This window comes from Devosia sp. Micro-HW1 (assembly GCF_056341075.1).
Genome location: NZ_CP094375.1, coordinates 803,712 through 1,034,397, shown reverse-complemented (window position 1 = coordinate 1,034,397; position 230,686 = coordinate 803,712). Strand labels below are relative to the sequence as shown.

The 230,686-nt window shown below is 60.7% G+C and carries 189 protein-coding genes, 5 tRNA genes and 2 pseudogenes (1 of these 196 running past the window's edge); 111 read left to right on the top strand and 85 right to left on the bottom strand.

Annotated elements, in window-relative coordinates; translation table 11 throughout:
- A protein-coding gene (locus tag MQW79_RS04665) for a phosphohexomutase domain-containing protein (protein ID WP_476587118.1) crosses the window boundary here: on the top strand, nt 1-650 show its 3' portion. Its footprint begins 754 nt before the window's first position; only the last 650 of its 1,404 coding nucleotides appear in the window; its start codon lies off the left edge, out of view; the stop codon is at nt 648-650.
- Between the two features lie 37 nt (nt 651-687).
- On the opposite strand, the gene MQW79_RS04660 is transcribed toward MQW79_RS04665, so the two are convergent.
- Nucleotides 688-2,484, bottom strand: a complete 1,797-nt coding sequence (locus MQW79_RS04660; protein WP_476587117.1) for a hypothetical protein — start codon at nt 2,482-2,484, stop codon at nt 688-690.
- A 344-nt stretch (nt 2,485-2,828) separates the two neighbouring features.
- On the opposite strand from MQW79_RS04660, the gene rfbC reads away from it, so the two are divergent.
- From rfbC to MQW79_RS04605, 11 genes are all read left to right on the top strand, one after another.
- Nucleotides 2,829-3,395 (top strand): dTDP-4-dehydrorhamnose 3,5-epimerase, encoded by a 567-nt coding sequence (gene rfbC / locus MQW79_RS04655; RefSeq protein WP_476587116.1) that lies wholly within the window; start codon nt 2,829-2,831, stop codon nt 3,393-3,395.
- Nucleotide 3,396: 1 nt separating this feature from the next.
- Nucleotides 3,397-4,461, top strand: coding sequence for a dTDP-glucose 4,6-dehydratase (gene rfbB, locus MQW79_RS04650; RefSeq protein ID WP_476587115.1), 1,065 nt, complete (start codon nt 3,397-3,399; stop codon nt 4,459-4,461).
- Nucleotides 4,461-5,375: a dTDP-4-dehydrorhamnose reductase gene (rfbD, locus tag MQW79_RS04645; RefSeq protein WP_476587113.1), complete on the top strand. Its 915-nt coding sequence runs from the start codon at nt 4,461-4,463 to the stop codon at nt 5,373-5,375. The genes rfbB and rfbD overlap by 1 nt, the downstream gene beginning before the upstream one ends.
- Complete coding sequence (rfbA, locus tag MQW79_RS04640) at nt 5,372-6,241, top strand: glucose-1-phosphate thymidylyltransferase RfbA (RefSeq protein WP_476587111.1); 870 nt, start codon at nt 5,372-5,374, stop codon at nt 6,239-6,241. Before rfbD ends, rfbA begins: the two co-directional genes overlap by 4 nt.
- Nucleotides 6,241-7,362 carry a DUF1972 domain-containing protein gene (locus MQW79_RS04635; protein ID WP_476587110.1) on the top strand — a complete coding sequence of 374 codons (1,122 nt, stop codon included), beginning with the start codon at nt 6,241-6,243 and terminating at the stop codon, nt 7,360-7,362. The genes rfbA and MQW79_RS04635 overlap by 1 nt, the downstream gene beginning before the upstream one ends.
- A gap of 37 nt (nt 7,363-7,399) precedes the next feature.
- Nucleotides 7,400-8,620 carry a glycosyltransferase gene (locus MQW79_RS04630; RefSeq protein ID WP_476587109.1) on the top strand — a complete coding sequence of 407 codons (1,221 nt, stop codon included), beginning with the start codon at nt 7,400-7,402 and terminating at the stop codon, nt 8,618-8,620.
- On the top strand, nt 8,617-9,873 hold the full coding sequence (locus MQW79_RS04625) for a hypothetical protein (RefSeq protein WP_476587107.1): 1,257 nt from the start codon (nt 8,617-8,619) through the stop codon (nt 9,871-9,873). The genes MQW79_RS04630 and MQW79_RS04625 overlap by 4 nt, the downstream gene beginning before the upstream one ends.
- A gap of 72 nt (nt 9,874-9,945) precedes the next feature.
- Entirely contained in the window at nt 9,946-11,424 is a 1,479-nt protein-coding gene (locus MQW79_RS04620) for a lipopolysaccharide biosynthesis protein (RefSeq protein ID WP_476587106.1), read from the top strand.
- A 226-nt stretch (nt 11,425-11,650) separates the two neighbouring features.
- Complete coding sequence (locus tag MQW79_RS04615; RefSeq protein ID WP_476587105.1) at nt 11,651-12,757, top strand: polysaccharide pyruvyl transferase family protein; 1,107 nt, start codon at nt 11,651-11,653, stop codon at nt 12,755-12,757.
- A gap of 11 nt (nt 12,758-12,768) precedes the next feature.
- Nucleotides 12,769-13,872, top strand: a complete 1,104-nt coding sequence (locus MQW79_RS04610; protein WP_476587103.1) for a glycosyltransferase — start codon at nt 12,769-12,771, stop codon at nt 13,870-13,872.
- Nucleotides 13,873-13,977: 105 nt separating this feature from the next.
- Nucleotides 13,978-14,916: an IS481 family transposase gene (locus tag MQW79_RS04605; RefSeq protein WP_476584485.1), complete on the top strand. Its 939-nt coding sequence runs from the start codon at nt 13,978-13,980 to the stop codon at nt 14,914-14,916.
- Here MQW79_RS04605 and MQW79_RS04600 read toward each other — a convergent pair.
- The 3 genes from MQW79_RS04600 to MQW79_RS04590 form a co-directional block, all read right to left on the bottom strand.
- Nucleotides 14,913-15,716, bottom strand: coding sequence for a hypothetical protein (locus tag MQW79_RS04600; protein ID WP_476587102.1), 804 nt, complete (start codon nt 15,714-15,716; stop codon nt 14,913-14,915). The genes MQW79_RS04605 and MQW79_RS04600 overlap by 4 nt on opposite strands.
- The gene (locus MQW79_RS04595; RefSeq protein ID WP_476587101.1) at nt 15,716-15,979 is read right to left on the bottom strand and encodes a spike base protein, RCAP_Rcc01079 family; all 264 of its coding nucleotides are present in this window, start codon (nt 15,977-15,979) and stop codon (nt 15,716-15,718) included. Before MQW79_RS04595 ends, MQW79_RS04600 begins: the two co-directional genes overlap by 1 nt.
- Nucleotides 15,980-16,069: 90 nt before the next feature.
- The gene (locus MQW79_RS04590) at nt 16,070-17,065 is read right to left on the bottom strand and encodes a hypothetical protein (protein ID WP_476587099.1); all 996 of its coding nucleotides are present in this window, start codon (nt 17,063-17,065) and stop codon (nt 16,070-16,072) included.
- Nucleotides 17,066-17,225: 160 nt separating this feature from the next.
- Here MQW79_RS04590 and MQW79_RS04585 point away from each other — a divergent pair, with 160 nt between their 5' ends.
- From MQW79_RS04585 to MQW79_RS04575, 3 genes are all read left to right on the top strand, one after another.
- Nucleotides 17,226-17,804 carry a nitroreductase family protein gene (locus tag MQW79_RS04585; RefSeq protein ID WP_476587098.1) on the top strand — a complete coding sequence of 193 codons (579 nt, stop codon included), beginning with the start codon at nt 17,226-17,228 and terminating at the stop codon, nt 17,802-17,804.
- 96 nt (nt 17,805-17,900) lie between these two features.
- Nucleotides 17,901-18,698 carry a hypothetical protein gene (locus tag MQW79_RS04580; RefSeq protein ID WP_476587097.1) on the top strand — a complete coding sequence of 266 codons (798 nt, stop codon included), beginning with the start codon at nt 17,901-17,903 and terminating at the stop codon, nt 18,696-18,698.
- Between the two features lie 119 nt (nt 18,699-18,817).
- The gene (locus MQW79_RS04575; RefSeq protein WP_476587096.1) at nt 18,818-20,023 is read left to right on the top strand and encodes a DUF2336 domain-containing protein; all 1,206 of its coding nucleotides are present in this window, start codon (nt 18,818-18,820) and stop codon (nt 20,021-20,023) included.
- A 13-nt stretch (nt 20,024-20,036) separates the two neighbouring features.
- Here MQW79_RS04575 and MQW79_RS04570 read toward each other — a convergent pair whose 3' ends face one another.
- Nucleotides 20,037-20,798 carry an NAD kinase gene (locus MQW79_RS04570; RefSeq protein ID WP_476587095.1) on the bottom strand — a complete coding sequence of 254 codons (762 nt, stop codon included), beginning with the start codon at nt 20,796-20,798 and terminating at the stop codon, nt 20,037-20,039.
- A 295-nt stretch (nt 20,799-21,093) separates the two neighbouring features.
- Here MQW79_RS04570 and MQW79_RS04565 point away from each other — a divergent pair, with 295 nt between their 5' ends.
- The 3 genes from MQW79_RS04565 (at nt 21,094) to MQW79_RS04555 (ending at nt 23,131) form a co-directional block, all read left to right on the top strand.
- The gene (locus tag MQW79_RS04565; RefSeq protein ID WP_476587094.1) at nt 21,094-21,660 is read left to right on the top strand and encodes a transglutaminase-like cysteine peptidase; all 567 of its coding nucleotides are present in this window, start codon (nt 21,094-21,096) and stop codon (nt 21,658-21,660) included.
- Nucleotides 21,661-21,808: 148 nt separating this feature from the next.
- Entirely contained in the window at nt 21,809-22,159 is a 351-nt protein-coding gene (locus MQW79_RS04560) for a hypothetical protein (RefSeq protein ID WP_476587093.1), read from the top strand.
- A 201-nt stretch (nt 22,160-22,360) separates the two neighbouring features.
- Nucleotides 22,361-23,131 (top strand): sugar transferase, encoded by a 771-nt coding sequence (locus MQW79_RS04555; protein ID WP_476587092.1) that lies wholly within the window; start codon nt 22,361-22,363, stop codon nt 23,129-23,131.
- Between the two features lie 15 nt (nt 23,132-23,146).
- On the opposite strand, the gene MQW79_RS04550 is transcribed toward MQW79_RS04555, so the two are convergent.
- The 4 genes from MQW79_RS04550 to MQW79_RS04535 all read right to left on the bottom strand — a co-directional run bounded on the left by MQW79_RS04550 (nt 23,147) and on the right by MQW79_RS04535 (nt 28,237).
- Entirely contained in the window at nt 23,147-25,273 is a 2,127-nt protein-coding gene (locus MQW79_RS04550) for a GumC family protein (protein WP_476587091.1), read from the bottom strand.
- Between the two features lie 75 nt (nt 25,274-25,348).
- Complete coding sequence (locus tag MQW79_RS04545; RefSeq protein WP_476587089.1) at nt 25,349-26,131, bottom strand: metallophosphoesterase family protein; 783 nt, start codon at nt 26,129-26,131, stop codon at nt 25,349-25,351.
- Nucleotide 26,132: 1 nt separating this feature from the next.
- Nucleotides 26,133-27,545 carry an O-antigen ligase family protein gene (locus MQW79_RS04540; protein WP_476587088.1) on the bottom strand — a complete coding sequence of 471 codons (1,413 nt, stop codon included), beginning with the start codon at nt 27,543-27,545 and terminating at the stop codon, nt 26,133-26,135.
- Nucleotides 27,542-28,237 (bottom strand): hypothetical protein, encoded by a 696-nt coding sequence (locus tag MQW79_RS04535; RefSeq protein ID WP_476587086.1) that lies wholly within the window; start codon nt 28,235-28,237, stop codon nt 27,542-27,544. The genes MQW79_RS04540 and MQW79_RS04535 overlap by 4 nt, the downstream gene beginning before the upstream one ends.
- A gap of 178 nt (nt 28,238-28,415) precedes the next feature.
- On the opposite strand from MQW79_RS04535, the gene MQW79_RS04530 reads away from it, so the two are divergent.
- The 3 genes from MQW79_RS04530 to cysN all read left to right on the top strand — a co-directional run bounded on the left by MQW79_RS04530 (nt 28,416) and on the right by cysN (nt 31,546).
- Nucleotides 28,416-28,491, top strand: a tRNA-Thr gene (locus MQW79_RS04530).
- 264 nt (nt 28,492-28,755) lie between these two features.
- On the top strand, nt 28,756-29,664 hold the full coding sequence (cysD, locus tag MQW79_RS04525) for a sulfate adenylyltransferase subunit CysD (RefSeq protein ID WP_476587084.1): 909 nt from the start codon (nt 28,756-28,758) through the stop codon (nt 29,662-29,664).
- Nucleotide 29,665: 1 nt separating this feature from the next.
- A complete protein-coding gene (gene cysN, locus MQW79_RS04520; protein ID WP_476587083.1) occupies nt 29,666-31,546 on the top strand; it encodes a sulfate adenylyltransferase subunit CysN in 1,881 nt (626 codons plus the stop codon).
- Nucleotides 31,547-31,581: 35 nt separating this feature from the next.
- On the opposite strand, the gene MQW79_RS04515 is transcribed toward cysN, so the two are convergent.
- Together MQW79_RS04515 and MQW79_RS04510 are read right to left on the bottom strand one after the other, a co-directional pair.
- Nucleotides 31,582-33,009: a mannose-1-phosphate guanylyltransferase/mannose-6-phosphate isomerase gene (locus MQW79_RS04515; protein ID WP_476587082.1), complete on the bottom strand. Its 1,428-nt coding sequence runs from the start codon at nt 33,007-33,009 to the stop codon at nt 31,582-31,584.
- A 103-nt stretch (nt 33,010-33,112) separates the two neighbouring features.
- A complete protein-coding gene (locus MQW79_RS04510) occupies nt 33,113-34,453 on the bottom strand; it encodes an ROK family protein (RefSeq protein ID WP_476587080.1) in 1,341 nt (446 codons plus the stop codon).
- 118 nt (nt 34,454-34,571) lie between these two features.
- Here MQW79_RS04510 and xylF point away from each other — a divergent pair, with 118 nt between their 5' ends.
- From xylF to MQW79_RS04470, 8 genes are all read left to right on the top strand, one after another.
- Nucleotides 34,572-35,606: a D-xylose ABC transporter substrate-binding protein gene (gene xylF / locus MQW79_RS04505; RefSeq protein ID WP_476587078.1), complete on the top strand. Its 1,035-nt coding sequence runs from the start codon at nt 34,572-34,574 to the stop codon at nt 35,604-35,606.
- Between the two features lie 109 nt (nt 35,607-35,715).
- Nucleotides 35,716-37,035, top strand: coding sequence for a sugar ABC transporter permease (locus MQW79_RS04500; RefSeq protein ID WP_476587076.1), 1,320 nt, complete (start codon nt 35,716-35,718; stop codon nt 37,033-37,035).
- Between the two features lie 10 nt (nt 37,036-37,045).
- Nucleotides 37,046-37,828 (top strand): ATP-binding cassette domain-containing protein, encoded by a 783-nt coding sequence (locus MQW79_RS04495; protein WP_476587075.1) that lies wholly within the window; start codon nt 37,046-37,048, stop codon nt 37,826-37,828.
- 143 nt (nt 37,829-37,971) lie between these two features.
- Nucleotides 37,972-38,613, top strand: a complete 642-nt coding sequence (locus MQW79_RS04490; RefSeq protein WP_476587073.1) for a DUF1345 domain-containing protein — start codon at nt 37,972-37,974, stop codon at nt 38,611-38,613.
- Nucleotides 38,614-38,672: 59 nt separating this feature from the next.
- A complete protein-coding gene (locus MQW79_RS04485; protein WP_476587072.1) occupies nt 38,673-39,800 on the top strand; it encodes an S-(hydroxymethyl)glutathione dehydrogenase/class III alcohol dehydrogenase in 1,128 nt (375 codons plus the stop codon).
- Between the two features lie 70 nt (nt 39,801-39,870).
- Nucleotides 39,871-40,422: an AAA family ATPase gene (locus MQW79_RS04480; RefSeq protein WP_476587070.1), complete on the top strand. Its 552-nt coding sequence runs from the start codon at nt 39,871-39,873 to the stop codon at nt 40,420-40,422.
- Nucleotides 40,415-40,879, top strand: a complete 465-nt coding sequence (locus MQW79_RS04475) for a YaiI/YqxD family protein (RefSeq protein ID WP_476587069.1) — start codon at nt 40,415-40,417, stop codon at nt 40,877-40,879. The genes MQW79_RS04480 and MQW79_RS04475 overlap by 8 nt, the downstream gene beginning before the upstream one ends.
- Before the next feature lie 247 nt (nt 40,880-41,126).
- Complete coding sequence (locus MQW79_RS04470) at nt 41,127-41,822, top strand: polysaccharide deacetylase family protein (RefSeq protein WP_476587067.1); 696 nt, start codon at nt 41,127-41,129, stop codon at nt 41,820-41,822.
- Nucleotide 41,823: 1 nt separating this feature from the next.
- Here the strand turns inward: MQW79_RS04470 and MQW79_RS04465 are convergent, their stop codons facing one another.
- The gene (locus MQW79_RS04465) at nt 41,824-42,819 is read right to left on the bottom strand and encodes a D-arabinono-1,4-lactone oxidase (protein WP_476587066.1); all 996 of its coding nucleotides are present in this window, start codon (nt 42,817-42,819) and stop codon (nt 41,824-41,826) included.
- The gene (locus MQW79_RS04460; RefSeq protein WP_476587064.1) at nt 42,816-43,076 is read right to left on the bottom strand and encodes an FAD-binding protein; all 261 of its coding nucleotides are present in this window, start codon (nt 43,074-43,076) and stop codon (nt 42,816-42,818) included. Before MQW79_RS04460 ends, MQW79_RS04465 begins: the two co-directional genes overlap by 4 nt.
- A 299-nt stretch (nt 43,077-43,375) precedes the next feature.
- Between MQW79_RS04460 and MQW79_RS04455 the strand changes: the two genes are divergently transcribed.
- A complete protein-coding gene (locus tag MQW79_RS04455) occupies nt 43,376-43,828 on the top strand; it encodes a PTS sugar transporter subunit IIA (RefSeq protein WP_476587063.1) in 453 nt (150 codons plus the stop codon).
- Nucleotides 43,829-43,838: 10 nt separating this feature from the next.
- On the opposite strand, the gene mnhG is transcribed toward MQW79_RS04455, so the two are convergent.
- From mnhG to MQW79_RS04400, 11 genes are all read right to left on the bottom strand, one after another.
- Complete coding sequence (gene mnhG, locus MQW79_RS04450) at nt 43,839-44,198, bottom strand: monovalent cation/H(+) antiporter subunit G (RefSeq protein WP_476587062.1); 360 nt, start codon at nt 44,196-44,198, stop codon at nt 43,839-43,841.
- The gene (locus MQW79_RS04445) at nt 44,195-44,476 is read right to left on the bottom strand and encodes a K+/H+ antiporter subunit F (RefSeq protein ID WP_476587061.1); all 282 of its coding nucleotides are present in this window, start codon (nt 44,474-44,476) and stop codon (nt 44,195-44,197) included. The genes mnhG and MQW79_RS04445 overlap by 4 nt, the downstream gene beginning before the upstream one ends.
- A complete protein-coding gene (locus MQW79_RS04440) occupies nt 44,473-44,961 on the bottom strand; it encodes a Na+/H+ antiporter subunit E (protein ID WP_476587059.1) in 489 nt (162 codons plus the stop codon). The genes MQW79_RS04445 and MQW79_RS04440 overlap by 4 nt, the downstream gene beginning before the upstream one ends.
- Nucleotides 44,958-46,592 carry a monovalent cation/H+ antiporter subunit D gene (locus tag MQW79_RS04435; protein WP_476587057.1) on the bottom strand — a complete coding sequence of 545 codons (1,635 nt, stop codon included), beginning with the start codon at nt 46,590-46,592 and terminating at the stop codon, nt 44,958-44,960. Before MQW79_RS04435 ends, MQW79_RS04440 begins: the two co-directional genes overlap by 4 nt.
- Before the next feature lie 2 nt (nt 46,593-46,594).
- On the bottom strand, nt 46,595-46,927 hold the full coding sequence (locus MQW79_RS04430; protein WP_476587056.1) for a Na+/H+ antiporter subunit C: 333 nt from the start codon (nt 46,925-46,927) through the stop codon (nt 46,595-46,597).
- Nucleotides 46,927-49,851, bottom strand: coding sequence for a monovalent cation/H+ antiporter subunit A (locus MQW79_RS04425; protein ID WP_476587055.1), 2,925 nt, complete (start codon nt 49,849-49,851; stop codon nt 46,927-46,929). The genes MQW79_RS04430 and MQW79_RS04425 overlap by 1 nt, the downstream gene beginning before the upstream one ends.
- A gap of 727 nt (nt 49,852-50,578) precedes the next feature.
- The gene (locus tag MQW79_RS04420; protein WP_476587054.1) at nt 50,579-52,420 is read right to left on the bottom strand and encodes a TniQ family protein; all 1,842 of its coding nucleotides are present in this window, start codon (nt 52,418-52,420) and stop codon (nt 50,579-50,581) included.
- Nucleotides 52,410-53,429, bottom strand: coding sequence for an AAA family ATPase (locus MQW79_RS04415; RefSeq protein WP_476587053.1), 1,020 nt, complete (start codon nt 53,427-53,429; stop codon nt 52,410-52,412). The genes MQW79_RS04420 and MQW79_RS04415 overlap by 11 nt, the downstream gene beginning before the upstream one ends.
- Entirely contained in the window at nt 53,422-55,632 is a 2,211-nt protein-coding gene (locus MQW79_RS04410) for a Mu transposase C-terminal domain-containing protein (protein ID WP_476587051.1), read from the bottom strand. The genes MQW79_RS04415 and MQW79_RS04410 overlap by 8 nt, the downstream gene beginning before the upstream one ends.
- On the bottom strand, nt 55,619-56,386 hold the full coding sequence (locus MQW79_RS04405) for a hypothetical protein (RefSeq protein WP_476587050.1): 768 nt from the start codon (nt 56,384-56,386) through the stop codon (nt 55,619-55,621). The genes MQW79_RS04410 and MQW79_RS04405 overlap by 14 nt, the downstream gene beginning before the upstream one ends.
- Nucleotides 56,387-56,639: 253 nt before the next feature.
- Nucleotides 56,640-57,371 (bottom strand): hypothetical protein, encoded by a 732-nt coding sequence (locus tag MQW79_RS04400; RefSeq protein WP_476587049.1) that lies wholly within the window; start codon nt 57,369-57,371, stop codon nt 56,640-56,642.
- Nucleotides 57,372-58,403: 1,032 nt separating this feature from the next.
- On the opposite strand from MQW79_RS04400, the gene MQW79_RS04395 reads away from it, so the two are divergent.
- Nucleotides 58,404-60,350: an AAA family ATPase gene (locus MQW79_RS04395; protein WP_476587048.1), complete on the top strand. Its 1,947-nt coding sequence runs from the start codon at nt 58,404-58,406 to the stop codon at nt 60,348-60,350.
- 999 nt (nt 60,351-61,349) lie between these two features.
- Here MQW79_RS04395 and MQW79_RS04390 read toward each other — a convergent pair.
- From MQW79_RS04390 to MQW79_RS04365, 6 genes are all read right to left on the bottom strand, one after another.
- Complete coding sequence (locus tag MQW79_RS04390) at nt 61,350-66,758, bottom strand: FtsK/SpoIIIE domain-containing protein (protein WP_476587046.1); 5,409 nt, start codon at nt 66,756-66,758, stop codon at nt 61,350-61,352.
- Entirely contained in the window at nt 66,755-68,404 is a 1,650-nt protein-coding gene (locus tag MQW79_RS04385) for a methylation-associated defense system protein MAD7 family protein (protein ID WP_476587044.1), read from the bottom strand. Before MQW79_RS04385 ends, MQW79_RS04390 begins: the two co-directional genes overlap by 4 nt.
- The gene (locus MQW79_RS04380; protein ID WP_476587042.1) at nt 68,404-70,191 is read right to left on the bottom strand and encodes a hypothetical protein; all 1,788 of its coding nucleotides are present in this window, start codon (nt 70,189-70,191) and stop codon (nt 68,404-68,406) included. The genes MQW79_RS04385 and MQW79_RS04380 overlap by 1 nt, the downstream gene beginning before the upstream one ends.
- Nucleotides 70,192-70,278: 87 nt before the next feature.
- Nucleotides 70,279-71,109 (bottom strand): phosphoadenosine phosphosulfate reductase domain-containing protein, encoded by an 831-nt coding sequence (locus tag MQW79_RS04375; RefSeq protein ID WP_476587040.1) that lies wholly within the window; start codon nt 71,107-71,109, stop codon nt 70,279-70,281.
- Entirely contained in the window at nt 71,109-74,453 is a 3,345-nt protein-coding gene (locus MQW79_RS04370) for an ATP-binding protein (RefSeq protein ID WP_476587039.1), read from the bottom strand. Before MQW79_RS04370 ends, MQW79_RS04375 begins: the two co-directional genes overlap by 1 nt.
- A complete protein-coding gene (locus tag MQW79_RS04365; protein ID WP_476587038.1) occupies nt 74,450-75,430 on the bottom strand; it encodes a DUF4007 family protein in 981 nt (326 codons plus the stop codon). Before MQW79_RS04365 ends, MQW79_RS04370 begins: the two co-directional genes overlap by 4 nt.
- 95 nt (nt 75,431-75,525) lie before the next feature.
- Between MQW79_RS04365 and MQW79_RS04360 the strand changes: the two genes are divergently transcribed.
- Nucleotides 75,526-76,659 carry a cysteine desulfurase family protein gene (locus MQW79_RS04360; RefSeq protein ID WP_476587037.1) on the top strand — a complete coding sequence of 378 codons (1,134 nt, stop codon included), beginning with the start codon at nt 75,526-75,528 and terminating at the stop codon, nt 76,657-76,659.
- A gap of 309 nt (nt 76,660-76,968) precedes the next feature.
- On the opposite strand, the gene MQW79_RS04355 is transcribed toward MQW79_RS04360, so the two are convergent.
- The 3 genes and pseudogenes from MQW79_RS04355 to MQW79_RS04345 form a co-directional block, all read right to left on the bottom strand.
- A complete protein-coding gene (locus MQW79_RS04355) occupies nt 76,969-78,549 on the bottom strand; it encodes a hypothetical protein (protein WP_476587036.1) in 1,581 nt (526 codons plus the stop codon).
- The gene (locus MQW79_RS04350) at nt 78,546-81,494 is read right to left on the bottom strand and encodes an AAA family ATPase (RefSeq protein ID WP_476587035.1); all 2,949 of its coding nucleotides are present in this window, start codon (nt 81,492-81,494) and stop codon (nt 78,546-78,548) included. The genes MQW79_RS04355 and MQW79_RS04350 overlap by 4 nt, the downstream gene beginning before the upstream one ends.
- Nucleotides 81,495-81,854: 360 nt before the next feature.
- A pseudogene (locus MQW79_RS04345) lies at nt 81,855-82,066 on the bottom strand (T4SS efffector SepA family protein); the annotation flags it as partial.
- Nucleotides 82,067-83,392: 1,326 nt separating this feature from the next.
- On the opposite strand from MQW79_RS04345, the gene MQW79_RS04340 reads away from it, so the two are divergent.
- The 12 genes and pseudogenes from MQW79_RS04340 to MQW79_RS04285 all read left to right on the top strand — a co-directional run bounded on the left by MQW79_RS04340 (nt 83,393) and on the right by MQW79_RS04285 (nt 115,187).
- Nucleotides 83,393-83,938: a hypothetical protein gene (locus MQW79_RS04340; protein WP_476587034.1), complete on the top strand. Its 546-nt coding sequence runs from the start codon at nt 83,393-83,395 to the stop codon at nt 83,936-83,938.
- Between the two features lie 3 nt (nt 83,939-83,941).
- On the top strand, nt 83,942-84,739 hold the full coding sequence (locus tag MQW79_RS04335) for a DUF2927 domain-containing protein (RefSeq protein ID WP_476587033.1): 798 nt from the start codon (nt 83,942-83,944) through the stop codon (nt 84,737-84,739).
- Nucleotides 84,732-93,533 (top strand): hypothetical protein, encoded by an 8,802-nt coding sequence (locus MQW79_RS04330; protein WP_476587032.1) that lies wholly within the window; start codon nt 84,732-84,734, stop codon nt 93,531-93,533. Before MQW79_RS04335 ends, MQW79_RS04330 begins: the two co-directional genes overlap by 8 nt.
- A gap of 67 nt (nt 93,534-93,600) precedes the next feature.
- Complete coding sequence (locus MQW79_RS04325) at nt 93,601-95,277, top strand: type I secretion system permease/ATPase (RefSeq protein ID WP_476587031.1); 1,677 nt, start codon at nt 93,601-93,603, stop codon at nt 95,275-95,277.
- Entirely contained in the window at nt 95,274-96,596 is a 1,323-nt protein-coding gene (locus MQW79_RS04320; RefSeq protein WP_476587030.1) for an HlyD family type I secretion periplasmic adaptor subunit, read from the top strand. The genes MQW79_RS04325 and MQW79_RS04320 overlap by 4 nt, the downstream gene beginning before the upstream one ends.
- Nucleotides 96,597-97,302: 706 nt before the next feature.
- Nucleotides 97,303-98,238 carry a hypothetical protein gene (locus MQW79_RS04315; RefSeq protein WP_476587029.1) on the top strand — a complete coding sequence of 312 codons (936 nt, stop codon included), beginning with the start codon at nt 97,303-97,305 and terminating at the stop codon, nt 98,236-98,238.
- 9 nt (nt 98,239-98,247) lie between these two features.
- Entirely contained in the window at nt 98,248-109,506 is an 11,259-nt protein-coding gene (locus MQW79_RS04310; protein ID WP_476587028.1) for a calcium-binding protein, read from the top strand.
- 128 nt (nt 109,507-109,634) lie between these two features.
- Nucleotides 109,635-109,974, top strand: a pseudogene (locus MQW79_RS04305) (hypothetical protein); the annotation flags it as partial.
- 388 nt (nt 109,975-110,362) lie between these two features.
- The gene (locus tag MQW79_RS04300) at nt 110,363-111,109 is read left to right on the top strand and encodes a DUF6088 family protein (RefSeq protein WP_476587027.1); all 747 of its coding nucleotides are present in this window, start codon (nt 110,363-110,365) and stop codon (nt 111,107-111,109) included.
- On the top strand, nt 111,075-112,202 hold the full coding sequence (locus MQW79_RS04295; protein WP_476587026.1) for a nucleotidyl transferase AbiEii/AbiGii toxin family protein: 1,128 nt from the start codon (nt 111,075-111,077) through the stop codon (nt 112,200-112,202). The genes MQW79_RS04300 and MQW79_RS04295 overlap by 35 nt, the downstream gene beginning before the upstream one ends.
- Nucleotides 112,203-112,921: 719 nt before the next feature.
- Nucleotides 112,922-113,251: a hypothetical protein gene (locus MQW79_RS04290; RefSeq protein WP_476587025.1), complete on the top strand. Its 330-nt coding sequence runs from the start codon at nt 112,922-112,924 to the stop codon at nt 113,249-113,251.
- A 298-nt stretch (nt 113,252-113,549) separates the two neighbouring features.
- Complete coding sequence (locus tag MQW79_RS04285) at nt 113,550-115,187, top strand: hypothetical protein (RefSeq protein ID WP_476587024.1); 1,638 nt, start codon at nt 113,550-113,552, stop codon at nt 115,185-115,187.
- 627 nt (nt 115,188-115,814) lie between these two features.
- Here MQW79_RS04285 and MQW79_RS04280 read toward each other — a convergent pair.
- From MQW79_RS04280 to MQW79_RS04270, 3 genes are all read right to left on the bottom strand, one after another.
- The gene (locus MQW79_RS04280; RefSeq protein ID WP_476587023.1) at nt 115,815-116,321 is read right to left on the bottom strand and encodes a hypothetical protein; all 507 of its coding nucleotides are present in this window, start codon (nt 116,319-116,321) and stop codon (nt 115,815-115,817) included.
- Nucleotides 116,322-116,387: 66 nt separating this feature from the next.
- On the bottom strand, nt 116,388-117,545 hold the full coding sequence (locus MQW79_RS04275; RefSeq protein ID WP_476587022.1) for a hypothetical protein: 1,158 nt from the start codon (nt 117,543-117,545) through the stop codon (nt 116,388-116,390).
- A 208-nt stretch (nt 117,546-117,753) separates the two neighbouring features.
- Nucleotides 117,754-120,051 carry an nSTAND3 domain-containing NTPase gene (locus tag MQW79_RS04270; protein WP_476587020.1) on the bottom strand — a complete coding sequence of 766 codons (2,298 nt, stop codon included), beginning with the start codon at nt 120,049-120,051 and terminating at the stop codon, nt 117,754-117,756.
- A gap of 191 nt (nt 120,052-120,242) precedes the next feature.
- On the opposite strand from MQW79_RS04270, the gene MQW79_RS04265 reads away from it, so the two are divergent.
- Nucleotides 120,243-124,292 carry an NACHT domain-containing protein gene (locus tag MQW79_RS04265; protein WP_476587019.1) on the top strand — a complete coding sequence of 1,350 codons (4,050 nt, stop codon included), beginning with the start codon at nt 120,243-120,245 and terminating at the stop codon, nt 124,290-124,292.
- Here MQW79_RS04265 and MQW79_RS04260 read toward each other — a convergent pair.
- From MQW79_RS04260 to MQW79_RS04235, 6 genes are all read right to left on the bottom strand, one after another.
- A complete protein-coding gene (locus MQW79_RS04260; protein ID WP_476587018.1) occupies nt 124,183-124,527 on the bottom strand; it encodes a WGR domain-containing protein in 345 nt (114 codons plus the stop codon). The genes MQW79_RS04265 and MQW79_RS04260 overlap by 110 nt on opposite strands.
- Before the next feature lie 271 nt (nt 124,528-124,798).
- Entirely contained in the window at nt 124,799-126,025 is a 1,227-nt protein-coding gene (locus MQW79_RS04255; protein ID WP_476587017.1) for a hypothetical protein, read from the bottom strand.
- A gap of 504 nt (nt 126,026-126,529) precedes the next feature.
- Nucleotides 126,530-126,922: a hypothetical protein gene (locus tag MQW79_RS04250; RefSeq protein WP_476587016.1), complete on the bottom strand. Its 393-nt coding sequence runs from the start codon at nt 126,920-126,922 to the stop codon at nt 126,530-126,532.
- A complete protein-coding gene (rlmB, locus tag MQW79_RS04245) occupies nt 126,919-127,677 on the bottom strand; it encodes a 23S rRNA (guanosine(2251)-2'-O)-methyltransferase RlmB (RefSeq protein WP_476587014.1) in 759 nt (252 codons plus the stop codon). Before rlmB ends, MQW79_RS04250 begins: the two co-directional genes overlap by 4 nt.
- 54 nt (nt 127,678-127,731) lie before the next feature.
- Nucleotides 127,732-128,286, bottom strand: a complete 555-nt coding sequence (locus MQW79_RS04240; RefSeq protein ID WP_476587012.1) for a hypothetical protein — start codon at nt 128,284-128,286, stop codon at nt 127,732-127,734.
- A gap of 387 nt (nt 128,287-128,673) precedes the next feature.
- Nucleotides 128,674-128,758, bottom strand: a tRNA-Tyr gene (locus tag MQW79_RS04235).
- Between the two features lie 209 nt (nt 128,759-128,967).
- Between MQW79_RS04235 and MQW79_RS04230 the strand changes: the two genes are divergently transcribed.
- Nucleotides 128,968-129,041, top strand: a tRNA-Gly gene (locus tag MQW79_RS04230).
- Between the two features lie 259 nt (nt 129,042-129,300).
- On the opposite strand, the gene MQW79_RS04225 is transcribed toward MQW79_RS04230, so the two are convergent.
- The 13 genes from MQW79_RS04225 to MQW79_RS04165 all read right to left on the bottom strand — a co-directional run bounded on the left by MQW79_RS04225 (nt 129,301) and on the right by MQW79_RS04165 (nt 143,569).
- Nucleotides 129,301-130,347 (bottom strand): ABC transporter ATP-binding protein, encoded by a 1,047-nt coding sequence (locus MQW79_RS04225; RefSeq protein WP_476587011.1) that lies wholly within the window; start codon nt 130,345-130,347, stop codon nt 129,301-129,303.
- Between the two features lie 15 nt (nt 130,348-130,362).
- Complete coding sequence (locus MQW79_RS04220) at nt 130,363-131,205, bottom strand: carbohydrate ABC transporter permease (protein ID WP_476587010.1); 843 nt, start codon at nt 131,203-131,205, stop codon at nt 130,363-130,365.
- Nucleotides 131,195-132,121, bottom strand: a complete 927-nt coding sequence (locus MQW79_RS04215) for a carbohydrate ABC transporter permease (protein ID WP_476587008.1) — start codon at nt 132,119-132,121, stop codon at nt 131,195-131,197. Before MQW79_RS04215 ends, MQW79_RS04220 begins: the two co-directional genes overlap by 11 nt.
- 77 nt (nt 132,122-132,198) lie before the next feature.
- Complete coding sequence (locus tag MQW79_RS04210; protein ID WP_476587007.1) at nt 132,199-133,458, bottom strand: ABC transporter substrate-binding protein; 1,260 nt, start codon at nt 133,456-133,458, stop codon at nt 132,199-132,201.
- A 30-nt stretch (nt 133,459-133,488) separates the two neighbouring features.
- Nucleotides 133,489-135,099, bottom strand: a complete 1,611-nt coding sequence (locus tag MQW79_RS04205; RefSeq protein ID WP_476587005.1) for an FAD-dependent oxidoreductase — start codon at nt 135,097-135,099, stop codon at nt 133,489-133,491.
- Nucleotides 135,096-136,145, bottom strand: a complete 1,050-nt coding sequence (locus MQW79_RS04200; RefSeq protein WP_476587003.1) for a LacI family DNA-binding transcriptional regulator — start codon at nt 136,143-136,145, stop codon at nt 135,096-135,098. The genes MQW79_RS04205 and MQW79_RS04200 overlap by 4 nt, the downstream gene beginning before the upstream one ends.
- Before the next feature lie 320 nt (nt 136,146-136,465).
- Nucleotides 136,466-137,464, bottom strand: a complete 999-nt coding sequence (locus MQW79_RS04195) for an ABC transporter ATP-binding protein (protein WP_476587002.1) — start codon at nt 137,462-137,464, stop codon at nt 136,466-136,468.
- 14 nt (nt 137,465-137,478) lie between these two features.
- The gene (locus tag MQW79_RS04190; RefSeq protein ID WP_476587001.1) at nt 137,479-138,252 is read right to left on the bottom strand and encodes a hydroxypyruvate isomerase family protein; all 774 of its coding nucleotides are present in this window, start codon (nt 138,250-138,252) and stop codon (nt 137,479-137,481) included.
- Between the two features lie 14 nt (nt 138,253-138,266).
- Nucleotides 138,267-139,316 carry a zinc-binding dehydrogenase gene (locus MQW79_RS04185; protein WP_476586999.1) on the bottom strand — a complete coding sequence of 350 codons (1,050 nt, stop codon included), beginning with the start codon at nt 139,314-139,316 and terminating at the stop codon, nt 138,267-138,269.
- A 7-nt stretch (nt 139,317-139,323) separates the two neighbouring features.
- A complete protein-coding gene (locus MQW79_RS04180; protein WP_476586997.1) occupies nt 139,324-140,148 on the bottom strand; it encodes a carbohydrate ABC transporter permease in 825 nt (274 codons plus the stop codon).
- Nucleotides 140,145-141,041 carry a carbohydrate ABC transporter permease gene (locus tag MQW79_RS04175; protein ID WP_476586996.1) on the bottom strand — a complete coding sequence of 299 codons (897 nt, stop codon included), beginning with the start codon at nt 141,039-141,041 and terminating at the stop codon, nt 140,145-140,147. The genes MQW79_RS04180 and MQW79_RS04175 overlap by 4 nt, the downstream gene beginning before the upstream one ends.
- Nucleotides 141,042-141,119: 78 nt before the next feature.
- On the bottom strand, nt 141,120-142,394 hold the full coding sequence (locus MQW79_RS04170) for an ABC transporter substrate-binding protein (RefSeq protein ID WP_476586994.1): 1,275 nt from the start codon (nt 142,392-142,394) through the stop codon (nt 141,120-141,122).
- A 122-nt stretch (nt 142,395-142,516) separates the two neighbouring features.
- Complete coding sequence (locus tag MQW79_RS04165; protein ID WP_476586993.1) at nt 142,517-143,569, bottom strand: LacI family DNA-binding transcriptional regulator; 1,053 nt, start codon at nt 143,567-143,569, stop codon at nt 142,517-142,519.
- A 248-nt stretch (nt 143,570-143,817) separates the two neighbouring features.
- Between MQW79_RS04165 and MQW79_RS04160 the strand changes: the two genes are divergently transcribed.
- The 4 genes from MQW79_RS04160 to MQW79_RS04145 all read left to right on the top strand — a co-directional run bounded on the left by MQW79_RS04160 (nt 143,818) and on the right by MQW79_RS04145 (nt 148,480).
- Entirely contained in the window at nt 143,818-145,296 is a 1,479-nt protein-coding gene (locus tag MQW79_RS04160) for an NAD-dependent succinate-semialdehyde dehydrogenase (RefSeq protein WP_476588182.1), read from the top strand.
- Nucleotides 145,297-145,506: 210 nt separating this feature from the next.
- A complete protein-coding gene (locus tag MQW79_RS04155) occupies nt 145,507-146,571 on the top strand; it encodes an iron chelate uptake ABC transporter family permease subunit (RefSeq protein ID WP_476586992.1) in 1,065 nt (354 codons plus the stop codon).
- Nucleotides 146,568-147,638 carry a FecCD family ABC transporter permease gene (locus MQW79_RS04150; RefSeq protein ID WP_476586991.1) on the top strand — a complete coding sequence of 357 codons (1,071 nt, stop codon included), beginning with the start codon at nt 146,568-146,570 and terminating at the stop codon, nt 147,636-147,638. Before MQW79_RS04155 ends, MQW79_RS04150 begins: the two co-directional genes overlap by 4 nt.
- An 11-nt stretch (nt 147,639-147,649) precedes the next feature.
- A complete protein-coding gene (locus MQW79_RS04145) occupies nt 147,650-148,480 on the top strand; it encodes an ABC transporter ATP-binding protein (protein ID WP_476586989.1) in 831 nt (276 codons plus the stop codon).
- A 9-nt stretch (nt 148,481-148,489) separates the two neighbouring features.
- On the opposite strand, the gene MQW79_RS04140 is transcribed toward MQW79_RS04145, so the two are convergent.
- The 5 genes from MQW79_RS04140 to ytfQ all read right to left on the bottom strand — a co-directional run bounded on the left by MQW79_RS04140 (nt 148,490) and on the right by ytfQ (nt 153,898).
- Nucleotides 148,490-149,218 carry a FadR/GntR family transcriptional regulator gene (locus MQW79_RS04140; protein WP_476586988.1) on the bottom strand — a complete coding sequence of 243 codons (729 nt, stop codon included), beginning with the start codon at nt 149,216-149,218 and terminating at the stop codon, nt 148,490-148,492.
- A 65-nt stretch (nt 149,219-149,283) separates the two neighbouring features.
- Nucleotides 149,284-150,252: a galactofuranose ABC transporter, permease protein YjfF gene (gene yjfF / locus MQW79_RS04135; RefSeq protein ID WP_476586986.1), complete on the bottom strand. Its 969-nt coding sequence runs from the start codon at nt 150,250-150,252 to the stop codon at nt 149,284-149,286.
- Nucleotides 150,249-151,247, bottom strand: coding sequence for an ABC transporter permease (locus MQW79_RS04130; protein ID WP_476586985.1), 999 nt, complete (start codon nt 151,245-151,247; stop codon nt 150,249-150,251). The genes yjfF and MQW79_RS04130 overlap by 4 nt, the downstream gene beginning before the upstream one ends.
- Nucleotides 151,244-152,761, bottom strand: coding sequence for a sugar ABC transporter ATP-binding protein (locus MQW79_RS04125; RefSeq protein WP_476586984.1), 1,518 nt, complete (start codon nt 152,759-152,761; stop codon nt 151,244-151,246). Before MQW79_RS04125 ends, MQW79_RS04130 begins: the two co-directional genes overlap by 4 nt.
- Nucleotides 152,762-152,926: 165 nt before the next feature.
- Entirely contained in the window at nt 152,927-153,898 is a 972-nt protein-coding gene (ytfQ, locus tag MQW79_RS04120) for a galactofuranose ABC transporter, galactofuranose-binding protein YtfQ (protein WP_476586982.1), read from the bottom strand.
- Between the two features lie 385 nt (nt 153,899-154,283).
- Between ytfQ and MQW79_RS04115 the strand changes: the two genes are divergently transcribed.
- Nucleotides 154,284-154,359 (top strand) — tRNA-Trp (locus MQW79_RS04115).
- Between the two features lie 433 nt (nt 154,360-154,792).
- On the opposite strand, the gene MQW79_RS04110 is transcribed toward MQW79_RS04115, so the two are convergent.
- A complete protein-coding gene (locus tag MQW79_RS04110; RefSeq protein ID WP_476586981.1) occupies nt 154,793-155,059 on the bottom strand; it encodes a hypothetical protein in 267 nt (88 codons plus the stop codon).
- Between the two features lie 256 nt (nt 155,060-155,315).
- On the opposite strand from MQW79_RS04110, the gene secE reads away from it, so the two are divergent.
- From secE to MQW79_RS04065, 9 genes are all read left to right on the top strand, one after another.
- A complete protein-coding gene (secE, locus tag MQW79_RS04105) occupies nt 155,316-155,510 on the top strand; it encodes a preprotein translocase subunit SecE (protein ID WP_476586980.1) in 195 nt (64 codons plus the stop codon).
- A gap of 39 nt (nt 155,511-155,549) precedes the next feature.
- Nucleotides 155,550-156,080 (top strand): transcription termination/antitermination protein NusG, encoded by a 531-nt coding sequence (gene nusG / locus MQW79_RS04100; RefSeq protein WP_198875302.1) that lies wholly within the window; start codon nt 155,550-155,552, stop codon nt 156,078-156,080.
- 135 nt (nt 156,081-156,215) lie between these two features.
- Nucleotides 156,216-156,644 (top strand): 50S ribosomal protein L11, encoded by a 429-nt coding sequence (gene rplK / locus MQW79_RS04095; protein WP_476586978.1) that lies wholly within the window; start codon nt 156,216-156,218, stop codon nt 156,642-156,644.
- 4 nt (nt 156,645-156,648) lie between these two features.
- Nucleotides 156,649-157,341 carry a 50S ribosomal protein L1 gene (gene rplA, locus MQW79_RS04090; protein ID WP_476586977.1) on the top strand — a complete coding sequence of 231 codons (693 nt, stop codon included), beginning with the start codon at nt 156,649-156,651 and terminating at the stop codon, nt 157,339-157,341.
- 373 nt (nt 157,342-157,714) lie between these two features.
- The gene (gene rplJ / locus MQW79_RS04085) at nt 157,715-158,233 is read left to right on the top strand and encodes a 50S ribosomal protein L10 (RefSeq protein WP_198875305.1); all 519 of its coding nucleotides are present in this window, start codon (nt 157,715-157,717) and stop codon (nt 158,231-158,233) included.
- Nucleotides 158,234-158,290: 57 nt separating this feature from the next.
- Complete coding sequence (rplL, locus tag MQW79_RS04080) at nt 158,291-158,668, top strand: 50S ribosomal protein L7/L12 (protein ID WP_476586975.1); 378 nt, start codon at nt 158,291-158,293, stop codon at nt 158,666-158,668.
- A gap of 408 nt (nt 158,669-159,076) precedes the next feature.
- Nucleotides 159,077-163,216, top strand: a complete 4,140-nt coding sequence (gene rpoB / locus MQW79_RS04075) for a DNA-directed RNA polymerase subunit beta (protein ID WP_476586974.1) — start codon at nt 159,077-159,079, stop codon at nt 163,214-163,216.
- Between the two features lie 75 nt (nt 163,217-163,291).
- On the top strand, nt 163,292-167,476 hold the full coding sequence (gene rpoC, locus MQW79_RS04070; RefSeq protein WP_476586972.1) for a DNA-directed RNA polymerase subunit beta': 4,185 nt from the start codon (nt 163,292-163,294) through the stop codon (nt 167,474-167,476).
- Nucleotides 167,477-167,587: 111 nt separating this feature from the next.
- The gene (locus MQW79_RS04065) at nt 167,588-168,031 is read left to right on the top strand and encodes a YdeI/OmpD-associated family protein (RefSeq protein WP_476586971.1); all 444 of its coding nucleotides are present in this window, start codon (nt 167,588-167,590) and stop codon (nt 168,029-168,031) included.
- Between the two features lie 6 nt (nt 168,032-168,037).
- Here the strand turns inward: MQW79_RS04065 and MQW79_RS04060 are convergent, their stop codons facing one another.
- The gene (locus MQW79_RS04060) at nt 168,038-169,135 is read right to left on the bottom strand and encodes an NAD(P)-binding domain-containing protein (RefSeq protein ID WP_476586970.1); all 1,098 of its coding nucleotides are present in this window, start codon (nt 169,133-169,135) and stop codon (nt 168,038-168,040) included.
- A 538-nt stretch (nt 169,136-169,673) separates the two neighbouring features.
- Between MQW79_RS04060 and rpsL the strand changes: the two genes are divergently transcribed.
- The 32 genes from rpsL (at nt 169,674) to MQW79_RS03900 (ending at nt 189,282) form a co-directional block, all read left to right on the top strand.
- Nucleotides 169,674-170,045 carry a 30S ribosomal protein S12 gene (rpsL, locus tag MQW79_RS04055; protein ID WP_035080811.1) on the top strand — a complete coding sequence of 124 codons (372 nt, stop codon included), beginning with the start codon at nt 169,674-169,676 and terminating at the stop codon, nt 170,043-170,045.
- A 14-nt stretch (nt 170,046-170,059) separates the two neighbouring features.
- Nucleotides 170,060-170,530 carry a 30S ribosomal protein S7 gene (gene rpsG / locus MQW79_RS04050; RefSeq protein WP_086469620.1) on the top strand — a complete coding sequence of 157 codons (471 nt, stop codon included), beginning with the start codon at nt 170,060-170,062 and terminating at the stop codon, nt 170,528-170,530.
- Between the two features lie 12 nt (nt 170,531-170,542).
- Entirely contained in the window at nt 170,543-172,633 is a 2,091-nt protein-coding gene (gene fusA, locus MQW79_RS04045) for an elongation factor G (protein ID WP_476586969.1), read from the top strand.
- Between the two features lie 66 nt (nt 172,634-172,699).
- Nucleotides 172,700-173,890, top strand: coding sequence for an elongation factor Tu (gene tuf / locus MQW79_RS04040; protein ID WP_086469618.1), 1,191 nt, complete (start codon nt 172,700-172,702; stop codon nt 173,888-173,890).
- Between the two features lie 69 nt (nt 173,891-173,959).
- On the top strand, nt 173,960-174,268 hold the full coding sequence (gene rpsJ, locus MQW79_RS04035) for a 30S ribosomal protein S10 (protein WP_035080820.1): 309 nt from the start codon (nt 173,960-173,962) through the stop codon (nt 174,266-174,268).
- 84 nt (nt 174,269-174,352) lie between these two features.
- A complete protein-coding gene (gene rplC, locus MQW79_RS04030; protein ID WP_476586967.1) occupies nt 174,353-175,048 on the top strand; it encodes a 50S ribosomal protein L3 in 696 nt (231 codons plus the stop codon).
- Nucleotides 175,049-175,666 (top strand): 50S ribosomal protein L4, encoded by a 618-nt coding sequence (gene rplD / locus MQW79_RS04025; protein ID WP_476586966.1) that lies wholly within the window; start codon nt 175,049-175,051, stop codon nt 175,664-175,666.
- On the top strand, nt 175,663-175,956 hold the full coding sequence (locus tag MQW79_RS04020) for a 50S ribosomal protein L23 (RefSeq protein ID WP_198875315.1): 294 nt from the start codon (nt 175,663-175,665) through the stop codon (nt 175,954-175,956). The genes rplD and MQW79_RS04020 overlap by 4 nt, the downstream gene beginning before the upstream one ends.
- Nucleotides 175,957-175,974: 18 nt before the next feature.
- Nucleotides 175,975-176,814 (top strand): 50S ribosomal protein L2, encoded by an 840-nt coding sequence (gene rplB, locus MQW79_RS04015; protein WP_476586965.1) that lies wholly within the window; start codon nt 175,975-175,977, stop codon nt 176,812-176,814.
- Between the two features lie 3 nt (nt 176,815-176,817).
- Entirely contained in the window at nt 176,818-177,096 is a 279-nt protein-coding gene (gene rpsS, locus MQW79_RS04010) for a 30S ribosomal protein S19 (RefSeq protein ID WP_086469614.1), read from the top strand.
- Between the two features lie 3 nt (nt 177,097-177,099).
- A complete protein-coding gene (gene rplV, locus MQW79_RS04005) occupies nt 177,100-177,480 on the top strand; it encodes a 50S ribosomal protein L22 (RefSeq protein WP_086469613.1) in 381 nt (126 codons plus the stop codon).
- Nucleotides 177,480-178,217 carry a 30S ribosomal protein S3 gene (gene rpsC, locus MQW79_RS04000; protein WP_476586963.1) on the top strand — a complete coding sequence of 246 codons (738 nt, stop codon included), beginning with the start codon at nt 177,480-177,482 and terminating at the stop codon, nt 178,215-178,217. The genes rplV and rpsC overlap by 1 nt, the downstream gene beginning before the upstream one ends.
- A 15-nt stretch (nt 178,218-178,232) precedes the next feature.
- On the top strand, nt 178,233-178,646 hold the full coding sequence (gene rplP / locus MQW79_RS03995; RefSeq protein ID WP_046104453.1) for a 50S ribosomal protein L16: 414 nt from the start codon (nt 178,233-178,235) through the stop codon (nt 178,644-178,646).
- A gap of 11 nt (nt 178,647-178,657) precedes the next feature.
- A complete protein-coding gene (gene rpmC, locus MQW79_RS03990; RefSeq protein WP_086469611.1) occupies nt 178,658-178,852 on the top strand; it encodes a 50S ribosomal protein L29 in 195 nt (64 codons plus the stop codon).
- An 11-nt stretch (nt 178,853-178,863) separates the two neighbouring features.
- Complete coding sequence (rpsQ, locus tag MQW79_RS03985) at nt 178,864-179,097, top strand: 30S ribosomal protein S17 (RefSeq protein WP_046104451.1); 234 nt, start codon at nt 178,864-178,866, stop codon at nt 179,095-179,097.
- A 64-nt stretch (nt 179,098-179,161) separates the two neighbouring features.
- Complete coding sequence (gene rplN, locus MQW79_RS03980) at nt 179,162-179,530, top strand: 50S ribosomal protein L14 (protein ID WP_086469610.1); 369 nt, start codon at nt 179,162-179,164, stop codon at nt 179,528-179,530.
- A complete protein-coding gene (gene rplX, locus MQW79_RS03975; protein WP_476586961.1) occupies nt 179,530-179,841 on the top strand; it encodes a 50S ribosomal protein L24 in 312 nt (103 codons plus the stop codon). The genes rplN and rplX overlap by 1 nt, the downstream gene beginning before the upstream one ends.
- A complete protein-coding gene (rplE, locus tag MQW79_RS03970) occupies nt 179,834-180,388 on the top strand; it encodes a 50S ribosomal protein L5 (RefSeq protein ID WP_476586960.1) in 555 nt (184 codons plus the stop codon). Before rplX ends, rplE begins: the two co-directional genes overlap by 8 nt.
- A 30-nt stretch (nt 180,389-180,418) precedes the next feature.
- Nucleotides 180,419-180,724 carry a 30S ribosomal protein S14 gene (gene rpsN, locus MQW79_RS03965; protein WP_476586959.1) on the top strand — a complete coding sequence of 102 codons (306 nt, stop codon included), beginning with the start codon at nt 180,419-180,421 and terminating at the stop codon, nt 180,722-180,724.
- A 13-nt stretch (nt 180,725-180,737) separates the two neighbouring features.
- Entirely contained in the window at nt 180,738-181,136 is a 399-nt protein-coding gene (gene rpsH / locus MQW79_RS03960; protein ID WP_035080850.1) for a 30S ribosomal protein S8, read from the top strand.
- Nucleotides 181,137-181,183: 47 nt separating this feature from the next.
- Nucleotides 181,184-181,717, top strand: a complete 534-nt coding sequence (gene rplF, locus MQW79_RS03955) for a 50S ribosomal protein L6 (RefSeq protein WP_476586958.1) — start codon at nt 181,184-181,186, stop codon at nt 181,715-181,717.
- Nucleotides 181,718-181,729: 12 nt separating this feature from the next.
- Complete coding sequence (gene rplR, locus MQW79_RS03950) at nt 181,730-182,092, top strand: 50S ribosomal protein L18 (RefSeq protein ID WP_476586956.1); 363 nt, start codon at nt 181,730-181,732, stop codon at nt 182,090-182,092.
- A gap of 20 nt (nt 182,093-182,112) precedes the next feature.
- Nucleotides 182,113-182,646, top strand: coding sequence for a 30S ribosomal protein S5 (rpsE, locus tag MQW79_RS03945; RefSeq protein ID WP_476586954.1), 534 nt, complete (start codon nt 182,113-182,115; stop codon nt 182,644-182,646).
- Between the two features lie 20 nt (nt 182,647-182,666).
- Nucleotides 182,667-182,855 (top strand): 50S ribosomal protein L30, encoded by a 189-nt coding sequence (gene rpmD, locus MQW79_RS03940; RefSeq protein ID WP_198875325.1) that lies wholly within the window; start codon nt 182,667-182,669, stop codon nt 182,853-182,855.
- Between the two features lie 15 nt (nt 182,856-182,870).
- Nucleotides 182,871-183,374, top strand: coding sequence for a 50S ribosomal protein L15 (rplO, locus tag MQW79_RS03935; RefSeq protein ID WP_476586953.1), 504 nt, complete (start codon nt 182,871-182,873; stop codon nt 183,372-183,374).
- A 131-nt stretch (nt 183,375-183,505) separates the two neighbouring features.
- Nucleotides 183,506-184,846, top strand: a complete 1,341-nt coding sequence (gene secY / locus MQW79_RS03930) for a preprotein translocase subunit SecY (protein ID WP_476586952.1) — start codon at nt 183,506-183,508, stop codon at nt 184,844-184,846.
- Nucleotides 184,843-185,412: an adenylate kinase gene (locus tag MQW79_RS03925; RefSeq protein WP_476586951.1), complete on the top strand. Its 570-nt coding sequence runs from the start codon at nt 184,843-184,845 to the stop codon at nt 185,410-185,412. Before secY ends, MQW79_RS03925 begins: the two co-directional genes overlap by 4 nt.
- A gap of 172 nt (nt 185,413-185,584) precedes the next feature.
- Nucleotides 185,585-185,953 carry a 30S ribosomal protein S13 gene (gene rpsM / locus MQW79_RS03920; protein ID WP_476586950.1) on the top strand — a complete coding sequence of 123 codons (369 nt, stop codon included), beginning with the start codon at nt 185,585-185,587 and terminating at the stop codon, nt 185,951-185,953.
- A 154-nt stretch (nt 185,954-186,107) separates the two neighbouring features.
- Nucleotides 186,108-186,500 (top strand): 30S ribosomal protein S11, encoded by a 393-nt coding sequence (rpsK, locus tag MQW79_RS03915; protein ID WP_086469598.1) that lies wholly within the window; start codon nt 186,108-186,110, stop codon nt 186,498-186,500.
- Between the two features lie 99 nt (nt 186,501-186,599).
- Nucleotides 186,600-187,619, top strand: a complete 1,020-nt coding sequence (locus MQW79_RS03910; RefSeq protein WP_198875330.1) for a DNA-directed RNA polymerase subunit alpha — start codon at nt 186,600-186,602, stop codon at nt 187,617-187,619.
- 32 nt (nt 187,620-187,651) lie between these two features.
- Nucleotides 187,652-188,071: a 50S ribosomal protein L17 gene (gene rplQ, locus MQW79_RS03905; RefSeq protein WP_476586949.1), complete on the top strand. Its 420-nt coding sequence runs from the start codon at nt 187,652-187,654 to the stop codon at nt 188,069-188,071.
- 179 nt (nt 188,072-188,250) lie between these two features.
- Nucleotides 188,251-189,282, top strand: a complete 1,032-nt coding sequence (locus MQW79_RS03900; protein ID WP_476586948.1) for an NAD-dependent epimerase/dehydratase family protein — start codon at nt 188,251-188,253, stop codon at nt 189,280-189,282.
- Here MQW79_RS03900 and MQW79_RS03895 read toward each other — a convergent pair.
- Together MQW79_RS03895 and MQW79_RS03890 are read right to left on the bottom strand one after the other, a co-directional pair.
- A complete protein-coding gene (locus tag MQW79_RS03895; RefSeq protein ID WP_476586947.1) occupies nt 189,263-189,808 on the bottom strand; it encodes a P-loop NTPase family protein in 546 nt (181 codons plus the stop codon). The two genes, MQW79_RS03900 and MQW79_RS03895, sit on opposite strands and share 20 nt — an antisense overlap.
- Nucleotides 189,809-189,979: 171 nt before the next feature.
- Nucleotides 189,980-191,056, bottom strand: a complete 1,077-nt coding sequence (locus MQW79_RS03890) for a type III PLP-dependent enzyme domain-containing protein (RefSeq protein WP_476586946.1) — start codon at nt 191,054-191,056, stop codon at nt 189,980-189,982.
- A gap of 347 nt (nt 191,057-191,403) precedes the next feature.
- On the opposite strand from MQW79_RS03890, the gene MQW79_RS03885 reads away from it, so the two are divergent.
- The 6 genes from MQW79_RS03885 (at nt 191,404) to MQW79_RS03860 (ending at nt 197,129) form a co-directional block, all read left to right on the top strand.
- Nucleotides 191,404-192,873, top strand: a complete 1,470-nt coding sequence (locus MQW79_RS03885; RefSeq protein WP_476586945.1) for a Do family serine endopeptidase — start codon at nt 191,404-191,406, stop codon at nt 192,871-192,873.
- Between the two features lie 153 nt (nt 192,874-193,026).
- The gene (locus MQW79_RS03880; protein ID WP_476586944.1) at nt 193,027-194,340 is read left to right on the top strand and encodes a replication-associated recombination protein A; all 1,314 of its coding nucleotides are present in this window, start codon (nt 193,027-193,029) and stop codon (nt 194,338-194,340) included.
- Nucleotides 194,341-194,724 (top strand): fluoride efflux transporter CrcB, encoded by a 384-nt coding sequence (gene crcB / locus MQW79_RS03875; RefSeq protein WP_476586943.1) that lies wholly within the window; start codon nt 194,341-194,343, stop codon nt 194,722-194,724. It abuts the gene before it with no gap.
- Nucleotides 194,721-195,710, top strand: coding sequence for an RluA family pseudouridine synthase (locus tag MQW79_RS03870; protein WP_476586942.1), 990 nt, complete (start codon nt 194,721-194,723; stop codon nt 195,708-195,710). The genes crcB and MQW79_RS03870 overlap by 4 nt, the downstream gene beginning before the upstream one ends.
- Before the next feature lie 8 nt (nt 195,711-195,718).
- Nucleotides 195,719-196,381, top strand: coding sequence for an HAD-IA family hydrolase (locus MQW79_RS03865; protein ID WP_476586941.1), 663 nt, complete (start codon nt 195,719-195,721; stop codon nt 196,379-196,381).
- Complete coding sequence (locus tag MQW79_RS03860; protein ID WP_476586940.1) at nt 196,374-197,129, top strand: ATP12 family chaperone protein; 756 nt, start codon at nt 196,374-196,376, stop codon at nt 197,127-197,129. The genes MQW79_RS03865 and MQW79_RS03860 overlap by 8 nt, the downstream gene beginning before the upstream one ends.
- Nucleotides 197,130-197,196: 67 nt before the next feature.
- Here the strand turns inward: MQW79_RS03860 and folK are convergent, their stop codons facing one another.
- The 8 genes from folK to MQW79_RS03820 form a co-directional block, all read right to left on the bottom strand.
- Nucleotides 197,197-197,628: a 2-amino-4-hydroxy-6-hydroxymethyldihydropteridine diphosphokinase gene (gene folK / locus MQW79_RS03855; protein WP_476586938.1), complete on the bottom strand. Its 432-nt coding sequence runs from the start codon at nt 197,626-197,628 to the stop codon at nt 197,197-197,199.
- A complete protein-coding gene (folB, locus tag MQW79_RS03850) occupies nt 197,628-198,011 on the bottom strand; it encodes a dihydroneopterin aldolase (RefSeq protein ID WP_476586937.1) in 384 nt (127 codons plus the stop codon). The genes folK and folB overlap by 1 nt, the downstream gene beginning before the upstream one ends.
- Before the next feature lie 63 nt (nt 198,012-198,074).
- Nucleotides 198,075-198,926: a dihydropteroate synthase gene (folP, locus tag MQW79_RS03845; RefSeq protein ID WP_476586936.1), complete on the bottom strand. Its 852-nt coding sequence runs from the start codon at nt 198,924-198,926 to the stop codon at nt 198,075-198,077.
- A gap of 279 nt (nt 198,927-199,205) precedes the next feature.
- The gene (gene cysW, locus MQW79_RS03840; RefSeq protein ID WP_476586935.1) at nt 199,206-200,018 is read right to left on the bottom strand and encodes a sulfate ABC transporter permease subunit CysW; all 813 of its coding nucleotides are present in this window, start codon (nt 200,016-200,018) and stop codon (nt 199,206-199,208) included.
- A 223-nt stretch (nt 200,019-200,241) separates the two neighbouring features.
- Complete coding sequence (gene cysT, locus MQW79_RS03835) at nt 200,242-201,075, bottom strand: sulfate ABC transporter permease subunit CysT (protein ID WP_476586934.1); 834 nt, start codon at nt 201,073-201,075, stop codon at nt 200,242-200,244.
- Nucleotides 201,076-201,276: 201 nt separating this feature from the next.
- On the bottom strand, nt 201,277-202,260 hold the full coding sequence (locus tag MQW79_RS03830) for a sulfate ABC transporter substrate-binding protein (RefSeq protein ID WP_476586933.1): 984 nt from the start codon (nt 202,258-202,260) through the stop codon (nt 201,277-201,279).
- Nucleotides 202,261-202,462: 202 nt separating this feature from the next.
- Nucleotides 202,463-202,714, bottom strand: a complete 252-nt coding sequence (locus MQW79_RS03825; protein ID WP_476586932.1) for a GlsB/YeaQ/YmgE family stress response membrane protein — start codon at nt 202,712-202,714, stop codon at nt 202,463-202,465.
- A 307-nt stretch (nt 202,715-203,021) separates the two neighbouring features.
- The gene (locus tag MQW79_RS03820; protein WP_476586931.1) at nt 203,022-204,791 is read right to left on the bottom strand and encodes an SLC13 family permease; all 1,770 of its coding nucleotides are present in this window, start codon (nt 204,789-204,791) and stop codon (nt 203,022-203,024) included.
- A 126-nt stretch (nt 204,792-204,917) separates the two neighbouring features.
- Between MQW79_RS03820 and MQW79_RS03815 the strand changes: the two genes are divergently transcribed.
- Nucleotides 204,918-205,832, top strand: a complete 915-nt coding sequence (locus MQW79_RS03815) for a phosphotriesterase family protein (protein WP_476586930.1) — start codon at nt 204,918-204,920, stop codon at nt 205,830-205,832.
- 1 nt (nt 205,833) lies between these two features.
- On the opposite strand, the gene MQW79_RS03810 is transcribed toward MQW79_RS03815, so the two are convergent.
- Both MQW79_RS03810 and rimO read right to left on the bottom strand, forming a co-directional pair.
- Nucleotides 205,834-206,061, bottom strand: coding sequence for a DUF6894 family protein (locus MQW79_RS03810; RefSeq protein ID WP_476586929.1), 228 nt, complete (start codon nt 206,059-206,061; stop codon nt 205,834-205,836).
- 245 nt (nt 206,062-206,306) lie between these two features.
- On the bottom strand, nt 206,307-207,632 hold the full coding sequence (rimO, locus tag MQW79_RS03805) for a 30S ribosomal protein S12 methylthiotransferase RimO (protein ID WP_476586927.1): 1,326 nt from the start codon (nt 207,630-207,632) through the stop codon (nt 206,307-206,309).
- Between the two features lie 296 nt (nt 207,633-207,928).
- Here rimO and MQW79_RS03800 point away from each other — a divergent pair, with 296 nt between their 5' ends.
- Nucleotides 207,929-208,312: a DoxX family protein gene (locus MQW79_RS03800; RefSeq protein WP_476588181.1), complete on the top strand. Its 384-nt coding sequence runs from the start codon at nt 207,929-207,931 to the stop codon at nt 208,310-208,312.
- Nucleotides 208,313-208,669: 357 nt separating this feature from the next.
- Here the strand turns inward: MQW79_RS03800 and MQW79_RS03795 are convergent, their stop codons facing one another.
- Nucleotides 208,670-209,266 carry a DUF4282 domain-containing protein gene (locus tag MQW79_RS03795; RefSeq protein ID WP_476586925.1) on the bottom strand — a complete coding sequence of 199 codons (597 nt, stop codon included), beginning with the start codon at nt 209,264-209,266 and terminating at the stop codon, nt 208,670-208,672.
- A gap of 42 nt (nt 209,267-209,308) precedes the next feature.
- On the bottom strand, nt 209,309-210,034 hold the full coding sequence (gene lipB, locus MQW79_RS03790; protein WP_476586924.1) for a lipoyl(octanoyl) transferase LipB: 726 nt from the start codon (nt 210,032-210,034) through the stop codon (nt 209,309-209,311).
- A gap of 75 nt (nt 210,035-210,109) precedes the next feature.
- Between lipB and MQW79_RS03785 the strand changes: the two genes are divergently transcribed.
- On the top strand, nt 210,110-210,343 hold the full coding sequence (locus MQW79_RS03785; RefSeq protein WP_476586922.1) for a FliM/FliN family flagellar motor switch protein: 234 nt from the start codon (nt 210,110-210,112) through the stop codon (nt 210,341-210,343).
- A gap of 164 nt (nt 210,344-210,507) precedes the next feature.
- Nucleotides 210,508-210,592: transfer RNA gene (locus MQW79_RS03780), tRNA-Leu, on the top strand.
- A gap of 376 nt (nt 210,593-210,968) precedes the next feature.
- On the opposite strand, the gene MQW79_RS03775 is transcribed toward MQW79_RS03780, so the two are convergent.
- The gene (locus MQW79_RS03775; protein ID WP_476586921.1) at nt 210,969-211,505 is read right to left on the bottom strand and encodes a GFA family protein; all 537 of its coding nucleotides are present in this window, start codon (nt 211,503-211,505) and stop codon (nt 210,969-210,971) included.
- Between the two features lie 491 nt (nt 211,506-211,996).
- On the opposite strand from MQW79_RS03775, the gene ugpB reads away from it, so the two are divergent.
- The 4 genes from ugpB (at nt 211,997) to ugpC (ending at nt 216,202) form a co-directional block, all read left to right on the top strand.
- Nucleotides 211,997-213,316, top strand: coding sequence for a sn-glycerol-3-phosphate ABC transporter substrate-binding protein UgpB (ugpB, locus tag MQW79_RS03770; RefSeq protein ID WP_476586920.1), 1,320 nt, complete (start codon nt 211,997-211,999; stop codon nt 213,314-213,316).
- 97 nt (nt 213,317-213,413) lie between these two features.
- A complete protein-coding gene (ugpA, locus tag MQW79_RS03765; RefSeq protein ID WP_476586919.1) occupies nt 213,414-214,298 on the top strand; it encodes a sn-glycerol-3-phosphate ABC transporter permease UgpA in 885 nt (294 codons plus the stop codon).
- A 12-nt stretch (nt 214,299-214,310) separates the two neighbouring features.
- On the top strand, nt 214,311-215,153 hold the full coding sequence (ugpE, locus tag MQW79_RS03760; RefSeq protein WP_476586918.1) for a sn-glycerol-3-phosphate ABC transporter permease UgpE: 843 nt from the start codon (nt 214,311-214,313) through the stop codon (nt 215,151-215,153).
- Between the two features lie 5 nt (nt 215,154-215,158).
- On the top strand, nt 215,159-216,202 hold the full coding sequence (gene ugpC, locus MQW79_RS03755) for a sn-glycerol-3-phosphate ABC transporter ATP-binding protein UgpC (RefSeq protein ID WP_476586917.1): 1,044 nt from the start codon (nt 215,159-215,161) through the stop codon (nt 216,200-216,202).
- Between the two features lie 233 nt (nt 216,203-216,435).
- On the opposite strand, the gene MQW79_RS03750 is transcribed toward ugpC, so the two are convergent.
- Nucleotides 216,436-216,786 (bottom strand): MmcQ/YjbR family DNA-binding protein, encoded by a 351-nt coding sequence (locus MQW79_RS03750; RefSeq protein ID WP_476586916.1) that lies wholly within the window; start codon nt 216,784-216,786, stop codon nt 216,436-216,438.
- 116 nt (nt 216,787-216,902) lie between these two features.
- Here MQW79_RS03750 and mgtE point away from each other — a divergent pair, with 116 nt between their 5' ends.
- The 3 genes from mgtE to MQW79_RS03735 all read left to right on the top strand — a co-directional run bounded on the left by mgtE (nt 216,903) and on the right by MQW79_RS03735 (nt 219,783).
- Entirely contained in the window at nt 216,903-218,318 is a 1,416-nt protein-coding gene (mgtE, locus tag MQW79_RS03745; protein ID WP_476586915.1) for a magnesium transporter, read from the top strand.
- Nucleotides 218,319-218,683: 365 nt separating this feature from the next.
- On the top strand, nt 218,684-219,361 hold the full coding sequence (locus MQW79_RS03740) for a glutathione S-transferase family protein (RefSeq protein ID WP_476586914.1): 678 nt from the start codon (nt 218,684-218,686) through the stop codon (nt 219,359-219,361).
- A complete protein-coding gene (locus MQW79_RS03735) occupies nt 219,358-219,783 on the top strand; it encodes a DUF1489 family protein (RefSeq protein WP_476586913.1) in 426 nt (141 codons plus the stop codon). The genes MQW79_RS03740 and MQW79_RS03735 overlap by 4 nt, the downstream gene beginning before the upstream one ends.
- A gap of 275 nt (nt 219,784-220,058) precedes the next feature.
- Here the strand turns inward: MQW79_RS03735 and uvrA are convergent, their stop codons facing one another.
- Both uvrA and MQW79_RS03725 read right to left on the bottom strand, forming a co-directional pair.
- The gene (gene uvrA, locus MQW79_RS03730; protein WP_476586912.1) at nt 220,059-222,953 is read right to left on the bottom strand and encodes an excinuclease ABC subunit UvrA; all 2,895 of its coding nucleotides are present in this window, start codon (nt 222,951-222,953) and stop codon (nt 220,059-220,061) included.
- A 192-nt stretch (nt 222,954-223,145) separates the two neighbouring features.
- Nucleotides 223,146-223,337 (bottom strand): hypothetical protein, encoded by a 192-nt coding sequence (locus MQW79_RS03725; protein WP_476586911.1) that lies wholly within the window; start codon nt 223,335-223,337, stop codon nt 223,146-223,148.
- 249 nt (nt 223,338-223,586) lie between these two features.
- Here MQW79_RS03725 and ssb point away from each other — a divergent pair, with 249 nt between their 5' ends.
- Entirely contained in the window at nt 223,587-224,102 is a 516-nt protein-coding gene (ssb, locus tag MQW79_RS03720) for a single-stranded DNA-binding protein (protein ID WP_476586910.1), read from the top strand.
- A gap of 90 nt (nt 224,103-224,192) precedes the next feature.
- Here the strand turns inward: ssb and MQW79_RS03715 are convergent, their stop codons facing one another.
- Nucleotides 224,193-225,146, bottom strand: a complete 954-nt coding sequence (locus tag MQW79_RS03715) for a GlxA family transcriptional regulator (protein WP_476588180.1) — start codon at nt 225,144-225,146, stop codon at nt 224,193-224,195.
- Nucleotides 225,147-225,230: 84 nt separating this feature from the next.
- On the opposite strand from MQW79_RS03715, the gene MQW79_RS03710 reads away from it, so the two are divergent.
- On the top strand, nt 225,231-225,917 hold the full coding sequence (locus tag MQW79_RS03710) for a DJ-1/PfpI family protein (protein WP_476586909.1): 687 nt from the start codon (nt 225,231-225,233) through the stop codon (nt 225,915-225,917).
- On the opposite strand, the gene MQW79_RS03705 is transcribed toward MQW79_RS03710, so the two are convergent.
- The 4 genes from MQW79_RS03705 to MQW79_RS03690 form a co-directional block, all read right to left on the bottom strand.
- Nucleotides 225,902-226,459: a diguanylate cyclase domain-containing protein gene (locus MQW79_RS03705; RefSeq protein ID WP_476586908.1), complete on the bottom strand. Its 558-nt coding sequence runs from the start codon at nt 226,457-226,459 to the stop codon at nt 225,902-225,904. The two genes, MQW79_RS03710 and MQW79_RS03705, sit on opposite strands and share 16 nt — an antisense overlap.
- Nucleotides 226,460-226,507: 48 nt before the next feature.
- A complete protein-coding gene (locus MQW79_RS03700; protein ID WP_476586907.1) occupies nt 226,508-227,035 on the bottom strand; it encodes a hypothetical protein in 528 nt (175 codons plus the stop codon).
- 150 nt (nt 227,036-227,185) lie between these two features.
- Nucleotides 227,186-229,606, bottom strand: a complete 2,421-nt coding sequence (locus MQW79_RS03695) for an efflux RND transporter permease subunit (protein ID WP_476586906.1) — start codon at nt 229,604-229,606, stop codon at nt 227,186-227,188.
- A 128-nt stretch (nt 229,607-229,734) separates the two neighbouring features.
- Entirely contained in the window at nt 229,735-230,613 is an 879-nt protein-coding gene (locus tag MQW79_RS03690; protein ID WP_476586905.1) for an SDR family oxidoreductase, read from the bottom strand.
- Nucleotides 230,614-230,686 lie beyond the last annotated feature (73 nt).

The following is a 230,686-nucleotide window of genomic DNA, read 5'->3' as shown; positions in this document are numbered from 1 at the left end:
AATTTGTCCGTGGGGATGTGCTTGGGCTGCTGACGGCGCGTTACTTCGACGCCGACACGCTGGTGACGCCAGTGACGTCAAACTCGGCGATCGAGGGTCTTGGCCTCTTTGACAAGGTGGTGAGGACACGGGTCGGCTCGCCCCATGTGGTGGCGGCCATGGAGGCGGCCGGTGGAGCGGCGATTGGCTTTGAGGCCAATGGGGGGACGTTTGTGGGCCGCAACGTCCGCGCGAAGGGGCGCGCGCTTGCGCCCTTGGTGACGCGTGACGCTATTCTGCCGATCCTGTGCGCGCTTGGGGCCGCCGCGGCATCTGGAGGATCGCTGTCCGAGCTGGTGGCCAGCCTGCCGCTACAGCACGCCGTGGCCGGCCGGATGCAAGATGTGCCCGTCGAGCGCAGCGCGGCCTTCCTGGGCCGGCTTCGGGATGATGAACTTTATGCCAGGGAGACCTTTGGCAGACATGGCATTTCGCGGCGTGCCGAAATCGACGGATTGCAGTTCTGGACCGGCGCGGGCGACATGGTGCATTTCCGCGCGTCGGGCAACGCGCCAGAGTTGCGTTGCTATGTGGAGGCAAGTTCACCCGACAGGGCGCGCGAATTGCTCGACTGGGGGCTGAAGGTCGCGGCACGAGAAACGGCCGCATAGAAAAGGGCCGCCCGATTGGCGGCCCTCCATTCATCGCCTATTTGGCTTCTGCACTGATATTGACCTTGCCGATCAAGGTCGTCGGGTCCTGCTCGGCCTCGATGAAATCGACCATCCCGAGGCCCGGATCTGTCTTGGCCTCAATGCCGATGGCCAGGGTCTTGGCCTTGCCGGAGACGAAGGCGTTGATCGCTTCGCCAAGTTTGGCGGCATCGGCCGCGCCCGCCATCATGCTGATGACGGTGCCCTGGGCGAGACCCGCAAAGACCGGCCGAAGGGTGGCTGGATCTGCGCCCTGATCGGCGGCCGCGACAGCCAGGATGATGTCGGACAGGCCGGCATCGGTGACCGTCAGGTCCAGGTTCTTGACGGCCACGCCCATGCCGGCGGCAATGGCGGTGTCGGGATCGAGGGCGAAGAGATCTTCGGTGGCATTGGTGATCGTGCCCGCGATGAGGACGGTGGCGAGATCGACGCCCGAGAGCGATACTTCCTCAACAGCGATGGAATTGGTCGCTTCGTCCCATGAAGCAGCAATGCGGAAGCCCGCATCGATGTCGGTGATGCCCAGGGCGCGGAGCTGGTCAAAGGTCTCGTCACCGCTGTCGACGGGAATTTCGGCCTGGATATTGCTGGCCGAGATGTCGAAGTCAGCCGGGATGCCGTTGACGTAGTTCGCCAGCGTCAGATCGAAGGCGCCGACATTGGCGACGATGCGCGTATCGGGCGCGTCCGGATCGGGAATGTCGATGGCCAGGCCGGTGAGCGAAACGCCTTCCATGCCGGGGATCAGGGCGCGGGCATTGGCTTCGAGCCAAGCCTCGTCCACCTCCTCCGGCGCCGCTTCAAGCGTGGCAATGGTCGAGGTGAGGTCCATCGGCTTGATGGTGAGGTTTTCAAGCGTGACAGAGCCGTCGTCTTCGACCTCGACATTGAAGCCGTCCATCGTGATCGCCGGGTAGACGCCAGGGGACATGCCGCCCATGGTCATGGCCTCGACAGTAAAGGTCATGGCGCGGCCGTCTTCGTCTGTGCCGTCGCAGGCAAAGCCGTCAAAGCTGACATCGGAGGTTTCGAAGGCCGTCAGGAAGTCGGCATACATCTTGAGGAAACGGCCCATGACCACCGGATCGACGGTGTCGGGATCATCTTCCATGGCTTCGGCGATGGCCATCATCTCGCCAAAGGAGGTCTTGAGGGGACGCGCCTTGAACTCGGCGCCGGTCACCCCGCCAATCGTGCAGGAGACTTCTTCGGACTCCATGGTGCCGCCCTCGGAGACTAGGTCGGTATAGATGACTTCAAGTTCGGTCTGGTCGCTGTCGACAAGGCCATAAATGCCCAGAATACCGCCGATATCGAGATTGGCGGCAGACATGGTGCCGAAGGCGAAGGACGCATCGGCTGCGTCGAGGCTGATGCCGCCAAGGCTCATGCCGGCGGCCTTGCCGTCGGTAACATCCTCAAGCACGAGATCGGTAAAGGTGATGGTGGCGTCCTCGGTACCGTCCGCGGATTGCGAGGTCACGCTGACAGTGATTTCGGGGACGGAAATGCTGGTGGCGTCGAGCCCGGCCAGGTCATCTGCGTGGTCGGCAATGTTGCCGCTGAGGATTTCAGTCAAGACGTCGTTGGAGAGACTGGAGTCGACCGCGTCAATTGTGGGGATCGAGACGGCATAATCGAAGGTCGTTTCGTCTGCCGTTGCGGTGGCAGTGGCGGCGGGCTTGGTCTTTTCCTTGGCGACCACCGCCGTTGCCGGCAAGGCTACGCTGACAAGGCAGAGGGCCGCGAACGCCGACAGACGCCGACGATCAATCTTGCTGAACATCATGGTTTTCTCCCGTTCCATTGAGGAAATCTGGGGCGGTGCCCAGGTCCATTCAAGTGGAAGAAGTATAGGGCGGCCTCAGTTTGCGCAATTGGGGCCGGTCGGGGGAATAGTCGCCCGAGGCATGACCATCCGGTACTTCGACGGTCAGTATTCCGCGCCAGAGTGAGCGGAAAACGCTGATTTTCCTCGTGTTCCAGCTGGTCGCGACCGCGAGTCCACCAGGCAATCACAGCCGTATTCCACTCTGCGTCGGAGTGTGTAGATTAGTGGGCAGCGCAGAGGGTTCGTGCTGCGACACTGGAAGCTGAAAAGTCATCCGAGGCGCCGTTCCACTGAGTGAGACGATGAACCTGAATCGAACCGAGATTCACGACGTTCTTGAGATCATTCCCAGCCGTCATGGCGATCACCGTGGCTACTTCTCGGAGACATTCAGGGACGACTGGTTCCGCACAAACGTGGGGCCGCAGACCTTCGTCCAGGAGAACCAGTCTCTCAGCCGGGCGGCCGGCGTGGTTCGGGGGCTTCATTTCCAGTCCGATCCGGCCGCGCAAGGCAAGCTGGTGCGTTGTGTGGCCGGAGCCGTCTTCGACGTCGCAGTCGATATCCGGGTTGGGTCACCCAGCTTCGGGAAGTGGGTTGGCGTCACGCTGACGGCCGAGAAGGGCAACCAGCTTTGGGTGCCGCGGGGCTTCCTGCACGGGTTCTGTACACTCGAAGCCAACTGTCTCGTGGTCTACAAGACCACGGCATTCTACGACCCCGCTTGCGACAAGGGCGTGTTGTGGAACGATCCTGCTATCGGCGTTGACTGGCCTGCAATCGCGGACCCTGGTCAGCTTTCGACCAGAGACACCGGTCAGCCGCGTCTGGCCGATCTGCCGCACCATTTCGAATATGAGGGGCACTGAGATGCGTGTCCTCGTCACCGGTGGCGCAGGTTTCATCGGCTCGGCTGTCGTGCGTTATCTCGTGCTGGATAAGGGTTATGACGTCCTGACTGTGGACAAGCTCACCTATGCCGGGAACCTGGCATCGCTCAAAACCGTCGACGGCCGCCCAAACCACAGGTTCTTCAAGGCGGATATATGCGACACGCGGGCCATGAATGAAGCCTTTGCGAGCTTTCGGCCTGACCGCGTCATGCACCTGGCAGCGGAAAGCCATGTTGACCGCTCCATAACCAGCGCAGCAGATTTTGTGGGCACCAATGTGCTGGGTACACTTGGGCTGCTCGAAGCGGCCCGCGTCCACTACGCCGGCCTTGATGGGGCGGCAAGGCGACGGTTCAGGTTTCTGCATGTGTCGACCGATGAGGTCTATGGCTCGCTGGGGGACAAGGGGCTGTTCACCGAGGCTACACCCTATGACCCCAGCTCGCCCTATTCAGCCACAAAGGCGGCGTCTGACCATCTGGCGAAGGCCTGGCATCGCACCCACGGCCTGCCGGTAGTGGTGTCCCATTGCTCGAATAATTACGGGCCGTGTCAGTTTCCTGAGAAGCTTATCCCACTGACCATTCTCAATGCGCTGGAGGGCAAGCCCCTGCCGGTCTATGGCCGGGGACAGAATGTCCGCGACTGGATTTATGTCGAGGATCACGCCCGGGCCCTCGATGCCATTGTGGAGCGGGGGCGAGCGGGGGCGAGCTACAATATCGGCGGCCGCAATGAGCGGCGCAATATAGACGTGGTTCGCCGCATCTGTGCAGGGCTTGAGCAGCGCAGGCCCAGGGCCGGCAGATACAAGGATCTGATCCACTTCGTCAGCGATCGGCCAGGCCATGATGCGCGCTACGCGATTGATGCCAGCAAGCTCGAAAGCGAACTGGGCTGGCGCGCGCTGGAAACGTTCGACACCGGAATCGAGAAAACCATCGACTGGTACCTGCAGAACGACTGGTGGTGGGACCCGCCAGGCCGGCATCATGCCGACAAGGCGCCTGGCCTGCACAGAATGGCCGAGGCGGCGGTCTGATGCGGATCGCCGTCACCGGAAGATCAGGCCAGGTGCTCACCGCGCTGGTGGAACGAGGGTCGGCGGCGGGGGTCGAGGTGGTGAGCCTGGGTAGACCGGAACTTGACCTTGGCGAAGATGGCCCTCTCGAGGCGGTCTTTGCGGCGGTGGCGCCCGATGCCGTGGTTTCGGCGGCCGCCTATACGGCGGTCGACAAGGCCGAGTCCGAGCCGGATCTGGCGATGGCGGTCAATGGCCGCGGAGCAGGGCGAGTAGCCGCCGCGGCTGCGCGACTGAACATTCCGATCGTCCACATTTCGACCGACTATGTCTTCGATGGCAGCAAGGCCTCGGCCTATGTCGAAGGCGACGCGCCCCGCCCACTCGGCGTCTATGGACAGAGCAAGCTGGCAGGTGAGCGTGCCGTTGCCGCGGCGCATGCCAACCATGCCATCCTGCGCACGGCCTGGATCTATTCGCCCTTCGGCAACAATTTTCTCAAGACCATGCTGCGCCTCGCCGCCGACCGTGCGGAACTGCGCGTGGTCGCCGACCAGGTGGGCAATCCTACTTCTGCCCTCGATATTGCCGATGCAGTGATCGCCGTGACCAGGAACCTGTTGAGCCGAGCCGGTGACGATACGCTGCGCGGTATTTTCCATATGGCTGGTACGGGCGAGACCAGCTGGGCCGACTTCGCCAGGGGCATTTTCGCCCTGTCGGCAGAGCGTGGCGGGCCGTCGGCATCCGTCCTATCCATTCCTGCCTCGGACTATCCGACCCCGGCGCGGAGGCCCGCAAATTCGCGCCTGTCGTCGATCCGGCTGGCCCAGGTTCACGGTGTGACGATGCCGAAATGGCAATCGTCCACCGAAGCTACGCTCGGGCGGCTACTGGCATCCCGATCCGCACCACCGATGGAGAGGTCATCTTGAAGGGCATCATACTTGCGGGCGGGAGTGGCACGCGGCTCTATCCGATCACCAGGGGGATCTCGAAGCAGCTGATGCCCGTCTACGACAAGCCGATGATCTACTACCCCCTCACCACGCTGATGCTGGCCGGCATTCGTGACGTTCTGATCATCACCACGCCGGAGGACAGCGAGAACTTCAAGAGACTGCTGGGGGACGGGTCGCAGTGGGGTCTCTCGCTGACTTACGCTACCCAGCCCGAGCCCAACGGCATTGCCGAGGCATTCATCATCGGAGCCGATTTTGTCTCCGGTGGGCCATGCGCCCTGATCCTGGGCGACAATATCTTCTACGGAAACGGTCTTCCCGAACTCATGCGCCACAGCGTGTCGCAACTCGGCGGGGCCTGCGTTTTCGCGTATCACGTCACTGATCCCGGGCGCTATGGCGTGGTCGAGTTCGATCACGCCCATCGAGCAATCAGCATCGCGGAAAAGCCTGATCAACCGCGCTCGAACTGGGCAGTGACCGGGCTATATTTCTATGACCGGCACGTGGTGGATATTGCTGCCGATCTGAAGCCCTCGGCGCGCGGCGAACTCGAGATCACGGATGTAAACCGGGCGTATCTCGAAAAGGGGCGGTTGAGCGTGGAGTTGATGGGGCGGGGCTATGCCTGGCTCGATACCGGAACGCCAGACAGCCTGCTCGACGCCGCGCAATTTGTAGCAACCCTGGAAAAACGCCAGGGCTTCAAGATTGCCTCACCCGAGGAAGTGGCCTTCCGCATGGGCTACATTGGTGCTGATGAACTCGACTCCCTGGCTGCCAGGCTACGTGGGAGCACTTACGGACGGTATCTCAACTCCATTCTGGTGAGCGCCTGATGATCAGCGCTTCCAAGGCAGTCAACATCCTGGGATGTCGCGGCATTCCCGCTGCGCATGGTGGATTTGAGACCTTTGCCGGCCACCTGGCGCCCTACCTGCGTGACCGCGGCTGGACCGTCAATGTCTATTGCCAGCTTGAGCCCGACTCCGAGGGCATTTCGCCTGCCGACAGCGAGGACGACTGGAACGGCATCCGCCGCATTCGTCTGGGTACAAGATCCAAGGGTTCGGCGGGCTCAATCGAGTTCGACTGGCGCTCCATCAAGGATGCCATGGAGCGCCCTGGCGTAAACCTGGTCCTCGGCTACAACACTGCAGTCTTCAGCCTGGCTCTGCGCCTGCGGGGCAGGCCTGTGATCATGAACATGGACGGGGTCGAATGGCGCCGCGCGAAGTGGTCGCCGCCGATCAAGATCTGGTTCTATCTGAATGAACTCGTCGGCGCGAATGTTGCCACGGTCCCCATTGCCGATCACCCCGAGATTGCACGGCATTTGCGACGCCATGGCTGCTTTCGATCTGAAATCATCCCATATGGCGCGCACAGGCTTCGGGCGGTCAGCGACGGGGCGATCACTGCTCTTGGCCTGGCGCCCTGGCGCTACTTCATTTCCATCGCGCGGATCGAACCCGAGAACTCCATCCTCGAGATCGTTCGCGCGTTTTCCTCGCGACCACGCGATACGACCCTGGTGGTGCTCGGGAGGTTGGATGAAGGGAACTCCTATCATCAGCGGGTCCGGGCTGCGGCGTCGGATCGCGTGCTGTTTCCTGGTGCAATCTACGACCAGTCGGTGGTGTCGGCACTCCGCTTTCATGCGCTGGCTTATCTGCATGGCCATCAGGTGGGTGGCACCAATCCTTCGCTGGTCGAGGCCCTGGGCGCCGGGAATGCGGTGATCGCGCATGACAACCAGTTCAATCGTTGGGTGGCGGGCGATGGACAGTTTTATTTCTCCGATGACGTGGCGTTGTCGGAGCTGCTGACGCGCGCCGAGGCCGGCGCCCTGCCTATGGACGAGGCCAGGCAGTCCGCAGTGCGCCGCCACGAGCAGAATTTCACCCTCGACGACATCCACCAGCAATATGAGGCCGTTCTGGCGCGGTTCGTCAGATGATGGATCGCCACGTCCGCAAACCGGGGGAGGGGGCGGCTTGCCAAATCTGCTATCTGTAAACAGCTACCACTACATTCGCGGTGGGTCAGATGCGGTCTATTTCAACCATGCACGCCTGATGGAAGGCGCTGGTTGGTCCAATACGTTCTTCTCGATGCATCATCCCAGCAACGAGCCCTGCGAGACCGAAGGATATTTTGCGGATCGCATCGATTTCGATGAGCGGCGGGGCGTTCTGTCGACCTTGGCCTCATCGGTGCGAATTGTATATTCCCGGCAGGCCCAGCGGCGTCTTGCGGAACTCCTCGATTCCCGGCCGGTGGATGTGGCGCACTACCATTGCATCTATCACCACCTTTCGCCCTCTGTGCTGGTCGAGGCCAAGCGTCGAGGCATTCCGACGGTGATGACTGCGCATGACCTGAAACTTGCCTGCCCCAACTACAGGATGATGACGCATGACGGCGTCTGCGAGCGGTGCAAGGGCGGCAAGGTCTGGAATGCTGCACGGCACAGATGCATCAAGGGAAGCGCTGCGGCCAGTGCCCTGATCACGGTGGAGTCAGCGGTGCACAAGTCCTTGCGACTTTACGCCCGTAGTATCGATCGCATCGTCGCGCCCAGCCGGTTTTATCGCGAAAAGCTCATTGAGTGGGGCTGGGACCCCGCCAGTATTGCCTACATTCCCAACTTCGTCGGTCATATCCCGGACCGGGTCCCCGACCCGGGTCAGTATCTGCTTTATTTCGGGCGTCTCGTTCCGGAAAAGGGCCTCGGCACGCTGGTGCGGGCTGTTGCCAGGTCAGGTATTCGGACCTTGCTGGCCGGTTCAGGGCCGGAGGAGGGCGCTCTAAGGGCGCTGGCAGCGGAGCTGCAGGCGCCGGTGGACTTCCTCGGCTTCAAGTCAGGAAAGGCGCTCTGGGCCCTGGTCGATGGCGCCCGTGCCGTCGTGCTCCCTTCCGAGTGGTACGAGAACGGGCCCATGAGCGCGATCGAGGCCTTCGGCCGCGGCAAACCGCTCATTGGCGCGCGTATCGGCGGCATTCCCGAGCTGATCGATGAGGGCGTAACGGGCTGGACCTTCACCCCGGGCGATGTCGACGACCTGGCCAGGAAGTTGACGTTGGTCTGGGAGCGCGCGAATGGCGAATTGGCGGCCATGGGTGAGGCCACCCGCGATATAGTGCGGCGTCGTTTCAGCGCCGAAGTCTACTTCGACGCGATGACCGAACTCTATGCGGAACTGGGGGTGCGATGAGCATCGACTCCCTTCCACGAAGCGGACGCATATCGATGGGCTCGGCGCCAGAGTCGACCTCGCCCTATGCGTGGCTGGTTCTGCTCGCGATATTCGCCAACGTTTTCCTGGCCACGTTGTACAACATCACAGCTGTCGAGTTGTTCTCAACCCTGCAGGATCTCTCTGCAGCGTCGATCGTGCTGGTGCTTTCGGGCGCTTTGCTGATGCATCATCGGACAGACTTGCGCGGCGCGATGTTCATTGCGCTATGGATTTTCGCATTAACGATCCATTCCGCACTTAACTTTGCATCGCTGGACTATGCCGACTGGCTCAAATTCGTCTCCATCTTCGTTCTGTTTCTGGCCGGAACGAATTTGAAATTTGAGTACGGAAAAGGAGAGAGGGCACTTCTTCTGGCTCTTGCGGTTCTTCCTGTCCTGGTTGAATTTCTTGGCGGGAGCCGCGTGTATCCCGGTGGCGATGCCTTTGCCATATTTCAAAACACGAATACCGCCGTCCTGTATTACATGTCGATCTTGTTCGCTGTCGCGCCGATTTTCGGGCACGGATCAATACTGGCTCACATTCTTCTCGTTCTCCTCTTTCAGAAGATCGGGATCCTTCTGGCAACGGTGGTCGGCCTCGGTATCTCCTCCTTGGTCAGAACGCGGACGCATTCTCTGGCCGCCCTGGCGCTCCTCGGTGTCGGGCTCGGCATCGGCTACCTGCTCGGTCTTCTCGATCGACCGATTGCCGTGCTGACCATGATGGCTGCGGATCTTTCGACGATCGGGCTGGACGGCATCTCACAGATGTCTTTCGCGGGCCTCTACGAACGCAGCCAGTCGTCAGACCTGTCCGGCTATTTTCGAGTCCTGCATTGGTCGAACATTCTGGGGCTCATGGGCCAAGGTGACCTATTGCATCTATTGTTTGGGGTCGGTGGTGGTGTGACGCCAAATGTGACGACCTTACACAATGTTCCGCATAATGATTATTTGAAGGTCGCCTTTGAGTATGGGCTGATCCTGTTCGTGATCTTTTCTGTTCTCGTTGCTCGCGTGTATGCGGGGATCGAGCAAAGAGAGCAGAAGGCATTGTTCCTGGTCTTGTGTATTTATTTCATCTCGGAGAACGTTGTTAACAACTATTCTTCGATGGCCATGTTTTTCTTTTTTGCAGGATTGTCACTTAGAAGGAACCGGTCGGCTGTCGTGCCGGGACTCTCCGAGGCGGGCCGCCCAAGGGCGGCGCAAGTTCATGTGTAGCGGCACGACGTTTCGACCTCAGTTCGCCAGGGCAGGGCGGCCCTTCAAGACAAGCCGGGGGAGGTCGAAACCGTGACCGACGAAAGTCTCCGAACGGCGGCAGCGCGCGGTATCGCCTGGTCGGTCGTCCAGAACTGGGGCGGGAAGATTTTGACCTTCGCTCTGTCCATCCTGCTGGCGCGCATCTTGTCGCCCAGCGAGTTCGGGATTGCTGCCGCGGCCATGGTGATGCTCTCGCTTATCCCGGTCGTTGCGGGGCTGGGATTTGGCGACGCGATAATGCAGCGCCAAAGGCTCTCGCCGGCAGAGCTGAATTTGCCGTTCTACACCGCAACGGCAATCTCCATCGCCATGGTGGCCATGGTCGTGCTCTTCTGCGGAGATATTGGCACATGGCTGGGCGTGCCGGGGTTTCCATTGTATGTGGCCACCATAGCCGGCACCGCCCTGTTGACCGCGCCAACGTTGTTTCAGGAAGCGGTGTTCAAGCGGAACATGAAGTTCCGTTCGCTTGCTACACGGACACTCGTGGCAAATCTGACCGGGGGACTGGCAGCGGTAGCCTGCGCCCTGGTTGGCCTAGGCGTCTGGAGCTTTGTGGTGCAGGCCTATGTGGTGACCACGGTCAGCCTGGTGTGGCTATGGTCGCGGCCCTCGTGGCTGCCGACCCTTGAGCTCGACATTGCCGCCTTTCGGCAAATGTCCCGGTTCGGAATCCCGGTGGCGGTCCAGAGGCTGGTCGATTTTGTCGGCACAAGGGCGGTCGATCTGATCATCGTTATGCAACTCGGGATCGTTGCTTATGGGATCTACACCGTGGCATCCCGGCTCTATCTGACTGTATTGCAGCTTCTGCAGGGTGCACTTTATGACGTGTCCCTCACGGTTCTTTCCAGGCTTTCGTCAGACCGCGAGAGACTGTCAGACGTCTATGTCAGGACTATCAAGTTGTCGTCCCGGCTCGTTGCGCCAGTGTTTGTCGGGTTGGCTGCGGTATCGCCTGAGCTTTGCAGCCTGTTGTTTGGGGCCAGTTGGGACGGTGTAGCAAATGTTGCGGCGCCATTGCTCATCCTGGGATCGGTTCAGTGCGTCCAATTCATGAACGGGGCATTTCTGTCGGCCCGAGGACGCCCTGAACTCACTCTCATCACGGGGATTGCAAAGACGGTATCAGCTCTGGTGATGCTGTTCCTGTTGGCGCGTGGAACGGTGGAGGAGATGGTGATTGTGTTTGTCGCGAGTCAGCTTATTGCGACCCCCTTGTCCTTCTTTTTTGCGGCAAAGGAGTTGAGGGTCCCATTCAGGGCTCTGTCCGTTTCGATCGTTCCCTCGTTCTGTATCTCGTATTTTTCCCTGCTCGTCGCCACCATGGTCAGAGACCATGCGTTGGGCGACGGGATCGGTGATCTTGCGGGCATAATCGTTATCGGTTTGTCGTTTTTTGCCGTTTGGACGGCCCTGCACATCGTTTTCGACTTTAGGGGATTGCGCAATGCAACCAGTGCCTTGATCGAAATTCTTTCGAGGCGCGACCGGCTGGCGGGCGAGTAGTCAGATGCTGAGAAGCCTGGTTGGTCGCCACCTGCCGCCGGGAATGCGCAGGGCGATTGTGTCCCGGCTGGAACGGTCACGGCTGTTCATGAGGGCAACCGAACTTGCCCAATGGCGGACAACCGTGGATGGCCTGACCTCATATCACCCCTCGGACTGTCCAGAGAGAGTCCTACTGATGTCTTGCGACCCGTGGACGCTGATGGGGTCCAGGGGCGATGAGGCGATGACGCGCGCCGTGATCGAGAGAGTTCGTGCGGTCAATCCCGCTGCTCAGGTGGGAATTGTCACGGCATCCGCACAGGGCAGCGCAGCGGCCATCTCGCTCGACGCCGTCCCTTTCCAGTGTTGGAAGCGGCCATTTTCGTATCGCGATATCGTGTCAACGCTGGATGATTTTCGTCCCGACGCTGTCCTGGTCATCGGTGCGGATGTTCTCGATGGGCATTACTCACCAGCATTCAGCGCGCGCATGCTGCTGTCGGCAGATATTGCAGCACGGGTCGGTGCCCGGACGGCCATTCTTGGGTTCAGCTTCAACTCGCCAAATGCGCAGAGCATGAAGCCGGTGCTCGATGCGCTTTCCGACAAGCTCTCGGTCAATATCAGGGATGAGGTTTCACTCGGTCGGTTTGTGGCCTTTACCGGGAGGGCGGCCGCGCTCACGGCCGACGTGGCCTTCCTGCTGGATCCCACAAAGGGCGCCCCCGCACTTGCGGATGTTATTGCCTGGACCGGTCAGATGCGCGCCGCCGGCAAGGTGGTAGTCGGTCTCAATGTTCACCCACTGCTCTTCAGGGGCCTGAAAAGTCGATCATCAGAAGTCGTGAGTGCCTTCAAGGAAGAGGCTGAGGGGGCCGTGCATGATAAGAACATTGCATTGCTGCTCATCTCTCACGACGTTCGTCCCGAGGTTGGCGACCAGGTTCTGCTGAAGCCCCTCGCTGCCGCGCTCGCATCGGACGCTGTTGAAGATTTTGAAATGGCGCCGGCTGGTTTGACTGCAGCGGAGGTCAAGGAGCTTGCCGGCCATCTGGACTGTATCCTTGCGGCGCGCATGCATCTGGCGATAGCGGCGTTGGGCATGGGAACGCCGGTCGCGACCATTACTTATCAGGGCAAATTCGAGGGGCTGTTCCGACAGTTCGGGCTCGACCAATCGCACATGGTTTCGCCTCGGGAGGCTCTGGAGCCCGGCCGGCTCAGGGCCGCGATTTCGGACTTGGTCCACAATCGCCGGTATCTCGGGGCCAAGGTGCGCGAAGCACTGCCAAGCGTTCTCAACAAGGCGCAGCTGAACCTGTCGGTGCTCAAGGGCATCAGTCACGGATGAGGGCGTCGGCGGTGAGGCGCGTACTTTATATTCATCCGCAAATCGATGGCAGCAGGGCCAATGGCCTGAGCCGGCGAATACTGGCCATTGCCGGCCTCATCGAGGCTTCGAATGCGGAATTTGACACCTTGGTCGTGCCGGCTTCGACAAAAAAGAACGTCGATGGGCGGCACCTGCTCCTGCCGTTCATGCGCCCCTACTTTTCCGCCGAAACCGAGCAGAAGATCATCACTGCCCTGGCGTCGGGGGACTATTCCCATGTGATAGTCAGCTCGATGATGCTGGCTCCATTTGTCGCCTCGGTAAAACGGGGCGACCCGGGGACCGCTATCGTTTTCGACATGCAGGACCGATTATCCCGGCAGGTATTTCAGGTCTTGAATTCAACGCCTGGTCTGTTCAGGCAGGTGGCGCGATATATTGCATATGTGCTTTGGGAAGGTTTTTGTTCACGCCGATCCGATTGCGTGATTCTGCTATCGACAAAAGACCGGGCGGCCCATCTACAAGGCTCGAAACTGGTCTATGTGAACAATGGACAGAGCCACGTATCACCAGGCTCGGTGCGGGCGAGCATAGGCCCTCAGTTCAGTTTGCTGTTTGTGGGTGATTTTGGGTATCAGCCCAACCTGGACGGCTTGCGCTTCCTGGTCGAGAAGGTTTCGCCACTCTTGCCCTTGGGCTTCACGATCGATGTCGTTGGTTCGGGTGTTCCACGCGGCATTGCTGACGTCGCGGGGCACAATGTTCGCATTCACGGCTATGTGCAGGACTTGCAGCCGTTTCTGGAAGCTGCCGCGGTCATTTTGGTGCCGCTGTTTCAGGGATCAGGCATCAAGAACAAGGTCGTTGACGGAATGACCGCAGGGCGCGTTGTCGTGACCACTTCAATCGGCAATGACGGGGTCGAGGCAGAGGACGGAAAACAGATCCTACTCTTTTCCAGCGCTCAGGAGCTGGTCACAAAGGTCGCGGGCATTGTCTCGAACAATGAATCTCGTTTGCGGATGGAGGCCCTGGCTCGACGGCATGCGATGGAAGTGTTCTCGGATGCGTCGGCCAAGGCCGCGTTAATCGAGGCTCTCGATCGGGCCTTAGGCAACAGGTCGCGCTGAGGGAGTTTGGGCGCCTAGTTGTCGAAGCTATGAAGGTTGTTCATTCGGAGAAGGACTGAGAAGCTGGGGTTGCGAAACCAATCCATCTGTCTCGGAGCTCCCCGAATGAACGTGCACAAGAATGCGCGCCTGACGCCCTCAGGTCGAGTGCTTTTGGTCAACCGTATGCAAGCAGGCTGGCCAGCCAAACGTGCCGCCGAGGCCGCCGGTGTGTCGTCTCGAACGGCGCATCGCTGGCTGGCGCGGTATCGTTCTGGCGACCGGCAGTTGCGTGACCGCAGCTCGGCTCCCCGTTATTGTCCGCATCGCCTGGCTCAGGAGCATGTTGCCGCGATCGCACAGCTGCGCCACCAGCGTCAAACCGGTCCAATGATCGCCCAGGCCCTGGGGCTGGCCCGCTCAACGGTGGGGCTGGTTCTGCGTCGGCTTGGACTGAACCGCCTGGACCGGCTGGACCCCAAGCCAGTGGCCGTCCGCTACGAACGCGAGCGTCCCGGCGAGTTGGTGCATATTGATATCAAGACCCTGGGACGCTTCAAACGCACGGGGCACCGCATCACGGGCGCGCGGATCGAGCACAACAGGGGGCGAGGCATTGGCTGGGAACATCTGCATGTGGCAATCGATGATGCGAGCCGGCTGGCCTATACCGAGGTGCTGCCCAGCCTGGGCAAGGAGGACGCCACCGCCTTTCTCAACCGGGCTGTGCGCTGGTTCGAGCGGCTCGGCGTGACCGTCGAGCGCATCATGACCGACAATGGCTCGGCCTATAGCTCAAAGCTCTTTGCCAACGCCATCCAGGCTGCCGGCATCCGCCATATCCGCACCCGACCCTACCGTCCCCAAACCAATGGCAAGGCCGAGCGCTTCATCCAGACTTCTCTGAGGGAGTGGGCCTATGCACAGCCATACGAGACCTCAGAACATCGCAAACAGGCCATCGGCCCTTGGACCGACGACTACAATCTGAACAGACCTCACTCCGCCATCGGCGGAAAAACTCCGTTCCAAAGACTGAACAACCTACTTGGAAACGACACCTAGTGGGCGCCCAATATGGTCAGGTAGTTGCTCGCGACCTCGTATAGAACTCCTGCCTCGCTGTCCGACAGATCGCTGCCGATGAATGCCAAGGCCAGGCGCCGCTTGCCGCCGGTGACCGAGACGGCGCCGGAGGCTGTGTTGCGGGCCAGGAGGGTGAACTCGGAATTGGCAATGGACTGCGAGGCTTTGCTGCTGTCGATGGCAAGCTGGCTGGAATTGAGGCGAAGGCGTTCAGCCGTGCTGCTGTTGCGAAGGCAGGTGAAAAGCCCCAGCGAGGTGAGGGAGGCTCCTGGCGCGGTGCTGGAAGCACTGCCGCCATTGTTGAGGCGGTAGAGGGCCTGATTACCGTTACGGGGCACGATTACGTTGTTGGCATTGCCCATTTCCTGGGATGCATCGTCCAGCTCGGTGAGCGACCAGAAGCCGAAGGCGGCGCTGTTCTGCGTGAATTTGGGCGCCACGGCAGCAGCAGGATTGAAGCCGGTCCGGAGGTAGCTGGCAAAGCCGTCACCAATGTAGCCCCGATCAGCGATGAACACTGGTGAGCCGACAAGGACCAGATTATAGCGATCGTCGACAATGTTGAGGCGCGCGGCATCCGCGTCATGCGCGGCCATCAGCCAGAAAGCATCAAGGCGCGCCCAGACGCCGCCCTGCTTCAGGGCGGCGATGAGGTTGCTGATCTGTCGTTTGCGCAACGCGTCGGGTTGCGCGCTCATGCGGGCAAAATAGGCGAGGGCCTCTGGTTCCAGAGGGGCGGCGGCGCCCGACCTCGTGAGTTCAAGGGACAGGCTCAGCATCAGAGGAGGCCGAGGATGGCGGTTGCGGTCGTGCCCGTGGCCTTCACGCGGCGCAGCCTCACTGGCAGCAGAGTGCCGCTGGCCAGGCCCGCAAATGTAAGTTCAGCGCCCGATGCGAGGACAACGGCAATGCTTCCGCCGCCGCCGATATAGACGGCACGCGTAATGCTTGGCACGTCGGCTCCGTCGCTGGGGGTGACGGCGAAGCCGTCAGTCGCCGGCGATTCAAGGCCGCCGGCAAAGTCGGAAAAACGATCTGGCATTTATGTGTCCCCAAGTGGTCGATGCGACCAAGGTAACGCCAGGCATGCAGGCGGGGACAAGTTGGCCAGGTCGGCTCTTCTGCGCGGGGATCAATAGACCGTTGTCAGGACTTCGATTTCGCGGGGACTACCGGGCTGGATCTGGATTTCGCGGTTGTAGACCTGGTCACCCAGCTTGGCGAGAACCAGGTACTCGCCTTCGGACAATACCGTGGATGGAAAGGCGCTGCGCTCGGTAAAGACCGTCGTGCCATCACTGGTCTTGACCGTCCACTCCACGTCGGCAATCGCCTCGCCGGCTTCCTCCGAGACCAGCTTGAAGGAGACTTCGGAGGCGTGATGATAGAGCGTGGCGTCGGTCAATTGCCCGGGTTCGACGCGCAAGTCGGCGCGCACGATGGCGTTGATGGCGCCGAAGCGTGAGACGATGTGATAGGTGCCGGCATTGAGCGTGACGATTTCGTTGGGCGGCAGATTGTCGGCGACCAGCTCGCGACTGTTTTCCGCACCTGCCGTATAAATGTCGAAATGGAGCTGGGCTGGCGAGATCGGGATGTCGCCGGTTACCGCGGAATTGAGCCGCAGCGCGCCCGCATCGAGCACCACCTCATGGGTGTTGGTTCCGGCGACGACATTGAGCGGTTCGCTGATCTGGGCCCGTCCATAGGCGACATGCAGAACATAATTCCCGGGCGGTAGTTCCAGGGCAGCGGAGCCGGAATCCGACTTGGCGACGAGCGCCATCTCTCCGTTTGCGTCCGGGGTCTCGTCGAAAACGCGCCAGACCACGCCTTCGGGAATGGTGGCGCCTTCCTGGGTGATCTTCGCCGTGAGCGTGACGGGCTGGGGTATGTCGGTGACGGCCGAAATCGCATCGGTGGCGGCGTTAGGTTCGGCGGTTGGCGACTGGGTAGTCGCGGCGTCGCGATCGGGGCGCGGACGAGGAAGGGGCGGAATTTCTGTGCTTTGCTGTGCAAGCACGCTGCCCATAGGCAGGACAGTGGCAAAAGCGGCCAGGACGCTGAACAGAATTGCAATTTGCCTGGCCGAACGCATGGTCTCTCCGGGTGCCGCATCGGTGCTCACGGACCGACTCTCCGGTGCAAGTAGGTCATGATTGGGGAAAAGCTGTGTCACAACCTTCGCCGTTTTAAAACCGCCCGAGGTCCCGTCACAGCATTTTTTGCCTGCACAACTGGCCCCAGCCGGTCGTGGGGGCTAAAGGGGAGTGCAAAAGGAGCGTCGCATGCCAGCCAATCCAGCCCTGCGTGACTATCTGCTGACCCGTCGTTCGGTCGGTCCGGCCTTTCTGAAGGAGCCGGGCCCGTCGGCGGACGAGCTCGATACGATCCTCACCATTGCGACGCGCGTGCCTGACCATGGCAAGCTCACGCCCTGGCGACTGGTGATCATCGATGGCGATGCTCGCCGGGCGGCCGGCGAGGCGCTGGCGGCGATAGCGGCGCGGAAAAATCCCGGGCTCGACGAGGCGGGCCTGGACATCGAGCGGGGACGCTTTCTGCCGATGCCGCTCACCGTCGGGGTCATTTCGGCGCCCAAGCCGAGCGAAAAAGCCCCCGAGATTGAACAGGTGCTGTCGGCCGGCAATGTGGCGTTCAACCTCGTGCATGCGGCTCACGCCATGGGCTTTGCAGCTACGTGGATCACCCGCTGGTTCAGCTTCGATGCCGAAGCCGCCGAGCTGCTGGGTGCCAAGCCGGGCGAACGTTTCGTGGGCTTTGTCCATATCGGCAAGCCCGCGATTGTTCCGGATGAGCGTCCGCGGCCGAGCCTCGATACGGTCGTGACGCGGTGGGGCGAATAACTGCCCTGGCCACGCAAGGTTGATGCGGCGGTGCGACGCGAGGGTGCTAGACTCGCGGCATTGATTCTCGCGTGATTCTTGGGCCGAAAGACCTGCATGGGCGTCCAGCCGATCTCCATATCGCAGAGCCTGGCAAATGCGCTCACTGCGGCCGGCAACCGCAGTGGAGTGGATTTCAGCTATCTGCTGCAGACGGCCATACGCGAAAGTAGCCTCAATCCAGGCGCGCGAGCCAGCACGTCGTCGGCTGTCGGCCTCTTCCAGTTTCTCGAGGGTACCTGGCTGCAGGTGATGAAAGAGGAGGGGCCTCGGCTCGGCTACCAGTCCTATGCGGACCAGATCTCACGGACCGGAAGCGGCGACTACGTGGTTGGCGATGCCGGCAGGCGCGCGCAAATCCTGAAGCTGCGGGAGAACCCGGAGATTGCCGCAGACCTCGCCGCGGCCTTTACGCGATCCAATGGCGAGTATCTGCGCTCGGTGTTCGGACGCATGCCCAGTGCGGGTGAGCTGTACATTGCGCATTTCCTGGGCGCGCAGGGCGCGGAGCGGATGTTCAGGGCGGGGCTGGAAAATCCCGACCAGCTTGCCGTCAGCCTGTTTCCGCAGCAGGCCTCTGCAAACCGGACGATCTTTTATGATCGCGATGGGCAGGCGCGGACCATCAGGCAGGTCTATCAGGTGCTGGTGGCCAAGCATGAAGGGAGCAACCCGGCATTCACGACACAGCAGATGGCAGGACAGGCGGAAGGGCAGGAGCCCCTGCCTGCAATTCCCTCGCGGTTCTCGGAAGAGAATATGTCCTTTACCGGATTGTTTCGGACCGAACCTGAGCGTGATGCCGACGACATCCAGCCTGGAAGTGCCTTTTTCACGCAGCTCTACAGCCAATAGGCTGGAGAGAAGCTGCCATGTGCCTGGTTCGGCCGACTTCTCTCATGCCGGATTTTATGGTGAACCGTTCCTTAAGCACTGCCCAATAAGGTGATTTCCGCCAATGTGCGGAGAGAGTCATGGTTGGGTATGGTGCGTTTTCCGAGCTTTCGCAGTCCAGTGACAGCGATGCGCGCGGGCATGCGTCCCACCTGGCGGCGCTGGCCTATCTGAACCATCGCGGGCCGGCCGATGAACATGCGGCCCTCTATGCGGCCCTGATTTCCTTTCTCGACGATCCTTCGGTCAAGGTGCGCGCAGCGCTCGCCTATGGCTTGCTCCATTCGTCCGAAGCACCCCGGCCGGTGATCCTTTCGCTGTTGCGGGACAGCCCGATCATCTCGCGCGCGGTACTGCAATATTCGCCGGTGCTAGTCGATGCCGACATGATGCCGCTGGCGCGCAGCGCTGACAGTGCAACGCTGCTGGCCATCGCGCAGCGGGCAACACTTTCGGCCAGGTTGGCCGAGGTTCTGATTGACCGCGACGACCGCAACCTGACCCTGCGCGTCCTGCGCCGGCCCGGCCAGGCTTTGAGTCCATCGCTGCTGCTGCGACTGGCCTTGAGCAACGGTGATGACGCGCAGACACGCGGCGCATTGCTGGCGCTCGACACGCTCCCTGACCAGGCCAGACTCCATCTTGTGGGGACGGCCGCCGAGGCTCTGCGCACGTGCCGGCTTGTGAAGGGTTCGCTGGTGTCTGAACGCCTCGAGCGGCTGCTGCGCGACGGCAAGGATTCCGCTCTTGCCTCGATAGGAGAGGCGGCCACTGCCGAGCAGCGCGACCGGTTTGTCGATGATCTCGTGGGGTCGAACCGGCTGAATATGCGGGTGCTGCTGCACGCTGTTGCCACTGGCCGAGTGATGTTCTTTGCCGCCTGCCTCGCCAACCTTTCGGGCAGCTCACGCGACAAGGTGCTGGCGCTGCTTGAGCATGGAAGCCGCGCGGCGATGATTGCCCTGATGGCTCGCTGCAAGATCGATGAAGCCATGGGGCGGCTCCTGGTGCGGCTGGTGCTGCATGCGCGCAATGCCGACCTGATGGATGACCTGGCGGCACGGCACTATGTGGTGACCGCGCTGACCGAGGAACTCATCGATGAATACCAGGGCGACATTCCCGTCGAACTGGAAGAGGCCTTTGCCTATCTCAACGACCAGAACGTGCGGCTGGCCCGCATGGCCGCGCGGGGCGTGATGACGGCCTTTGCCGCATCGAGCACGGCCAGCCTGCATCTGCCCGCCGTGGAAACAGCGCTGCTGCTGGAATTGCCGGCGGCCTGAGCGAGCGATCGCCCTAGAAGCGGAATTGCTCGCTGAGGACGCGCTCCTCAAGCGACGTGCCTGGGTCAAACAGCAAAGTGACGCCATGCGTGCGGTCTTCGCTGACCGTTACTTCGAGCACGTTGTGGAACTCGACATTGTCCGCAACGGCGCTGACAGGACGCTTGCTCGCCTCGCGAGTCACGAATTTTACAGTCGCCCGGTTGGACAGGATGGCACCACGCCAGCGGCGGGGGCGGAAGGGCGAGATTGGGGTGAGCGCCAGAAGCGGGGCTTCAATTGGCAGGATGGGCCCATGCGCAGACAGGTTATATGCGGTGGAGCCGGCCGGGGTCGCCAGCAGAGCGCCGTCGCAAATGAGTTCATCGAGACGGACCTCGCCGTCGACAAGGATCTGCAGCTTGGCCGCCTGATAGGTTGAACGGAACAGCGAGACTTCGTTGATCGCCAGCGCGACCTGGCTATGCCCCGCGGTGTCCAGCACGGTCATGGCCAGCGGATAAATGCGAGTGCGCTGGCTTGCCTCGAGGCGCTCAAGGAGACCCTCCTCGCTGAACGTATTCATCATGAAGCCGACGGAACCGAAATTCATGCCATAGACCGGCCTTTCGGTGCCCATGACACGATGCAGGGTCTGGAGCATCAGCCCGTCACCGCCCAGAGCGACAACATAGTCGGCGGTGGCCATGTCACTGTCCCCATAGAGGCGGCGGAGCCGCGCGGCTGCCTCTTCGGCTGCCTGGGTTTCGTTGGTCACCACGCAAATCTTGCTCATGCGGCCAAAGTCCTTGCCACTGACATGTCGGTCGTCTGCCTAACATGTGTGCGAGGGGCGAAGCCAGCGCAGCGCGACTATGAGGCGCTGAATCCTTACAATTGAAGAGAAATTGACGCGCGGACGCTTCAAATTGGCCTGCCCAGACCCTCACCCCAGTTGCCCGGGCCATGCAGGAGTTTGGTCGGAGGCGACACAAGCCGCGTCCAACCGGATAAAATTGTATCGAATATTCGAGTTCGGCTGCAATTTGTCGCGTGCATGCTGCGGCCATCATCACCAGTGGGTGGCTCAGATGAGTACGAAGTTCGCGACTGCGTTGGCTGGCCTGGCCATGGCTCTCACGATGTATTCCAGCGGCAGTGCTGTCGCCTACGGCTCCGGCGCAAGCGTCTCCTTCGGCCACGTAATCAGTGAGACAGCTGCGATCACGCCGCTGTCGATGCAGTATTTCTGCGCCCAGAACCGCAGCGAATGCGCCAGCAGTGGGCCTGACCAGATAACGATGACGTCGAACCTCATGGCCGTGCTCAAGCGGGTCAACGTTCACGTCAACAACGCCATCCGTCCGGAACGTGACACGGCCGACATCTGGGAACTCGATCCGAAAAGCGGCGACTGCGAAGACTATGTGTTGTCCAAGCGCAGTGCTCTGATCCGCCACGGCGTTGCCGCCGGCGCGCTGCGCATCGCCTATACCCACACCCGCAGTGGCGAACCGCACGCCGTGCTGGTGGTGCTAACGAGCGAGGGCAGCTACGTGCTCGACAACCTGACCGACACTATCAAGACGGTTCGCGCCTCCGGCTACATTATTCGGACCATGTCGACGGCCAATCCGAACAGCTGGACTGCCGGCTGAGTGGCCGGTTCAATGCGATCCTTGTCGTCTGACTGGAACACTGCTCTCTTCAAGTTGCTAACTCACCCGATCGTTCAAACGTCGAACGTGCCCCTGTCTTCGTGACCTGACTTGCTGTAATTCTACCTTGTCGGGATTGGGGGTGATCTTGGTGCGCAAGCTGATGATGCGTTTCGCGACTGCCAGTGTGCTCAGCCTTGTTACACTGTCGGCGACCATGGCCGCTCCCGTTCAGGGGTTCGATGACCTCTACAATGCAGCCTTCGCTGCCTGCACGCCCGCCGACGGCAGGGCGGCTGTTCCCGCCGCTTGTGAAGCTGCAATCAATGCATACGCGGCCGCGCTCATCGAAGCGGGTGTTGATCCAGCTCTTGCTCTGGGCTCGTTCACTGCGCTCCGCGCCGACGTCGCCGCAGCAGGCGGTGGTGCTGCCATTGCCGATCTGTTCGAGCAACTGTTGCCAGAGTCTGGCTCACTGACGCCCGCCAGTCCTTCCTGAAAGTTCGCGATCGCCAGATGAAACCAGGCTGATTCAGCCTGGCATTTTGTCTTGCCCGACTGCGACCTCCTGAAGTGTTTTCTCACTACTTGTGGTGAGTCGAAATACGAGTTGGAAACTGGTTAATTTTTGGTAAAGTGAGGCGCAGCCCGAGAAAATCGACTTCAATCAATCGTTTTCCGACGAACATTGAGCCTGAAGATGAGCAGTTTCTACGCAGTGGATAACGCCATCGTGCGCAATTCGGCGGTTCAAGCTCGCAGTGGTCGGGAATTTCTGAGCTGGGACGAAACGGACCCACAGAGCGGGCTTATGCTCGCCCGGGTAGATGGTCGGCCCATCTTGCCCGAGTTCACGCTCGCTCGTCGCCGGCGATTTCTGGCCAAGCGCATTTTTGACGTGATTGTTGCAAGTCTGGCTATCCTGGTTTTGATGCCAGTGTTCATCCTGGTGGCAATTGGCATCAAGCTCAGCAGTCCGGGACCCGTGCTGTTCACGCAGACGCGGGAAGGCCTGCGAGGGCAGACATTCCGCGCCCTGAAATTTCGCTCGATGCGTCTGAATGCCTGCGATCAGAGCGGGGTAGCGCAGACCGTGAAAGACGATGCGCGCGTCTCACGTTTTGGTCGCTTCCTGCGGCGTAGAAGCATCGATGAGCTTCCGCAACTCTTCAATGTCCTGCGCGGGGAGATGTCACTGGTTGGTCCGCGACCTCATGTGAGCGGGATGCGCGCGGGTGGGACGCTCTACAGAACGCTGGTGCGCTACTACGACACCCGCCTCGAAGTGCTTCCAGGCATTACCGGATGGGCACAGGCCAATGGCCTGCGTGGTCCGACAGACAACGCGACCGCAGCGCGGGCCCGGATTGATCATGACATTGCCTATATCCAGAACTTCTCACTCTGGCTGGACATCAAGATCATCCTGATGACCATTCAGCGGGAAATCCTTCAGGGATCGGGCGACTAAGCCCTGCAATCGGGCTCATGATGGATAGGCATAGTAGCTGCCATAGCGACGTTGGCGGGAAGTCCGTGACTCGTCCTGCTGATTAAGGACGGTGACGACAGGCGAATTTGGTTGTTTGGAGTCCGTCAGGCTAGCTACGGCCTTGCGCGCGTCCCCTTGCCAGGTGCTCGCCCAGCGGGTGACGAACAGAATCGCGTCGACAAAGGAGGCGATGTAGAGCCCATCGACCACAGGCCCGATCGGTGGCGTATCGAGCACGATGATGTCGAAACTCTTGCGAGCGGCGCTGATCAATCGCCCGAAAGAGGCGCCGGACAATAGCTGATCTGTGGGCAGATCACTGCGGCGTGCGCCCAGGATGATCGTGACCGGGGTCAGCGCGTCGGACGACATGATCGAGGTGAGCTTTGTCGGCTCGTCCGGGTTCACAGTCAGGAAGTCCAGCAGTCCCTTGGAGGGCTCAAGGTCCAGGTGGCGATGAATGGACGGCTTGCGAAGGTCGCAGTCGATCAGCAAGGTTCGCTGACCTGACAGAGCGTAGGAGCGAGCCAAGGCGAGGGCCAAGGTCGTCTTGCCCTCACTGGGTGCGGCGGAGGTCACCATGACGACCGTGCTTTCCTGCGCGTTCTTGCCTGATTTGCGCAGGGCTTGTCCGAGACCTGCTCGGGCGCGTCTGATGGCTTCGGCGAATACTGACAGTGGCTCGGTGACCATGAAGTTGGCCAGGCTTTCGTCTGACTTCGCTCGTTGACGGGGGACGGAAGTCAGTACCGGGGTTCGCAGGACGGCCTCCACCTGGTCCTCGCTGACGAAGCCACCCAGCAGATTTTCGTAGGCATATGCCACGCCAATGCCCAGACCCAGTGCGCCGAGTGCGGCAATGAACAGAAACAAAGCCTTGTTCGGGAAGGAGGGCGCGCCGGGAGCGAGAGCTGGAGAGACGATGCGGCTGTCAGCGAGCTGCAGGTCGGCTTCGGCCTCGAGATCCGTCGCGCGCGCCAAAAGGGTCTGGTATTGCGCCCGAGCCAGTTCCGCTCCTTGTTGCAATTCGTACAGCTGCGTCAGGACACCAGCAGAGAGCGGGCTGTTCAGGACCTCGGAGCGCAGCGTCTGGCGCAGGGTGGTTTCCTGGTCCTGGCTAAGCTGGATGGCGCTGCGCAAGACCGACACTTCGCTCGATGCCTGCTCGCGCATCCGTGCTTCAATGGCCGCGAGCTCGGTCTGGAGGTCGATGGCTACTGGCGAGGTCGCGGTGGTATCGGCCATGTTGTGGAGAAGAAGCGACCGCTGGCGCTCCAACTCAGCGAGGGCGTCCGACTGCAGGGACGACACAACAGTGTCCAGGTTGTCAGTGAGGAGCGCCGTCTGGACAGCGCTGGCCAGATTGTTCGCTTGAGTTCGTGCGGCCTTCAACTGAGCAATCTGCTCCTGCATGGCCGTCAGATCGGCGCGCCCGGTGTCTCCGGTGATCCGGGCGATATTTTCAGAGATGAAGGTATCATACGACTCTTCGGAGCTCGCGATGGCCTCGCGGGCCTGGTTGATACGCGCTTGCAGGATGTCTCGCGAGGCCATGGTGCTGTTGACCTTGGAGGCGAGCTGGTCCGAAATGTAGGATTCGGCGATGGCATTGGCTAATTCAGCGGCCTTGGTGGGGGATCTAGAGCCAACCTGCACAGAGATCAGGTAGGTCAAGCCGCGCCGCTGAACCCGGACCGCACTGCGCAGTTGTGACAGTGCCTGGTTGAGGGCACTCTCGCCAGTCGGTAAGGTCGGCTGTGCCAGCCTGAGGAATGACAGGATCCTCGGCCAGGCGCCGATGGAAACGCCAAATTCTTCGTCAGAGACCAGGCTATTCTTGCTGATGACATCGATCAGGACGTTGTCGGACCGAATAAGTTCGACCTCACTGTCAATACGAGCGCTGTCGGTGCTGGCGCTGCCCATGTGTGCACTAGGCGCGAGCAGGTTCTTGTTGCTCGGGTCCACCAAAATGAGAGCCGAAGCGGTGTAGATGGGTGTCAGTGAGAATGTGATGGTGGCAGCAATGCCGACCACCGCGATCACCGTGATGACGATCAGCCGAAATTGCCTGCGCAGCAAACTGAAAATGCCGCGAAGGTCGAACTCAGCGTCGTCCATCTGCAAATTCCTTACTGGGGCCAGCGCGTCATTCATACGACAGAGGTTGACGCCTTGGTAGGTGGCGCGAAGGCGTCACAGGGCAGTCGCCTGCAGTATCTTGACGGCGCCATCCGGGGTCAGGCGGGCGGCGGTGAGAACGCCGGTCGCGAAAGCGCCCGTATCAACACAGATGCGTTCTTCTGAGACGAAAGGCGACCTGGCGGGTGTATGGCCGTGAACCACCCGGAGGCCGGGGACAGGTGGAGCGTCGAAGAAGGCGTCGCGTATCCACAACAGGTCTTCCTCGCGCTGATCGTCAATCTGCACGCCGGGACGAATACCCGCATGCACGAACAGGGTGCCGGGCACGGAAAGGGACAGGGGGAGCCGGACGAGAAAATCGATGTGGTCTCGGGGAATGTGGCCAGCAAGTGCGGCCCGCCGCGCCTGCGGCGAAAGTCCCTGCAGAACCGATGCCGCGAGGCCATAGGAATTGAGAGTTTCAATGCCTCCGAAGCGGATCCAGTCTGCCTGAGGCTGTGGGTTGCGAAGAAAGTCCAATGCTATCACCTCGTGGTTCCCGACGAGGCAAAAGCGGAGAAATCCAGGGGGTGGTGAAGCAAGCAGAACGTCGAGCACGCCCGCTGAATCCGGGCCGCGATCAATGTAGTCTCCGAGGTAAAGGATCCACTTTTCACCCACAATAGTGGAAGAGTCATCAACAATCTGCATTTCGAGCGCGCGCAATTGGGCGAGGCAACCATGTACATCGCCGACAGCGTAGATCACCGCTGGCCATTGCTGAAACGTCAGGCGCCGGCGGCGTGGTACCGGCTGATCTCCGCGGCCCATCAGTCCGCGTAAAATCTTGAACATGCTAGGCAGCCTTGCGGTTGGACGGGATGGTTGTGGCGAAGCCGATGCTGGCGATCAGCACGAACAGGATGGTGTTGGCCTGAATTTCGAGGCTGAAATCGACCACAGAATGGACCGCGCCAAGCACGAGGACACCCAGGGCGGCCGTCTGTGCCGTCCATGAGCCGCGACGCGCGATGAGGGTACGGACCAGGCGGATACCCAGATAGGCGAGCGCAAGAATGGGTAGCGTGCCGAAAATCAGGCCAAGCTCTGCCCAAAGTGTGAGGTAGGTGCTGTGTGCCTTGTCCCACAGGTGCTCGGCGCTAAGCGGGGGGCGGTGGACCAGAGGGAATGCCAGTTCGAACGCGCCGCCACCAAAGCCGGTCCATGGACGAAGGCCAATGAGGTCAAGTGTCTGCCGGTAGAGCTCGAAGCGGCTATCGGACGCCAGCCCGTGGCTTTCGATACGCTCCAGCAGGCCGCCACCCTGCAGGTAAATGGCGCCAACCAATAGGATAAGGCCCAGCGGAATGATCCACAGGGCGAGGCGCAGCTTGCCGATGGTGAGGGCCGTAACCGCAAGGACAACACCGGTGCCAGCAAGCGTTGCAAACAGGCCCATGCGCGATTGGGTTGCCACCAATACGACCAGAAGGATGGCATAGGCGAGGGCGTAGAGGGTCAGGCTGCCGTGCTCATTGAGGATGCTTCTTCTATCCGGTCGCCGTCCGGATCGGCTCACGATGACCGAGCATGCCAGTGACGCAGCCAGAATGGCACCGAACCCGGCAAAGGTCGCGAAACTGTTGCGGTTGACGAAGGTACCGGTGGCACTGCCGTGATAGGCCCACTTGGTCAGGCCGAGGATTGTGTCGCCCGTCTGCAGGGCTACCAGTGCGTAGATGCCGTAGGCCAGCACGCTGAGCATGATGAATTGCAACAGCCGGGTACGCCATATGTCGCTCAACGCCAATTGCATGGCCAGGAGCGCCAGCAGGCCGAACGTCGCCACGCGGACCAGCATCAACATGGTCATGCCCGGCGCAATGGTGATCTGGGGAGCAGTGATGGAGACGCCGTCTGCGGCAATGATTGCAAACTCGCCAATGGGCGCCATCTGAAACACCAGGTAGGCGCATGTCAGTATGAAGGGAATGCTGGTTACAGCCAACGCACTTGGGCCAATCCGCAGAGGGCTCCGACGCAGCGTGAGGATGCCAAAATAGATGGCGCCGAGCGTGCCAGAATAGGCTGCCCAGATACCCCAGAATAGTGGACGCGCGCTGCCAAGGAGGAGGGGGGCGAGGGCGATGATGAGCAGGAGCGCCCAAAACAGAAACGTGTCGGCGCCAGTGAGGCTCGACTGTGATTGCCGAACGCCATCCGAGGGGTGGGCGATGGCGACAGGATTGGAACTCGACACATCCATCATGGACCCGGCACCTGGTCCAGCTCGCGCGTGACGAGATCGACGAACCGCTTTTGCAATTCAGGCGGTGCCGTAGCGATGAGCGCGTCCATGATAGTGCGGAAAGCCTCGTCCTCCACGTAGCGGCGGGCAATCATGTCGGACCCCCGACTGGTGGTCATGAGCATCAACAGGTCACGGCCGGTGGCGCGCCTCGCGGCCTCGCCCAACTGGACATAGTTGTCCAGCGCGACGGTGACCCGCAATTGCGCGAATGCCTGTTCGGTCGGGCCGGTGATGTGGGAGCGAACCAATTGATCGTTGAGCGTAGCCCAATCGCCGCTTCGCGCGGCAGCGAGCGCTCGCACGGCGCGGGCATATGAGCTGCTTGGAAATGCCGCGACCGCATCATCAACTCGCTGACCGCAATGCGGGACGATGGCGTCGCGGGTTTCCCCGGGCAGGAAGCGCATTTCGAGCGCTTTCGGCGTGCTGAGGGCAACCATACACCCTGCTACCGCATCCAGCTTGCTGAGCGATGAAATGCCATAGCCGTCGACCGTTTTCAGCGAATAGATGACCCGGCCAATGTCCGTCGTGCCGGGCTCGGAGGCACGGGCCCAGCCCTCGTGATAGACAACCCACAGGCCTGACGTTGCGACGAGCAAGGACAGAACGGTCAGCAACGCTGGAAAAACAAACCGCGTACTCGCCATTGAACTTCCTTGGCAGGACTTGGCTGATTTGGCTGCATGGACAGAAACGATAATCGGCACTGTCCAATGGATTGTCTGAAAGGCTACCTCACTGTGTCGAATGGCGTCTACACAGGACATGAAAAGCACGCCAATTCGCTTGCAAGACCGTGGCGGCCAATGGTAGTTGCCCTCGTGCGCCGGTATAGCTCAGTTGGTAGAGCACCTGATTTGTAATCAGGGGGTCACGGGTTCGAACCCTGTTGCCGGCACCATTCCTCCAAACAGAGGATCCTGTCGCACCCTGCCGGGTGCCGCGGAACTATTTTTCTCTCCGGATCGCCTCCCGCGCATCGCCAGAACCGGGGGAGGGCGGCTTGGTGGAGTGGTTTCATAAGGGGTGATCCCGTGAGGGATGATTTTGCCCCAACACCCCGTAACGCCGGGCTTTTCTGCGGTTTTCGGCTTGCTGCAACACCGCCCGGGGCGGTACGAAACGGCCCTGTTGCCACGGTGTGGCCCTGTGCCGGGACGGAACCTTGAACCAGAGTCGATTGACGCACTTGCAGACGCTCGAAGCCGAAAGCATCGAGATCCTGCGCGAGGTGGCTGCCAGCTTTGAGCGGCCGGTAATGATGTATTCCATCGGCAAGGATTCGAGCGTGCTGCTCCACCTTGCACGCAAGGCTTTCTTCCCCAGCAAGATCCCGTTTCCGCTGCTGCATGTGGATACGACGTTCAAGTTCCGCGAGATGATCGCGTTCCGCGATCGGACGGCTGAAGAATATGGCTTTGATCTGATCGCCCATACCAATCCCGACGGCGTGCGGGATCGTATCAATCCGTTCGACCATGGATCATCGCGCTACACCGACATCATGAAGACGGCGGCGTTGCGCCAGGCGCTTTCTGCGGGCCGTTACGATGCGGCGATCGGTGGGGCGCGGCGCGACGAGGAGAAGTCGCGCGCCAAGGAACGGATCTTCTCCCATCGCAATGCCAGCCATGCCTGGGACCCCAAAAACCAGCGGCCTGAACTGTGGCGCACGTTCAATACGCGGCTTAATCCCGGCGAGAGCATGCGGGTCTTTCCGATCTCGAACTGGACCGAGCTGGATGTGTGGACCTACATCTACTCCGAGCAGATTCCGATCGTGCCGCTCTATTTCGCCAAGCCGCGACCCGTGGTGGAGCGTTCGGGCACCCTGATCATGGTCGATGACGAGCGGTTGCCGCTTCTGCCTGGGGAAACACCGCGCGAGGAGGTCGTGCGATTCCGCACACTCGGGTGCTACCCGCTGACCGGGGCGATCCGGTCAGATGCTGCTGACTTGCCCTCGATCATCATGGAAATGCAGGCCAGCCGCACATCCGAGCGCGAAGGCCGCCTCATCGACAGCGACAGCGTCGGGTCGATGGAGAAGAAGAAGCAGGAAGGGTATTTCTGATATGACCCTGGCCACGGCACAAACCGAACTCGATCTCTGGCTGGGCGAGCAGACCGAAAAGTCGCTGCTGCGCTTCCTGACCTGCGGCAGCGTCGACGATGGTAAATCCACCCTGATCGGGCGGCTGCTCTATGACAGCCAGCTCATCCTCGACGACCAGTTGGCGAGCCTCAAGAAGGAAAGCCACAACCGCACCGTTGGTGATGAAGGCATCGATTTCTCGCTGCTGGTGGATGGCCTGGTGGCCGAGCGCGAGCAGGGCATCACCATCGACGTTGCCTATCGCTTCTTCTCGACCGACAAGCGCAAGTTCATCGTTGCCGATACGCCGGGGCATGAGCAGTACACCCGCAACATGGCCACCGGTGCATCCAATGCGGAATTGGCGCTGGTGCTCATCGATGCGCGCAAGGGCGTGCTTACCCAGACGCGCCGCCACAGTTTCATCCTCTCCCTGATCGGGGTGAAACATGTCGTGCTTGTGGTCAACAAGATCGACCTGGTCGACTACGATCAGGCTACGTTTGATCGCATCGTGGCCGAGTACAAGGCGTTTGCCGAGCCACTCGGTTTCAAGACACTTGCGGCAGTGCCGGTTTCTGCCCTGCGCGGCGACAATATCCTGAAGCCAAGCGAAAGGACGGCGTGGTTCACCGGGGCGCCGCTGGTACCCTATCTCGAGACCATCGATGTCTCAGAAGATCGGACCACGCAGAAATTCCGGTTTCCGGTGCAATGGGTCAACCGACCGAACCTCGACTTCCGCGGGTTTTCGGGCACTGTGGCTTCAGGCTCTGTATCCGTCGGCGACGAGGTCCTCATCGCCTCGTCGCGCAAACCGGCGGTGATCAAGCGCATCGTGACCATGGATGGCGATCTGACGCGCGCCATAGCCGGCCAGGCGGTGACGCTGGTGCTGGACCGGGAAGTGGATGTTTCGCGCGGCGACGTACTGAGCCATTCCGGCGAGACCCCGGAATTCTCCAACCAGTTCCAGGCCAGGGTCGTCTGGATGAACGAGGAACCTGCCTATCCGGGGCGCTCCTATCTGCTCAAGATCGGCTCGCAGACCGTGCCGGCCGCGATCACCGATCTCAAGTTCCGTACCAATGTGAATACGCTGGAGCAGACAGCGGCTACCAAGGTCGACCTCAACGAAGTGGCGACGGTCACCTTTGCGACCGACAAGCCGGTTGCGTTCGATCCCTATGCGGCCAATCCACTGACTGGCGGCTTCATCCTGGTCGACAGGCTGTCCAATGCCACGCTGGGTGCCGGAACGATCGATTTCGGGCTTCGCCGTGCCCAGAACCTGACCTACCAGTCCTTCGACGTGAACCGTGGTGTTCGCGCCGAGATGAAGGGGCAGGTTCCGCGCATCGTGTGGTTCACCGGGTTATCCGGTTCGGGCAAGTCTTCGGTGGCCAACATCCTGGAGAAGCGTCTCACGGCAGAGGGGCGGCACGCCTATATCCTGGACGGCGACAATGTCCGTCATGGCCTCAACAAGGATCTCGGCTTTACCGAAGCGGCGCGAGTCGAGAATATCCGGAGGGTCGCGGAAGTGGCGCGGCTGATGGCCGATGCCGGCCTGATCGTGCTGGTTTCCTTCATATCCCCCTTCGAAAAGGAGCGTCGACTGGCGCGCGAGATCGCCGGCGATGTCGATTTCACCGAGGTCTACGTCGATACTCCTCTGGAGGTGTGCGAACGGCGCGACCCGAAGGGCCTCTACAAGCGGGCCCGTGCCGGGGAGATCAAGAATTTCACCGGTATCGACTCTCCGTTTGAGGCGCCGGTCAATCCGGAGCTGGTCCTGCACGGCGCGGATGCCGAGCCGGCCGCGCTCGCCGAGCAGCTCCACGCCTTCCTCAAGATTTAGACGAACCTAGAAGGGCGCCTCGCGGCGCCCTTTCTTCAGGCGCGGCCGAACTCGTCCTCGAACCGGATAATGTCGTCTTCACCCAGGTAGGAGCCGGTTTGCACTTCGATCAGTTCGAGCTCGATCTTGCCGGGATTGACCAGACGATGCACGCAACCCTGGGGAAGGTAGACCGACTGGTTCTCGGTGATGATGGACACGGTGCCATCAAGGGTTACCTCTGCCGTGCCGCGGACCACGATCCAATGTTCGGCACGGTGGTGGTGTTTTTGCAGGCTGAGTTTCTTGCCGGGTTTGACAAACAGACGCTTGACCTGAAACCGCTCCCCGTTGAGCACCGAGGAATAACCACCCCAAGGCCGGTAGGTTGTTCTATGGACTTCGGTCAGGGCGCAGGTCTGGCGGCCGGCGCGGAGGCGCTTGACCATGTCGCCGACCTTCTGGGCAGCGGAAAGCCTGCCGACGTAAATCGCGTCATTGGTGGCAATGACCGCCAGGTCATCAACGCCATGGACGGCCACGTGGGCATGGTCAGTCAGCACCAGCGAACCCGATACCTGGTCAAGGGTCACGTCGCCCTGGGTGACGTTGTCCGCCGTGTCACGGGGCCCTGATTTCCAGACGGCGTCCCAGCTGCCAAGGTCGGACCAGACAAAGTTCACAGCCACCACTTCCGCGCGGTCGGTACGCTCGAAGATTGCATAGTCCACTGAAATGCTGGGCGCTCCGGCAAAGGCCCTTTCGTCCAGTCGAATGAAGTCGAGGTCCGCCTTGGCATGGTTGACCGCGTCGCTGGCGGCGCGAAAAGTGTCGGGCGCGAGGCGTTCGCATTCAGCAAGGAAGGTATTCGCCTCGATGAGGAACATCCCTGAATTCCAGAGATAGCCGCCTTCCGCGAGCATGCCGGTCGCAGTTTCGAGATCGGGTTTTTCCACGAAGAGATCAACAACCTGGGCCCCCTGGCCAACCTGCGCCCGGGACTTGATGTAGCCGAAGCCAGTCTCGGGATGCGTTGGCATGATACCGAATGTGACCAACTTGCCCTGTATGGCGGCGTCGTTGGCCTGGGCAATGGCCAGCCAATAGCCCTCGTCGACGATCACTTCATGATCGGACGGGACCACGTGAAGGATTGCGTCATTGCCATAGCGATGCCGGGCATGCATTGCCGCGGCGGCAATGGCCAGGGCGGTGTTCTTCGCCATGGGCTCGAGCAGAATGCTGGTCAGGTCGACCCCAATTTCAGCGGCCTGCTCGGCCACGATGAAGCGATAGTCGGAATTTGTAATGACGATCGGTGGCGCATAGCGAAGCGGATCACTCACGCGCAGGAGCGTTTTCTGGAAGAAGCTGGCCGGTCCCATCAGGGGGAGAAATTGCTTGGGTCGCGACGCTCGCGACATGGGCCAGAGGCGGGTTCCCTGGCCACCGGCCAGGATTACTGGAATTACCTTTTTGCCCACTCCAGGACGCCTCCAAAATCTGAGGTCTTGATGTTCAGTCTGGTCTCAAGCTCTATTCTTACTTCTGATATTGGGCGTGATCTTCTCACGCTCTCGAAGGTATTTATAGACGAAGGCTGGAATCCAACGCAGCAATATCGTCCTGGTCCAGCGCGGTGAGCGCCTTCATCATCAGGCCGCGAAAGATCGGCTCTTTTTCATCAAGATGCGCAGATATGCTGGGCAGGCCGTTGATGGTGCAAACAAGTGACGCGGTAAGCGCCCCAATGATTTCATTGCGCATTAAGGGCAGGGCCCTTGCGCCCGGTCCCACGAGAAGGATGTGAGAGGGATCAAACATTGCCAGCATGCGGCTCAGCCCGTAGCCGAGGGCGCGACCGGCGAGGTTGAACCCATGGGTCGCGGCCCGGTCACCCTGCTCCGCGCGCAAGATCAGCGAGTCATACTGCTGGGCGGGAACTGCGGGCGCGGGAGTGGCCGTTTCAGGCACCGAGTAGCTGGTTCGCAGTACGCCATAGTCGGCTGCATAGGCCTCGATGCAGCCCCGCATGCCGCAGCGACAAAGCGCTCCATTGGGAATGTGGTTCATGTGACCAAACTCGGTCGCGCCACCTTCGCTGCGTCCCATGATCTGGCCATGAAGGCTGAGGCCCATGGCAACGGTGGAGCCGATAAAGACGGTGGCAACACTGGCATCGTGCAGTTTTGGGTCCAGCCACCGCGTGCCTTCAGCCAGCAGCCGTCCTCGCTTGTGAATAGCTACGCCGACCCCAGCCGTGCTGGCGAGTTCCGGCCCAAAGGGCGAGCCGGCCAGATGCGCGATGGGGGACCATTTCAACCCGTTTCCGTCCCGATCCAGGATGCCTTGCACCGAAATGGCGATGCGGCGGAGCAGGGGAGTTGCCTGGGGGTTGCGCAGACGCAGGTCAGCGAGGTGGTCCACGAAGAAGTCGGCGGGGGAAATGTCGTCAAAGGTTCGGGGAGTGACTGTTGTCTCAATGCGGTCGACAAGGACGCCAGCGTAGTCCACGAGGGAGGCGCGCAGCCGATTTACGTCGAGTTCAAACAGCACCACATAGGCAGCCTGCCGCCGGAAGCCGACCAGTGTCGCGGGGCGCCCGCGCATGCGGCCATCGGTTGGTTCGGCACTCGAGAGTTCTTCGACGACGCGCTGATTGAGCAGGTCCTGCATGATCGCGGTGACGCTGGCATGGCTGAGTCCAGTCACACCGGCCAATGCCGTGCGCGACTGTGGTCCACCTGAACGCAAGGCGGCCAGAAGCAGTCCGCGGTTCTGCCGCCGGACGCTATCGCTGTCGCTGACCTTGCGCGTCAAACACGAACCTCCCCAAGCCCGGCCCAAATCATCATTCAATCGCCTGCGCCGCAACTGATGATTATCTTCGAGGCTCGAAATTGAAGTTGACATGGTGCGTAGCGACATGCGAGTTCTTTTTTCGAGCAGTAAAAATAATGCTCACGGCGCAGGGAGGCGGCGCCTGGTTGGGGGTATCCGCCAACTTGCATTGCGGGCAGCCATGCTGCCCTGAGGGAGGACATCTATGAACAAATTTGCAGCGATTCTGCTTGCATCGACGGTCCTTTGCGGCACCGCGGTCGCGCAGGACCAGATTACCGTCGGCGTTTCCTGGAACAATTTCCAGGAGGAGCGCTGGAAAACCGACGAAGCCGCTATCAAGGCCGCTCTCGAGGCCGCTGGCGCACAGTATATCTCGGCTGACGCCCAGTCGTCCGCCTCCAAGCAGCTCACGGATATCGAAAGCCTGATCAGTCAGGGTGCAGATGCGCTGATCGTGCTGGCACAGGACAGCGACGCCATCGGACCCGCGGTCGCCGCGGCCGTTGCCGAGGGTATTCCAGTCGTGGGTTACGACCGCCTGATTGAAAACCCCGATGCCTTCTATCTGACATTCGACAACAAGGAAGTGGGCCGCATGCAGGCTCGCGGTGTGTTCGAAGTGCAGCCTGAAGGCAACTATGTCTTCATCAAGGGCAACTCTGCCGACCCGAATGCCGACTTCCTGTTCGCCGGCCAGATGGAAGTGCTGCAGGAAGCCGTGGATTCGGGTGCCATCGTCAATGTGGGCGAAGCCTATACCGACAACTGGAACCCTGAAGTTGCCCAGGCGAACATGGAGCAGTTCCTGACCGCCAACAATAACGAAGTCGACGCTGTCGTCGCCTCCAATGACGGCACTGCCGGTGGCGCCATTGCCGCCCTCAGCGCCCAGGGTCTCGCCGGCTCCGTGCCGGTTTCCGGCCAGGATGGCGACCATGCTGCGCTCAACCGGATCGCCCTCGGCACCCAGACGGTGTCGGTGTGGAAGGACGCGCGCGAGCTGGGCAAGAAGGCCGCTGAAATCGCGGTGGAACTTGCCGGCGGGACGGCCCTTGATGGCGTGACCGGGGCGACCAAGTTCGCCGACGGCCCGAACGGCGTCGAAATGAATGCCGTACTGCTCGCGCCCGTGCCGATCACCCAGGAAAACCTCAACCTCGTCATCGACGCCGGCTGGGTTTCCAAGGATGTGGTCTGCCAAGGCGTAGCCGCCGGGGCTGTCGCCGCGTGTAACTGAGGCCGATCTGGCATAAACTGGTGAGGGGCGTCGCAGCAGGCAGCTGCGGCGCCCCGTAACCGGATAGCGCCCCGGTCCGCCGGAGCGCTGCTTCCTTAGGGGGAAACTGATGGCCGAACAGCGCGCCATGTCCAGCACCACGCATCCGAGTCAGTTGGTGCAGAATCCACTCCAGCGCTTCTTGATGGCGACGGAGATCGACACTCGCCTGTTGGGGATGATCGGTGCGCTCGCCATTATCTGGGTCGGCTTCAACTTCTTTTCCGGCGGCCTGTTCCTGACCCCTCGCAACCTCTGGAACCTGTCGGTGCAGACAGCGTCGGTTGCCGTCATGGTCACTGGCATGGTGCTGGTTATCGTGACCCGCAATATCGATCTGTCCGTGGGCTCCATCCTGGGCCTGGTTGGTATGGTCATGGGCGTCATGCAGACGCAGATCTTGCCGGTGCAGCTGGGCCTTGGGCTGGGGCATCCCATGATCTGGGCCCTCTCGCTTGCTACCGGCCTCGTGGTCGGCGTTGGCATCGGCGCCTTGCAGGGCGGCATTATCGCCTATCTCAAAGTACCCGCGTTTATCGTCACTCTTGGCGGCTATCTGGTTTGGCGTGGCGCCGCCTGGTGGGTGACTGCCGGTCGCACAGTCGCGCCGATGGATTCGACATTTCAACTCATGGGCGGCGGACCTGCCGGCTCCATTGGTAGCCTCTGGAGCTGGGTCGTTGCCGTCGTCGCCTGTGCGGCCATCATTATCGGACTTTATTTTGGACGGCGGCAGCGGCAGAGGTTCAACTTCCCGCAGCGCCCCATCTGGGCCGAGGTGTCTCTGGCGATCATTGGCTGTGGCGCGACGATCGGGGCCGTCTGGGTGGCCAACGCCTATCCATGGCCGGTCCGCATCGCCGAGAACTACGCCAATGCCAATGGTATTCCGGTCCCCGAAGGTGGTCTCTTCATCTCGCACGGCATTGCCATTCCGGTGCTGATCGCTGTGGGCGTCGGCGTGGTCATGACCTTCCTTGCTACCCGCACCCGCTTCGGCCGCTATGTCTATGCCATGGGTGGCAACCCCGAGGCTGCCGAGCTGGCGGGCATCAATACCCGCTGGGTGACGGTCAAGATCTTCATGCTGATGGGTGCGCTTTGCGCCATTGCTGCAGCCATATCCAGTGCCCGCCTCAATGCCGCAACCAACGCCCTCGGTACGCTGGACGAGCTCTATGTCATCGCCGCGGCAGTGATCGGCGGAACGTCCCTCGCCGGCGGCGTTGGCACCATTGCCGGGGCACTGCTTGGGGCGCTGGTCATGCAGTCGCTGCAATCGGGCATGGTGCTGATGGGCATAGACAGCCCGCTGCAGTCCATCGTGGTTGGTATCGTCCTGGTTTTCGCGGTGTGGCTCGACACGCTCTACCGCCGGAACAAGAATTAGGAGTTGCGTTATGCTGGGTACCGGCACGCCACTGGTCGAAATGACCGACATCTCCATCTCGTTTGGTGGCATTCGCGCCGTCGACCATGCCTCTATCGACCTGCATCGCGGCGAAGTGGTCGGGCTCTTGGGGCACAATGGCGCCGGCAAGTCGACGCTGATCAAGATTCTCTCGGGTGCCTACAAGCGCGACGCCGGTGAAATCCGCATCAATGGCGAGACGGCAACGATCAACAATCCGCGCGACGCGAAGTCCTATGGGATCGAGACGATCTACCAGCAGCTCGCTGTTGCCGACAATGTCGATGCAGCCGCAAACCTCTTCCTCGGGCGCGAGATGACTACCGCGCTGGGCACGCTTGACGACGCGGCCATGGAATCCAAGGCCCGCGAAGTCATGGGCCGGCTCAATCCCAATTTCCGTCGTTTCAAGGAGCCGGTGAAGGCCCTGTCGGGCGGCCAGCGCCAGTCCGTGGCGATTGCACGGGCCATTCTTTTCAATGCGCGCATCCTGGTGATGGACGAGCCCACAGCCGCGCTCGGGCCGCAGGAAACAGCCCAGGTGGGAGAGCTCATCAAGCAGCTCAAGTCCGATGGTATCGGTATCTTCCTCATCAGCCACGACATTCACGACGTCTTCGACCTGGCCGACCGGGTGGTGGTGATGAAGAACGGCAAAGTGGTTGGCCAGGCCCGGACTTCGGATGTGACAAAGGATGAAGTGCTGGGCATGATCATCATGGGCAAGGTGCCTCCCGGAGCGGAACCGGGACCGGGAGCGATTGTCGACTAGGCGCGTTGTCACCGCGCCGGCACCATGCCGGTCGCAACAGACACAGGGTCATGGCCAGAACACCCCGCAAACAAAGTCCAAGGCGAGCGAGTCCTGCCGAAAAGGCGGACATTCCCGTAAAGCAGAGGGCGCTCGACCGGTTGATGCCGCGTCACGCGCCCTTCTATTTCAGCCTGGGCGTCGGTGTTGTCGTCGCGCTACTGGCCCTGTGGCTCACGCCGGACTTCGCCATCAGCCTGGGCAGCAATGCGCTGTTCATCGTCTTCCTGCTGCTAACCTATCTCAAGCTGCCCCTCCTGACCTCCGACTATCTGCGCGAGCATGCCCGGGACGAAGACACGCCGGCCGGCGGCATCTTTCTCATCGTATTCCTGGTCGTTCTGGCCTCAATCGTCTCGCTGTTCCTTGCCCTCAGCGGCGGCGGCGATCCCGACCCATGGCAGGTCGCGGCAAGCGTCGCTTCGGTGCTGTTCGGCTGGTTCACCGTGCAGGCGCTCGGCGCCCTCCACTATGCCTATGAATACTATCAGGCCCCCGAGACGGGTAAGGATGGCGAGGTGGAAGGCGGGCTGGAGTTCCAGGGTGAGGAGGATCCAAACGGCGCCGACTTCATGTATTTTTCATACACGGTAGGGACATCGGTCGCTACGTCCGACACCAAGACGACCAGCACCAACATGCGCAAGATCGTGCTCGGCCACCTGATTTTTTCGCACCTCTACAACACCTTCATCCTGGCGGCGGCGGTCAATGTCATGCTCAGTCTTGGCGGAGGTGGCGGGTAGCGGTTGCGGCAAGGGGTTGCCACATGGCATGCAGGGGCAAACAGCTAGAGGATTGAGTCATGAAAACCCGCGCCGCCGTCGCCTTTGCCGCTGGCAAGCCGCTTGAGATCGTCGAGGTTGACCTCGATGGCCCCAAGGCCGGCGAGGTTCTCATCGAGATCAAGGCCACCGGTCTGTGTCACACCGATGATTTCACGTTGTCCGGCGCTGATCCGGAGGGGCTGTTCCCATCCATCCTGGGGCACGAGGGTGCCGGCGTGGTGGTCGATGTCGGCCCCGGGGTGAGCAGCCTCAAGAAGGGCGACCATGTCATCCCGCTCTACACGCCAGAATGCCGTGAGTGCTATGCCTGCCGCTCGGGCAAGACCAATCTCTGTACCGCCATCCGCGCGACGCAGGGGCAGGGGCTGATGCCCGATGGCACGTCGCGCTTCTCCTTCGAGGGTAAGCCGATCTTCCATTACATGGGTTGCTCGACCTTCTCGAATTACACGGTCATGCCTGAAATCGCCGTGGCCAAGATCGACCCGGCGGCCGCGTTCGACAAGGTCTGCTATGTCGGTTGCGGCGTGACCACGGGTATTGGTGCGGTGATCAATACCGCCAAGGTTGAGATTGGCGCGACGGCTGTTGTCTTTGGTCTTGGTGGAATCGGCCTCAACGTCATCCAGGGCCTGCGCCTGGCCGGTGCCGACATGATCATCGGTGTCGATATCAACAACGGCAAGAAGGAATGGGGCGAGCGCTTCGGCATGACCCATTTCGTCAATCCCACCGAGATCGGCGAGGATGTTGTGCCCTATATCGTCAACCTGACCAAGCGCCGGGGCGACCTGATCGGCGGGGCGGACTATACATTCGATTGCACCGGCAATACCAAGGTCATGCGCCAGGCACTGGAATGCAGTCATCGCGGATGGGGCAAGTCGGTGGTGATCGGGGTGGCGGGGGCTGGCCAGGAAATTTCGACCCGGCCGTTCCAGCTGGTGACCGGACGCAACTGGATGGGGACCGCTTTCGGCGGGGCGAGGGGCCGTACCGACGTGCCAAAGATCGTCGACTGGTATCTGGATGGAAAAATCGAGATCGACCCGATGATCACGCACACGCTGCGTCTTGAGGACATCAACAAGGGTTTTGACCTGATGCATTCGGGCGAAAGCATCCGTAGCGTGGTGGTTTACTGACTGGCCCCGACTGGTTAGTCTGGTGAGGCGGTGATCCGCCGCTTCCCCACCATTTCCACGAGGCAGCAGCATGACATATGCTGGAAGGCGCCTGTTCGTGCTGACCGGCGCCCCGGGGGCAGGCAAGACAACTCTTCTCGATGCGGCGGCCAGACGCGGTATCCAGGTCGGCCGCGAGGCCGCCCGGGCCGTTATCCAGGTGCAGGTGGCCATTGATGGGCCAGCGCTGCAATGGCGCGATCCGGCGCGGTTCGCGGAGCTGATGCTGGACCGGGACATTCAGACCTTTGAGGCGCTGAGTGCAAAAAGAGAACTGGCTCTCTGCGATCGCGGCATTCCGGATCTCATCGCCTATGGGCGCGCGATGAAGCTGGCCGAGACGGCGCATTTCGAGCGGGCCGCACGGCTCTACCGATATAATCGCAGGGTTTTTCTGGCGCCGCCCTGGCGCGAAATCTATGCCGACGATGCCGAACGGACAGAGGGCTGGGAGCACGCGCAGCGGATCTATCCGCCAATGCGTGACGCCTATTTCGAGATGGGATACGAGGTGATCGAACTGCCAAAGGCGCCGGTAGAAGATCGCCTGGCCTTCATGCTGGATGCCATCGCCCATGCCTGACCCCTCGATCTTTGTCGACGCTGATGCCTGTCCGGTGAAGGAAGAGGCGATGAAGGTCGCCGAGCGACTGGGTCTCGTCATCACCTATGTCAGCAATGGCGGAATCCGGCCGTCTCGCGACCCGATGGTGCGGGTAGTGGTGGTGCCAGCAGGAGCGGACGCCGCGGATGACTGGATCGTCGAGCATGCTGCGGACAATGATATTGTCCTGACGGCCGACATTCCGCTGGCAAGCCGCGCCATCGACAAGGGTTGTCACGTGCTGGGGTTTACCGGCAAGCCATTCACGACGGCCTCCATAGGCATGGCGCTGGCCATGCGCGATCTCAAGCAGCACCTGCGGGAAACCGGAGAGATCCAAGGGTACAATCCGGGCTTCAGGCCAGCTGATCGCTCGGCGTTTCTCAGTGCGCTGGACACACTGGGGCGAAGGGCTAAAACCTTGGCGGGTAAGTAGTTCTTAAGATATTGCGAGGGGAATATTAACCATAATCGCAAAAAGTGAGTGACGTTGATTTGGCGTCAGAGGTGCTCACTTGCGGTTGTTGCGTGCGCTGTTTGCAGCAGGACTTTTGAGTGCTGGTCTGGCTGGTTGCGCCAAACCGATACGCACCACCGACATTGCTGCCACCGTGCAGCCGGCCTCGGATCATGTTGTTACTGGCAGCGTTTTTCAGACAGCTTCTGCAAGGGTAAGCCAGCCCATGCCGCGCGTGCTTTCTTCCGGTCAGTTGGCCGGGCGAACGCTGGAAGTGGCCTCCACCTCCGACATTATCCTCCGGCCGGGCGAAGTCATCCTGACTTTCGACGATGGTCCGCGCGCCGGCAAGACGCCTGCCATTCTGGACACGCTCGACCGATATGGGGTCAAGGCCACCTTCCTGATGCTGGGATCGGCCGCCAAGGCCAATCCGCGCCTGGCCCAGCTCGTGGCCCAGCGGGGCCATACGGTGGGTAGCCATACCTACGATCACACGGATCTGGGCAATCTCTCGCGGCAAGAAGCGCTGAACGAGATTGCGCGAGGCGAGGCGGCGGTGGCCGAAGCGCTCGGCAATGAGCAGCTCTCGCCGTTTTTCCGATTTCCGTATCTGTCGCAGACCGGATACCTGCGCACCACATTGCTGCAAGGCGACATGGTGGTTCTCGATGTCGATATCGACAGCAAGGACTACTACAAGGACGATGTTGACGTTGTCGCGGCGCGTACGCTTGACCGGCTAGAGGCCCGTGGCAGCGGCATTATTCTCTTCCACGATATTCATCAGCGGACCGTGGACATGTTGCCCGGGTTCCTCGCGGACCTGCAGGCGCGTGGCTACTCGGTAGTGCGGCTGTTGCCAGCATCTCCGGGAGTTTTCGGGCGTAGCATCGTGACGGCCGAGGCAACTGGCCTGTAGATTAGGGCCCGATCAGGTCGGTCACGAATGGGTTGCGGAACTTGCCTTCCGGATCGAGCCGATTGGCGAGATCGCCAAAATCGCCCATGCGCGGAAATGCCCGGATGACCTCCTGGGCGGGCAAAGTGAACACCTTTGCCCAGTGCGGGCGAGGCCTGAACGGCGCCAGCGCCGTCTGGACGATCTGGACCGCCGCCATGGTGTTTTCCCATTCGGGCTTCCAGGTGAAATGGATGCCGATTGTCTCGCGCTCATAGGCCGAGCTGAGCCACATCGTGTCGGCGGCGACCGAGCGGATCTCTGAAACGAACAGGGCCGGGGAGAACTGGTCCTGCACGACGTGCAGGGCGGCAATGGCCGCAGGCGCGTCGGCGCGATCGACAAAGAACTCAGATTGAATTTCAGCGCCAGCAGAGGCCGTATTGCCGATGGCAAAGTGGAACAGCCGCTCATGCCAGGGACCGGGGACGCCCATCTGCCCGGTGCATACGGTGCCATCGAGGCCAGGGATCGGATGGCTCGGTCCCGTGGCCGCCGTGGCGCCTAGAATGCTGTCCGCGGGCTCGCCCGCGTCGGCCAGGGCCTTTACCCAGATCTGGTCAATAGTCTGGCCCTGCCAGCAGGTGAAAAGGCTGACGCTGTAGGCGCGGCCGGTAATCGCATCAAAATTATCGAGAAGGGCCGGGATCGGCAGGCCGAGATAGACATTCTGCCTGATCTGGAAAGTCGGCACGATGTCGAGGGTGAGTGACACCATGACGCCGAGGGCGCCGAGATTCACCACAGCACCGTCAAAGTCCGCATCGCCGCGCTTCAGCGTGATGAGGTCGCCGCTTGCCGTGACGAAATCGATCGCTCTGACGGCGGCAGAGAGATTCTGGTTTGCGTCGCCCGAGCCGTGGGTGGCCGTGGCAATGGCGCCCGCAACGGTGATATTTGGGAGCGAGGCGGCCCCGCGTAGGCCGTAGCCTGCTGCGTGGAGGGCGGGCGCGATCACGGAATAAGTCGAGCCTCGTCAATGGTGACCGTCTGGGCGCTGGCATCAATCTCGAGGCGGCGGGGCAGGCGGGCCAGCGAAATCAGGGTATCGTCGGTGTCAGCAATACGATTGAAGGAGTGACCCGTCCCCAGAACGCGCACCTTGCCGGCAACGCGGACAAGGTCCTGAACCTCGACAATTGACTGCGGGTACGCCAGCGAACGGGCCCCAAAAGTGATGTTTCCGGCCCAGTTCCGCACCGGTTGCGATGACATTGGAATTTCCGCACGCCCTGAATCTAGAATGAGAACTCCACCCACTATTCATCAGAACTTCCAGGCGTTGCCAGTCCTTTTTCCAAAACTGGCCTGGTGGTCGTTTCTGCGAGCGGGTTGCCACTCTTGGTGACATCGGCGCTATTGGTCTGGTGGCCGGCTACGGAGAAGCGCCAGCGATGGTCGGATGTGCGCAATTGTCTGTGAGTTGGCGGTGTCTGGAGCGGCCAGGGTGGACAAGCACCTGCCATCGCCTCTAAGGACGGGGCAAATATGTGAACGCTGAGCAGTTTGGCCTGATGACAATCGCCGATTTTTTCACGACCGATCACATCTTCCTCCAGGTTGCTGTATCCAGCCGGGACCAGCTATTTACGCTCCTGTCCGAGCGCGCCGGGGCCCTGGGCCTCGTCGACAGCCGGCTCTGCTCCAGGGGGCTGCATATCCGCGAGGAACTCGGATCGACCGGGTTGGGCAATGGCATTGCCATTCCCCACGCGCGGATCGAGGGCCTCGACAAGGTTGTGGGTCTCTTGGCCACGCTGGAAAGGCCCATCGATTTCGAGGCAGTCGACGGTGAGCCGGTGGACCTCGTCATGATGCTGCTGATGCCCGAACAATCGGGGGGCGACCAGATCAAGGCGTTATCGCGCATTGCGCGCATCGCCCGCAACGAGGCCACGGTCAATGCGCTCCGCCGCGCCACCTCGGTCGACGAGGTGGTCGATATTCTCGATGATGCCGAGGAATAGCTCTAGGGTCTCAATGATCCGCTGGCTTGGTCAGCGCCGAAGGTACTTCGGACGAGCCTTCGACGCGGTCCCGGTGCAGCGCTGCGCGAGCCAGCAGCATCAGCGTCACTGGCGTCGTGACGCTCACGAAGATGAAGATCAGCACCTCGTGGGCGATGACCCGCCCCTCGCCAATGCTGGCGAGGATGGACGACGCCAGCAGAATGCCGACAGCTCCGAAGCTGGTGCCCAGGGTCGGCATATGGATGCGCTGGTAGAATGACTTTGCGCGCACCAGGCCCACAGCGCCCACGAAGGTCAGAACTGCGCCGATCAACACCGACGCGGAGACCACAATTGCGGCCCAGAGCGGCACGTCTTCGTAGTTCATTCGATGACCTCCCCGCGCATCAGGAACTTGGCCAGGGCTACTGTGCCGACGAAGCCCAGAAGGCCGATCAGCAGGGCCACCTCGAAATAGATCACCGTGCTCGCCTGCATGCCGAAGGTAACGAGTAGCAGCATGGCGACGACGTACAGGGCATCGAGGCTGAGCACCCGGTCCTGTGCGCGCGGGCCGACCACCAGCCGGTAAAGCGTGATCAGCATGGCGGCGCCAAGCAACACCTGCGCAATAGCTATGCTCCAGAACAACAGCGTGGCGCTCATCGGAAAATCTCCAGCAGCAGGGCTTCGTAGCGGTTCTTGATGGTTTGCACCCATTCTTCGTCGTCGATCAGGTCCAGCACGTGAATGAGCACGCTGCTTTCGGCGGGGCTGTATTCTAGCCAGGCGCTGCCGGGCGTTGCGGTGATGATGCAGGACAGGACGGCGAGGCCTGCCGGGTCCTTGAGCTCCAGCGGCATCTTGATGAAGCCCGCAGTGGATTCGCGCCGGTCGCCGGCCAGGACGATGCGGCACACGGCAATGTTGGAGCGGATGATGTCCGCAGTCACCACCGTCAATAGCCGCAGCACGAGATCGGGACGCCGGATGACTGGCTTGTGTGGCTGCAGCCGCGCCGTGGCCTGGGAGGCGAAGAAGGCGACGACAAATCCCAGGAGAATGTGGCCAAGGCTGACCGATTGCTGCAGCAGGAGCCACATCAGCGTCAACGTTATGGTCAGCAGCGGATAGGGAAAAATCCGGCTCATTGGGCGGTCTCCCTGGCCAGTGTTGCCGCTGCCTCGGGTCCCATGACCTCGAGCACATAGAGGCCAGGTACGTTCACCAGTGTCGCGGCGCCTTCCATATAGGCCAGGATCGGCGCGGGAAGGATGCCGATGGCTATACAGAGCACGAGCAATACGACGATCGGCGCCACTTCGCTGAGGCGCGCGGTGACCGCCCCGGGGTCAAGCGTGGCCCAGAAGATGTTGATGCCGCTGCGGGCCATGGCGATCAGCACGGCGAGGCCCGAGAGGATCAGCGTACCCATGAGCCACCACGCGCTGGCGCCGGGCTCGACGCTCCCTGCCAGCACCGAACTCAGGATGGCGAACTTGGCGAGAAAGCCGGAAAGCGGCGGCAGGCCGGCCAGCAACAGGCAGCAGATGCCGAAGCTGATGCCCAGAAAGGCGGTGCTGGCGGGAATGACGAGGCCAGCCTCTTCGTGTTCGGGCTCCTGCTCGTCGTCATCGCCTTCGCCATAGGCTTCCATGGTCACGGCCAGCACGTCAGCGCCGACGATGCGGGAGCGCTCGATGATCTCGATGAGCAGGAACAGCGCGGCGATGGCGAAGGTGGAGATGACGAGATAGAAAAGAGCGCCGCTGAGGACATTCACGCCGCCATAGCCGATGGTGGCCAGCAGCGTGCCCGACGAGACAAGCACCAGATAGCTGGCGAGGCGCATGCTGGTCTGAGAGGACAGCACGCCTATGGCGCCGAAGGCGAGGGTCACGATGCCGCCGATGAACAGCACAGTATGGTTGAAGCCGAGGACGCCCTCGGCTTCGGCGGCGAAGAGCAGGTAGGACAGGCGGAGCAGGGCGTAGACGCCCACCTTGGTCATGATGGCGAACATCGCGGCCACCGGTGCCGCTGCCACGGAATAAGCGCCGGGGAGCCAGAAGCTGATCGGCCACATGCCCGCCTTGATGAGGAAGGTGAGGCCCAGAAGGCCGAGGCCGGCATCGAGCAGCGGCCGATCGGCGGCTGCAATCTGGGGAATGCGCACCACGAGATCAGCCATGTTCAGCGTGCCGGTCACGCCATAGATGAGCGCGGCGCTGATCAGGAACAGGAAGGACGCCACCAGGTTGACGGCAATGTAATGCAGCGCGGCCTTGACCCGTGCCGTGCCGCTGCCATGCAACAAGAGACCGTAGGATGCCGCCAGCATCACTTCGAAGAAGACGAAGAGGTTGAACAGGTCGCCGGTCAGGAAGGCGCCGTTGAGGCCCATCAGCAGCAACTGGAAGATCGCCGGGAAATGCGCGCCGGCCGTGTACCACCGGGACAAGGAGAAGGTCAGTGTGGCCAGGCCGAGGATGCTGGTAACCAGCACCATCAGTGCCGACAGCCGGTCGGCCACCAGCACGATGCCGAAGGGCATGGGCCAGTTGCCCAGCGGATAGGACTTGATCAGCTCCGTATCGGACGGCCCGATCTGAATCGTGGGCACGACCAGCAACAGCGCGATGCCGACCAGTAATGCAGTGGCGCCGAGGCTGATCCCGATCTTGACCATGCGGAAGCGGTCATCGATCAGGGTCAGCAGAATGGCCGTCGCCAGCGGCAGGAGGATCGGCAGGATAACGAGATGGTCGAAGGCGCTGGTCATGCTCAATCCCTCCCGTCCACATGGTCTGTGCCGGTGAAGCCGCGGGCCGCCAGCATCACCACCAGGAACAGGGCGGTCATGGCAAAGCCGATGACAATGGCGGTCAGGACCAGGGCCTGTGGTACCGGATCGGTATAGGCCGACGGGTCGGTATTGCCGTGGTCGATGATCGGTGCGGCATCGATGCGCAGGCGTCCCATGCTGAAGATGAAGAGATTGACCGCGTAGGAGATCAGCGACAGGCCGATGATCACCTGGAAGGTGCGTGGACGCAGGATGAGATACACGCCAGAAGCCGTGAGCACGCCGATGGCTATGGCAAGAACGAGTTCCATCAGAGCGTTCCTCCGGTGCCGGCTTCGGCCTTGCGGCGGGCTCCCCGCGCGGCGCGGGGCGCACGTACTGACTGGTGAGCCAGCGCGATGAGGATCAATACGGTGGAGCCAACGACCAGGAGGAAGACACCGAGGTCGAAGAGCAGTGCCGTCGCCAGCGGCACGCGGCCGATCCACGGAATGTCCGCATACTGGAAATAGGTGGTCAGGAACGGATAGCCGAAGAGCCAGGAGCCGAGCCCGGTCAGCAAGGCAATGGCAAGGCCCGAGCCGATCCAGATGACCGGCAGGATGCGCAGGCGATCCTCGACCCAGCGGGTGCCGCCGGCCATGTATTGCAGGATAAAGGCAATGGACATGGTCAGGCCCCCGACAAAGCCGCCGCCAGGAAGATCGTGCCCGCGCATGAAGAGATAGATCGCGACCACGATGATGACGGGGAACAGCCACTGCATGATCTGCGAGGGCACGAGGAGATAGGCAGCAATGGTGTCGCCGGGATTGCGCTCCGGCGTTTCTTCATCGAAGGCGTTCTGCACCACCTGCTGTTGCGGCTTGCCGACACTTTCCGCTGCCGGCCGAAACCGGCGCAGCAGGGAGAAGACGATGAGCGCCACGACGCCGAGCACGGCGATCTCGCCGAAGGTGTCGAAAGCGCGGAAATCCACCAGCATGACGTTGACGATGTTGGTGCCGCCCCCCTGGCTATAGGCATTCTCGACGAAAAAGCTGGAAATGCCGTCGATGGATGGGCGGGTCATGACGAGATAGGCCGTGAATGCCAGCCCGAGCCCGGCAAAGCCTGAGATGACCATGTCGCGGTAGCGGCGAAAGCGGTCCTTGACCTTCTGGTCCATAGTGACGTTCGGCAGGCGTTGTGGCAGCCAGCGCAGGCCGAGGAGGATCAGCACGGTGGTGGCGATTTCCACCACGAGCTGGGTCAAGGCAAGGTCGGGCGCGGAGAACCAGACGAAGGTCATGCAGGTGACGAGGCCGGCGCCGCCCAGCAGGATCATCGCCGCGAAGCGGTGGAATTTAGCCTGATAGGCGGCCGCAAGGGCGCAGGCGCCGCCGACCAGCCAGATGAAGGCAAAGACCGGGTCGAAGGGCGTCGGCGGTGCCACCAGCGGGTCGACACGGCCCCAGAGCGGCAGTGTGCCCACTGCAATGGCAAGCGCAACGATGATCAGCAATTGCGGCTGCAGGCGGCGGGTGCCGAACAGGCCGTTGAGGGCGCGGGCCCAGCGGCCGGTGACAGTCACCAGCACCATCTCGAAAATGCGTTGGCCCCGGAAGCGGTGGAGCAAGGGTGTGCCGTCGCGGTCGCTTACGAGGTATCGATAAAGGGCGACGTAGAGGAGCACACCGCCAACCAGCGCCACGATGCTCATGATCAGCGGCAGGTTGAAGCCGTGCCAGATCGAGAGGCTGAAATACGGAATGTCGCCGCCCAGAACGCCGGCCACCGCAGTAGCGAGGTAGGGTCCGATGGTGATGCCGGGAATGATGCCGATAGCAAGGCAGATGAACACCAGGAACTCGATCGGGCGCCGCATCAGGGCAGGCGGCTCATGCGGGACGCGATCCAGCTTGTCCGGGGGCGGGCCGAAGAATACGCCATGCACGAAGCGCAGCGAATAGGCGACGCTGAACATGCCGGCAATGGTCGCGCCGATCGGCAGCGCCAGGTTGACGAACATGTTGGGGTCGAATTCGGCCGTCTCGGTGAAGAACATTTCCTTGGAGAGGAAGCCGTTGAGCAGCGGCACGCCGGCCATTGCGGCGCTGGCGATGACCGCGAGCGTGGCAGTGATCGGCATCAGGCGGTAGAGGCCACTCAGGCGCCTTATGTCGCGGGTGCCCGTTTCATGGTCGATGATGCCGGCTGCCATGAACAGCGAGGCCTTGAAGGCGGCATGGTTGGCAATGTGGAAGATCGCCGCCACCAGTGCCAGATCGGTGCCCATGCCCAGGAGCGTGGTAATGAGCCCGAGATGGCTGATGGTCGAATAGGCGAGCAGACCCTTGAGGTCGCGCTGGAACAGGGCCGCATACGCGCCGATCACGAGCGTGATCAGGCCCGAGAAGGTCACGATCCAGAACCAGCCATCGGTGCCCGACATCACCGGCCAGAAGCGCACGAGCAGGAAAACGCCGGCCTTCACCATGGTCGCGGAATGGAGGTAGGCGGAGACAGGAGTCGGCGCCGCCATGGCATGGGGCAACCAGAACTGGAACGGGAACTGCGCGCTCTTGGTCATGGCGCCGAGCAGCACCAGGATCAGCGCCACGTTGTAAAGCTCGTGGTTGCGGATGGTGTCGCCGGAGGCGAGCACCACGTCGAGGTCGTAGCTGCCGACAATGTGCCCGATGACCAGCAGACCGGCAAACAAGGCAAGGCCGCCGGTCGCCGTCACGATCAGCGCCATGCGGGCGCCGTCACGTGCGTCGCCGCGGTGGTACCAGTATCCGATGAGAAGGAAGGAGATGAGGCTGGTCAGCTCCCAGAAGATGGCGAGCTGGATGATATTGCCTGATGTCACCAGGCCCAGCATGGCGCCCATGAAGGCCAGGAGGAATGCGAAGAAGCGCGGCACCGGATCCTTGGGGGACATGTAGTAGCGCGTATAGAGCACCACCAGGAAACCGATACCGGTGATGAGCACGCAAAACAGCCAGGCGAAGCCGTCGATTCGGAAGATCAGGTTCAGGCCCAGGGCCGGCAGCCACTCGATTTCGTAACGGACGACGCCGCCATCCACGATCTGCGGGTAAAGCGACACGACGATGGCCAGGAGGAACAGTGACAGCGTTCCCGACAGCCAGGCCTCGGCATTGCGGGCGTTTGCAGGGAAACTTGCGGCAATAAGGGCCGTGAGAAAGGGGGCAGCAACGATGACGATCAGGAGGATTGATACAGGCATTGTTGCTTCAGAATTTCACTTCAAATTGGTGGGCGGGGTCTGACCAGTGTGGGTTACGGATCAAGTCTCTGAATCTTTTTGCGTTCGTGACGTTCTAGTGCCTCGCTCTGCGGAGTGCAAAATCCGTGGGCCGATGCGGATTGACGTGCAACACCCGAACCAAACCCAAGTTTGAACGAATTCACACGCCGGGCACCCAAATCTCAATCCCGACAGCCTCTTATGGGACCTCCTCCTAGTGGACCAGCCAAGGTAACCTGTTCAACCATCTTTGCTCTCAAACTTTTGTCAGCGCGGACAGCGCCATACAGTCGCAGCGAGATGGCTCTCACGCCCGGCACTGCAGCATGCCTGCCGGGCCATGGGCGCAGGTTCGGTGATCAGTTGAGGTTCGCTGTGCTTTCGTCCGAAGACAAGCCCAAGTTGAGTGCCCGGAGGCCTTCGAGGCCCCTGCGGACAGTTTGCGCGATGTTGCAAGGGCGCGGGCCGACTGGGTGCGGGAGTCTCGCTGCGAAAGCTCCTGTTGCAGGGGCAATCCGCCCACCGCTCGCTACAGCTGTAGAGATCTAATCGGATTTTCCAAACTTTGCTGAATCTGTTGGCTTTTTTTGGCCTGGACGAAATCGCTCTGTCCATTTGTTGAAATCGATCTGACACTAAAAGCGCGTCAAAAGGAAGGGGGGCGGCTCATTGAGCCGCCCCCATGATGAGATGATTTTTTGCGGTATTATGGCTGGAGCCACTCAATGATTTCGCTCCGACTGTAAGCAAAGACACCATTCCTCTGCAGCGCTGGAGTGATGCCCGCAGCGAGAAGCTTAGTTCTCAATGTGCCTGCTTTCCGGGGGCTGGCGCCGGCGAGTTCGCGTAAGCTGATGTAGTCCTGTTTCAAGACCTCAACGCTCGCCTTGGACAACGCGGTCTGCATCTGGCCTGATCGGAGCTCAAGCACCAAATCTCGCTCAACCAGTCCCATGTCCAAGGCGGCATAGATTAGCGATTCAGATAAAGCCGTATGCCTTGCGGCGTTTTGGACAGAGAAGCCGTCGTGCCACTCGAAGACTCGCCTGACTTCGTCCAACCGCACAATCAGAGCGCGGAAAAGCTCAGGCTCACTTTCCAGTCTGCCAAGCCAAATCGAGCCGTCTAGGCCGAGACGGTATAGTCGTGAGAGGCCCTCAGCGCATCGAGAAGCGAGGCTTAACTTAATGCATCCATCAGGTATGTCCGACACCGGCGCGGCACGTTCGGTGAACCGCTGGATCATGTTTGCGGCAGCACCTTGGGGCAAGGGTGCCATGGATTTCACTGCTGGGTCCTCGCCTACCTCAATGGGAACCAATAAACCTGCGTCAAGCAGACCCTTAATACCCATCACACTCCAGCCTTGGGCTCTTAGTCGTTTTCTCCAACCTTGATCCAGTTCGCGGCCGAAGAAGCGTTCGGCGCCCGCTGCGTCGATAACGCTCCATTTTCTCGAAGCGTCTTGGGACGAGACAGGAATTGTGCTGCCGATACCATTGGCGATGGCGTAGCGAAGCACAGTCTTTGGCGCCAAGCCAAATCGTTTGGCGGCCTGGCGAGGGTTGAACAGCCGCCTATGGGTTATCGGGACGTCGAACAACGGAGGGTCGCCTGGTCCATAGGGGAGCACGTCGTAAACGGCATTGGCGAGAGGTTCTAGGATAGGCGCGTATTTCGGCCAGCTTCGTCGTGACCCCAGAAGTGCCGTATAGGTCCTTCCCAGAAGCGTTGCCGGGCCAATAGGGATTTTCAGTTCTCGTGTGCGAATGAGGTGACTGAAAAAGTCGCGGAGAGTTTCACGTCCGCCGCGGATGATTTTATAGCCCTCCGCATAGGCGGCTTGCTGCTCGCTCTCATCGAGCTTGAGAAAACCGCAGGTCTTTCCAAGAGCCTTTTGCCCGAGGTTGGCGCAAACCCCGAAGAGCTCGTTAAGCGGCAGGTCGTTCAACCAATTTCCATCCTCTAATCGGCCATAAAGCCGATCGGAGACGTACTTCTCAAAGTCGGAAACGGCCCGCCGCGTCTCCGCTCCAATTAGTGCAGGCAACTGGGTTACAATCCCGTCCAAACGCAATGCATAGTCGTACCGTTGGGCAAACTCCATGCTGCTGCCCAACGAGACCAGCGGGCGGGAATGCTTCTCACAAGTCATGATCGGGCTGAGAAGCCAGTGCATCCGCAGATGCGCTGCTGCCTCAGGTATTAATTGGGGGTATTCCTGAATGTCCTCTGCGAGGCATTCTGGACATCCAACAATTCGCTTTCGCTGCGAATAGTAGAGGCTGAAAGTTTCTGAGCCAAATTTCACCAGTCCAGTTTTCGTCGCAGGAGTGACGGCAACAAGTGTATCGATATCAGTCCCGGTCAACTCTGCGATCAAAGTCACTTCGCCCACGTTTCCGGAAGCTAGCCGATCGGAATTGATATCGAAGTCGAGCAGGAACTCCTGCACGCTCGCACAACCATAGTGTGCGGCAATGCGCGAGGCGAAAGACTGGGCAGGCTCGCCCACAAGGTGCTTTACCTCGTTGAGCTTACCGAGCATTTTTGATTTTCCTGACTTGAGAAAGGATACCAACGTCAACCGACAGTTGCTTTGGGGCAATGGTCGCCCAGTTTGGCGATGCGAAGGGATTTGCGACCTGGTCGACCCCGGCTTTGATGGAGTAGACGTCACGGAAATTTGCGATCAGGAGCGAGTTCTGTCCTGCCTGAACGGCATTAAGCACGGCTTCCTTAGCGAGATAAATCGCAATGCCGCGCGCCTGACTGGATGCGTGGATCAGGCGCTCGAAAAGCTGATCACCCTCATGGAGATCCCAGCCTATTTTCGCGAGCTCACAAAGTGCACGGATGCCACGCTGCAGACGAACATGCTCTTTTCGGCTGTCGACGCCCATGATTTCGATCTCAAGAAAATCGGACCGCTCTCGCATGAAGGCGAAGTCGTCATGGGAATATTCATCGCGCAGGTATGGAAGGCCGACTAGAACAAGGGGCAGCGGCCAAATTGGATGATCGAGAAGGCGGGCGAACGCACCCTGAATTTTGATCCTTTCATTTTGAAATGAGGCCCGGCCTACAGAAGAGGGCGCAAATGCATACTGTGCCTCATCGATTGCAAGATGGGTGAACTGAGATTGGGCTAACCGGTCATCGACCTTTGGCCAGGCCATGTCGGACGTCATTTTGCGTGTGGCTGGATAGCCGAGACCGCGCAGGAATTCTCGCGCCAGTGAGGCCTGCGTAAAAATCGTTGGAGCGGAAATGAGGTCGGTCTTGGGCTCGACAAGCGTGCCGTCAACCGTCGTAATCGGTTCAAGATTTGAGAACGCTTGCGTCACCGCGTCGGTTTTGCCGACGCGACTTTTCCCTGTAATGATCAAGGCTCGCACTGTTGAGCGGTTACCCGCTCCCCAAGGTTCGGCGTTGTTGGCTCGGACAGCCAACTGCTCGAGCTGGCGCTGCACAAGATTCTGAAGTGCCGCCTGCTCGGGATATTCGAACCCAACAGTGTTAAGTCCTTCTCGGAGGGCAATAAGATTGTCAGTCATGGCGAGGTCCTCGCGTGCGAGGGGCCTTGCGGATAATTGGACTTACAGACTCTTCATCGGTGTTGGGTGGCGAGTGCGGCGCGCACCGATTGTCCGGTTCGCGGGCCGTAGCATCGACAACTTCGTTTGAAGAGGGTTGTGCACTGCGCGTCAGGGTGACGCCGAGTTGGCTTGAAATGCCGGACAAGCCGAGCTCATCGCCAGCGGGGTCGCGGCGATAAACAACGAAAGTTCGAAGCGTCCTTTCGGCGATGGTCGCCATTTCGTCGGTCCAATCGATATTGGTCATCCCCAAAGCGCGTTCCGCTTGGCGTGCCTCTGCATCGATGGCCAGAATGGCGGGCGCGACATAGGTCTTAAAATCCACGCGCGCCTGGTCTTTGATCTGCCGTGCGATCTGGTCGTTGTATTCAATCCAGGTCTGCAGGTCCTTGCCCTGAAACTCGGTCGGCCCTGGAATGGTGACCCAGCGGTTATTCAGCAGAACGGAAATCTGTCCCAGGTTTCGCGGGTGATAGCGGATGGTTACTTCGTGTGGACCTTTGCGGCGCAGTGGCTCGTCGAGCCAAGTGCTGTAGTAGACAATGTTCATAAACCGCACACCTTCTCGGTTCAAAACACGGTTGGTCACCACGCCGAAGGCGAGCCGCAATTGGTCAGAATTGGGTAGCGCTTTGCACTGGATTTTCCGCGCTTCTTCCAGGGCCCGGGCCGGTGACGGTCGCATATGGCGGCCTGCGCCAATTGGCTTGTAATGATAAACGTCAACAATCCAACGAACGAATAGGCGGTTGAAGAATTCGGCCAAGATTGCCGCCCGCTTGGTCGGATCGTTTTCATGGCGGTCGAGGATATTGCTGCCTGTCCGAGCAATGAAATTTTGGACAAACTGGACATCGATAGTCTGGAGGCGGCGCTCGATCCCACCTCTCAGTTGCTTGTGGCCCGCCGCCTTATGGTCGGCGCTATCGCACAGCACATATTGCCCGTGCAGGAACCGGAGGTTCCAGTACCCGCTACCGTTGTCGGTTCCTGTCGCCTCGAGGGGGATGGCCACCCAACCCGATTTGGCACCCGCCAAGCGTGCTAAAGCGGTCTTGTCCGTGACCACCATTTCGAGGGTCGCCGAGGTCAGCTCAGCGGTTTCGCCGGTCGGCGCAACAGCAAGTGCCGGAATGTAGTGGGTCGCTTGGTCCATGGCGACGGACACCATCAAACGCACTTGGCGGTCGGATTCCGGGAAAAGAGCCATGACCTTCTCGGAAAGCAACGTAAGCAGGTGCGCGCTCCAACAATCGAAATGCACCTCTTCTCCGAGGCGCGTGAAGCGCGGCCCTTTGCCCGCATGGCGCAATTTGCTGCTCATGCGTTCTGGTCCGCGCCGGGTGAACAATTTTGCGAATTCGGGAATCTGCTCGATGGCTTTGCGCACGGCGTAATGAGTCGCGGGCGGAATTTGCGCCGCCTCACCGAGCATTTTGTTCTCTTCCACGATTGATGCGTTGAGAAATTCTACACACCCAGCAAGTGTGCGCTGATTTTCTCGAGCATAGATGAGGCAGTTGTTCTCGACGAACTCCCACATTTCGGCGTTCATCTTGACGCCCCCATTCGTCTGATTGCCCCAATTGGGAAGGAGACTTCTGATGTTGTATCCGCTCGCGATCCAACGCTTTACGTCGGTTTCCAGCGTTTTGGCACTCGGAACCAATGTCTCCACGTCTTGATCTCGATAGCTGTCGGGCCGAGTGGGGGAACTGGCGCCGTAGTGCGTTTTCCTGAGCTTGCTCGGCTCGGCAACACTTTTGTTGGCGATAAAACGAAGGTAGTCGTCGCGGACTTTATCGGCCTGGGCATTGATGACCTTCTGACAAGAGGCGCGGGAGAAGTTGACGATAAATCCTTCCGCATGGGCCCTTTTGACAGCCATCACCCAGGTGAGTTTGAGCGAGGTGCGCTTTTTCGCCGACGGGGGGAGGTTCAAAAGGTCGAACCCGCGCTCTGTGTCGTCCATAACGGACAGCGCGCCGCTAGTCCTGAGCTTCGCGACGTCGTTCTTGCCAATGATCTCAAAACACCGCGGGTCGTCGGTGCCAGTGAGGTGAAAGTCTCGCGCGGTCTGGCCTTCGACCCTAAATGTCACTCCTTTATACTGAATGATCGCGTTGGGGGTGAGCGTGTCGAAAGGACTAGAGGGCACCATTTGGGACCTCCGTGGCACTGCGCACGATTGTGCCGGCGTTGATTAGACCTGGCTCGGCCTCAATCAGCCCCATGGCGATAAGCTTGACCGCGGTGCGGAAGGTAGTGGCGATGCCACCGAAGGGCAGGCAGAAGTCCTCAATGGTGGTCGGTTCCCCGAGCTCGCGGGCGCTATCGGACATTTCGTCAAGCAGCATCCAAGTCGGATCGTTGAGAACCGAAAAAATCAGGCGGCCATTCATGACGGCCCACTCCGGCAGATCCCGGTCTGTCACAAGACTAGCGCCCTGACAGATCGTATCTGGCAACTGCTCGAAAATGCACTGCAACTCATCCTGATGATTTGTCTTCGCAGCGATCTCGGCCGGCTTGAACGACACGACAATCGCGGCGCCAGTGGTGTAAGATACGCGGGCATCAAGGTGAGCTTTCCGCTCTTTGCCGTTCCGATCCAAATAGAACACGGGCCCGAACTGCGGTTGGACCTGTGTGACCGTTGGATCGCGAAAAAACTGGTACAGCCCTTTCATCTCCAGCGTACCTTCGGCGCGATGGATCCAACCTGTCAAAGGATCGCGGTAGTCCACGGTATTGCGACCCGCATTCTTTTTCGGGCGGGACACGCTCCGGCTCGGAGAGTCGCCTTGCTTTGTTATCCTGATGACGGGTTCATCGGTGATGAGGGAGCAGAAATCGGGACCTTTTGAATAGTCCCACGCGGATCCGGTAGCGGCCGCACCTATGGCTTTAGACATGATTTCTCCATGCCGCGCCGACGCCCTGCTTGACATTTTCCTGGTCAAGGTCGAGACTCGAACTACGGTCAGTTGTGGTGCTCGGAAGCTGCCAGGCGGGTGAGCACCACGATTGATGAGGGGGCCGAGCGCATTGCTCGGCCTTTTTTTGTTTGGCCGGTGTGTTGGTGGCCTAAGTCATTGGTTTCTCCTTGTTCATTTTCTCACCTTAAGCTCAGCGGGCTCAGTGAGATTTCCAAATCTTTTTTTCGAGTCATATCAATGGGTTGATCGATTCTGTTGAATCGTCGTGTGATTCCAATCCTTTAGCACTCAATAATTCCTGTGAAATTGGGCGTTCCGTGACGTTGGCGTGTATGGTTTGGCTGTTCCCGTTCAATGTTTCTGGGGCCCCCGCGAAGTCGGATCTCGCTCCAACTTTGTGGTGGATTAGGTTTCGCCGGCGTGCGGCTGTCCAGAATGACAGCTCTTTGCAGGCATCGATCTGCAGTGTGCCATCTGCGATAAGGGCCAGGAGCTCGTCTGCTGTGCCGGCCGCGTCGAGGATTGCGCGAAGCAGCTTGCCGAGCGTCGTTGGTTGCTCGTCTGACGTGAGTTCCAGGGCTGCCATTCGAGCTGAAAGCGACACTTTAGTGTTACGCTTTTCCCAGATCATGCGAGCGTTTTCGAATCCCGGGAGGTCCCTAATTTGCTCGCGCGTCAGCACGCTGTTGTACCGCAGAGTATCGTCCTTTCCTGTTGGCCGGCCGATGCGGATAGTTTCCCAACGCGCACCGACTCTTCGGCGGTAAATGCAGTCCTGACCAACGTCGTCGCCTTGAGGCGGGATGTCGGCAGGCGCCAGTTCCGATACCCGCTCATCGAGCGTGTCGAGCACCAGCACGATCCGGCAAAAGCGGTGCCGGTAGTAGATGGCTTTCATTGCCTTGTATGACCGAAAGCCCGGGTAGCGCAGATGAGGTGCAGTATTTTGGTCGAGCGACATCTTTGACTGAATTCCTTCAGCAGCCCCTTACTCCGACCTGGGCGGCTCGGGGCTGGCCTCCTAGGCAGTCTCTGAATGAGATTGAGGAAAACCGAGAGGTCCCGGTTCCCGACGACGATTGTGTTTCCCTGGCAAATGTCCGGTCAACAACCGAAGAAATAGCTCAAGTTCTGAACAGGTATTTCAGAACGATCACCACTTCCAAACCCATCGGGTATCTTCCTTCTGTGTTACTTGAGGATAACTTTTGCGAATAGCAAAACGCCTTATTTTCTCACATAACCCATTCAAATTTCATGTCTTTTTTGCTCGACGATACTGCCTCCTAACCCCCGCTAAGAGGCGGGATATCAGACAACTGCGGGGCGCAGTCAGCCGTGCCAGTGGCACGCATTGTGCCGTATGGCTCTGCTGAAGGCGGGTTGCTTTTGAATGTTGGCCGTGGCCCGACGCTCACGCTGGTTGCGTGCTATCGCTCATGTGGGTGACGACGAACCGGCTCGAACGAGCCTACGGTCATCCGTCGTATCTGAGGGGATAGAGGTGTCGGTCAGCTAACCGTGACCACAGGAGGGACACGTTCGTCGACAGCGACGACGAGCAGCTGTTCAGTGCTTGCTTCGGCATATTCGGGCATGGCGTCTCTCCTTTCTGACACTCAGCCTGCCGAAAAGAATTGGTTCTGACCATCCAGAATTTCGCCTGTGTCGGAGTGGCTTAGCAGATGGGTTAACCAGTGATTTCCGAAATGTCTGGTTCGCGACGCACCACTCGGCAGACGCAATCGGACGCAGTGTGCAGTTTTTCACTTGATTTTGTTCTCCATATGTTCCAGCTTGTCTCTGCTTATTGCGCATGCAGCGCGCGATGTCAGAGCAAGGCTTGGCCAAGCTCTGGGCGGTCCACCAACATTCTTTGACCGCGCCCGCAACGGGCAGGAGCTGCATCATGAGCAACACACAAACGTCGTCCCTCCCGAGCGGGGACATTGCCCCTCTGGGGTCATCCGCTGGCCGAAGCCTGGCGACCGAAATGTTGGACAGTCTGCGCCGCCGTTTGGCAGGCGAGCTGGGGCTCGACATCAGCGGTAAAGGAAAGTCAGCCGCGGTCGCCAGAAGGGTCGAAGCCAACATACGGCTGCCTGCCGACAGAGCGGCATTTGCGATCGCACTGGGATACTGCCTGGCCCCGCACTTCGCGACCATGAAGGCGTTGATCGCGAGCAAGGCGTTGGTGGTCATCAGAACACGAAGCGGAGATGATGCGGCTGGGGTGGGCGATGTTCTGGCCGACGCGGCAACTTTCGAAGCGGGCAGGGTTGCCTACAATCCCCATCATGGGTTGGACAAAAGTGATCGCTTGGTTGTTCTGGGTGATGCCAGCGCTCGACACACATACAGCTTGGTCCGCGTCATTTCCCTAGCCTCCGAGCAGTGCCTGCCAATTTTTTGTAGCCTGGGAGCAGACGATCCGAGGCCGGACGCGCTGGCAGGGGCCGACCTTGAACTTCAACTCCCGCCCATGACCCCTGAGATGCTGGCTTTGCTCTTCGAGGCGAGCCACGAAGAGGTTCCGGCTGGCGTGCTGAGTTTTGTTTGCGCTGAGAAGTTGCGCGTACAAGACTTGGTGGCTCATATCCGCCGGGGCCGTCCGGTGTCCGATTGTTTGTCGGGACTGCAGCAAACGGTCAATCCACCGAAGGTCGAGCCGAAGACCCAAACAATCGCACTCAGCGACCTGGCGGGGTACGGCGAAGCCAAAAGATGGGGGCTCGAATTGGCCCAAGACTTGGAACTTTGGCGGCAGGGTCGTCTGAGTTGGGCCGAGGTCGATCGCCGGACGGTGGTGCTCGCGGGTCCGCCGGGCACGGGAAAGACGTCATTCGCAACCATTCTTGCCGATACCCTCAAGGTGCCGCTTATTGCGACCAGCGTGGCGGAGTGGAATTCTCGGGATCATCTTTCTGGTACCCTCAAGCGCATGCAAACCGTGTTTGAGCAGGCGATCGCGCAGGCGCCGTCGGTTCTGTTCATTGATGAACTCGATGGAATCTCAAGTCGCGGTGCCATTGAGGGGCGCTACAGCGAGTACTGGACCCAGATCGTCAATCGGATGCTTGAACTCGTCACCGAGGCCCTCTCGGTCGAGGGCGTCGTGATTGTCGGCGCAACCAATCATGTGGACCGAATTGATCCGGCTGTGACGCGGTCGGGGCGCCTCGATCAGATCATCCATATTGAGTTGCCGGACGCTGAGGCGATAGCTCAGATTTTGGCACGTTATGCTGGCCTCGATCTATCACGGGAACAATTGATGGGCCTTGCCGAACGGCTGGTCGGGATGTCGGGGGCGGACATAGAGAAATTGGTTCGTTCGGCGAGAGCTGCGGCGCGCAGGGCAGGGCGGGTGTTTGCCATCAACGATCTGTCTGCGCAGGTTCCAGATCCACTTGCGGGGCTGTCCCCACGCATGCGCCGTCGCGCATCCGTTTATCGGAATGGTCAAAAGGTTGTCGCCGAGGTTCTCGGTTTGGCGGAGATGGTGGTCGAACGGCAGCATCACGATCTCCGACAGCTTTTAGCCAAAGGGCTGTCGGATGAGCGCTACCCAACTGAGCAAACCTGCAACGACGTTCTCTGTGTGATTCTCGCTGGCCGCGCTGCCGAAGAGGTGGTCTTTGGCGAGGTGTCCGTTTTGGGAGCTGGTCGGGGTGACTCCGAGTTTGCCGCGGCGACGGCCATCGCATTGGAAATGGAGCTGAAGGCAGGATTTGGCGAATCCGGTCTCGTCTATTTAGGTGACCTGAACCGTGCGCCGGCCCTGTCCGCATCCATTATGGCAAGCGTTCGACGGCGACTGGATCGAGCCATCGCCCGTGCATCGTCCATCCTGTTGGACAACATGGAGGAGTTGGAGCCGAGCAATAGTGCGGGAGCCCAAATCTCGAGTCGTGCTGACCACCTCCGGTTGCTTAACTAACGATGCTAAGAAGACAAAATTGCCGGGCCGCGGCCGTCGACTGCAGTTCTGATCTGCCGGCCCGCGGGTACAAGCTCGGCGCGCATTCGCGGTTCTGCATCCAGTTATCTTGTCGACATCGTTCGTGACGGAGAGTGTTCCGCGGGTCCAGTTCAACTGATCACTCTGTCCCGGTGATAGAAAACTGGGCTTCGGTCCTACAGCGCCATTTCAAATACGACCGGCAGCTCGCCGAGGAATCGGCTTGGTACCTCTTCGACTATGCTATCGACGGCCCCCTCGGTACGCCTCCCAACGTCGTTGTTGGAGGGGGGCATCACCCCTTGCAACTGAGGAAGAGGAGCGGGCCGCAGCGCTGAGCAGTATCGGGCAAGGGAAGTTATTCGACGAGATTGTGGACGACCGCCATGTGCTCTTGGGCGCGATCGGAGGCGCCGCAAGTCTCATTGCGTCAGCTGACGTCGACGACTTCAGTCGCGGCCCCGCCATCACCCTCACGAACCGGACAGACGTCATTCTCTATCCGACGGCAAATTCCTCATTTGTGGTCGCCAAACCTACCTTTATCGCTCATTGGCTTCGCCAAGGCATAGTGCCAGATCATAGTTTCCTGCGTCAGAATGCTGCCGAGTTTCACTTCCGCGAAGAGGCAAAAGTTTCGGCTCGATCTGACGCACCCCCTGAACATGCCATTACAGACGCCCGAATTGGCAGGGTTGCGCCCGATTTCCGCCATCCAAGCTGCCACTTCGATTGCCGAGAACCGGCTGGTCTGGTCAGCGACAGACAATACCATGTTACCATAGTGCCATGCGCTGATCCTCATCCTGGCTTCGGCCAGTGATGTGAACAGCGTCTCGTTGGAGCACCACGGGCGGTTCCTACTGCAGGTCAACGCTGCGATCGCAGCCAAGATCCTCACTGGGGTATGGGAGGCACCTAAAATCAACCTGCCGATTTGAACAACATCCGCCGCGGTTCACGCGCTAACGACACCTTCTATGCTTCATTCCGATAGGGTTTCGACAAGATCGCATCCGCATAGAGCTGAAGCTCTTCAGTCGAGGCAAAGGGAACTTGAGCAACGAAATACTCCTCGCCGGTAGGTTTATCGCCGCCCAATCGAGCTGCTAAGTGCCCTTTGCCCAGTAGCCTCTCGGCCCCCTTGGTGCCCAGGGCCAGCATCGACCCCGCTTCGCCAGCGACCTTGAGCACCAGGCGATTGGTCAGGTTGTCACGAATGCCTGGCGGGATCGCTTCCTGGGCTGCGCGCTGGGTGATCATAATCACATGGATGCCACAGGCACGCGCCTTGGCGGCCAGCCGCGTGACGTTTTGCTGGATGACCTTGCGGTATTCGTCGCTGCTCGCCATCCAGTCCGCCATTTCGTCGTGGATGACGAAGATGTAGGGCAGCTGCTCCTCGGTCGGGACCAGGCTGTTGTATTCGGAGATTTTTGGAACCCGCTTTTCCTTGATGAGCTCGTAACGCCGATCCATCTCGTGCACGACCAGGTCGAGCACCATCTTGGCCTCTTCCTGATCGGTGACTATGTCTCGCGCCATGTGCGGCGCATTCTCGATCCATGGGAAGTCGACGCCGAACTTGGGGTCGATCAGGTAGATCTTGAGCTTCTCTGGAGAGTTCAGCGCGATCATCTGAAGCAGGAGGCTTTGCATCAGCACGCCCTTGCCAGACCCTGTCTCACCCGCGATCAGGGTGTGTGGCCCATGCTCACTATTGCGGCCATAGTTGCCGCGCAGGTTGAGCCAGAGCGGCTCACCCGTATCCTCACGCAAGCCGAGCAGAAAGTTCGAGGTGCTGTCCGGCGAACTTTCCGGCCATTTCGCCTCAAGCCACACCCGGGCCATGTCGACGATGCGCCGATCCTGGGCGGCGACGAACAGGGAAATCTTGCCGAGACCCGCTCGGATGTCGGTGACATCGAGGCCAAATGTCGTCCTCAGCTCGGTGAGCTTGCCATTGAGCTTAGGCACCGTCAGCGTCGAATGCCCGACAAAGTTCACCAGAACGCCATTGGGCGTCGAGATCGTGTTCGGCTGGGCAAGCTGGGCAACTATGTTGAATTCGGTCAGGGCCGCCTGCAGGTTCCGCGCGGTATCGGCGGCGAATCGCTCTTCCGCCTCCTTGACCTCGCCGACACCCTTGCTTTCGGACACGCGACGCATGACGGCCTCGAGCGCAGCCGGCAGTCCGGGATTGTGGGCTGGCTCGGTCGCCGGCTGCGCCACCGCAACCTCGGCTGCCGGCTGCGCTGATGTTCCCGAGATGGTCGACAACGCCTGCGCCACGGACCCCAGCAAGGCGCTGTCCACCGACGGCGGCGCGGCGGCATCCTCTAGTTTTTCCGCCTGCACTGTAAGTGCGGGCTCGGGAATGACAGCCTCCTCGACCCGGCTCGGCAACGCGGCCACGTTCATGTCGGGACGCGGAAGCTCTGGCAGGTGATTGCCATCACGATCCGCCATGGCGTGCAGCAGGGCGGACAAGGAGCGCTGGCGGACCGTATACTGCCACACAGCGTCATTCTTTTCGGCCGCAATGACCGACAGCGATGCCGACGACGCGTCGTCGTGGACAACTACGACAGACCGACCTGCTGCCTCGTATTCCACATTGCCGTCGGCGACGGCCTGGCGGAATTCTTCGAGCTCCCGGTTGTCGGCGAAGAACTGGATGTAGTCGGGTCGCAAGGACATCAGGTAGAGCAGCTGCCGGCCCCAGGCGCGCTTGGCCATGAGATCAGCCTGGGTGACGAAGTGCGTCTCCAGCGTCGCGAGGGTCGAGACCACCTGTTCGCGACTCGACTTGGCTTCGAGCATCTCCGAAGCGCCGCTGACGCACTTGGCCTCCACCACCGTCATCGAGACGACGAACCGGCCGCCATCATTGCGAATGGTCAAGGCTAGAGTGTCGGCGAGCTTACCCTTGTGGTTGAAGAAGGCGCGGTTGTCGTCGAGCGAGAACCAGATCGGCTTCTTGCCATCGACTGCCTTTTCGCGATCGACGATCGCAGTGGCCGCCGCCAGGCCGACGATTTCCCGGGCCGCGGTGCGTGAGCGCGCCGAAGACAGGATCTTCTGCCCGCAGACTTCGACCACCGTGTTGACCACCAGTTGCGCCAATGGCGCCGCCTGCGATCCAAGGTAGCTGTCCTGCATGCTGGAAAAGTCTTCCTGCAGGTGGCGCAGCAGGTTCTGGCTGGGCTCCTTGGAAGATACGAGCACGCGCATGTCGATGTCGGGCAGCTGAATATCCCGGATCACCTTGATGCCGTTGGCCGATAGCATCTGCCGGCTGGACATGGTGTCGATGCTGACCACCCATTCGCCGAGATCATGCGCCTTGCGAATGGTGTTGCCCACATCCTGGTCGGCCCAGTTGACGCGCTGGATCGGCACCGCACGCTTGTGCGGCGGCAGCACCTTGGCGTCGTCGGCCGCCACGTAGCAGAGATCGGTGAACTGGGCGACCGCGCGCGGTGGACGCGACGCCGTCATGAATATCTCGATAGCATTGGTGGCAATGTTGCCGGCCGCGTCGGAATCCGTGCGGCGGCGGGGCAGGGAGGCGTTCCTAAAGTCGACGTCAGGCGCCAGGTCCTCAGACACACCATCCACGAATTCCCACGCCATCCGGGCGTGCTTGTAGAAGGCGTCGTGGAGGAAGACGACGTCGATGTTCGAGCGGCGCCCGGGATTGACCGGATCGCCGCGGCCGACACCAACGCGGAGCCGAGACAGGAAACCCTCGGTCACTTCGTCGAGGTTCTCGCCGCTGAGGCGGGCATTCTGCTTGGTATAGACCTCGCGCAGTCGGGCGGAGCTGTCGTGGGTGATGAGCAGGCTGGCGCGGAGATGCCCCTTCTTGCTCATGCGTTTTTCGAGCTCCTTGGCGACAAGGCCGGCAAGGCTGACCGCGTCGGCATTGTAGAGCGCGGCCGAGAAATTACCCTCCTCGTGCGGGTTGAGCTCGATGAACTTGTCGGACGCCAGCATGAACTCGCGGCAGGCTATGTCCGCAGTGGCCTCGAGCTTCTGCTCACCCGAAATGCGGGAGTCGACCGGAACCGCAAGGCTATAGCCGGCGCAGTCCTCGACCGTGCCGTAGGGCTTGAGATCGAACGAGACGATCTTGGGGAAGAACCATTCAGCGAAGATCGAGCGCTGCACATCGGTGGCGCGCTCGAGGCCGTCGACCGAGGTCGTTTCCGAGCCGATCGCCAGGGTGATGAATTCGGCAAGATCGGCAGCCTTGGCCTTGCGCTCCAGCAGCCGCAAAGGATGCCATGCCGGAACGATCACAGCCTGGCTATTGGAGGATGGCAGCAGGCCGAACTCGACGATCGGACGCAGCAGCGATGCCCGCACGGTTGTCCTGTTGCCCAGCCGCTCGCGTGCCACCCGACAGAGCTCGCTAAAGGCCGCCGCCTGGTCCTCGATCAGGCTGCCTTGGTAGACAGAACCAGGATCGTTGGCGATGGCGGTCATGGCGGCGCCGAAGCTCGCCTTGAAAGCCATGACGGCCGCCGAAATATCGACCCTCACCTCTGGCTCGATCGTGCGGCTGGCAACCGCATTGTCGAGATTGCTGAGGATCATGCCGAAGAAGTCCAGATCCGCTGCATGCTCGGCGGGATTGGCCGTTGCCCCGGCCTCTCCACCGGCAATGTCGACGAAACTGGTGGTATCGGCCAGTGAGGCCGGTATGCCGCCAACCGCGGCGCCCTGCTTGAGCTCGAAGTGATGAGCGACGACCCGGACCGCGCCATTGTCCGCGGCTTTGCCGAAGGCTTCGACGTCCTCAGGCCATGCCAGGGCAATGCTGGACACGCCCGGCTGCCAGAACAGGCGCACCTGCGCCTTGGAGGGCTCACCACCCACCTTGAGACTGAGCTCGAACTCGATCTGGTTGGCTCCCGCCGACTGGCTGCGCGCCTCCCCCTTGGCCGTAAGCCACTTGCCGAAGTCGAACTTGACGTGCGGCGCCAGGACATTTTCGATAAGGCGTCCCTCAAGCCGCAACAGCTTCACCAGCCGAGGATTGAGCTCGGACCAGGCCGAGGTCTTCTCGCCGTTCTTTATCCTGACGGTGATCTCGGCATTGGAGGCGATGACGTCCTCCTCGGCATTCTTGATCAGCAGCGAGCGGACGCCTTTGACGATCAGTGATAGCAGTTCGGTCTCCTTCACCTCGTCGGTGAACAGGTGTCGACGCCAGCTCTCGTAGAGCTTCTTGTCCTTGACCGTCCGGATCTGATCCTGCCAGTTGTTGAAAAATTCCTGGTCCTGCTCAGGCGTGTTGTCACCCGCCTCGAGCTTTTCGAGGTAGTCCTTAGTGGCAGGCTCGTCGAGCCGCTTTGGATATTCGTGCTCGATGAACTGCCGGGTGCGCTGGACGAGTGACGGGGTCTGCTTGCGCGCCTTGAAGGCGAAGACGTTTTTGCCGAAGTCATTCCATTCGACGGTCTCGCAGAACCGCTTCTGGCTGGGCCGCCACTCGCCATGCCGTAGATGCTTCCGATCAGCGATCAGTTCGCGGATCGCATCGGCCATCGCCACCTCATCGGCCTTGAACGGCGCCGGCGGGGTGGCGAGATACTGAAGGATCGGCTCCACCAGCATGCGGGTGGATTTGGCGTCTAGCAGGTATGGGATATCGGACAGGTCCCGGTAGGCGTTTCGGAACATCGCCTTGAAATCTGCGGCCAACTTCGACCTTGGCTGCCCCTTTGCCGGTATGGCGTCAAAACTTGCCAACGGCAGCTTGAGGGCGGGCGCGGACTTGCGTAGCCGATTGTCGAGCGGCTCTTCCTTGAGCGCCATGAAGCTGCGCACGAATTCGGCGTATTGGTCGAGGTCCTTGGTGATGTCGGCGTCGTCGAGGCCCTCAAGCATTGCCGATATCCAGCTGCGATGCTCATCGCCCTTGATCGCGTTGCCGGCGCCTTCAAGGATCGCGGCCAGCCAGAGTTCGGACTTGTCCTGTATCGAGCGCCGGTCCACCCGGGTGACGTTGCTCAGACTGGCACCCACCGTGTCGCGCTGCGCGTCAGGTACCGCGAACAGAACCACGTCGGCTTCTGCCGAATTGCGGTAGGAGACCCCTGGGCGGTCGGTCAGAAACCGGGCGTCGAGCGTGCGGGCCAGGATAGGATCGACATCCCGGGCGATGGCCAGCAGCACCGTCTTGCCCTCGATCGTTGGGAAGTGCCGCGCCACGGCCGCAAGATGCTCCGACTTGAGGCCGGCCAGAAGCATCAGCGTGCGCCCGGCCTTGCGATCGGCTTCCTGTCGAACCATGCCCCAGATGACCCGGCCAATCAGGTCAGCACGCTCATCGGCGAAGCGGTCGCCGGGTGCCGGATTTGCAGTGATCGCATTCATGCTGATTTCCCGTCTGGGCAGTAGACATTGGAGACGAAGGCGCAGTCGTCAGAGAGGCGCTTGACGTAGCCAAGGCCAGTGAGGCGCTTTTCGAACTCGCGCAGATTTTCCTCGAATGCCGACACGTCACACGGCGGCTCGGCAAAAGCCCGGCGCTGCTCGGTTGGTCCGATGACAATGCCGTACCGTTCGTAGAGGTCGTTGAGGAAGCTGGCGACCGTGACGGGGCCACGCACCACCGCAAGGACCAGTGCCTCCAGGAACTCGTCGGATGCCGAGAACCACGTGCCAGCGCTGCGACGCGCCACCACAAAGCCCGCGTTCTGCCCCATGGGCTTGAGCATCGAGGAGACGCTGTTGCGATCCCGACGCTTGGCCGCGGAGATAAAGCTGTCGAGCCAGCCGTCGGGATCTCTCACGCCTTCTGACTGGACGGCCTTGTCGGCCCAGCGCTTGGCATCGAACGTCTTGATGATTGCCTCGACGGCCATGTCCGACGCGATCTTGCGATCGGTATGGGCCTTGGCCGAAACCCAGCCCTGCACGCCCTCGATCTTGTCGCGGATATGGGTCTCAACGGCATCCTCGATCACCTGCCGGTGCCTGTTGAGGTAATTCTTCGAGACGTCGCGGAGGTTGGCGTTGCGGCCGCCGGTCATGTCGAGCGGGATAGGGTCGACAGCGTTCCCACTGACCTCACGCGCCCGCTCGGCGAAATAGCAGACCAGGTTCAACGCCGTCATGCGGAACACCGGCTCGAACTTCTGTGGCGGTGGCAGGCTGCGCAGGGCCAGGATCGACGTCCAATCCTCGGCAAGGCGATCATAGGAGCGATGGCTATCGAGAGGCAGGTAGCCGATCTGACCACCCGCCGTTCTGTCGGCGGAATCGGGGACGAGGCGAGCCGCGATCTTTTCGGCCGGATCGGCATTGCCGAGAAAGCACCGGCGAACCTCTTCGGCCACCTGGGCAGACGAAGTGGCGCGGTTGAGCATGAGATAGATCATCTCGCCACCGCGGCCGAAGAACGAGCGGTCGGCGACGAACTTGAGATCCACGTCATTCAGGATCAGGTTCGGCCCGCGTGGCGCGAGGAATTTGGAGGTGTAGCGACGGTTGTTGAGCACATCGAGCTCGAGGCCCCTTATGATCCGGACCGCCTGGCGGACATCCTCGAAGCTGTCGTCGAACCGCTTCTTGAGGTAGGCGAAGTTGACCCCGCCGACCCGCACCTCATTGGCAAAGCCCTTGTTGAGCGCCTCGACCCAGGCATCAAATCGATCCTGCGGGGCAATCCGCTCGTTGCGCGCGATCAGCTCGAGGCTGGTGTCCTTGAAGATGATGTACCGCAAGGCCACCGATCGGACGATCGGGATCACGACCGCTTCGTGATCGGTCGGTGTGTGGCCGCGCTGGTTGAAGATCCGCGTCTCGCTATAGGGTCGACCGTCATCGCCGATCTGAAGAACCCGGCAGATGGCCAGCACTTCGAGCACCAGCATGTAGGGTAGCTGCTCTTCCACATAGCGGTGGCCGAAGATCTGCTCCTGCACCCACATCAGGGTGTCTGCACCTTTTCCGTCGTCGCCGAGGTGAGACTTGAGGGTGATCGGCCCGCTGGCCGCCGCGTCGATGGCGTCAAGCATCAGATGTCGTCCTCCAGGGCGCCGATCGAGCGTTCGGCGAGCATCTCGCCATCGGTGTCCACCGCTTTGAAGTTAGAGCTGTCATCCCCATCGCGATCAAGAATGCGACCGACGCAACGGATCTGGAAATTGCGCACATCCTGAAAACACTGGTTGGAAAAGCTCATCGGCAGGGCCCCATCGCTGACCCGCATGAGGTACTCAAAGAGCGTGGGTGTGAGGGGCAGGGATGCCAGCGTTTCCACCGGCGGATAGGCAGCAATGAGCTGCAGCATCGGCGGCCGGCCAGGCTTGGTCGGTGGCGCCAGGTTGAGGTTGTAGGGCTTGCCGCTCCAACCGATCGGGCCGGCGACCAGAATGGGAATGTCGGCGCCCTTGTAGACGCCGGACGGCTGGGTCAGCCACAACCGGTCGCTGGTTTCGGTCAGAGAACCGGTGAGCGCGCGGTTAAGCCCCTTGACCAGGCGGGAACGGGTCTTGCGGAATTTCTCGCTGTCCCGCCGATCCTCAGGCACCAGGATGTTGAGGTAGTGGTCGCCATAGCTATGGACGGAGAGTTGCCAGGGACTTTGTTCGCGGGCGTCTCCGCTGGCTTCGGGCCACTCGAAGAAAACCCGACGACGCTGGGCGGTCAGGATCCTGCGTAGCTCTCCGATATGCTCGGACGGGTTCTCCAGATAGTTGGCGCGCACGCCGGCGTAACTGGCGCTGCCATATTGGGGATGATCGACACCCTCGAGCTTGGCCTCCATCAGGGCGTCGTCGAAATAGTTGTTGGTCTCAAAGCCAATGGCGAAATCGTTGAGCGCCGAAAAGGCGGTGTTCTGCGCCCGACGGAATGGCGGGTGGTTCTCGCCGAAGACGTTGTTGTAGGGATTGGTGTGGCTGTATTCCCCGTCCGCGGCCCGCTGCAGGGACCGCGTGCAGTTGAGGAGCGGCGTCGCGTAGACATTCTTTGCGTCGCCGAGCAGCGCGTTGACCACAAGGATGATGATCTGCCGGATCGATAAGTGCCGCTCATCGGCTGCCGAAATCTCGACCAGCGCCCGGAGCCGGGACCGCATGGTGGCGTCGCCATGCCGAAGCAGGATTTCGCGATTGAGCTGAATAGGGCAGCGGCCAGCCATCTCGCAGCCGTCACCGCAATCGGTCCAGCGCGCATGGTTGCAGATCTGATCGATGATCGCATCGATCGTTGAAGCATGTGAGGTGCGCGACATGTTGAAGAGGCGGAAGGAATAGCCTTCGGGCGGCACCTCCTTGTCGTCGCGCAGCAACTCCCTGAAGAGCTGCAGGATTGCGAGGCCATCGGCGCTGCCGCCAAGGTTATCTTCCCACGACCGCAGCAGGTGCCCGTCATTGACGCAAAGCACGAAGACTTCGTTTGGATCGGCCGCCGCGAAGGAGGCGATCATGCGTGGCACCAGAGCCGCTTTCTCAGAGGCGCCGACCTCACTCAGGTCCTTGACGAAGATCACGCTCCGCCCGGTCTGAGGATCGGTGAACGGCGTGATCTCTTGCAGCGCGCCATAGCCGCCACCGAGGGCTTCAAGCACTTTGCGGGCGGTATAGGTCTTGCCATCGCCAGCGGTGCCGGTGAGCGCCACGGAGCGCGCCGGGTTGCCGCGCAGCAGTCCGATGATTTCCGCCGACCGGGCTTCAGGAATGGAGATCGGCTCGACCCCCGCCTTGGCAGCCGCGGCAACGACGAATTCGTCGTACATGTTGTTGCCGTCCGATGTCGGCCCGTAGGCCGCCAGGAAGTCGACCAACGCGTTATTATTCATGCCCCCTCCAGGCTGCCGAAATCCCAATCGCGGCAGTGCTTTGCCTCATTAGAGCCGCTCGACGCTCCCAAGTCGAGCCTGCAATCGTTACTTATGGCAGGTCAAACACATCTTGGATTGACCGTATAGGTCGTCGATGTCCAATGGCTCGCCGTCGGGACGCAGCGGATTGGGCTGCATCCTGGCGCGTGCGCGCTCAAGACGGACGGCATGATCGGCCCTGATCTGCTCGACACGCTCGGGGCGCGCCAGCTGCTCCAGGGACTCGCCCTGGCTCCAGGTGAAGGGCGATCCATGCTCGACGGCCGACTTCTCGTAGGACTTGGCCTCCTCGAAGGCGTCCGGGTGACGCTCCATGAGCCGGACCCATTCGATCTTCTGCTGGAAAAAGCAGAAGGTGCAGCCGCTGCGCGAGCGCCACTCGTAGTAGGACGGCAGACCCAGGCCAGAGGCATCGAGCAGCTCAATGACCCCGGCCTTGTCGACGCCGTCTTCACGGAAGGGCAGGCGTACCTTGAGGTTCGCCGATTTCGAGCTATAGCCCTCCCGGTAGTCCTCGTCGGACCGGATGGCGACATAGGACGTCACTTCGTCGCCGTCCTTGAGCATCGGCTTCACCCAGTCCTCGAAGGGCCTGAGCTTGAGCATGCGCGTGCACCAGCGCGTCTGCGCCGACGGCAGGAACGAATTGTACTGCATCAGCCAGAAGTCGAAATCGCGATCTGGGTTCAGCCTGAGGATCGGCTTGCCCAGCACACCCTCGAGCCGGCCGAGATACTCGTAGACCTCGGGCAGTTCCTTGCCGGTATCGGTGAAGAAGTACTCGACCTCGATTTCGGGGTGGTGGTGACGCATGTAGACCGCGAGGGCCGCGCTGTCGCGTCCGCCCGAAAGCCCCAGAACATGGCGTTGAGCCATCAGACGGCCGCCTTTCTTTTTTCGTCGTCGCTTGCCGGCGCCAGGATCCCGGCGCCGAACCGGGTGATCGCTGCAAGAATAAGGTTCCGGTCCGCGCCGGAGAATTGTTTGGCCAGCTCGGCCACCATGACATCGACCAGCGGCGAGTCCGCATCGCTGACATCGAATTCGCCGAAGACAGGCTCAGGCCTGCCACCGACGCTGACAACCAGCGCCATGGCTTCACGCTTGTCCTTGCGTCCTTTGACGTGGGCGAAGGCCTCGGCGCGATTGAACTTCTGCGCCAGTGAGGCCAGGCCCACGGCGGCACGGTCGATATCGGCATCAGACCAATCACGCATCGGTCGACTGGCGGCTAGGCTCGCGAGCCCCTCCACATCTTCGTCGCTGCCCTGAAAGGTCGCAATGCGCCCCACAAACGCTTCGAGATTGAAGTCGCCGGCCAGGTCGCGGATGTTCTCGGCCCGGGCCCGCAGGTCGGAAATGGCCTTGGGCGATGCGTTCGGCACTTGAAGCTCGGCTAGCATTTCCGAACGCAATCGGTGCAGCATACCGGGATGGGCCGCTACCAGCTCTTCGAGCCCCTCTCGCACATTCGAGATGACAGCGTCGTGCCCGGTGGTGCCGGCCGAGAACAGGCCAGGCAGGTCGTTGAAGATCAGCTTGTTGGGGTCGGTGGCCTTCTTGAAGACGCTTCGGACCGCTGTGGCGTTGGACGAAAGGCGCTGGGTTCGTTGGGTCCAGGGCGAGAGCCGCGCGTAGATAGCCACCAGTCCGCGGCCTACATCGATCGGCTCAAGATCGGCGAGGAAATTATGCCTGTCGAGTTCACGCACAACGTCGGCCAGGCCCGACAGTAGCTCCCGTGCATCCTGATTGAGATCCATCCAGCGGATCTGGAGCAGGGATGGGTCCTTGACGAGATAGTCGATATCTATGTCTCGCAGGGACGGCTGGAAAATGCTGTCGCGATAGAACGCCAGCGTTGACCGCAGGGTCATCATGAAGGCGATGATCAGGACGGGCATGACCCCGCGTTTGACGCCGAAGGGCTTCTTGCCCCAGAGCTCGTAAATCTCGGCCAGGGTCACGGATCGGCCGGCATTGGTCTTGAGATGCTTTTCGGCGGCTGTCCATAAAGGCGCGAGGCCTGCAGGATCTTCGCCGCCGCGGGGGTCGATAAAGCCAAGGCCGTCGCTCGTTTTTCCGTGCAGCGCCGTCTTGGCCAGCATGGACATGTAAAGACCGCCCTCGGCCGGGAAGCCATCGATCCCGAGGCGATCGCGATGCCCCTCGGTCACCATGGCCTTGAGCAGCGCATTCTGTGCGGCAACGGCATTGCTCGATGGCTTGATGCGGTTCAGCAGTTCGCTGTGGAGCAGGGGTGCCTGCACGAAGCGGTGGTCGGCATATTCGGAGGCCATCTGGCTGACATGGCCCAAAGGCTTGATTTCGGGGACGCGCTTGCCGTGGTACCACGTGACGATACCGAAGGCCCGGGCGACCTCGGCTTCGAACATGCCCTGGGCACCAGCGAGCCGCGCGGCAACCTCGCGGCGCGCAACGGCGTCGCCCTGCAGGTCGGGGTGAGCCCTAACCCGGCCTAGCGCCTGAACCTCGCGGGCGAGATTGAGGATGTATTCGGTATTTGACGCCACGCCGAAAACGGTGTCCCAATCGCGTCCGGTTGGCGCGATCTCCTTGAGCTTGCGCCCAAGAGCCTGCACCGACTCTCCGCCGTCCGGAACGACCAGCACGAATTGCCCGATCGTGCCGTCGGCCGGACGATAAGTTTCGAGATGCTTTTCGAGCGCGCTCGACAAAGCGATGTCCATGTCGAACCACCGCAGCGCACCGGTGCGATGGTAGTGACGCTTGCATAGGATGGGCTGCAACCCTGAAAGTGTGCGCACCAGAGCCATGTCGGGATGCGGATGCTCGGCAATCTCGACGTCGATGGCAGCTTCAATGTCGAAGTCGCTGCCCGCATAGACGGCATACGACCCCAGGAATTTTTTGAAGACGACGAGCGACCATTTCGACAGCGCCGCGAGCGCTGCCTTGATGGCATCAGCCGACGCGTCAGGCATGCATGTCCCGACGACTTCCTCGGACGCAGACAGGCCGGAGCGATCCTTGAACAGATCGATGATGGCAATTGTCTTGAGCAGGCGCAGGTGCAGATCATCCCCACCCATCGACCCGCAGCGATCGATTGCTTCGGCCGCAATGGCCCAGCGGTGCCCGTCGGGTGATGACAGGATGGCCGGTTCGAGATTGAAGCGCAGATAGTCCCACAGACGATCCGGCGCGAAGGTGCCATGCTGCGCCTGGCGCAGGAATTCGCGGAAACCGTGCGGCTCGGCGGAGTTCAAAAAGCCAAAGATGCTGCGCTGGTTCTGACCAAAGCGGCGCCGGGAGATCGGACCAAGCAGGGCGGCGGTTGCCGGGTGCAAAGGCCAGCACGATGCGAGGAGATCCGCCATGGCCTCGACGGCATCAGGACGACCCGAGGCCATGGAGCGCGCGACGGCGGCAGCCGCTGGCAGATGAGCGGTATCCTCAGGATCGCCCTTGATGGCCCGCGACAGTATGGCGATCTGCTCTTCGCTGCCGACATTGACGGGCAGATCGATGAAGCGTCCATGGATCTTGGTCCATTCGTCACGCAGGTCGCGCGACAGCTTGGCGGCGTATTCGTCGAACGCCTGATGCAGGATGCCAACGAAGACCAGCCGCCCGCCGCTACGGGAGGCGAGCTCGGCCACCTGCTGGATCAGATGAACGTCGCCCTGACCGCGGGCGGCAGACTCGAGCATCTTGCCCATCTCGTCGACAAAAACCAGAAGACCGCCATGCTTGTCTGACTTTTCGGCAGCGGCGGCAGTCAGCACCTCGAGCACCGCCGTTTCCGTCCACGAAGCCCTCGCCTCGGCAAGGCCTGCGCGCTCGATTGCATCGCCGAAAATGGCGACCGGGCTGTCTTTGCGGCCGACCATGCCCAAGATGCGCCAGCCCTTTTTCTTGGGCGGCATCTTGGCCCAGATTTCTGCAGCGAGTTCACGCCCGATGATGTCGGCGGCCTCGTCCCGCAATGCGTCGTTGCCGTTCATCAGGGCGCTCAGGGCGACGACAAGGCTCGATTTCCCCGAGCCATAGGGCCCTGTCCACGTGAAGGCCGACTGTCCGGTATCGAAGACATGCTCGGCCATCGACCGGATGATAGCCAACGATGAGGGCGGGCAAATGAACCCTCGCAATGCCTCGGCAACGCCAAGATCGGTGTCAATCCGGATCGCGCGCTGAAAGCGCGGCTCGATGGCGACGCGATCAATCAAGCTCATGACGCCATCCTCATGTCGGCGTCGACGTCTGCATAATCCCGCGCAACAAACTTGAGAGCATCAGCCTCGCCGATATCACGGCGCCGCAAAATCTGTTTGAGTCCGGCAGTTTCCGACCACACAAGGGCGCCATTGGTGAAAACCTCGAGTTCAGCTAGGCGATCGGCAAGGTCAGTTTCGTCAAGCAGAAAAACACGCCCTGGAGAACCCGGCTCATAGGCGATTGCCTCGAAAGACAGGGAGTTCCTCCGCGAAGCCGTGACACCGGCATAGCGTCCCCAGAAGTCGAGCAGCGCGTAGAGGAACACACCGGCGCCGAGCGAAGGCTTGGCACCGCGGGCCATTCGAAATCCATCCTTGCGACCAACGGCACGGATCAGCCCGAGTTCAACTAATGGCGACTCCAGCTCATCTTCATGCATTGCACCCGCCGACGAGGACCGCGATGAATAACTGCGGATGAAGCAATCAACGTCACGCTTGACTGTTGCGTCGGAAATTCGCTGCCAATTTCGATCCTTGGCAAGGGTCGTGAGCGCTCGGCATATCTGATCTCTGTCGAACTCGGTCTCAGATAGGTAACTGAAGACCCAAAACCACGTTGTCCGATTTGGGCGCCCGCAAATGCGCCAATGGGCCAACCATGAAGTCGCCGCTACCTCCATGAAAGGATCGAGGTTGCCCGCGCCAAATATCAATTCGCCTAGTGAGGTTGATTCTATTCTGCCCTCGGTGCCGGCCGGAGTAATCATTCCAGTAGACTCCGCCCAGTAACGTATAGACGTCACCATGTTCTTTCCAACGCCAAAGTTCCCAATGGCGTCGTCCGACAGAAACACGTACCGATTCGATTGACCCGGTTCTGTGGCCCTAACGGCATCGACAGCCTTTTTTAGCCAGCCATACTTTAGCGGGAAGGTTTCGTGCCCGGAAAATTGTGGGCGATATTCCTGCTCGTACAGGGGGCCACGAGCCATGTTACTGTCCTAAAAAAGTTTTCCGTGTGACAGTAAGTGCGCATGCCAGTAGGGTCAATTAGAACCTGGAGGTGCGATCCAGGTTGGAGAACCGTATGTCCGCAATCTATCTCGATCACCAAGCCTCCACGCCTGTAAACGATGCCGTTTTAGAGGCCATGCTTCGTGCCGGGTACGGCAACCCAAGTTCATCGGAACATTCATTCGGCTGGGCAGCGGCAGAAAAAATCGAATACGCCAGGCATCAAGTAGCATCCCTAATAGGGGCAAATGCGGACGAGATAATCTTTACATCTGGCGCAACGGAGTCCAACAATTTAGCGATACTCGGCATGCGAAATCGAGTAAAGCAGGGAAAATGCGAAGTTATAAGGACTTCGATAGAGCACAAGAGTGTTATTGCTGCTTGTGATGCGCTCTCTGAGTTTGGCTTTCATGTCCGGGAATTGGGTGTCGATGCCAGTGGTATGGTTTCTATAGAGTCGTTGTCTTCGACCGTCACCGAGAGAACGGCCCTGATTTCAGTCGTGCTGGTCAATAATGAAATTGGCGCCATTCAGGATATGGACTCCGTCAAGCTGAACAGCCAAGGAGCCGTTGTTCACTTCGATGCAGCTCAAGCCCCTGAGGCCGTAGATATGTCACGGACTGCCAACTTATGCAGCATGATCAGTTTGTCGGCACACAAAATGGGTGGCCCAATGGGGGTCGGCGCCCTTTACATTGCTCGCGAGCTTCAACCCACAATCTCGCCCATACTTTTCGGAGGTGGGCAGCAGCAGAGCATTCGCCCGGGTACTTTACCTCTACCATTGTGCGTTGGCATGGGTGCAGCGTGCGAATTGGCTCAAAAACATGGGGCGGGGGAACGCGCAAGAATTTCTCGAATGCGTGCTCAATTCTTAGACAATCTCCGGAGCGGTGGCCTTGCTTTCGAACTGAATGGTCCAAAAGATCTCATGCTTCGCCACCCAGGTAATGCGAATATTAGAATTCATGGGGCAGATGCTGAGCAACTCCTATCAATGCTTCAACCGCGCGTTGCTGCTTCGACTGGCTCCGCCTGCACATCGGGCAGTCTGGAGCCATCGCACGTTCTCACAGCAATTGGCCACAGTCGGGAAGAAGCCGCTTCTTCCATACGCTTCAGCATCGGACGCACGACGACTGACCAGGATATTGCACGGGCGTCCGAGGCCATCCTAGATGCCTTCGCCCGGTTAGTGTGACAACTCATCTGTATGACGAGCGCCGGTTTCAAAAGATGGAGGCACGAAGGGGGCCGAAAGCAAAATGGCCGCTTTCGGCAGCGTCGGAAGGACGGCGACTTTCGCAGGCGGTCGGCCAGACCTTGCTTGGCTGAGAGCAGTCAGCCTCTTGTTCCGGTCGCTTGGTGCTGGAAGTAGATTAGCAGGGTGGCTGGACGCCGACCGGCGCTGGCAGGGCGCGAACGTGCCATGGCTCGGATCAGAATGCCTGGGGAATCGGGCGGCGAACGGCAATCGGTGGTCCCCCCTAAGCCATGCGGATGCACTCGCTTAATCGGTTGCAGCACAGAGGTCGGGTACAATAGCGTTCAGCAAGGTCTTCAACCTCTCCAGCGCAACAGTGTCGTTCAGTGGGCTGGGGCACAGCAGCGTACAGTCTGCGGCCCCCGGCAAGGACTCAAGGTAGGCCCATGCTTCCGACGGGGACGGGAATATCGCGAAGCCTCCCAAAGGGTGGCAGCGGACCACGCCGCCCTCGGACGACCACCCGATAGTCCTCCTGTAACCTTCGACCGTATACGGCTTGGCATCCAGCACTTGCTTCTTGCCGTGATGCTCCGGGCTGGCAAGGCAAGCATCGCCGACCAGCAGAAAGCGCTCCGCTTTCGTGGTTATCCTGACGACGTAGTCCGGAGAGCAGTGGATGTCGAGCCCGATAAAAGGCTTGGCCAGATCGATCGCCTGATTGCGCGCTGCCCATTCCAAGGCGGGTTCATCGCGCTCGTGCATGGGGGGCAGCCGACCATAGTCGATGAACACCGGTTCGGGTTCATAATCAAGTTCGATGGTGATGTCCCCATTGCTCATTCTCCATGAGCATGTCCTGAGCGCCTCCGGTCCGTCGACTGTGCAGAAGCCCGAGAAACCGATCCGGCGAAGGGCGTTGATCAACCAAACTGCGCCCCAGATCTCCCACAGATGGTTGATGAACACCGGTGGGTAATGGGATCGGACCGACTCGCTCTCGGACAACGCCTCTGCCGAAGTCGGCGCAAAAACCCTGAGAAGTAATCTCAAGCGATGGTCGCGTTGAAACAAGGGGCTCGGATATACGGGCGTGCCCAACTCCACTTCGCGAACCATCCGGGCGGTTGTGCTCCGCAACTCCAACAACCGGTCCATCAGATGCTCCAGGCCTGCCAGCTCCTTATCCAATCTCTCCTTCCGACGCTCCGGATTGTACCTCCTGGTTTGTGCTTGGACGGCTTTCCGGGTCGTATCGACGGACTGCAGCATGTCGAGGAGGTGGCTCGACCTGCGGGCTGCCCAATGCGACACCAACGCGTTCTCCGGAAGGGAGGCTCCGTACCTCGAAGCAGGTCCGGGCTCGACGAACGGATCTCGGCGTATCCACTTCGCCGCACGCTCCTCCTCCTCCACGAGACGGATGAGCTCCGCGGGCGCCTTCGCGAGCAATCCACCGGTCTGCCGGCTCCAGGATCGATCGGGGCGATCGGACAGCAGATCCCAGGCCGCTGGGGTGCCGAGCTCTGCCTCGATTTCCTCTACCATCGTCACGACTTCGCGGTAGTTCAGGAGTGCAGCGGGGACGACATAGCAGCGCAGCACCGCTTCCTTGGGCACCTTCAGCCGGAGGCTCATCTCGCCCAACCGCCGCTCCCTGGCGATGTCGGCTTCGAAGTTCCAGCGCTGCCACTGGGTGCCCGCCTCCGATGTTTCTTCGAGCGGGGAGAGTTTGCCGTCGCCCTGAGGATGAGCTTTGTGGCCGCGCGTCCGAATGTCCAAGTGCGGGTGATCGTCGCCAATGAGGTACCATGTGTCGGGGTCCCATTGCAGTTCAACCGTCGATCCACTGCGATCGACGAACCTGACGATCTCGATCTCTGTCATTGCCAAGGTGAAACGAACCCAAGTCGGGCCTGCTGATGCGACAGTTTCAGCCGGCGCCGCGTTCTGGGCAGTTCCTCCCTACCTTCCAGTGCCCTGTCCAACGCCTCCAGCGCCGGCCCGAGTTGATCGAAGGCGCCCGAGATCTTGACGAGCACCCGGCTGGCGAGGAGACGGTCAACGAGATCGTCGCGATCGATCAAGCCCCGACCTTGCAGATCCAGCCGGTGGTGCAGACCCAGCGTGGCCTTGATGTCCGAGAGCACGCGGCGTGAGGGAAGCAGGTCGTGCCGCAGGTGGTGTGTATCGACGGCATCGTGCAGGACCCTCATAACCTCTTCGATCCGCTCATCGGTGGTTTCACCTTGATGCGAGACGGCAGGAAGTCCGGGAAGAGAAGGTATGGAACCAAACTCTGACATCTGGGATGCTCCATGGTTGTTCCATGGTACCTGCGTCAATTCCAAGAGGAAGCAGCGGTCGATCACCTTAGGCGAGGGCGGGCGGGACGACTCGTCGATATTCAGCGTCCCGAATATGCGGCAGGACGCAATTCTCTGGTTCTGCGAGATGACGCCGGTCCCACTGTCCAGGGCATGGAAAAGCCGGGACATGTAGTATTCAGGGCGAGTCAGGTTGAACTCGTCGAAGAGGACCAAGTGTGCGATGTCCGCATTGTCCACCACCCGACGAAGCAACCCCTCGTCGTCGAACAGGGGCTTATCGTCGACCCAATGCGCCTGCACCGCAACCTCATGGAAGCTCTCGCCGCCACTTTTGCCCAAGACCTTGGCTATCAAGCGGACCAGGGTCGACTTCCCGCATCCAGGCGGTCCTGCGAGGAGGACGATCGGCCGAACCGACAGCGCCAGCAATGCGACGACAATGTCCTCGAAGTGGATATGGGGATCTTCGCGCGCCAGCGCAACCTTCAGGTCGACCAGTGCCTTTACGAATTTCTTGTCGTCCACGTGGTCGTGCCATGCGGTGGCGCGCTTGGGATTTGATGCCGAGGTCTCCGGCTCAGGCGTCGATGTGACGCGCAACGCCGCTTTCGCAGGCGGCGCCGGAAATTCGTCCGTGTCCGTCGAGCGAGAAGAAGGCTTCGTGTCGAACGGCTCGACCGCCGGTGGGGGTGCAGAAAGCTCGGCCAGAGCGGGGGCGGTAGCCGTTCTGTTGGACACGCCGATCTCGCGCACGATGTTGACCATTCGGTTCGGGCTGACGATTTCCGCAATGTTGAGGCGCACGATGCGCTCGATCTCCGCCGTCGAGATCCACCCTTTCTCGGCCGTTACTGCGACGATCTTGGACATGCCCAAGTCCAGCACGATATCCTCTGCAGCGTCCACCGCCAACGCATCCTCCGGCATTGGCTCATCGAAGGTGTCGACCGGAGCTTCTTTGCGCCTGCGACTGACGTCTATCCACAGATGGCTGGTATCCTCGACCTCCGCGGAATGAACCCTTGCCCGCTCCCTGACCGGATCCCATTCCAACTCCATGCTCGCCGGCTCGCGCAGAACGCGCAACGCCTTGAACCGCCTGCCCATACGGGCCTCTTTTCCAGCCGGTATACCCGGCATCACGCGCATCTTGGGTTCCTCGCCCTTGAGCAGCCACGGCAGGTTTTCGATTTGGCGTCTGCCGCCATCGTCCACGAACGGGTCATTGGGGTCTAGCAGCGTAGTCTGGCTCTCCATCTCGCCAGAACGCTTCACGCCCAGGAGGATCGGGAAGGGTAGTGTGGCTTCCAAGGAAGCCGAGAAGACGTCGGTCGTCTTACCCTTCGGGTCCCGCAACCTTGGCGGTTCGTAATTGTGCAGGATGTGTGACAGGCCACCCGCAGCCGCGGCCACCGCAAAGGAGCTACCGACGCGCAGCACTTCCGGACGGTGCCCGTCAGGGAAGAGGGTATCGAGCATTGCCTGCTCGAACCCAGGAAGCAGGCTAGTCCCGCCCGCCAAGAGGATCGTGTCAATTAGACGATGGGCATCACGAGGTGTTCGCACCTGCAATTCGTTCAGGCGTCCCTCGCTCTTTCGACGTGCATCGGCGGAGGAGGTTTGATTCTCGAAGAGGCGATCGCGCAGCTTCTCGAACAACGGGCGCAGTTCGCTCCAGAGCTCGCGCGAGACCAAGGTTAAGGTCCCCTTGTCGAGCGTGACGGCGGGCTGATGCGCGAGGGCGACCGGCACGTCATCGTCGTTGATGGAGACGCGCACTTTCGCTTTCTCTATCTCATGCAGGGTCTCCTCCGAGGTGCCTGCTCCAAGTATGTCGGCAAGGCGGTTGTCCACCCAACGTCCCGCGTGGCCATCGCTGTCGCCACGGAGAGCGCGCAGCCGCAGGTCGCGCTGCGCGCCGGTGGCGTCAATATCAAGCAGGGTCCTGTCGCGGCGACTGACGATTAGGGTCATGTTCGTGGTCGAGGCCCCGACATCCACGACGAGGATGACGTTGTTCCTGCCCGCCTGCAGTTCCAGGTTCCCGCCAAGCAGCCGAAAGTACTCGGCTACCATTTCCGGTTCGGGAACGATGGTGACACCTGGAATGGCAGCCTCCACCGCTTCCCTGTAACGTGTCCTGGTGTCATCATCTGCAATAGATGGCATCAAGGCGTACTTGCGTCGTCCGCGGTACTCTTCCGGGATCTGCTCCAGTATCTTCCGCAGGTATTCCCTATAGATGTCGTCGCGCCTGAGCTCTCTGAAGGGCGTGTTAAGATCCATTCGATCGTAGAAGATCTTCCGAACTGGATTGCCGTGAAGCATCCAGTCCTTGAGCCCGTGCATCTCGATGACCCAGTCGGCGCCCGCAGGACGCTCCAAGAACACCTCCCATTGGTTGCGATCGACGATCTTCGGATCGGCTACGATGTAACAACGGGATGAAATGTAAGGCTGCCCCGCGTCCTGCAGTAGAAAACGAAATGCTACTCCACTCATGTCTGCCTGCCCCAGATGGTCCGCCGAACAATCGTCGACATTCGATGCCGAAAACTTCGATCATCTTCGAATTTAGCTGTCCAGGTAGCGTTGAATTTGGTTCTTCGCACGGTGCTCAGATAGATTCGCTGCCAAGCCTCACGACTTGGTGGACTTAGGAGGAAAAGACCCTTTCGAGCAAGCGCGTACCCCAAGTGATCATTGCCATTGCGGACGTTGCCGCTGCTTAGGCGGCAATGGAAGCCGGACTTGGTCAGTAGCCGTGCGAACCGTTGGCGGAAAACGCATTACTCGGGTGGAAAATAGATGCGCCCAGTGGCCCCGAAATGGGCCCCGGGCGTGATGGCATCGGATTCGACACTAGCCCCCAGCCCTCAGCGAGCCAGTCTTGCCGGGGAATTGCGCCTTCGGATTCTGGCGCCACCAGAGCTCGACGACGACGGGGATGCGTTGCCGTTCAGCGAGGCGCGAGACCTCCTTCCAGACGTCGGAGGCCGACTGCCCCTGGACCGAGAGCCCGAGGTCCTTGTGGAACTTGAAGCCTCATCCTCGTGACGTTCGGCCTTGGCTGGTGAATGCTCCGACCAACCTCGTTACAGCAGCGGTTCATCGCTGAAAGAGAAAGGCCCGGAATTCCGGGCCTTGGTGAAGTTATGGAAAAGTTATCTGTTCGCGAATGGAAACGCTCCCCTAGATAATGGAAATTCTATCGGGAGCGTCTCAAAAAGCAGCGTCACACCACTACTAATTTAGCGAGTGGTGGTGTCCCCGGATTGGCATCCTGAACATGTGACGATGCCGGTGTTGGCGGGTACTGCCGAGGGATGGAGGCGGCCGGGCAACAATCTTGCTGGCCTCCTGGTTAAAGCGATCTGTCCCGTGCGTGCGCTTGGAGCTATGGCGTCGCCTTCTGTGCGAGTGCTGTCACCAAAAGCCGTTCTAAAAACAACCGGCAGACTGGGCTCCTTGCGCGGCAGTGTTGTGTCAACGGTGATCAACATGCGTCCGCAGTCGGTGCTCATTGATCCAGACTGTATGGATGGCGTAGGCAAACACTAATAACATGACGAATACAAAGATCCAGAAGCCTTGTGGATCGGTAGCGCGCTCAACCCAATGCGATCCCAAACGGCGCCTTCCAATTCTACCAGCCAAGAACCAGCCGGTAGTGATGGCGTTGCCTAAAAGGCAACCAGATCCGAGTGCGAGCAATCCGCAAAAGATTTGCGCCAGTCGGGCCTTAGAGCGCTTGTTCGGCATCATTAAAAAATCCGGGTTCATTACGATCCGGGCTACCAGATCGACAGAGGGCAAGCCTACTGCCTCAGTCTAGGGTGCCCACTAAAAATGTTGCGCTGTCCGATGTGTCGGATCGAGCCGTGTTTTAATTTATCGCATGAGCCCGCCAGCGTGGAAGACCGCTAAGGCTCACCGGCATTCTGCTTCGCTTCGAAATGGTTGCACTGGCGACATGCGCCTGCTGCTCACTGGGCCAGACCAGACCACTGACGATCAGTTCAACCGCCAGTGCCAACTCGCATGTTAATCGGAATTTGGAGGGCTGGCAGCGAGCATGAGATAGGCGTAACGTTCCGATGCTACCCTGACGGCCCGCCGAACGGCTGCCGATCTGTGAAAAAGAACACTAGCCCGATGTATGGGCAGGAGCCTGGGCGGACTGACCAGGAAGCTGCGTGTCGCGCGGCGTCTGGGATCATCGGGTTCATGCGCAATATAATCCTCTAAAAACTATTGGAATTTTCCAAAATTCAATCTGTTTTTGTGGGTAGACAGGTTCAGATCGTTGGGGTCTTCTGCGGCTATGTCGAGGGTGGTTGCTGGGGGGCGACGATGATGCATCTTGGATGCTTGAGTGCGGAGTTGTCGGTGACAACAGCATGACGCCTGGTGAGAAACTGGCCCGTGCGGCGGCTGACCTGCGGGTCGTCCAACCCTCGGCGAGCGACACAATTCTCAAGATCGTTCGAGCGACCCGCCAAGAGGAGATGGTAGAAGTCCGGCCCCTTGTGCTGGAGTACCACGCCGAAAGTCGCTATGCGCATCTGCCCTTTTCTGAGAAAAAGTTCCTACGTGCTTACAGCAATGCGCTGAACAGTCCGGCTGACACTCTGGCACTCTATGTGCAGTATAAAGGCCAGACGATCGCGCTACTCCATGCTGGTGCCGGCGACTACTATCTCGGCGAAGGTGGTCGCATGGTGACCATCTATGCGGTGTACGTCTCACCCCGAATTCGACGGTCGTTGCTTGGCGGCCGGGTTGGCATAAAGCTCCTTCGATTAGTCGGGGATTGGGCCAAACAGCAGGGTGCGGAAGAGTTGCACGTTCATTCTACGTCTGGTCTGTCCCCCAAAAGAACTGACACCTTGATGTCTTCACTTGGGTTCACCGCCTACGGCGGCAATTATTCTGCCCAGATTTAGCTGGTGAACATCTTGTCTCGGATTTTTTGTGCACTCTTTTTCCTCAGTCTATTTGGATCACTGCAGACATTTGCTCAAAATAACGACGTGCGGAGTGCGTATATAGAATTAGCGCTGTCGTCTGAACTCGATATTTCAGGGGCGGATCTGGATCGTTTAAAGAGGCGACCAAATAATCGAACAATAAATGTAATCACAATACCTTTGGAGCCCGCCCCAATTGCAGGGACGTTGTCCGCAGTGCAATCAGTGGTCGCTGTTTTGAAGGCTCACTCGCCTGTCTGGGACATAGTATTTGTTGATCCTTCTCAATATCAATCAATAATGTCACTGTCGGCGGAGGACGCCGATGCCTACTTGGACGACTCAATCACAGTTTACGTAGGGTCCCGACATGAAATAATTGGTGCGATACGCAAGTTGGGCAATGTTGCCTTTGACACAATTGGTGAATTTGCCGGGGCCGATTCGGGGAATTACTCTTGTTTTAGTCTGACTTACGGCCGTGGAGGAAATGAGTATCACATCGGCAAGGCTTTCGTTTTCATAGTGTACTCGACAAGAGAGCGCTTGGATGCCTGCCTCTACGAAGAGATCATGCAAACGTTTGGTCTTCCAGGAGATCTTCGACCTGGCTCCAACTCCATTTTCAATGATGGAGATGTCTATTCATTCCCAACAGATCTCGACTGGGCGATTTGGCGCCTGCACCAAAATCCACAACTGCAGGTTGGCATGAGTCGCGACGAAATAATTGAGCAGCTAGACATAATATTAGGCGAGGGGCAAAGTGATGACTGAAGAGCGCGGTGACAGCTGGATTGACAGTTTAGGGAAATACGGCGAGGTGATTGGAGCTGCTGCGGAAGTTGGTGCGCCTTTTATTAATCTGCATCAGCTCATGACTTGGGGCGTAGACGGCAAACTAGGTAGCAGTGCGTACTCAATCTTGAGTTCAGTCAGTTATCATGCATTGAATGCAGTGCATCACGGCGGACGCATTCTTGGCCCGGTGTCTACCGGAGCGGGTATTGTCTCAAGCATTCAAGAGATAGGCGAATCGACCACTCCGGAACGACAGTTCTTTGTCGAATTCGGAAATTTCGCACTAGGGGCCGGTGCGTCGGCTGCTGCGGGCTATTTTACAGGTGGGAACCCGCTTGCTATGGCCACCGCGGGTAGTGCTGCCCAACTGTCTGGTGTTGGGGGAGCAGCAACGGGAGCGACGTATGATGGCGCTTTGGTTGTCCACGATCACGCGGTGCTCTACCAGCAAGAAGTAGAGCAGGGCATTTGGCAAGCGATCGGCATTACAAACCCACGTTTCGCCCCCGTACTTCGGCCGCAGTGCTTTCCAGCGGGGACTAAGATCGCTCTCGCGGATGCGGGACAGGTCGACATTGAGTTGATCGCCATTGGCGACGTAGTGCTCAGTTTCTTCCCGGGAGATATCAATTCGGGCTTAGTTGGGCGAAAAGTCACAACTGTATTTGAGAATATAACGGATACATGGGTTCTCTTATCGAACGGGCTGACTGTCACGCCGGGTCATCACTTCCTAGATGCCTTTGGTCAATTCAGGACAATTGAGCAAATTCTTGCGACCGATTCTTGCATTGTTCTTGAAAACGGTACTGTTGCCGAAGTGTCAGGAGAGTTCATTCACTATTCTGAGACGACAGCCGGACAATACGAGCAAGCTGAAGGCTACGTCACGCCCGTCGTAGGTGCCCTCGCCCTCGCACCAGTCTACAGGAAGGGGTGGAAGACTTACAATTTCGAGGTCGAGGAGGTTCATACCTATATCGCCGGAGGTGTACGGGTTCACAATGCCTCGGTTTTCACTGCCACTGGCAAGGACCTCACAATAGGCGCCAAGTATCAGTCCTCCACCGGGGACTCGCTTGAGGTATTGAGCGACGGTTCCATTTACAACCACGACACTGGTTACACCTCCGCGAGTGGGGGTGAGACCGCAGGCAAGAAATTTCTGCTGGCGCCCGCCAGCATGTCGCCGGCAGCACAGTCCGAGGCAGCTCAAGCCGGGGCGTTCGCCGCTTGGCAAGCACCTGGTACTGGTCCTTCTGTTAAGCTTGCCTCCGGCAAGGTCGTCAACGCTGGCACCGTATTCGCAACTGGCGATGGCTACCATTCCGTTGTCAACGCAGACGGGTCAGTGACGAACCTCGACACGGGGCACACCTATGGCGGCGGTCAGGTTGTGCAGGATAGTGGATATACCCGCAACAATGACGGCTCGTTTACCGACAATTCTACGGGAAGTACTCTGCCGCCAACCAACACCGTAGCTGCGGGGACCAACCAGCCGCTCTATGAGCAAACCACTTCGGTCTACAATCCTGATACCAACCAGTTTGAGGATCGGACTGTCTATAAGCCCGCACCACCAAGCGGTTCCTCGGGATCGTCAGGCGCCACGGCACCCGCATCCGAACCGAGCGGCGGTGGAAAGTCGAGTCAAAGCGACCACGGCAATACCTATAGCTCCAATGTGGGCTCAGTGACGAGCGTTAGTTCGAACTCGGGTTATGGTTTCGCAGGTCCAATTGTGATCGACCTCGATGGTGATGGCCTGGAAATTACTGAACTTTCGTCATCAAATCAGTTTTTGGACGTCGTTGGGGATGGCAAGGGCCACCGTACCGCCTGGGCAGGCGTTGGCGACGGTGTGCTTGTTCACGACATCGGCAACGACGGCGTAATCAACCTCTCCAACGAAATCGACTTTACCAGTTGGGATGCCACCGCCAAATCAGATCTCGAAGCCATCCGGAATGTCTTCGACACCAACCACGACGGCAAACTGAGCGCTGCCGACGATAGCTGGTCCTTGTTCAAGGTGATGGTCACCAACCAGGATGGGACAACCACCCTCAAGACACTCTCACAGCTTGGCATTGTCGAGTTCGATCTAGAGACCAATAATCATGAACGGGTTTTTTCTGACGGCTCAAAGATCGTCGGTGAGGGCAGCTTCACCCGTTCCGACAATTCAACAGGAAAGATCGGTGATGCCGTCCTGGCCTATGACGTGGACGGATATATCGTAGACGAGAACGTCACTGTGAACGGTGATGGATCAACAACGCTTGAAACCGTCGCGCGTGGTGCCGATGGAGGTCTGGAAAAGCGCACTGTGACCACGACAAGCGCCGATGGTTCAGACCGTGTTATCGCTTTTGATGACAATGGAGATGGCATTTTCGACCGCGTGCATAAGGTCGAGACCGTTACGCATGGTGACGGATCGACGACGCAGACCTTTAGTGCGGTTGATGGTAGCGGAACTATCTTGACGCGCCGAGAGGTGACAACGCGAAGCGTTGATGGTTCTGAAGTGTCCATCACCCGGGACCTAGACGGTTCTGGGACAGTGGACAATCTCGAAGAGCGCAAGATCGATACTAGCGGTACATTGATCGTGGTCGAAACGGCATTCCACGATGATGGATCGACGCGCGCGCAATCAACTTCGGTGACATCCTCGGATGGTCATAACAAATCAGTCGCGGCGGATCTAACCGGTGACGGCGTGACAGACGCTACCACCGTGGAGGACGCTACCGTCGCTGGAAACGGCACACGTACGCAGACAGTTGTACACTACGCTGGCAGTGGCACTACTGCCGGTCATCGTGTTTCGGAGGCAGTGACGACCAAAAGCGCTGATGGGAGCACCAAATCAATTGCCATCGATGCTGACGGAGATGGCGACGTTGACACAACGACGTCAAGTGCCATCGTCAGGAATGTGAATGGCAGCACCACCACGGCCGAACATGTCTACAATGGTGACACTTCACACCGCGCCAGTGCTATCACAGAGCTAAGTGCTGATGGCAACACCAAGACGGTGCATTCCGATCTGGACGGCGACGGCAACATTGATCTCAGGGCGTCTGAGGTCCAGGTTGTCAATGTCGATGGATCAACAACAAAAACCAGCGCTATCCGTTTTGGTGATCAGTCTCTGGGACAAGAAACAGTAGCGACCTGGAGCGCAGACGGCACCACTCGCACAACCGCAATCGACAGCGATGGCGATGGAAACGACGACATCGTTCAGTCGGTTACTGTGTCTAACGGTACGTCAACGGAAACGACGTCCGTCTATTCCCATGATGGATCGACGCTTCTATCGCGATCTGCAAGGACGGCGACCTCTGACGGCAACGCCACGACGGTCCTAGTGGACATAGACGGCGATCTTATGAACGACCGTCGCACGATGGAAACCCGGGTCATTAATGGCGACGGTTCCGCAGCGGTCACGATAACTTCGAGCAACGAGGAGGGCTCTGTCCAGATCCAGAAGTCCATAACGACGACGAGTGCCGATGGCCTCAGCACGACCATCGAAAGATTTGTAGGTGCGGAAACGACACCCAGAGCCACGCTGACGTTCGTCAAGGTACTGAACGGCAATGGATCGATCACCGAGACGGCGACCGAGTACGCAGGTTCGTTGCTTGAACTGGTCGCAAAAGTGGTCACAACAACAAGTGCAGACAAGGGGAGTGTGACGGTCAGTGAATATGTGGGCGACAGCACCACGCCCGCGAGTGTGAAAACATCAGTGCGCTCGACAGGTGGCTCCATCGTCGAGACTGTGTCGAACTATGGGCCAGAGGGCACCGGGATCCGCAGCGCATCGACCACATCCATCAGCGCGGATGGCCTGGTTAGCGTGCTGCGCCGCGACCTCGATGGGGACGGTGACATTGATCAAACCACGCGCAGCACCACGGTTCTCAACACCGATGGCACGACATCAGTTATCAGCGAAGCATTCGCAGGCGCGGGTACTGACATAGACGATTTGGTGTCTCTGGCAGAAACGGTACGTAGCGCAAACGGACTGCACGTCACGACATACAGCGATCTGGATGGCGATGGAAACAAAGATCGCAAGGTTGTAGACGAGACGGTTCTGAATGCTGACGGCTCAACGGTCCGGACGGTAACGGATTACAACGGCGCTGGATGGCTCCGTTTGAGCAAAGTCGTGACAACAATTAGCGATGATGGCCTGACCTCTTCCTCGGCCAAATATGTCGGCGAGTCCGCAAGCGCAAGTCGTCTGATCGTGGAGGCGAAAACACTCCAGAGCGATGGCGACAAGGTTATTACCAGGTCAACCTTTAGCGGCGATAATACGTTGCTCTCGCAAGTTATTACGACACAAAGTGCCGATGGCCTATCCGTGACTGTATCGTCAGACACTGATGGTGATGGTGCTGTAGACCGCGTTCAACAGGCGTTGACCACCTCGGACGGGTCCGTGGTCACGACCACCTCTACATTTGCTGGCGTGACGCTGACATCCCGCACGGTGCGCACCCAGTCGGGCGATGGCCTCACCGTCACGACTTCGGTTGATGACAATGGCGATGGCACGGCAGATCGCATATCCACCGACGTAACGTCGCTGGCGGCCGACGGGACCAGTGAACGGGTTTTCACGCGGTTTGAGGGCGGGGCGATGGTCGAGCTTGCGACGACCACGACCTCCGCAGATGAAACGTCGACGACGACCATTTGGGAGAATAGCAGCGGGGTAACGCGCAAGCGCACGGACGTCTCCGACGTTGCTGCCGATGGTTCGGCAACTACGACCACGTCCAACTTTGACGGCAGCGACAACTTGGTGAACCGGTCGATCCTCACGGTCAGCGCCGATGGTCGTGAAACACGCCAGACCAACGATGCCGACGGCGATGGGACGTTTGAGCAGAGCAGCGTCCGCGTGGTCAACGACGACGGCTCCATCGCGACGTCATGGATGGATGGCGCAGTTTCATCTGCCAGCGGCAGAGTGTTCGGCACTTCTCATGGGCGCTACGAAACCATCAGCGCAAACGGCCTGGTGAAGACAACACGCTACGACGACAATGGGAACGGGCTCGCCGAACGGCAAGTGCTGGAAGTCACAGTACTTGGTACTGACGGATCCAGGACGACGACGGTCACGAAATCGGACCTGAGTGGTGGCAACGCCAGCTCTGCCGAACCGGCATACACCATCACAGCGACCGAAATCGCGGTCATCGAGACCAGCCCAGATGGCCTCACCCAGCAAGCGAGCTGGGATCTGAACGCTGACGGCATCGCCGAGACCACGCGTTCGACGGTCACGGAATTCGAGGACAACGGCACAACTAAGAAGACGGTCAGCAACTTCGCCGATGGGGTGCTCCAGTCGAGCACAACGGTTTTGGCCAGCGCTGATGGCACCTGGCGGGAAACGTTCATCGACACGACGGGATCCGGCTCTGCGGATGACATAAAGACATGGGAGGTCTTGCACAACGCCGATGGAACGATCACGGAGGTGAGCGTTCATAAGACCGCAGCAGGGGCCCTTCTCTCGCAGACTGATACGACGACAAGCGCCGATGGCCGATCCGTTTACACCGAGCGGTTCAATGACGGTGGCCTTGTCGATGCGGATGAAACCATCACGGTCGTGTATGCAGACGGCTCTACCAAGGCCACTTGGTCGCATTTTGATGCTGCGGCAACCCTCATCGAACAGCGGTCGACGTGGACAAGCGGCGACGGTTCCAGGATTTTGGTCGAGATCGACAGCGACGGCGACGGGACTATCGATCAATCGCGTGAAACGGTCCAGTATGTGGATGGCCGCTTGGAGACGGTCACAACGGATTACGATACAGCTGGTTTCTCCACGAAGGTCTCTACGACGGAAGTCAGCTTTGATGGTTTGACTCGCTGGTCGACGGCAGATTTCGAGGGAGATGGTCTCGTAGACCAGACCACTGAGTCTATTCTGGTCCGGAATAGTGACGGGTCCAGTCTTCAGATCATGGATGTCTGCAAAGTCAGCGAAACCGACGGCAACGGCAATGCGTCCGCTATAGCGCCAGAATTGCAGCGGACTGTTAGCGTTCATCGGTCCGCGGATGGCGCGGTTATTACCACTAGCGTGGACATCGACGGCGATCTGGCGATGGACGAGACCACCGTGACGGAAACCTTCGCCGACGGTTCGACACGCACCACCGCAACTGCGAACGCCACCTCCCGAGCGGTTTCGCCACTAGCGGATGAGATCAAATGGGCATCGGCCACATCCGGCAATCCAACGGTGGCGGCCATTAGAACCGTGACAGTGAGTGCTGACGGCCTAACCACGACCGTGACTGCTGACTATAACGGCGATGGCGTCTTCGAACACCATGAACTTTGGGTGACGCGGCCGGATGGGTCCCAGGTAGCTGCACTCAAGGATATCAGTGGGTCGACCGTACTTGCAGCCGGGACTATTCACGTTTCAGCCGACGGCCGGACGACGGAGTTTTTCCGGGATAATAATGGCGACGGTTCAGTCGACCTGTATGAGAAGGTCACCATCGACTTGATGGGAAATCCAGAGAAGATTTCGGGGACTGCGCCCTTTGACAAAGCCCTCCTTCTGGCCGTGGCCCATGGTGGCAAATTGCGCCTCGAGGTGATCGGTTCAAGCGGCAATGATCGTATTTTTGGTGACGATCGGAGCGACACTTTGAAGGGCGCCGCAGGTAACGACACGCTGATCGGCCGCTCTGGTGACGATACATACGTCTATAGCCGCGGCGACGGAGAAGACGTGATTGTAGAGGGCGGAACAGAAGGCGATGGCGATGTACTTGAGCTTGTTGGTATCAACGGGCTCACGCATGTGGATATGTGGGCGGACGGGAAAGACCTCGTCATCGGCATCGAACCCTCGACATCTGGAGGCAGCGATGGCGGGTCCATAATGCTCAAAGACTATCTAAATATGGCCGGTGACTTTGGTGTGGAGACAATCATTGACTCCAGCAACAACACGTGGACCAAAGGTGACGTCTTCCAGAATCTTTATGGCAATAGCCAAGGTGGATTGGACATCTGGACAAGTTGGGAAGACGACACCCTGATCGGCACATCCCAAACTGATACCTTCCACTCCGGCGACGGAGACGATGAACTGCTGGGCAATGGTGGTGACGATGAACTCATAGCATATGCCGGCAACGACCGGATTGATGGCGGTAGCGGCACCGACTGGATGGTAGGCGGTACCGGTAACGACATCTACATTGTCGACAACAGCGGTGACTCGGTAGTTGAGTACTCCGGCGAGGGCACTGACACTGTACTGTCCTCTCTGACTTATACGCTCGGCAGCCATGTGGAGAATCTGACACTGATTGGCAACGGCGCCATCGATGGCACGGGCAACAACGCTGACAACATTCTTATCGGCAATAGCGAAGCTAACACCCTGAACGGTGGAGGTGGAAACGACACGCTAGTCGGAGGTGCCGGTGCCGACCAGATGATCGGCGGCTCCGGCAACGACACTTACTATGTCGATGTCGCGGGTGATGTGGCGGTCGAAAGCGCAAATGGAGGCATCGATCACGTTCATGCCGCAATCTCTTACACGCTCGGCAACAATCTTGAGCAGCTGACGCTCACGGGTGCCGCGATCAATGGTACTGGCAATTCGCTCAACAACGTCATAACCGGCAACAGTGCCGCCAACACGCTGAGCGGAGGCTCCGGCTCCGACACGCTTGCCGGCGGGGACGGAGACGACATTCTTCTCGGCGGGCTAGGCGCCGATGTGCTCAATGGCGGTGCTGGTTTTGACATCGCTTCATATGCCAATGCCACGGCCGCGGTTTATGTTCATACCGGCAATGCATCTGCCAACACTGGCGAAGCGACGGGCGACAGCTATGTCTCCATCGAGGGACTGCGCGGCACCGCATTCGCCGACGACCTGATCCTCGTGGCCACCGAAGGTCGCATCTATGGCGGTGCAGGCGACGACTATATTACCTTCGTCGGGATCAAGGGTGAGCTCAATGGCGAAGAAGGCCATGACAGCCTCCATGGTGGAGATGGCCACGACACCCTTTTTGGCGGCGCTGGCAACGACGACGTTATTGCCTATGGTGGCAATGACCATCTCGATGGTGGCACCGGTGCCGACTGGATGGTGGGCGGCAGAGGCAACGATACTTATGTGGTCGATAATGCCGGTGACTCGGTCATCGAGAATGCCAATGAAGGCACCGATTTAGTGCTCACCGCGCTAACACACACGCTTTCGGCCAATGTCGAAAATCTCACCCTGACCGGCAGTGCCGTGGTCAACGGTACCGGCAATGGGCTCGACAATGTGCTGACCGGCAACGGTGCCGCCAACATTCTCAACGGCGGTGGTGGCAAGGACACTCTTGTGGGTGGTGAAGGCGCGGACGAATTGTATGGCGGTAATGGCGACGATCGCCTGATCGGTGGCGAGGGCTTTGATTGGCTTATCGGTGGAGCGGGCAAGGACACCTTTGTGTTCGCGCCAGGATCAGGCGAGGACACTATCAACGACTTCCAGGCCGGTTCAGGTATCAATGACGTCATCGAATTGCAGGGACAAAGTCTGACGAGCTTTGCTGCGGTCATGGCGGCAGCCACAGAATGGAACGGCAACACCTACTTGCATCTCGATGGGGGTGCCGAGGTGGCTATGGAGGGCGTTCTCAAGCACCAGCTGGTGGCAGATGACTTCAGGTTTGTCTAACTGAATGGATAAGACACAACTGCCGACTAGTATAGATCAGCGGGCCGTGAGGCCCGCTGAATCGCGATTGTCACTGACGGGCCCGAGTATTTCCCTGGTCGTCGTCAGTCTGGTCTCAAACCTGCTGATGCTAACCGGACCGCTGTTCATGCTCCAGGTTTATGACCGCGTGCTGGCCAGCCGGTCGGTCCCCACGCTGATCGTCCTCACCGGGCTGATAGCGGGGCTCTTTGCCTTCTATTCATTCCTCGATGCCCTGCGCAGCCGCATGTCGACGCGCTTCGCCAATGTTTTGGATGGCAGAATATCTGACCGTTTGTTCGATGCGGCGGTAAAGTTTCGCCTTATCGCCAATGCGCCCAGGACCGCGGATCCTGTCCGCGATGGCGATGTGCTGCGCCAATTCCTGGCGAGCCCTGCTCCCATGACCCTACTCGACCTGCCTTGGGTGCCGGTCTATCTGGCGGTAGTTTTCCTGTTTCACGCTTGGCTCGGCTGGTTGGCAGTCGCCGGCAGCCTGGTGATCACGCTGCTGATGATCATCAATGAAACCATCGCGCGCCGACCCTCCCAGGAGGCCAATGCGGAGCAGCAGCTTCGTCAGCGGCAAAGCGATGATGTGAGGCTCAATGCGGAGACGGTCATTGCCATGGGCATGTTGGGGGCCCTGCGAGATAGGTGGGTGTCGCAGTCCGGCCGGATGCTGCAAGCACAACTCAAAGGTGGCGACCGAGCAGCTTTTTTTTCCGCGGCCACCAAAGGTCTGCGCTTCTTTCTGCAGTCGGCCGTATTGGCACTCGGCGCCTATCTCGTCATTCAGGGGCAGATGACGCCCGGCCTGATGATCGCGGCGTCGGTCGTAACCGCCAGGGCCCTCGCGCCCGTCGAGCAGATTGTGGGTCAATGGCGGAGCTTTGTAAGCGCCCGCCAAGCATGGGCGCGCATCCGCAAGATGCTGGCGATAGAGGAACCACTTGTGCGCGAAGTCGGGCTGCCCTTGCCTACAGAAACGATGGCTGTTCGCGGCCTTGCTACCGGTCCGGAGGGTGGGCGAGGGCCGGTAGTATCAGGAATATCATTCGAGCTCCTCGCGGGAGAGGGATTGGGCGTGCTCGGTCCATCCGGTTCCGGGAAATCTTCCTTGGCGCGCGGGCTGGTCGGTGTTTGGCCAAGCCTTGCAGGCGAAGTTCGGTACGATGGCGCTTTGCTCGCTCACTTCAGATCCGACCAGATCGGCGAGATGGTTGGCTACCTGCCGCAGCGCATTGACCTTTTTGACGGTACAGTCGCGGAAAACATCGCGCGGTTCCGCCCAGGAGCATCCAGCGAGGCGATTATCGCCGCGGCCACCGCCGCAGGTGCCCATGATCTCATCAACGCGCTGCACGACGGCTATAATAGTCAGGTCGGTGAGCAGGGCGATCAGTTGAGCGCCGGCCAACGACAGCGCATCGGCCTGGCAAGGGCCCTCTATGGCGATCCGTTCCTGGTCGTTCTTGACGAACCCAATTCCAATCTGGACGCGGACGGCGACGCAGCTCTGACGGCCGCCATTCAGCAAGTTCGCGATCGCGGCGGCATTGCTATTGTCATCGCCCACCGGCCCAGCGCTATCGCCGCAGTCGACAAAGTTCTATTCTTGCAGGCGGGCCGACAGATCGCTTTCGGCCCCAAGGCCGAGGTGCTGCAGAAGGTGACCCAGCCGGGCAGCAACGTGCATCCGCTTAAGGTGCCGGCAATATGAGTGCGGAAGCCGTCTCACGAGGTCGATCGGATCTGTCCAGCCTGAAACGCCATGGTTGGCTCGGTTTGATCTCCGTTGTCGGACTCATGGGAGGGTTGGTGGTCTGGGCAGCTATCACCAATATATCCGGGGCTATTATCGCACCTGGGACTTTTATGGTTGAGAACAACGCCAAGCGCATTCAGCACGCGGATGGCGGCATTGTCGCCGAGCTTTTGGTGCGGAATGAGGACGTGGTCGAGGCCGGGCAGTTGCTGGTACGCCTGGATCATACGGCCATCGCGGCGAGTCTCGCCATTACCGAGGCTCAGCTAGGCGAGGCATTCGCGCGCGAGGCGCGTCTAATGGCGGAGATTGAGGAAAGGGCAATAGCCAGTTTGTCGCAAGCGGCCATGGACTTGTTCCCAGAGGTAGAACTCGCCTCCTTGCTCGTGCTCGAGCAGCAGGTGCTTGAGGCGCGACAGTCGACCCGTTCGGGTAGCATTGCTCAGTTAAATGAACAAATCGCGCAACTTGGCCGGCAGCGGGACGGTCTACTTCTCCAACAGCAGGCTCTGGTACAGCAGATCGCCATTATCGAAGCCGAGATAGTCGACTTCGATACTCTCTTCGGGCAACGCCTCGTTCCAGCCAGTCGGGGCACGAGCTTGAACAAGGATCTAGCGGCCACGCGAGGGCAGTTGGGACAGGTCGCCGCCGCCATAGCCGAAAGCGATGCAACGGCCGCCGAACGTGCCCTGCAGATTGAGCAAATATGGGACGAATTTCTGACTAGTGCGCTTGCGGATCTTCAGGAGACGCGGGGGTTGATCGCCGAGGCGAGCCAGCGGCGGCTCGCCGAGCGCGATCGACTGATGCGCACCGAAATTCGGGCTCCTCAGTCAGGGGTTGTGCACGAATCCACTTTACATACGTTGGGTGGTTTTGCTGCACCCGGTGATACCCTCATGATGATCGTTCCATCCGACGATCCGCTGCTCGTCAACATACGAGTCGATCCCATAGACATCGACAAGATTCATATTGGGCAGGACGTGGTGTTGCGCCTGCCAGGCCTAAATCCGCGCACCACGCCCGAATTACTTGCATCCGTCGTCCGTATCGCGCCGGACGCAACCGTTGATTCCGCGACAGGGCAGCACTTTTACGCGGTGAGAATATCTATCTCGAGCGATGAGCTGGCGCGCCTTCCAGAGGGTGTCAATCTCGTCCCTGGAATGCCTGTTGAGGCCTATATGCAGATCGAGGAGCGCACGATCCTCTCGTACCTTATTGGCCCCTTCACCGAGCAGATCAGGCGGGCACTTCGTGAAGAATGAACTCTAAACCCTCACGCGAGCCCTCACCCAATAGGGCAGCTGCTGGTCGCGCTGGCAATTCGGCAACAAGGCCAGGAGCCGCTTTAGACGGGCGAAATCCTGTCGAGGGCCTCCAGTTCTTCCTGCGGTTGAGCTTTGCCCTTCCGTCGCCTACTAGGACACTCAGGTGCCCAATATCTCAGGCGTTTGGAGCCAAGGCTGAGTTCGTTTCGCTCGCATTCGAGCGGAAACATGGTCCTCTTGTGTGTCGCTCGTACAGTAAATTTCGTCGGGTCGAAGAGCTTGAAGCTATGAAGCGGCGACCTTGGCCAACACCATCGGCATTGGAAAAATCCCAATTGCGAATCCTGCGATGTCACGGTCCGTTGAACACAGATGCGGCGCCGGGGTGGGGGATGCAGGTTTCTTCGCGCGCCGGGATTCTGCTGTAACGGTCGGCAGACAGAACTTTCAATTTGAGTGGCGGGCGCTTCTTTAGCGTCAGGCGCTCGCTCGATTCTGTAGGCTGAGTTAACACTCCGAATTGCCAATCTGTTCTGCGCGGGGATATGTAGATGTATCGGAGAATTCTCAGTTTTGTTCTGGCACGAGAACCGAAATGGCCGAGGCCTGACAGAATTATTTATCTATTGAACCTTCGGCTGAGTGCAGTCGGCGTGAATACTGAATGCCGCTTCATTCAAACGCCGGGGACTGGTGGGTATACTTGCTGACCGATTGGATGATCGCAGGCCTCATAATTGTATCGGCCGTGGGGTTGGCTTTTGCGCTGTCACTCGGGTCGCTCGTTCGAATCGGGATTGTAGTTGTCGGCGTCTTTTTGGGCTTCAGTGCAACCCAAATCGAACTGAGAGGGGACAACAACGCTGTCGCATCAAATGATTCAGTCCGCGCCTCCACCCCGGGCTACTTCGCCGAAACCGCCAGCGGCAAAAGTCAAGTCAAGGTAGGTCCCCGAGAGACGCGGGACATCGACTTTGTCGTTCGTCTGGGCGGCCATCAATTCGTGGTTCCGGCGAACATCCTCGATACTATCCTTATCGAAAGCCCGGAAGTCGAAGGGGAGTTAAATCAGGGCTTTTCCATGATTGCCCTTCTTCCCGGGTTCGATGGTCGCAGTGAGGCGAACCTGCAGCAGTTTCTTATCGGGTCGGCCCAAGTGAATCGGGTTCGTATATCCTTGACGAGAACATGCCCCCCTCCACCACACCCGTACGAATGTTCCGTTCCCGTGCGTGCCTCACAGGCATTGGACTCCCAATGGGGGGACCTGATTCAGGCAGATGAAATCGTGCCGGAGGTCCATGGGCTGGTTCGGTTTGGGCAACTTGTGCAGCCACCGCCTGGTGCCCCCAACGCCTCAACAGGGGAAGTACGGAGCGACGTGTTCGATGTGGAGGCGCCGGTCGAAAACGGCGGCAGCAAACGTGTCGAGTTCATCACCTGCGATGCACCAGGGACCGTGCCGGTGTTGCACTGCCACCATCTATTTGCATGGCGAAACGATATTTGGGTTCGGCTCTCCTACAAGAGAGAGAACTTGCCGGACTGGCAGAATATTAAGTCTAAGGCAGTTCAGAAATTGTCTGACTTTGCCGATGCTGCACCCGGGGCAGCCGAAAACACAGTACATTTTCCATAGGAGCTCCAGATGGCGGCCCAGGCACTGACGCAGGCAGATATCGATCAACTGGCCGGCTATGCTGATGCCGGCGATCGCCAATCCTACTATTCCTTTCTGGCGCTGAAAGGATACCGATACGGCAACTTAGCCCTAGAAGTCGTGACCGATGTAGGTTTGTCCGGAAGCGTGGCAAACGTCTACGCGCAAAAGGTGGCCGATCTGCAGGGCATCACAGTCGACTGGACAGACTTGAGCATCGAACTGATGCAGTCTGATTTCTCTGCTCGACGTGACCTCTGGATGGCCCAGGGCGGTGGCGCGGCGGTTGTCGCTGATCTCGATAGCGACGCGATCCAACTCTACCACAATCTGGTGTTTGACGGTTTCGGTCTTCATAGAGACGCCTGGACCACGAATATTTTGCTCGACACTTACCCACCGGGCAGTGTTGAACGTGACCAGCTATGGGATAGGCTGCTCAATCACGGCAGCACTATATTCGATGAGTACTGGGACATTGCCGGCGAACTCGCCAAGCGGACCGTCGTCGAACTCGCTGGGCAGCAGCATGTAGAGCCAACCCTCGAAGTTCTTGAAAATGCCCCATCCGCATTTCTTCTGAACCATCTCATGGCCGCTGGCCTCGTCGTCCTTGTCAAATCAACCGACTCCGTTGTTCGCGAGGTCGTGGAGAGCGTCGGCAACTTCATTCTAGAGCGTACGTCGGATTTCGACAATTTCGTCTTCGGGCCCATGATGCCGCTGGTCGTGGGTACCGAACTCGACGATGTCGCCATCTCTTTCGCAGCGCAGGAGATCCTGACTGGCGACGGAAACGACGTCGTGTGGTCTTTCCTTCATCAGGCCAAACCCAATGAGGTTCGCGGCGTCATTGACACAGGAGTTGGAGACGACCACGTCCTCATGCTTTTCGGTGACGCCGCTGATATTCAACTGGGCGCGGGAAACGACACCGTGTGGCATGCCACGCTCGGCTCCACGATCACAACCGGTTCCGGAGAAGATACGATTTTCTTCAGTAGCGGGGTTCTCGTCACTGACGCCGACGGCTACGACCGCGTGAAGTTCGGCGGCTGGGAGCTTGAGCTGGCCACCACTTGGAAGTCTTCGGAAAGCGAGTGGGCTTTCGGAATGATGGGTTTTGTTAAAGTCGGCTTCAATCCCGACGGCGAGATGGTCATTGGCTGGACCTGGGACAGCGACACCGAAGACTACATGTACCTGGCCAATGCCAATCGTGACCCGCTGGCGGCTGGCGAAGACCTGACTGCAGGCATCCGCGTTGCGTCCCTCAGCATTTCGGCGCATCCGCTGATTTACTTCATCCGCAACAATCTCTCCATTGACACCAGCACCTGGTGGCAGTTCTGGAGCCTGGCGCTCAAGGAAATGAGCACTTCGGCGCGCGTGGCCGGTTCCGATCCGTTGGTGCTAGATTTGGATGGTGACGGGATCGAATTGAGCTCCATGACCACCGGACGGAGCCCGCGTTTCGATACCGACGGCGACGGCTTCGCCGAATACACCGGCTGGGTCGGTGCCGATGACGGCATGCTGGCGCTCGATGCCAACGGCAACGGCCTCGTGGATGACGGCTCGGAGCTTTTCGGAAACGCCTCGCAGACCGGCTTTGGCGAACTGGCAACGCATGACAGCAACGACGATGGCGAGGTCGACGCCAGCGACGTCGTGTTCAGCCAGCTCCGCGTGTGGCGAGACCTCGACCAGGACGGCAAGACGGACGCCGGCGAGCTGTTCACGTTAGATGCCCTGGGCATTACCAGCATCAGCCTGACATCGAATGCGGCCAGCACCATCAATGCCGGCAATACCATCACCGGCACCGGCAGCTTTACCCGCACCGATGGCTCCACCGGCGCCTTGGCCGACGTGGAGCTCAGAATCAACAATGTGGATACGGTCTATACCGGCGATCGCTCGGTGCTGACCGAAGTCGCCCAGACTATGCCTAACCTCCAGGGAAAGGGCACGCTGACCGACCTGCATGTGGCGATTTCTCGCCAGGGCGTGAACGGCGCGCTGGCACAGGCCATCAACAGCGCCTTGCCCACGCTCAATGTCCCGGACATTGACCTGTTGAGGGACCGGGTCACGCCGATCATCGACGCTTGGCTTGACGCCTCGCCTGGCAGCAACGGGCCGGCAAGCCAGGATGTGGCAATCTTGGCGGCACAGACTGCGCACGGCTACACCGTGCAGTCCTTCGCGCTCCAGGTTACCGAAACGGTCGGGGGCCAGATCCTTACCTACTGGAAGCTGGCCAATGGTGCCGCGGTGCGAGACGCCCAGGGCGCCGTCATTTCCCATCCGACGCTGGCTCAGGTGTTGGCGCAGCCCGTCGTCGCCGGCAGCGACGCCACCTGGCAGGTCATCGACGGCTCGACCTTCGATTTCCTAGAGCGCTATTTCGGCGAACAATTGCCGTTGGACGGCGTGGAAGCGCTCAACCCAAATGCCGCATCGGCATTGGCCAATATCCTTAACACCTATGTCGAACTAAGCGAAAAGCTCGCCGTGCGCCTCGCCGTGCAAAGTCCGCTGGCCGAGTACTTCGAAGGCATCACCTATGATGCCGGTCGCGACAAGTTCATCGCTACGAGCGGCGCTGGCCTGGCACCGATGTTCAAGGCGATCTTTGCCGGTGCCCCTGGCGGCACCGTTGAGGCCAAGGATTGGCTCGACGACTGGATGCCCGTTGTCAATGCGATGCTGCGCGACTATGCGCGCACGCAGTCTCATCTCAGTGTCAACAATCCCTATATGCTCACGGCAATCATCGCCGCGCACGAGGAAACGGGGATCAATGTTGACCTGGCCACGGTCACATCCGCCTTTGGCGTGGGCGCCGGCACTCTCAAGACCGGCAGTGGTACCGTGACCGGAGGGAACGGTAATGACGTCATTTACATGTCGTCGCCCAATTCGACCCTGAAAGGTGGAAGCGGCGGAGACACCTACATTGTTGGTGGTTCCATCGGGCATAGTGTCATCGAGGACGTCGACCAGCTCGGCAAAGCTTATGACACGCTACGCTTTGCGCGACACAATATCGACGACTTGTCCTTTGGCCGTATCGGCACAAACGTAGTGATCACGGTAATCGCGACCGGTGAAACGATCACCCTCAAGGAACAATACCACCAAAGGCTTGTCACAATTTTTGGTGGAGAGGCGAGCTCGGACAAAGGTATTACTGAAATCGTCTTCGCTGATGGCACCGTTTGGACCGATGCAAATCTGATGCGTGCCGTCAGCGTCGCCGATCCTGCTGGAGGGACGCTGACCGGAACCGACCACAGCGACTACATGGATGGCGGGGCCGGGAATGACACGTTGACCGGTGGCAGCGGCGGCGACTTCTATGTCTTCGGTCGGGGCTACGGCCAGGATACGATCCAGGATCGCGGCGGCAATATCTTCATCGAAGATGCCGATTTTCTTCAGTTTGGCCCGAATATTAAAGAGAGCGATCTCATCTTCGGCCGGACCGGGACGTCAGGAACGGTCACCATACAGATTGCTGGGACGGATGACGTTCTGACGCTACAAGGCCAGTTTTCCGCAACCTATACCGGTGTGTTCGGCGCACACTTTATTGACCGTATCGAGCATTTCATGTTCGTCGGCGGATATGGCGTCACTCATGAACAAATTGCGGCGCGCATAGTCCGTGAGCAGCAGACGGAGGGTGACGACACGATCTATGGCTTTGATCTCGAAGACCGGATCGATGGTGGCAAGGGTAATGACACCCTGCGGGGTGGCAATGAGAACGACACATATGTGTATGGCCTCGGTTACGGCAACGACACCATTGTTGAGGGACTGACCAACATCCTTTCGGGTGGCTTCGATCGCGTTCTGTTTAAGGACGGACTTGGCCCAGAGGACATCAAGTTTATCCGCAATGGAGGCGACGCCGACCTAATTCTTGAACTTCCGAGCGGAGAAACGCTGACAATCGTCGGTCAGTTCGGTGCGACTTACACAGGCGTACTCGGAACACACTGGTTCAACCGGGTCGAACAATTCGATTTCACCGTCGAGGGTGAGGCGATGTCTCTCAATTTCCTCGATATCATGCAACGCACGGTCGCCTCGCAGACTACAGTTGGCGACGACCACATCTATGGCTTCGCGTGGGCCGATGTCTTGGATGGCGGTGCTGGGAATGATTTCCTTTCAGGCGGAAACGAAAGCGATGTCTACCTGTTTGGATATGGATCGGGTCATGACATCGTAAAAGATGGGCTGACCAATATCCTGTCCAACAATAGTGATACAGTGCGGTTCGGCCCCGGGATCACAGCCGACAACATTTCGCTCTCTCGCAACGGCCGCACCAATGACTTGGTGATTACGCTTGATAGCGGGGAAACTCTGACACTCCAGGGTCAGTTCAGCGCTGTGTATACTGGCGTGTTCGGCGTGCGCTATTTCGATCGGATTGAGCGCTTCGAGTTCGTCAATGAGGGCGTCACGACCATATTGAGTTCCCGGCAGTTGGAACTGCGCCTGCTGCAACAGAACAAGACGGCCGGTGATGACGTAATCTACGGATTTTCCAGCGGCGACGTTCTGGATGGTGGCGCCGGGAACGACTTTCTATCCGGTGGCGACAATGATGACACCTATGTTTTCGGCTTCGGCTATGGGCACGATATTGTGTCAGATGAGGCTCAACACGCACTTAGTGGAGAATACGATCGCGTCATCTTTAAGGCTCCTGTGACGCCCGAGGACGTAACCTTCAGTCATATCGGGAACACTGGTGACCTGCTGATTACTCTGACCGACGGGTCGACCCTGACTATTCGCGGCATGTTTGATGGTGGCGTGATCGAAGGCAATATCGAAGAGTTCTATTTTGAATCGACAGAGTCGTTTCTCTACGAACGTGACATTGCCCGATTGGCCTTGGAAGGAGCTGCGACCAGCGGCAACGACAACATCTATGGTTTTGCGAACCGAGGTGACGTGCTCGATGGTGGGGCTGGGGACGATTACTTGGCTGGAAATGAAGGGAGTGACTATTACCTCTTCGGCCGTGGATCTGGCCATGATGCGATTTTTGATTCCAGCGGTTCCGCAGACCGCGTAAAATTCAAGGCAGACGTGACCCCCGAAGACTTGGTCATAAAGAGGGGTTCTAATGGATTGGATCTGAAGATTGTCATTGCCGAAACGGGCGAGTCTCTAACAATCGGCAACCAAAACTGGAGGTATACGATTGGGCAGCCGCACAACCAGATTGAATACTTCGAGTTTTCGGATGGCACCTTATGGACCGCCGCGCAAATGCGGAGCCGCATCCTGGTGGAAGAATCCACGCCCGGGGACGACACTATTGTTGGCTTCTTTGAAAGCGACGTCCTGCATGGTGGAGCGGGCAATGACGTCCTTAGGGGCCGCGGCGGCGGTGATGTGTATTTGTTCAATTTGGGCGATGGGCAGGATCAGATACACGCTGAACCTCTTTACATCACCTGGTCTGACGTGGACCGAGTTGATTTCGGACCAGGTATCTCACCCGAGAATGTAACCTTCTCGCGCAATGGCCAGAACCTGATTGTTTCAATCAACGGCACAAGTGACACTCTGACTATAGTCGGTCACTTCGACTATGAGAAAAACATCGATTCATTCCGCTTCTCTGATGGAAGAGTGCTGACCGACGCAGAAGCGGCGGCTCTAACCATGACGGGCAGTGGCGCAAATGAAGTGATCAACGGCCTCAGCAATTCGGAAGACATCCTCATTGGCGGGCAAGGCCACGATACCCTGATCGGATTTAGCGGGAACGACACCTACCTTTACAACCTGGGCGATGGCCACGAAGTCGTTACAGACGGGGAATACGGCGCTGATACCGACCTAATTGTCTTTGGCGCCGGCATTTCGGAGGGAGATTTGATCCTGGTACCGGCAGGGCCGACACTGAAGGATCTATTGATCACACTCCCTGATGGCGGAACGATCACGATCAGCGGCCAGTTCCAGGGTGGAGGCCGCGGTATTGAAGCCTTCGCCTTCAGCAACGGAATCAGGTGGGAGCGGGATGACATCCGTATTGCGGCTGGGGTGGTTGCGAACCAGGTCGTTGGCACGTCGGCGGCGGAAACACTAACCGGCACAATAGAAGACGATGTGTTGGGCGGTGGTGGTGGGGAAGACACTCTGGTCGGCCGGGCTGGTTGGGACCGCTATATCTATGACGGCACTGGCAATGTAACGATCGATGAAAACGGTATCACCAGCGACCGTGATGTTCTCGATCTGACGACCTTTACACGCGCCGAAGTCACGCTTAGCCGCTCGGGCAATCACTTGCTCGCCGTGGTAACCGCCACCGGCGCGACTCTGGCGGTTCTCGACCATTTCAAAGGAGTGGCCGATGGTATTGAAAGTATCGAATTTTCCGACGTCGACTTGGACTGGCACGAGATCGGAATTGCCACAGCTTTGGGCGGCACGGCTGGCAACGACACTATTAATGGGACATCTGTCATCGATTTCTTCAACGGTGAACTGGGGAACGACTGGTTCGCGGGGGGAGCGGGAGCAGATGTTTTCGTTCATGAGTTGGGACATGGCGACGATACAATTGCAGATGGTAGCGGGTGGGAAGCGAGTGTGGGCGACACGGTTTACTTCCGTGGGCTCCTACCTAGCGAAGTCTCGCTTGTGCGTGACGGTCGCAATTTGATCTTCACGGCGTCTCGGGCCAATGCGGGCGTGGAGATTGTGTCAAAAGTGACGGTCATTGACCAATTTTGGCAATCGTACTCCTCCGGGGTCGAACGTGTGCTTTTTGATGATGGCACCGTTTGGACGACCGATACGCTTCGCTCTATGGTAATGGCGGCTCAGTCATCTAATGGTGATGACACAATAAATGGTTTCTTTGTCGACGACATCCTGAGCGGGGGGCTTGGGGATGACAGCATGTATGGGGGCAGCGGAAATGACACCTATGTCTATCATGCTGGTGACGGGCACGATTACATATGGGAGACGCACAATGACGGCCGCGACACCCTGCAGTTCGCTGACATCGCAAGCAATGAGGTAGCCTTTTCATACTCGGGAGACATGTTGACCATCGCGGTTGTACGACCAGGCCTAGAGGGCAGCATTCGCTTGGCGAACCAACTCACCCATTACTACGACTATGGGGTGGAATATGTTCGGTTCTCCGACGGTGTGCGTATGACACAGCTGGAAATCGCCCATCGTGTCATTGCCGAGGCCGCGACATCCGGAAATGATGTTATTGAAGGTTTCGGCAAAATATCGGACACGTTACGCGGCGGGGCTGGCGACGACGAGTTGCGTGGCGGGGGGTATGAGGACACCTATATATTCGGACGCGGAGACGGCCACGACTATATCGTGGAGGATTACGCTCAAAGTACTGGCGATATATTGGTCCTAGAGAATTGGACCGCCGACCAGGTGCGGATTGCACGCAGCGGCGAAAATATGATCCTGACTTTCCTGGATGCAGGTGGTCTCTTGGAGGCTGACACCAGCGTCACGATCTGGAGCGGTTTCTACGGTGCTCTAGAAAGAGGTATTGAATTCTTCGAATTCGGCGACGGCGTCCGCCTGTCACGTTCCGATATGGGCGGTCGCTACCTTGCCACGGCTCCGACGGAGGGCAATGACACTATTGCAGGTTTTGGCGATCGCAATGATGTCGTTGAGGGAAGGGGCGGAGATGACCTACTGACTGGAGGGAGCGGCCACGACCGGTTAGATGGCGGCGAGGGCGACGACTTTCTCGATGGAGGCAGTGGCGATGACCGTTTGCTTGGAGGTGCCGGCAACGACACCATCTCGGGGGGCGATGGAGCCGACTATCTCGATGGCGGCGAAGGTGTAGATACGGCAGACTACACTAACCTTACAGGCGATGCGGAATTCGATCTTGACGCCGGCGTTGTTTTGGTCGCCGACACATCTGAGATCATGATCAATTTTGAGAACCTCAAGGCAGGCTCAGGGAACAACAATATAAGAGGTACGGTTGGCGACAACCGGCTGGAAGGTGGGGCGGGCTCAGATACTTACATCTTCGCACCGATGTCTGGACATGACACAGTGTTTGAAGTGGGTGGCCATAGCGGCGAGGATATGGTGGTCCTCCAGGGCTTGCCGCAGGATATTGTCGCAAGTCGGGTTGGGGAGAACGGGCGTGATCTGCTGCTCGCATTCTCGGCAGGTGGCAGCGTTCTGGTCCTTAATCAATTCGCTGGATCTACGCCGGTGGTCGAGCATGTGCGGTTCGCAGATGGCACGGTCTGGGATTTGCTTGCGATGAACAGTGCTGCGCCGCGTTTCGGTACAGGGAGCGCCGACACCTTAATCGGAACGGCCGCCTCCGAGACATTCGAAGGGGGACCAGGCGCCGATATTCTTCAAGGAGGAACGGGCTCAGATCGCTACATCCACCACACGGGTGACGGTCAGGATGTGATCATTGAAGCCGGCGCAGTGGAGGATGTCGATGTCATCGATCTTGTTGGCATAAATTCAAATCAAGTCAGCTACGCGCGTTCTGGCGATGATCTGTTGGTCCAGATCGGCAATGGGCAGAGCTCTTTGCGCGTCGTGGACCATTTCTTCGGCCAAGGCACGGGAGTGGAAGAAGTCAGGTTCGGCGACGGGACAGTTCAAGATACAGGGGACTTGGTTCTCGCCAACACGTACTGGGCAACTGCTTCCGACGATGTTTTCGTCGGTACAAGTGGCGCTGATAGCTTCGCGTTAAGAGGCGCTACAGACTTGGCAACGGGCGGCAACGGCAACGACACATATATTCTGGTCGGATCCATAGGGAATGGCACGATCGTCGAATTGTCGGGCAATGCCAATGTCGACACGGTGACGGTCGCCGACCATGGTCCAGCTGATGTCAACTTGACCAGAACACTGTCTGGCGATCTCGTCATTTCATTCGGCTCGCCCGGGCGGCAATATGTCGTGACCGGTCATTTCAGCGGCTCCGGCGCTGGCATTGAGCAAATGGTTTTTGCTGATGACACGATCTGGTCCCGCGCAGACATCGCGCGAGCCAGTGAGTGGCATGGGGTTATCACGGGTACCGATGGTAGTGACTCGATTGTTGGCTCCAGTGCAGTCGACCGTATCTTCGGTGGTCGGGGCGACGACCTGCTGAACGGCTCCAGCGGCAACGACACCTACTATTATCTTCGCGGCGATGGGCACGACGTCATTGACGAAGGCAACAAGGGCAGCGCGGATAAGCTTATCCTCGAGGATATCCTGGCCTCCGAGGTCACTCTGGTTCGCACAGACACCAATTTGACTTTGGTTGTAGGTGAGAGCTTGCCCGGCGCTGGCGACGATGGGTCCATTTTGATCAAGGCCCAGTTTGCAACCTCACTCGTAGCTGGTGGCGAATGGGGCGTCGAACAGATTATCTTCGCCGACCAAACTATTTGGACGAAGGCGCAGATGCGTCAGATGGTGCTCGATCAAGCCGAGACTGCTGGCGACGATACGATCGTAGGCTTCAATTCTGCTGACACATTACAGGGCGGTGCTGGCGATGACCTGCTGTATGGCGCCGCAGGGAACGATACTTATAAATACGCGCTTGGTGACGGGCACGACACAATTACCGAGCAGTCCAGTAATGGCACAGCCGACAGGCTGGTTCTGGAGGGAATTCTGCCCGATCAGATTACCTTCATTCGCAACGGCAATCATGTAATCCTGGTGATTGCCGAAACGGTTCCAGGCGCAGCAGACAATGGCTCAATCCTGCTCAAAGACCAGCTCAACACTTCAGGTCTGACTGGAGGCGGCGAATGGGGTCTCGAGCAAATTGTATTCGCCGACCAGACCACCTGGACCAAGGCGATGATCAGATCAATGATTACTGCCGACGCTACGACTGGGGATGATCGCCTCTACGGCACAGTCGGGTCTGACACATTGGCGGGAGGAGTCGGCGATGACTTCTTGTCGGGAGGAACCGGCGATGACACCTACGTGTATAACATTGGTGACGGTCACGATGTGATCGCCGAGGGTGGGTCTGAGGGCGAGGCTGACAGGTTGCACATAACGGGCATCAATGCCTTCACGCAAACGGTCATTTCCGCCTCGGGGCATGATTTGCTTATCGAAGTCGACCCTTCATCTCCAAGTGCTGGCAATGAAGGCTCCATTAGGATCAAGAACTTTCTCAACATGGCCGGGAACTATGGCGTTGAGACTATTGTCGACGGCGATAGCAATACCTTCTCCAAGGCCGACGTGTTCCAATTCCTGTTCGGCAATAGCGACGGTGGCCTGACAATCTGGGCCGGCCCAGGCGACGACACGCTGATTGGAACGGGGCAGAATGACGTTTACCATTCAGGCGCTGGTGAGGACAGACTATACGGCGCTGACGGGGACGACACTCTTGTTGCCTATGAGGGCGACGACCTCATAGAGGGCGGAGCTGGCAACGACTGGCTAGTGGGTGGTCAAGGCAACGACACCTACGTGTACAGTCGCGGTGATGGGAATGACACGATCATAGAAGGCTCATTGGAGGGTAGTGCGGACATACTGCAACTCAATGGCGTTAATGCGTTTACTCAAACGGTCATTTCGGCCTCAGGCAATGATCTCGTGATTGAGATTGATGCCACTTCTTCCGGTGCCGGGGACGGAGGACTAATTCTACTCGAGAACTACCTTGATATGTCCGGCGATTTCGGCGTTGAAACCATCGTCGATGGCGACAACAATACCTTCAACAAAGAGGATGTGTTCCTGTTTGTGTACGGCAACGGGGATGGTGGTCTCACCATTTGGCGCGGTGCAGGGAACGATAAACTGATCGGTACTGCTCAAAATGATGTGTTTCACTCGGGCGAAGGCGATGACCATCTGATCGGATCCGATGGAGCGGACACACTCGTCGCTTATGAGGGCGAGGACATTCTGGATGGTGGTGCCGGCGATGACTGGCTGGTCGGCGGCGAGGGTGCCGATATCTTCGTGTTCCGATCAGGATTTGGGCAGGATGATATCAGTGATTTCGAAGTGGGTGTTGATGTCATCGAATTCCACGGTCATGGAACGCTCGACTTTGCCGGGCTTATGTTTGGTGCCGAAGAATGGGGCGGGAATGCCTGGCTGCAATTCGACAATGGAGATGCAGTGATATTGTATGGTGTGGGTGTCAACGACCTCTCCGCATCCGACTTCCGGTTTATGTAGCTGTACCATTCGTTTTCTGTGAAGCAGGCCACGCGCTTGCTTCACAGATGTGTTTAGTTATCGCCGTAATCCCCCACCCAATCCGGAGCGGGTCCAGTCGGGAATTTCCATTCATAGCCGGTTTTGTCCTTGAAAAGCGTGTGCGTGATCTCGAACGCATGCTTGGCAAGAAGACCATGGAAGCCGAGATCCTCAAGGGAGCCCTTGAACTCGCCCGCCCAAAAAAAGGACCTCACCCTTGCTGTCGTGGAGCAATCCCGAGGACGATATCCAATGAGCGCCATTGCCCGCACTCTGGGCGTCTCCAGGTCGAACCTGATCGAGCGCGCCAGCAAGCCGTCCAAGCCTCGCGGCCTCTATCGCAAGGCCGATGATATGGCTCTCCTTGCCGAACTGCCTCCAATCATCGACCAGCGACCCACTTATGGCTATCGTTGCGTGACGGCATTGCTCAACCGGCAGCGGCGACAGCGTTGTCACTGCCGACAGCGGCGACATTCTTTTGGCCAGAATCGATCGAAAGCTCGAGAGCATCTCATTGGTTGAAGCCGGTCGAGCTCCCATAAGTGACTGTATCTACCGGATCAGGGTTTCGTCAGAGATTTCTTGAGAACTGCTCAAGGCTATGCGGATCGTCGAAGGCGGTCGTCTAATTGCTGCCGCCTCAAGAGGAATTGGTGCTCGCCTTATTGGTAAAGCCAAACTGATGGCGATCCAGTTTCCCATCGAGATACCGTCGTAAGCTCAGCTGGAAAGGCTGACTGAATTCTGTCCAAAATATATATAGAAATTTTGGACACCCCTTCCAACTGTCCAAAATTTCTATATATATTTCGGACAGTGGGAGGCGAATGAGATGCCCGGTCCAACGTCCGATACCGCCGCAAAGATTTTGAAGCGGATTAATGATGCCGCGCCCAACGGAGTTTGGTCTCGCGCCGACTTTTTGGATCTTGCTAGTCCCACAGCAGTTGAGAAAACGCTGCAGCGACTGATGATGAGGGGTGAAGTCAGGCGCCCGCACCGGGGGCTTTATGACAAGCCTGGCACGAGCAAGCTGACGGGGAGGCTGGTGTTTCCTCCGCGGTCTTCGTTTGTGGACGCAATTGCTCGACGCGACAACCTGCGGGTGCTTGTGGACGGTATGACGGCAGCTAATGATATTGGGCTGACGACCGCAATTCCTGCAAGGTCGACCATCTATGCCGATACCCATCCCAGAACCATAGAAATAGAAGCCAGCTTTGGAGATCCCGGTGCGTCGATACCGGTGATTTATCGACTGGATTTCAAACGGGTTGCTGCAAAGAGTGCCTTTTGGGCTGGAAGGCCGGCGATGCGCGTCGTTCAGGCACTAAGCTGGTTCGGCAAGGAAGATTATGGCGAGGCTGTGTTTGCCCGGCTTACGCGTTACTTAGACCGCATTGAGAGCGGCAGCGTCGTCGCGGACGACTTGATCGCCAACGCCCAGCTGCTGCCCGCATGGATGTATCCAATAGCTCGACGGCTGTCCGATACACTCTTCCCCCACCATATTGCTCCCCCTCCAACTTTACAGCCAGGACAACATGAAACAGGGCTTCCTGACCCTACTGAAAGCTGACCCCTCAGATAAGGTTTCGGTTTTTGAAACGGCCGCCTCCAGGCTTGGAACGACGGCACGCAACATCGAAAAGGATTTCTATGTCTGCCTGCTGCTCCACATTCTTTTTAACGACCGTCCTTCGGACGGCGTCAGGCTCTACTTCAAGGGGGGAACAAGCCTCAGCAAAGGGTATGGCTTGATCAAGCGGTTTTCCGAGGACATCGATATCGGAGTCTACAAGGAAGACCTTAATCTTCCACTGGAGGCAGATATCGAGGCGCAGGTCTCTAACAACCAGCGCCAGAAGATGCTGGAGAGGATCGATGGTGAGGCCGCGGCATATTTTGCTGGGCCACTTCGCGATCTGATATCGCGGGAGTTGACCGAGATTGAGCGGGCTGCGGAGCTAGGGGCACATTTCAAGATCGAGTTCGGAACTGACAGACACGGAAAAGAAGCGCTCGACGTACTTCTGGTCCAGTACAAGAGCGCCTTTTCCATCGATGATGAGTACGTCAAGCCTTCCGTTATGATTGAAGGAGGCGCCCGCCCAGACCCTGATCCGGTCAGCGCGACAGTCATTAAGCCTTACATTGCTGACGACTTGCCCGACCTTGATCTCGAAGTCCCAGGCGTGACGACCGTATCGCCGGAACGCACTTTCTGGGAAAAGGCGCTGATCCTGCACGCGATGACCGAGACCACAGAACGTCGTACCGCCCGTGGAGAGAATGGAGGTACAATTCCTGACCTGAACCGTTACTCACGGCACTACTACGACGTGCATCAATTCTGGATCGACACATCACACGGTCGAGAAACCGCAGCCAATCTGAAAATCGCAGAAGCATGCCGGAAGCACAAAGAGATGATGTATCGTGCACCTGATCACGGCTACGAAAACGCCGTGCCCGGCAAATACCGGCTAGTACCAACTATCGAAATGGTACAAAAACTGCGATCCGACTATGAAAAAATGGCGGCTATGATCTTTGGCGAGGCTCCAAAATTCGAAGATGTCCTCAATAGCATCGAGCAGCTCCAAACGTTCGTAAATGTCGACTTGGTTCCGTCTACGCGGCCAGACGCAGACGATGGTCCGAGCCCCTGACGAAGCAATGGTGATCGCCACGCCAAGCCCCTAGTCGGCGAGTAGCGCGGCAAGATTTTCGCGGAGCACACCGCTTGGCAGAGCTCTGTCCGCTTGGTGAAGCTAACGCGATCGGTTGACCGGCCATACCGACAGCCTCGCCGCTGCCAATGCGCCCGTGCGGGAGGCCAGCGGGCAATTGACGGACGGGATTTCCCAAACGGACGTTCCGTTCTCAATCTTCCCCGCATCCGGTCGCCCAAAGAATTTCCGCGTCCCACTGCTCGGTTCGGGGAAAAGACCCCGCCTCGGCGGGGTCCTTGTTTGGGAGTAGGTGCGCTCGGCACACGCCGGAAGAGCAGCTGCCGACCCCAATCGCGCCATTTGAAGAGGTCGATGATGCTCCCGAAAGCGGACCTTGATCTTGAGCCTGCTGGTAAACTCGGAAGCACGCAGTTGGAAATGGCATTCCAGTCCGGTCGGAGAAGGTCATCCTGACATGTCAGTTGGTGGAGGGTCATGAGGCGCCCTCCACCGGGCATATCTTCGCCTCGAAAGGAAGGCCGAAGCGCGATTTGACTTTATTTCCTGCCCAAGAGCGGATTGGTCTAATTTGGATTAGACCAATCCGCTCCGCCGTCACGCTCCGGCCAGACCCGTTTTTCGCCGTCGCGACGAGGATGACCGGCGCCGGGGATGCCACTAAAGTGGTGCGGAGCCGTTTCTTCACCGGACCAGCCATGACCGATTTGCCCGCCCGCCTCGAAAAGCTGCGCTTCATCATCGCCGAGCTCCAACTTTCCTTCGCCGTTTCCGAGGCGGCGCCAAGCTCGTGGGAGGCCCGCCTCGCGGCCAGGCACGTTCTGGTGCGGGCGCGCGACTTCATCGCCCATGCGCGACAGGTCCGCAAGCTGGTGCGGCCCTTCGGCGCCGAACCGACCTTCAACGAAAAGAAGGAAACCTACGCGACCTGGTTCGACGAATATTTCGGGACCCTGCGGGACAGGCTGGGCGCGCATGTCCAAGATCTGGACTTCGGCCCTGCGGATCGAACTCTGGAACGGGATTGACCTTTCGAAAACCGGGTTCTTCGTCGAGGGAGCCGTCGAAACCTACGACGCGCTGGCTGCTTTCAATGTACCGGGTTTCGTGGCGTTGCCCGCTGTACCGGCCGAGCTGGCGACCCCGGCATTCCTCCAAAAATTGGACCAGTTTCGGGCGAGCGGCAGCGAGCCGCGTGCCGAGTTCGCCTCCGACCCGCTGGCCATGGCCAGGCCGGGTACGTCAAGCGGGTCGGGGATAACGCCCGTACACGAAAGGGCCTCTCAATTGACCCTCATCGCGCGCTGGGTCGAATGGGACCTTGCCTTGCTCGACCGGTTCTCCTCGTTCCCAGATACCCGCCGGATACTGCTTTCGCGGCTGGTCACCGATGTCCTCAGCTACGCCGATTGCCTCGTGACGCGACCGGTTTTGGCCGGCGCGCCGCAGGACATGCCCGGCTTCAACGACCTGATGGCTTCGGAAAGGGAGGGCCCATCGCCGGCCTTTGCCGCCTTCCTCGCAGGGTACCGCTTCAGGGCCGTGGCCGACGGGTTCCGACCGCTCAGGAACGAAGCGGGCGGGCATCTTGATATCGACCCGTCCGTGTCGATGGCCGGCATTTGCGCTCGCCTCGATGCCGTAGACGTCGAGGACCTGACGACCTTTTTCGTGACCATGCGAAACGTGTTTGCGGCTGCTTGCATGGAACGCAACTATCTCAAGCTTTACCTCGCCGATGGCCAGCCCATACGCGGCGGTGTCCCCGTCCAGCTGGATTCGGTCAAACCCTATGGCGGCACCCAGGCGGACCCCCAGCCGGAACTGGTCCCGGTGCATGAATGGGAACGCGGCGACATCGAGGCCGCGATTGCCCTGGCCCTTTCGGCCGACGAGGTGGCTGCCGACGCCGCGGTCACTTCCTTGCTGGAGGCCTTACGTCAGCAGCGCGGCGACCAGTTTGATGTCGTGCGCGGATCCGAGGGATGGATGAAGCGGGACACCCGTCATTTCACGCTTGCCCATCAGGTCGTGCTCGACGCGTTGCTTGCTGCGCGAGTGCCCGAGACCGTCGGGGGGCTCTTCGAGCTCCTGCGCCTATCGGGTCGCAACTGGCCGGGCACGGCCGCCGAAACGTTGATCCGCTATCGCAACGCCGGCGTCTATTTCTCGGAGACGCCTAGTTTCATCAGGGTTCTGGCCGCAGTCATGGACACCGATGCCGCGCGTTTCGCCGACCCGGTCCGGGCGGCCGCGTCGATCCAGAGGTCGTGGCCCATGCGCAGGGAAGCGGTCATCGGCTTGTTTCGGGCCCATGTTCGCGAAGAGGGCCTGCGCCGGATCAACGATCGACGCGATTTCATCGACCTCAATGTGGAGATGGCGCCGTTCCTCGACGGTTTTTCGCGTCAGCAGGAGATCGAGCTCCTGATGGCGATGACCAGCGTGGTCTGGGATTACGACCTCTCGCTGATGGCCAGCAAGTTCGACGCGGACCTGGCGCCGATGCGCCAGCGCCTTCTCGACGCCGTTACGGGGGAGCTTCTGGCCGCCGGTCGGCAAGATGACGTCGCGCTGGCCAAGCGACTGGTCGACCAAGCCGAGATGGTCGGTCTGGCGCTCCACATGGCCCAGCCGAGCGACGGTGCCGAATATGTCGGCTTGCTCGAAGCCACGAGGGCCGGTGACATCTTCGTTGCGCAGAACGAGGTCTCAGCCGGCAATCTGATCAAGTGTTTTTGGTTGCTCGACGACAAGCAGTCCGCGCTCGCGGTTGCGACCCGCCTCGCGCAACGAAATCCGAGCGACGCAGGCCACGAGCTCTTCAGACTTGAAATAATGTCCAACATTTCCGGAAACCGGACTCAGGTTTTAGCCGGTGCGGCCCGTCTTCGCCGCGATTTCACGCTGACGGCCGAACAGGATGGTCGGTTGGCGGCGTTGATCGCCGATACCGAGCCATGACTTTTGCGACCGGATGGTGCATCCGGCGTCGTCATGCGGCTCAAATTGAGCCTGCCGCCTTCATATCTGCCAGCAAAATGACCAACTCCACCGGACAGAACTGCCTTCAATTGGCAGTATTCATGATCACATGAGGCGGGAATTTGCTTTGAAAAATACAGACGCCGAGACAGACCCAAAACACGTGCCCTTTCCTGCGGGCCTCATGCCGTTAGCGGACCGACCGCTCCCCCCCCCCCCGAGGCGCCGGTCTCCACCCGACCCCATTTGAGCAGTTCACAGTTCACAACGGCGCGCTTGAAAGCGGACGTTTGTTTTGCGGGACAACTTAACAATGAGCGCGGTGTTGTGACGACAGCCGCAAAGGCCCGCAAAACCCGCCGTCCGGGGCAGGGCGCTTGCATCTCCTGCCCTCAAGGTCCCAAGGATTGCAATTGTAAGGATAACGGGACGGCACGAATGAGTATGATTTTTGGGGGGCGATTTACCGGACTTCGGTTAATGCCTGCATGCGCTGTTTCCCGACCGGCTGCCGAAAACCGGCAGGGCAGGGACCTCACCCCTTAGCATGATACCACCTCATCGAACCGGCTCGGGGCGGCTGGGCCACGGCGGGAGCGTCGCCCGTCAGCGTCGCCCGCGACCTCTCGGGATCCCTAGCATCGATTCTTCGGTGTCGATGTTGTGCAGGATGACGTCCTTGAGCTCCCGAATGATGTCGCCGGCGCCGAGCGCTTCGGAAAAGCTGCCCAGGATGATGTTGAGATTTTCCAGCACGCCCTTGATGGCGTCCCACACGTCCCACCAGCGAGTAGTGTTCAGCAGCGCCCGAACGCGATCGGACCAGAAGCCGACATAATAGAGCTTCACCCGCAGGGATCGGCCGGATAGGCCGAACCGGCGCAGGACGGAATCGCCAACGTCGTCGATCGCCCCCTCGACACGATCCCATTCGGGCTCGGCCTCCTCGAGCGCGCCGAGCAAGTAAGCGATGCCGTCGCCGTGGAACCGGATCGGCAAGACGTTCGCCCAACGCGCTTCACGGATCACCATGTCGAACCCCGCACGCAGTTGCTTGAAAAACGTCCGCAACAGCGTGCGGTCATCCAGCTCGAGATCGAATTCGAAAATCATGGTCAACCCTCCATCGGCAGCGGACCTGCCGGTCCGATGCCGCACTATCTTGCCGTACCGGCGCCGTCACGCATAGAAGGCAAGCTGGTCCAGGGTCAAAATCGCCTGTAGCGCCCGCACCATCGTATATTGTTCCGCGGCAACGGCCCCATGCCCGACGGCATGGCGCGACCCTGCCGAGCGCACGTCACCCGGCGAAAAGCCGGCATAGACGTGGCCCTTGAGATAGCGGCCGAAGGCCACCGGAAAGAACAGCGTATCCTTGTCGCCCGCCCGCTCCTCGGCCGAGGCGATCATGAATTCGAGCAGTTTGTCGACGCGATGGGTGCGCTCGCCCGTCGCCGCGAAATAGGCGTCGGCCATCACCCCTTCGATCTCGCTCAGCACGATCTTGATCACCGATACCGCGTCACCTGCCTTATAGGCGCGAACCGCGGCCGCAAGGATCGGCTCCTTGGCTTTCAAATGCTGCCGTCCCGCCCAGCGGGCGAACATCCGGTCAAGCCGCGTATCGTCGAACTTGCTGAGCAACTGGGTTTCCGCCGCCTCCCAGCCCCAGTCGGTCCCGTAGACCGACAAAAGCGTCGAAAACTCGGAACTGACGAGTTCGATGAACGGAAACCACCCGGCTTCCACCAGGTGCGCGAACCGCTTGTCGTGCTCGAGGGCTGCGTAGAGATCGGCATATTTCATGCGCCGATAGAGGGTCCCGAGTATCCGCTTGGCTTCCTCGATGGCCAGTTCGCCGTCGGTATTGAAGTCGAAGTAGAGACCAAAGCGCCAACCTTCCCGGAAAATACAGACGATCCGATCCTTCGGTCCGATATCGACGAGCGGAAACCACATTCCCGTCACGTCGGCGATATCGCTCTCGAACAGCACGCTGCCCGCCTCCACGCCACCAGGCCGCTTGAGGGCGGCATAGTTGCACACGGCGGCCGCATCGACCCAGAGTTCGGCTTCGTCGTTCGGGCGAATGACAAGCAAGACCGTATTGGCTTGGCTCAAGGACTTGGACGTTCCCGCCCGCTCCGCCGCGTGCTCGATGACCGATGCAAGATTGCCGACGATTTTCTGGAAAAGCGCCTGATCCGAGGTCAGGGCCAATCGATGCCATACCTTGGCTTGCGTCCCGCCCCGGCCTGCCTCGGCGGCAACACCGATGAGGTTGACCTCCGTCAGCCGGATCGGTTCGCCGGTATTTCCGATTTGCAGTCGATCCAAGAGGGTTCACCCGCGTTCGTCACTCGTTGGCCATGATGACGAAAACCGACGGGCTTTCAAGCAGGTCTACGGATCTCTTCACGCCCGGCGAGGCGTGCAGGACGCAAATTCCACGTTCTCGTACCCACCGGACAGTTCTGCCGCGATTGAGTTTTCCATACTCGAAGGGTCGAATTCGAGCCGGCTCGACCGTGGAGGGGCCAGAGGTTTACTCCCGCCTGCGCAGCGAGGAGAACATCGCGCCAAGGTCGCTGTCGGAAAAACCGGTCAGCGAACGCGACCGGGCCCGACTGTGGCCGTCACCCGGAGCGGGCACGCGATGGTCTCCGAATGCCTCTTCTTCCTCCATCCGCATCTGTTCGGCCCATGCCAGCTCGCGCAGCCGGGCATCGAACTCCCGACGTCTTTCGGCGGTCGTTGCCGTCGAACTATAGCGTTCGACCATGTCGAGCTGCTCGAGCCATTCCCCGATCAGCTGTTCGGGATCGTCGTGGCGAGTAATGGTGTCGACACGCATGGGCTCCAGAGCCTCTTCGACAGCCTCGTCGAAAAGTTCGACGAAAGCTTCCGACATTTCGACACGGGCAGCTGAGAGGTTCCGGGCCAGCTCACCTAATTCCTCGAGCTCAAACGCATATTCGCGCTCCTCGGCCAAATAGAGGTGCAATCGTCGGCGGAGCAACCGGCCGAACGCGCGCGCATAGGGTAGCCCGCTGAACCGCCCCTCGAGCACGGCTTCGATCAGCGCGGGCAGTTTGCTTTCGAGCGTGAAATAAACGGGGGAGTTGCTCCCGCGTCGCAGCCTAGCGCAGGTTTCGGTACTACCCGTTACCAGCACGAGCCCACCCATCAAATCGGCGAGTTCATGCAGCGGCATGCGCCCCTCCAGCTTGCCGGCGACGACCAACTCGAGCAGGGTCGACGCCACCTCGAGTTTGACTGGCGGCGAAGCGTTCGAGCGCACGGCTTTCCACAGCCCCGCGGCCGTACGCCAGCGCGGAACGGAGGCGGCGACCGTCCTGATGACGGTGGCGTCCATCGCATCGCCGGACAGGAAATCCTGCACCGACGGGTTGATGAAGGAGAGCCTGTCACCCTCGATGACGACGAAGGAGGACTTTACCTCACGCAGGGTGTCCTCGAACATGATTGCCCGCAGCCCCTCGGGCGCCACGACACCGAAACGGACCATGCACCGCTCGAAAAAGGGTCGCAGACCTTCGATCGACACCGCCGCGTCACTCCATCCGATCGGCTCGGAAAAGAAGGCGCAATAAAGCAGCAGCCGTGCCGGCTCGGTAATATGGTGACGGAACGCTTTCTCCCAGATCCGGTCGGGGCGATCGAGATTGGCGATGAAATGGTCGGGATAGTCTTCGGGCTCGATCCCTTGCTCGCCCGTAGCATCGGTCATCCACTCGATGATGCGGGGCATGTAGTTGGGATGATCGACGATACGCCGAACCGTTGGCCCTTCGAGCAGCGCTTCGACCGCACGCCGGTCGACATCGGCGTGATAGAGATGATTGTAGAGAATGCGCGCCTTCAACTCGCGGGTATAGCTGCTTAGGTTCAATACGATCTCGGAAAGCCGGACTTTCCGGTCGTCGAAAGCTTCCGAGACGGTAACGGCGCTTTGCCAGATATATGCGCGGGTGGTCAGGATGAAGCGCTTGGCCTCGGCCCGGCGTATCATGCCCATGAAGCGGACGATCTTGTTGTCCTCTTGGGCCAGCCTTGCGGGGTCAAGCTGGATTTTCCCCAAGAAGTCGTCGAAGACGAATATCTGTCTCCGGTCGGCATCGAATGCTCTCAAACCTTCTTCGACTGAACCGATGGCAACAAGTTCATAGCCATCTTCGATATGGTCGGCCGCGATGAATTGGGAAAGGATCGTTTTTCCGACGCCGGGCGGACCGGAGATGATCAGACAGTGGCTTTCGGCGAGGATTTTGCCGGCTTCCTGAAGGCTCGGATTGGCGACGAACACCTTCAGGATACGATCGATATCGTCAGTGTAAGCCGCGGTCTGGACCGAAATGTCGTTCATCAATAGACGGTGGAGCACCGCGGCGCTCGTCAGCCAGAGCTTGAGGTTTCGCTTCTCGACCTGGGGATGCGCGGCAATCCGGGCGTTGAGTTCGGTGCGTCCCCAAATCCTCGATGTCGCGACCGACTTGTGACCTAGCAAGTCGACCAACGTATCCTTACGGTCGACCGTGAGGGGTTGGGATGTCAGGAAATAGTACTGGGCCGGATCGAGCGCCGCGACCTTTGCGGCCTCCTTCCTGGCAGCAGTCTTAAGGTCTTCCCAGGTGCTGCCCTTATAATGTTTGGCCTGAAGGATGACGTCGCCGTCTGCACGCGAATGCCGACCGTCTATTCCCCGGTCGGCACCCTCGGAAAACCGTTCGAACCGCAAACCGGTTTCGGCATCAAGCAAGTCGATGCAAAGTCCTTCGAATTCGATCGGGGAAAGATTGCCGAAATCGTAGCGGTCGGCCATTGGCGCAGAACTCCTCAGACGGCAATTTTAGTCGACAAACCGCCGATGACCATCAGGAAGACGCTGCCTTGCTCGATTTTCGTGGGTAACGGGCCGCACGACGCCGCGCCTGACAGTCGCACTACCTAAATCGGTGCAAGGCGGCGTTTTTCAGCTTTCGAGGGAAATGCCGGCAATCTAGCGTATCCGGCATGAAAATCGCTCCCCTGGACCGACGCGTACAGATCGAGATCGACGGCCGAACCGAAGTATGGCCGCTTAGCGCCTTGCGTGACCGGCCATTTCTGGTCGTGCTCGGAGAACCGGGCATGGGTAAGTCGACTGCGCTCGAAAACGAGGCCAGTGACGAGAACGGCGAAGTCATAACATGCCGCGAAGCCATGAACGGCGTTCCTCTATCGGGCCGGTCCACGGTTTATCTCGATGCACTTGATGAGTACCGCACCGGCGACGACGGCAAGGACAAGCTCTTGCGGCTCGCGACCAGTCTGATCGAGGCCTCGGCAGCTCGATGGCGCCTGACCTGCCGGGCCGAGGACTGGAATGAAGCCGCGGACCTGAAGGCCATGCGCAGGGCTGCCGGCAATGCTCAGCCGGTGGTCGCGACGCTCCTGCCACTCGATCGCGAGGAGGCCCTCGCGATGCTGATCGTGCTTGAGGCCGACGACCCCGAGGGATTCCTCGAGGAGGCCAGTAGGCGCGGCGCCGATGCCTTCACCGAAAATCCGCTCAGCCTGGTGTTGCTCCACTCGGTCGTGGTCGTCGACAAGAAATGGCCGGCCAGCCGGTTCGACCTCTTCGAACGCGCCATTCATGCCCTGGCCCGTGAGCATGACAAGGTCCGCGCCACCGATCGGCGGCCCGATGCGCAGGCAATCATCGATACCGCCTCGATGGTCTGCTTTCATTATCTGGCCACGGGCGCAAAAAAGCTTTGGAGGTCTAATGGGCTGCCGCCGGGCAACAGCGAGGAATACCTGACCCTCAGCGCCCTGGGCGTCGCGCCGGACTTGATGGAGGCCACGATCGACACGGCCCTTTTTCGCGGGGAAAGCCATGCCTTCGAGCCCTTCCACAAGACGGTCGCCGAGTTCCTGGCGGCCCGATATCTTGCCAGAGCGGTCACGGGCACCGCGACGCGAGCCGCATTTCCGCTTCGCCGTGCACTTTCCTTCATTTCGGGGACCGACCGACAAGCGCCCGGCGAACTACGTGGCCTTTATGCTTGGTTCGCCGCGCATCTGCATCGTTTGGGGGATCGGCAGGCGGCTTTGCGCCTGATCGCGAACGACGCGGCAACCGTGCTTGCCTATGGAGATGCTGCCGCCTTTGATACGGAAGGCCGACGCGCCCTTTTGCTCAATCTCGACCGTGACGACCCTTACTTCCTGTCGTCGCATCAAGGGACGACGGTCTTGGGCGGTCTTGCGGGGGAAGATCTGGTGCCAGATTTCGTCGAGATCCTGGATCGCGACATCCGCAGTCACCTCCAGCTCACGGTTCTCGAAGCGCTTGCGGATGGTCCGCCTGTCGCCGGCATACAGTCGAAGATGTCCCAGGTGATCCGTGACGCCGAGCGCCCATCCTGGTTGCGCGAGCGGGCAGCCGAAGTCCACATCGCTTCATCCGCCGATCCGGCCAATGCCTGGCGCGGCTTGATGGACGACCTCGCGGGCCGGCCGCCCGATGCCGCACAGGTCCTGCTGCGGGCAAGACTGCTGTCCTCGAAAAAGGCCGTAGACGTGCGATCGGATGACATCAGATCGATGCTGGTCGACTTCGACGCCTTGCCGACCGACGAGCGCGAAGAAAAGATCGATCGGGGAGAGTTGACGAGCCTGGCCTATTCCCTCCGGAAGCGCGGACCGACCGATCTTTTCGATGGACCGCTCGCGGTCCATAAAGGCCGATCCCTCAGACGAAAATTCGAGATCCGATATTTCATCGACCACGCCCTGGCCGGAAATATCAAGCGGCACCCCGATGTCGAAGCCGACAGGCTCTGGACCTGGGTGGTCAATGCCCGGGAAAATTATTGGGACATGCTGGACGGTTCCGTCAGCGAGGCGATACGCGGCTGGCTCGATCGGGAACGACCGGTACGTGAACTTGCCCTTTTCCTCGCCATCGCGGAGGCGGACACGTCGAACGATCGGCCATGGTCGGTCCGCAACGCTTTTGCGACCACGACAGGCCATCATCCGTCGAATGAGCTGATCGACAGTCTTGTTGCACTCTCCGAACGAGGAGGTACACGCCTGGATCCGCAGCAGCTGCTGCGCCTCGCCGCGTATGTCGCACGATCCGGGCAGGCGTGGGAAGCGATGCGCCAAGGGCTCGTCGACCGCCTAGAAGAACAGGGCGGCAACGCCGAATTCATCCAGTCCTTGCTAGCGGACCCTCAAGCCGAGTATCGTCGGCAGGAGGCTGATCGCCTGGCCAAGAACGAGGCCCAAGCCGAAGCTTCGCGTCAGCAGAATATCGCATCGCTGACGCCGCAGATCGGCGCGATAAGGATCGGCGACGGCAGCGACAAGAAAACCTTCGGTACCTTGGCCTGGGGTGCGAGGCATTATCGCAGCGCAATGGTCAACGACAAGTCCGGACCGCTGAACACGATCACCAAGTACACCAATCCCGAAATTGCCGCCGCGATCGCTGAAGGATTCGTCCAGTTCGCCATCCGGGCGCAACTGGAGTTCGACGTTGTTGAGCTCGGTAGGATCGAAGCCAAGCTCAGTGCATTCACCACCGAGTATATCGTTGCCGCCGGTCTCCATCAGGCACTGTCGAACGGGCGGGCATCGGAGTTGGAGACCACACCGACGATTTGCGCGCTGGTGGCACTGAGGCAAGATTATTTCGGCGGCGACGATGGCGCCATGCTCGACAAGTGGGCCTGCCGGAAGCTTTGCGTCGATGTTGCCGCCGGGGCGGATCTGCTCTCGAGCTACTGGACCGCCGCTATCGAGGCGGGCGACGACGATCTCGACGGCTTTCATAAGCTGATGAAGCAGGATGCCGCCGGGCTCGTTCACGCGTGCCTGACGCGGCTCTTCGGCACCGGACCAGATCTTCCGGCGTCGGCGCTCAGCCAAGCGCTCGTAGCGGCTGCAGCGGTGATGACGGACGCGGAACTCCAGGAAATCACGGCCACCAACCTCCGTCGTCCGAACCTGTCGGAGAGCGAGCGGCAGCATTGGCGCTTCATTGCGCTGACATTCGATCCGAATGGGCCGATGTCGGAGTTGGAGCCTGAAGTTCTCGAGGGTGTCCTTACGGGCGTGGATGGCGAGGTGGTCCAATCGTTGAGAGAGCGCTGTCCCGATCCCGATTTGCTTGACTTGCTCCGCGTTCGCGTTCTGGGCGCGCGGCATGCCGCAAGGGAAGACGATTGGCACGGGACGCATCGGCCGAGCGCAGCGGTGCGAGCGGCCATCGAGCGGCTCGGCGCATCAACCAACACGAACGCCGGCAATGATCTCAAGGCTCTTACTCCTGTTGTTGACGCCAGCTGGGGGCCGCAAATCGCACATGCCGCTGCCGGGCACGCCCGAACAACGCGGGAAGTCGCCTATGTCAGGCCTCTGCTTGTCGACATCGTTGCCGCGCTCAATGGCGGACCGCCAGCGACTCCGCTCGATCTAGCAGCCATCGTGCTTGATGATCTCGATCGTTATGCCGCCAGTTTGCGGACGGCGAGCGACATGCCATGGAAGCGGTACTGGAACACGGACAAGGACGGGGCGGCGTTCGAGCCGCAGATAGAGAACGAGGACCGTGATCGACTGCTCGAGTTGATGAGGTCGAGGCTCGAAAAATATCGCATTGCGGCGACGGACCCTGAAGCGCGTCGGGGTGAAAACACCCGAGCAGACATCTTGCTTCTCAGCCATGCCGGCAAGAACCTGCCGGTTGAGGCCAAACGGCACTACAATCGGGAACTCTGGACGGCACCATTAGAGCAGTTGAGTGGCTATGCCGCCGATGTAAACGCGCACGGATTTGGCATCTATCTCGTCTTCTGGTTCGGCAAGGAATTCCTGGTACCGGCAAGGACAGATCGCAAGGCAAAACCCAAGACTGCCGGGGAGCTGGAGACCATGTTAATTGACGACTTGCCGGTCCACCTCAGGGACAAGATCTCGATCGTGGTCCTGGATGTCTCGCGACCGGCTGAAATGGTCGCAGCAATTGCCCGCCGGAAAAAAGCAGCGGCGAGAAAATCGGCGGCGGAGTGAACCGTCCGACGCTCAATCCGCAATCTCGATACCCCCTGTACCGCTTGTTTTGGACCACTCGTTCCCCAGCTACCTCCGTCTCGGTGGCTGTTTTATAAGAGTATGCGGCTACCCGGCCTAAAGTGCCGACCCGTCCCCAGTTCCTTATCAGGCTACGGCGACCAAGCTGGATGTCGATTCCATAGAGGCGCGATGTTGCGGGCGGGCTCGATGCGCACCAATGTGAGAGGTGCAAAATCCATGCACAGCAAGATGAGCATCGGTCTCGCGTCCGCCAACCAAAGTCTGGAACCGCCCAGGCACCCCCGGTTCATTTTCGTGACAGGTCTATCGGAGAACGCTTGAGCAGAGGCGGGCAGGCTAAATCTGCAACCTACACCCACTTCAACAAAATATTCTCGTCGTTAGATTCTGAAAGCACGCGCTGTAGCTCACGAATTGAATATAGCTTTATGAATATTGTAGATTATCTGTGGTGACGTGCGTTGAATTGACCTTGAATATTGCTAAGCACGCATTTGATGGCTCGCGTCTGCCCAGTAAGGCTGGCCCAAAGAGTCTTTAAATTTCTTGAAATATCGTACGGCGGCCGCCTCTGGGATGTGAAGCCTCAAGCAGTGCGATGACGAAACATCGACTGAGAGCTCAGACCTCTTGATGTCAGTGCCGGCTAGGATTCGTGCCTGCGCCAAATCAAGGGTATTGTGTTGATTGAATAGAGCCTTGCCGTCGATATGCTCCAGATACCCGGCAAGGAAGCGATCAACGGTGCCTGCGTGGCCGTCTTTCGATCTTTCGAAGTGATCGAAGTCGAGATCGCTCTTGAAGCGAGATTTGAAGTGGTCCAGGTCCTCCATCACCTCTTCGAGATCCGCTGCGGAATGAAGGGCCGCAAACAGCAGGGTCGACATGCGGGCTATTGCGACGGTCACATCCGCATTGGTTTCGTCTTTGCGCTTTTGCACCTCGTAATAATAAAAGCCGGCGCCCACGTCGCCTGACGAAAAGAGGCTGTCGGCACGGGCAACCTCCATCAGTTTTGGAATCACTACGCTCCACACCCCGCTCACCGCCGGTCCTTGGTCTTCCGTGAACAAGGACGGCACCGCTATGAGCGTCGCTCTCCCGGCCGCTGCCAAAGCCTGGATTTTCTCCTTGTATGGGGACTGCATCCGATTCCCACTCTCATCAAGAAGCAGAACATAGTGGACCTGCGTCATCCCCTCGTCGTCAAAACCCTCGACAATCTCAGCCACAGCCCGCCCGGAGACCACGGTGTCGAGGAAGATGATCCGCTCGCTGTCCATTCTGAATTCCAGCGCGCTGTGACCACCGACTTTGCAGACCTCGTCCCTCGCAAACCTGTAGAGTCGATAGTTTACATTGTCGGCTTGTCTCCGCACCGTGGCAGCTGTGGCCTTGGCCCAAAAGCGCCGGATATGAGCTGTCGTGAGACCCTCGACCCCCAACGATCCAGAATCGGCCGTAAAGGGCATGTCGAGTTCTGTTACGAGAGGACTGAAAAGCAGGTTCATGCGGTTCGCGTCCTGGTCCGCGTCGGACATGTTGGGTGCAACAATCGACCGATAATAGGATTGCGCAGCCTGCAGAACGGGAACCGCACCGCGGCTCGGGACAACTATGGCGGCGTAGCCCTCATCCTTGAGACGGTGCACACGTCGCGCCAGGGCAATCGCTGCCTTCGAATAGGCGACCACGTTCGCAGCGGTCATCAGGTCCTTCAAAGCGATTTTCAAATGCTCCGTGGGGTGTGCAGCCACGGTATAACGGCCCAATGCCGACCTGGCGATGGTAGGTATGGGGCATTATCACACAGTGTCGGAGAAGAAGTCGAGGGAATAGCGACCTGGCACGGGCCTTCAACGCGGGTCCCAGCGCGCCCGGTACTAAAAGCTGCCAGTCCGATCTCTGCCCCAAATCAGCCGCCGGTAGGGGTGCAGCGCAAATGGCTGCTCTTTGCCAGTGCGGCGCCAAAAGTGATTGACCGCTGACCACCCCATTTGAGCCATGGCCCCCGTCCTCAGACTTAGTGGAGCAGCTGCTTACGAGTGATACGGGCTCGCTCGCCGTCGTCGCGATTACCTCCAGGCTTGGGAAGACCGATATCGCACCACTCAAACTCGCGATCAAAAATTTTTCAGCGCGTGCAGGCGTCTGGCGCAGTCTGTAGCGCCGAAAGTGGAAAATTCGATCCGCTCGCTACAACAGCCATGAGTTCAATCTTGCTCGTCGTCCTCGACATCCGTGAGATAGACGGAAACTTCAATGTCGATCCCGTATCCGGCAATGGCCGCCGCGGCGTGGGCCGGAAGGCGCGCCGACATGGCCTCGCCTTCGGCCGGGTAGTCGAAGGCGATGTCGAGTACCGCCTTGCCGATGCGCCGGTCTTCCAGCATGGCCGCGATGGTCGCGCCAGAGCGTTCGGCCAGCTCGAGAATGGCACGAACGGGATTGGTCACCGATACGTCGACCTGGGCGTAGAAGCTATTGTCGGCATCTTCAGGCTCAAAGCGCACGCTCAACTGCTTGAGCGCCATATCGAGATCGGCCTGTGAAATCGTCACGCCGGACAGGCGAAGCGCGATGGCGAAAGGCTCGAAGCCACTCATGACGTGCGACCTGCAGTAGCTGCGAACAACGCGATGGCCGCGGCGTTGGACACATTGAGCGACTTGATGGGGCCAGGCATGTCGAGGCGGACCATTTCGTCGCAGAGCTCGCGGGTGCGCTGGCGCAGACCCTTGCCTTCGGCGCCCAGCACCACGGCCATGGGCCGGGAATCGGTGCGGGGGCGAAGAGGGGTTTCAGCTTCTGAGTCAAAGCCCAGCACCAACATGCCGCGTTCCTTGAGCTTTTCCAGCGCATCGCCCAGATTGCGGACCTCGATCATCGGCACCAGATCCAATGCGCCGGAGGCGGCCTTGGCCATGACGCCGGTTTCGCGCGGCGAATGACGGGCCGTGGTGATCACGGCTTCGGCGCCGAACGCGCATGCCGTGCGGAGGATCGCGCCGACATTGTGCGGGTCGGTCAGCTGGTCCAGCACGACGATCAGTTTCGGCTCGTGCAGGTCATCGAGGCCGAAGCGGTTCACCGGATCGACCTCAAGAGCTGCGCCCTGATGCACGGCCTCGCCACCCAGCAGGCGGTCGAGTTCCTTGGGATTGGTCTCGGTGACCTTCACCTTGCCGAACTGGGCGCCCGTTTCCTTGAGACGGTTGAGGGCGTTGGGCGTGACCAACAGCTCCTTCTTGAGCCGCGCAGGATTATCCAGCGCGGCGCGCACCGTATGCAGGCCATAGAGATAGACCGGACCGGTATCGGGATCGTATTTGGGCTTGGGCGGAAACTTGTTGCGGCTCATGGCTGGAGCGGTAGCGGTTTTGCGATGTTTCCGCAAGGACGGCCGCAGCCGGTCTCAGTTGGCGAAGGGGTCCGCCTCTGTGCGCGATTTCTTCTTCTTGCCGGCGAACGGGTCCGCAGCCGGGGCCGAAACCTGCGCCTCCTGGCAATCGAGCATGGCGCCCGTGGCGCGCGCACTGCCGGCGAGGCTCAACTTGGCAATGGACGAGCCATCGTAGAACAGGGTCAAGGCGTTCTTGCGCACGAATTCATCGAAGAAGTCGATGTCCGAGCCGAACACATAAAGGAAGTTGACGTCGCCACCCATGTTGACGCCGGTGGCACCGGCTGTCCATTCCGGCTCGCGGTCGAACTGCAGGGCGACATCATAGTCGCCGCCTTCCTCGATAGAAGCCCAGCGATCATTGCCGAACATGATGTACCAGCGGTCATCCTCAGCCGACATGTCCAGCCCGATGCGCAGTACCGTTCCGTCGTCATATTCATTGAGAGCAAAGCAGGAATTGGCGAGTGTGGAGTCGATGCCGATATACCAGTCGCCGACCGTGCCCCAGTCTGTCGTGTCCTGCGCCAGGGCAGGCGTGACGACAAGCGACGCCGCCAGAGCCATTTGCAGGGCGCACGCCATCTTCCGTGTTGCTTTCAATTTGTCCCCCGAGACCAATTCCCGGCCACAATTTGAAGCAGAGGAGGGGCGATGAGTCGAGAGGGTTGAGCGCCGTCCACGCTCGGCAGTGCAGCGTTGCCCTTGCCGACGCCCTGCAGCGCTTCATGGAGCGGCCACGGGCCATGACCTGGGGCCTCTGCCGCCGAAACGGATTTGTCCTGTCCAGGGACGTTCCTGTCCGTTCCGGGCCATGTCCAGGCTCGACGGAGAGGTTAGGGAAGGAGGGGCGATGTTCGCGAATGCCTGGACTGTTGCGGGCGCGGCAGAAGTCGCCGAGGGCGAACTGGACGCGCTCCCGGAGCAAAGGGTGTTCGCTCAGTGTCGCTGGGGTGGTGGAGGGGACTGGATTCGAACCAGTGTAGCCTGAGGCGTCAGATTTACAGTCTGATGGATTTAACCACTCTCCCACCCCTCCACATTTCCGGGCAGGAAGCGAAGCGCTCTCGCGTTTCGTCGGGGCGGTTTATGGTGGGCTGTCGCAAAGGTGTCAACACCCTATGGCGACTCTCCCGCAAGAAATTGGTCCAGCATGCATTTTGGCATTCATATTGTGGAAAGCCTGGGGCACACACACTTGCCAGCGCGGGCCGGTTCGCGCTAATCGGAGCCATGGCTTCGCCTTCGGCGGGTATAGCTCAATGGTAGAGCAGCAGCCTTCCAAGCTGAATACGCGGGTTCGATTCCCGCTACCCGCTCCATCTATCTCTCTGAGATAGATGCTGTTTTGCGATTGAGCCGTTGGTGCCGTTTCATCCCCCTCACAGCCGTTTCAAGAGCGCATGTTTCGGCGACGCTTCTGCGGCGATCCGTCGACAGGCCCTGCCGATGGTGAAAATTGGCAGGGCCGAACGGTAGACGTGAGACGAGGGGCTGCGGGGGCGCCACACACACCATCCGACTTCAGGGATGGCTCCGGATGCCGGGCGTTGGCTGAATTCCGCGGCAACGATGAACGCGTCAGGTGATCCGTGCGCCGGTTTCAGCATCGAACAGATGCGCGCGTCCGGTCTCGGGACGGATACAGATGCTGTCGCCGGGGCGTGCTGCCAGACGTTCCCGGAAAACGCCGATGATGGTTTGACCCGCCAGGGTCATGGTCACCTGGGTTTCCGACCCCATCGGCTCGATCAGCGTTACCGTTGCCAGCAACCCGTCTTCCGTCAGCACGATATCCTCAGGCCGAATACCGTAGACCGCCTTCCTGCGGGCAAGTCCCGCATCGTCCAATGGCAGGATAACTTCGCCTGCCACAAACCCGTCAGGCGTTATCGCTCCATGGATGAAATTCATGGCCGGCGAGCCGATAAACCCCGCGACAAACAGATTGGCGGGGCGATCATAGAGGTCGAGCGGGGCACCGATCTGTTCGACCCGCCCACCGCTCATCACGACGATCCGGTCAGCCATGGTCATGGCCTCTACCTGGTCATGGGTCACATAGACCGTGGTGACGCCCAGGCGCTGGTGCAGCGCCTTGATCTCTCCGCGCATGACCACGCGCAGCTTGGCATCGAGATTGGAAAGCGGCTCATCGAACAGGAAGACCTGCGGATTGCGCACGATGGCGCGCCCCATGGCGACGCGCTGACGCTGGCCGCCGGACAGCTGGCGCGGATAGCGGTCGAGCAGGGGCTTCAGCCCCAAAATATCCGCCGCCCAGTTCACGCGTTCGGCGATCTCGGCCTTTGAGCCGCCACGATGTTCGAGCGAAAAGGCCATATTGGTGGCCACCGTCATATGCGGGTAGAGCGCATAATTCTGGAACACCATGGCAATATCACGGTCCTTGGGCTCTACTTCGTTGACGACGCGGCCGCCAATGGACAATTCGCCCGCTGTGATGGTTTCGAGTCCGGCGATCATGCGCAGCAGGGTCGACTTGCCGCAGCCGGACGGACCCACCAGCACCACGAATTCGCCATCGGCAATGTCGATGTCGATGCCGTGCAAGGTGGCAAGCGAGCCGTAGTTTTTCTTGATGGAGCGGAGCGTAACAGGAGCCATTTTTGCTTCTCTTGGTCAGCCCTTGAGGCCGGTATGTGCCAGGCCTTCGACGAACTGCTTCTGGGCGACGATAAAGACGATGAGGACGGGGATGGCCGTCATGGTGGCGGCGGCGAGCTGGATGTTCCACATCGGCCCGCCATAGGCGTCGGTGAACTGGGTCAGCGCCTGGGGCAGGGTGAAGCGCTCCGGACTCGAAATGAAGATGATCGGTTCGAGATAGAGGTTCCAGCTGCCAAGGAATGTGAAAATGGCCACGGCCGCCAAGGCTGGACGGGACAGGGGCAGGGCGATGGTCCAGAAGATCTTGAACCGCCCGAGGCCATCCACCCGCGCCGCTTCTTCCAGCTCCACCGGGAGCGAGATGAAGAACTGGCGCATGATGAAGGTGGCGAACACTGCCGGCGCGCCGAAAATAGGTACCAGGATCAGCGGCCAGTGGGTGTTGATCATCCCCCACTTGAGGAACAGCTGGAACAGCGGCACCAGCGTCACCTCAGACGGGATCAACAGGCCCACCAGCACCACCATGAAAATGGTGTTGGCGAAGGGGAAGCGGATGCGCGCGAAGGCGTAACCTGCCAGTGACGCGACGGCCATTGTGCCAATGGTCACCACGAGCGCGATATAGGCCGAATTCCAGTATTGCAGGGCGAAGGGCTGGATCTTGAACACATCCGAATAGGACGAGAAGTCGAAGGCCCTTGGCCACAGGTCCGGCGGAAAGGCGAAGATCTGGCTGACCGGTTTGACCGATGAGGTGACCATCCACCAGGTCGGAAAGACGAAGGGGATGAGCAGCACGCTCATGATGCCATAGACGGCGACCCGGGCACGGGGACTGAGCTCAGTTTTCATAGAAGACGAACTTTCTGCGCAACTGCCACTGAACGAAGGTCAGGACGCCGACAATGACGAGCAGGACGATGGAGAGGGTCGAGCCATAGCCGAAGAGGTAGAACTGGAAGGCCTGCTGGTAGAGGTAATAGACCAGCACGGTGGTGGAGAAACCCGGACCGCCCTGGGTCAGGATCATGATCTGCGCAAACACCTGCAGCGCGCCGGTAATGGTGACGATCGATGCCAGGAGGATGGTCGGGCTGATCATCGGCAGGGTGATGCGATAAAACTGCTTGAAGCGGGGCACGCCATCGACCCGCGCAGCCTCGAACAGTTCGCGCGGCACGCCCTGCAGGGCCGCCAGGAACAGGATCATGTTGAGCCCGACATTCTTGAGTGCCTGCACGACGATGACCGAGATCATGGCGGTGGTCGGGTGGCGCAGCCAGTTGGGGCCATCGACGCCAATCATCTGCAGCAACCCGTTGATGCCGCCATTGTCCTGCAGCAGGAAATTCCAGACGATGGTCCAGGCCACGAGCGAGACGACGACGGGCGAGAAGAACAGGGTGCGGAAGATCACCATGCCGCCCAGCTTCTGGTTGAGCAGCAGCGCCAGCCCCAGGGCCATGCCCATGTTGAGCACGGAAAGCCCAATCGAAAACACCGCCGTGACGCTCATCACTTCACCCAGGACCGGGTCGGAGAGCAGTTTCTGGTAGTTGGCGGCACCGGTGAAGCGGAAGGAATTCGCCAGCACGTTCCATTCATGCAGCGAGTACCAGAAGACCAGGCCAACCGGGATCAGCACGAAGACGATGATGCCGATCAGTTGCGGCGCGATGAACAGGTAGCCGGTGGCGGCATCCCTGCGCGCCATGGTCCAGAAGGGGCGCCGGGCCGGTAGCGGAACGGGTTCGGCGATTGGGGACATGTCGATCTCTCTGCTCCTGAGAGGGGAGGGCGCGATCTCCGCGCCCTCCCCAGGGCCCGTTGGGCGGGTCTCTTTGATCAGTTGCTGGCCGCCAGGAGCGGCGCAGCACGGTCGCAGACCGTCTGCAACACCGCAGCAACGTCGGCATCAGGCTGCCACATTGCATCCAGCGCCGCACGCACAGTCTGGTCGAGCTGGGCAAAGTTCTGCACCGGCGGCATCGACTGACCGGTGGCAACGCCACGGATGACTACGGCTTCGAGCTGTTCGGGCGAGAGCAACGGATTGGCCTTGGCCAGCACTTCGGTGGTCAGCACGCTCTGGCGGGACGGCGGGAAGAACTGTGCCAGCTTTTCCACATTGGCCTTGTTGGAGAAGAAGGCCAGGAAGTCGGCGGCGAGCTGTGGGTTCTTGGCATTGGCGAGCACGCCGATGCCGGCGCGACCCACCCACGAATAGTCACCGTTAGGACCGGCCGGCAGTGGCACCAGGTCCCAGTCGAAGCCATTCTCCTTGGGCAGCAGCGAGGCGCGGCTGATCTGGGTAATGGTCATGGCGCCGTCACCGGCAAAGAAGTCGGCCGAAACGCCCGGTCCGGGCAGGGCTTTCTTTTCGAAAATGGCGTCGTGGATGAAGGTCATGGCCTCGACCATTTCCGGCGAGTTCATCGAGCAGGTCTTGCCATCTGCACTCCACGGCCGGGCACCCCAGGCGGTGAAGATCTGCGCCAGGTTGGTCCAGGCTTTGTATTCGAAGTCACGAACGATCAGGCCCTGCTTGCCGGTGGCGGAAACCGCCTCGGCCGTGGCGATGGCATTGTCCCAGGTCCATTCGCCGGCTTCGATCAGTTCGGCGGGCGTCTTGGCCCCGGCGGCGCGGATCATGTCATTGTTGACGAAGATGCCGAAGGGCGAGGTCGAGAACGGGTAGAGATACTGCACGCCGTCGCGTGACCAGGTGCTGAGCGTGGCCGGCGGGAATTCGGTTAGGTCATAGCCTTCGGTATTGGTGAAGGTGTCGGTGAGCGGATAGAGCGCACCGGCGGCCATGAAGTCGAGCGCGGTCGAGTCGAGAATCCAGGCCAGGTCCGGGGCATTGCCGCCGGCGATCTGGGTGGTCAGCGTCGTGGTATAGCCGTCATAAGCCAGCGAGTCGAAGGTGACATTTACGCCGGGATGGCTGGCCTCGAATTCGTCGGCGATTTCGTTGAAAAGAGCCAGATGAGCTTCGTTGGCACTCCAGATAGCCATGCGCAGATCCTGCGCCATGATGGGGGCGGAAAGCCCCGTCGTGATCGCCAGTGCGGCGATTGTGGTCGTGAAAATAGTCCTGCGCATGGTGTTTTCCTCCCTGTTCATGCGTATTAGCTAGTAACCACGAATATCCGGCCAGCGCAGTTCGACGCCCTGACGCTCGATATGTGTCTGGAATTGAGTGAGGCGCGTGTCGTCGGCATGGACGGCATGCGGCGTAAGGCCGTTTTCGAGACAATGCGCGGCAAGCAGGCCGGCGACTTCGCCGATATTCCACTCCACCGGATGCAGCCGGTAGCAGCCATTGGTGATGTGGGTGGTGCCGATATTCTTGCACGCCGCCAGAAGGTTGGTCATGCGGCGCGGAATGAGCGACCCAAGCGGGATTTCGAACGGGCAGGCGCCCACGTCGATATAATTGTCGCCGCCGGTCGAGGGATGCAGGTCGATGCGGTACATGCCCACGCCGACACTGTCGCGATAGTGGACTGCACCGCGGTCGCCGCGGACCGCCAGCGACAGGTCCTGCTCGACCACGGTGGACAGGGCGCGGATACGGCGGCTCTCGCGGATATAGGGGGCCATGGCCAGGCCATGTTCGGTACCGGTAATGTCGCCGCGCAGCCGCAGGCCCGGGAAACCGGCGCCGCCATCGGGGCGGGGGGCTTCGGTCTGCATCCAGTAGAGCATCGAATAGGAGAGGCTCGCGGCATCGGCCAGGCGCTCGGCATATTGTTCCGGTGTTACGTCGATGATCGGGTGCTCGAAATAGTCGATCATCGGCCAGTTCACGAGGCAGATGTCGCTGGCATAGGCGCCGGGCTTGAAATTGTGCCGGGCCGCGATGCGGCGGAAAACCCAGAGGCTCATGTCACCGGCGCTGCGGCGCTGATCGGCGACTTCCCCATTCGGACTGTCATTGGGATTGGGCTGGAAAAAGCGCTTCGAGCGCTCCAGCGTGCGCGGATGCGGCGAATTCCAGTCGATCAGCGGCCCGCCCCAGAATTCCGGCGCCACCGAGCGCCAGAAATCATAGCGGGCCGGCTTGTCGATGGTGTGATTGCCATCCACATGGTCGAGGGCGAAGCAGATCGACACCGCCTGCTGGTTGTGAGGCTGGGCCTCGGCCGGCGCGCTGGGCTCGCCGGTTTCCGATTGCGCCTCGAAACCGGTCACATATTCCGTACCGGTCATCGGCAGCAGGTCGCCAAGTTCGGTGGCGTCAATGACGTAGGCGGCAGAGCAGGTGATGCGGCGGCCGCTATCGCGATGCTCGACCGTGACGGCGCGCACGCGGTCGCCATCGACATCGGCCGAAATGGGGCGGTAGGGCTTGAGGATCGTCAGCTTGCCGCCCGCTGCATAGGGCGCCAGCCAGGCTTCCATCACCGCCAGCGACACGCGCGGCTCGTGGCAGAGGCGCGAGACATTGCCGTCGCCGGGATTGAGCGTGAGATTGGCGCGCGCCTCGTTGGTCAGCGGATAATAGTCTCGATAGTAGCGGCGGACGCCTTCGCGCAGGGCGCGATAGCTGGCAGTGGCGCCGAATTGCTCGATCCAGCTGTGCTCATCGGGCGGCACGGCCTGGCTGGTCAGCTGGCCGCCGATCCATTCGAATTCCTCGGTCATGATGACGCTGCGGCCATTGCGCAGGGCGCCAAGGGCGGCCGCGACACCGCCGAGGCCGCCCCCGACGATCAGGATATCTGCAGAGAGTTCAGTCACTTGGTCGTTTCTTTCATCTTGATTTTTGGTCCCAGGGTGTCGCCCGGGACGATCTGGCATTCGAGCAGTTCCTGGTGCGGCAGATCGGGGTCGAGCAGGGTGCGGACCAGGACCGATGTCGCACGGCGCCCCATTTCTTCACGAGGAATGGCGTAGGAGGTGAACGGCCGGCCATGGCGTTCGACACGCTCGCGGCTGCCCAGCACGATCATTGATAGATCGCCTGGCACCGAAAGGCCCGCCGCCTGCGCCGCTTCGGCAAAGGCCGTGGCATCGGCCAATTCCTGGAAGAAGACGACGCTGGCGCCGCTCTCGCGCACGGCCGCCAGTTGCGGGCCCGGATCGACGCCTTGTTGTGGGTCATGCAGGACGATCCGGCCGTTTCCGGTGACCGCGTTGCTGAAGCCGGCCCACCGATCGCGGATGGATTCGGTGGTGTGATTTGCGCCCAGAAAGGCAAAATCGCGGTGGCCAAGGGAGAGTGCGCGTTCCACCAGCCTGGCCGTGGCGGTGATGTAGTCGGCGCCGACATACCGGACCGGACCGCCGGCGTCGTCACGGCGGCCGACGGCCACATAGGGAAAGTCACCGGCCACCAGTTGCGCCAGTTCTTCATTGTCGAACTGGCCACCCAGGATCAGGCAGCCATCGGCCAGACGCAGGCGGTTGGAGCCGCCGAACATGCGCTTGCGCCCTGAGGCGTCGCGATCGGCGGCGGTGAGCAGCAAAAGGTCGTAGCCCTGGTTTTCTGCTTCTTCTTCGATGCCGAGCAGGAAGGGGGTGTAGAAGTCGGCCTGGGCTGAGGGAAAGGCCGGTTCATAGGTAAAGACGCCGAGGATGCGGTTGAGCCCCTTGGCCATGCGCCGGGCCACCGGATCGGCCACATAGCCGGTGTCGCGAATGACCTTCTCAACGCGGCTGCGAGTCTCAGAGGGAATACGTGATTGGGCGGCGGGGGCGTCATTGAGCACGAGCGACACGGTTGCCTGGCTGACGCCGGCAAGCTGCGCAATATCCTTCTGTGTCAGGCGATTTTTCGCTGACATATCTACCTCCCGCGCCTGCTTATGCGTATTAGCGCTGATACGTATTAGCAACTGCGGCGCCGCGTTGCAAGTAGCTTCGCCGAGTTTACGCTATGTGAGGCCAGGGGCTTTTTGAATGCGCTGAAGGTGGTCTGGATTGCTGTCGTGCCGAACCACCATGTCCGCCACATCAGCCCTTGCGCGACAACCTGTCAGACCGCCTACGAGCCTGCGTCTATCTGATGAGCCAGAGGAGAGCACTTGCTGTTTCAGATCCGGGCACAAGCATAGGCTGGCGCCAATGCGGCGCCATGCCAGTGGGCAGGTCGGGGCTGAAACGGTCAACTCAAGCGGCTTCCGTCGCTGTCGAAACGGTGGACCTTGCTTTCCTCAAGGTGGAAATTGACCGGGCTGCCCACGGCGAAGTTCGCTTTTCCAAGGACACGGGCCGTCAGCAGCGAATCACCAAAGCCTGCGATGTAAACATAGGTGTCGGCGCCGAGGTATTCCGTGTGCGCTATCGTTCCATTGTCGCTTCCCTGTCCGATATGCACGTCCTCGGGACGAATCCCGATCGTATGGGCGCCATGGGCGGTGGCTGTCTCGCCGGTGAGGAAATTCATCTTCGGCGAGCCGATGAAGCCTGCCACGAAGGTGTTTTGCGGCTGTTCGTAGAGTTCTTCGGGCGTGCCCACCTGGACCACCCGGCCGGCATTGAGCACGACGATGCGGTCGGCCAGGGTCATGGCTTCGACCTGATCATGCGTCACATAGATCATGGTAGTGTTCGGCAGGGATTCCTTGAGATTGGCGATCTCCAGCCTGGTGGCCACGCGCAAAGCTGCGTCGAGATTGGACAATGGCTCATCGAACAGGAAGACCTGCGGATCGCGCACGATGGCGCGGCCGATGGCAACGCGCTGACGCTGACCACCCGAGAGTTCTTTGGGGTAGCGGTCGAGATAGGGTTCGAGCTGAAGCTTGGCGGCCGCCTCGCGGACCCGGCTCTCGATTTCCGACTTTCCGGCGCGGCGCAGGCGTAGGGAATAGGCCATGTTTTCGCGCACGCTCATATGCGGATAGAGCGCGTAAGACTGGAAAACCATTGCGATGCCGCGCTTTGACGGCGCCACACGGTTGACGACCTTGCCGCCGATCTCAAGCCGCCCGTCCGTGATGCTTTCGAGGCCCGATATGCAGCGCAGCAGGGTGGATTTGCCACAGCCGGAAGGGCCGACGAAAATCACGAACTCGCCGGAGCGAATGTCGAGATTGATGTCCTTGAGGACTTCGACGCTGCCATAGCTCTTGTGAAGATTGGTGACCTTGATGTCCGACATGCGTCTGGCTCCGTTCAGGTGGCCGATTCGAGCACCGCACGAATGCGGGGCAGGGTTTCGGCGGTGGAGCCATCCGGCTTGTATTCAAGGCCAACCGCGCCGTCATAACCATTGGCGAACAGCCAGCCGAGGCGTCTACCCAGGTCGATCTGGCCGTGGCCCGGATCGTTGCGGCCCGGATGGTCGGCGACATGGGCATGCAGGACGTGGCCGACGCGGCCGGTCAGAACGTCCTCGATCTGCTCGCCCATGACAGCCGAGTGATAGAGGTCGTAGACAATGCCGATTTCCGGGCGTCCGACTTCATCCACTATGTCGAGGGCCTCGCTGGTCGAAGAGAGGAAATATCCCTTGTGATCGATCAGGGTGTTGAGCGGCTCGACGCCCAGGCGAATGCCGGTGCCCTTGAGCAGATCGGCGGCGGCGCGAAGGGTATCGACGAGACTTTGGCGCTGTTCCGCGCGGGTCTTGCCTTCGATGTCATTGCCTGCCTGCGCGATCAGGACCCTGGCGCCCAGGCGCTGGGCGGTTGCGATCGAGCCGCGGAGGCCAGCGATAAAGGCGTTCCGGTTGTCGGGGTCGGTGAGCGGGATCATCGGCTCGGCCACGAAGCCGCTGAGGCTGAGGCCGGTTTCCTGGAGGGCGGCCTCGATGGCGTCGATGTCCTTGTTGCTCCAGAACCAGAACTCGACAGCTTCAAGGCCCGATTGTTTGGCGAGGCGGATGCGCTCGGCGAAGTCGTCCGTGGCATCGGAAAACAGCCATTCGATACAGGCGGAGAGTTTCATGGTCGTCGATCCGATCAGGAATTGCGGTAGTCTATGAGCACCTGCATGACATCAGGGGAACCCTGGTCGAGCAGGCTATAACCGCGGCCGGCCTCGGCGAGGGGCACGCGATGGGTGACAAAGCCCTTGAGATCCGGGGCCAGGGTCCTGAGATATTCCAGGGCGATTTTTCCGCGTCGGGACGTGGACCAGAGGGGGCCGAGAAAGGGGTTCACGGTGCCGACCTGCGAAGAAATGATGCGCGGCCGATTGTGGTGGAATTCTCCGGAAAGGCTGAGGCTTTCAAACGTGCCGCCATACCAGGACATCGCAACGACGGTGCCATTGAAGCCTGCGGTGCGGATGGCCTCGTTGAGGGCTGGCGCAGCGCCGGAGACTTCGATGACGGTATCGGCGCCGCGGCCGTCCGTGAGCTCGCGGACACGTTCGGCAACCGGGCCATCGGCGGGGCTGAGCGCCACATCGGCGCCGCCGGCCAGAGCGGCGTCACGGCGCTGCTTGATGCCGTCAACGACGATGATCTGCCGGGCGCCGTTGCGGCGGAGGAGACGGGTCACCATCTGGCCGATGACCCCGAGACCGCTGACAACGACGTCGGCGCCGAGGGGAATATTGGCATCCAGAACACCATTGTACGCCGTATTGAGATTGGCGAAGAACACGCCGATTTCGGCATCATCGAGATCGCCAAGCGGAACGACGGCGTCGGTGCTGACGACGGCATGGCGGCCATGGGGCACATAGGCGAAGACCAGATCGCCAGGCTTGAAGCCAGTGACGCCGCTGCCAAGTTCAGCGACATGGCCGACGGCTGCATAGCCGTAGCGTGCCGGCCAGCTCCAGTCCGAGCCATGCGCATCGGAGAAGAGGCGTGTCCTGGGGTCCATCGACTGGCGCCACTGGGGGGCGAGGCCGCGGAACACGTTGAGCTCGGTGCCGGCGCTGATGCCGGAAACGAGAAGGTCCAACCGCACCTGTCCGGCGGCCGGTGCCTCGATGGTCTCGTCACGGATTTCGACCGCGCGGGGGCCAGTAAAGTACAGTGATTGAGTGTTGGTCGACACTGGCGGATTACCCTTTGATGCCGCCAGCGGTCAGGCCGCCGACGAGCTGGTTTCTGAACATGAGGAAGAGGATGACCGTGGGGACGGCAATGACGACGCCACCGGCCATCACCTCGCCCCAGCTGAAGGAATAGGGATCGAACAGGGTTTGCAGGGCCAGCGGCAGGGTTTTGACCTCGGTCTTTGAAATCAGCGCCAGGGCGAGGAGGAACTCACCCCAGGACAGGACGAAGGCGAAGGTGCCGACGGCGATGACGGCCGGCCGGATCAGCGGCAGGGTAATGCGGAACATGGCGCCGAGCTGGGAAGAGCCGTCGATGATCGAGGCTTCCTCGAGCTCGCGCGGCACGGCGTCGATATAACCCTTGAGCATCCAAACCGCGATGGGCAGGCCGAGCGCCAGGTGGGTGAAGGTGAGTGCGGTCAGGGTATTGGTCAGACCCAGCGAGCGGATCAGCACGACTATCGGCACCAGCACGGCGACAGCAGGCAGCATCTGGGTCGCCAGGATCAGGAAGCCCATGAAGTCGCGGCCCAGATAGGTAAAGCGGCTGAGCGAATAGGAGGCCGGGACGGCGATCAGCACTGTGCAGACGGAGACCACGACGCCAACGATGAGGCTGTTGCGCAGAGCGATGAGGAAGTCGCCGCGCGCGAAAATGGCGAGGAAGTGGTCGAAGGTGAAACGTGTCGGGATCAGGCCGCCAGTCATGATGTCGGCATCGGGCCGGATCGAGGCGATAAACACCCAGATGATCGGCGAGAGGACGAGAAGGAGAGCGGCCAGGGTGACGGCGTCGAGCAGCAGGTCACGCAGTCGGGTCTCGTTCATTGCGGCCTCCGCAGCCTGAGCGAAAGGAAGGAGGCTACCGCGAGGACCAGCAGCATGACGACGCTGATGGCGGCGGCATAGGAGGGGCGAAGGTCGGTGAAGACCGCCTTGTACATGGAAATGCCAAGGATGGTCGTCGAATCCCCGGGGCCGCCGCGGGTCATGATCCAGGGCAGATCGAAGCTGTAGAAAGCCAGGATACCGAGCACGAGGCCGATCACCAGTACAGTATTCTGGATGGACGGCAGCGTAATGGTGGTGAAGCGCTGCCAGTGGCTGGCGCCGTCGATGGCCGCGGCTTCGTACTGCTCGGCGGGAATGGATTTGAGCGCGGCCAGCAGCGCCAGGACCATGAAGGGCATGCCCTTCCAGCCGGAGATGAAAATGATGACGGCGAGAGCCAGGTTGGGATCGTTGAGGATCGAAGAGTTCCCGGCAATGCCAACGGCCTGCAGCAGGTGGTGGATGGGACCAGCTTCACTGTCTAGCAGGAAGCGCCAGCCATAGCCCAGAACGATGAAGGGCATGACCCAGGGCAACAGGATCAGCGCCGAAGCGGCCTTGGCCATGGGTGTGTCGCGGTTGAGCAGCAGGGCCAAGGGCAGGGCCAGCGCGATCTCGACGGCCACGGTGCCCAGGGTCCAGACCCAGGTGCGCCAGAATGCGCGCCAGAGCGCCGCATCGGCGAAAAGCGCCTGGAAATTGACGAGCCCTCCCCATACGGGCTGCGGGTTGCGCAGCAGGTACCAATCCTGGAATGACAGGTACAACGCATAGAGCAGCGGAATGACCGCGATGGCAAGGGCCACGAGGATGGCCGGCGCGATGAGCGCGTAGGGCAGGGCCACCTCGCCAATCGGGCGTGGATAGGCCTCGGAAGTTTCAGTGGTCATGGTAGGCGCGCCTTCGGCAACGATCCGGAGGAGCCCCGGGCGGGGAGAACTGTCGCCCGGGGCAGGGTGCGGCTGAAACTAACGCTGCAGCACCGTATTGATGTCCGTGCAGAGATCTGCGGTCGCCTGGTCGACGTCCTTCTGGCCCAGGGCCACGGCCTGCACGGCCTTCTGGATGGTATCCACTTCAAGCTGGCCCATCTGCGCGATGGCCTCACTCGGATACTGATAGGGGCGGGCATCCTGCAATTGCTCGACGAAGAGCGGGTAAGGGGCTTCGGTCCAGGGTGCCCCCTGAGCCAGCGAGATGCTGCCGGGGATGAACCCGCCCGCAATCGCCAATTCCTTGAACGCGTCACCATGGGTGGCGAACATGATAAACTCGCCGGCCGCTTCCTTGTTCTGAGAGGCTTCCCACAGGACGAGCGGCCAACCGCCAAGGAATCCGGACCGGTTTACCGGACCGGCCGGAACCTTGGCGATGGCCACCTGATCGAGCCATTCCGGCTGCTCGGTCTGCAGGTCGCGATAGAGACTGGGATGCATGAGGATCATGGCATAGCGGCCATCGAGGAAGCCGCGCTGGAAGGTGTCACCGTTCATGCTGGCGGCGTCCGGATGGGTCGATCCATCAAGGGCGATGCCGGTATAGACGCTGAGTGCTTCCTTGAACTCGGGCGTGTCGAAGCCGCAGGTGCCGTCATCGTTGAGCATGCGGGCGCCGTAGCCCAGATACGCGCTCATGAAATTGTGGACGGTGAAATAATCGAGGCTGGTCCCCAGGCCGATGCCATAGACGCCGTCAGGCGAGGCTTCAGTCAGTGTCTTGGCAGCAGCGCGCAGATCTTCCCAGGTATCGGGTGGCACCTCGGGGTCGAGGCCGGCTGCCTCGAACAGGTCCTTGCGGTAATAGAGCGCGCGGGTCTCGACCGCGATCGGCGAGGCCCACCACTGGCCGCCGAGATTGTAGTAGCCCCTGTCGCCGGGCCAGATGTCCTCGGCAACGTTGGTGCCGTTGGCGGCATCATAGGCTGCAAAGGCGTCGTCCAGCGGAGCGAGGGCGCCGGTGGCCTGGAACTGGGCCACGACATTGTTGCCAAGCATAGAGACGTCGGGCAGGCCGCCGGTGGTCAATGCGGTCACAAGGCGCTGCTGCTGCTCGGACCAGGGAACGATTTCCATGACGACATCGATCTCGGGATTCTCGGCTTCGAAGGCCGAGATGATGCCTTCCCAGGCAGCAATGTCATTGGGATTGGTCGAAAACTGCCAGAAAGTTACCGTCTGGGCAAAAGCGGGGGCCGTCAGCAGGAGCGAGGCAAACGCCGTCGCGCACAGCAAATGATGCCGCATAGTCTAATCCTCCCTGAAAAACTCGTGCGTTACGAGCGCCCTTCCCTCCACGAAAGAGCATGTGTCATCGTTGACACATGCAATGGTTAACAGTGGTCGGGGACCTTGTCAAACGTCCTCGCTCAGGTCGAGCGACCGGTGGATTGGCGGATGGTCAGACTGGTCGGGAGAACGATTTCCGGGGGCGACTGCGCGCCCTTGATGGCTGAAAGCGCGATGCCGAAAGCATGTCGGCCAAGGGCAGAAATGGGTTGGGTGACGGTGGTTAGGGAAGGTGCGAGTTGCGCGGCCAGCGTGTCGTCGAAGCCCACTACCGAAATATCGTCCGGGACGCGCCTGCCGGCGCGGTAGAGCGCTTGAAGCACCCCGGCGGCGAGGATGTCGCATGTGGCGAAAATAGCCGTCGGCGGCTCGGGAAGGGCCAGCAGCGCTTCGGTGTGGGCGCGCCCTTCCTCGCCGGAGCCACCGCCTTCAATCGTGTAGTAGAGACCGAGGCGGACAAGCTCTTCGCGTTCCGTGAGGTTGTGAGCGCGGAGGCCGTCGCGATAGGCGGCGAGGCGATCATCCTCCACGGAGCGCTGGCGGCCGGCGTCAGCTGCATAGAGCCTCGGATCACCACCGACAAAGGCGATGCTGCGGTGACCCAGACTGACCAGATGGTCGATTGCGGCGCGGGCGCCAACATAGTTGTCGACGCGGACGCAGGGCACCAAGGGGCTAGAGGAGCGCTCGATTTCGATGGCGGGAATGCCTGCCTCCGCGAGGAGCTCCACATTGGCGCGGCTGAGCGCCGTGCAGAACAGGACCGCATCCACGCGCTGGGCGATGAAATTCTCGATGCCGTTGCGCTCATTGTCGGGGTTTTCGCCATGGTTGAACATCACCACACGGTAGCCGGCCGCTATGGCTGCCAGTTCGACGGCATGGGCCACGCCGACGAAAAATGGATTGACCGTAATTGCGGTGAGCATCAGGCCGATGGTGGTGGTGCGCTGCGTCTTGAGACCTCGCGCCACGATATTCGGGCGGTAGTTGGTTTCCTCGACCGCAGCGAGGACTTTCTGACGGGCCTCCTCGGAGATGTAGCCATCTTGCTTGAGCACACGATTGACCGTGGCGGTGGATACACCGGCGCGCTTGGCCACTTCGACGAGTGTCACAGACTTCTTTTTCATGTGGGCTCCGCCCGTATCTCCGTCGTGTTTGACCTTCAGCCTGAATTACCGCAAGCACTGACTGCATCCTCAATTGCAGCCGGTCAAACCTATCTTGATCGGTGCGGACCTGGTGAGGTCAATCTGAGGGAAAGATGGGTCCTTCTTCCAGATATACTCAAAACCGGGAGATGGACCAGACTGGGACGCATTGCGGATCGGCGGCCAGGCTTGATATCAAAGTGAGACTATGGAGAGGCCCTGTGAGCATGAATGCCATCCAGTCCATTGCTGCGAAGCTGAGTTTTGACCTGACGACCATTCCAACCGATCTGCTGATTGGCGGCGAATGGCGGAAGGGCAGGGGCGGCGAGCGGGTAGATGTGATCGACCCTTCGACCGGGGCGGTCATTGCCGCAGTTGCAGACGCCAGTGTGGAGGATGCGTTGGAGGCAGTGGCGGCTGCGCATGCGGCCGGCCCGGCCTGGGCGGCGACCGCGCCGCGCGCCAAATCGGAAATCCTTCGCAGGTGCTTCGAGCTGATGATCGAACGGCGGGACATGCTGGCCGAACTCATCAGCCTCGAAAACGGCAAGGCGCTGAGCGACGCGCGCGGCGAGGTGACCTATGCGGCCGAGTTCTTCCGCTGGTTTGCCGAGGAGGCCGTGCGGCTCAACGGCGAAATCTATACGGCGCCCGCAGGCGCCAACAGGATCATCGTTGAGCACCAGCCCATGGGTGTAGCAGTGTTGATTACCCCGTGGAATTTTCCCGCAGCCATGGCGACCCGCAAGATTGCACCGGCGCTGGCCGCCGGGTGTACAGTGGTGCTGAAGCCGGCTACGGAAACGCCGCTCACGGCCTTTGCACTGGCGCAGCTCTACGCGGAGGCCGGCGTGCCGAAGGGCGTGGTCAATGTCATCACCACGTCGAAAGCCGGTGAAACCGTCAGTGCCATGCTGCACCATCCCAAGGTGCGCAAACTGAGCTTTACCGGCTCCACGCAGGTTGGCCGCAAGCTACTGCGCGAGGCCGCCGACCAGGTGATTTCCTGCTCAATGGAATTGGGCGGCAACGCGCCCTTCATCGTGTTCGATGATGCAGACCTGGACCAGGCCGTCGAGGGCGCGATGGTAGCCAAGATGCGCAATGGCGGCGAGGCCTGCACCGCGGCCAACCGTTTCTATGTGCAAAGCGGCATTGCCGAGGCGTTTTCCAGCAGGCTTGCCGAGCGAATGGGGGCTCTCACGGTCGGCGTTGGCTATAACGCGGCGACCCAGTGCGGTCCGCTGATCAACAAGGCCGCTGTCGACCGGATTGCTGGGCTGGTCCTCGATGCCGAAAAGCGTGGCGCCAGGACTGTGGTCGGGGGGCGGCCCATGGAAGGCGATGGGTACTATTTCCCGCCGACGGTACTTCGGGACGTGACTGCGGACGCCGAGATCACCCATCAGGAGATTTTCGGCCCGATTGCCGCAATCACCACGTTCGAGACCGAGGACGAAGTTGTCGCGGCGGCCAATGGCAGCGAATTCGGGCTGATCTCCTATGTCTTTACCTCGGACCTGAGCCGCGGGCTGCGCGTGTCCGAGCGCATGGAATGCGGTATGGTCGGCCTCAATCGCGGTGTGGTGTCCGATCCGGCGGCGCCATTCGGTGGTACCAAGCAGAGTGGCCTTGGACGGGAAGGTGCACATCACGGCATCCTCGAATTCTGCGAGACCAAGTATATCGCGGCCAGTTGGTGAGCCTACCTTGCTCGTTGGGGCAATCTGCACCGGCGGCGTGGTTCGCTAATCATAGGCCGCTCGCCCGCCGGGGATGATGGCCTGGTCGCCGACGGCACGAAAATCGGGCCTTCCCGGTGGACAGCGCGCAATGGAAGCGTTAAGCGGATAACTCTAGTCAGGTTATCTGCTATTGCAGGGCCGGGGAACGTGTCGGGGACTTGAAGCAGGATGGCCATCACGTCGGTCACCAGCCAGGACAGGGCTGAGCAGGAGGCGCGACGGCCCGGGCTAGCCGATACCAATGCCGGCCGCATGCTGTGGCTCCTCGTTGCCCTAGGGGTGCTGGCGCTCATATTTCTGGCGAGTATCGCGATCGGCTCCAAGGATATTCCCCTCGGCACAGTCATCGATGCCCTCATTGCCTATGATGACAGTGACGACCACGCAATTATTCAGGCGCTGCGGCTGCCCCGTACGCTGCTCGGGGTGCTGGTGGGTATGGCACTGGGAATGGCGGGTGCGCTGATCCAGGCATTTTCGCGCAATCCGCTGGCTGACCCGGGTATTCTCGGGGTCAATGCGGGTGCGGCTTTCTTCGTGGTGATAGCAGTTGGCGTGTTCGGTATCACCACTCTTTCGGGCTATATCTGGTTCGCCTTCCTGGGCGCCATCGTCACAACCGTACTTGTCTGTGCTGTTGGCTTGGCCGGACCGCGTGGTGCAACGCCGGCGCGGCTGACGCTGGCGGGTGTTGCCATCGGCGCTGTTCTATCGGGCGTAACCTCGGGCGTTTCGCTGCTGAACCCAACGACTTTCGACCGCATGCGGCATTGGCGCGCCGGATCGCTTGTCGCGCCTGGCTATGACAGTTTTCTGGCCGTTTCGCCGTTTATCGCCATCGGCCTGGTTCTGGCCTTTGCCATTGCACGGCCCCTGAATGCCGTGGCACTGGGCGATGACCTAGCCTCGTCGCTGGGGGCCAATATCCTGCGTACGAGGATAATCGCGATCGTCTCCACGACACTGCTGGCCGGTGGCGCGACGGCGGCGGTGGGGCCGATCGGCTTTGTCGGGCTGATGGTGCCGCATGTGGCACGCTGGATTGTGGGTCCTGACCAGCGCTGGATCTTTGCCTATACGCTGGTCCTGGCGCCGATCCTGCTGCTGGTGTCCGATATTGTCGGCCGCGTGGTCATGCGGCCGGGCGAGCTACAGGTGGGGATCGTCACGGCCTTTATCGGAGCCCCGGTGCTCATCCTCCTGGCACGGCGCCGGAAAGTGAGCGGGCTATGAGCGACGACGCGTCGTCCAGATCGATAGATTTTGGTCGGCCGGTGCGGCCTCTGCGCCTGTTTGGCGAGGCGTTTTCCGGCCGCATCGACCTCAGGACGGCCAGTGTGTGTCTGGTTTTGTTGCTCCTCGCCTTCGTGGTGGCGGTGACTACCCTGGGCTCCGGTGAATTCCATGTGCCGGCGCTGGAGGTGTTCCGAGCCCTGATCGGGCAGGCCGAGGGGCGCATCCACATGGTCGTGATCGAATGGCGGCTGCCACGCACGGCGCTGGCGCTGATCCTCGGGGCCGCGCTGGGCATGTCCGGCGCCATCTTTCAGTCGCTGACGCGCAACCCGTTGGGGAGCCCTGACATCATCGGCTTCGACGCGGGCTCTTTCACCGGCGCGCTGGTCATTATCACCATGTTGGGCGGCGGCTACCTCGTCGTCGCGAGCGGCGCGCTGGTGGGCGGCATGCTCACGGCAGTGCTCGTCTATATGCTCGCCTATCGTCGCGGAGTGCAGGGTTTCCGGCTGATCATCATCGGTATCGGCGTTTCCGCCATGTTGACCTCGCTCAACACCTGGATGCTGCTGCGCGCTCAACTGGAAGTGGCGATGGCCGCGGCGATCTGGGGCGCCGGATCGCTCAATGGCATGACGCTGGAACGGCTTGGCTATGCCAGCCTCATCCTGGCGGTCCTTGTGCCCTTGGCATTGCTGATGAGCCGGCCCATGGCGCAGCTGGAGCTAGGCGACGATGCCGCCCGGGCCCTTGGCGTCGATGCTGAACGCAATCGCCTCGGCCTGCTCATCCTCGGGGTTGCGCTGACCGCCACGGTGACCGCGACGGCCGGACCCATCGGTTTTATTTCACTGGCTGCACCGCAACTGGCGCGGCGGCTCACCGGATCGGCCGGCGTTTCCATGCTGCCCTCTGCGGCAATGGGAGCCTTGCTGCTGGCCGGTGCCGATTATCTGGCGCAGCGCGCCTTTGCGCCCACGCAATTGCCAGTGGGCATCGTCACCGTGAGCCTGGGCGGCGTCTATTTCGTCTGGCTGTTGCTGCGTGAAGCGCGACGGTCATGAAGGGGAAAGTCATGAATAAGCACGTACCCAACCTGAGTCCCGCCGACGCGCGCCTCTACGCAGAAAATGCGACGATTGGGTACGACAACCGGGTCATATCGACCGGCTTGTCGGTGGCAATTCCGGATAAGTCCTTCACGGTCATTGTCGGCGCCAATGCCTGCGGCAAGTCCACGCTGCTGCGGGCGCTGTCGCGGCTGCTGAAGCCCAGCCAGGGCAGGGTGGTACTTGATGGCGAAGCGATTTCGTCGCTGCCCGCCAAGGAAGTCGCCCGTCGGCTCGGCCTGCTGCCGCAGTCGTCCATTGCGCCCGACGGCATTACCGTGGCGGACCTCATCGCGCGGGGACGCTACCCGCACCAGAAGCTCTTCCGACAATGGTCGCAAGAGGATGAAGCGGCGGTGATTTCAGCCATGGCGGCGACGCGGGTGACCGACCTGTCACATCGTCTCGTCGATGAGCTCTCTGGTGGCCAGCGCCAGCGCGTCTGGGTGGCTATGGTGCTGGCGCAGCAGACGCCGCTGCTGCTGCTCGACGAGCCGACGACCTTCCTCGACATTACCCACCAGATCGAACTGCTCGAACTGATGGCCGAGCTCAATCGCCGTGATGGTCAGACGGTGGTTGCGGTGCTGCATGACCTCAATCATGCCTGCCGCTATGCCAGCCACATCATCGCCATGCGCGACGGCGCCATCGTCGCCGAGGGCGCACCAAGGGACGTCGTGACTGCTGAACTGGTGGAGGCCGTGTTCGGACTGCCCTGTCTGATCATCGAGGACCCGATTGCAGGCACGCCGCTGGTCATTCCGCGCGAATTCGGCGGCGCCCTGCGCGGCTAGATCACTCTGCTAGATCACCTGGCTCTGATCAAGAAGGCGGATCTGTTCGTAGATCTCGCCGGCAGGCTCGGGCTTGCCGGCTTCGATCGCGGCGGTCAGGTCGATGAACAGGGCGCACGACTTCGCCCGGTAGGCGGTGGCGGCCATGGCGCGTTCGTGCGTGAGGGCGAGAGCCAACGTCAGCTCGACGACACCAAGAATGGAGCGGAGCAGGGGGTCCCGGCTGCTCTCGGCGATGACGCCGTGGACTTCCAGGCAGGCCAACCCATATTGCTCGATGCTGTCGCCCGCTGTTTCCATCTGGTGGCACCAGTATTTGAGCAGGCGTATGTGTTCGGCCGTACGATTGCGGGTCGCGAGTGCAATCATCGGAGCTTCCAGAGCTGCCCGAATGCGAAAGAGGCTCTGATAGAGCTCGGCATCGGGGGCGGCGTAAAAATGCCAGGCCAGCACCTGCGGATCGAACAGATTCCAGCGACTGCGCGGGGAGACGCGCGTGCCCACTTTGGGGCGGGCTTCCACGAGTCCCTTGGCCTCAAGCGTTTTCAGCGCCTCTCGCAGCACGGTGCGAGAGACGCCGTAGCGTTCCATCATCAACGCATCGCTTGCCAGGACCGAACCGATGGGAAACTCACCGGTAACAATGGCGTGACCGATTTCGTTGATGACGAAGTTGTGGAAGTTGCGTGCAGCGCGCCGCCCGGAAAGAGAGCGGATGAGGCCGCCTGTTTCTATCATGGTGGCGCAATCCTCGCGCCGGAGGTGGGGCGTCTGGACGCCCGCACCCTACGCCAACCGTACATTTAGGACGCTTTCTCTCCCTGTGCCGAGGCTGCAAAAATCAGCCGCTGCAGGACTATGAAGAGGAACAGGAGTGCGCCAATGACGATCTTCGTCCACCAACTCGACAAGGTCCCGTCAAAGATAATGTAGGTCTGCACCAGCCCAAGCAGCATGACACCGATAAAGGTGCCAAGCACGAAGCCATAACCGCCCGTGAGCAGGGTGCCGCCGATGACCACAGCGCTGATGGCGTCGAGTTCGACTCCGACCGCGGCAAGCGGATACCCCGCCGATGTATAGAGCGAGAAGACGATTCCCGCCAATGCTGCGAGGACCGAGGACAGCATGTAGACGGCGATTGTCGTCTGGGCGACGGGGACGCCCATGAGCGAGGCCGATACAGGGTTGCCGCCCAAGGCGTAGACATAGGACCCGAACTTGGTGCGGTGGGCGATCAGCGCGCCGACGATGAAGACGGCGACCATGAGGAGGCCGATGAAGCTCAGGCGCCCGCCGCCGGGCAGGCGGATCACCAGCTCGGAAATCCAGTCGTAGAATTCGTGGTTGATCGGCACGGAATCCTGCGTGATGACCGATGCGCCGCCGCGCGCCAGGAACATGCCGGCAAGCGTGACAATGAAGGCGGGCACCTGCAGGTAGTGGATGGCCAGCCCCATGACGCCGCCGAATGCGGCCGCGACCGCGATGGCCAGCGTGAACGCCGCCAGTGGGTGCCAGCCGGCCCAGGAAATCAGCACGGCGACCAGCACGCCGGTGAAGCCGATCACGGCGCCGACCGAGAGATCGATACCGCCGGAGAGAATGACGAAGGTCATGCCCACGGCAGCGATGCCGAGGAAGGCATTGTCGGTGAGGAAGTTTCCCAGCACCCGTGTCGAGAACATGGACGGGAACTGCATGACGGCCAGCGCATAGGCGATGGCGAAGATGACGGCCGTGGCCAGGAGGGGACGCAGGCTGCGGCTCATGAACGGGCCTCCCGGACGGTGGTGCGCACCGGGACGATGCGGCTTGCCAGCGGCGACTGGATGATGAGCACCAGGAAGATCAGCGCGGCCTTGACGATGAGATTGAACTCGGGCGGGAAGCCTGAAACCAGAATGCCGGTATTCATGGCCTGGATGATGAGCGCGCCCACCACGGCCAGGGGCACGGAGAAGCGACCGCCCAATAGGGACGTGCCGCCGATGACGACTGCCAGGATAGCGTCGAGCTCGAGCCAGAGACCCGCATTGTTGGCGTCGGCGCCGCGGATGTCACCGGCCACGATGAGGCCGGCTACGGCTGCGCAGAGACCGGACAGGCCATAGACGAGGAACAGCAACATGCGGCTGCGAATGCCCGCAAGGCTCGCGGCCGCCCGGTTGACGCCGACTGCCTCGATGAAAAGGCCGATGGCGGTGCGGCGGACCAGAAGGGTGACGGCGATCATCAGGAGCAGGGCAATCACTGCTGCCATGGGCAGGCCAAGGAAAGAACCCGTGCCAATGAAGATCAGCAGTGGATCGGTGAAGGTGACGATAAAACCCTCAGTGGTGAGCTGGGCGATGCCGCGACCCGCAACCATCAGCACCAGCGTCGCGACGATGGGCTGGATGTCGAGGACGGCAACCAGAAATCCATTCCAGAGGCCGCAGGCGAGACCGACCGCGAGCGCGGCGGCGACGGCAATCGGTGCTGGATAACCGGCCACCACCATTGTCGCAGCCACCGCACCCGCCATGGCCATCACAGCGCCGACCGAAAGGTCGACGCCTTTGGTGGCAATGACGCCAACCATACCGATAGCAAGGATCGCCACCGGTGCCCCACGGTTGAGCACGTCGATGAGGCTGCCAAACAGCCGCCCATCCTGCCATGTGATGCGGAAGAAATTGGGAAACAGCAGCCAGTTGATCAACAGCACGCCGACCAGGGCAAGCAGTTGCGGGTTGGCAAGCTGCGAAAGTATGCGCCGCATCATGCCGACGGCCCCTCGCGATGATTGGCGATCGCCTGCACGATGACGCCGGGATTGATGTTTTCACCGCTGAGTTCGGCGACCATTTCACGGTCGCGCATCACCACGATGCGGGTTGAATAGGCGACGACTTCATCAAGTTCCGAGGAGATGACGACAAGCGCGAGGCCCTCGTCGCGCAGCCGGTTGATGGTGCGGACGATCTCGGCGTGGGCGCCAACGTCGATGCCGCGTGTCGGCTCATCAAGGATGAGAAAGGCGGGGTCCGTGGCCAGCCAGCGCGACAGAATGACCTTTTGCTGGTTGCCGCCTGAGAGCAGCTTGATGGGCATGTCGAGCGAAGCGGCCCGGATATCCATGGATTCACCGAAGCGCCCCGCGATTTCCATCTGCTCGTCGCGGTTGAGGGCACTGAACCAGCCGAGCTTGCCCTGGAGCGCGATGATGATGTTTTCGCGGACCGAAAGGTCGCCGAAGATGCCCTCGGCCTTGCGGTCTTCCGGGCAGAAGCCGAAGCCGTGGCCAATGGCGTCCGTCGGGCGGGAAATGCTGGTCCGCTTGCCTTCTATGTCGAGGGTACCCTCGTCAGCGGCATCGGCGCCGAACATGATACGGGCCATTTCCGTACGACCCGAGCCCAGAAGCCCGGCGACGCCGACCACCTCGCCCTTGTGAATCGTGAGGTTGAAGGGATGGACGCTGCGCTTGCGGCCGAAATTGGCGAAGTCGAGCAGAACCTCGCCCATCGGGCGCGCGTCCTGGACGCCGGTGGCGCCGGAAAAGGCTACATCCTTGCCCAGCATCAGGCGTACCACATCGGTGCGGGTCATGGCGTCGAGCGCTCGGGTTTCGACCAGCTTGCCGTTGCGCAAGATGGTCACGCGGTCGGCAATGGCAAATACCTGGTCAAGGAAATGGGTGATGAAGACGATGGCGAGGCCGTGGCCCTTCAGATCGCGGATGATTTCGAAGAGGCGCTCGACCTCGTTCCGGTCGAGGCTGGCCGTCGGTTCGTCGAGAATGAGCACCTTGCCCGACAGCTCGACAGCGCGGGCGATGGCGACAATCTGCTGAACGGCCACCGAATGGGCGCCGAGTTCGCTCGATGGGTCGATGTCGAGCCCGTAGCGTTTGAGGATGACACGGGAATCCGCTTCCATCTTGCGACGCCTGACGAGACCGAAGCGGGTCGGCTGGTGTCCGAGAAAGAGGTTTTCGGCAACGGAGCGGTTGGGCAGGAGGTTGACCTCCTGATAGACCGTGCCGATGCCATGGGTCTGGGCCTGCTGGGGATTGTCGAGATGAACCGGCACCCCACCCGCAAGAACGGTGCCGCCATCGGGCTGGTAGGCGCCCGTAAGGATCTTGATCAGCGTCGACTTGCCGGCGCCGTTTTCTCCCAGCAGGGCATGCACCTCGCCGGGGCGGAGACCGAAGTCGACGGCGTCCAGCGCCACGTGATTGCCGAAAATCTTGACGATGCCGCGCGCCTCGAGCGCGTACTCGGTGTCGTTCATTGCCCTCTCCCCCAGGCTCTCCCCACACTTGGTCCCTCCCCACAAGGGGGAGGGAGACGATGAACACAAGCGCTGCGGTCTTTCGCCTCCCTCCCTGGATGGGGAGGGAATGAGGGTGGGGTGGGGCCACACTAACCGGCCCCACCCCGATACGCCTATACTTTCCTAGTAGCCCAGGCCCTTGCGGCGTTCGTATTCACCGGCCGGATCGTCAGCTGCGGTATAGAGCTTGGATTCGGTGATGATGAACTTCTCCGGTTCGGTGCCGTCGGCCCAGAAGGCGGCGAGGGCGTCGAAGGCGGGGCCAGCCATGTTGGGGGTCAGTTCGACCGTGGCATTGGCTTCGCCGGCCGCAATGGCGGTGAAGATGTCGGGAACGGCGTCGATGGAGACGACGAGAATATCTTCGCCCGGCTTGAGGCCAGCATCCTTGATGGCCTGGATCGCGCCCACGGCCATGTCGTCATTGTGGGCATAGACCGCACAGATGTCGGCGCCACCATTGGAGGACTTGAGGAAGGCCTCCATGACTTCCTTGCCCTTGGAACGGGTGAAGTCGCCGGTCTGGCTCTGGGTGATGGTGATGTTGGAGGCCGAGGCAATGCCTTCTTCAAAACCCTGCTTGCGGTTGATGGCCGGGCTGGAGCCCACAGTGCCCTGGAGCTCGACGACGTTGCACTCTTCGCCGGCCACTTCGGCAACCAGCCACTCGCCGGCCACGCGGCCTTCGAGGACCTGATCAGAGGCCACAGAGGTGAGGTAGAGGTCTTCGGGGCCGTCAATGCCGCGGTCCAGCAGGACCACGGGGATTTCGGCTTCCTTGGCTTCGGTCAGGACGTCGTCCCAGCCAGTGGCGACGACGGGCGCGATCAGAATGGCGTCTACGCCCTGGGCAATAAAGCCACGGATGGCCTTGATCTGGTTTTCCTGCTTCTGCTGCGCGTCGGCGAACTTGAGATCGACGCCGCGTTCCTCTGCCTGCTGGCGGGTCACGGACGTTTCGGCCGCACGCCAGCCCGATTCCGAACCGATCTGCGAGAAGCCGATAACCTTGCCCGAAATGTCCTGTGCCAAGGCACCAGAAGACAAGGCAGTAGCGAGGCCTGCCGCGAGGGCAAGCTTGGTGATGATGCTCACGATGGTATCCTCCCTAAGGCCGCCCGGCGTGTTCGCTTCAGGCGGTAAGAGGACGCTATATAAAGTACTATTATATGTAAAGTGAGAAAGTTCGGATCCCGGAACCACTGGTGGCTTTGTAAAGTAATCCCGATAATTCAATGCGTTAAGGGCTTCGTCTGAGGGCAGGGCTTGCGCCGTCGAAGTCCAGGGGTTCTTTGTTAAATGCAGGAATCTGTGTGTATCGGATCGAGCAGATGCGTGCACAGAAGGTGTGAAATGTAGCGGGGAGGGCGGCCGATAGGGGTGTTTTCAGTGGGTGAGCCCGGGTTGTGGGCTTCCCACAATCTGCGAAATCAGCCCCTTGCATCGTCCGGGCTTTGCCATTAGACACAGCCTCGCCTGAAGGGGTTTAGCTCAGTTGGTAGAGCATCGGTCTCCAAAACCGAGGGTCGTGGGTTCGAGTCCCCCAGCCCCTGCCAGGCACTAAAATACCGATCGTAGAGCGCGGCTCCGATTACTTCCACGACAATGTTGGATTGCGCTGCCTTGGGCAGGAGCGGGTCGTCCTGGGCTTCTCTCGGCCGAGGGGGCATATGCAGCAAGCATTCGCCCGAATGGCGCGACATTTAGGGGGGAGCGCTGGTGGGCTTAGCTGCGCGAACTCTCAAGGTTGCAGAAGTCGACAACCCCTGGCGCAAACAAGCTAGGACCGGTCAAGGTATTGAAGCCAGTCCCCGGCAGGGGTTGGGGAGTGCATGGGAACCGGGGACTGACGTTGGAGGTCGCAGGAGGCTAAGCCTGCAAGCGGAGAACGTGCACCCTCGGCGAAGGTTGCCAGGGGCGAAGCAAAACGCAAAAAGAATCTACTGAGCGGTCACGTCGCGACGGTTCCTGCAAGAATAGGACGCGCGATTACTCGGCCGCGGCAGGCAAATTGCTGATGTGGCGCGCTTTTAGCTTGTTTAGCTGATGTGCAGCGTGAGAAAGGAGAGCGGTGCGGGCCTGATCGTGCGGCACCGGACCGCAATCACTTTTCACCGGGAGGTTCAGACCGTATTCGGTGACATTGCCCATGAAGCCTTCGCGGATGCGCACGCGCACTGTGCCGGTCAGGCGTCCCTTGATGGTCCGATGCGGACCGAAATGCAGCAATTGACAGCCAATGACCTCGAACGACATAGCCCCCTCCAAGAGCGCCGCCACATTCCGGGCATAATTCATCCAACGATACGGGCGTCTGGCGTGCAAGCAGATTTCGTAGAGTTTTACACTTATAGTTTACGGCCTGGCGAAATCGCCACAGTCGATGCTGCCAGGATTCTCGCCGCGGCCCTGTTGCAATCCTCCGGCAAAGCCTCTAGATAGCCCGTCTCTAGCCGTGCGGGATTCCTGCGCGGCCTTTGGTTTTGCACCAAGTTATACGAGTTGAACGCCCATGGCCCGTACGAACCCAGTCCAGTTTTTCCAGCAGGTTCGCTCGGAAGTCAGCAAGGTCACCTGGCCCGGTCGGAACGAAGTGGTGATTTCCACCATCATGGTTCTCGTCCTGGTCATCCTGGCCAGCTTGTTTTTTCTCACTGCGGACCAGGTCATTTCCTGGCTCGTGTCCTTGATGCTGTCGATCCGCTAATCCGGGTCAGTTTGTAGATATTGGGAGCGGCGTCGCTTTATGGCCAAGCGCTGGTACATCGTTCAGGCGTATTCGAATTTTGAGCGCAAGGTGGCGGAGGATATCCGTCTCAAGGTTGCGCAGAAGAAGCTCGAGCACCTGTTTGAAGACGTGATCGTGCCGACCGAGAAGGTCGTGGAGATCCGTCGCGGTCGCAAGGTTGATACCGAACGCAAGTTCTTCCCGGGCTATGTCCTGGTGAAGATGGATATGACCGACGAGGCGTTCCATCTGATCAAGAATACGCCCAAGGTTACCGGTTTCCTCGGCGCGGACAACAAGCCCATGCCGATTTCGGAGCGTGAGGCCATGTCGATCCTGCAGCAGGTGCAGGAAGGCGTGGATCACCCCAAGCCCTCCGTCAGCTTCGAAGTGGGCGAGAACGTGCGCGTCTCCGACGGTCCGTTCGCCAGCTTCAACGGCGTTGTCGAAGAGGTGGACGAAGAGCGTTCCCGCCTCAAGGTCGAGGTGTCGATTTTCGGGCGTCCCACTCCGGTGGAGCTCGAATACGGTCAGGTCGAAAAGGTCTGATTCAATACGAATTCCGGCTTTGTCCGGATGCTCTGGGGAAACCCGGAAAACCCGTGGAAGGGGATGGTGCTTTGCCAGCACCAGGAAACCGTACCACGGCTCAACTGCCACTCGTGGCATGCAAGAGGATAGAAAATGGCAAAGAAAATCGTTGGCTACGTAAAGCTTCAGGTGCCGGCTGCGTCCGCCACCCCATCGCCCCCGATTGGCCCGGCTCTGGGTCAGCGCGGTCTGAACATCATGGAATTCTGCAAGGCCTTCAATGCGGCCACGCAGGAGATCGAAAAGGGTGCTCCGATTCCGGTCGTGATCACCGCCTATGCGGACAAGAGCTTCACCTTCGTGATGAAGCAGCCGCCGGTCACCTACTTCATCAAGAAGGCGGTCAACCTCAAGTCCGGCTCCAAGCTTCCGGGCAAGGATTCGGCTGGCACCATCACGCAGGCTCAGCTGCGTGAAATCGCCACCAAGAAGATGGTTGATCTCAACGCTGACGATATCGACGCTGCCGTGTCGATGATCGCCGGCTCCGCCCGTTCCATGGGCATTCAGGTCGAGGGCTAAGAATATGGCAAAGATCGCAAAGAAGGTCGCCAAGGCCCGTGAAGGCATCGACCGCAACAAGCTCTACGGCCTCGAAGAAGCCGTGAAGATGGTCAAGGCTCGCGCTTCCGCCAAGTTCGATGAAACCATCGAAATCGCGATGAACCTGGGTGTTGATCCGCGTCACGCCGACCAGATGGTCCGTGGCGTCGTGAACCTGCCCAACGGCACCGGCAAGACCGTTCGCGTCGCCGTGTTCGCCCGTGGCGCCAAGGCCGACGAGGCCAAGGCCGCTGGTGCAGACATCGTCGGCGCCGAAGACCTGCTGGAAATCATCCAGGGCGGCAAGATCGACTTCGATCGCTGCATTGCCACCCCGGACATGATGCCGCTGGTTGGTCGCCTCGGTAAGGTCCTGGGCCCGCGCAACCTGATGCCGAACCCCAAGGTCGGCACCGTGACCATGGACGTCAAGGGCGCCGTTGGCGCTGCCAAGGGCGGCGCCGTTGAGTACCGCGTTGAAAAGGCTGGTATCATCCATGCCGGTATCGGCAAGGTCTCGTTCTCGGAAGAAGCTCTTCTGCAGAACATCAAGGCCTTCACCGACGCCGTCGTGAAGTCCAAGCCTGCCGGCGCCAAGGGCACCTATGTCAAGAAGGTCGCCGTATCCTCGACCATGGGCCCGGGCGTCCATGTCGAGCCGGGTACAGCTATCTAAGACGCAGGGCAGCGCTCTGACACGAACGCCGCAGCGCCCTCGGGCTTGACCCGGGGGCCAATCGCGGCTAGTTCGCGCGTCACAAAGAATTCCGGACGGCTCGCCGCCCGGTTTCGCCGCTCCTCAGGGAGCTGCGTAAAGTCCTGTCCGAGACTGCCGGCCGGCGTCATGCCGTTAATTCCATTCGGAGCCAGCAATAGACGGGGTGAGACCCAATTTCGGGCGAATGCCCAGGGTTGAGGTTCGAACCTAGGCCAGTTGCCCCTCGGGGCTCCCGGTTGGCAGGCACTAACCGTTGTTCCCGGTCCTGAAAAGGGCAGGGGCAGCAATTGCCAATGGTTCCCGCAAGGGGACCAGACTAGTGGAGACTAGTGTGGAAAGAGCGGAAAAGAGTGCAGTCATTGCCTCGCTCCAGGAAGCCCTCGCGGGCGCTGGATCGATCGTGGTTGCGCACAATACCGGCCTGACCGTCGCTGCGTTCACTGATCTGCGCGTGCAGGTCAAGAAGGCTGGCGGCAAGGTCAAGGTCGCCAAGAACCGCCTTGCCAAGCTTGCTCTCAAGGAAACCGATGTCGCTGACATTTCGGGCCTGTTCACCGGCCCGACCGTCATCGCCTATGCGGAAGATCCCGTCGCTGCGCCGAAAATCGCAGCAGCATTCGCCGAGAAGAACCAGAAGTTCGTCATTCTCGGTGGTGCCATGGGTTCGACTGCTCTGGACGCCAATGGCGTCAAGGCGCTGGCGACCATGCCGTCGCTCGACGAACTGCGCGCCAAGCTCGCAGGCCTCGTCAAGCAGCCGGCACAGAACATCGCTTCCATCCTCGTGCAGCCGGGTGCGGGCATTGCTCGCGTCCTCAAGGCTCACGCGGAAAAGAGCGAAGCGGCGTAAGGCCGTTCCAAACTACCTCAATATTCGAACCCAACCTAAAACTGAAAAGAGTGTAAAATGGCTGATCTTGCCAAACTCGTAGACGACCTCTCGGCCCTGACCGTTCTCGAAGCTTCCGAGCTGAGCAAGCTCCTGGAAGAAAAGTGGGGCGTTTCCGCCGCCGCTCCGGTTGCCGTCGCTGCCGCTGGTGGCGCCGCTGCTCCGGCCGCTGCTGCTGAAGAAAAGACCGAATTCGACGTGATCCTGGCCGCCTTCGGCGACAACAAGATCAACGTCATCAAGGAAGTCCGTGCCATCACCGGTCTCGGCCTCGGCGAAGCCAAGGCCCTGGTCGAAGGCGCTCCGAAGGCCGTCAAGGAAGGCGTGTCGAAGGCTGAAGCCGAAGACATCAAGAAGAAGCTGGAAGACGCCGGCGCCAAGGTCGAACTCAAGTAAGTTCGACTTCGGTCTTGATTTTTGCGGGATGGCGCTTTATGTGCCATCTCGCTTTTCCGTTTCTGACGGAATGATTCGCCAGGACCGATTGGATGGGTCCAGGCCCCAATTTGCGGAAATATATGACGATTTTGGATGTCGCGGGCAGCTTGAAGCCTCTGATGACCTCGCCGTGGGCTGTCCCACGTGCGGGGCTTTAGCCGCTGATCACGCGTCTGTGAACCCGCTCATGGGGCTGTGAGTGGGTTCGTGTCGGCATCTGTCGGAGCCCGATGAATTGACTACCAGGCATATATCCCGAGCGCCGACGGCTGATAGTCGGGTCTTTGGATATCTGCCTCCGAGACAAGCAAAAATGGAGCGCCAGTCCCTCGGGGACCGGCGTGACAACCAGAAACAGGAGCTTTCATGGCTACCACGTTCAACGGCCGCCGCAAGGTTCGCAAGTCCTTCGGCTCCATCCGCGAAGTCACGGAGCTGCCCAACCTGATCGAAGTCCAGAAGGCTTCCTATGATCAGTTCCTCCAGGTGGCGGAGCCCAAGGGCGGCCGTCCGGAAGAAGGGCTGCAGTCCGTGTTCCGTTCGGTGTTCCCGATCACCGACTTCTCCAATACGGCCAGCCTCGAATTCGTGCGCTACGAATTCGAACAGCCCAAGTATGACATCGACGAGTGCCGTGCGCGCGACATGACGTTCGCTGCCCCGCTCAAGGTGACGCTGCGCCTGATCGTGTTCGAAGTGGACGAAGAAACCGGCGCCCGCTCGGTCAAGGACATCAAGGAGCAGGACGTCTATATGGGCGACATGCCCTTCATGACGCCCAATGGCACCTTCGTCGTCAACGGCACCGAGCGCGTCATCGTCTCGCAGATGCATCGTTCGCCCGGCGTGTTCTTCGATCACGACAAGGGCAAGACCCACTCGTCTGGCAAGCTGCTGTTTGCCGGCCGTATCATTCCGTACCGTGGTTCGTGGCTCGATATCGAATTCGACGCCAAGGACATCGTCTATGCGCGTATCGACCGTCGCCGCAAGATTCCGGTCACCTCGCTGCTCAAGGCGCTTGGCATGGATGCCGAGGAAATCCTCGACACCTATTACACCAAGCTTGAATACGAAAAGACCGAGAAGGGCTGGCGCGTTCCTTACGATGCCGAGAAGTGGAAGGGCGCCAAGCCCAGCCACGACCTGATCGATGCCAAGACTGGCGACGTCGTCCATGAGGGCGGCAAGAAGCTCTCGGCCCGCCAGGCCAAGAAGCTCGCCGAGAACGGCCTGACGCACCTGCTGGCGGTCGATGAAGACCTGTACGGCATGTACATCGCTGAGGACCTGGTCAATCTGCAGACCGGCGAGATCTATGCCGAAGCCGGCGACGAGCTCGACGAGAAGCTGCTGACCAGCCTCGTCAGCAAGGGCTTTGACGAGCTGCCGATCCTCGACATCGACCACATCACCATCGGCGCCTATATCCGCAACACGCTGGCCGTGGACAAGAACGAGTCTCGTGAAGACGCTCTGTTCGACATCTACCGCGTGATGCGTCCGGGCGAGCCGCCGACCGTCGAAACCGCCGAGGCCATGTTCCAGTCGCTGTTCTTCGACAGCGAGCGCTATGACCTCAGCGCCGTCGGCCGCGTCAAGATGAACATGCGTCTCGAACTCGATGCGCCCGACACCATGCGGACCCTCCGCAAGGAAGACATCGTCGAAGTCGTCCGCACCTTGGTCGACCTGCGCGATGGTCGCGGCGAAATCGACGACATCGACAACCTGGGCAACCGCCGCGTCCGTTCGGTCGGCGAACTCATGGAAAATTCCTACCGTCTTGGCCTGCTCCGCATGGAACGCGCCATCAAGGAACGCATGAGCTCGGTCGAAATCGACACGGTGATGCCGCAGGACCTGATCAACGCCAAGCCGGCTGCCGCTGCGGTGCGTGAATTCTTCGGTTCCAGCCAGCTTTCGCAGTTCATGGACCAGACCAACCCGCTTTCGGAGGTCGCGCACAAGCGTCGTCTCTCCGCGCTCGGGCCGGGCGGTCTCACCCGCGAACGCGCCGGCTTCGAAGTGCGCGACGTGCACCCGACCCACTATGGTCGTATCTGCCCGATCGAGACGCCGGAAGGCCCGAATATCGGTCTGATCAACAACCTGGCCACCTATGCCCGCGTCAACAAGTACGGTTTCATCGAAACCCCGTACCGCAAGATCGTGGACGGCAAGCTGACCAACGAAGTCGTGTACCTCTCCGCAATGGAAGAGGCCAAGCACTACGTCGCGCAGGCAAACGTGCAGTTCAACGCTGACGGTACCCTCAAGGACGATCTGGTCGTGGCTCGCCATGCTGGCGACAACGGCCTGACGCCGAAGGAAAACGTCGACCTGATGGACGTTTCCCCCAAGCAGATGGTGTCGGTTGCGGCTTCGCTGATCCCGTTCCTCGAAAACGACGACGCCAACCGTGCTCTGATGGGCTCGAACATGCAGAAGCAGGCCGTGCCGCTGCTGCGTGCCGAGGCTCCCTTCGTGGGTACCGGCATGGAGCCCGTCGTGGCCCGTGACTCGGGCGCCGCCATCGTGGCCAAGCGTACCGGTATCGTGGATCAGGTGGACGCCACCCGTATCGTTATTCGCGCAACGGAAGAAACCGATGCGTCGAAGTCGGGCGTCGACATCTACAACCTGATGAAGTTCCAGCGTTCGAACCAGTCGACCTGTATCAATCAGCGTCCGCTGGTCGTCGTTGGCGACCACATCAACCAGGGCGACATCATCGCCGACGGTCCGTCGACCGAGCTGGGCGATCTCGCCCTCGGCCGCAACGTGCTCGTCGCCTTCATGCCCTGGAATGGCTACAACTTCGAAGACTCCATCCTGCTGAGCGAAAAGATCGCCATGCAGGACGTCTTCACCTCGATCCACATCGAGGAATATGAAGTCATGGCCCGCGATACCAAGCTTGGTCCTGAGGAAATCACCCGCGACATTCCGAACGTTTCGGAAGAAGCGCTGAAGAACCTCGACGAAGCCGGTATCGTTCACATCGGTGCTGAAGTTCAGCCCGGCGACATCCTCGTCGGCAAGATCACCCCCAAGGGTGAATCGCCGATGACCCCGGAAGAAAAGCTGCTCCGCGCCATCTTCGGCGAAAAGGCCTCGGACGTCCGTGACACCTCGCTGCGCGTGCCCCCGGGCGACGCCGGCACCGTCGTGGAAGTGCGTGTCTTCAACCGTCATGGCATCGACAAGGACGAGCGCGCCATGGCCATCGAGCGCGAGGAAATCGAGCGCCTGGCCAAGGACCGCGATGACGAACAGTCGATCCTCGATCGCAACGTCTATGCCCGTCTCAAGGAAATGCTGTTCGGCAAGGCCGCGACTGCAGGTCCGAAGGGCTATGTCGTGGGCACCAAGCTCAATGACTCGATCTTCGAAGGCCAGCCGCGTTCCAAGTGGTGGCAGTTTGCCGTCGAAGACGACAAGGTCATGACCGAGATGGAAGCTCTCCATGCTCAGTATGAAGAGAGCCGTCGTCTGCTCGAGCAGCGGTTCATCGACAAGGTCGACAAGCTGCAGCGCGGTGACGAACTTCCGCCGGGCGTGATGAAGATGGTCAAGGTCTTCATCGCTACCAAGCGCAAGATCCAGCCGGGCGACAAGATGGCCGGCCGTCACGGCAACAAGGGCGTGGTTTCGCGCATCGTTCCGGTCGAAGACATGCCGTATCTCGAAGACGGCACTTCGGTCGACATCGTGCTCAACCCGCTGGGCGTGCCGTCGCGCATGAATGTTGGTCAGATCCTTGAAACCCATCTGGGTTGGGCCTGCGCCGGCATGGGCAAGAAGATCGACGAGATGGTTCGGGCCTACCATGCCAAGGGCGACCTCAAGCCGCTCCGCACGGAAATCCAGACCCTGTTCGCCAATGACGAAACCATCACCGATCTCGACGACGACGGCATGATCCGTCTCGGCGAGCATCTGTCGAAGGGTGTTCCGATCGCGACCCCGGTCTTCGATGGTGCCAAGGAAGCCGATATCGTCGTGATGCTCGAGCGGGCAGGGCTCAAGTCCTCGGGCCAGTCGACGGTGTTCGACGGCCGTACCGGCGAGCAGTTCGACCGCCAGGTGACCGTGGGCTACATCTACATGCTCAAGCTCGACCACCTCGTGGACAACAAGATCCACGCCCGTTCGATCGGGCCGTACTCGCTCGTTACCCAGCAGCCGCTGGGTGGCAAGGCGCAGTTCGGTGGTCAGCGCTTCGGTGAGATGGAAGTGTGGGCCCTCGAAGCGTATGGCGCTGCCTATACGCTGCAGGAAATGCTCACCATCAAGTCGGACGACGTGGCGGGTCGTACGAAGGTCTACGAGGCCATCGTGCGCGGCGACGACACCTTCGAAGCGGGCATCCCGGAAAGCTTCAACGTTCTGGTCAAGGAAATCCGTTCGCTCGGTCTCAATGTCGAACTCGACATGCGCGAGCAGGATGAAGGCGGCCAGGCCGAAGCGGAGCTCGCTCCTCCTCAGGAAGCGGCGGAATAATCCGGCACTTCCTACCCCCATTCACTTCCTGAGGGAGCGGGCGCTGCCCCTCCCGACGGAAAGAGGAGAGAATTGATGAATCATCATTCCCACGTCATGGACCCGTTCAACCCGGCCGTCCCCGTGCAGACTTTCGATCAGATGAAGATCTCGATCGCGAGCCCCGAGAAAATCCTTTCGTGGTCCTATGGCGAGATCAAGAAGCCTGAGACCATCAACTACCGTACGTTCAAGCCTGAGCGTGACGGCCTGTTCTGCGCCCGTATCTTTGGCCCCGTGAAGGACTACGAATGTCTTTGCGGCAAATACAAGCGCATGAAGTTCAAGGGCGTCATCTGCGAAAAGTGCGGTGTGGAAGTCACCCTGAGCCGCGTTCGCCGCGAGCGCATGGGCCATATCGAACTGGCAGCTCCCGTTGCTCATATCTGGTTCCTGAAGTCGCTGCCGAGCCGCATCGCGCTGCTGCTCGACATGACCCTCAAGGATATCGAACGCATCCTCTACTTCGAGAACTACGTCGTTCTCGATGCCGGCCTCACGCCCTTCACCCAGCATGAACTGCTGACCGAAGAGCAGTATCTGGACGCCCAGGATGAGTATGGTGCCGACAGCTTCACCGCCAAGATCGGCGCCGAAGCCATCCGCGAAATCCTGCTCTCGCTCGATCTGGAAAAGATCGCGGCGGACCTGCGCGTGGAAATTGCTGAGTCCACCACGGAACTTAAGCCCAAGAAGCTCGCCAAGCGCTTGAAGATTGTCGAGCAGTTCATCGTTTCGGGCAACAAGCCCGAATGGATGATCATGACCGTCATTCCGGTCATTCCGCCCGAACTCCGCCCGCTCGTCCCGCTGGACGGCGGTCGCTTCGCGACGTCTGATCTCAACGACCTCTACCGTCGCGTGATCAACCGCAACAACCGCCTGAAGCGCCTGATCGAGCTGCGCGCACCTGACATCATCATCCGCAACGAAAAGCGCATGCTGCAGGAAGCTGTCGACGCGCTGTTCGACAACGGTCGCCGTGGTCGCACCATTACCGGTGCCAACAAGCGTCCGCTGAAGTCGCTCTCCGACATGCTCAAGGGCAAGCAGGGCCGCTTCCGTCAGAACCTGCTCGGCAAGCGCGTGGACTATTCGGGCCGTTCGGTGATCACCGTGGGTCCGAACCTGAAGCTGCATCAGTGCGGCCTTCCCAAGAAGATGGCGCTCGAGCTGTTCAAGCCGTTCATCTACTCGCGCCTCGAGGCCAAGGGCTTCAGCTCGACCGTGAAGCAGGCCAAGAAGCTGGTGGAGAAGGAAAAGCCGGAAGTCTGGGATATCCTGGACGAGGTCATCCGCGAGCACCCGGTGCTGCTCAACCGCGCTCCGACGCTCCACCGCCTCGGCATCCAGGCTTTCGAGCCCATGCTGATCGAAGGCAAGGCCATCCGTCTGCACCCGCTCGTCTGCTCGGCCTTCAACGCCGACTTCGACGGTGACCAGATGGCTGTGCACGTGCCGCTCTCGCTGGAAGCCCAGCTGGAAGCGCGCGTCCTGATGATGTCGACCAACAACATCCTGCATCCGGCGAACGGTCAGCCGATCATCGTGCCGTCGCAGGACATCGTTCTTGGCCTCTATTACCTCTCCCTGATGAACGAGGGTGAGCCTGGCCAGGGCATGGCATTTGGTTCCTATGCGGAACTCGAACATGCGCTCGACAACAAGGTCGTCACGCTCCACACCAAGATCAAGGCGCGTGTTCCGGCCTGGGATGAAAACGGCAAGCAGACCACCGAGATCGTGGAAACGACCCCGGGCCGCATGCTGATTGGTCAGATTCTGCCGCTCAACCCGGCCGTGCCGTTCGCCACCGCGAACCAGCTGATGACCAAGAAGATGATCTCCAAGATGATCGACACCGTGTATCGCGGTTGCGGTCAGAAGGAGACGGTCATTTTCTGTGACCGCGTCATGCAGCTTGGTTTCAAGAACGCTTGCGATGCCGGTATTTCGTTCGGCAAGGACGACATGGTTATCCCGGCGTCCAAGTACACGATCGTGGAAGAGACCCGTAAGCTGGTCGAGGAATTCGAGCAGCAGTACAATGACGGCCTGATCACTCAGGGCGAAAAGTACAACAAGGTCGTCGACGCCTGGGCCAAGTGCGGTGACGCCGTCGCCGAGAAGATGATGGACGCCATCCGTACCGTCCAGATCGACCAGGAGACCGGTCGTCAGAAGCCGATCAACTCGGTCTACATGATGAGCCACTCGGGTGCTCGCGGTTCGCCGGCCCAGATGAAGCAGCTCGCCGGTATGCGCGGCCTGATGGCCAAGCCCGACGGCTCGATCATCGAGACGCCGATCACCGCGAACTTCAAGGAAGGCCTGAACGTTCTCGAGTACTTCAACTCGACCCACGGTGCCCGTAAGGGTCTGGCCGATACCGCTCTGAAGACTGCGAACTCCGGTTACCTGACCCGTCGTCTCGTTGACGTGGCCCAGGACGCGATCATCGTTTCCGAGGATTGCGGTACCGAACGCGGCCTCACCATGGAATCGATCGTCGATGCCGGCCAGGTCGTGGCCTCGCTGGGCCAGCGTATCCTGGGTCGTACCACTGCGGACGACGTGTTCCACCCGATCTCGGGTGACCTGATCGCTCCCAAGGGCACGCTGCTCGAGGAAAAGCATGTCGACGTGATCGAAGAGGCCCGCATCCAGGCGGTCCGTATTCGCTCGCCGCTGACCTGCGACATGCGCCAGGGCTGCTGCGCCGCCTGCTACGGTCGTGACCTTGCACGCGGTACTCCGGTCAATATGGGCGAAGCCGTTGGCGTTATTGCTGCCCAGTCGATCGGTGAACCCGGCACCCAGCTCACCATGCGTACGTTCCACATCGGTGGTACCGCGCAGGTGGTGGACAGCTCGTTCCTCGAATCCGGCGCCGAAGGCAAGATCGAGGTTCGTAACTCGAACCTCGCGACCGTCGAAGGTGGCAAGCAGGTCGTCATGGCCCGTAACGTGGCTCTGGCCGTGGTTGATGCCGAAGGCAAGGAACGCGTCGTTCACAAGGTGACCTACGGTTCGAAGCTTCTGGTCAAGGAAGGCGACATGGTCCGCCGTGGCCAGCGTCTGGCTGAATGGGATCCGTACACCCGTCCGATCCTGGCCGAAGTCGAAGGCGAAGTGCTGTTCGAAGACCTCGTGGATGGTGCTTCCGTTGCGGAAAACACCGACGAAGCCACCGGCTTCACCAAGCGCGTCGTGATCGACTGGCGCGGCAACCAGCGTGGCGAAGGCCTCAAGCCTGCGCTCGCCATTGCCCGCGGCGGTGCCGTCGCCAAGGTGGAACGTGGCGGCGACGCCCGTTACCTGCTCTCCGTGGACGCGGTTATCGCCATCGAGCCGGGTGAGAAGGTTGCTCCGGGTGACGTCCTCGCGCGTATCCCGCTCGAAAGCGCCAAGACCAAGGACATCACCGGCGGTCTGCCGCGTGTGGCCGAACTGTTCGAAGCTCGTCGTCCGAAGGATCACGCCATCATCGCCGAGATCGATGGTACCATCCGCTTTGGCCGCGACTACAAGAACAAGCGTCGCGTGATCATCGAGCCGACCGAGGAAGGTGCAGATCCGGTCGAGTACCTGATCCCGAAGGGCAAGCCGTTCCATCTCCAAGAAGGCGACGCCATCGAAAAGGGTGAGTACATCCTCGACGGCAATCCGGCTCCGCATGACATCCTTGCCATCAAGGGCGTCGAGGAACTGGCACGCTATCTCGTCAACGAGATCCAGGAAGTGTACCGCCTGCAGGGCGTGTTGATTAACGACAAGCACATCGAAGTGATCGTTCGCCAGATGCTGCAGAAGGTCGAGATCGTGGAACCGGGTGACTCGGGCCTGCTCAAGGACGAGCAGCTCGATAAGCTGGACTTCGACGAGCTCAACGACCAGCTGGTCGCCGAAGGCAAGAAGCCTGCAACCGCCAACCCGGTGCTGCTCGGTATCACCAAGGCATCGCTGCAGACCCGCTCGTTCATCTCGGCTGCGTCGTTCCAGGAAACCACCCGCGTGCTCACCGAAGCTGCCGTTTCCGGCAAGGCCGACCTTCTCGAAGGCCTCAAGGAAAACGTCATCGTCGGCCGCCTCATCCCGGCTGGTACCGGTGCCGGCATCTCTCAGGCCAAGCAGATCGCCGCCAAGCGCGACGATCTCATCCTGGAAGAGCGCCGCCGCCAGGCCGAAACGGTGCAGTTGTCGGCTCCGGCCGCCGAATAAGGCGCATGCCAGATACGAAATGGGGAAGGGGCCTTCGGGCCCCTTTTCTTTTGTCTTGTCGATGGGAGGCGCCGTGGTTCGTCGCTATTGTGAGATCAGCAGGAGACTGAAATGAAGTTCACGACGACCATCTTCCTTGATGGCAACAATACCGGGATCGAGGTGCCGCCCGAGGTGGTCGAGCAGCTCGGCGGTGGCAAACGGCCGGCGGTCAATGTGACGGTTTCCGGATTCTCCTACCGCTCGACCGTTGCGCCAATGTCCGGGAAGTTCCTGATTCCGTTGAGTGCAGCGCGCCGGACGGAAGCTGGCGTGAAGGGCGGGGACGTGGTCGAAGTCGAGTTGACGCTCGATACCTCGCCGCGGGAAGTCGAGGTGCCAGCTGATTTTGCGTCTTCTCTTGCCAGCGAGCCGCAGGCCAAGGCGTTTTTCGAAGCGCTGTCCTACAGCAACCAGCTCAAGCATGTGCTGTCCATCACCGACGCCAAGACCGATGAAACGCGGCGGAAGCGGATCGCCAAGGCGATGGATATGCTGATTGCGGGAAAAAAATGAACGGAACTAAGGCGTAGTCAGTCCCAGATACTGGAAGAGTTCCCGCGCGGCCGCGGCACCGGCGCGATTGGCGCCAATCGTTGAGGCAGAAGGTCCGTAGCCGACGAGGTGGACTCGCGGGTCCCTGGCGACCTGGGTAGCCAGGCGCCCGGTCATGACAATGCCACCGGTTTCCTCGCGAAGATCGAGCGGCGCCAAGTGGTCAAGTGCGCTGCGGAAGCCCGTGCACCAGAGGATCACGTCCACATCGAGGCCGCTGCCGTCATCCCATTTGACGCCTTGGGGCGTAATCTCGGAAAACATGGGGCGGCGGTTGAGGACACCGCGCTGCCGCATGTTTTCGACTGCCTGAGTGACCGGCAACCCGGTGACCGAGACCACGGCACGCGGAGGAAGGCCGGCCCGAACGCGCTCCTCAACCATTGCAACGGCTTCACGCCCTGCATTCTCGTCAAACGTCGCATCGCGCCAGCGGGGCGGCGTTCTGGTTACCCAGCTGGTGCGTGTAACCTCGGAAATCTGATCGAGCAGCTGAATGGCTGAGATGCCGCCGCCGACGATGAGAACGTGCTGGCCGGCAAACTCCTCTGCCGTGCGGTAGTCACGCGTATGCAGGGTTCTTCCCAGGAAGGTGTCGGCGCCGGGATAGGCAGGAATATAGGGATTCTCCCAGGTGCCGGTGGCATTGATCACGCCCCGTGCGGACAGAAGGCCTGCATCGCTCTCGATACGCAACCTGTCTGCGCGGTTACAAACCACACTCACCGTGGCTGGCCGCAGGACCTGAAGATCAAAGTGCTCTTCATAGGAGGCGTAGTAATGCGGGACGGCAACTGACGCCTGGACCGAACTGTCGCCGCCAGCATAGTCGGCAAAGGCGAGGCCGGGCAGATCGTGCACCCGATTGACCGTGCTGAGGGTGAGAGAAGGCCATCGATACTGCCATGCACCGCCTGGTCGGGGCGCCCTGTCGACGACGATAAAGTCCCTTGCCGGTTGCAGGCCAAGTCTTTTCAGGTGATAGGCCGAGCTCAATCCAGCCTGGCCGGCGCCAATGACGACGATCTCGACTTTGAAGGCGGCTCGCTGTGTCGGTTCGGTCAATTTGGGCTCCGTCTGGAGTCCTGATCTAGGCGACGGGGGGTGGTCGGGCAAGGGCAGGGGAGACGCTCGGATAAGCGTATGGACTCAACGCGAACTTGGTTACCGAACGGATGACGGCCAATCCGTCCAGCCCTGAAGCGGGTGGTCCACCCCCGGCAGTCGCCGGAAACGCAAGGCTCTCCTTCGGATTTTTCACGAAAGAATCCTTGACGGGGCGAGTCATCGGCTCTAAACAGCGCCTACCTTAGCGGTCGGTCGTGGTTGTCACACCGGGTCCCTGCCACCTAGCGCGGGAATCCAGGACAATCAAACACACTGTCGGGTAACTAGACGAAGTAAATCCTTGTGCGCATGACTGCTGCCGAAAGGCGGGTGGTCCGCTGCAATTGGGGCGCTGCCGAATCCACATCGGATCGGGCAGGCGCCGCTTTGGTTTGCTTGTGTTGACCGCACTGCGCGCCTATACGGGCGTGATTTTAGTACTGGAGCTGATCGTTCAGGCGAATGGCTCCGAATTTTGGACGATGGAAAGAGCGCAATGCCCACCATTAATCAGCTGATCCGCAAGCCACGCGCCAGCAAGCCAAAGCGGAACAAGGTTCCGGCCATGGAAGCCAACCCGCAGAAGCGCGGCGTATGCTCCCGTGTGTACACTACCACCCCGAAGAAGCCGAACTCGGCTCTGCGCAAGGTTGCCAAGGTTCGCCTGACCAACCAGCGCGAAGTGATTTCGTACATCCCGGGCGAGGGTCACAATCTGCAGGAGCACTCCGTTGTGCTCATCCGCGGCGGTCGCGTGCGCGATCTGCCGGGCGTTCGCTACCACGTGCTCCGCGGTGTCCTTGACACGCAGAGCGTGAAGGACCGCAAGCAGCGCCGGTCCAAGTATGGCGCGAAGCGTCCGAAGTAAGGAGATATTGAGCGATGTCCCGTCGTCACCGCGCCGAGAAGCGTGAAGTTATTCCTGATCCCAAGTTCGGCGATCTGGTCGTTTCCAAGTTCATGAATTCGCTCATGAAGGACGGCAAGAAGTCGGCTGCTGAGTCCATCGTCTATGGTGCTTTCGACATCGTCGAAACCAAGACCAAGCAGGACCCGATCACCGTTTTCCACGGCGCCCTGGACAATATCCGTCCGGCCGTTGAAGTCCGTTCGCGCCGCGTTGGTGGTGCGACCTACCAGGTTCCGGTTGAAGTCCGTGCTGACCGTCAGCAGGCTCTGGCCATCCGCTGGCTGATCGAATCCGCCCGCAAGCGTGGCGAGAACACCATGCGTGAGCGCCTCTCGGGCGAACTCATGGATGCGATGAACGGCCGCGGTCAGGCCGTCAAGAAGCGCGAAGATACGCACCGTATGGCTGACGCCAACCGTGCCTTCTCGCACTACCGCTGGTAGTAGGAGCGCCCCATGGCACGCGAATACCCGATCAATCTCTATCGTAACTTCGGCATCATGGCTCACATCGATGCTGGCAAGACGACCACGACCGAGCGCATCCTCTACTACACCGGCAAGTCCCATAAGATCGGCGAAGTCCATGACGGCGCCGCTACCATGGACTGGATGGAGCAGGAGCAGGAACGCGGCATCACGATCACCTCGGCTGCCACGACCACGTTCTGGAAGGACCGCAACGGTACCCAGCACCGCTTCAACATCATCGACACTCCCGGCCACGTGGACTTCACCATTGAAGTCGAACGTTCGCTGCGCGTGCTTGACGGTGCCGTCGCCCTGCTGGACGCCAATGCCGGCGTTGAGCCCCAGACCGAAACCGTCTGGCGCCAGGCTGACAAGTATCACGTTCCGCGTCTGATCTTCGTCAACAAGATGGACAAGATCGGTGCCGACTTCTACCGCTGCGTGGAGATGGTTGGTTCGCGTCTGGGCGCCAAGGGCGTTCCGGTTCAGCTGCCGATTGGCGCCGAGAACGAGTTCAAGGGCGTCGTCGATCTCATCGAGATGAATGCCATCGTCTGGCGCAATGAAGAGCTGGGCGCTCAGTGGGATGTCGTCGAGATCCCGGCTGACCTCAAGGACAAGGCCGCGAAGTACCGCGAAGCCATGATCGAGGCTGCCGTCGAAATGGACGACGCCGCGATGGAAGCTTACCTCGAAGGCGAACTGCCGAACAACGACACCATCCGTCGTCTGCTCCGCAAGGGCGTCATCGATGCGAAGTTCTTCCTGATCTTTGCTGGCTCGGCCTTCAAGAACAAGGGCGTGCAGCCCCTGCTGGACGGCGTTATCGACTTCCTGCCGTCGCCGATCGACGTGCCCGCTATTCAGGGTATCGACGCGAAGACCGAAGAGCCGATCGAGCGTCATGCCGACGATAACGAGCCGCTCTCGATGCTGGCTTTCAAGATCGCCAACGACCCGCATATGGGCTCGCTGACCTTCTGCCGCATCTATTCGGGTCACCTCGAAGCCGGTGCGCAGCTGGAAAACACCGTGAAGGGCAAGCGCGAACGCGTCGGCCGCATGTTCCAGATGCACGCCAACAGCCGCGAGCAGATCACGGAAGCCTATGCTGGTGACATCGTCGCCATCGTCGGTCTCAAGGACACCACCACTGGTGACACCCTGTGCCCGTCGAACTCGCAGGTTATCCTCGAGCGCATGATCTTCCCGGAACCGGTCATCGACATCTCTGTCGAGCCGAAGTCCAAGGCTGACCAGGAAAAGATGGGCCTCGCCCTGAACCGCCTGGCCGCTGAAGATCCGTCCTTCCGCGTCAAGACCGACGAGGAATCCGGCCAGACCATCATCTCGGGCATGGGTGAACTTCACCTCGACATCATTGTCGACCGCATGCGTCGTGAGTTCAAAGTCGAGGCCAATGTCGGCCAGCCGCAGGTTGCTTACCGTGAAACCATCACGCGTAAGACCGAGAAGGACTACACCCACAAGAAGCAGTCTGGTGGTTCGGGTCAGTTCGCCCGCATCAAGTTCACTGTCGAGCCGGGTGAAGTCGGCAAGGGCCTTGAATTCGTCAACGCCATCGTTGGTGGCGCTGTGCCGCGCGAATACGTCCCCGGCGTCCAGAAGGGCCTCGAATCGGTCATGGGCGCAGGCCCGCTGATCGGCTTCCCGGTCGTGGACGTGAAGGTGACCCTCGTCGACGGTGCCTACCACGACGTGGACTCCTCGGTGCTGGCATTCGAAATCGCAGCCCGCGCGGGTTTCCGCGAAGCGCTGCGTGAAGCCGGTCCGAAGATCCTCGAACCGATCATGAAGGTTGAAGTTACGACGCCGGATGAGTACATGGGCGACGTCATCGGTGATTTGAATTCCCGTCGCGGACAGATCCAGGGCACTGAAAGCCGTGGTGTGGTCCAGGTGGTGAATGCATTTGTGCCGCTTGCCAACATGTTCGGCTACGTGAATTCGCTCCGGTCGATGAGCCAGGGTCGGGCCCAATACTCGATGGTGATGGATCACTACGAGCAGGTCCCGCAGGCTGTCGCCGACGAAGTCCAGGCCAAATACGCCTAAAAACAGCGCAAGCTACTAAACTCAACTGAATGTCGGCGATTGCGCTGACGAATTTGGAGAAAAGCGATGGCGAAGGAAAAATTTGCCCGTAACAAGCCGCACTGTAACATCGGCACCATCGGTCACGTTGACCATGGCAAGACCTCGCTGACCGCAGCGATCACCAAGGTCCTGGCCGAGACCGGCGGCGCCACCTTCAAGGCGTACGATCAGATCGACGCCGCTCCGGAAGAGAAGGCCCGCGGCATCACCATCAACACCGCTCACGTCGAGTACGAGACCACCAACCGTCACTACGCTCACGTCGACTGCCCCGGCCACGCTGACTATGTGAAGAACATGATCACCGGTGCTGCCCAGATGGACGGCGCGATCCTGGTTGTGTCGGCTGCCGACGGCCCGATGCCGCAGACCCGCGAGCACATCCTGCTCGCCCGTCAGGTTGGCGTTCCGGCCCTGGTCGTGTTCCTGAACAAGTGCGACATGGTCGACGATCCGGAACTGCTCGAGCTCGTTGAACTCGAAGTCCGTGAACTGCTGTCCTCGTACGAATTCCCCGGCGACGATATCCCGATCATCAAGGGTTCGGCCCTCGTTGCTCTGGAAAATGGCGATCCGAAGCTCGGCCACGACGCCGTTCTCGAGCTGATGGCTGCCGTCGACTCGTACATTCCGCAGCCGGAACGTCCGATCGACCAGCCCTTCCTGCTCCCGATCGAAGACGTGTTCTCGATCTCGGGTCGCGGTACCGTGGTGACCGGTCGCGTTGAGCGCGGCATCGTCAAGGTTGGCGAAGAAGTCGAAATCGTCGGCATCAAGGCCACCCAGAAGACCACCGTTACCGGTGTTGAAATGTTCCGCAAGCTGCTCGACTCGGGTGAAGCTGGCGACAACATCGGCGCCCTGATCCGTGGTATCGACCGCACCCAGGTGGAACGTGGCCAGGTTCTCTGCAAGCCCGGTTCCGTGACCCCGCACACCGACTTCGTTGCTGAGGCCTACATCCTCACCAAGGAAGAAGGCGGCCGTCACACTCCGTTCTTCGGCAACTACCGTCCGCAGTTCTACTTCCGCACCACCGACGTGACCGGCATCGTGACCCTGCCGGAAGGCACCGAGATGGTTATGCCGGGCGACAACATCAACATGAACGTTCAGCTCATCGTTCCGATCGCCATGGAAGAGAAGCTCCGCTTCGCTATCCGTGAAGGTGGCCGCACTGTCGGCGCCGGCGTCGTCGCGAAGATCCTGAAGTAAGCTTCTTCGAGAAATTCGCGGCGCGCGGATGAACGCGCGCCGCGAACCTTTTAATTCAGGATTGTGAAGATGAACGGTCAGAATATCCGCATCCGCCTCAAGGCGTTTGACCACCGCGTGCTCGACACTTCGACCCGCGAAATCGTCAATACCGCCAAGCGCACGGGTGCCCAGGTTCGCGGTCCGATCCCGCTGCCGACCCGCATCGACAAGTTCACCGTGAACCGCTCGCCCCATATCGACAAGAAGGCGCGTGAGCAGTTCGAGATCCGGACCCACAAGCGTCTGCTTGACATTGTGGACCCGACTCCCCAGACGGTCGATGCACTTATGAAGCTCGATCTCGCCGCCGGCGTCGACGTCGAAATCAAGCTCTAAGACTACAAAGATATTCCGCGCCTGCCGCTAAATGGGTCCTCTGAAGTCACGACCCGGCAGAGCGCCAACAAGAAGGTAAAACCGATGCGTTCTGGATTGATCGCACAGAAGCTGGGGATGACCCGCATCTTCACCGAGGACGGTAACCACGTCCCCGTGACGGTGTTGAGTCTGCAGAACTGCCAGGTGGTGGGCCAGCGTTCCGTCGAGAAGGACGGATATGTCGCCCTGCAGCTGGGTGCCGGCCAGGCGAAGGCCAAGAATGTCTCCAAGGCTGAGCGCGGCCAGTACGCCGTTGCCAAGGTCGAGCCCAAGCGTCACGTGGCTGAGTTCCGCGTGGATGCCGACAACCTCATCGAGGTTGGCGCTACGCTCAAGGCCGATCACTTTGCCGATGGTCAGCTGGTCGACGTGACCGGTACCTCGATCGGTAAGGGCTTTGCTGGCGGTATGAAGCGCTGGAACTTCGGCGGTCTGCGTGCCTCCCACGGTGTGTCTGTGTCGCACCGCTCGATCGGTTCGACCGGTGGCCGTCAGGACCCGGGCAAGACCTTCAAGAACAAGAAGATGCCGGGCCACATGGGCGATCGTCGCATCACCACGCAGAACGTCAAGGTCGTCAAGACCGACGTGGAACGTGGCCTGATCATGATCCAGGGTTCGGTTCCCGGCGCCAAGGGCGCCTGGATCATGATCAAGGATGCCGTCAAGAAGCCGGCTCCCGCGAACGCTGCCTTCCCGGGCTCGTTCGAGGCCGCAGCTGCGGGAGAAGCGAAGTAAATGGAACTCAAGGTAACCACACTCGAGGGTAAGGCCGCCGGTTCGGTGGATCTCAAGGACGATGTCTTCGGTCTCGAAGTTCGCCCTGACATCCTGCACCGCATGGTTCGCTACCAGCAGCTCAAGGCCATGGCCGGCACGCATGACGTGAAGAACCGGTCGGAAGGCGCTCTGACGGGCAAGAAGTTCAAGAAGCAGAAGGGCGGCGGTGCTCGTCACGGCGATCGCAAGGCTCCGCAGTTCCGTGGTGGTGGCCGTGCATTCGGTCCGACTCCGCGCAGCCACGCGATCGATCTTCCCAAGAAGGTCCGCGTCCTGGCTCTGAAGCATGCTCTGTCGTCCAAGGCCAAGGCTGGCTCGCTGATCGTTATCGACAGCGTTGTTCAGAAGGAAGCCAAGACCGCTGCTCTGCGCACCACCTTCGGCAAGCTCGAATGGGCTAGCGCGCTGATCATCGATGGCGCCAATGTCGACCAGAACTTTGCTCTGGCCGCCCGCAACATCCCGAATATCGACGTTCTGCCCATCCAGGGCATCAACGTTGTTTCGATCCTGAAGCGCGACAAGCTGGTCCTCACCAAGGCAGCGCTCGAAGCGCTCGAAGCGAGGTTCGCATGAACAAGCTTGCCGCTTACGACATCGTCCGTAACCCCGTCGTGACTGAAAAGTCGACGATGGCTTCGGAATACAACCAGGTCGTTTTCGACGTGGCGATCGATGCCAGCAAGACCGAGATCAAGGCCGCCGTCGAGCAGCTTTTCTCGGTGAAGGTCAAGGCAGTGAACACCCTGGTCCGCAAGGGCAAGGTGAAGCGCTTCCGTGGCAAGGTTGGCGTCCGCAACGACGTCAAGAAGGCCATCGTGACCCTGGTCGACGGCCAGTCGATCGATATTTCGACCGGCCTCTAAGGGACAAGAGACAGCAAAATGGCTCTAAAGACTTACAACCCCACCTCTGAAGGCCGTCGTACCCTTATCACGACCGACCGTTCGGAACTGTGGAAGGGCGCCCCGGTCAAGGCTCTGACCGAAGGCCTCAGCAAGAAGGGCGGCCGTAACAATACCGGTCGCATCACGGCTTTCCATCGTGGCGGCGGTCATAAGCGCAGCTACCGTATGGTGGACTTCAAGCGCGTGAAGTTCGACGCAGTCGGGACCGTAGAACGTCTCGAATACGATCCGAACCGCACCGCCTGGATCGCCCTGATCAAGTACGAAGATGGCGAGCTGGCCTATATCGTTGCTCCGCAGCGTCTGGCTGCGGGCGACAAGGTCGTCTCCTCGCTGAACGGCGCGGACGTCAAGCCGGGCAATGCCATGCCGCTCGAACGCATGCCGGTCGGTACGATCGTGCACAATATCGAGCTCAAGCCCCGCAAGGGCGGCCAGGTGGCCCGTTCGGCTGGTGCCTATGCCCAGTACGTCGGTCGTGACTCCGGTTGGGCGATCCTTCGCCTGAACTCGGGTGAGCAGCGTCGTGTGCATGGCACTTGCCTTGCCACCGTCGGTGCCGTCTCGAACCAGGACCACGCCAACACCTCGCTCGGCAAGGCCGGTCGCAATCGCTGGCTCGGCCGCAAGCCGGTCAACCGCGGTGTGACCATGAACCCGGTCGACCACCCGCATGGTGGTGGTGAAGGCCGTACCTCTGGTGGCCGTCACCCGGTTTCCCCTTGGGGCAAGCCGACCAAGGGTAAGCGTACGCGCAGCAACAAGGCTACGGACCAGTTTATCGTTCGCAGCCGTCACGTGAAGAAGGGCAGGTAAGACATGACCCGTTCGATTTGGAAGGGGCCGTTCGTCGACGGCTATCTGCTCAAGAAGGCCGAGAAGGCCCAGTCCTCTGGCCGCAACGATGTGGTCAAGATCTGGTCCCGTCGCTCGACCATTCTTCCGCAGTTCGTTGGCATCACCTTTGGTGTCCACAACGGTCAGAAGCACGTCCCGGTGTCCGTCACCGAAGACATGATCGGCCACAAGTTTGGCGAGTTCGCCCCGACCCGTACCTATTACGGTCACGCGGCCGACAAGAAGGCCAAGAGGAAGTAAGAGATGAGCAAGCCAAAGACTGAGCGCGCTCTCAAGGATAACGAGGCAAAGGCTGTCCTGCGCATGCTGCGCATCAGCCCTCAGAAGCTGAACCTCGTCGCGCAGTTGATCCGTGGCAAGAAGGTTGAGAGGGCCCTGGCCGATCTCGAATTCAGCCACAAGCGCATCTCCGGCCAGGTGAAAAAGGTGCTCGAGAGCGCCATCGCCAATGCCGAAAACAACCACGGCCTGGACACCGACGCCCTCGTCGTTGCCGAAGCCTATGTGGGCAATTCGCTGGTAATGAAGCGCTTCACCGCTCGCGGTCGCGGCAAGTCCGCCCGTATCGAGAAGCCGTTCTCTCACCTGACGATTGTTGTCCGGCAAGTTGAGGAGGCCGCATAATGGGCCAGAAAATCAATCCAATCGGCTTCCGTCTGGGCATCAACCGGACCTGGGACAGCCGCTGGTTCGCCAACAAGGGCGAGTATGGCACGCTGCTTCAGGAAGACCTGAAGATCCGCACCATGCTGATGGAAGATCTGAAGGCCGCTGCGGTCTCCAAGATCGTCATCGAGCGTCCGCACCGCAAGTGCCGCGTGTCGATCCACACCGCCCGTCCGGGCATCGTGATCGGCAAGAAGGGCGCTGACATCGACAAGATCCGCGCCAAGGTGAAGAAGTTCACCGACAGCGAAGTGCACATCAACATCGTTGAAGTGCGCAAGCCGGAAACCGATGCGACCCTCGTTGCCCAGGGCATTGCCCAGCAGCTGGAACGCCGTGTGGCATTCCGTCGCGCCATGAAGCGCGCCGTTCAGACCGCAATCCGCATGGGCGCCGGTGGTATCCGCGTCAATGTCGGCGGTCGTCTCGGTGGCGCCGACATCGCTCGTACCGAATGGTACCGCGAAGGCCGCGTGCCGCTGCACACCCTGCGTGCCGATATCGACTACGGTACTGCTGAAGCCGCGACCACCTACGGCATCATCGGCATCAAGGTCTGGGTCTTCAAGGGCGAAGTCCTTGAGCATGATCCGTCGGCTCATGAACGTCGCGCCACCGAAGGTGGTGAGGGCGGTCAGCGTACCGAGCGCGAACCGCGTCGTGAACGCGGCGACCGCGACCGCGAACGCGCATAAGAAGGTTAGTTCATTATGCTGCAACCAAAGAGAACTAAGTTCCGCAAGGCTCACAAGGGCCGCATCCATGGCCTGGCCAAGGGTGGTACCGATCTGGCTTTCGGCCAGTACGCTCTCAAGGCCACCGAGCCCGAGCGTGTTACCGCCCGCCAGATCGAGGCTGCCCGCCGTGCGATCACCCGTGAAATGAAGCGTCAGGGCCGCGTCTGGATCCGAATTTTCCCGGATCTTCCCGTTTCCAAGAAGCCGACCGAAGTCCGTATGGGTAAGGGTAAGGGTTCGGTGGAGTACTGGGCAGCGCGCGTAAAGCCCGGCCGCATCGTTTTTGAGATTGACGGCGTACCCGAAGACGTTGCAAAGGAGGCGCTTCGCCTCGGAGCAATGAAGTTGCCGATCACCACGCGTATCGTAACGCGTATTGCCGACTAAGGAACACGAGCATGAAAGCCAGTGATGTGCGGGCCAAGACCGCAGACGAACTGAAAGATCAGCTCGTCGACCTGAAGAAAGAACAGTTCAACCTGCGTTTCCAGCGTGCTACCCAGCAGCTGGAAAAGCCGGCCAGGGTCAAGGAAGTCCGTCGCGACATCGCGCGGATCAAGACTGTCCTCGGCCAAAAGAACGCAGCTAAGTAAGGAATAGATCCATGCCAAAGCGCGTTCTGCAGGGGACTGTGGTCTCCGACGCCAATGACAAGACCATCGTGGTTCGTGTCGAGCGCCGTTTTACTCACCCGCTTCTGAAGAAGACTGTCCGTCGTTCCAAGAAGTACCACGCCCACGACGAAAACAACGTGGCCAAGGTCGGTCAGACCGTGTGGATCGAGGAAACTGCGCCGATCTCCAAGAACAAGCGCTGGGCGCTTGTTCCGTCCGCGTAAGAGAAACAATTCAGGTCGGCGCGCCGGATGACGGTGCAGCCGATAAACTAGAAGGCATCCAGTCATGATCCAGATGCAGTCCAACCTCGACGTCGCCGATAACTCCGGCGCCAAGCGAGTCATGTGCATCAAGGTGCTGGGCGGTTCGCATCGCAAGTACGCCTCGGTCGGCGACATTATCGTCGTTTCGGTCAAGGACGCTATTCCGCGCGGCCGCGTCAAAAAGGGCCAGGTGATGAAGGCAGTGGTGGTTCGCACCGCTACCGACATCCGCCGTCCCGACGGCACCGTCATTCGTTTCGACAAGAACGCCGCCGTTCTTCTGAACAATCAGAAGGAACCGATCGGCACCCGTATCTTCGGACCGGTTCCGCGCGAGCTCCGCGCCAAGAACCACATGAAGATCATCTCGCTTGCCCCAGAGGTGCTGTAATGGCCTCCAAAATTAAGAAGGGCGACAAGGTCGTCGTCCTGGCCGGCAAGGATAAGGGCAAGACCGGTCAGGTCCTGTCCGTCATCCCGACCGAGACCAAGGCACTCGTCCAGGGTATCAACCTGGTGAAGCGCCATCAGAAGCAGACCGCTTCGACCGATGCCGGCATCTTCACCAAGGAAGCGCCGATCCATCTTTCGAACCTGGCGGTCGCCGACAAGGATGGTAAGCCCACCCGCGTCGGTTTCCAGATCAAGGACGGCGTGAAGACCCGCGTCGCCAAGACCACCGGAGATCAGATCGATGGCTGAGACTTACGTTCCGCGTCTCCGGACCGAGTATGACAACACGATCAAGGCTGCGCTGCGTGAGCAGTTCAACTACAAGAACGTCATGGAGCTTCCGCGCCTTGACAAGATCGTGCTGAACATGGGCGTCGGCGAAGCCGTCAACGACACCAAGAAGGTGAAGTCGGCTGCTGACGAGCTGCAGAAGATCGCCGGCCAGAAGCCGGTCATCACCCATGCGCGCAAGTCGATCGCAGGCTTCAAGGTCCGCGAGAACATGCCGCTGGGCGTCAAGGTCACCCTGCGCAAGACCCGCATGTACGAATTCCTGGACCGCCTGGTGACCATCGCCCTGCCGCGCGTCCGCGACTTCCGTGGCCTGAACCCGAATGCGTTCGACGGCAATGGCAACTATGCCATGGGCCTCAAGGAACACATCGTTTTCCCCGAGATCAACTATGATCAGATCGATCAGGTCTGGGGCATGGACATCGTGATCTGCACGACGGCCAAGAACGACGATGAAGCCCGCGCGCTTCTCAAGGCTTTCAACTTCCCGTTCCGCCAGTAAGCGGGCAGGGAAGGGATAAAGGATCAGGACATGGCAAAGACCAGCTCCATCGAAAAGAACAAGAAGCGCGCCGCTCTGACGCAGCAGTATGCCGACAAGCGTGCTGCCCTCAAGGCGACCATCAAGAACCAGGACACTCCCATCGAGGAGCGTTTCAAGGCTAGCCTCAAGTTGGCTGAACTTCCGCGCAACTCGGCCAAGATCCGCATTCGCAACCGTTGCGAAGTGTCGGGCCGTCCGCGTGGTTATTATCGCAAGCTCAAGATGAGCCGTATCGCCCTGCGTCAGCTGGGCAACCTGGGTCAGATCCCGGGTCTGGTGAAGTCGAGCTGGTAAGGAGAAACATCAGATGAGCTTTTCCGATCCCATCGGCGATATGCTGACCCGCATCCGCAACGCTCAGGAGCGTCGCAAGAATACCGTTTCGACTCCGGCTTCGACCCTTCGTGGTCGCGTGCTGGATGTTCTCCAGTCCGAGGGTTTCATCCGCGGCTACTCGGAGACCAAGTTCGAGAACGGTGCCGCTGAGTACGAGATTGAACTCAAGTACTCGGACAATGAAGGCGTCATCCGTACGATCGAGCGCGTCTCGCGTCCCGGCCGTCGCGTCTACGCATCCGTCAAGAATATCCCGCAGGTTGCCAATGGCCTGGGTGTTTCGATCCTCTCTACCCCCAAGGGTGTGATGGCCGACCACGAAGCCAAGGCTGCCAATGTGGGTGGCGAGGTACTCTGCCGCGTCTTCTAAGCCGCTAGGCTTAGAGGATCGGCAAGACGATTACTCAAGGAAAGAATATGTCACGTACTGGCAAGAAACCGGTGGCCCCGGTAAATGGCGTCACCGTTACGATCAATGGTCGTAACGTCACCGCCAAGGGCCCGAAGGGCGAGCTCGCGCTCACCCTTATGGACATCGTCAATGTCGAGCAGGGTTCGGACGGCGTCGTCGTCACCCCCGCCAACGACACCCGTGAGGCTCGCGCTGCTTGGGGCACCACCCGCGCGCTGATCCAGAACATGGTCACTGGTGTGAGCGCCGGCTTCGAAAAGAAGCTCGCCATCCAGGGCGTGGGTTACCGCGCGGCCATGCAGGGCAAGGATGTCAAGTTGTCCCTCGGTTTCAGCCACGAAGTGATCTATGTCGCTCCTGCTGGGATCACCCTCGCTGTTCCGGCTCCGACTGAAATCGTCGTGACCGGCATCGACAAGCAGGCCGTTGGCCAGGTTGCGGCCGAGATCCGCGGCTGGCGTCCCCCCGAGCCCTACAAGGGCAAGGGCGTGCGTTACGCCGGCGAGCAGGTCTTCCGCAAAGAAGGCAAGAAAAAGTAAGGAGCGCCACCGATGGCAATTTCTGCAAAAGGTGCGGAACGCCGCAAGGCTCGTGTCCGCAAGGCGCTCAAGGCTCGTGCCTTTGGTCGCGCCCGTCTCAGCGTGTTCCGCTCGGACAAGAATATCTACGCCCAGATCATCGACGACTCCACCGGTCGTACGCTGGCTGCCGCCTCGACCCTCGAAAAGGACGTGCGCGGTTCGGTCAAGAACGGCGGCAATGCCGAAGCGGCTGTGGCCGTTGGCAAGCTGATCGCCGAGCGTGGTGTGAAGGCTGGCGTCGCCGAGGTCATCTTCGACCGCGGCTCCTACATCTATCATGGCCGTGTTAAGGCCCTTGCAGACGCTGCCCGTGAGGGCGGTCTGCAGTTCTAACAGCGGCGAGGAAGAGAATTATGAGCAGAGACGTTCAAGAACGCGAAAGCGAGTTCGTCGATCGCCTGGTCCACATCAATCGTGTGGCCAAGGTTGTGAAGGGCGGCAAGCGCTTTGGTTTCGCTGCCCTCGTCGTTGTCGGTGACCAGAAGGGTCGCGTCGGTTTCGGTCACGGCAAGGCCCGTGAAGTTCCCGAGGCAATCCGCAAGGCTACCGAGCAGGCCAAGCGCCAGATGATCCGCGTGCCGCTCCGCGACGCCCGTACGCTTCACCACGACATCACCGGCCGCCATGGCGCCGGCAAGGTCGTGCTGCGTGCAGCCGTTCCAGGTACCGGTATCATTGCCGGTGGTCCGATGCGTGCCGTGTTCGAAACGCTTGGCATCAACGACATCGTTGCCAAGTCGACCGGTACCTCGAACCCGTACAACATGGTCCGCGCCACGTTTGATGCCCTCAAGCGCGTCGACAGCCCCCGTTCGGTGGCTTCGCGTCGCGGCATCAAGGTTTCTGAACTCCAGGCTCGCCGCGGCGAGACTGCAGTCGAAGCCTGATAGGGCCCGGGAGAAGTACAATGGCTAAAGACAAGACCATCGTCGTCCAGCAGATCGGTTCGCCGATCCGCCGTGAAAAGAGCCAGCGCGCGACCCTTATCGGTCTCGGGCTCAACAAGATGAACAAGCAGCGTGAGCTGGTTGATACGCCCGAAGTTCGCGGCATGATCAACAAGATCCCGCACCTCGTCCGCGTCGTCGGCGAGTAAAGGAAGGTCGGATCAATGACTCGTTTGAACGAACTTCGTGACAATGCAGGTGCCAACAAGGTCCGCGTCCGTGTCGGCCGTGGTATCGGTTCGGGCGTCGGCAAGACCGGTGGCCGCGGTGGCAAGGGCCAGACGGCCCGCGCCGGTGTCGCGATCAACGGCTTTGAAGGCGGCCAGATGCCCCTTCACATGCGTATGCCGAAGCGCGGCTTCAATGCCTGGAACCCGAGCGACTTCAATGAAGTCCGCATCGACCGTATCCAGGCCTACATCGACAGCGGCAAGCTCGACATCAAGGGTGTCGTGGATGCTGCTGCCCTGGTGGCCGCTGGCGTTATCCGTCGTCCCAAGGACGGCGTGCGTCTGATCGGTTCCGAAGGCTTCTCGGCCAAGAAGGTTACCTTCAAGGTCGACTACGCAACCAAGGGTGCTGCTGCTGCCATCGAGGCGGCCGGTGGCAAGCTCGATCTGATCCCGGTCAAAGAGACCTGGAAGAAGACCCCCTACGCTGGCAAGTAACCTTGCCGTTGCGCACCCGGTCCCTGGGCCGGGTGCGCTCTTTTGGTTTGTTGCGTCTGGCCGGCACATATCTGATATATGCGTCTCCAGCGCTCCGAGCGCACCTGGCATCTAAGCCGTAGGAGCGGTATATGGCGTCCGCAGCCGAACAGCTGGCACGTAATCTCAGTTTCTCGACCTTTTCGAAGGCCAAGGCCCTTCAGCAGCGCATCTGGTTCACACTCGGAGCGCTGCTCGTTTATCGTTTGGGCACATTCATTCCGGTTCCCGGTATCGATCCCGACGCGTTCCGCGCGACTTTTGAACAGTCGCAGCAGGGCATCATCGGCATGTTCAACATGTTCTCCGGTGGCGCCGTCGAGCGTATGGCGATTTTCGCGCTGAACCTCATTCCCTACATTACCGCATCGATCGTTGTGCAGGTGATCTCGACCGCGTCGCCGCGTCTTGAGGCCCTGCGCAAGGAAGGTGGTGAGGCTGGTCGTCGCAAGATCAACCAGTACACCCGATACCTGGCGGTGGTCTTCTGCGTCGTGCAGGCCTATGGCATTGCGGTCGGTCTCGAAGGCAGCCAGGGCGTTGTGCTCAATCCCGGCTGGTTCTTCCGCATTTCGACCGTGATCACCCTCGTCGGTGGCACCATGTTCCTGATGTGGCTTGGCGAGCAGATTACCGCGCGTGGCGTCGGTAACGGCATTTCGCTGATCATTTTCGCCGGTATCGTGGCGAATCTGCCTGCGACTGTCGCTCAGACGCTCGAGCTGGCCCGCACAGGTGCCATCCCGGCCTTCGCGGGGCTCGGCATGCTGGTTCTGGCCCTCGTGGTGATTGCGGTCATCGTGTTCTTCGAACGCGCTCAGCGCCGCTTGCTGATCCAGTATCCAAAGCGCCAGGTCGGCAACAAGATGTTCCAGGGCGACACGTCGCACTTGCCGCTCAAGCTAAATACTGCCGGTGTTATCCCGGTGATTTTCGGTTCGTCGCTGCTGCTGCTGCCAGCCACTATTGCGTCGTTCGCGGCCCAGGGGAACGCCCCGGGCTGGCTGACGACCGTGACGGCTCTGCTCGGCCGCGGCCAGCCGCTCTATCTTGCGCTGTTCGCCTTCTTCATCATTTTCTTCGCCTTCTTCTACACGGCCATCGTGTTCAATCCGACCGAGACGGCAGACAATCTGAAGCGTTCCGGCGGCTTCATTCCGGGCATCCGTCCGGGTGAGCGCACCGCCCAGCACATCGACTACGTGCTAACCCGCATTACCGTTGTCGGGGCGATCTACCTGACGGTCGTTGCTCTGATCCCGGAAGTGCTGTTCAGCCAGTTGGCGGTGAGCCAGTTTATCGGCGGCACGTCGCTGCTGATCATGGTCACGGTGACGCTTGATACGATCACGCAGATCCAGAGCCACCTGGTGGCCCAGCAATATGAAGGGCTGCTGAAAAAGTCCCGTCTTGGAGGAGGCAAGCGTCGATGAGGTTGATCCTGCTGGGGCCCCCGGGGGCAGGAAAAGGTACTCAAGCGAAAATTCTGGTGGAAGCCTACGGCATTCCGCAACTTTCTACCGGTGATATCCTTCGCGCCGCCATTGCGGCCAAGACCCCGCTCGGGGTGGAGGCCAAGGCAATCGTTGACCGCGGCGACCTGGTGAGCGATGCCATCGTGAACGGCATTGTCTCCGAGCGTCTCGACGCCGAGGATTGCAAGCCAGGGTTCATCCTTGACGGCTTCCCGCGCACGATTGCACAGGCAGAAGCCCTGGATCGCATGCTGGCCGACAAGGGCATTGCCCTCGATGCTGTTATCGAGATCAAGGCGGACGCCGACGAACTGGTTCGCCGTGTTATCCAGCGCGGCAAGGAATCGGGTGGCGCCCGCGCCGACGACAATGAGGAAGTGCTTCGCAAGCGCCTCGGCGTCTATTCCGAGCAGACCGCGCCGCTGGTTGCGTATTACTCGGGCAGGGGATTGCTGAAGCCGGTCGACGGCATGGCGCCCGTAACCGAGGTTACCGCCGCCATCAAGGCTGCGCTCGGCAAGTAACAAGAGGCGGGCAGGGCTGTTGACTCGGCCTTGTCTTGTCCTTAAAGAACCGCACCAGTCTCAAGGATTATTGGGCTGGATTCGGTTTTCCCGTAGTTGGGGGTCGAAATCCGGTCCCTTGTTGTTTAAAGGCACCCGCCGCGATGGCGCGTGTGAATGAAGGAGAGCAGACGTGGCTCGTATTGCTGGCGTCAATATCCCGACGAACAAGCGCGTGGTTATCGCGCTGCAGTATATTCACGGGATCGGCGAGAAGTTCGCCAATGATATCACCGCCAAGGTCGGTATTCCGGCCGAGCGCCGCGTCAATGAACTGACGGACGCCGAAGTGATCCAGATCCGTGAAGCTATCGACCGCGACTATGTCGTGGAAGGTGATCTTCGCCGTAACGTTGCGATGAACATCAAGCGTCTGATGGATCTGGGCAACTACCGTGGCCTGCGTCACCGTCGTGGCCTGCCGGTCCGCGGTCAGCGCACCCACACCAACGCCCGCACCCGCAAGGGTCCGGCGAAGCCGATCGCCGGCAAGAAGAAGTAATCTGGCTCCGCGGTCGCGGAGACAGGATTTGAATTGGAAGTGGCGGGGCAAGCCTTTCGGGTGGCTCGAGAGAGTTGGCCCAGAAGACTTGATCCGCTTCTTCCGTGGTGGAGCTGCTGGTACTACGGCAGCGCCGATACCCTAGAGGATAGTAATGGCTAAGGCTGAAGTCGCACGCGTTCGTCGTAAGGAACGCAAGAATATCACTTCCGGCGTCGCACACGTGAACGCCTCCTTCAACAACACGATGATCACCATCGCCGACATGCAGGGCAACACGATTTCGTGGTCCTCGTCGGGCGTGATGGGCTTCAAGGGCTCGCGCAAGTCGACCCCGTATGCTGCCCAGGTTGCAGCTGAAGACGCTGCCAAGAAGGCCCAGGAACACGGCATGAAGACCCTCGAGGTCGAAGTTCGTGGTCCGGGTTCAGGCCGTGAATCGGCTCTGCGCGCTCTGCAGGCCGCCGGCTTCAACGTCACCTCGATCCGTGACGTTACGTCCATTCCGCACAATGGCTGCCGCCCGCGTAAGCGTCGCCGCGTCTAACGAGACGAATGGTTCACTCCCGGCCGATTGGATGGGTCGGGAGTCCTATTGTGTTTGCGGCGGAGCGGCCGCTGGCCGCTAAATTGAAAGGACAATACCGTGACGATCCAGAGGAACTGGCAGGAACTGATCAAGCCGACCAAGCTGGACATTGTTTCGGGCAGCGACAACGCGCGCGTGGCTTCGGTTGTTGCCGAGCCGCTTGAGCGCGGATACGGTCTTACCCTGGGCAATGCCCTGCGTCGTGTGCTGCTGTCGTCGCTTCAGGGCGCGGCTGTGACCGCGATCCAGATTGACGGCATCCTGCACGAATTCTCCTCGCTGCCCGGCGTGCGCGAGGATATCACCGACCTCGTTCTCAACGTCAAGGAAATCGCCCTGAAGATGGGTGGCGAAGGCCCGAAGCGCCTGACCCTCACCAAGCAGGGCCCTGCTGCCGTCACTGCTGGCGACATCAAGGTTTCCGGCGATATCGAAGTGCTGAACCCCGAGCTGGTCATCTGCCACCTCGACGACGGCGCCGAGATCAATATCGAGTTCACGGTCGATACCGGCAAGGGCTACGTCCCGGCCGAGAAGAACCGTCCCGAGGACGCCCCGATCGGCTATATCCCGGTTGATGCCCTGTTCTCGCCGGTTCGCCGCGTGAGCTACAAGGTCGACGCCACCCGTGCAGGTGAAAGCCTGGACAAGGACAAGCTGACCCTGAGCGTTGAAACCAATGGCGCGATCTCGCCGGAAGATGCCGTGGCCTATGCCGCTCGCATTCTCCAGGATCAGCTGTCGGTTTTCGTCAACTTCGAAGAGCCCACCAAGGAAAAGGCCCAGGACGCTGTCCCGGAACTCGCCTTCAACCCGGCGCTGCTCAAGAAGGTCGACGAGCTCGAACTGTCGGTGCGTTCGGCAAACTGCCTCAAGAACGACAACATCGTCTATATCGGCGACCTCATCCAGAAGACGGAAGCCGAGATGCTGCGGACTCCGAATTTCGGCCGCAAGTCGCTCAATGAAATCAAGGAAGTCCTGGCACAGATGGGGCTTCATCTCGGAATGGACGTCAACAACTGGCCCCCCGAGAATATCGATGACCTCGCAAAGCGCTACGAAGATCATTACTGATCCGGCGCTGACCAGACTTTAGGAGATAACCCATGCGCCACGCTTCCCGAGGCCGCAAGTTCAGCCGTACCGCTTCTCACCGCAAGGCCATGTTTGCCAACATGTCCGCTGCGCTGATCAAGCACGAACAGATCGTCACCACGCTTCCCAAGGCTAAGGACCTCCGTCCGATCGTCGAGAAGCTCATCACCCTGGGCAAGCGCGGCGACCTGCATGCCCGCCGTCAGGCCATCGCCCAGATTCGCGATGAAGCTCAGGTTGCCAAGCTCTTCGCAGTGCTCGGCCCGCGCTATGCCGAACGCCAGGGCGGTTACATCCGCATCCTCAAGGCCGGCTTCCGCTATGGCGACAACGCCCCGCTGGCCGTGATCGAGTTTGTCGATCGTGACGTCGATGCCAAGGGCCAGGACTCCGGTCCGGTCTTCACCCAGGACGAAGCCGAAGCGGCGTAAGTCTTGTAGGTGTGAATTTCAGGCGGCCCCGGGAAACCGGGGCCGCTTTTTCTTTTTGCGCGGTGCGCTGGGCATCTACTGCACCAATCCCGGGGAGGCTGCGGACATAGTTCCCGCCTGCGCCGGGATGACTTCGTGGTAGGCCGTGGTAAAAACTCCCCGGGGCAAGGAGGGATATCGTGGCCAGGATTCTCGTCACCGGCGCGTCCGGGTTTGTGGCCAAGCATGTCATTGGCGAGCTTTTGCGGGCCGGCTATGCCGTGCGGGGCACCGTTCGGGGGCAAGGCAAGGTCAAGGGGGTCTGGGCGGCTGTGGCGGCTCTGGCGCCCGGCTATGAGCCGCACCTGGAACTGGTCGAGGCGGATCTTCTCGATGATCGGGGCTGGGCCGAGGCCATGGAGGACATTTCGGCCGTCATGCATGTGGCGGCGACGATTGTCGCTGTCGAGCCCAAGGACCCGGAGACTGTGGTTCGGCCCGCTGTGGAAGGGACCGAGCGCGTTCTTCGGTTCGCCGATGCCGCCGGGATAAGGCGCGTCATCATGACCTCGTCCATTGCGACGGTTGGCTACGGTCTTGGGCATGAAACCGGTGTATGGCACTATTCCGAGACAGATTTCACCAATCTTGATGGCATGCGGCGGAGCTGGGCCTACTGCATCGGCAAGACGAGGGCAGAGCGGGCCGCCTGGGCGTTCGCCAAGGCCAAGGGCATGGGGCTCACCACAATTCATCCTGGCGCCATTCTCGGGCCGGCTACGGACCCGGAGACGTCGATTTCGCTGGGATTGGTCACCGGCCTGCTCGATGGATCGACGCCTGCAATGGCCAGGATCGGCTTTGCCATCAGCGATGTGCGTGATGTGGCGGCCATGCATCTGGCTGCATTGGAGGCGCCCGCGAGCGTCGGGCAGCGGTACCTCTGCACTGGCCCCTACATGACCTTTAGGCAGGTGGCTGACGTGCTCCGGAAGGCCTATCCGGATCATGCGGTGACGACCAGAACGGTGCCGGATTGGCTGATCCGTGTCATTTCCGTTCTGGGTGGCCCCACCCGCCAGATCATCAACGATGTCGGCAACGAGAAGCATTTCGATGGCAGCAAGGGTGAGGCCCTACTGGGACGGCCGTACCGGACCAACGAGGAAGCCATTCTGAGTGCCGCCGAGAGCGGGATCCGCTTTGGCCTCGTCAGGCCCAGGGTAAAGTGAGGTCCCACGCTGCATAGAGCGCATCCAGATCGCTCCGATTGCTGATCAGGACATGGGGCGGGCCCGACGATCGGGTCATCTCGTGGTACTTCCCGATGGAGTTGCGTGTGTGCCAAAGCCAGTGGATCATCTTCCAGTTTACGCGATCCTGGCCGCCCTCGAGCGCGCCGGCGCGTGTCTTCTGGAACATTGTGCGGGTGAAGTAGCGCCGGTAGCGCGTGGCCAGGCTGTCGCTCAGGACGATAATGCCGGTGGCGCGGGCCAGGCGCTGCGGCATGACCCGCGAATAAGAGCCGTCCACGATCCACGCTTCGGCGCGAATGGCCTCGTCATGCAGGGCGGCGAATTCGGCTTCCGGGCGAACTTCCCAATTGGTGTTCGGCCGGTGCTGGAGCTGGTCGAGGTGTATGGCTGGGATGCCAAGCCTGGCTGACAGCGCCACCGCGAGTGTCGATTTGCCTGAATTGCTAAGGCCAAGGACCATGATCCGGCGGCCGAGAACATGAAGGGGGAGTAGGTCTGTCATGCGGGCCCCTCAATTCCTCCCCCCACCGGGGAGAGGTGGCTCGGCGAAGCCGAGTCGGTGAGGGGGATGCTCCCGCGAGACCGACGCTCGCGGCAATATCCCCCTCATCCGGCGCAACGCGCCACCTTCTCCCTGATGGGAAAAAGAATGGACTGCGCTCGCCAGCGCAATTTACTCCGCCGGAGCCATATCCTTGCCGGTATAGACGTCTTCGACCCAGTACTGGTCGCGGCGGTCGAAGCCGTTGAACGGGGTCAGCGAAGCCTGGGTATAGGCACCCATCAGGCCGAACTCGATCCAGTCGTCCTCATCGATATCGGCTGGCAGGGTGAAGACCTGGGGCAGCACGTCATAGCTGTCGCAGGTGGGACCCCAGATGGTGAATTCGGAGAATTCCTGGTCATTGTCATGCACGCGCGGGCCGCGCCAGACGCGCACCGGCGGGGTGAAGTGCATGAACTTGACTTCCATCAGCGAGCCATAGGCGCCGTCATTGACATAGACCGACTGGCCGCCACGCTGGTGTTTGACGCGCAGGAGCAGCGAGGTCGAGGAGGTCACGAGGGCGCGCCCGGGCTCGATGATGAGTTCGGGCTTGTTCTTGTCGCCAAAATGGTCGGACACGGCCTGCGATATGGTCTCGAAATAATAGTCCATCGGCGGCGCTTCGCTGGTCGGATAGGGAGCAGGGTAGCCACCACCGATATTGAGGCGCTTGAGCTCGATGCCGCTCTCCTCGACAATGCGCGAGGCGGCCGCAATGTGGCGCTCATAGGCATAGGCATCTTCGCACTGCGAGCCGACATGGAAGCAGAGGCTGGGTGTATAGCCCATCTTCTCGACCGCGGTGACGATTTCGGCCGCGCCCTGTTCCATCACACCGAACTTGATGCCGAAGTCATAGGACTTCAGCGCCTTGCCGGCCTTGAAACGGGTGGTCACCTCGACGTCGCGCGAAGGCGACACCACGGCGGCGAGCTGGTCGAGTTGCTGCGGGTGGTCGATGGTGAAGCTGCGAACGCCGAACTCTTCATAAGCGCGCTCGATCTCGCGCTTGTTCTTGATTGGATTGTTGTAGTGCATGACGGCGCCGGGCGCGTAGTCGCGCACCAGCTCCATCTCAGTGTTGGAGGCCACGTCGAACGCCTTTAGGCCTTCCTTGTGCAGCTGCGCAATGATGTGCGGCGAGGGGTTGCACTTGACCGCATAGGTCAGCAGCCCGTCAAAGCCCTTCTTGAAAACCTTCACGGCCCTGTGGAACTCCTTCTCCGAAAAGAGGAAGGAGGGAAAGTCCGGCGCCTCTGCCGCGATCAGCGCGGAGGGTATTGGCGTAAACGGTCTTCGGCTCGTCATTGGACAACAGGCCTTTCGGGGCTGGAGAGTGAAGGAAACTCGCGGCGTTCAGGTCTTTCCGGTTCGTAAACGACGCGAAATTGAGCGCTGCATATAGGGCCGTGTGCCCCCTCACGCAAACGTTTATTTCGGCTGCAAACCAACAATGTCGAGGCGTCATTTTCATGACAGATTCCGGGCGTTGTGCTCGTGGCTCTTCGGGGCGATTATCTGCCTCGCATCCTGATTCCAAAGGTTGTGTCATGTCATTGCGAACGTTGGTGTTTTCGGTTGTTGCTTTGCTCGGTCTGGCAGGCGGCGGCATGGTGGCACTGGCGCCCTGGAATGGTACGGCGCCGGTTCTGGCGCAGGTCGAACCTGCACCCATTCCGGAAGTGCAACGCGTCGTTCCACAAAGCGATGCGGAAATAACGCTCAGTTTCGCGCCTATCGTGCGGGATGTTTCCCCCTCGGTGGTCAATGTCTATGCGACGCGGATCGAGCAGCAGGCGGTGTCGCCCTTTGCCAACGATCCTTTTTTCTCGCGCTTTTTTGGCGACAGGAACTTTCAGAGCCGTCCAAGGGAGTCGCGTTCGCTCGGCTCGGGCGTGATCGTGGACCCCGGCGGCGTCATTCTCACTAACCGCCATGTGATCGAGGGGGCGACCGATGTCCGCATCGCGCTCAGCGACGGGCGGGAATATGCGGTGGACGTCGTGATTGAGGACGAAGACACCGACCTCGCCGTGTTGCGCGTGCGCGACCCCGGCGGTGCGGAATTCGCGGCGATCCGCTTTGCCGACAGCGACGACCTGCTGGTGGGCGATCTGGTGCTGGCCATCGGCAACCCCTTCGGCGTGGGCCAGACCGTGACCAGCGGGATCGTCTCCGCGCTCGCCCGCACCGGTGTGGAGGCGACTGACTATGAGTTCTTCATCCAGACCGATGCGGCCATCAATCCGGGCAATTCCGGCGGCGCACTGGTCGATATGGCCGGGCGCCTTGTCGGCATCAACACGGCCATCTATTCGCAGACCGGCGGGTCGGTGGGTATCGGCTTTGCCATCCCGGCCAACATGGCCAGGCTGGTTGCCGAAGCCGGCGTGTCCGGCGGCACGATTGTGCGGCCGTGGTTCGGCGCAAAGTTGCAGGCCGTCAGCGCTGATATAGCGACCAGCCTGGGCATGACGGCTCCGCACGGTGCGCTGATTACCGAAACTGCACCTGGCGGTCCGGCCGAGCGGGCAGGGTTCCAGTCCGGTGACGTGATCCTGTCGATTGACGGGCAAAGGGTGGATGACCCTAGCGCCTTCAATTTCCGCCTGGCGACACGCGCCGTGGGCGATACGGCGCAATTGGAGCGGTTGCGGGGCGGGGCCACGGAGGTCGTTACGTTCCCTATCGAAACGGCCCCGCAGCCTGCAGCGGGTGCCGTAGCGAACATCGAAGGCAATTCCCGCTTTGCCGGCGCGACGGTGCGGCAATTCGATCCGGCCTTGGCTGAGAGCAAGGGGCTGCCCTATGACGCTCGCGGGGTGATCGTCACCGCCATTGCGCCCGGCTCGGAGGCCGAGGCCATGGGGCTCAACGTGGATGATGTCATCCTGGCGCTCAACGGCACCGAGATTACCGATGCTTCAGTGTTTTCGCAGTTGGCCAGCCAGCGGGTGCGGACTTGGCAGATCATCCTGCAAAGGGATGGTCGGGTCACGAGGGCGATCGTGAGCGGGTGAGTGACCCACAGAAGCCGGGAACTATCCACATCGTCACCACCCGGCTTGACCGGGTGGTCCATGCGCCGACAACTGGATTGCCCGGTCAAGCCGGGCAATGACGGTCAACTAGAGGCTAGTGCAGGAGCCAACCTCCTCTGCTATTCAGTGCGCATGTCCGATCTCTTCTCCGCCGACCCGTCCGAAACCGACAAGGCCCGCCCCCTGGCCGATCAATTGCGACCGCGCAACCTGGACGAGGTGATCGGGCAGACCCACCTCCTGGGCGAGGGCGGCACATTGCGGCGCATGCTGGCTTCCGGCCGGCTGGGCTCGTTGATCCTTTGGGGCCCGCCGGGCACTGGCAAGACCACGGTGGCGCGGCTCCTGGCCGACCAGATCGATTTTCGCTTCGAGCAGATATCGGCAATCTTTTCGGGCGTTGCCGATCTCAAGAAGGTCTTCGAGAAGGCGCGGTTCGAGCGCCTCTCTGGTCACCGCACCTTGCTGTTCGTCGACGAAATCCACCGCTTCAACCGCGCCCAGCAGGACAGCTTCCTGCCAGTGATGGAAGACGGCACCGTCGTGCTGGTGGGGGCGACGACAGAGAACCCGTCCTTCGAGCTCAATGCGGCGCTTCTCTCGCGCAGCCAGGTCCTGCGTTTCGAGTCTCTCAGCCGCGATGATCTGGCGAAGCTTCTTGAGCGGGCCGAGACCCTGCTTGGGTCGCGTCTGCCGCTCGATGACAGCGCCCGGGAAACTTTGCTCGGCCTTGCCGATGGCGATGGGCGCGCGCTGTTGGGCCTTGTGGAGGAGATTTTGGCGTCTGTGGGTCACGACGAGACCGTTGACGCTAACAGTCTGCTAACAATTGTGCAGCGCCGGGCGCCCATCTACGACAAGGCGCAGGACGGGCACTACAACCTGATTTCGGCCCTTCACAAGACCATCCGCGGCTCCGATCCCGACGCGGCGCTCTATTATTTCGCCCGCATGCTGGATGCCGGCGAGGACCCCCTTTTCCTGGCCAGGCGCTTGATCCGTATGGCTTCGGAGGACATTGGCCTCGCCGATCCGCAGGCCCTCCAGCTGGCCATTGCCGGTCGCGATGCCTATCAGATGCTTGGTTCGCCAGAGGGAGAGCTGTCGCTGGCGCAGGTCGTGGTTTACCTGGCGCTCGCGCCCAAGTCGAATGCCGTCTACACAGCCTACAAGGCCGCCGTTTCCGTCGCGAAATCAACGGGTTCGCCGATGCCGCCGATGGTCATTCTCAATGCTCCGACCAAGATGATGAAGGGGCAGGGCTATGGCGATGGGTATATCTATGACCACGATACGCCCGAGGCGTTTTCGGGCCAGGAGTACTTCCCGGAAAAGATCGGCCGTCAAGACTTCTACCATCCGGTGGAGCGCGGTTTCGAGCGCGACCTCAGGAAACGCATGGACTATTTCGCGCGCCTCAGGGCGGCCAAGCGGGGCGATGACTAGATGCAGGCCCTTGTTCTTGTTGGTCTGGGTGGAGCAATCGGGGCCGTAGCCCGCTACGGGGTCGGGGTGCTGATCGGGCGGTTCTGGGCGTCGAGCTTTCCGCTCGCGACGCTTCTGGTCAACATTGTCGGATCGGTCGCCATGGGTCTGTTGATCGGCATACTGGTGCGGACCCTGCCTGCGGCGGGGCAGGACATTCGCCTGTTTGCGGCTGTCGGTGTGCTGGGTGGGTTCACCACCTTTTCCTCCTTCTCGCTCGACACCATATCGATGATCGAGCGCGGCGAGCTGGCGCAGGCGGCGCTCTATGTCGGCTTGTCGGTTGTGGTTTGTCTCGCGGGCCTATATTGCGGGCTCCTGATTACGAGAGGCGGCATGGCATGAGCGGCGTTCAACATAGGGAAGTCACGGCGGATGACGATGGCATGCGCCTCGACCGCTGGTTTGCGCGGCATTTCCCGCAGGTGGGATTTGCGCGGCTGCAGAAGCTGATCCGCAATGGCGAGGTCAAGGTCGACAAGGCCAAGGTGCAGACCAGTACTCGCCTCAGCGAGGGCCAGATCGTCCGCGTGCCGCCGGTCGATGACCCCGACACGGTGCGCGCCTTCAAGGTGAACCCGGAAGAGGTGCGGTTTCTCAAGGACTTGATCCTCTACGAAGATGACGACCTCTATGTGTTCAACAAACCCCACGGCCTGGCCGTTCAGGGGGGTAGCGGCACCCTGCGGCACATGGATGGCCTCCTGAAGAACCTGCCCAACAAGGCTGGCGAAGCGCCGCGTCTGGTGCATCGTCTCGACCGCGATACGTCAGGCTGCCTTGTCGTGGCCAAGACCGCGGCGGCGGCAAAGCATTTTGGCTCGGTGTTCCGGTCGCGCTCGGCGCGCAAGATCTACTGGGCGGTAGTGGCGGGCAATCCGACACCGCGCCAAGGCGAGATTTCCTGCTTCCTGGCCAAGCAGGCGACCACCGACGGCGAGCAGATGGTGGTCGTTCGCAACGGGGCGCCGGGAGCCGTGCATTCGTTGAGCTATTATTCGACCACGGATACGGCCAGCCGCCGCTTTGCCTGGGTGACGCTGAAGCCGGTGACCGGCCGCACGCACCAGCTGCGCGTGCACATGGCCCAGCTCGGCACGCCGATCATCGACGATCCGCGCTATTTCAATATCGAGAACTGGATGCCGGCGCCGGGCCTGGGCGAGGGCCTGCACTTGCATGCCCGCCGCATCGTGCTGCCGCTGCGCAACGGAAAAAAGATCGATATTTCAGCGCCTTTGCCTCCGCATATGCGGCAGAGCTTCGAGGCTCTGGGTTTTGATGCCGACCGCTACGATGCCCAATCCAACGATCCGGAGGACGCGGCGTGAGGCTGGTCATGTTCGACATGGACGGCACGCTGATCGATACGCAGGCGCTGATTGCCGAACACATGGCGACGACCTTTGTCGAGGCGGGGCTGTCCGTGCCATCGCCGGCAGAATCGCGGCGCGTTATCGGGCTTTCGCTTCCGCAGGCACTGCTTCAATTGCTTGGGTCGCAAGACCTTGATCTGGCAAACACTTTGGCCGAACGCTACCGCGCACATTACCGCGCCTCGCTGCTCACCGCCGAGGGACGCGAGGGGCTGTTTCCCGGTGCCCGGGCGGCCCTGGACCTGTTGAAGGCGCAGCCCGATACGGTGCTGGGAATTGCCACCGGCAAAGGGCTCAGCGGCGTGCATCGGCTGACCGAACTGCATGGTATTGCCGGACATTTTTCGACACTGCAGACGCCGGACCACAATCCGTCCAAGCCCAACCCGGGCATGATGCTGCGCGCCATGGCCGAGATCGGGGCTGGGAAGCACGAGACTGTCATCATCGGCGACACCACGTTCGACATGGAGATGGGCAAGTCGGCCGGGACGAAAACGATCGGTGTAACATGGGGTTATCACCAGCCTGAGGAGTTGCGTGGGGCTGGCGCCGATATCCTCATCGACGATTATTCCGAACTGTCCGGCGCTATTGACCGCGTTCTGGAGGCAAAAAATGCGTGACCAGCTGGAAGACGCTCACAAGCACCAGGATGCTGGCTTTGGCCAGGCCCAGCACATCAACCAAGTCGAGTTGCCCAAGCGTTTCTATAAGGCGGTGGATGTGGCGCGGGGCGAAGATGGCTTTGTCATTACCCTCGATGGTCGGCCCTTGCGCACGCCGGGAAACAAGATTCCTGTGGTGTTGCCGGTGCTTAGCATAGCGCAGACGATGGCTGGGGAGTGGGCGGCGCAGGACAAGGTGGTCGACCCGGCCACCATGCCAATGACGCGGTTGATCAATTCGGCGCTGGAGAGCGGCGCGGCGATGGTGCCGGAGTTCCGGGCCGAGATCGGCAAGTTCGCCGGCAATGATCTTCTGCTCTATCGTGCTGATGCGCCTCACGAATTAGTCGCCGAACAGGAGCGCGTCTGGGATGACGTGCTGGTGAAGCTGGCGCGGAAATTCGATGTGGCTTTCCAGCCGACCATCGGAATTATCCATCAGCCTCAACCGGATAGCACGCTTGAGCGGCTCGATGCGGCCCTCGAGGGACAGTGGCTTCTGTCGCTTACAGCGCTCGTGTCGATCACCGGCCTGACAGGGTCTGGTCTGCTGGCAATTGCGTTGTTGTATCGGCTGGTTACACCCGACGAGGTGTGGACTGCAGCGCATGTCGACGAGGATCACCAGATCCGGTGTTGTGGGGTGAGGATGAAGAGGCCTCGGAGCGTCGGGCCAAGCGTCGTGTGGAGTTCGACACAGCCGTAGCGGTGGTCGACGCGCTGCGCTGATGGGGACGAATTTGCTAGCAGACTGCTAGCATTATCCGTGGCGTTCAGGGCCTTGAGGTAATCCAGTCGGCTGTTTCGGGCGAAATCTCGCGCAGGGGCTCGAGAACGAAGTCGCGCTCGTGGGCGAAGCGATGGGGCAGGATCAGCTTGGTCGTGTCCATTTCAACACGTTCATAGGCGATGATGTCGATGTCGATGAGGCGCGGCCCCCAGACCTCATGACGCACCCGGCCCATGTCGCGCTCGATGTCGAGACAGGCGTGGAGCAGGTCGATGGGCAGGAGTTCGGTTTCGACCGTTGCAGCCATATTGACAAAATCGGGCTGGTCGGTCTTGCCCCAGGCCTTGGTGCGGCTGACAGATGACTGCGCCGTGACGCTGATGTGTTCATGCGCGTCGAGTCGGCGGATGGCTTCGGCGAGCTGGGCGGGGGGATCGCCGATATTGGCGCCGAGGGAAAGCCAGGCACTGGCCATCAGGACGGCCGCACGCGATGGAGTTCGATGGCGGCCTCGCCGCGCACCATGGCAATGGGCGCCTCGGGCTTGCGGATGCGAACGATGATCCAGTCGATGTCGGAGAAGGCGTCGAACAGGGCGGTGGCGATGTTCTGGGCCAGTGCCTCGATGAGCCTGGTGCGCCTGGTCTCGAAGGTGGACTTCACCACGTCGTAGATATCCGCATAGGAGACGGTGTGGCCAATCTCGTCGGTATTGCCCGGCGCTGAGAGGTCAACGCCGCATTGCAGGTCGACGAAAAAGCGCTGACCGAGCTTTGCCTCTTCGTTGAAGAGGCCGTGATAGCCATAGAAGCCCAGGTCATTGAGGATGATGCGGTCGCCGGTAAAGGGGGCGGTCATGGGGCGCTACTCGCTTGAGGGACAGGGGTTCCCGATTTCGCGGGAATGACGCGGTGGATGGGCTCAGATGTCCGGCGGGTTATAGAGCGTTGCTTCGGCGACGCGAAGGGCGTCGCTGAGGGGGGCGACGTCGTGGACGCGGAAAATGTGACCGCCGCGCTCATAGCCCTGGACGTTGGTGGCGATGGTGCCTGCGAGGCGCTCGGCGGGCTGGTTGTCGAGCAGCCTGCCGATCATGGATTTGCGCGAGGTGCCGACCAGCATGGCATTCTCCGGGAAAGCGCGAGTCAATTCAGTCAGTTGCCGGAGGATGCTGTAATTCTGATTCAGGGTCTTGGTGAAACCAAAGCCTGGATCGAGAATGATGCTGGACGGGAGCAGGTCGGCCTTTTCGGCAAGAGCAAGGGTTGTTTCGAACCAGTTGACCATGGACGGGATAGGGTCCGTCTCTGGTGTCCAGGCGCGATCCCAGTGCATGGCGATGACGGGAGCCTGCATCACGGCCGCTATCTCGGCCATTTCGGCGGCGCCCTGCAGGCCATTGACGTCGTTGATGATGTCAGCCCCTGCTTCGAGAGCCTGATGGGCGACGAGGGGCTTCATCGTGTCGATGGAAATGGGGGCTGAAATTCCGGCGGCGCGGATAGCGTCGATGACTGGGATGACGCGGTCGAGCTCAAGTTGAACGGGCACGGGTTCGGAGCCGGGCCGGGTGCTCTCGCCGCCGATGTCGATGATGTCGGCGCCTTGTTCCAGCATGTAGCGCGCGTGGGACAGGGCGGCGTCGACCGCATTGTGGGCACCGCCATCGGAAAAGCTGTCTGGCGTGACGTTGAGAATGCCCATGATCAAGGCGTGCTGACCAAGGACCAAGGGAGGGCGGTGGCGCAGGGGGATGGTGTGGGCGGTGTGCATGGTGACTCCGATTGCAGCCCAGACTACGGACCGTCACCCTCGCTTGACCGAAGGAGGCTGCACTTCGACTAGCCGTTTAGGAAGTATAGAGCTCTCGGGTCAAGCCCTGCACCATCCGCGTGGGACGGTTCGAAGGGTGACGTCCGGGGCAAGGGACACATCTGGCGCTCTCACGCACCCCCATCTAGCTCTGCTACGGCCCGATGGGCCTAGTGACGCTGCCTCCCCCGTCAAGGGGGAGGTGAGGCAGGAGCCGGGTCGCCGCAGCGCGCGGAGGATTCAGCCGTGGCGGCGACTTTCCAGCATGGCTTTGAGGATCAGGGTCAGGACGGCGATCAGTGTCAGGGTTGAGGCGGCAGCAAAGGCGCCGGTGACGTTGAAGTCGTTGAACAGCAGGTTGATCTGCAGGGGCAGGGTGTTGGTCTGGCCACGGATGGCGCCGGAGACTACGGATACGGCGCCGAACTCGCCCATGACGCGGGCATTGGTAAGAACGGCGCCATAGACCATGGCCCAGGAAATATTGGGCAGGGTGACATACCAGAACATCTGCCAGCCATTGGCGCCCAGCGAGAGGGCGGCCTCCTCGTCTTCGGTGCCCTGTTGGCTCATCAGTGGAATCAGCTCGCGCGCTGCAAATGGCGCGGTGACGAAGAGGCTGACCATGACGATGGCGAGCGGGGTGAACATGACCTGGATTCCCAGGCCCTGGAGGGTGGGGCCAAGCAGGCCCTGGCCGCCATAGAGGAAGAGATAGACCACGCCGGCGACGATGGGGCTCATGGAGGCGGGCAACTCGATGAGGCTGATGAGCAGCTGCCGACCGCGGAAGCGGAAACGGGTGACGAGCCAGGCAAGGGCGGCGCCCACCACGATGTTGATCGGGACAACAATGATGGCGGTGGCGACTGTCAGCCAGATGGCGTGGAGCGTGTCGGGCGCCATGATATTGGCGAAATAGGCGCCAAGGCCTTCACGCAGGGCGAAAGCAAAAATCAGCGCCAGCGGCGTGACGAGCACGAAGATGGCGAGGATCGCGGCCAGTGCGATGAGGGCGATGGCGCCGGGAGAGAGGGTGGGACGGGTGGTCATTGGAGGAGCCTCGCAACGTCGGAGCGCACTCTCGCTGCCCCTCTCCCCTTGAGGGAGAGGGTGGATCGCGCGTCGCGCGAGACGGGTGAGGGGTGTTCTGCACGAACGCGGTGGTTCCCTAAGGATCGGTGACCCCTCATCCGCCCTTCGGGCACCTTCTCCCTCAAGGGGAGAAGGGGGTGCCGGTTGTTGGGAGGAGGAGACTGCGCAAACAGGAACACCATCACGCTCTCTCCACATAGCGTGTCTGCCAGGCCGAGAGGGCATTGCTGGCAAGGAGGGTGAGGAAGGCGACGAGGAGGAGGACGAAGGCGAGGGCGGCCGCGCCTTCGTAGCTGTATTCCTCAAGGCGAATGTAAATCAGCAGCGACACGATCTCGGTTAGGCCCGGCAGGTTGCCAGCGATGAACACCACGGCGCCGAATTCGCCCAGCGAGCGCGAGAAGCTGAGCACGCAGCCGCCGATGAAGGCGGGCATGATGGTGGGCCAGATAATGCGGCTGAAAACCTGCCAGCGCGTTGCGCCCAGCGTCTGGGCAGCCGCTTCAAGGCTTTCATCGACCTCTTCGAGAACCGGCTGCACCGCACGGACCACGAAGGGAATGGAGGTGAAGCTCATGGCGGCAATGATGCCGAGCTGGGTGTAGTTGACCTTGATGCCATTGGGTTCGAGGAACTGGCCATACCAGCCTGTGTCGGCAAAGAGCGTCACCAGCACCAGGCCCGCCACGGCCGTGGGCAAAGCAAAGGGCAGGTCGACCAAGGCGTCGAGAATGCGGCGGCCAGGGAAGCGATAGCGGGTGAGCACCCAGGCCAGCAACAGGCCGACAAGGCCATTGAGAATGGTGGCAAAGAAAGCGGACGAAAAGGTCACGCGATAGGCGGCGAGGGCCCGATTGGAGGTGACGATGCGCCAGAACTCCGGAAAACCCATGCCGGCCACCTTGAGCAGCATGGCGGAGATGGGCAAGACGACGATGAGCGTGATGTAGAAGAGCGAAATGCCCATGGTCAGCCCGAAGCCGGGAAGCAGGTGCTTGCTGCGGGGGGCGGGCATGGGTTGGTGATGCTCCTAAGTCGTTGGCTCTTTCGCCTCCCTCCCCTTGATGGGGAGGGAATGAGGGTGGGGTGGGGCCACGCACACGGACTGTGTACTTGGCCCCACCCCACCCAAGCTTCGCTAAGGCCTTCGGCCCAGCTTCGCTACCCTCCCCATCAAGGGGAGGGAGCGAAGGAGCCTTGGACTCACAGCTTTTGACTACTGGTTCACGAAGACCTTGTCGAGCAGGGCGCCTTCGGCGAAGTGGTCAGCAGCGATGGCGTCCCAGCCGCCATAGGCCTCCTCGGCGGTCACGAGGCGGATCTCGGGGAAGGTTTCGGCGTGGGCGGCAGCAACGGCTTCGTCGTTCGGCCGGTGGAAGTTGGCAGCGGCCACTTCCTGACCTTCTGGCGTGAAGAGGAAATCGAGATAGGCCTTGGCCAGATCACGGCTGCCGCGCGCATCGACAACCTTGTCGACGATGGCCACCGGAAACTCGGAGAGGAAGCTGACCGAGGGGGTCACCGGCTGATAGTTGTCGGTGCCGAGCTGGTTGGCCACCGCGAGGGTTTCGGCTTCAAACGTCACCAGCACGTCACCCAGCTGGCGCTCGGTGAATGCGGTGGTGGCGGCGCGCCCGCCGGTTTCGAAAACCGGCACATTGGCGAAGAGCTTGGTGAGGAAGGCCTCGATCTGGGCTTCGTCGCCGGAAAATTCCTCGGTCGCCCAGGCACGGGCCGCCAGATAGGTGTAGCGGCCGTTGCCCGAGGTCTTGGGATTGGGGAAGATCACCTGCACGCCGTCTTCGGCCAGATCGCCCCAGTCCTCGATGCCCTTGGGATTGCCAGCGCGGACAAGGAAGGAGGGGAAGGAATAGAAGGGCGAGGCATTGTTGGGGAACTCTGTGGCCCAGTCTTCGGAGACGAAGCCGCCTTCGACGAGCTTTTCGATGTCGGTCACCTGGTTGAAGGTGACGACGTCGGCCTGCAGCCCTTCGAGAATGGCGCGGGCCTGGGTCGAGGTGCCGGCATGTGACTGATTGACCGTCACGGTAGCTCCCGATGCGGCATAGGCGGCGTTCTCGGCCTCGAACAGCTCACGGGCAATGTCGTAAGAGGCGTTCAGGATGTCAGCCGGTTGAGCGAGAGCCGGGCTGGCTGCGAGCGCGAGGGTCGCGGCGGCGGAGGCGAATAGTTTGTTCATGATGACGCAAATTCCATCGGTGAGGTCGAACTGGCGATGGTGATGCGCCGGGAGCAGGGGCGCCGTAAAGCGCTAAACGCCTCAACGGGATGAGTAATTTACGGCGCTAAAGGGCGCGGCAAAGGCGTTGCGCGGGGCGCGGGTTTTGCGCCAATTCCTTTCTGAGAATGCCGGCCGCAGTGGCCGCGGCCGGCACGAAATTCTATCGCCGGATCATCCGCGCGATGGCGATCAGGATGCATGCGCCCAGGAAGCCGGCGATGAGATAGCCGAGCCAGCCACCAAAAGAGACGCCGAGAAGTCCAAACAGCAAGCTGGCGACAATGGCGCCGACAACACCCAGTATGATGTTCATGATCAGGCTCGTGCCGGTATTCATGAACATGCTGGCAATCCAGCCGGCAAGACCACCAATGATGATCGCTGCGAGCCAACCTACTCCGTCAACACCCATTCTCTTGCTCCTCACATTGAGTTGTGACCGGGCGAGCGTGGCACAGTGGACGGAAAAGGCAAGAACCGTTCGGGTGGGAGGCCTGTTTTAGGGCCTGCACGGGGCAAAGGGCGCGATAAGTGCCCTCCTTCGCCCCGAAAACGCTGGCCAATAGGCCCGCAGGCTAACCCGGTGGCGTGGGGTGGGGCAGAGAATCGCTCCACTGGAGCGACTTCTTGCGATCAGAGTACGCCATTCGGGCATAGCCCTCATGGCCTTCTTCATTTGAAAGGCTCCATCGGAGCCTTTCATCCGCGCTGCGGACCATTCAGAAGTGCCAGACAATCATCAGGGCGGGAACGCCGACGAGGACAACGAGGAAGGACAGGGGCAGGCCAAGGCGCCAGTAGTCGCCGAAGCGATAGCCGCCGGGCGCCATGACCAGGGTGTTGCACTGGTGGCCGATGGGCGTGAGGAAATCGCAGCCCGCGCCGATGGCCACAGCCATGAGGAAGGCTTCGGGGCTGTAGCCCAGGCCGCTGGCAAAGGCGGCGGCAATGGGCGCCATGACCAGCACGGTGGCGGCATTGTTGAGGAAGGGCGTGACCGCCATGGCCGCGACCATGATGAGCGCCAAGGCACCCCAGCCCGGCAGGGTGGCGGCCGTGGCGGTGAGCCAGGCGGCGACCAGATCGGTGCCGCCCGTCGACTGCAGGCTTTCCGAAACCGGAATGAGGCAGGCGAGCATGATGAGGATGGGTCCGTCGACCTGGTTGTAGACGTCGCGCAGGGGCAGGGCGCCGGTCAGCACCATGGCCGCGGCGGCGGCGAAGAAGGCCGGGGCGACAGGCACGATGCCAAAGGCGGTGGCGGCCATTGCCGCGAGCAGGATGCCGAGCGGCAGAAGACCATTGCGGACGCTGCCAAGCTTGAGGCCGCGCTCGACCAGCGGCAGGCAGTCCCATTCGCGCAGGAGTTCAGGGATGCGCTTGAGGTGGCCCTGCAGCAGGATGACGTCGCCATTCTGAAAGCGAATCTGCCCCAGCCTTTCGGTAAAGCGCTGGTCGCGCCGAGAGATGGCGAGAAGATTGAGGCCAGTGCGGTCGAACAAGGTGAGTTCCTGTGCATTGGCGCCGATCAGGCCCGAACTTTCGCCGATGATGGCCTCGATGACGCCGATATTGCCGCTGTCGCGCGTGGCGGCGCCGCGGCGTTCCGAAAAGGACAGGCCCGACTGGCTGACCATCTTGTCGAGGGCATCGGGATCGCCCTCGACGAGCAGGATGTCGCCGGCGCGCATCTTGGCGTCGGGCAGGGGCGTCCGGCGATTTCCGGAAGCACCGACGATCCCGGTGACCATTGCGGCGCCGTCGGCGGCGGCGTGAAGTTCGCCCACGGTCATGCCGATGGCGGGGCTGTCGGCAAGGACGCGGGCCTCTGTGGTGTAGTTCTTGATCTCGATCGCCTTGTCCATGCCGCTTTCCTCGCGGCGGCGCTCGGGCAGCAGCCAATAGAAGATGGCCAGGAAGACAACTCCCACGACGGAAAGCAGAGCACCAACGGGGGTGAAGTCGAACATGGTGAAGGCGGTGCCTGTGAGCTCCTGCCGGACGCCTGAAACGATGATGTTGGGCGAGGTGCCGATCTGCGTCATCAACCCGCCCAGGAGCGAGCCGAAGGCCATGGGCATGAGGAACATGGAGGGCGACACATTGGATCGGCGCGCCATCTGGAAGGCGATCGGCATCATGATGGCGAGGGCGCCGATATTTTTCACGAAGGCCGATAGCACGGTGACGATGGTGACCAGCACGATCAGCTGCAGGCGTGGGCCCGACAGCCCTGGCATGAAGCGACGGATGGCCGTCTCCATGATGCCGGAGCGCGCGACTGCGGCGCTGACGACCAGCGCACTGCCCACAATGATGACAATGTCGTTGGAAAAGCCCGAAAAGGCCAGCTCGGGGGGGACGATGCCGGCAAGGAGTGCCGCCAGAAGTGCGCAGATGGCCACCAGATCGTAGCGCCAGCGACCCATTATGAACGCCACCATCATGCCCGCAATGATAAGGAAAGCGAGCATTTGTGGGGTGGTCATAAACTGCTCCGTCACCGTGAATAGCAATGCGGCAGCAGTAGACTAGCTGCAATGCCGAGGCCAAAACACCCCAAGGCCAATTCCCGTTGCCACGCGGCTGTGCAAAAATGTGGGAAGGAGGACGATATGGCAGTTCTATGGACGACGCTGGGCGCTTTCGAGCGGCACCAATTGGGGCTGATCCTGCCCCATGAGCATGTTTTCGTGGACTTGAGGACGCCTGACCAGCCCGGCTATGCGGAGGCAGAGCCTGATGATGTGGTGCGGCTGATGGCACCGCAGATCGAGGCGGTCCAGGCGCAGGGCGTGACGGCGCTGGTGGAATGCACGACGGGTGGCGTTGGCCGGCGGGCGGATATCGACCTGGCTGTGTCGCAGGCGACGGGCATGCCCATCGTGGTGCCAACCGGCAATTACCGTGAGCCCTGGATACCGCAATGGGTGGCGGGTGCCAGCACGGCCGAGCTGGAAAACTGGATGCTTAGCGAACTCACCGAAGGCATCGACGATACCGGGGTCAAGGCGGCCTGGATCAAGATCAGCGCCGGTGACGATGGCATCACGCCGCTGGAGGAGAGAATTCTGCGAGCGGCAGCGCGGGCGGCCAGCCAGACCGGTGCAGTGATCGGTTCGCATACGATCAGGGGTCGGGTCGTGATGGACCAGCTCGACATTATCGAGGCGGAGGGCGGGTCAGCCAGCCGCTTCATTTCCATTCATACCCAGGCAGAGCCGGATTTCGAGCTGCACAGGGCCGTAGCGGCCCGCGGGGCATGGATCGAATATGACCATGTGGGACGCAGTCCGGACGATGAGGTACTGGCGCTGGTGCTGAAGGCGCTGGAGGCGGGCCTCGCGCCGCGGCTGCTGCTCAGCCATGACCTGGGCTGGTACGATCCTGCACTGCCCGGCGGCGGCACGCCGAGGCCCTATACGCATCTGGTGAACTGGCTGCTGCCGGCCCTGCGAGATGCGGGTGTGGATGCAGCTACGATCAGGGGGCTGACAGAGGACAATCCGTTCGACGCCTATGCGCGATAGCTCAGTGCGTGGTGTCCCGGACGGCGTAGGGCACGCGCCCTATCAGGCAGCGGCCAGAATCCTCGATCTCGAAGCAGCCTGATGTGGGCTCTTCGGCGAGGGCGACAGCGCCGCGAGCCGCGTAGCTGGCCTCTTCGAGTGCGGTATTGAGCGAGGGCAGGATGATGCCCTCGATGTCGAGCTGAAGATTGCCAGCCTCGTCACGGTGATTGAAGAAATAGCGTTGCATTGTTTTAGCCTCAACTGTTTGAGGCGCGAACGCGGCTGGGGTGGTGGATGTTCCGCGATCCGCTCGATGTGATCGGGGCCGACGGGAGCGCGGAGCACTGAACAGGGGGTCCCGATTTCGCGGGAATGGTGCGGCTGGAGCTTAAGCCGGCACACCCTCGCTAGTTCCGCTGCGTCCTCACGGACCAAGCTGCCCTACCCTCCCCGCAAAGGGGGAGGGTAGCGAAGGAAGCTTATTGGCGGGGATCAGTTCTTCACCGGGACGGCGAAGAGGTCGTATTCGTCGTTGTCGGTGACGGTGACCGAGACGATGTCGCCGATCTTGATACCATCAGCCTGGTCGACGATGACCTGGCCGTCGATCTCAGGGGCGTCCCACTTGGAGCGCGCGATGACGCGGTTTTCCTCGGGACGGACGTCGTCGACGATGACGTTAATGGTGCGGCCGATCTTCTTCTGCAGTTGGCCGAAGGAGACGTTCTGCGCCACTTCCATGAGCTGGGCAAAGCGTTCTTCCTTGACCTCGTCGGGAACGACGCCATCGAGCTCGTTGGCGGTGGCGCCCGTGACGGGCTCGTACTTGAAGCAGCCAGCGCGGTCGATTTCGGCTTCCTCGATGAAATCGAGCAGCATTTCGAAATCTTCCTCGGTCTCGCCGGGAAAGCCGACGATGAAATTTGAGCGCACGGTCAGGTCGGGGACCTGGCGCTTCCAGTCGAGGATGCGATTGAGCGTCTTTTCCTGATGCGCGGGACGGCGCATGGCCTTCAGCACATTCGGCGACGCGTGCTGGAAGGGAATGTCGAGATAGGGCAGGACGAGGCCTTCGGCCATCAGTTCCATGACCGGGTCGACATGGGGGTAGGGGTAGACATAGTGGAGGCGCACCCAGGCGCCGAGCTCGCCCAGTTCCTTGGCCAGATCATAGAACTTGGCCTTCACTTCGCGTCCGCGATACTTCGACGTCGCATACTTCAGGTCGAGGCCGTAGGCGCTGGTGTCCTGCGAGATGACCAGCAGTTCCTTGACGCCGGAGCGGATCAGGCCTTCGGCCTCCGAGAGGATGCCGGCGGCCGGACGCGAGGCGAGGTCGCCACGGATCTGGGGAATGATGCAGAAGGAGCAGCGATTGTTGCAGCCTTCGGAAATCTTCAAGTAGGCGTAGTGGCGCGGCGTCAGCTTGAGGCCGCTTTCGGGGACGAGATCCACAAAACGGTTCGGCACGGGCGGCAGGTGCTCATGCACCGCCGAGACCACGCTTTCATACTGGTGCGGGCCGGTGATGGCGAGCACGCTGGGATGAGTCTCGCGGATCAGGTTCTCTTCGACGCCGAGGCAACCGGTAACGATGACGCGACCGTTTTCATTGAGCGCTTCGCCAATGGCCTCAAGGCTTTCTTGTTTGGCGCTGTCGAGGAAGCCGCAGGTGTTGACGAGCACCACATCGGCGCCCTCATAGTCGCGCGAGAAGGTATAGCCCTGGGCGCGCAGGGTGGTCATGATACGCTCGCTATCGACGAGTGCCTTGGGGCAGCCGAGGCTGACGAGCCCGATTTTTGGCGCCTGATTCATGCGCTTGCAGTGTCCGGTAGTTAGAGTTGCGCATCGGAGCGGTCCTGAAACCGCCACTTACTTTTCGGCCCGATGCGTGAATTGGATGGCGCGTCATACAGCCAATTGGACGGTTACGCAATGTGACTGTCCGGCAACGGGGGCGGGGCAGACTTTCGCCCAGCGCGGAACACGCGATCTTGAACGATGGAAAAGCTGAACAGTGCGTGCGCTTTAGGGGTGATTATGATGTGACGGGCGCTGCTGTAGGAGACAGGCCCCCAACCCGCGCCGAAACGGCGCAGTCACTCAGGAGCATTTTCTTGTTCGATCGTCTCTCCGCCTATGCGCCGCAGGCCCTCGCCGTGCTGCGCGTCGTTGCTGCCCTGTTGTTCCTGCTGCACGGCACGCAGAAGCTGTTCGGCTTCCCGGCCGCCGAATTCGCGCCGCCGGCCTTCTCCATCTTCTGGTTTGCCGGCGTCATTGAAATCGTGACCAGCGTTCTGATTGCCCTTGGCTTCTTCACCCGCCCGGCAGCGCTGATCGCCTCGGGCACGATGGCCGTGGCCTACTGGATGGTCCATGCGCCGGGTAGCCTCTACCCGACCAATAACGGCGGTGATGCAGCGATCCTGTTCTGCTTCGTGTTCCTGTACCTGGTTTTCGCCGGCCCGGGCGCCTGGAGCGTGAACAAGAAGTAAGGCTCTCCGGTCGCACCGGATGCGGCGCCCTCCCTGGGAGGGTGAGTACTTCCGGTACGTTGGCACCCCCACCCAGCTTCGCTACGGCCTATCGGCCTAGCTGCGCTACCTCCCCGTCGAGGGGGAGGTGAAGAGGGCCGCCCGATGGGCGGCCTTTTTTGCTGGGTCATGGAGTCGTCCTAGACACGGCGCCGCCCTCGGACTTGATCCGAGGGCCGCTAGGAGCGCCACAATGGAAGTGTCCAGCACGTTTCGAATGGCCCTCGGGTCAAGCCCGAGGGCGGCACTGAGTATGGTGTTGGTGCCGAGTGTCAGTAAGGCCGCCTCGTGGGCAGCCTTTTTTCGGGTCAGCTGCTCTTATGCCAGCGGCTTGGGCGGGGTGCGCTTGGCGGTGCGGCGGGGCTTGCTGTGGGTTTCGCCGGGGGCGGTGGCGGGTTCGCGCTTGCTCGGCACACTTGCCGCAGTGGTGACGGGCGACGGCCTGGTCGGTGGAGCCGGCGGAACCGGTGGCGTCGGCGGGGGCGGCGTTACCGACGGAAGAGGCTCGGTGGCCGGGGTGATATACTCGTCGGCTTCGGCGAAATCGCGCTCTTCGCCTTCTTCGGCGAGATCGCGGATGGCATCGCGGACTTCATCGAGAAGCGATGCCGAATAGCGCGAGCGCTGCACACTGTCGCCGGTGTTTTCGTGGCTCTTGAACCAGACGAGCAAGGCCTCGCAGGTGATCCGCAGGATCACGAAGGACAGGAGCCCGAAGACCACGATTTCGAGGAGACCCCAGAGGCCATCGCCAAAGCTGGTGCCGAAGCGGAAGAAGAAATGCGCCACGGCCCAGAGCAGGATGGCGGCCAGGCCCAGCGCATAGAGAATGGGAACCAGTTTCGGCGACAGGATCGAATCGAGCCGGAACAGGGTCTGGCGGGTCATCAGTCGCTTGAGATCGTCCAAAGTCATTTCAGGCTCCTCGAATCCGGTTGCTGGGGTGCAAATTGGTCGTCAGACGTCGGGATGGTCAAGGCTTGCAGGGCCGAAAATCGTTTCGAAACGAGCATGTAGCACCGAATCGACTTCTGGCAGGGTGACGAGCAGCCCCAGATCTTCAAACGAGGTGACGCCCTGATCGATGATGCCGCATGGGACAATGCCGTCATAGTGGGAAAGGTTCGGCGCGACATTGAGGGAAATGCCGTGAAAAGTGACCCATTTGCGCACGCGCACGCCGATGGCGGCGATCTTGTCCTCGCGCGCAAGTCCCTTGTCGGGGCGGGGCACCCATACCCCGACACGGCCATCGCGGCGTTCGCCCCTGACATTGTGGGCGTCCAGCGTGTCGATGACCCATTGTTCGAGGCCCTGCACGAGGCACCTGATGTCGCGGCCACGCTGGGTCAGGTCGAGCATGACATAGGCCACGCGCTGGCCGGGGCCATGATAGGTGTATTGCCCGCCGCGGCCGGCCGGATAGACCGGAAAGCGCGGATTGAGGAGGTCTTCGGGGCGGGCAGAGGTGCCTGATGTATAGAGCGGAGGATGTTCGAGCAGCCAGACAGCTTCAGGCGCTTCGCCGGCGGCGATGGCGGCGACGCGTGCGTCCATCATGGCGAGGGCAGTCTGATAATCGAGCGGCTCATCGAAAATGCGCCATTCTACCGGCCGGCCATCGGCGCGATGCAGTTTTGAGCCGATCTGGCACGCTTCGTTTACGTTTGTTAACACTTCCATAACCAGCTTTGGCGGAGTTTGAAGGAACGCGAATCCGTGGCGCTGTGGCGCCGGGCCCTGGACCCATCCTTATCTATGAACACCCTGGACAATATTGAAGTCGATATCACGGTCGAGCTGGGCGCGACCACCATACCGATCCACCACATGCTGCGCATGGGCCGCGGCGCGGTGATTGAACTTGATGCGACCGAGCATGATCCGCTGCGCATCTATGCCAATAACACGTTGATCGCCAGGGGCGAGGTCAATGTGGAGGAAGGGCATCTCCGCGTCTTCGTGACCGAGAAGGTCTTTCGCTTCGGATAAGGGCGGGACCAGGTCCTTGGGGAAACCCAGCGGATTTCCTGCACTTCGGAAAACGTATCCACAGTTACCCGAAAAATCCCGATTATCCGCTTGCGGATGTGAAGGAGCCTTGCTACATCCCCACTCGCTTCGGGGCGCAAGCACTGAAGTTTCTACCACACTGTGCGGTCGTGGCGGAATTGGTAGACGCGCAGCGTTGAGGTCGCTGTATCGCAAGATGTGGAAGTTCGAGTCTTCTCGACCGCACCAGTCACTCTCGAAGTGAAAAACAAGAAGCTGCCGCAAGGCGGCTTTTTTGTTGTCTGGATGGCATCTAGCCGGCCGCTGGGCGGCCGGCTGGGCCTGGCTGGCGTCAGTCGGGACCCAGCGCTGACGTCAGTTGGGACGCAGCGCTGACGTCAGTTGGGACGCAGCGCTGACGTCAGTTGGGACGCAGCGCTGACGTCAGTTGGGACGCAGCGCTGACGTCAGTTGGGACGCAGCGCTGACGTCAGTTGGGACGCAGCTCGATCACCGGGATGGTGCGGTCGGTCTTTTTTCGTAGTCGGCAAATTGCGGGAACAGGCTGGCATGGCGCGCAAAAGCTGGGGCTGATAGGGGCGAGCCCCTCGGCCTGCTCAGGCGCTCAGACGCTAATCTTTTGCGGGACGTCGATTTTGGGCACCTTGAACCCCATGGCAATCCAGGCCCCCAGCAGCTTTGCGTAGAAGCTCGCCGTGGTCCTGCCGCCTGACGGCAGTGAGCCGTCCAGGATGGTGCCTTCGGGCACGTCGCCAGTCTGGGTGCGTATCTGGGTGGCCGGGCGCTGATCCTCGGGCCAGAGGCCGGCAAACATGCTGAGCCAGTGGGCGCCTTCAAACTCGGTAAAGACCGGCGTGTTGCAGCAGGTCGTCAACACGCGACGGGTCGGCGCCTTGTCGCTGAGGCGGAATTCGGCGAGGGCCGCGGTGCCATTGGGGAAACGAACGCGATCCTTGCGGTAGAGGATATAGGGAACGCCGCCACTGGCGCTGGTAAGCGGAAAGGCCGGTGGCAGGGCGCTGAGACGCTGGGCCGCGCTGCGACAGGACGCGCAGTGGCATTCGGTGGTGATGAAGGGTTCGCCCGTCACCTCGACATGAAACTTGCCGCAGGCGCAACTGAGCGTGGTGGTCTTCGACATGGGTGATCATTCTCCTCTGTAATCGACCAGCCGACGAATGACGCAGGTCCGTTTCGACACGATGACGGCCCGCGCTCGCGAAGACAAGCTGGAGCTTGCCGTGTTCAAGCGAACATAGGGCGCGGTCATTTGCGCGTGAGGTGCCGGGTTCAAAAGCCCCTACAGTCCTTTGAACAAGGGAGTTTCCGGCCGCGCGCCTTTCGAGCGTAGCTCTCAAGGCCTGCTCACCTAAATTCGCTCCACCGGAGCGAATTTGCCTGCGGCATGGTTCGCAGTCATCCAACCGTCATGGAACCTTCAAGTGAACGTCAAGCAAGCTCAATAGAGGGGGCGGGCAGGGCGAAGCTCCCAAGGAGCGGGAACCTTGTGCGCCGGACCTTTCGGTTTGTTTCGGATGGTTTCGTCTCAATCGGCCGGCGCTCACAAACATGGTCTGGCAGGAACCGGGCGCCCCCTTCGGGGTGCATGACGGTATCCGTTGGGAGACAAGCATGAAGAACCTCAATCGCATGGGCCTTGCTGCCCTTTCGCTGGCCCTTACCACTTCGGTCGCTTTTGCGCAGACCGAAGTCACCTGGTGGCACGCCATGGGTGGCGAGCTGGGCACCAAGCTCGAAGAAATCGTGGCCGGCTACAATGCCAGCCAGTCCGACTATGTCGTGACCCCGGTCTACAAGGGCTCCTATGCCGAGACCATGACTGCTGCCATCGCCGCCTTCCGCGCCGGCGAGCAGCCCGATATCGTGCAGGTGTTTGAAGTTGGCACCGGCACCATGATGGCCGCCAAGGGCGCCGTATACCCGGTCTATCAGTTGATGGCGGACATGGGCGCCGACTTCGACCCGGCCGACTACCTGCCGACTGTCGTGGGCTACTACACCGACACCGAAGGCAACATGCTCTCGATGCCGTTCAATTCCTCGACCCCGATCTTCTACTACAACAAGACCGCCTTCGAAAAAGCCGGCCTTGACCCGAACACCCCGCCGGCCACCTGGGAAGACCTGGAAGCCTATTCCAAGAAAATCATGGAATCGGGCGCCGCCACGTGTGGTTTCACCACCGGCTGGATTTCCTGGGCACAGCTGGAAAACCTGTCGGCCTGGCACAACCAGCCAATCGGCACCAAGGAAAACGGCTTTGGCGGCTTTGACGCCGAGCTGACCGTCAATGGTCCGCTGCAGGTCAAGCACTGGGAAAACCTGAAGCGCTGGCAGGACGAAGGCGTCTTCCAGTATGGCGGTCCGGGCGGTGGTGCTGATGCTCCGGCCAAGTTCTATACGGGCGAATGCGCCATGTACATGAACTCGTCCGCCTCGCGCGCCGGCGTGATGGCCAATGCCGCCGACTTCGAAGTCGGTTTCGGCATGCTGCCGCACTATGCCGACACCCCGGCCCAGAACTCGATCATCGGCGGCGCGACCCTGTGGGTCCTGCAGGGTGCCGACGAAGCCGAGTACAAGGGCGTTGCCGACTTCTTCAACTACCTGTCCTCTGCTGAAGTCCAGGCCGACTGGCACCAGTATTCGGGGTACCTCCCGATCACCCAGGCCGCCTACGACCTCGGTATTGAACAGGGCTATTACGAAGCCAATCCGGGTTCGGACGTGGCCATCAAGCAGATGACCCTCAACGCCCCGACCGAAAACTCCAAGGGCCTGCGTTTCGGCAACTACGTCCAGATCCGTGACGTCATTGACCAGGAATTCCAGGCGCTGCTTTCGGGTGACAAGGGTGCCCAGCAGGCTCTCGACGATCTCGTCGCCCGCGGCAACCAGCTGCTGCGCGACTTCGAGGCCGCGAACCAGTAAGGCGCCTTGATACTACCGGGCGGCGGCGAAACGAGGTTTCGCCCCGCCCAATCGTTTTTTCCGGGGCGCCTCGCCGGCACTCCCGCGGATCGGGTCGATGGATACCAAACGCACAGTCTTTCCCTCGCAGGGGCTGCCTTACCTCCTGGTGGCGCCGCAGATCATCATCACGCTGATCTTCTTCATCTGGCCCGCTGGCCAGGCCGTGAAATCATCCTTCGAACGCGAGGACCCGTTCGGGCTCGCCACGAGTTTCGTGGGCATCCAGCACTATGCGCGCCTGTTCCAGGATCCGGCCTACCTGGCCTCGATCGGCCGGACGGCATTGTTCGCGCTGGCTGTCACTGCCATCTCGATGGGACTGGCCCTGATCCTGGCCGTGGCGGTCAATCGCCTGATCCGATCGGCATCGGCCTATTCGACCCTGCTGCTCTGGCCCTATGCCGTGTCGCCCGTCGTTGCGGGTATCCTTTGGTGGTTCCTGTTCAACGGGTCCACCGGAATCCTGCCCTACATGCTTAGCTTTTTCGGCGTGGACTGGGATCACCAGCTCAATGGCACACATGCGATGATCCTCATCATCGTGGCCGCAAGCTGGAAGCAGGTTTCCTACAATTTCCTCTTTTTCCTGGCGGGGATGCAGTCGGTTCCGCAATCGCTGAATGAAGCGGCGGCAATCGACGGGGCGGGGCCGCTCAAGCGGTTCTGGACCATCGTCTTCCCGCTGCTGTCGCCGACCACGTTCTTCCTGCTCATCGTCAATCTCAACTACACCATGTTCGACACGTTCGGCGTCATCGATGCCACCACGACGGGCGGGCCGAACCAGGCCACCAACACGCTGGTCTACAAGGTCTACACGGACGGCTATATCGGCCTCAACCTGGGCTCAAGCTCGGCCCAGTCCGTCATCCTGATGCTTTTCGTCATCGCTCTCACCGTCATCCAGTTCCGCTATGTGGAACGCCGGGTGCAGTACTAGGAGGGCGCGCAAATGGTCGAAAATCGCCCCTGGCTGACCTTCTTCACTCACGCCGTGCTTATTGTCGGCGTCATCATCGTGGTGTTCCCCGTCTATGTGGCGCTGATCGCCTCGACCCATGGCCCCTTCGCCATGGGTTCGGGCCGGATGCCGCTGCTGCCCGGGGACCAGCTCTGGAACAACATCGTCGAGGTGCTGACCGAGACCCGCCGCGGCGCCGCGCCATTCTGGCTGATGGCATGGAACTCGCTGTGGATGGCCGTGATCATCACCGCCGGCAAGATCGCCATTTCCATCCTTTCGGCCTTTGCCATCGTCTACTTCCGGTTTCCCGGACGCGTGCTGGCCTTCTGGCTGATCTTCATCACGCTGATGCTGCCGGTGGAAGTTCGCATCATCCCGACATTCGCCGTGGTGGCCAATCTGGGAATGCTCAATTCCTACCTGGGGCTCACCATTCCCCTCATCGCCTCAGCAACCGCGACGTTCCTGTTCCGGCAGTTCTTCATGACCATTCCCGATGAACTTATGGAGGCCGCGCGCGTGGACGGGGCCGGGCCGATGAAGTTCTTCCGCGATATTCTGCTGCCGCTCTCGCGCACCAATATCGCCGCGCTCTGCGTGATCCTCTTCATCTTCGGCTGGATGCAGTACCTCTGGCCGATGCTGGTGACCACCGATCCCAATTTCTACACGCTGATGATGGGCGTGAAGCGCATGGCGGCCGTCCAGGACGCCGATCCGCAGTGGAACATCATCATGGCGGCCGTGGTCATGGCCATGCTGCCACCGGTCCTCATCGTCATCTTCATGCAGCGCCTGTTCGTCAAAGGCCTGGTCGAAACGGAGAAATAAGAACAATGGCAAGCATCGACATCAAGGCCGTACGCAAAGTCTATCCGGGCAATGTCACGGCCATCCATGCCCTCGATCTCAGCATCGAAGACGGTGAAATGGTTGTGCTGGTGGGCCCGTCGGGCTGCGGCAAGTCCACGCTGCTGCGCATGATTGCCGGGCTCGAAACAATTACTGATGGCACGATTTCCATCGGCAGCGACGTGGTCAACAAGAAGGAGCCGGCGGAACGCGATATTGCCATGGTGTTCCAGAACTATGCGCTATACCCGCATATGAGCGTGCGGCAGAACCTGGAATATGGCCTGAAGAACCGCGGCGCCCCGCGCGACGAGATCAATCGGCGCGTGGAAGAGGCGGCAAAGATCCTGGAGATCACGCCGTTTCTCGAGCGAAAGCCACGCCAGCTTTCGGGCGGACAACGCCAGCGTGTCGCCATGGGCCGCGCCATCGTGCGCCAGCCCAAGGCATTCCTGTTTGACGAGCCGCTGAGCAATCTCGACGCCAAGCTGCGCGGGCAGATGCGCATCGAAATCCGCCGGCTGCAGCGCTCATTGAAGACCACCAGTGTCTATGTGACCCATGACCAGCTCGAAGCCATGACCCTGGCCGACAGGCTGGTGGTGATGAATGGCGGGCGCATCGAGCAGGTGGGCAAGCCCATTGAGCTCTATGACAGGCCCGCCAGCCTGTTCGTTGCCGGTTTCATCGGTTCGCCGCCGATGAACCTGATGCCGGTGGAAAAGCTGGCAGCCATTGCCGGAAGCACCATGCCGGTCCTGCCTGATGGCGTAGACATCGTCGGTATTCGCCCCGATGCCATCGTGATGGGGCAGGGTGCGGACATCGCCATGTCGGGTACGGTCGAGTTGATCGAGCCGGTGGGCGGCGAGAGCCACCTTTATGTGCGCGTCGAGGGGATCGAGCAGGCGCTGATCCTGGTGCAGCAGGGCCGGGCTGACGTGGGCGAGGCCGATCGCGTGGATTTTGTGCTGCCGGCGGCGGCGTTGCATGGCTTTAATGCTGAGAGCGGGAAGCGGGTAGGGTAAATCACCCCCACCGAGCTCTGCTACGGCCCTGACGGGCCTAGCGACGCTACCTCCCCCTTCGCAGGGGGAGGTGTCGATGAACACTTCAACCTGCGCTGCGTCGCCCTCGGGCTCGACCCGAGGGCCGCTACCCCAGTGCGCATTCCCGATGCGGTGGCTCCCAAGCAGGCCTTCGGATCAAGTCCGAGGTCGGCCCTGCGGACGCGGTACGCCCTTGTCCCGCCGAACGTATGTCACCCCTTCTTCAGCCTCTCCGGGGCCCTGAAAAACCAGGCGTCGTGCAGGCGCAGGGAGAGTTCTTCGTCGCTGATGCGGTCGAGGCGGACGAGCATGGCGTCGTGGCCGACATACTGCTCGGTCTCGAAATAGAGATCGGGCGAAATGTCCATCAGCAAGACCTTCTGATCCACCGGGCATTCCAGCACGGCAGTCGTTTCGTCGAGCAGGCGCACGAAGACGACGCCGGCGACCTCGAGGGCCGGCGTATCGTCACTGGTGCCGCGCTCGACCTGAGCAAGCTGGCGGGCTTCGGCCAGCGTGGCAATTCGTTTGAAGGCTGTTTCCAGGCCGCTACTGGACTGCATGGGTGACGCTCCGCAATTGCACGAAAAAGCCGCGAGGCAAGTCTGGCGCAAGCCTTGTCGATTGGCTACATGCTTCTCTTGCCCCCGAAACCCCGCAGACACGCAAAGGGCTCCCGATGAGCGACGAATTTGAATTGCCGCCCGGCCAGGACGCCGGGAAAGACATTGATGTGTTTCGCGATGCGGAAGGCCATATCAGTCCGCTCTGGCTGGAGAGGCTGCGCGCCTTTCTGGAGGCGGGACGCAATGATGACGTCGCGCTGGTCATGGAGCCTCTGCACAATTCCGATGTCGGCGACGTGCTCGAACAGCTCGATGCCGAGGAGCGGTTGGCCCTGGTGCGGGCGCTGGGCGACAAGTTCGACTTTTCGGCGCTGACCGAAGTCGACGAGAGCATCCGTCTCGACATCATGGAAGCCCTGCCCAATGCCGACATTGCGCGCGGCGTGGCGGAGCTGGACAATGACGACGCCGTCTACCTGCTCGAAGACCTCGAGCAGGAGGATCGCGACGAGATCCTGCAGGCGCTGCCGACCTTCGAGCGGCTGGCGCTGAAGCGCAGCCTCGATTTCCCCGAGGAATCGGCCGGTCGCCGGATGCAGACGGATTTCATCGCCATTCCGCCCTTCTGGACGGTGGGGCAGGTGATCGACTACCTGCGCAAGGAGCAGGACCTGCCGGACGAATTCTACCAGCTCTATGTGGTCGACGCGGCCTACAGGGTGCAGGGCACGCTGCCGCTGGACAAGTTCCTGCGCGCGCAACGCGCCACCAAGATCGACGCGATCATGAATACCAGCTTCGTGCTGATCAAGGCCGAGCAGGACCAGGAAGAGGCGGCCCGCACATTCGAGCGCTATGATCTCGTGGAAGTGGGCGTGGTGGATGAGAGCGGGCGGCTGGTGGGCGTATTGACCATCGACGACATGGTCGACGTCATCCACGAAGAAGCGGATGAGGATATCAAGCTCCTGGCCGGCGTGGGCGACGAGGACGTGTCCGATACCACGCTCGACACGGTCAAGAGCCGTGTGCCGTGGCTGGTGGTGAACCTGTTCACCGCCGTCATGGTGAGTTTCGTCATCGGCCTGTTCGGGGCCACGATCGACCAGATGGTGGCACTGGCCGTGCTCATGCCGATTGTCGCCTCGATGGGCGGCAATGCGGGGGCGCAGACCATGACCGTCACGGTGCGTGCGCTTGCCATGCGCGAACTCGATGGCGGGCGCCTGAGGCGCCTCATTCGCCGCGAAATGGTGGTGGGCGTGGTCAATGGGGTCATTTTTGCGGTGCTGATCGGTATCGTCACCGCGCTGCGCTATGCGGATTACCAACTCGGGATCGTCATTGCCCTGGCCATGGTGATCAACATGATCGTGGCTGGCACGTTCGGAATTCTCATCCCGCTGACGCTCGACAAGCTCAAGGCCGACCCTGCTATCGCCTCGGCCGTGTTCGTGACGACCATAACCGATGTCATTGGCTTCTTTGCCTTTTTGGGTATTGCAGGGCTCTGGTTCGGTCTGTTCTGAGGCGATGCTGCGCCCATTTCGCGGCTGTGGAGTGTTGCATTCTCGTCGCTTGCCACCCATGTTCCTGAGGGCTAACGATTTGTTACCGGCTGGAACGGCGCGCTGATTTGGGCGTTTTCAAGCCGGTGTGGACGACTGACAAGGAGCGATCTATGCGCAGTCAAACCAGGACCAATGTCTGGCAGACGATGAGCTGGGCGCTGGTATGCCTCGTTTCCATGGGGCTGGTTTTCTCCGTGGTTGCTAGCGTCTGAGACGGTGGTCGGAGTTTCCGACAGAAGACGCTGGAGTTCTTCACTGCTACAGGTTTAAACGGAGGGCGCCCGGCCACTGGGCGCCCTTCTTGCTTGAGATGAGGATTTTCCATGAAGCTCCTGATCGGGAATCGGAATTACTCGACATGGTCAATGCGGCCCTGGCTGGTACTGAAGCATTTCGAGATTGCCTTCGAGGATGAGGTGCTGCTGCTTTCGGGCCCCGGATGGCGCGAAAACCTGGCCGCGCGCTCGCCCACCGGCAAGGTGCCGGTGCTGATCGACGACGCTTTGGTGGTGCCCGAAACCATCGCCATCATCGAATATCTTGCCGACCTCTATCCGGAGAAGCCGATATGGCCGGCCGACCGGGCTGACCGGGCGCTGGCGCGGGCGGCAGCGGCGGAGATGCACTCGGCCTTTATGGGTCTGCGCAGCAACGCGCCAATGAACCTGCGCGCCAGCCACCCTGGCAAGGTCGATCTCGACAAGGTTCGGCTCGATCTGCATCGGGTGGAAGTCCTGTGGGGGGAACTGCTGGCCCGTTCGGGCGGGCCGTATCTGTTCGGCTCGTTCACGGCTGCAGACGCGATGTTTGCGCCGCTGGCGACGCGCATCAGGACCTATGACCTGCCGGTTTCCGACGTGGCTGGCCGCTATGTCGAGGCAATCTATGCGCTGCCAGCCTTCCAGGCGTGGCTGAGCCTGGCCCTGCAGGAGCCCTGGGTGGTGGATGATGACGAAATCGACGTGATCCAGGGTCGCGTCGCTCCCGGGACGATTGCATGATTCATATGGTCAAGCTCTGCGTTGGCGTCGCCAGCGTGGAGGAACTGGAAAGCTATCGCCATGAGCGCGCCCATTGGTGGGGCGCTGACTATGGCGAGGATGTGCATGTGCACCGTACGCGCATGATGCCCAAGCGTGGCGACGAGATGGAAGGCGTGGCCTCGATTTACTGGGTGATGTCGGGGACGATCTGCTGTCGACAGCGCATCCTGAGGCTGGCGCCATATACTGATGCCGAGGGCAAGGATTTTTGCGACATCATCATGTCGCCCGAGATCATCCGGACCGTGCCATATCCCAAGCGGCCGTTCCAGGGCTGGCGGTATCTCCGGCCGGAAGACGCGCCGCCGGACATGGAAGCCGGTGGCCAGGATAATTCGGCCGAGATTGCTGCGGAGTTGGCGAAGATGGGGTTGATTTAGGTGGCGAGGAGCGATCCGAAAACACGGTGCCGCTCTCGGACTTGATCCGAGGGTCTTTCGATACATGCGCTGGCGTGGCGAGTGACCCTCGGGTCAAGCCTGAGGACGGAACGGTGGCTGGCTAGATAGTGAAGACCCCAGAACCTTCTGTTCATCGTCACCACCGGGCCTGACCGGGTGGTCCATGCGATGCCGCAAGACGGATTGCCCGGTCAAGCCGGGCAATGACGGTGTAGAGGAGGCGGAGATCCGCAGCGGGACCAGCGCTGACGCCGCTACTCCGCCGCCCTTGTCGCAAAGTGCGGGCGGCGGTCCATGACTTCCTTGAGATAGTGGCCGGTGTGGGAGCGCTTGTTTTCCGCGACCTCTTCTGGTGTGCCGACAGCGACGATCTCGCCGCCGCCATCGCCGCCCTCGGGGCCCAGGTCGATGATCCAGTCGGCGGTCTTGATGACTTCGAGATTGTGCTCGATGACCACGACCGTGTTGCCGCCTTCGACCAGTTCGTGCAGCACTTCCAGGAGCTTGGCGACGTCATGGAAGTGGAGGCCCGTGGTGGGCTCGTCGAGCATGTAGAGCGTGCGGCCGGTGGCGCGCTTGGACAGCTCCTTGCTGAGCTTGACACGCTGCGCCTCGCCGCCCGAGAGGGTGGTGGCGGGCTGGCCGACCTTGACATAGCCGAGGCCGACGCGCTGGAGCGTCGCGAACTTGTCGCGGATGGTGGGGACGGCCGAGAAGAACTCGACGCCTTCGTCTATGGTCATGTCGAGCACGTCGGAGATCGACTTGCCCTTGAACTGGACCTCGAGGGTTTCGCGGTTGTAGCGCTTGCCCTTGCAGACGTCGCAGGTGACATAGACGTCGGGCAGGAAGTGCATCTCGATCTTGAGGACGCCGTCGCCCTCGCACTTCTCGCAGCGGCCGCCTTTGACGTTGAAGCTGAATCGGCCGGGGCCATAGCCGCGGGTTTTCGCCTCCGGCAGGCCGGCAAACCATTCACGCAGCGGCGTGAAGGCGCCGGTATAGGTGGCCGGGTTGGAGCGCGGTGTGCGCCCGATGGGCGACTGGTCGATGTCGATGACCTTGTCGAGATATTCGAGGCCGGTCAGGCTTTCATGCGGGGCCGGGACAACGCGCGCGCCGTTGAGGCGGCGGGCGATAGCCTGGTACATGGTATCGATCATCAGGGTCGACTTGCCGCCGCCGGAAACGCCGGTAATGGCAACGAACATGCCGAGCGGCACGTCGACCGAAACATTCTTCAGATTGTTGCCGGTCGCGCCCTTGATGGACAGGGTCTTGCCCTTCTTGCCTTCACGACGCTCGGGCGGCACCGGAATGCCCATGCGGCCGGAGAGGTATTTGCCGGTGAGGCTGTCGGGGTGGTTGAGAATGTCCTGGGGCGTACCTTCGGCGACGATGCGGCCGCCATTGACGCCTGCACCGGGCCCGATGTCGAGAACATAGTCGGCGGTCAGGATGGCGTCCTCGTCATGCTCGACGACGATGACGGTATTGCCCAGATCGCGCAGGCGCTGCAGGGTTTCGAGCAGGCGGGAATTGTCGCGCTGATGCAGGCCGATGGAGGGCTCGTCGAGCACATAGAGGACGCCGGTGAGGCCCGAGCCGATCTGCGAGGCGAGGCGGATGCGCTGGCTTTCGCCGCCCGACAGGGTGCCGGAATTGCGCGACATGGAGAGATATTCGAGTCCCACGTCGTTGAGGAACTTCAGGCGCTCGCGGATTTCCTTGAGGATGCGCTCGCCGATCTGGCTCTGGGTGGCGTTGAGCTTGTCGGAGAGGTCGATGAACCACTTGCTGGCCACCTTGATCGACATGTCACTGACCTGGCCGATATGGAGACCATCGATCTTGACCGCCAGCGTCTCGGGCTTGAGACGATAGCCGCCGCAGGCCACGCAGGGCTTGGCCGACATGTACTTTTCGATCTCTTCGCGCATGCCGGCGCTTTCGGTTTCCCTGTAGCGACGCTCAAGGTTGCCGATGACGCCCTCGAACGGTTTTGTCGTCTTGTACTGGCGCAGACCATCGTCATAGACGAAGTTGATCGGGGTCTTGTCAGTGCCGTAGAGCACGGCGTGCTGGACCTCGAAGGGCAACTCGTTCCAGGCCGTGCCGGTAGAGGCGCCGTAGTGCTTCACGACGGCCTGCAGGGTCTGCTGGTAGTAGGGCGCGCTGGTCTTGGCCCAGGGCAGGATGGCCCCATCGCGCAGCGACAGGGTCGGATCGGGGACAATCTGATCGGGGTCGATCTTCTGCTCGGTGCCCAGGCCATCGCAGACCGGGCAGGCGCCGAAGGGATTGTTGAACGAGAACAGGCGCGGCTCGATCTCGGCGATGGTGAAGCCGGAGACGGGGCAGGCGAACTTTTCCGAGAAGGTGATCTGCTTTGCAGAGCCATCCTCGTTCTTCTCGTCGGCGAATTCGACCAGGGCAATGCCGTCGGCCAGTTTCAGTGCCGTTTCGAAACTCTCCGCCAGGCGGCCGGAAATTTCCTTTGAAACAACCAGACGGTCCACCACGACTTCGATATCGTGCTTGAACTTCTTGTCGAGCGCGGGGGCATCCTCGATCTCGTGATACTCGCCGTCGATCTTCACGCGCTGGAACCCTTTGCGCATGAGGTCGGCCAGTTCTTTCTTGAACTCGCCCTTGCGGCCGCGCGCAATGGGGGCCAGCAGGTAGAGACGGGTACCCTCGGGCAATTCGAGCGTGCGATCGACCATCTGCGAAACGGTCTGGCTTTCGATCGGCAGGCCGGTGGCCGGCGAATAGGGAATGCCGACGCGGGCAAAGAGCAGGCGCAGGTAGTCGTAGATTTCGGTGACGGTGCCGACAGTGGAGCGCGGATTGCGGCTGGTGGTCTTCTGCTCGATGGAAATAGCGGGCGAGAGGCCTTCGATGTGCTCCACATCGGGCTTCTGCATCATTTCGAGGAACTGGCGGGCATAAGCCGACAGGGATTCCACATAGCGGCGCTGGCCCTCGGCATAGATGGTGTCGAAGGCAAGCGAGGATTTGCCAGAGCCGGACAGGCCCGTCATGACGATGAGGCTATCGCGCGGGAGCTTGACGTCGATGCCCTTGAGATTGTGCTCGCGGGCGCCACGCACGACGATTTCGCGGTTGAGGCTGTGCTTGTCAGTCATGTTCAATCCAATTGCGTGTCGCGCCGTGGGGGAGGACCGGCGAGCAAAGGCCATGAGATAGGCAGCATAGGGCGGCGGGGCAAGGTGTCCGTTGGTCTGCTGCGGGATTTTCCGTCAGTCTAGCGTCTCGTGCGTAGCTTGCCAAAACACCATTCCTGTATGTGAACATAGATAGAACATTCCTGGATTCGGTCAAGCGCCGGGCGCCATGGTGAGTGCATGCCAGGCGGTGAATGCGCCGACCGCCAGGAAGGGCGCACCGGCGCTGCGGCCCACCCAGATGGTCGCCGAAGGATTGCCGACAAGGGCATCGCGGGCGCGGCTGGCGGCAATAGCAAGCGCACCATAGACACCCCCCCTGCATGAAAACGGTGATGATCCCATGGGGCAGGGCTGCTGACAGAGGGAGTCAGCAGAGACGTCACTCTTGACAAGTGCAGTGCAAAATAGAACATAGAGAGAACAAAGCGCGCCGTCGGCTGTGCAGAACCGCAAATGCCGCGTGTGTGGCACACGGAAAGGTCTATGGTTGCGGCGACCAGGGGTCAGGGTTGCGCACCGGGCAGCATTGTGACCCATTTGAAAGCGTCCCGCGACCGGGCAGACCGGGACTGAATTGGAAGGAAATGCGCCATGGCTGGCAGCGTGAACAAGGTTATTCTGGTGGGCAATCTGGGCAATGACCCGGAAGTGCGGAACCTGCCGAGCGGCGGCAAGGTGGTCAATCTCAGCGTCGCGACGTCGGAACGCTGGCGCGACCGCAATAGCGGCGAACAGCGCGAAAAGACCGAGTGGCACCGCGTGGTGATCTTTTCGGAAGGTCTGGCGCGCGTGGCCGAGCAGTACCTGAAGAAGGGCAGCAAGGTCTATATCGAAGGCCAGCTGCAGACGCGCAAGTGGCAGGACCAGTCGGGTGCGGACAAGTACTCTACCGAAGTGGTGCTGCAGAACTTCAATTCGTCCATGGTTCTGCTTGACGGTCGTGGCGAAGGCGCGGGCGATAGCGGTGGCTATGGTGGCGGCGACAGCGGCGGTTTCCGCGGCGTGCGCGATAATTCGGGCAATGGCGGTGGCGGCGGTGGGCGTCGTCCCTCGTCCAATGCGCCGGCCTTCGAGCCGGGCGGCATGGATGACGACATCCCGTTCTGAGCGGGTATTGCAAAAGGGCGGCCAGCGGGCCGCTCTTCTCTTTTTGTGAGTCGCGGCGCAGGGCCTTCCAGGCCCGATCGCCCCGCTGCCTCAGGCGGCGAAACGGGCGCGGTAGGCCTGGGGGCTGACGCCGACGCAGCGTTGGAAGGCGCGGCGCAGGGTCTCTTCGCTGCCAAATCCGCAACGGGTGGCGACGCGGGCGACGGGCAGATCCTGCTCGAGCAGGCGTCGCGCCGTTTCGATGCGCATGTCCTCGACGGCACGGGCCGGGGTCTTGCCGGTCGCTTCCCGATAACGGCGCGAGAAATTGCGTTCGCTCATACCGGCGCGGCCGGCGAGGTCGGACAAAGCCAGCGGACGATCGAGATTTTCCATGATCCAGCCGTGGAGAGTATCAAAGCGGCCAGCGTCGTCCTGGAGGGTGAGGGCGGCGCTAAACTGCGACTGACCGCCTGGCCGCTTCAGAAAAACCACGAGCTGGCGGGCGACCGATATGGCCATGTCGCGACCGAGATCGGCTTCGACCATCGCCAGGGCGAGGTCAATGCCGGCGGTGACGCCGGCCGAGGTCCAGTATTTTCCATCAGCAATGAAGATCGGGTCGGGTTCGAGCCGGATGTTCGGAAAGCGCATGGCGAACTCGGCGCAACGCCCCCAATGGGTGACGGCCCGGCGCCCATCGAGCAGGCCGGTGGTCGCCAGCAGGAAAGCGCCGCTACAGACTGAACTGGCGCGGCGGGCGCTGCCGGCGCGGGCGGTGATCCATTCGATCAGGCTTTTGTCGTCGCAGGCGTCATAGACGCCCCAACCCCCGGCAAGGATGAGCGTATCGAGGTCCTTATCGCTGGAGGGCAGGATTTCTGCTTCGAGCGCCAGGCCCGATGAGGTGACCAGTCTCACCGCCGGAGCCACGACGACCGGTTCGTAGGGCGTGGGGTGGCCCGCGGAGCGGGCCATGTCATTGGCCGAGGCGAAGACCTGCAAGGGCCCGGCGACATCGAGCAATTGGCAGGCGGGGAAACCCAGAACTTCGATGCGTCGGATCATTTGGCGTAAATCGTGGGGACATTGGCAATTCAGCCAGATGAATCCCGACTAAGGTGGCTCAGGTCAACCCCTGGAGGCAGCATGACCATCGAGATCGGACTTCTGGTTTTTCCCAATGTGCAGCAGCTCGACCTCACCGGGCCCTACGAGGTCTTTGCCTCGGCGCCCGGTGTGAAGGTGCATCTTATCTGGAAAGAGCTGGACCCGATCAGGAGCGCGACCGGCCTGGTGCTGACGCCGACCACACGCATCGCGGATTGTCCGCAGCTCGATGTGATCTGCGTGCCGGGGGGCGGCGGAGTGAATGCGCTGCTGACGGACGGTGAGACGCTCGACTTCGTGCGGCGGCAGGCGGCAGGTGCGCGCTACGTGACCTCGGTCTGCACCGGTTCACTCGTTCTGGGCGTGGCGGGGCTGCTGGCGGGCAAGCGCGCGAGTTCGCACTGGAACGCCATAGACCTGCTGCCACGCGTGGGCGCCATCCCCACCGATGGTCGTGTGGTGCGGGACGGAAACGTCATTACTGCGGGCGGGGTGACGTCGGGGATCGACTTCGCGCTGGTCGTTGTGGCCGAATTGCTGGGTGAGGCGGTCGCGCGGCGCGTGCAACTCTCGCTCGAATATGCGCCCGCTCCACCTTTCGACAGTGGCACGCCAGAGTCAGCGACACCAGAACTGGTGGCAGAGGCGCGGGCGGGCATGGCCGGGTCGCGGTCCGAGCGGGAGCGGATATTGCCGCAAATCTGGATCGCTCAGGCGGAGGTGTAGCGCCGCCAGGTGCCGCGGCCGGCCGACTTTGCGCGATAAAGTGCAGTGTCCGCATTGCGATAAAGCGCGTCGGCGTCGTGCTGGTCGCGGTGTGCCGCGCCGACCGAGACTCCGACAATGCGGCGGTGGCCGCCAAAATTGAAGGGGTAGGCGAAGGCCGTCACGATGGCCTCGCCCAGATGGTCGAGGTCAATGCTGACACGGCCATCGGTGAGGATGGCGAATTCGTCGCCGCCGATGCGTGCAACCTGGGCGCCGGGCGGGCAGCAATGGCTGAGGCGACGGCCCGCTTCGGACAGGCAGTAGTCGCCCTGGACGTGTCCAAGTTCGTCATTGATGGACTTGAAGTGATCGAGGTCGACGAGCAGCAGGGCACCGACCGGTACGCCGCCCTTTTGTCCATGAAGATCATCTAGACGGGCCTGGAAGATGGCGCGGTTGGCCAGGCCGGTGAGGGCGTCGGTTTCGGCCAGACGCCGCGTGCGCTCGGTCAGGAGCTTTTCTTCGGTGATGAAGACATTGCTTTCAATGACGGCGTTCACAAGGAAAGGGCGGCCGGAGGCCGCCCTTTTGCAATAGAATATCGGCAATCAGCGCGAGAAGGGCACTTCGGCGCGCAAGCTGTCACCAGACTCGACATAGACGACTTCGAAGGTCACGTGGATGTCTTCGGGATTGAGCTGAATCTGGGCGGTAATGTTGAGGTCCTTGCCTTCTTCATCCTGATCGCGCTCACGCAGGTTGAAGATCAGGCCGGAGCCGCGCTTCTGACCGACGGCGATGCCGGTGAAGGTGGCGTTGGAGGTCATGGCGGCCTCAAAGCGCTTGTTGGCCTCGACATAGGCCATGGTGCCCGCGACCGACAGGTTGGTGCCTGCGAGAGCGCAGCGGCCGCTATAGTTGACCTTATCCTGGTTACCCTGGCTGAGGGTCAGGCGGCACACGACCGATTCCTGGTTGGCGCCATAAAGAACGCCGCGTCCACGCCATTCGCCGATATAGGACTGAAGCAATGCGACGTCGGCCGGTGCGGCGACGGCCGGAGTGACGCCGGCAATCGCGGAGAACAGGAGACCTGCCAGCGCCGCAGCACGGGTCAGGGATCCGAAAGTGGTCATGGCAGGAAGCCCTCCAAAAAGCGAAACAAGCCCCCCGGCCGTTCAGCGAATCATCGATAGCAAATTTGCCATTCTTTTGCGCCTCACCTCGCCAGAAATTGCGCGAGTGCCGCAAACGCATGGCAAGAGTGTGTTGAGCGCCACAGGACGTCAGCTCCCTGGTGACGGATCGAGTTTCCCGCGGGGCGCGCCCGAGGCAGCGCGGGGCGCGCCTGGGGTCGTGTGGGTGTCGGCGGTCGGATCGTCCGGCGTGGGATCACTGTCGACCATGCGCACGCCGATCTTGCCGAGCGGGTGGAAGAACTTGCCACCCGCGGCCAGAAGGGCCGGCAGGATGAACAGGTCGCCGATGACGGCAAAGGCCAGGGTGGATACGAAGAGCGTGCCAAAAAGCGCCACCTGAGGCAGCTCGGAGAAAGTCACGATGATTACGCCCGAGCACAGAATGATCGTGGTGGCGACAATGGCGCCACCGATGCGGTCGAGCGTGTGCTTGACGGCCTCGAGGTGAGGCAGGCCCTCGTCGCGTCGCGAATGCAGGTAATGCGACAGGAAATGCACTGTGTCGTCCACAGCGATGCCGAAGGCGATGGTAAGGGCGATGACCGTGGTCAGCTGCAGCCCCGCGCCGGTAAGATAGAGCCAGGCAATGGTCGCCAGAACCGGGAAGAGGTTGGGAATGGCCGATGCGAGCGCTACGCGGAAGGACTGGAAGGCGAAGCCGATCAGCCCGAGATTGACCAGCACGGACAGGGTGAGGTCGAGCTGCAGTCCGCGCACGATGTCATCGGTGGCAAACGTGGTCAGGATGCGGAAGCCGCCGACTTCGGCGTCGGAAATGCCTGCGGCCTCAAGTTCGGCATCGAGATCGCTGACCAGCTGCTTGAGCACGTCGGAATCGATGATGGTCGGCATAAAGCCGGTCACCAGCGCCTGCGAGCCGTCATCGGTGACGAAGCGCTTGCGCATGAAGGGGCCGACGGCGTCGAAGACTTCCTCGCGGGTGAATCCGCTTTCGGTATAGTTGGTCATGCTCGCGGCGGAGATGACCTTGTTTTCGCCCAGGTGGCTTTCGACGATTCGATGGACCGTGGCGACCTTTTCAAAGTCGACGGGGGCGATGTTGGGATCGTTGCCCATGAGCGGCACGCGCACATAGAGCGGGGCCACGCCACCAACGCCTTCATCGATGCTTTCGGCCGCGGTCAGCGCGGTGGATTCCTTGGCGACAAAGTCCTCGAAGGAAAACTGCGGCTTGATCAGCCCATAGGGCACGAACAGCACGATGGTGACGACGATGGCGAGGATGGAAATTGGCCGACCGAAGCGGCTGGCGAGAAACCAGCTAAGGGGCAGGGGGGCCGTCAGCACCATGCTCGATTTCGGCGGGGCCTTGAAGCCGAGGCGCAAGGCGAGCTTGAGCAGCAGCGGCAGGAAGGTCATCAGGCAGACAAAGAGCAGGAACGTGCCCAGGGCACCGGCCATGGAGAATTCGCGAATGCCCTGACCGGGGGTCAGCGCCAGCGAGGCGAAGCTGACAAAGGTGGTGAGCATGGTCAGCGCGGCAGCCGGGCCGACGAGTTTGACCGTGGCGTCCACCGCCTTGTTGGGCTCCATGCCGTCGCGCCAGAAGGCCAGCCAGTTGAAGACGAAGAACATGGATTCGGCAAAGGAGATCACCAGCACCAGCGTCGTGACGATGATGGTGAGGAAGGAGAATGATCCGAAGAACATGAGGATCATGCCCATGGACCACATCACCGCGAGGAATGGCGTGGCGGCCACGATGATGGCGCCAAAGAAGGAGCGCAGTGCGAAGAGCGCGATGATGGCGCCGAGACCAAAGCCCCAGACGGTGAACTTGATCTGGTCGTCCACCGCGGCATTGAGCATTTCCGAGGTCCAGATCGGCGGGCCGGTCAACTCGATGCTGAGGTCGGAGCGGTCGTAGAAGGCGATGGTTTCACGCAGGCTCTCGATCATCGCCTTGGCGCCCCGCTCCTTCACCAGTTCCTGATTGGGGAACATGATGAGCACGACGCCGGTCAGATCGGGGGTGATGAGGTTGCGCATCATCGGATCGTTCTGCTGAAGATCCATGAGGGCCATGGCCACTTCATCTGACGTCAGCATGCCCTCCGGCACGGCGGGCACGGAGCCGCCGCCGCTTTCGGGCCTTCGCAGGGTGAAGGGGGACATGGTGCCGACCGCGAACTCGTTCAGCTCAAGATCGAAGGCGAGCGTGCGCACCTGCTCGATGACCTCGGGGTCGACCAGATTGGGGGCGTTGACGAGGAGGTAGATGTCGTTCTCGAACGTGCCGAAGGTGTCGGAGAGATGCTCGTAGGCGTCGTAATACTGGCCTGAATGGGCATAGACGCGCAGCAGGTCACCATCGACATTCGCCTTGGGAATCTGGGTGAAGGCGAGGATGGTGAAGGCCAGGACGGCAAGGGCAGTGAGCCGCGGAAACCGCAGGGTGGTGAGGCCGATATATTCGAGACCAAAACCAATAGAGCGCTTGTAGAGGACGCGGTCGAAGATACGTTTCAGAAAAGAACCCGAAGACACCAGAACCCGACTCCCCCTTGGGCGGCTAGAGGGCTTTTTCTACGGGTTTGATGGGGTGACGTCCAGCATTTGCGGCCGGACGGCAAAGAAGTGAGCGGCCCGCCAGAGTACAAGCGGGCCGCAGGGGATCAGCCGCGAAGAGCCGCCGCGTTGGCCGCCAGAAAATCGGCCAGGCTTTGCGGTTTGCGGCCGGAGTAACGCTCGACCACGTCTGTGATAACGGCGTGATGGCCGGCAGCGGCGTCGAGATCGAATGCGACCAGCAAGGCGGCATAGGGGCCAGGCAGGCCGGCAGCCTCAAGGCCCGCCTGCAACTGAGGCCCGCTCAGACCCACACGGGTCACTTGTTTGCCCGTCAGCTCCGTATAGAGCGCGGCGAGCTCTTCCTGGGTGACGGGGCCAGGGCCGGTCACCTCGACAATTTCCTTGCCCGTCGCCGAGAGCAGAGCTCCGGCAGCGGTGCGAGCAGTATCGAGACGCGTGACATAGTTGCGGCCGCCGCCATTGGTCGCGTCGAACAACTGGCCGCTGGCCAAGGCTGACCCGGCGCCGACAATGGCCATTTCGGCATAGATGTGATCTCGCAGCAGGGTGAAATCGAGGCCGGAGGCGGCGATGGCCTGTTCGGTCCAGTAGTGATCGGCGATGCCGGCGGCATCGGCGTTAGGGCGGGCGTTGGGCGCCGAAGTATAGGCGATGTATTTGACGCCGGCGGCCTTGGCGGAAGCGACGGCATCGGTGTGCTGCTGAAGCCTGTTAGGAGCGAGGCCGCTGATCAGCAGGACGCGGTCGACACCGGCGAAGGACTTGGCAAGGCTTGCCTTATCGTCGAAGTCGAGATGGCGCACCTCGACGCCCCTGGCCGCGAAGTCCGCCAATTTGGCGGTGTCGCGCGTGCCGGCGATGATCCTGGTCGCGCCGCGCGCCAGCAGTTCCTCGACCGCCAGACGGCCGAGCTGGCCGCCAGCACCGGTGACCAACAGGGTCTGGTCCTTGAATTGAGTCATGTCGAAGGCTCCTTGATTGACGAACTTGATTCTCTTGCAGTGAGTAGCTCTGGAGAGTAAGTCTCCAAAAGAG

What these genes read in the sequence shown, in the direction of transcription:
- MQW79_RS04420 (WP_476587054.1), bottom strand. Translation starts at nt 52,420, where the DNA reads ATGCTCGGTAAGCTCAACGAGGTAAAGCACCTTGTGGGCGAGCCTGCC.
- MQW79_RS03690 (WP_476586905.1), bottom strand. Translation starts at nt 230,613, where the DNA reads ATGACTCAATTCAAGGACCAGACCCTGTTGGTCACCGGTGCTGGCGGC.
- MQW79_RS04290 (WP_476587025.1), top strand. Translation starts at nt 112,922, where the DNA reads ATGACCGATTTGCCCGCCCGCCTCGAAAAGCTGCGCTTCATCATCGCC.
- rplK (WP_476586978.1), top strand. Translation starts at nt 156,216, where the DNA reads ATGGCAAAGAAAATCGTTGGCTACGTAAAGCTTCAGGTGCCGGCTGCG.
- rimO (WP_476586927.1), bottom strand. Translation starts at nt 207,632, where the DNA reads ATGAATCAGGCGCCAAAAATCGGGCTCGTCAGCCTCGGCTGCCCCAAG.
- rpsQ (WP_046104451.1), top strand. Translation starts at nt 178,864, where the DNA reads ATGCCAAAGCGCGTTCTGCAGGGGACTGTGGTCTCCGACGCCAATGAC.
- rpsH (WP_035080850.1), top strand. Translation starts at nt 180,738, where the DNA reads ATGAGCTTTTCCGATCCCATCGGCGATATGCTGACCCGCATCCGCAAC.
- MQW79_RS04170 (WP_476586994.1), bottom strand. Translation starts at nt 142,394, where the DNA reads ATGCGGCATCATTTGCTGTGCGCGACGGCGTTTGCCTCGCTCCTGCTG.
- MQW79_RS04380 (WP_476587042.1), bottom strand. Translation starts at nt 70,191, where the DNA reads ATGAATAATAACGCGTTGGTCGACTTCCTGGCGGCCTACGGGCCGACA.
- MQW79_RS04180 (WP_476586997.1), bottom strand. Translation starts at nt 140,148, where the DNA reads ATGAACGAGACCCGACTGCGTGACCTGCTGCTCGACGCCGTCACCCTG.
- rplB (WP_476586965.1), top strand. Translation starts at nt 175,975, where the DNA reads ATGGCTCTAAAGACTTACAACCCCACCTCTGAAGGCCGTCGTACCCTT.
- MQW79_RS04350 (WP_476587035.1), bottom strand. Translation starts at nt 81,494, where the DNA reads ATGAGTGGAGTAGCATTTCGTTTTCTACTGCAGGACGCGGGGCAGCCT.
- cysN (WP_476587083.1), top strand. Translation starts at nt 29,666, where the DNA reads ATGACCCTGGCCACGGCACAAACCGAACTCGATCTCTGGCTGGGCGAG.
- MQW79_RS04280 (WP_476587023.1), bottom strand. Translation starts at nt 116,321, where the DNA reads ATGATTTTCGAATTCGATCTCGAGCTGGATGACCGCACGCTGTTGCGG.
- MQW79_RS03925 (WP_476586951.1), top strand. Translation starts at nt 184,843, where the DNA reads ATGAGGTTGATCCTGCTGGGGCCCCCGGGGGCAGGAAAAGGTACTCAA.
- MQW79_RS03810 (WP_476586929.1), bottom strand. Translation starts at nt 206,061, where the DNA reads ATGCAACGCTATTTCTTCAATCACCGTGACGAGGCTGGCAATCTTCAG.
- MQW79_RS03815 (WP_476586930.1), top strand. Translation starts at nt 204,918, where the DNA reads ATGGCAGTTCTATGGACGACGCTGGGCGCTTTCGAGCGGCACCAATTG.
- rpsG (WP_086469620.1), top strand. Translation starts at nt 170,060, where the DNA reads ATGTCCCGTCGTCACCGCGCCGAGAAGCGTGAAGTTATTCCTGATCCC.
- rpmD (WP_198875325.1), top strand. Translation starts at nt 182,667, where the DNA reads ATGGCTAAAGACAAGACCATCGTCGTCCAGCAGATCGGTTCGCCGATC.
- rpsJ (WP_035080820.1), top strand. Translation starts at nt 173,960, where the DNA reads ATGAACGGTCAGAATATCCGCATCCGCCTCAAGGCGTTTGACCACCGC.
- MQW79_RS04365 (WP_476587038.1), bottom strand. Translation starts at nt 75,430, where the DNA reads ATGGCTCGTGGCCCCCTGTACGAGCAGGAATATCGCCCACAATTTTCC.
- MQW79_RS04240 (WP_476587012.1), bottom strand. Translation starts at nt 128,286, where the DNA reads ATGGCTCTGGCGGCGTCGCTTGTCGTCACGCCTGCCCTGGCGCAGGAC.
- MQW79_RS04375 (WP_476587040.1), bottom strand. Translation starts at nt 71,109, where the DNA reads ATGGCTCAACGCCATGTTCTGGGGCTTTCGGGCGGACGCGACAGCGCG.
- MQW79_RS03820 (WP_476586931.1), bottom strand. Translation starts at nt 204,791, where the DNA reads ATGACCACCCCACAAATGCTCGCTTTCCTTATCATTGCGGGCATGATG.
- rplC (WP_476586967.1), top strand. Translation starts at nt 174,353, where the DNA reads ATGCGTTCTGGATTGATCGCACAGAAGCTGGGGATGACCCGCATCTTC.
- MQW79_RS04190 (WP_476587001.1), bottom strand. Translation starts at nt 138,252, where the DNA reads ATGAAACTCTCCGCCTGTATCGAATGGCTGTTTTCCGATGCCACGGAC.
- MQW79_RS04175 (WP_476586996.1), bottom strand. Translation starts at nt 141,041, where the DNA reads ATGACCACTGAAACTTCCGAGGCCTATCCACGCCCGATTGGCGAGGTG.
- ugpE (WP_476586918.1), top strand. Translation starts at nt 214,311, where the DNA reads ATGGTCGAAAATCGCCCCTGGCTGACCTTCTTCACTCACGCCGTGCTT.
- secE (WP_476586980.1), top strand. Translation starts at nt 155,316, where the DNA reads ATGGCCCGTACGAACCCAGTCCAGTTTTTCCAGCAGGTTCGCTCGGAA.
- MQW79_RS04460 (WP_476587064.1), bottom strand. Translation starts at nt 43,076, where the DNA reads ATGTCATCGCAACCGGTGCGGAACTGGGCCGGAAACATCACTTTTGGG.
- folP (WP_476586936.1), bottom strand. Translation starts at nt 198,926, where the DNA reads ATGCACACCGCCCACACCATCCCCCTGCGCCACCGCCCTCCCTTGGTC.
- MQW79_RS03895 (WP_476586947.1), bottom strand. Translation starts at nt 189,808, where the DNA reads ATGACAGACCTACTCCCCCTTCATGTTCTCGGCCGCCGGATCATGGTC.
- rpoC (WP_476586972.1), top strand. Translation starts at nt 163,292, where the DNA reads ATGAATCATCATTCCCACGTCATGGACCCGTTCAACCCGGCCGTCCCC.
- MQW79_RS04475 (WP_476587069.1), top strand. Translation starts at nt 40,415, where the DNA reads ATGCCTGACCCCTCGATCTTTGTCGACGCTGATGCCTGTCCGGTGAAG.
- MQW79_RS04495 (WP_476587075.1), top strand. Translation starts at nt 37,046, where the DNA reads ATGCTGGGTACCGGCACGCCACTGGTCGAAATGACCGACATCTCCATC.
- MQW79_RS03785 (WP_476586922.1), top strand. Translation starts at nt 210,110, where the DNA reads ATGAACACCCTGGACAATATTGAAGTCGATATCACGGTCGAGCTGGGC.
- MQW79_RS03750 (WP_476586916.1), bottom strand. Translation starts at nt 216,786, where the DNA reads ATGCAGTCCAGTAGCGGCCTGGAAACAGCCTTCAAACGAATTGCCACG.
- MQW79_RS04370 (WP_476587039.1), bottom strand. Translation starts at nt 74,453, where the DNA reads ATGAGCTTGATTGATCGCGTCGCCATCGAGCCGCGCTTTCAGCGCGCG.
- MQW79_RS04020 (WP_198875315.1), top strand. Translation starts at nt 175,663, where the DNA reads ATGAACAAGCTTGCCGCTTACGACATCGTCCGTAACCCCGTCGTGACT.
- MQW79_RS04215 (WP_476587008.1), bottom strand. Translation starts at nt 132,121, where the DNA reads ATGTCCCCAATCGCCGAACCCGTTCCGCTACCGGCCCGGCGCCCCTTC.
- MQW79_RS04160 (WP_476588182.1), top strand. Translation starts at nt 143,818, where the DNA reads ATGAATGCCATCCAGTCCATTGCTGCGAAGCTGAGTTTTGACCTGACG.
- MQW79_RS03885 (WP_476586945.1), top strand. Translation starts at nt 191,404, where the DNA reads ATGTCATTGCGAACGTTGGTGTTTTCGGTTGTTGCTTTGCTCGGTCTG.
- MQW79_RS04385 (WP_476587044.1), bottom strand. Translation starts at nt 68,404, where the DNA reads ATGCTTGACGCCATCGACGCGGCGGCCAGCGGGCCGATCACCCTCAAG.
- rlmB (WP_476587014.1), bottom strand. Translation starts at nt 127,677, where the DNA reads ATGAGCCGCAACAAGTTTCCGCCCAAGCCCAAATACGATCCCGATACC.
- MQW79_RS04310 (WP_476587028.1), top strand. Translation starts at nt 98,248, where the DNA reads ATGGCGGCCCAGGCACTGACGCAGGCAGATATCGATCAACTGGCCGGC.
- MQW79_RS04510 (WP_476587080.1), bottom strand. Translation starts at nt 34,453, where the DNA reads ATGTCGCTACGCACCATGTCAACTTCAATTTCGAGCCTCGAAGATAAT.
- MQW79_RS04605 (WP_476584485.1), top strand. Translation starts at nt 13,978, where the DNA reads ATGAACGTGCACAAGAATGCGCGCCTGACGCCCTCAGGTCGAGTGCTT.
- yjfF (WP_476586986.1), bottom strand. Translation starts at nt 150,252, where the DNA reads ATGAGCCGCAGCCTGCGTCCCCTCCTGGCCACGGCCGTCATCTTCGCC.
- rplO (WP_476586953.1), top strand. Translation starts at nt 182,871, where the DNA reads ATGACTCGTTTGAACGAACTTCGTGACAATGCAGGTGCCAACAAGGTC.
- MQW79_RS04340 (WP_476587034.1), top strand. Translation starts at nt 83,393, where the DNA reads ATGACGCCTGGTGAGAAACTGGCCCGTGCGGCGGCTGACCTGCGGGTC.
- MQW79_RS04145 (WP_476586989.1), top strand. Translation starts at nt 147,650, where the DNA reads ATGAATAAGCACGTACCCAACCTGAGTCCCGCCGACGCGCGCCTCTAC.
- rpsN (WP_476586959.1), top strand. Translation starts at nt 180,419, where the DNA reads ATGGCAAAGACCAGCTCCATCGAAAAGAACAAGAAGCGCGCCGCTCTG.
- MQW79_RS04435 (WP_476587057.1), bottom strand. Translation starts at nt 46,592, where the DNA reads ATGACCAGCGCCTTCGACCATCTCGTTATCCTGCCGATCCTCCTGCCG.
- MQW79_RS04125 (WP_476586984.1), bottom strand. Translation starts at nt 152,761, where the DNA reads ATGAACGACACCGAGTACGCGCTCGAGGCGCGCGGCATCGTCAAGATT.
- MQW79_RS03735 (WP_476586913.1), top strand. Translation starts at nt 219,358, where the DNA reads ATGATTCATATGGTCAAGCTCTGCGTTGGCGTCGCCAGCGTGGAGGAA.
- MQW79_RS04140 (WP_476586988.1), bottom strand. Translation starts at nt 149,218, where the DNA reads ATGATAGAAACAGGCGGCCTCATCCGCTCTCTTTCCGGGCGGCGCGCT.
- MQW79_RS04065 (WP_476586971.1), top strand. Translation starts at nt 167,588, where the DNA reads ATGAAGTTCACGACGACCATCTTCCTTGATGGCAACAATACCGGGATC.
- MQW79_RS04535 (WP_476587086.1), bottom strand. Translation starts at nt 28,237, where the DNA reads ATGGCGAGTACGCGGTTTGTTTTTCCAGCGTTGCTGACCGTTCTGTCC.
- rplP (WP_046104453.1), top strand. Translation starts at nt 178,233, where the DNA reads ATGCTGCAACCAAAGAGAACTAAGTTCCGCAAGGCTCACAAGGGCCGC.
- MQW79_RS04540 (WP_476587088.1), bottom strand. Translation starts at nt 27,545, where the DNA reads ATGATGGATGTGTCGAGTTCCAATCCTGTCGCCATCGCCCACCCCTCG.
- MQW79_RS04405 (WP_476587050.1), bottom strand. Translation starts at nt 56,386, where the DNA reads ATGTCTAAAGCCATAGGTGCGGCCGCTACCGGATCCGCGTGGGACTAT.
- MQW79_RS04355 (WP_476587036.1), bottom strand. Translation starts at nt 78,549, where the DNA reads ATGACAGAGATCGAGATCGTCAGGTTCGTCGATCGCAGTGGATCGACG.
- MQW79_RS03830 (WP_476586933.1), bottom strand. Translation starts at nt 202,260, where the DNA reads ATGAACAAACTATTCGCCTCCGCCGCCGCGACCCTCGCGCTCGCAGCC.
- MQW79_RS04390 (WP_476587046.1), bottom strand. Translation starts at nt 66,758, where the DNA reads ATGAATGCGATCACTGCAAATCCGGCACCCGGCGACCGCTTCGCCGAT.
- rplV (WP_086469613.1), top strand. Translation starts at nt 177,100, where the DNA reads ATGAGCAAGCCAAAGACTGAGCGCGCTCTCAAGGATAACGAGGCAAAG.
- MQW79_RS04150 (WP_476586991.1), top strand. Translation starts at nt 146,568, where the DNA reads ATGAGCGACGACGCGTCGTCCAGATCGATAGATTTTGGTCGGCCGGTG.
- MQW79_RS04455 (WP_476587063.1), top strand. Translation starts at nt 43,376, where the DNA reads ATGACAATCGCCGATTTTTTCACGACCGATCACATCTTCCTCCAGGTT.
- tuf (WP_086469618.1), top strand. Translation starts at nt 172,700, where the DNA reads ATGGCGAAGGAAAAATTTGCCCGTAACAAGCCGCACTGTAACATCGGC.
- MQW79_RS03775 (WP_476586921.1), bottom strand. Translation starts at nt 211,505, where the DNA reads ATGTCGAAGACCACCACGCTCAGTTGCGCCTGCGGCAAGTTTCATGTC.
- xylF (WP_476587078.1), top strand. Translation starts at nt 34,572, where the DNA reads ATGAACAAATTTGCAGCGATTCTGCTTGCATCGACGGTCCTTTGCGGC.
- MQW79_RS04445 (WP_476587061.1), bottom strand. Translation starts at nt 44,476, where the DNA reads ATGAGCGCCACGCTGTTGTTCTGGAGCATAGCTATTGCGCAGGTGTTG.
- MQW79_RS04250 (WP_476587016.1), bottom strand. Translation starts at nt 126,922, where the DNA reads ATGAGTGGCTTCGAGCCTTTCGCCATCGCGCTTCGCCTGTCCGGCGTG.
- MQW79_RS04550 (WP_476587091.1), bottom strand. Translation starts at nt 25,273, where the DNA reads ATGGACGACGCTGAGTTCGACCTTCGCGGCATTTTCAGTTTGCTGCGC.
- MQW79_RS04425 (WP_476587055.1), bottom strand. Translation starts at nt 49,851, where the DNA reads ATGCCTGTATCAATCCTCCTGATCGTCATCGTTGCTGCCCCCTTTCTC.
- MQW79_RS04210 (WP_476587007.1), bottom strand. Translation starts at nt 133,458, where the DNA reads ATGCGCAGGACTATTTTCACGACCACAATCGCCGCACTGGCGATCACG.
- ugpB (WP_476586920.1), top strand. Translation starts at nt 211,997, where the DNA reads ATGAAGAACCTCAATCGCATGGGCCTTGCTGCCCTTTCGCTGGCCCTT.
- rfbD (WP_476587113.1), top strand. Translation starts at nt 4,461, where the DNA reads ATGCGGATCGCCGTCACCGGAAGATCAGGCCAGGTGCTCACCGCGCTG.
- MQW79_RS04155 (WP_476586992.1), top strand. Translation starts at nt 145,507, where the DNA reads ATGGCCATCACGTCGGTCACCAGCCAGGACAGGGCTGAGCAGGAGGCG.
- rpsK (WP_086469598.1), top strand. Translation starts at nt 186,108, where the DNA reads ATGGCTAAGGCTGAAGTCGCACGCGTTCGTCGTAAGGAACGCAAGAAT.
- MQW79_RS03865 (WP_476586941.1), top strand. Translation starts at nt 195,719, where the DNA reads ATGTTCGACATGGACGGCACGCTGATCGATACGCAGGCGCTGATTGCC.
- rplD (WP_476586966.1), top strand. Translation starts at nt 175,049, where the DNA reads ATGGAACTCAAGGTAACCACACTCGAGGGTAAGGCCGCCGGTTCGGTG.
- MQW79_RS04440 (WP_476587059.1), bottom strand. Translation starts at nt 44,961, where the DNA reads ATGAGCCGGATTTTTCCCTATCCGCTGCTGACCATAACGTTGACGCTG.
- MQW79_RS03860 (WP_476586940.1), top strand. Translation starts at nt 196,374, where the DNA reads ATGCGTGACCAGCTGGAAGACGCTCACAAGCACCAGGATGCTGGCTTT.
- folB (WP_476586937.1), bottom strand. Translation starts at nt 198,011, where the DNA reads ATGACCGCCCCCTTTACCGGCGACCGCATCATCCTCAATGACCTGGGC.
- MQW79_RS04500 (WP_476587076.1), top strand. Translation starts at nt 35,716, where the DNA reads ATGGCCGAACAGCGCGCCATGTCCAGCACCACGCATCCGAGTCAGTTG.
- folK (WP_476586938.1), bottom strand. Translation starts at nt 197,628, where the DNA reads ATGGCCAGTGCCTGGCTTTCCCTCGGCGCCAATATCGGCGATCCCCCC.
- MQW79_RS04395 (WP_476587048.1), top strand. Translation starts at nt 58,404, where the DNA reads ATGTTGGACAGTCTGCGCCGCCGTTTGGCAGGCGAGCTGGGGCTCGAC.
- mgtE (WP_476586915.1), top strand. Translation starts at nt 216,903, where the DNA reads ATGAGCGACGAATTTGAATTGCCGCCCGGCCAGGACGCCGGGAAAGAC.
- MQW79_RS04585 (WP_476587098.1), top strand. Translation starts at nt 17,226, where the DNA reads ATGCCAGCCAATCCAGCCCTGCGTGACTATCTGCTGACCCGTCGTTCG.
- MQW79_RS04555 (WP_476587092.1), top strand. Translation starts at nt 22,361, where the DNA reads ATGAGCAGTTTCTACGCAGTGGATAACGCCATCGTGCGCAATTCGGCG.
- MQW79_RS03880 (WP_476586944.1), top strand. Translation starts at nt 193,027, where the DNA reads ATGTCCGATCTCTTCTCCGCCGACCCGTCCGAAACCGACAAGGCCCGC.
- MQW79_RS04265 (WP_476587019.1), top strand. Translation starts at nt 120,243, where the DNA reads ATGAAAATCGCTCCCCTGGACCGACGCGTACAGATCGAGATCGACGGC.
- MQW79_RS04270 (WP_476587020.1), bottom strand. Translation starts at nt 120,051, where the DNA reads ATGGCCGACCGCTACGATTTCGGCAATCTTTCCCCGATCGAATTCGAA.
- MQW79_RS04195 (WP_476587002.1), bottom strand. Translation starts at nt 137,464, where the DNA reads ATGTCGGACATCAAGGTCACCAATCTTCACAAGAGCTATGGCAGCGTC.
- mnhG (WP_476587062.1), bottom strand. Translation starts at nt 44,198, where the DNA reads ATGAACTACGAAGACGTGCCGCTCTGGGCCGCAATTGTGGTCTCCGCG.
- MQW79_RS04200 (WP_476587003.1), bottom strand. Translation starts at nt 136,145, where the DNA reads ATGTCAGCGAAAAATCGCCTGACACAGAAGGATATTGCGCAGCTTGCC.
- rpsL (WP_035080811.1), top strand. Translation starts at nt 169,674, where the DNA reads ATGCCCACCATTAATCAGCTGATCCGCAAGCCACGCGCCAGCAAGCCA.
- MQW79_RS04295 (WP_476587026.1), top strand. Translation starts at nt 111,075, where the DNA reads ATGAAACAGGGCTTCCTGACCCTACTGAAAGCTGACCCCTCAGATAAG.
- MQW79_RS04165 (WP_476586993.1), bottom strand. Translation starts at nt 143,569, where the DNA reads ATGAAAAAGAAGTCTGTGACACTCGTCGAAGTGGCCAAGCGCGCCGGT.
- ssb (WP_476586910.1), top strand. Translation starts at nt 223,587, where the DNA reads ATGGCTGGCAGCGTGAACAAGGTTATTCTGGTGGGCAATCTGGGCAAT.
- rpsC (WP_476586963.1), top strand. Translation starts at nt 177,480, where the DNA reads ATGGGCCAGAAAATCAATCCAATCGGCTTCCGTCTGGGCATCAACCGG.
- rplQ (WP_476586949.1), top strand. Translation starts at nt 187,652, where the DNA reads ATGCGCCACGCTTCCCGAGGCCGCAAGTTCAGCCGTACCGCTTCTCAC.
- MQW79_RS04300 (WP_476587027.1), top strand. Translation starts at nt 110,363, where the DNA reads ATGCCCGGTCCAACGTCCGATACCGCCGCAAAGATTTTGAAGCGGATT.
- MQW79_RS04110 (WP_476586981.1), bottom strand. Translation starts at nt 155,059, where the DNA reads ATGTCGTTCGAGGTCATTGGCTGTCAATTGCTGCATTTCGGTCCGCAT.
- MQW79_RS04485 (WP_476587072.1), top strand. Translation starts at nt 38,673, where the DNA reads ATGAAAACCCGCGCCGCCGTCGCCTTTGCCGCTGGCAAGCCGCTTGAG.
- MQW79_RS04600 (WP_476587102.1), bottom strand. Translation starts at nt 15,716, where the DNA reads ATGCTGAGCCTGTCCCTTGAACTCACGAGGTCGGGCGCCGCCGCCCCT.
- rplF (WP_476586958.1), top strand. Translation starts at nt 181,184, where the DNA reads ATGTCACGTACTGGCAAGAAACCGGTGGCCCCGGTAAATGGCGTCACC.
- MQW79_RS04480 (WP_476587070.1), top strand. Translation starts at nt 39,871, where the DNA reads ATGACATATGCTGGAAGGCGCCTGTTCGTGCTGACCGGCGCCCCGGGG.
- MQW79_RS04360 (WP_476587037.1), top strand. Translation starts at nt 75,526, where the DNA reads ATGTCCGCAATCTATCTCGATCACCAAGCCTCCACGCCTGTAAACGAT.
- MQW79_RS04635 (WP_476587110.1), top strand. Translation starts at nt 6,241, where the DNA reads ATGATCAGCGCTTCCAAGGCAGTCAACATCCTGGGATGTCGCGGCATT.
- rfbC (WP_476587116.1), top strand. Translation starts at nt 2,829, where the DNA reads ATGAACCTGAATCGAACCGAGATTCACGACGTTCTTGAGATCATTCCC.
- MQW79_RS04225 (WP_476587011.1), bottom strand. Translation starts at nt 130,347, where the DNA reads ATGGCTCCTGTTACGCTCCGCTCCATCAAGAAAAACTACGGCTCGCTT.
- crcB (WP_476586943.1), top strand. Translation starts at nt 194,341, where the DNA reads ATGCAGGCCCTTGTTCTTGTTGGTCTGGGTGGAGCAATCGGGGCCGTA.
- fusA (WP_476586969.1), top strand. Translation starts at nt 170,543, where the DNA reads ATGGCACGCGAATACCCGATCAATCTCTATCGTAACTTCGGCATCATG.
- MQW79_RS04570 (WP_476587095.1), bottom strand. Translation starts at nt 20,798, where the DNA reads ATGAGCAAGATTTGCGTGGTGACCAACGAAACCCAGGCAGCCGAAGAG.
- rplA (WP_476586977.1), top strand. Translation starts at nt 156,649, where the DNA reads ATGGCAAAGATCGCAAAGAAGGTCGCCAAGGCCCGTGAAGGCATCGAC.
- nusG (WP_198875302.1), top strand. Translation starts at nt 155,550, where the DNA reads ATGGCCAAGCGCTGGTACATCGTTCAGGCGTATTCGAATTTTGAGCGC.
- MQW79_RS04255 (WP_476587017.1), bottom strand. Translation starts at nt 126,025, where the DNA reads ATGACCGCTGCGAACGTGGTCGCCTATTCGAAGGCAGCGATTGCCCTG.
- MQW79_RS04545 (WP_476587089.1), bottom strand. Translation starts at nt 26,131, where the DNA reads ATGTTCAAGATTTTACGCGGACTGATGGGCCGCGGAGATCAGCCGGTA.
- MQW79_RS04580 (WP_476587097.1), top strand. Translation starts at nt 17,901, where the DNA reads ATGGGCGTCCAGCCGATCTCCATATCGCAGAGCCTGGCAAATGCGCTC.
- MQW79_RS04410 (WP_476587051.1), bottom strand. Translation starts at nt 55,632, where the DNA reads ATGGTGCCCTCTAGTCCTTTCGACACGCTCACCCCCAACGCGATCATT.
- MQW79_RS04575 (WP_476587096.1), top strand. Translation starts at nt 18,818, where the DNA reads ATGGTTGGGTATGGTGCGTTTTCCGAGCTTTCGCAGTCCAGTGACAGC.
- MQW79_RS04130 (WP_476586985.1), bottom strand. Translation starts at nt 151,247, where the DNA reads ATGATGCGGCGCATACTTTCGCAGCTTGCCAACCCGCAACTGCTTGCC.
- ugpA (WP_476586919.1), top strand. Translation starts at nt 213,414, where the DNA reads ATGGATACCAAACGCACAGTCTTTCCCTCGCAGGGGCTGCCTTACCTC.
- MQW79_RS03795 (WP_476586925.1), bottom strand. Translation starts at nt 209,266, where the DNA reads ATGACTTTGGACGATCTCAAGCGACTGATGACCCGCCAGACCCTGTTC.
- MQW79_RS03700 (WP_476586907.1), bottom strand. Translation starts at nt 227,035, where the DNA reads ATGACCACTTTCGGATCCCTGACCCGTGCTGCGGCGCTGGCAGGTCTC.
- cysT (WP_476586934.1), bottom strand. Translation starts at nt 201,075, where the DNA reads ATGCCCGCCCCCCGCAGCAAGCACCTGCTTCCCGGCTTCGGGCTGACC.
- cysW (WP_476586935.1), bottom strand. Translation starts at nt 200,018, where the DNA reads ATGACCACCCGTCCCACCCTCTCTCCCGGCGCCATCGCCCTCATCGCA.
- MQW79_RS03825 (WP_476586932.1), bottom strand. Translation starts at nt 202,714, where the DNA reads ATGGGTGTTGACGGAGTAGGTTGGCTCGCAGCGATCATCATTGGTGGT.
- rfbB (WP_476587115.1), top strand. Translation starts at nt 3,397, where the DNA reads ATGCGTGTCCTCGTCACCGGTGGCGCAGGTTTCATCGGCTCGGCTGTC.
- MQW79_RS03725 (WP_476586911.1), bottom strand. Translation starts at nt 223,337, where the DNA reads ATGGGATCATCACCGTTTTCATGCAGGGGGGGTGTCTATGGTGCGCTT.
- MQW79_RS04470 (WP_476587067.1), top strand. Translation starts at nt 41,127, where the DNA reads ATGCCGCGCGTGCTTTCTTCCGGTCAGTTGGCCGGGCGAACGCTGGAA.
- MQW79_RS04625 (WP_476587107.1), top strand. Translation starts at nt 8,617, where the DNA reads ATGAGCATCGACTCCCTTCCACGAAGCGGACGCATATCGATGGGCTCG.
- MQW79_RS04330 (WP_476587032.1), top strand. Translation starts at nt 84,732, where the DNA reads ATGACTGAAGAGCGCGGTGACAGCTGGATTGACAGTTTAGGGAAATAC.
- MQW79_RS04660 (WP_476587117.1), bottom strand. Translation starts at nt 2,484, where the DNA reads ATGATGTTCAGCAAGATTGATCGTCGGCGTCTGTCGGCGTTCGCGGCC.
- ugpC (WP_476586917.1), top strand. Translation starts at nt 215,159, where the DNA reads ATGGCAAGCATCGACATCAAGGCCGTACGCAAAGTCTATCCGGGCAAT.
- rplN (WP_086469610.1), top strand. Translation starts at nt 179,162, where the DNA reads ATGATCCAGATGCAGTCCAACCTCGACGTCGCCGATAACTCCGGCGCC.
- MQW79_RS04565 (WP_476587094.1), top strand. Translation starts at nt 21,094, where the DNA reads ATGAGTACGAAGTTCGCGACTGCGTTGGCTGGCCTGGCCATGGCTCTC.
- rplX (WP_476586961.1), top strand. Translation starts at nt 179,530, where the DNA reads ATGGCCTCCAAAATTAAGAAGGGCGACAAGGTCGTCGTCCTGGCCGGC.
- MQW79_RS04490 (WP_476587073.1), top strand. Translation starts at nt 37,972, where the DNA reads ATGCCGCGTCACGCGCCCTTCTATTTCAGCCTGGGCGTCGGTGTTGTC.
- rpoB (WP_476586974.1), top strand. Translation starts at nt 159,077, where the DNA reads ATGGCTACCACGTTCAACGGCCGCCGCAAGGTTCGCAAGTCCTTCGGC.
- MQW79_RS04595 (WP_476587101.1), bottom strand. Translation starts at nt 15,979, where the DNA reads ATGCCAGATCGTTTTTCCGACTTTGCCGGCGGCCTTGAATCGCCGGCG.
- MQW79_RS04615 (WP_476587105.1), top strand. Translation starts at nt 11,651, where the DNA reads ATGACGCGCGCCGTGATCGAGAGAGTTCGTGCGGTCAATCCCGCTGCT.
- rplL (WP_476586975.1), top strand. Translation starts at nt 158,291, where the DNA reads ATGGCTGATCTTGCCAAACTCGTAGACGACCTCTCGGCCCTGACCGTT.
- MQW79_RS03710 (WP_476586909.1), top strand. Translation starts at nt 225,231, where the DNA reads ATGACCATCGAGATCGGACTTCTGGTTTTTCCCAATGTGCAGCAGCTC.
- MQW79_RS03740 (WP_476586914.1), top strand. Translation starts at nt 218,684, where the DNA reads ATGAAGCTCCTGATCGGGAATCGGAATTACTCGACATGGTCAATGCGG.
- rpsS (WP_086469614.1), top strand. Translation starts at nt 176,818, where the DNA reads ATGACCCGTTCGATTTGGAAGGGGCCGTTCGTCGACGGCTATCTGCTC.
- MQW79_RS03870 (WP_476586942.1), top strand. Translation starts at nt 194,721, where the DNA reads ATGAGCGGCGTTCAACATAGGGAAGTCACGGCGGATGACGATGGCATG.
- MQW79_RS04400 (WP_476587049.1), bottom strand. Translation starts at nt 57,371, where the DNA reads ATGTCGCTCGACCAAAATACTGCACCTCATCTGCGCTACCCGGGCTTT.
- lipB (WP_476586924.1), bottom strand. Translation starts at nt 210,034, where the DNA reads ATGGAAGTGTTAACAAACGTAAACGAAGCGTGCCAGATCGGCTCAAAA.
- uvrA (WP_476586912.1), bottom strand. Translation starts at nt 222,953, where the DNA reads ATGACTGACAAGCACAGCCTCAACCGCGAAATCGTCGTGCGTGGCGCC.
- secY (WP_476586952.1), top strand. Translation starts at nt 183,506, where the DNA reads ATGGCGTCCGCAGCCGAACAGCTGGCACGTAATCTCAGTTTCTCGACC.
- rpsE (WP_476586954.1), top strand. Translation starts at nt 182,113, where the DNA reads ATGAGCAGAGACGTTCAAGAACGCGAAAGCGAGTTCGTCGATCGCCTG.
- rpmC (WP_086469611.1), top strand. Translation starts at nt 178,658, where the DNA reads ATGAAAGCCAGTGATGTGCGGGCCAAGACCGCAGACGAACTGAAAGAT.
- MQW79_RS04320 (WP_476587030.1), top strand. Translation starts at nt 95,274, where the DNA reads ATGAGTGCGGAAGCCGTCTCACGAGGTCGATCGGATCTGTCCAGCCTG.
- MQW79_RS04220 (WP_476587010.1), bottom strand. Translation starts at nt 131,205, where the DNA reads ATGAAAACTGAGCTCAGTCCCCGTGCCCGGGTCGCCGTCTATGGCATC.
- MQW79_RS04430 (WP_476587056.1), bottom strand. Translation starts at nt 46,927, where the DNA reads ATGGAACTCGTTCTTGCCATAGCCATCGGCGTGCTCACGGCTTCTGGC.
- rplR (WP_476586956.1), top strand. Translation starts at nt 181,730, where the DNA reads ATGGCAATTTCTGCAAAAGGTGCGGAACGCCGCAAGGCTCGTGTCCGC.
- MQW79_RS04415 (WP_476587053.1), bottom strand. Translation starts at nt 53,429, where the DNA reads ATGACTGACAATCTTATTGCCCTCCGAGAAGGACTTAACACTGTTGGG.
- rplE (WP_476586960.1), top strand. Translation starts at nt 179,834, where the DNA reads ATGGCTGAGACTTACGTTCCGCGTCTCCGGACCGAGTATGACAACACG.